The sequence below is a fragment of the Prosthecobacter sp. genome (genome assembly GCF_044226605.1).
Classification (GTDB): Bacteria; Verrucomicrobiota; Verrucomicrobiia; order Verrucomicrobiales; family Verrucomicrobiaceae; genus Prosthecobacter.
This window is the reverse complement of record NZ_JBGAGS010000009.1, coordinates 1-230,686: the sequence shown is the minus strand read 5'-3', so window position 1 is coordinate 230,686 and position 230,686 is coordinate 1. Positions and strand designations below refer to the sequence as shown.

Here is a 230,686-nt window from a genome sequence, read left to right as displayed (position 1 = left end):
GCCCATGGGTTGCAGCCAGCCGGTGATGAAATTTGCGATCATGGACGAGGCGCCCGAGACTTTCATGGCTTCACCAAAGGCCATCATGCCTCCGATGAGGATGAGCAGCCGCCAGTCGATGTTGGCGTAGGCGTTCTCCAGCTTGATGCAGCGCGTCAGGACTGCCATCAAGGCGACCATGACAAATGCCACCGTGTCCGGAACCCAGTCAAAACTGCTGACGATCACTGCGAGCACAAAGGCCGCCAGCAGCAGCATACCCCGTCTGCGCGCCTCTGCGCTGAACTGATGCTGCGTGATGACGATCATGTCATTGCCTTCTTCAAAGGCACGGAAACGATCGCTCGGGCCCTGCAGCAGCAGCACATCGCCCGCGCGCAGTTTCTCATCGGCCATGTGGTGCATCAGCGTCCGGTCCCCGCGCATGAGAGCGAGAACGGAGAGCCCGGTGCGCTGGCGGAAATTGTTGTCGCGCAGAGAGCGGCCGACGAAGCCGGAGCGTGGCGTGAGAACCACCTCGGCCACCTGAGCATCCCGCATGTCGATGCCGGAGGAGCGCAAAGTCACGTCTTCGAGAATGTCGAGGCCCTCGATCTTCTTCACGCGGATCAGGTTTTCCACCTTTCCAGACACCAGGACGACGTCTCCCTCTTCAAAGCGGAGATTGGGGCCTGCATCCAGGGGATGGTCGGCGCGGCGGATCTTCAGCACTTGAAAGTCCAGCGCTGAAAAGTCGGAATCAAAAGCAGCCTGGCCCACAAGAGGAGAGCCGGGCAGCACCACGACTTCGGCGAGGTAATCACGCATGGCGTCGCCGTTCATGACGGCGGCTTTGTCACGTTCCGGCACCATGCGGCTGCCGATGAAGACCATGTAGAGAATCCCGGTCAGAGTGAGAACGAGGCCAATGCCGGTAAACTCAAACATGCGCAGCGGCTCCAGACCCAGTTTGGTGATGGCACCGCTCACAGCCACATTGGTGGAGGTGCCGATCAATGTGCAGGTGCCTCCCATCAGCGAGGCAAAGGCCAGCGGCATCAGCAGCCGCGAAGGCGGAATGCGCAGCTTGCGCGAAAGACCCATCACCGGACCCACAAACACTGCGGTGACGGTGGTGTTGTTCATGAAGGCGGACACTCCGGCCACCACGGCCATCATGAAGCCCATGAGGCGCTTGGGGTGCGTCCCGAAGGTCTGCGCCAGCACGCCTCCCATCATGTCGAGCACGCCTGTCTCCCGCAGGGCCGCGCCGATGACAAAAATCGCCGCCAGCAGAATGATCACACGGTCGCCAAATCCGGCGAAGGCGCGGTCGGCTTTCAAGATGCCGCACATGACCAGCACGCACAGCATGGTCAGGGTGACGACATCCACGGAGATCTTCTCCGTGGCAAAGGCGATGACCGCTAACACGAGCAGTCCGATGACGATCCAGGCTTCCATTAGTCCGCACCAGTGGCGCAGAGAAATACACTGCTCAAGGAGCAAGCCGTGCAAACAGCGCCTGTGTGCCGATTTTGTGGAAGCAAACCGCGCTGACCGGCGTTTCTTCGCGCCCACCGTCATGCGTACCGTACTCACCGTTCTTGCCACCCTTTCGTTCAGCCTTCCGGCTTTTGCCACGCCACGTGCGGAGCACGTCTTCATCATCAGCATCGACGGCGGCAAACCGGCGGTGATTGCTGAAAGTGAGGCGCCCACGCTGAAAAAAATCGCCGCTGAAGGCGCGGTGACGTGGCAGGCCAGCACGATTTTTCCCTCGATCACGCTGCCCTCCCACACCTCCATGCTCACGGGAGTCGGGCCGGACAAGCATCAGATTTTGTGGAACGCCTTCACACCGATCAAAGGCCTCGTCAAAGTGCCCACGGTCTTCTCACTGCTCAAAGCCGCGGATCCCAAGGCGGTGGACGGCATGTTTGTCGGCAAGGTAAAATTCCGCCACCTCTGGCTGGAGAATTCGGTCGATGTGTTCGACTTCGGCGGTCCGCAGGATCCGGCGCCTGTGGCGGGTTCACCCGAAATCGAGAAGGACAAAAAGCCCTCGCAGATGGTGGCCAAGCAGGCGGCGGCGTGGATCAAAGAGAAGAAGCCGCGCCTCACTTTCATCCATTTTCCGGACGTGGACACCGCCGGGCACAAGGACGGCTGGGGCTCTCCGCAGCAGAAAGAAGCGCTCAAAGTCACCGACCAGGCCCTGTGGCAGGTGTGGCAGTCCATCAAGGACGCCGGCATCGCCGACACCAGCGTCATCCTCATCAGCGCCGACCACGGCGGGCACGACAAAACGCACGGCCTGAACATTCCCGACGACATGATCATCCCCTGGGTGGCCTGGGGCAAAGGCGTGAAGAAGAACTACACCATCACGGCACCCGTCACCACCTACGACACCGCCGCCACCGCACTGTGGCTGCTGGATATTCCTCTGCCTCCTGAATTTGACGGCAAGCCGGTGACCAGCGCCTTCGAGTGAAGTTCAAGCTGAGGCCCCCGGGCGCTTCATGCGCAGGATCTTGATGGCCGAGAAGATGATCACGCCGCAGAGCACCAGGCGTATGCTGCCAAAGAGCATGCCTTTGGCGACCTTGTCATCGCTCTGCCGCTCTGCGAGTTCGGGCACCACATTGATCAGGAAATTTCCAATTTGAATCATGGCCAGAACGCTTGCCCCGATCAGCAAAGGGCAGGCGATGCGCAGTGCCTTGGAACCGCCCACCAGATAACCGCCGCCCGCAAAAACTGCGGCCCCGACGAAGCACACGGCCATGTCTGGCTTGCCAGCCCCGATTCTCAGCAGGATGGGCAGCAGCGTGGAGGCCGCGTAAAGGTACCAGAGAGTCATCAGGATGGACGGCAGCAGGATCCAGTTCTGCCATTTCCCCAGCTCCTCCTGCCAGGCCTTCTTTTCATTTGCATCAGCGACCTGCTTCTTGCAGGCGGCGATCTGTTCGTCCGTCAGCACCTTGCCCTTTGTACGGTGGCTCCAGCACGAGGTGCAGAAGTCATCTTGAAAGATCGCGAGGATGCCGCACTGCGCGCATTTATGCCGTGAAGTCATGGGTCTTTTTCCAAGGTAATTTACCGAGAGTCAAGCCATGGCGCACGCTGGATGGAGAAAACAGCGGCATTTTCCATTCCGGCTGTTTTCCCCCCTTGCCATCCAGCGTCTCACTTCATACTCTCGCGCCCACTATGAGCGAAAAAACACCTGTGAAATGGGAGCAGCTGGAGGCCAAGCCGGAATTCCGCAGCATGATGGCGCGGAAAAAGGCCTTCATCATCCCCGCGACGATCTTCTTCCTGATCTACTACCTCGCGCTGCCGGTGCTCGTCGGTTACTGGCCGGACCTCATGAAGCAGAAGGTCTGGGGCGAGGTGAACATCGCCTATGTCTTCGCGCTCTCCCAATTCTTCATGGCCTGGATCATGGCCTTCATCTACGTGCGCGTTGCGGCCAAGTGGGACAAAGCCGCCGCTGAAGTCATCCATGGGCATCATTGATTCCGTGGCCTGTTGCTGACCCTTTGGTTTTAAATTCCGACCTTCTTTTTCTCGTATGACAATCGCTCAGATCATGTTCATGGCCTTCGTCGGCCTCACGCTCCTCATCACCTTCTACGCTGCCAAAAAGAACACGGGAGCCAGCGCCTACTTCGCGGCGGGCCGCAGCATCACCGGCTGGCAGAACGGCCTCGCGGTGGCGGGAGACTACATGAGCGCCGCTTCTTTCCTCGGCATCTCGGGGGCGATTTGCTTTTCCGGTTATGACGGCTTCATGTACTCCGTCGGCTTCCTGGTGGCCTACATCACCGTGCTGCTCATCGTGGCAGAGCCGCTGCGCAATGCAGGTAAATACACCATGGCCGACCTTCTGGCCTACCGCCTCAAGCCCCGCCCGGTGCGCGCGCTGGCCTCTCTGAGCACGCTGGTGGTGTCCACCATCTACATGATCGCGCAGATGGTCGGCGCGGGCGGCATCATCGAGCGTCTCATCGATATTCAGTTCGCTCCGGCTGTCATCGGCGTGGGTGTGCTCATGCTGGTGTATGTGGTTTTCGGCGGCATGCTGGCCACCACCTGGGTGCAGATCATCAAGGCGCTGCTGCTCATCGCAGGCGCGCTGCTTCTTAGCTTTCTGGTGCTGAAGCACCACCACTTCAGCTTTACCGAGTTCTTCAACTCTGTCTCCAAAGCCGACTACGGTGGCACCGCGCCGCCGAAAAACCTCATGCAGCCCGGCTTGAAGTACGGCGTGGCCACTGCCGGCCCCTGGGGACCGCTGGATCTCATCTCCCTCTGCCTGGGCCTCGTGCTCGGCACGGCCGGCCTGCCGCACATCCTCGTGCGCTTTTACACCGTGCCAGATGCCAAGACCGCGCGCTCCAGCGTTGTGTGGGCCATGGCCATCATCGGGATCTTCTACATCATGACCACCTTCTTTGGCTTCGGTGCCGCCACCATTCTCAAAAAGGACCTCATCACCACCGCCGCTGGCAAGCCAGACATCAACATGGTCGCGCCCATCCTGGCCAAACATCTGGGAGGGGAGTTCTTCTTCGCCTTCATCAGCGCCGTCGCCTTTGCCACCATCCTTGCCGTGGTCGCCGGCCTGACCATGAGCGCCAGCGCCAGCTTCGCCCATGACTTCTATTCCAATGTGATCCACCACGGCAAAGAAAACCGTCCGGGAGCCGAACTGAAAGTCGCGCGCATGACCGCCTTCTGCGTGGGTGCGGTCAGCATTGGCATCGCCATCTTCCTTGGCCCCAGTGTGAACACCGCCTTCCTCGTCGGCCTCGCCTTCGCCGTGGCCGCCAGTGCAAACCTGCCGGTGATCATCTTCAGCGTGTTCTGGAAGCGCTTCAATACCTCCGGCGCCGTGGCCGGTCTCAGCGTGGGCCTGCTCTCCTCCATCATCCTCATCCTCCTCAGCCCGAACGGCATCTTCGGCAAGGCCGGCGCCATCTTCCCTCTGGAAAACCCCGGCATCGTCAGCATCCCCATCGGTTTCCTCGCAGCTTATCTCGGCACCATCTTGACCCCTCGCGATCTGGAAGCCGAAGACAAGTTCGCCGAACTCACCGTCCGCGCTCACACCGGCCTCGGCGCGGAGAAGGCGACCTCGCATTGATGTGAGCGAAAGTTGTACTGCCAGTGGAAACCGAAGTCTTTATCAACTCAAGATCCCAGCTTGATCGATCTCGATGGGATCTTGAGGAAGACATTGAAGCGTTCTTTGGCGGCAAGGTCGAGATTACGGGGGGTGGTAGCGGAACGATGGGTTGGAACATTGATCTTCTCATTCACCATGATGGTGCCCTCGAGTCACAAATCGACGCACTGAGAAACTTTTTGTCGAACTGGGGTGTCCCACGCGACACAAGCCTCAGCATCATCAGCGGCGAAGTGCAAAATGCTGTGATAAAAAAGGTCTTCGAAGAATAGCTCAGTAGGGAGAAGATTGCCCACCCAGCTCCTCACAGCCCCGGACTGCTCTGCATGATGCCACCATCGGCAAACACCGTGGTCGCTGTCAGATAACTCGCCCCATCACTCGCCAGAAACGCGACGAGATTCGCGATCTCCTCCGGCTTCGCTACGCGCCCGAGCGGAATGGAGGCATCCAGTCTTTTCAGCAGGGCCTCATCGCTCATCGTCACGCTGTTGATCGGCGTGGACACCGCACCCGGCCCCACACCAACGACAAGAATCCCGTGCGGCGCCAGCTCCACGCCTGCCGTACGCGTCAGCATGCGCATGCCACCTTTGGACAGGCAGTACGCCGTGTTGCCCGGCATGGGCCAGTCTTCATGCACCGAGCTGATGTTGATGATGCGCCCGCCGCCGCCCTGCTTGATCATCTGCTGCGCAGCCAGCTGAGTGCCGAAAAACGCGCTCTTCAAATTGATCGCAAGCACGCGGTCATACTGCTCCTCCGTCGTGTCGAGAATGGAGGTGCGCGTTTCAACGCCGGCGTTGTTGACCATGATGTCCACGTGGTCAAAAGCCTCCACCGCCTGCGCAAACAGCGACTGCAACTCGCTGACCTTGCTGACGTCCGCCCTCACGCCGATGACGCAATTGCCCAGCGCTCGCACCTGCTCTTCAAGTTCTTCCGTCGCCTCCGGATGCACGAGGTAGTCGATGACGATGTTCGCGCCCTGGCGCGCGAGTTCCAAAACGATCGCGAGGCCGATGCCGCTGTTGCCGCCGGTGACGATGGCGGTTTTGCCTTTGAGGTTCATGGCGCGTTGTCCTTGCCGGGTTCGGGGTTGCTGAAGAGACGAAACAAAAAGACCAGCGCGGGCAGCAGCAGCACGGCGCCAATCCCGAGCGCGATGCTGAGCAGACGCAGCGTGGCCTCAGGTGCGGCGCTGGCATGAAAGGTGACATCCGGCGTGATCAGGTGCGGATGCTGCGCCATTCCCCAGCTGGAAACCGTGAGCGCGGCCTGCAGTACCGCGGCCGCGCGTGCGAGCACCAATCTCCGCCACCACAGAGCGAGCCATGCCGCCACCGCACAGGCACCTGCGCCGCCCAGCAGCGGCAGCTCCCAGCCGTGATTCCATGCGTGAAAAAGATCCGGCGCTCCTTCCTTTGCGGTGAGGAGGACCACCAGCGCTGCGGGAGCCAGCACCAGTCCGGCACCCAGGGCGCGCCGGCGGAAATCATTCTGCAGGTCAGGATCCTTGCGTGTGTACAACGCCAGATAGATCGCCGCCAGATAGGCGCACAACACCAGCGCCAGACTGCCGCACGCAAAGGCAAACGGCGTGAGCCATCCGGCAAGAAATCCGGAGGTCACACGACCCCCCGCGTAGCGGATTTCCCCCGTGGAAAGAGCGGCCAGCACCATGCCCTGAAGAAACGGGGTGAAGAAGCAGGCGGCTCCAAACACCGCGCCCCAGCGGTGCCTCACCTCCTTCCCCTGGGAGTCATAGTTGCGGAAGATGAACGCAGACCCGCGCAGGACAATGCCCACCAGCATCAGCGTGCAGGGAATGTGCAGCGCCGTCATCAGCACGGCGAAGGCCGGTGGGAAGGCCGTGAACAGCAGCACGATCAGCAAAATGAGCCAAACGTGATTCGCCTCCCACACCGGGCTGATGGCCGCGGCAATGGCCTTTCGCTGCTTTTCGGCACGTCGCCCCCGTGCCAGCAGATCCCACATGCCCGCGCCGAAATCCGCCCCGCCCAGAACCACGTAGAGGATCAGGGAGCACAGCATGAAAACGATGATGATCATTTCATCCATGGTGGGATTCAGGGAGAAGTGCCGGGCACCGCGAGGAACTGCCGCCGCATCAGCACGACGAGGACAACCGAGAGAAAGACATAAAGCAGCGTGAAGGCGTAGAATGGCACGGCGATGTGCTGCATGGGTGTCACAGCATCGGCCGTGCGCATGACGCCCTGAATGATCCAGGGCTGGCGCCCCACCTCGGTCACCACCCAGCCGGCCTCGAGAGCCACGAAGCCCAGCGGGGTGCCAAGCACCAGTGCGCGCAGCAGCCAGCGGTTGTCACGCAGGGGATGTTTCCTCCACCGGCACCAGCCCGTCCACACCGCTAGGCCCAGCAGAGCCAGGCCGCAGAGGATCATCAGGTCAAACGCCCAGTGAACCACGCGTACGTTTGGCCAGTCGGAGCGCGGAAACTCCTCCAGACCGGGAATGCGCGCATCCGGATCATGCGTGGCCAGGAAGCTCAGCCCCTTCGGTATCTGCACGGCATGGTCGATGGTCTTTCGTTCATCATTGGGAATGCCGCCGATGGACAAAGGCGCTCCCTCCTCCGTGCGGTAATGCGCCTCCATGGCTGCGAGCTTGACCGGCTGCAGCTTCGCCACGCTGCGTGCGCTGTAGTCGCCGCTCACGATCTGCAGCGGCGCGCTGACGCAGGCCAGAATCAGCGCTATGCTCAAGGCGGCGCGATGAAACTCGCTGTCCCGATTGCGCAGGAGAAAGAACGCATGCACTCCCGCGACTGCGAAACCCAGCGCGACAAACGCGGCCAGCGTCATGTGCAGCACTTCATGCAGGCTGCCCGGATTGAGCATGGCGGCGATGGGGTCGATCTCAGTGAATCTGCCGTCCACCTGCTTGAATCCCGCTGGCGCGTTCATCCACGCATTCGCCGTCACCACAAACACCCCCGAGAGCATGCCGCTCAATGCGAGCACCACGCCGGCAAACCAGTGCATAAGGGGCGGGATGCGCTGCCAGCCAAAAAGATAAATGCCGAGAAAAATGGCCTCGGAAAAAAAGGCGAATCCTTCCAGCGAAAACGGCATGCCGATGATGGCGCCCGCCTCCTTCATAAAGCCGGGCCAGAGCAGGCCCAGTTCAAACGAAAGCACCGTGCCTGACACCGCCCCCACTGCAAAAAGGATGGAGGTGCCGCGCGCCCAGCGTTTGCAGAGGTCCAGATACACCGGCCTTCCCGTGCGCAGATGCAGCCATTCGGCCGCGCACATCAGCACGGGCATGCCGATTCCCATGGCCGCAAAAATGATGTGAAACGCCAGCGACATCGCCATCTGCGAACGGGCGTAATCGAGATCATTCATGGGGGAGGCGATGGCGGCACATCCATCCGCATGCATCGTTCCTGGGCGCCTCGGCGGACTTGGCAATCAAGACCAGAGCAGCTGCGTACAGTCGTCCGACCAGGCAGCGGTAATCGTCCCTTTTTGATGCTGCGGATGCGCCAGCCGCCACTTCGCCAGCGGAGTGACGACGAGACGCTCCAGCGCGCGCTGGAGCGGCCGTGCGCCGAAGCGGTGGTCATAGCCATCGTGGATCAGCTTTTCCAGAAGTGCGCCGCTCCATGCCAGTTTCACACCGGCGGCCGCAAGGCCTTCGCGCTCGGAAAGCTCATGCAGCTCTTTCAGTGCGATTTCACGCACATGCTCCTTGTTCAGCGCATCGAAGGTCACCACGGCATCCAGGCGGTTGAAAAACTCAGGGCGGAAGAATTTTTTCACCGCGCCTTCAAAAGCAGGCGCGACATTCTCCGCGCCAAATCCCATCGCTCCTTTGGCGCTGGCGCCGAGATTCGAAGTCATCACGATGATGGCGCTGCGGAAGTCCGTCACGCGGCCAAAGCGGTCGGTAATACGGCCTTCATCCAGCAGGCCCAGCAGCACGTCATAAACTTCGGCGGATGCTTTTTCCACCTCATCAAACAGCAGCACGCTGAAGGGCTGGCGGCGCAGTTTTTGAATCCATGAGGCGGCGTCGCCATTCGGCGCATGCAGCAGGCGGTTGGCCCCGCCCCAGCCGCTGTACTCGCTCATGTCCAGACGCACAAGGCGTTCCTTCTCCGCACCCGCACCAAAGCAGAACTCCGCCATCGCACGCGCGAGCGCGGTCTTGCCGACACCCGTGGGTCCGCAGAACAGCAGCACGCCCTGAGGCCGCGCAGGATCGGTCATGCCCGCCTTGATGCTCGTGATGACCCGCGCCGCGGCATCCACCGCGCTGTCTTGCCCGATGATCTGGCGGGAGAGCGTCGCGCGCACATCGGACAGAGGCAGCGGCACTTCATCGCGCAGCAGCAGCTCTGGCAAACCGGTCTGCTGAATGAAGAGCGCCATCACATCATCCGCTGAAATCTGCCGTGCCTCCAGCGGCTGGCGCGCGGCCTGCTCCGCCAGCTTGCGAATGAAGGCCGAGGCGGGGCCTGGAAACGCCGCATAGGGCTGGAAGCGACGGAACAGCCGGTGCACCAGCGTCACGCCGCCCGGTGCAAACTCGAGCCTGCTGGAAGTGGAGCAGGCATGCGCCACGCGCTCCAGCACCGAGAGTGCGTCGGCATCGGCAAAGGGCGGCACGTGGATGATCTGAAACACATCCAGCAGGCCCGGCATGAGACGGCGGCAGGCATCCACCTCCGCAGGCGTGGCCTCGGCTACCACGTGCAGATCACGGCGCTGCAGGTAGGGCAGCAGGAAAGCGCCCACGCTGTCATTCGCCTCCGCGCCGCCCACTCGCAGCAGCTCCAGCAGGTTCTCCACGCAGAAGATGCCTTCGATCTCGCTCAGACGTTTGATGAACTCCTCGCAGCGCTCCTCCCACTGGCCGAGATATTTCATGCCGGCGATCATGCGCGCGCCGCTGCCGCGCCAGCAGCGCCAGGTGCGCATGGATTTGTCCGCATCCTCGTCCGCGCTCAGCCGCGCCATGCGGCGTGCGGCATCGGAGATGATCGTGCTCTTGCCACAGCCTGCTTCACCCACGACCAGCACGTGCGCGCGTTCATGTGTGAGTTTGCGGAGCAATGACATCACCTGCGCATCGCGGCCATAGGCGGCGGACTGGTTGCCGCGCTCATGCAGCAGCGGATCCGCCACGGTGAACAGCACCTGCATGTCCTCGCGCTCACGCATCGGCGTCTGGCGTGTGGAACCGCGCACGTCGCGCACGCTGACCTTGTCCAGCCACACACCGCGCGGCGGCAGCTTTAGCGCCAGATCGGCGGGCGTCTGGCCGGTGAGATGATCCTTCACGTAGTGCCGCACCAGGTCCTTGAGCTGAGCTTCGTTGTGGAAATGAAAGCGCAGCTCCAGCACCGGCACCTCGCACACGGGCAGCCCGTTCTCCGCCTTTCCCGTCACGCAGGGTACGCGCAGAGTCACCGTTTCCGGACTCGGGATGAGTCGATGCTCCGTCTCATCTTTGTACTGAGCACGCACATCCACCTTCACCTCGCGCAGCTGCGGCTCCACCAGCTCTGCGCTGATGCTGTACGCTTCATGCTCCGCCCGCCAGTCCAGCGCTTCGCCGAGCTGCCGCAGCACCTCCTGCTGTGTGGCGCCGTAGGCCGTGGCGTTGCGATAATCCCCGACCAGCATGCCCGTGACGCCACCGCTGGCATCTCGCCAGAGCAGAACAGGATAAACGTGGGTGGCCATGGTTCAGATGGGAGAGGTCAGCAAATCCGCCAGCTCTATGGGCAGCGGCAGGGCAGGGAGGTGAAATGCGCGAAATTCATCCGCACCCGCGCTGTCCGCCAGCAGCAGACCGGTGCGATGAGACAGCAGCTGATGATCGCGCAGCAGCGTCATGACCAGCGCCGCATCTTGTGGAGGTGCTTCGGTGCTGGCAGACGGCAGTGCTTCCAACGAATCGCATGGGGCGACACCCACCTCCAAAGTGGTGAGCGTGCCGTCATGGTCGTGCAGCAGCCAGGTTCCGGTGAGCGGCTGCAAAAGATGCACTACATTCAGTCCGACGGCCCAGAGACCGGTTTGAAAGGGGCTGAGGTAGTCGCTGATCTGAGGGGTCATCCTCACCTCGGTGCCCCAGTGGCTTTGCAGCAGTGTTTTCACGAGCTGCTGAATCACCATGGCATGCTCCAAAGCACAGGAGCCCTGGCCGCGAATGATGAAACCCACGGCCTGATCCTCGTAGGGCTCGGAGGCCATCAGCTCCAGGAGGGAAAGCTCACGCAGGGCAGCGAACAGCGGCGTCTCGATGATGTCGTGATCTTGTGTGTCGGATTCGGCAAAATGGCTGTCATGCAGTTCGGCCTCTTTTTCACGAGAGAAGCGAGGGTCACTGAGACTGTCATATTGCCGCATCAAAATTTTCACCGGCTTGGCGCGTGAGACGGACATCGCGCGGCCTTGCCTGGCGGGTTTTGAATGGAGGCTTGATTCCGCGGCGGTGAGCAGGCGTTCGACGCGTTTTACTTGTTCGCGGCAGTGGTAGTAGCGTTCCTGGGCGGGAGTCAGCGCGCCGAGTTCCACGGTGCCTTTGGGGGCATGGGTTTCGATTTGATCCGTGAGCCGATCCAGGGCGTCATTGGCGGCGTCCAGCAGGGCGTGCTTGTCCACTTCATCGCGGGAGAGGCGTTCGGGCCAGAACACGGTGCGTGGAGCGGGGTGCAGGGCCTGTGTGTGGAGGGAGAACTGGTCTGCAATGCAGCGCAGTTCAATGCGCAGCGGAACGCCGGGGGCGCGGGCGGCGAGATCGGCGGCGAGGGGCTGTGCGACTTCGCGCTCGATCACACGTTTCAGGGCGCGAGCGCCGAACTGGGGGTGATGACCCAGGTCCACCAGCCTGTCTGCGGCGGCGCTGGTGAAGCTGAAGAGGCACTGGCGCTGGCGCAGGCCATCGCGCTTCAGCACCTCGGCCAGCAGACGGCTGGCGATGGCGGCGAGGTGTTCGCGGCTCAGCTCACGGAAGGGCAGCACGCGGTCGAGGCGGTTGAAGAATTCGGGGCGGAAAAATTTCTCGGAGGCTTTGATGTAGCTGGCTTCCACCTCAAGCTCCTTTGTGGCGCCAAAGCCGAGGTGCGATCCGGCCTCGCGCACGCCGAGATTGGAGGTGAGCAAGATCACGCTGCTGGTGAAATCGGCTACACGGCCCATCGCATCGCTGAGGCGGCCTTCATCGAGAACACCGAGCAGCATGTCGAAGACTTCGGGTGCGGCTTTTTCGATCTCATCAAAGAGTACCACTGAAAATGGCTGGCGGCGCACGGCACCGGTCAGCAGGCCGTCGGGCTGGGAGGGGGTGCCGGTGAGACGCAGCACAGCGCTGGAGTCCACCATTTCATTCATGTCAAAACGCAGCAGGCGGTCGGCGTGGCCGAACAGGTGCTGGGCCAGCGCCTTCGCGCACTGGGTCTTGCCCACGCCAGTGGGGCCGAGCAGCAGGAAGGCGGCCAGCGGCCGGCGCGGATCATTCAAGCGCGCTTTCAGCTTCAGCAGCACATCAGCAAAGGCGTGCAGCACTTGATCCTGACCGGACACCTGCTGCTGCAGAGCTTTGACGATGCCGTCGCGATCCAGTGACTGGGACTGGTCGAGCATGGAAAGCTGCAGGCCGCTGCGGTCGCGAAACTCCTCCAGCGCCGCGGCGCGGTCACAGGGTTTGTTGGCGTGCTTCACGGCCAGCCGATGGAGAAAGCCGGCGGCCTTGCCAGGAAAGGCGGCATCGCTGGCAAAACGGCGGTGCAGTTCATAGGCTGTGGGCACCACATCGAGCGTGAAGGCGCAGTCGTGCTGGCGCTCCAGCTCACGGGCCACGCTGACGAGAATGCGCAGCGTGTCTGCCTCGCCCGGCTCCGACACGGGCACGACGTGAAACAGATCTGCGAGCGAGCGATCACGCTCGCGCAGGACGCGCCATGATTCAGGGGTGATCTCGGCGAGCAGGCGCATGGAGCGTTTTTCCAACCGGGGCTTGAGAAGCTGAGCCACGTTCAGATCACTGCTGGCGCTTTGCCCGGCGGTGAAGAGGCCGGGGAGGTCTTCGAGATAAAGGACGGAGTCGCTGCGCTCCACGTGGTCGCAGATGGCCTGCACGCGGTGCTGCCACTGGCCGACATAGCTCATGCCGCTGATCATGCGCATGGGAGAGACGAGCCAGACGTTCCGCCGGCGCGTCCATTCCTTGTCCGCCATCATGCGCCAGACGAGTTCCTGCACGAGGGCGGTCTTGCCTACCTGACGTGGACCTACGAGGAGAATCGCGCGCTTGTCCGGCAGGCGCAGCCAGCGCTCAAGGTCGGCCACCTCGGCATCGCGGCCGATGGCGCGGGGAAGGTCATCGGGATAGAGCGAATTGAGGAGGCGGCCCACCTTGCGCAGTTCGGTTTCGCCGTCGGGTTTCTTGTCTTCACCTCCGAAGATGGAGGCGCGTTTGGCAGGTTTCAGCTGCAACGCATTGATGACAGGCCTGACCTTCACCTCGATGGCGGTGAGGCGCGCCTTGCCGGAGGCAGGCAGGGCGAAGTCGTCCAGGTCCACGAGGTCGCCGTTCTTCTCCAGCTCGCGGCAATGCTGGGTGAGCACTTCGGCGGCGCGCTCGTTCAGACGCTGGTCCTTGAGCACCTCAAAATGCAGCTCCGGCAGCCGGGGCGTGAACCAGAGGGTGCGCCCGAGCGCCTCGTAGCCCGCGAAGAAGAAGCGCCGGTGGTGCGAGCCGCCCTTCAGCTCGATGCGCAGGTCCAGCGTGGTCGTGGTATATTCTGGCAGCAGGCACCAGCGAGCCAGATCGTCATGCCGGGTGGCGCGGGAAAGCTCCAGCAGCTGCGTTTGCAGATCCGCCTGCAGCTGCGTCAGGGCGCGCTGCAGTTTTTCCGATTTGCGCAGCGGCTCCTGCTTTTGCAGCGGGCGCACCACAAACAGCGGCTCCTCGCCACCGCCGCGTGGCTGCTCCTCGATGTAGATGGGCAGGGTGATCGTCATGCCATGTCCTCCACGGCTTTCACCAGCCTTGCCTCAATGAGACGGCGCACCGCAGCGTCCGGCCCGATGCGCGCCCAGGGCGAGCCGCCCATGACGGCGTCAGTGATGGTTTGTTCATCCACATTGAAGATGCGGCGTGGTCTGACCGCCTTGTCCGAGATGGCACCCGCGCGGTGGATGCCCGCGGGCGGCGTGTATTCCGCGAGGCTAGTGCCGCCGGCCTCCACGAGGCAGAGATGGTGCACGCCTTTGGCGAGGTGCTTGTGCAGACCGGCTTCCAGCGTGAAGCGCGGGTGAAACAGATCTCCGCGCAGATGAATGAGGGCACCGACCCAGCCACCCGGCGGCTTTTCCATGGGAGCGCTCAGTTTTTTAGGCGGCTCGCGGCGCGGTTTGCTGTCTGGCAGATCATGACCTTCGGGAGGCCGCACAAACTCGAAGGCCACAAGCCTGCCCTCCAATGCGGCAGCGTGATCGAGGTAAATGCTGATCATCTGCTGCATCCAGTCGCGGTGCTCGCTGTAGATGGCGACGACGACGTCATCCGGGTGCGGGAAGCTGAAGCGGAAGAGATCGCGCTGCAGGTGCAGCTGCTCGGTCTGGATCTCGTTTTGGTTTTGCTGCAAGGCCGCCGCATCAAAACCGCCGGCGAGATGAAAGGTGCCGAGCGTGTCGGTCTCCAGCGCATCCATGCGCAGCGTGAGGGCGCTCAGCGCAGAAAGTACACGGCGCAGGTGACCGAGGCGCGCCAGGCGCGCCTGCTCCTCCGGGCTGAGCCAGCTTCGTCTGGCGCTGCGGCGCTCCAGCATGGCCAGCAAAGGCACTTCATTCTCCAGTGCGGACACGGTGGAGCTGCGCGCCAGCTTGGACAGACGCCGGCGCATGGCGAGCACGGCATCTGCCAGCACCACGGCACGCTGGGTGGCAGCCGCGTCTTCTCCGGCCTGACGCTGGCGTACCTCGATGGCGAGACTGTTTTTGACGACCGTGACCGCAGCCACGAGCGGCTGGCGATGGCGCACTTCGTTCAGGGCCTCGGCCAGCGGCACCATCAGCTCTTGCTCCAGCACACGCTTCAGCGGGCGCGCGCCGTATTTGGGGTCGTGGCCACGTGCGGCGAGATGCTCCTCCACCCCGGGGCCGAGGCGCAGATCGACATCCCGCAGGCGGATGCCGTCGCGCTGGCGCAGGAGATCCAGATGCCGGCGGGTGACGCGCAGCATGAGGTCGCGGCTGAGCGCGTGAAAGCGCAGGATGGCGCCGAGGCGGTTGTAAATCTCCGGGCGCAGGAACTGGCGTGCGGCCTCGTCAAAGTGTGCGCCACCGTCATCGCCCTCGTTTTTGGCAAAGCCCATGGAGCCGCGCTGAAACTCACGCGCGCCGAGGTTCGAGGTCATGATGACCACGGTGTTGCAAAAATCTGCCGAACGTCCCGCGGCATCGGTGAGACGACCGTCGCCGAGGATCTGCAACAGCAGATCAAAGAAGGCGGGATCTGCTTTTTCAAACTCATCAAACAGCAGCACGCTGAACGGCTGCTCGCGTACACGCGCGGTGAGCAGGCCCTCCGCCTGACCGAGGCCGCCGATGAGGCGCTGTACGGAAATCGCATCGCTGAACTCGCTCAGATCAAAACGCGCGAGACGGCTGGCGCTGCCAAACAGGAATTCCGCGAGTGATTTGGCCAGCTCCGTTTTGCCCGTGCCGGTGGGTCCGACAAAGAGGAATGAAGCCAGCGGCTGCCTGGGGCGGTTCAGGCGCGCCTTGATGGTGGCCAGCAGATCGAGCACGGCTTCCACAGCCTCCGGCTGGCCGATGACGCGGTGGGTGAACCAGGTGCGCGTGGCATCCAGATCGAGCGGCAGTTCATCTTTGAGCAGCACTTCGGGCAAACCCGTTTCGCGGGTGAATGCGGCGGTGACTTGCTCAAGCGTGAGGCGCGTTTTTTGATCGGCTGGCTGTTCGGTGACGAGGGTGGTCAGAAAGCGGATGGGCCGGCCGGGATTGGCCGAGTACGTGGCGTAACGCTGATGCAGGCGGTGCAGCCAGTCGAGCGCGGGAGCTGACTGCGCATGGTCGCTGTCCTTGCGCGCGAGATGATGAAACACCTGCGTGAGAATTTTTCGCGTGATCGCAGGCGCTGGCTCCGGCACACGGACATGGATGAAGGCGCCCGCGATGTGGGGATCGCGCCGCTCGATGATGGCGAGCTGCTCCGGGGTGCACTCTGCGATGGCGAGCAACTCACCGCGTGCGATGGAGGGGCGCAAAAAGCTGGCGATGCTCTGCGCATTGGCACTGTGCTGGCCGACTTCCATCAGCTCGACGAGACTGCCGAGATGCAGCACGGCCTTCTCCCTGGAAGCCTCACGGCACAGCTCGCGGCAGCGCTCCTGCCACTGGCCAAAGCCGGACTGGCCTGCAATGAGCTGGGAGCCGCTGGTGCTCCAGAGATTGAGCGCGTGGGTGCGCGCCAGCTCACGCACGGCTGCCGTCTTGCCGACTCCGGGCGGGCCGATGAGCAGGACGCTGGCAGGCTGCCGTGCCTCCAATGCCTCGCGCATGAGGTGCAGCGTGGCCTCCATTTCAAACGCGGGCATGACGCGGTGGCGTCCCAGCTTTTGCGCCACTTCGTTGAGCACGGACTTCGTTTTTTTCTCGCCGTCCTTGGACTCTTCCAGATCGCGAGGGGAGGGGATGCATGCCGAGACGCTGATGGCCTCCACACTCAGGGCCTTCACGCATTGGGAGAGCACGAGTGCTTTCAAGGACACCTTTTTCACGCGATCCACCAACGTGAGGCGCACATGCGCCTCCACGCGCGCAGGGATCTGCTCAGGCTTTGCAGCGATGACCTGCACGCCGAGCACAGGTATGAACGCCAGGTGAAGATCGTCTGCCTCAGTCCAGGTGATGTAGTCAAAGCGCAGCTCCACCGGCGTTTTCCAGTCCGCGCGTTTTTTCGCCGGCTCCAGCGTGAGGGTGAGCTGCTCCACGCGCGCGTCCTTGCCCGTGAGGCGGCGGTGCAGCGATGATGCGGGCACCGCCTCGGCATTGTTCAGGAGCGTTCCGATCTTTGAGCGAAGGCCCACGGCGGCACGACCTGCCTTGTCGCCGAGGCTCGAGACTGAGGGGAAGCCATGAGACTCCACCAGCTCCAGGTCATCGCCTAGGCTGAGAGTGACGGCTTGGACATGGAACGTCTGCGCAGGCATGCGTCAAAGAAGTCGCCCATGCTCCCGAAAGCCACGCATGAGGCAAGTCCCATCACGTGCAGCATGGACAAGGCTGCACGAAATGTCCGGGCGAGATTTCTTTGAGCGTAAGATCCATGCCGACGCTTTGCTCCCATTTGGGGTGCTTCATGCGGTGGCCGAAGGCGCAGCCGGGAGGGGGATTGATGGGGCTGGGGACATCGCCGCGCAGGAGCTGGCGCTCGCGCCGCTGGGTCGGATCCGCGACTGGGATGGCATCGAGCAGCGCCTTGGTGTAGGCGTGGCGGGGGTTTTGATAAAGCTCGGTGGCGGGGGCAAGCTCCATGATCTTGCCGAGGTACATCACAGCGACGCGGTCGCTCATGTGTTTCACGACATTGAGGCCGTGGGCGATGAAGAGGTAGCTGAGGCCCATGTCGCGCTGGAGATCGAGCATGAGATTGAGGACCTGGCTTTGCACGGAGACATCGAGCGCGGAGACGGGTTCGTCGCAGACGATGAGCTTGGGCTTCAAGGCGATGGCACGGGCGATGCCGATGCGCTGGCGCTGGCCGCCGCTGAACTCGAAGGGGAAGCGGTCGGCGGAGGCGGCGCTGAGGCCGACTTTGTCGAGAAGGTCGGCCACCCATTGCCTGCGTTCGTCCTTCGTGCCGATGTTCTGCACGATGAAAGGCTCCTCCAAAATGTCGCGCACGGTGTGGCGTGGATTGAGCGACTCGGCGGGATCCTGGAAGATCATCTGCATGTGCCGGCGCATCGGGCGCAGCTCCCCCATGCGGGCATGAGTGATGTCCCGGCCTTCAAACTGGATGCTGCCGCCGGTGGGCTTGAGGAGGCGGACGATGGCTTTGCCGAGCGTGGTCTTGCCGCAGCCTGATTCGCCGACAAGGCCGAGCGTCTCGCCGGCATTGAGGGAGAAGCTCACGCCATCCACGGCTTTGCAGGAGGCCACGGCACGCCGCAGCAAGCCGCCGCGCACGGGGAAATACTGCTGGAGGTTTTGGACGGTAAGAAGGCTCATGCGACGCAGATGGGGCAGTTCTCCACCCAGTGGTTCGGAGAGATTTCGACAAAGGGAGGGCGGGTGTTCAGGTGTGCCTCGGTGTGCAGGCGGCCGGAGCGTTCGCCAAAACGGCAGCCGGGTTTGAAGTCGGCGATGCCGGGCACGTTCCCCTGGATGGCCTTCAGTTTCGTTTTGGGCGTGCTGTCGAGGCGCGGGATGCTATCCAGCAGGCCCTGGGTGTAGGCGTGACGAGGGCTGGCAAAAAGATCATGCACGCCGGCGCGCTCCACGATGCGGCCCGCATACATGACGGCGACTTCATCGCACACCTGGGCGATCACACCGAGATCATGCGTGATGAGCACCACGCTCATGCCCATCTCCTTCTGCAGATCGGCGATGAGTTCGAGAATCTGCGCCTGCACGGTGACATCGAGCGCGGTGGTCGGCTCGTCGGCGATGAGCAGCTTCGGCTTGTTGATCAGCGCCATGGCGATCATCACGCGCTGGCGCATGCCACCGCTGAGCTGGTGCGGGTATTCATTGAGGCGCTGCTCCGGTGCTGGAATGCGCACCTTCTGCATCATGTCGATGCTGCGGGAGAGCACCTCGCTCTTGCTGCATTGCGTGTGCAGCAGAATCGCCTCGGCAAGCTGACGGCCCACGGTCTGCACGGGGTTCAGCGCCGTCATCGGCTCCTGGAAGATCATGCTGATGTCGTTGCCGCGCACCTTCTGCATTTCTTCGAGCGGCAGAGACACGAGGTCACGACCTTCAAAGCGGATTTCGCCCCCAAGAATCTTGCCATGCGGCTGCGGCAGCAGGCGGGTGATGGAGAAGGCGGTGACGCTCTTGCCGCAGCCAGATTCACCGACGATGCCAAAGGTTTTGCCACGCGGCACATCGAAGCGAATGCCATCCACGGCCGTCATGCGGCCCGCGTCGGTGTCGAAGGCGGTGACGAGGTCTTTGACTTCAAGAATGGAGGCGGTGGCACTCATTATTTTCTCTGGTAAGCGTCAAACACGCGGGTGACTTCACCGAAGTCTTTGCCTTCTTTCATGGCCTCTTTCGTCTCGCGTTTGATGTCCTCGTCGATCCAGAACATGTGGGCGTCGAGGGGTTCACGGCTGGCCCTTGCATTGCCGTTTTTGGGCCACTGAACCCAGCGCCAGGAGAGGTAGCGGTAGAAAGGAGATTCCCAGGCGGGAATGACACTGCCGCGGTCTTCAATCAGCTTGGCAAGCTCCCACGAAAGTTTTTGCACTTCGTCTTCTGTCTGCGCAAGGCGATGTTTATCAATGAGGGGATCGAGAGCCGGATCAGCGGTCTGCGTCATGTTGTTGGTATCGGTGACGATCTCACGCTTGCCATCTTTGCCGATTTTGAAGGCGTTTGAAGAGTGGTAATCATCCCAGAAGCGTGGATACGGAGGGCGCGCACCGAAGCCGGCGAAAGCCATCTCATGCTTCTTTTGATCGAGCTTCTTGTACATTTGCGTGCCATCCAGCCCTTCGATGTTCATCTCCAGGCCTGCTTTTTTGGCTTCCTCCTTCAGGCGCAGCATGATGGGCATGACCGTGCCGGTGTTGAAGGTGGTGAGCGTGAGCGACAAGCGCCTGCCTTCGGCGTTTTGCAGGATGCCATCCGGTCCAGGGATGGTGTAGCCAGCCTTGGCGAAATACTCACGAGCCTTCACTGGATCGAAAGGACGCGCCCGCAGGTTGGGATTGGTGTATTTGCCGAACCCGGAGACGGTGCTGTTCATGCGTGTTTTGTCACCGCGGAAATCCACCTCGATCACCTTGTCGAAATTCATGGCGTAATTGATGCCAAGACGCACATCGAGATTGTCGAGCGGGGGCTTGCTCTCGTTGAGCCGGATGCCCCAGGTGACCTGGGGGTATTCGTTGTAGAACTTGTGCCGCTCGATGTAGCCGTGGTAGATCTCGGGGATCTCCGTCTTGTCATACCAGTAGCGTGGCAGACCGGCGAGGAAGGTGTCAAACTGGCCCTGCCGGAACATCTCAAAGGCCTTGTCCTGGCTGGCGACAAACTTATACTCGACGAAGTCCACGTTGTTGATGTAGCGGAAGTTCTTCAGATCCCGTGCCCACCAGTCTTTGACGCGGCTGAGGGTGATCGAACGGCCCCGCTTCAGCAAGGCAGGATCGATCACATAAGCGCCGGTCACGGGAGTGATGCGCCACTGGTAGCGTGCGGGGAAGTCTGGACCGAGCTCGCGGAAGAAATGCTGCGGCGAAGCTGGCAGGTCCGCATACCAAAGAGGATCGGGCTTCGGCTCCGGAAGGGTGATGGAGAGGGTCTTGTCATCATACTTGGCGATGGCGGCAAATTCCTTGGTGTACCAATCATTGTACCAGGGGTCTTTGATATGCGGACTGGTCATGACAAAGAAGGTCATGAAGAAGTCTTCCACCATCACCGGCTTGCCGTCGGAGTAGGTCAGGTTGTCCTGAAGACGGTAGTAAACCGTCTTGCGGTCCGTGGAGATGGCCCATTCTTTGGCGAGACCTGGAATCCATTCATCTTCATCTGGATGACGTATGACGAGGCTGATCTCGACATTGTCGTGATGCTCGCCACGAAAGGCATTGCTGGCATCCGGCCCGACTTTGCGGAAGGTGGGAGGGTAGGAGGGGTGCCATTCGTGGAAGGTCCCCCCCTTTTTGGCACGTGGATCGCCGAACTCCGGCACGTTGGCCCCGTTTTCCCATTTCAAATCCGGAGGGAGGTCCGCGGGCGTCTTCCATTGGAAGAACTGGGGCTTGGATTTCCAATAAGCCTGAACCTCCGCGGTGTTGTCGTAGGGAGGGAAGCGATCGTCCGTCTTGGACTTTGAGCAGGCGGAGATGAGGGCAGCGCAGAGCAGAACACCAAGCGCACGAAGCGTGTGCTTGAGGTGGAAGGCAGCGGGCTGCGGGCGATGCTTCATTGGTAAGTGGTGAATTTTTTGGGATCGAAGGCCTCGCGCACGGCCTCGCCGACGAAGGTGACGAGCACGAGCACCAGCGTCATGGCAAAGAAGGCGCTGCTGACGATCCAGGGATAGTTGAAGTCTTCCGTGCCTTCATGCAGCAGGCGTCCCCAGCTCGGCTCTTCAGGCGGCAGGCCAAAGCCGATGTAATCCAAGCCTGCCAGGGCCGTGATGATGGCCGCGACTTCAAAGGGGGCGAGCGTCACGAGAATGGCGATGCTGTTGGGCAGGATGTGCTTGAAGATGATGCGTGTCGTTCCAGTGCCAAGCAAGCGCGCCGAGGCGACGTAATCCCGCGCCTTTTCCCGGAGCACGGCGGTGCGGATGTAAATGGTGGTGCCCATCCAGCTGAAAAAGGCAATGACACCCACGAGCACCGGCAACGAAGGGCTGATGACCGAGCTGATGATCATGACGACAAACAAGAAGGGCAGAACGGAAAGGATTTCGATCACACGCATGCCGATCAGATCCAGCACGCCGCCAAAGTAGCCGAGCGCCCCCCCTGCCGCCACGCCCACACAGAACACGAACGACACAAACAACACCGAAGCGATGATGGACTGCTGCATGCCGCCGAAGAGTATGGCGAGGACATCGCCGCCGCTGGAAGTCGTGCCGAGGAAGTGTCGGCGTGAAGGTGGTGACGGCGGATAGATGACGGTCAGCATCTTGCCATCGGTCTGAGACTCGAGCGCGGCCGCCTTGCCCTCCGAATAGTCGGTGTAGGCGGTGCGCTGCCCCTTGTCGAAAACGCCTTTCTCCACCTGCTCATTGTTCAGGTCCCAGCCGCGCATCTCGCCCTGCTTCAAGCCATGGCGAAACACCCATTCCTGACGCTTCTGCTCCGGCTTGTCACGAAAGGTGGTGTAAGCACGACCGTCGAAGGGTTTGGAGTCATGCACATGGTAGGCGATGCCGTCGCGCAGCTCGACGTCTTCAATGGTCTCCGGCGTGTCGAGCTTGGGATCGTAGGGAACCAGCGGCAGCAGCACCCAGTTGCCCGCGCCTTTCTCACGAAACAGCCGCTGCAATTCGCGGTAGTCGGTCTCGGAGTCGTCCTTCAAGCCGAAGGTGGTGCCCGGCAGCACGCCAGTCACGAAAGGGAAATAGAAGCGTCCTTCATAACGGACGGCAAGCGCCCGCTTGCCTACGATGAGGCTGTCCAGCGAAGCCAGGCCGACGAGACCCAGCAGCACAAGAAAGGAGACATAACCACGACGGATGTCACGGAAACGGCGGAACTGCTTCAAGGTCAGGGGACTTAACTGCCAATGCCGCCTGCCTTTCCAAAGCAACCATCCTCCGGTCAAAGCCAGGAGCACCAGGAGCACCCAGCCAAACACGGCGGCGCTCAGGAACGGGATCTTGAAGACGGGCACTGACAATGACAGCCCGCGCATCAATGCGCTTAGAGCCGCATAGAGAAGTATAATGATGCCTGTGGTGCGAGGGGACATGGGGGAGTTACTCGAAGCGAATGCGCGGATCCGTCAGCGCCACAAAGTAGTCAGAGAGAATATTGCCGACGATGAGCAGCAGCACTTCGATGACGAGAAGACCCATCACCACCGGGTAGTCACGGTCCAGGATGCTGGTGTAGCCCAGCATGCCGATGCCATTGATCTCAAAGATCATTTCGATCAGAAACGATCCGGCCAGGAAAATCGAGACCACGTGGCCGAGTGTCGTCGCCAGGGGGATGAGGGAGTTTCTCAGCGCGTGCGCCAGCACGGCGCGCTTGAAGCTTGCGCCTTTGGCGATGGCGGTGCGCACGTAATCGGTTGCGAGATTGTCCATCAGATTGTTTTTCACCAGCATGGTCATGAAGGCGAAGCCGCCGATGAGGTAGCAGAACAGCGGCAGGAAGGCATGGTGCGCCACGTCCCAGATTTTGCCGCCCAGGCTCAGGGAGTCGAAGTTTTCACTGATAAATCCGCCGGTGGGGAACCAGTGGAGGCGTGCCGCAAGATACACCACGAGCACGCTGGCCAGCACGAATCCGGGGATCGCATAGCCCACAAAAATGAGCACGGAGCTCACGTTGTCGATCACAGTGCGGTGCCGGATGGCTTTGAGAATGCCAAGGGGTATGCAGACAACATAGGTGATGAAAAACGAGGCCAGGCCGTAGAAAATGGAGATGGGCATGCGCTCACGGATCATCTCCGAGACGTAGTCGTTGTAGCGGGTGGAGATGCCCAGGCTGCCTTGGAGGAGGCCGTCGAACTTGGGGCGGAAGATCTGGACGCGGTTCTTTTCTTTCTCTGCGCGCGTCCTCCAGTTTTCCACATCCGTGGCATTGCCGGCGGTCAGTTTGCCATCGCGCGTCACTTTGGCCTGGACGATGCGGTAGGCATTGTTGGGCTTCCATTGTTCGCGCGGAAGAAGTTCCTGAAGCGTCACGGCCTGCTCCTGGACGTCCTTGTCAAACTTGATGAAGCGCTTGTCCCCTTCTTTGGGAAGCACCCCGAGCCAGGCGAGGTAGGCGGGGACGAACGACCGGTCAAATCCGTAGTAGGCGGCCATTTCTTCCTTTTGCTCCTCACTGAGAGAGGCCCCGGCGTCCTTCATGCCACGCTCTGCCTGCATGGAGGCGGCTCTTTGCAGCGCTGCCTCCAGCGGTCCGCCGGGGGTGATGCGGGTGATGAAGAACACCACCAGGGTCGCGCCGATCAGGGTCGGAATGATGAGCAGGAAGCGGCGGATGAAGTAGTCGCGCATGCGGCGGTTGTCGGGGAGGAGAGGAGGAAAATCTCAGACAATACGGCGCTGGGCACAAGGATTTGTGTGTGATTTGCAAAGAACGACAGGATGCGAACGGATGGAAAGGGGTTTAAGCATGGGGGAACTGCATGAAATCGATCCCTGCTCTGCTGGCGCTGTGTCTGCTTTCCTCGTGTGCGATGCCGCTGCCGTTTCTGCCGATGGCGCCGCGGAATCCGGCGGCGGATGTGGCGGTGCCGGTGCAGTTTCGGGCGGGGACGCCGCATGTGATGGGACGCGTGAACGGGAGCAACGCGATCCCGCTGCTGCTGGACACGGGTGCCACGCTGAGCGTGTTTGAGCCGGAGGCGGCCACGAGCTCCGGCCTGACACCCACCGGCGGGCGCAGGGTGCAGGTGCGGGGCGTGCATGGCACGACGGGGGCGAGCCAGGCGCTGATGCGGACCCTGGATCTGGGAGCATGGCACACGACGAATGTGCCGTGCCTGGTGCGTGGCAGCCCGAGTTTCCGGATCGGAGGGCTGGGCAGCGCCATCCTGGGAATGGATCATCTGCGCCGGCAGTGCAGCTTCATGACGATTGATTACCGCAGCAGCGCGCTGGAGCTGGGGTTTTCACGACCGTTTCAGCCCACGAGCGGGGTGGTGACGCGCACGCCGCTGCGCTGGGTGAATGGCATGCCCATTGTCCGGGTGAGCTGCGGCGGGCTGGTGTGGGATGCGGTGGTGGACTCGGGTTCGTCCTGGGGCATCGTGATCGACCAGAGCACCGCGGCAAAGCTGGGTCATGCGCATGATGGCATGCGCATGGGGGAAGGGCTGATCCTGAGCGGTGTGGGCGGCAGCGTGACGGCGGAAAAGGCAGGTGCGCGCACCATCCGGGTGCCGGCGGCCACGCTGTGCGGGGAGACGCATCCAGGGGCGGTTTTGTATGTGATGCCCGGGCCCAAGCGCATCGGTTCGAGGTTCTGGCTGGGCACGCGCCTGACGGTGGATTTTCGCGGAAATGCGCTCTGGCTGGAACGTTGAACAAAACTCTTGTGAGCCGTGGCGGTTGAGAGCTACAACCCTGACATGGACAGATTCTGCCGTATGCTCCGTCTGCATTTTACCGGTGTCTTCGAGAAGGCGCTGATGGCCGCCGCGATGGCATGCCTCGCGGGTTGTGCCGAGACCTTTGCGATCAGGAACGAAACGGTGCCGGAGGAGTTGCAGAAGAAACTGCAGGCGCAGGCGATGCCAGCCTCGCAGGTCAAGGTGACGCCCAAGGGCGGGGTGAGCATCAGAACCCAGAGCGTGCCGCCGCCGGAAGGAGTGCTCCAGGTGCCGATGTATTATGAGCGCGGCGTGCCGTACATCAAAGTCAGCCTCAACGGGCACAAGGAGAAGAAGTTCATGTTCGACACGGGAGCGACGTACAGCGTCTTTGATGCGGAGCAGGCAGTGGATTACGGGCTGCGCACGGTGCCGCAGGTGCGGCCCAAGATGGCGGGCGTGCTGGGGACGGAGCCGGGCATGGCGGCTTTCATTCCCACGCTGCAGATCGGCGCCTGGCGGCTGGAAAACCTGCCCTGCATCATCCGCATGCAGCGCACGGCCATCGGCACCGGCATCCTGAAGGAGAAGCTGGGGATCTCCGTGCTGGGCGTGAATCTCGTCGCCCGCCACTGCAAGTACCTGACGCTCGATTTTTTGAAGGAGAAGGTCGAGTTTGGTTTCAGCCGCAGCTATGCGGGGCCGGTGCGCAAGCATGTGCACAAGGCGAGCCTGAACATGAGCCATGGGGTGCCGACGACGCTGCTGAAATACGGCAAGATGTCCTGGGAGGCTGTGGTGGACTCCGGCTCCGTCTTCGGCGTGCAGCTGGACCGGCGCATCGCGGAAGTCCTGGGTTACAAGAACGGCGGGTGGCATGTGGGCGGGAACTACCTGATCACCGGAGTGGGCGGAGCGCAGACGCCGAAGGAGGCCAATGTGCGGGTGCTGGAGTTTCAGGCGCTGGGCCTGTTTGGTTCCTATTATCCGTTCGCGCAGGTGGATGTGATGCCGGGTCCCTCGCGTCTGGGGACCTACCTGCTGGAAGACTACCGTGTGACCCTCGACTTCGAGCACAAGGTGCTGTGGGTGGAGTGGGGATGAAAAGCGAGGCAGACTGATCTGGAGTGCTCGCTGTCTCAGGCGGAAGAACGAGCCTGTCTGATAAACGAGTGAATTAAGTCCGACACTGACGCAGCATACTAGACTTCATTCAAAATGCTTGTCAGCGGGCAGGTTGCCTTTATGGGTCGCCCGGTCATTCTCCCAAACACTGTGAAAACACTTCTCTTATCCAAACCGCTGCAGGTTGCGTTATCGCTCATGGTTCTCTGCTCGTGCCGGACCTACCAGGTGCAGCCGGTGCCCAATCCTGAAACAGCACGGGTGCTTTCCAAGAAGGATCGGGAGGCTGCGCGGAGGATCGAAATCTACTTTGACGGGACTTCGAATGACTGGGCGGGGAGGACGAATGTGCGCCGACGCTTTGAGGTGGCGGCCCAGCCGGAAGACCCTTCACGGCCCTGCCTGTACATTGAGGGGGTGGGCACCGACAGTCTCAGCGGCAAGATCTTTGGCGTCGGGATGAAGTCGCGGGTGCTGACCGCGTACAAGTTTCTGGCCCGCAACTGGAGGCAGGGCAATGGCAAGTCTGCCGATGCCGACCAGATCCTCGTCTTCGGTTTCAGCCGGGGGGCCTTCCAGGCGCGCATGCTGACCGGCATCATGGCGCATTGCGGCCTGCCCAACATGCCAGCGTGGGCAGGCAGGGCGTCCTCCAAGCTCAGCAAAGAAGACGAGAAAGCCCTCGACCGCCTGGCGGAGGACGTGTGGGACTACTGTGAGAAGAACCTCACCGATCCAACCCAGCAGGAGGCCGCCGGCGGCCCTGCCGTGTGGCGCAGCCGTCTGGCCGCCAACCAAAAAAGTCTCCAAGAAGCGATGCGCCAGCGTCATCCCCAATTTCAATGGACGCACCCGGCGATCAAACTGCTGGCCATCTGGGACACCGTGCCGGGACTGCCGTTTTCAAAGCTCAGCTCCCTGGGCGAGCCCGAGAAAGGGCGGCAGCTGTACAAAGTCCGGCCTTATCCCAATGTGGAAACCGTGGTTCATGCGCTCTCGCTTGATGACCGCCGGAGCAAATTTGAGCCGCTGCTGGTGGGTGCGCCGGTGGATCCTGCCGCCACCAATGTTTATGAAGTCTGGTTTCCCGGCGTGCACTCCGATGTGGGCGGAGGCTACAAAGACTCCAATGACATGGCCGGCATCTCGTTCAACTGGCTGCACCGCATCATGAAGCAGCGCGGCATCAGCACCAAGCCGACGATTGTGTATGATGACGCGCTGGCGATCATGCACCACCCGGAGGACGCGTGGATGCACCGCCTGACCAGCGAAAACGTGGCGCGCAAAGTCCCTGCGGGAGCGTGGATCGATCGCACCGCTTTTCGCCGTGCGGATGGGGAAAAACACCCCGAGGAGGGACGGAGGTACAAGCTTTATGCGACTTCAAACCCCGTGGCAGGCGGACCTGCCGCCGGCCAGATCCTGAAGGTGTCTGAAGCGGGCAAAGGCCGCCAGGCCCAGGAGGACTACCTCCGCCAGCTCGGCCTCGTGCTCCACGATGACATTGCCGACTATGAGCAGTCCCTGCCCGAATCGGGGAAGAAGGCAGCGGGTCCGCTGTCCATCAGCCAGATGGCGGCTGCCTGGCATGAAGCACCCAAGGGAGCGAAGAAAGAAACGCCAGCACCGTCAGCCAAACCGTGAAGCAGAGCCGATGAAGCAGACCTATCCGCCCCGGCAAGGCAACTCTTGGCGGGGCGGTTCTGAAAGAATGCTTCCAAAAAGGCAGGATCTGCGGCGACGAATCGGGAAAAACGCCCGGAAAGCGAGATTTTTTTGCGACGGGTTCGCAACAAGACAAGTCTTGCATACAAAAGTTCAAAAAAATTACAGATGACGGTTGCAAACCTGCTCACGGCTTTCTATTCTGGATTCCCTTGTGAAATTTTTCACAAGCTCATCTGCCGACACTTTCTATGGGTAACTTTTTTCCGCGTTGGACCAACTGGCTGCCGCTCAAGCTCGCCATTGCCGTCGTGTTCATTGCCTTCGGCGTGAGTGCCGGCATTGCCTACTACTTCACACCGAAATACACACGCGTAGGTTATGAACCGACGCAGCCGGTGCCGTTCTCACACAAAATTCACGCAGGCCAGCTGGCACTCGACTGCCGTTACTGCCACAGCTTTGGTGAGACCTCGAGCCACTCGAACGTTCCCACGAACCAGACCTGCTTCAACTGCCACGGCCCGGGCAAAGGCAACATCCGCAGCAATTCTCCCAAGCTGGAGATGGTCGTGAAGGCCAACGAAACCGGCAAGTCCATCCCCTGGGTCAAAGTCCACAAGGCTCCTGACTACGTTTATTTCAACCACAGCGCCCACCTCAACCGCGGCATTTCCTGCGTGAACTGCCATGGCAAGATCAACGAGATGGAAGTCGTGCGCCACGACCAGCCGCAGTCGATGGGCTGGTGCCTGGACTGCCACCGCAATCCTGAGAAGAACCTGCGCCCGCTGGAGCAGATCACCAATCTGAACTACAAGCCGAGCGACCTGAAGCGTGCTGATTTCTACCAAGGCCTGATCGACAAGAAGGTGGCACCGAGTGAAATCGCCACCACCATCGCCGGCGAAGGCGCCACGGCCAATGGCATCGAAGACATCCTCGCCCTGGCTGAGAAGACTTACGGCAAACAAGTGACCCAGACTGAAGTGGGCACCCAGATCAAGAAGCACTGGCAGATTCAGCCGCCGGAATCCTGCACCGCCTGCCACCGCTAACCCGCCGCCCCTTTTCCTGACACATGAAACGCATTTGGAAGCATCCTGAGGAGCCGCAAAACGCCAAGCGCTACTGGCGCAGCGTCGCCGAACTGGACCGCCGTGAAGATTTCTTGAAAAATCTGGGCCGTGAATTCCCCGCGGGAGATACGCTCAATGAAGAAGAGCGTGAGAACAGCCGCCGTGACTTCTTGAAGATCATGGGTGCCAGCGTTGGCATGATGGGTCTGGCAAGCTGCCGCCGTCCGATCGTCAACATCCTCCCCTATACTCAGCATGTGGAGTGGATGATTCCGGGCAAGTCTCTCCTGTATGCAACGACCATGCCGCATCATGGCGGTGCCGTGCCGCTGGTGGTCACCACGCATGAAGGCCGTCCGACGCATCTTGCCCCCAATCCCCTCCATCCGGTGGGTGGCATCATGGACAGCTTTGCACAGGCTTCCGTGCTCGATCTTTACGACCCTGAGCGCTCGCAGAAGCCCATGGGCGAAGGCAAGGACCTCTCCTGGGCCAAGGCCAATGACCTGCTGGGCAAGGCCGTGGAAGAAGCAAAAAAATCCTCCGGTGCCAGCCTTGGCATCGTGATGGGCGGTTCCTCCTCCCCGACGTATCAGCGCCTGCTGGGCGAGCTGAAGACCGCCTACCCGCAGATCAAGTTCTACCAGTATGAGGCGCTCGGCGGCGAAGGCCAGGCTGCAGCGAACAAGGAAGTCCTGGGAGCGAATGTGAAGACCTTCGTGAAGCTCGGCTCCGCGATGCGCATCCTCTCGCTGGACTGCGATTTCCTCGGCGTGGACCCGGTGGCGGGCGAGCCGATCTCCGCCTTCACCAAGAAGCGTGCCACAGACAAGAGTACGCCAGAGCAGGAGATGAACCGCCTGTACGTTCTGGAAAACCGCTACACGCTGACCGGCGGCATGGCCGACCATCGCAAGCCGCTCCCAGCCAGCCTCATCCCGGTGGCAGCAGCGCTCATCGCCTCCCAGCTCGGAGACAGCTCCGCAAAGGCTCTGGCCGACACGGCTTCTGAAGATCTCAAAAATTGGATCGCACCCGCAGTGCGTGACTTGATCGACAACAAGGGCAAGTCCGTCGTTCTCGCCGGTTCCCGCTACGGCGCTGAAGTGCACGCCTTGGTGGCTTCGATCAACAACGCCCTGGGCGCCTACGATTCCGTGGTGGACCTGCTGCAGGCTCCCGTCGGCCCTGAGCTCGGCACCTTCGCCGATCTGCAGGCAGCCATCGCCGGCGGCCAGCTGAAGACGCTGGTCTCGCTGACCTCTGCCAACCTCTATCACGACGCTCCGGACGCTGCCGAACTGGCCAAGCTCGTGAAGGAGAAGAAAGTGAATCTCGTTCACGTCGGCATGCTGAAGAATGTCACGGCCACCCAGGCCGCGCTGCACATTCCAGCCGCTCATTACCTGGAAGTGTGGGGAGACGTGCGTGCTGCTGACGGTACCTACTCCGTCGTCCAGCCGATGATCGCACCTCTGTATGACGGTGCCAGCCGTGTGGAAGTGCTCCTGGCACTCCTCGGCCGTAAGAAACTGGGTCCGGCCGAAGCCGCTGCGCCTGCCGCCGCCGGTGCTGCACCAGCCGCTCCTGCTGAAGATGCAGCCTACACCGCAGTGCGCGACACTTTCGCCACCGTGGCAGGCAGCATGGACGAGAAGAAATGGAATTTCACCCTGCGTGACGGTTTCCTCAAAGGCTCTGCCTATACGAAGGCAACCGGAACGCCGAACGCCGCCGCTGTGGGTGGCCTCGTGGGCAAGGCCGCAGCTGTGACCGCTCCTACGGCAGAAGCACTCGAAGTGGTGCTCGTGGCTGACTCCAGCGTCTATGACGGACGTTACGCCAACAACGCCTGGCTGCAGGAAGCACCCGATCCGGTGACGAAGCTTACCTGGGAGAACGCGGCCTGGATTGGTTCCGCCACCTTCCATCGCTTGGGTCTCAAAGAAGGCCAGCACGTCAAAATTACCGTCGGTGGAGCCTCCATCGAAATCCCTGCCATTGAAGCCCCGGGGCATGTGTCCAACTCCATCACCGTTCAGCTTGGCTACGGCCAGGAAGGCGTTGGCGTGGTTGGTGGCGGCCGCGGAGTGAACGCCTATGCGCTGCGCAAGCAGCCCGGCACGTTTGTTTTGAGCGGAGCCAAGATCGATGTGCTGCCCGCCGTCGCTGAACTTGCCATCACGCAGGAGCACAACACGATGGAAGGCCGCGCGCTGTATCGCGAAGGCACGCTGGAAACCTTCAACAAGGACACGGCCTTTGCCCAGAAGACGGGCATGGACGCCCACATCCCGGAAAACATCTCCTTCTACAAAGGCCAGGTGGGCGTGAAGTCCGAGGAGAATCCGGACGGCTTCGACTACGAGAAGCAGCACCAGTGGGGCATGACGATCGACCTGAGCAAGTGCATTGGCTGCACGGCCTGCATCGTCGCCTGCCAGAGCGAAAACAACATTCCCGTCGTCGGCAAAGACCAAGTCCGCAAAGGCCGCGTGATGCAGTGGATCCGCATGGACCGCTACTTCGCCGTGCCGAAGTGGGGCAAGAACAACGTCGATCAGGAAAGCACCTTCGCGGTGGACAACGCCACGCCGGAGCAGCTGGAAAACGCCGAAATGGTGCACCAGCCCGTGGCCTGCCAGCAGTGCGAAGCGGCACCGTGCGAAACCGTGTGCCCGGTGAACGCCACCGTCCACACGCCGGACGGCCTGAACGCGATGGCCTACAACCGCTGCATTGGCACCCGCTATTGCGCGAACAACTGCCCTTACACCGCCCGCCGTTTCAACTGGTTCGACTACAACAAGCGCAATCCGCTGATCGAAACGAAGGTGCTCGGCATGAAAGTCGGCAATCTTTACGCCGGGCCGCTCGGCGAGAAGAAGGAAGACGAAAGCCTTCGCCTCCAGCGCAACCCGAACGTCACCGTCCGCATGCGCGGCGTCATCGAGAAGTGCACTTACTGCGTGCAGCGTCTGGAGTCCGCCAAAATCCTGCAGAAGCAGGTGCAGCGCGACACCAAGAACTTCCGGGTGCCGACCGACACCATCAAATCCGCCTGCCAGCAGGCCTGCCCGGCGGAAGCCATCATCTTCGGAGACATGGCCGATGCGAAATCCGCCGTGGCCCAGTCGAAAACATCACCACGCGATTACCAGCTGCTCAAATACATCGGCACCCGCCCGCGCACGAGCTACCTCGCCCGTCTGCGCAATCCGAACAAGAACATGCCCGGCGCAGAAAACATCGCCGTGTGGAGCAACAACCAATTCTAAACCGGACACATGGACGCCTCCGCTACAGCTAAAAACACACCGCGCATCCTCGACCGCGAGCCGCTGGTGCTGAACAACCGATCCTATTCCTGGATCACGAACCGCATCTGCGGCATCGTGGAAAACAAGCAGCCCGCCTTGTGGTGGATCCTGTTTGTCCCCTCCGTGCTGCTCACCGGCCTCATGGTGTTCTGCTTCACCTACCTCATTTCCACCGGCGTCGGTGTGTGGGGACAGAAGCAGCCGGTCGCCTGGGCCTGGGACATCACGAACTTCGTGTTCTGGATCGGTATCGGCCACGCTGGCACGCTCATTTCCGCCATCTTGTTCCTGACCCGCCAGAAGTGGCGTACGTCCGTGAACCGCGCTGCGGAAGCCATGACAATCTTCGCCGTGATGTGCGCCGGTCTCTTCCCGGCCTTCCACGTCGGCCGTGTGTGGATGGTGTGGTTCCTGGCCCCGATCCCGAACGCCAACGCCATCTGGCAGAACTTCAAGTCTCCCCTGCTCTGGGACGTGTTCGCGGTTTCGACTTACTTCTCCGTCTCCCTCGTGTTCTGGTTCCTCGGCCTCGTCCCTGACCTTGCGACACTGCGTGACCGCTGCCGTCCCGGCCTGAAGAAGTTCCTCTACGGCCTGTTCGCCCTCGGCTGGCGCGGTGGCAACCGCCACTGGAGCCACTATGAGACGGCCTACATGCTGCTGGCCGCTCTCTCCACACCGCTGGTGCTTTCCGTGCACTCCGTCGTGTCCTTCGACTTCGCCACCTCCGTGGTTCCTGGCTGGCACACCACCATCTTCCCGCCCTACTTCGTGGCAGGCGCCATCTTCGGCGGTTTCGCGATGGTGCTGACGCTCATGCTTCCAGTGCGCCGCATCTACGGCCTGGACGACCTGATCACGCCAAAGCACGTGGACAACATGGCCAAGATCATCCTGCTCACGGGCACGATCGTCGGCTACGCCTACTGCATGGAGCTCTTCGTGGCCTACTACAGCGCCAACCCGTATGAAGCGGCCGCCTTCACTCTGCGCGGTCTGACCGGTCCTTCCACCTGGGCTTACTACTGGATGTTTGGCTGCAACGTGTTTGCCCCGCAGCTGTTCTGGAGCCGCTGGTGCCGCCACAATGTGTGGGTGGTCATGATCGTCTGCATGTTTGTGAACGCCGGCATGTGGTTCGAGCGCTACGTCATCATCGCCACCACCCTTGAGCGCCACATGACGCCGGGTTCCTGGCGCGTGTATGAAGCCACCTGGGTGGATAAGTACACCTTCCTCGGCACCTTCGGCTTCTTCATGATGCTGTTCCTTCTGTTCCTGCGCTTCCTGCCAGTCATCGCGATTGGAGAAGTGAAAGGCGTCCTGCCACAGTCGAACGCTCATGCCGACGACCACGCCGAGAAGGGCATCCAGGAGGAGGACCTCATGGACTACCCAGACCGCCACGTCGCCAAACCCGTTGCCGCTGCCGCCTAACCTTATAACCGCACCCCGACTGTGAGCACCACCCTCAAACGAGTCCACGGCTACCTCGCTGAATTTGACAGCGTGAAGGATCTCTACCATGCCGCCGAGCATGTGCGCGATGCCGGTTATCAGCGCTGGGACGTCCATTCCCCCTTCCCCATTCACGGAATGGACGACGCCATGGGCAATCCACGCTCCAAGCTGCCCATGTTCGTCTTCTGCGGCGGCATCACCGGCACCACGGTGGCCTTCACCCTGGAAACGATCACTCAGACCAACTTCTGGAGCCACATCGGCCTCGGCTTCCTGCAGAAAATCGTGGAAACCTATCCCACGGTCGTGCAGGGCAAGCCCACGGACATCTGGACGCTTCCGGCCTTCTTCCCGGTGATGTTTGAGCTGACGATTCTCTTCAGCGCCTTCACCACACTGTTCGGCCTGCTGGCACTCATCGGCCTGCCACGCTGGAACCACCCGCTGTTTGTCTCCAAGAACTTCAGCAAGTTCTCCGACGACGGCTTCTTCGTCTGCATCGAAGCCCGCGACCCCAAATTCTCCCAGGAAGGCACCAAGACCCTTCTCGAAAAAGCCGGCGGCAAGAACATCGAACTCGTGGAGGACGAAATCTAAGCCTCGCTTACCCGCACCATGAAGTACTTCTTTCTCAGCTATCTGTTTGTCGGCGCGATCATTGTGAGCGCGTTTGGATTCCGTGGCAGCAAGTCCGAATTGCCGCCGATCGAAATCCTGCCTGACATGGACCATCAGGCCAAAATCAAGTATCAGGCCACCAGCGAATTCTTCGCTGACGGCCGTGGTGCCCGCATGCCCGTCAAAGGCACGCAGCCGATGGGATTTGAAATCCCCTCAGTCGCAGCCGTGGACGCCAAGGAAAAGAAAGCTGCGCCAGCGCGCGTCGCTTTCACCAGCGGTCTTGACTACTATAGCACCGGCAAAATGGGCGACTTCTATGGCGACGGCCTCCCCAAGGAAATCACCGGAGACAGCACGGTGTTCACGGAAGCTTTCCTGAAGCGCGGCGAGCAGCGTTTCAACATTCATTGCGCGATCTGCCACGGTGCTTCCGGCAATGGCAAGGGCGTGACCTCCAAGTATGGCATTCTCACCGCCTTCAATTTCCAGCAGCCTGGCAATCTGGACAAGGCCAACGCAGCCGCCTACCGCGCGGATGGTGCCATCTTTGATGTCATCACCAACGGCAAAGGCCTGATGGGCGGCTACGGCGGCAACATCACCCTGCGCGACCGCTGGGCCATCGTGGCCTACATCCGCACTCTGCAAACCGCCGCTAAAGATTCCGGCGTCACCCTTCCCCTCCAGTAACGGCCCGATCACGCGAAACACGGCATGAGTCACCACGTCACCTTCAACGATCTGCCCCAGGGCGGAGAAAAATTCGAACCAGCCAAGGGCAGCAAGCTCATTGGTACGCTGGGCCTCCTAGGCCTGGTCGGTCTCGCCGCTTCGGCCTACTTTTTCTACGCCAACACAGACACCTTCGCCTACTCCTGGCTGTTCGCGATCTTCTTCGTCTTCACCTTCGTGGTGGGTGGCTGCTTCTGGATCCTGCTCCACAGCGCCTCGAACTCGAGCTGGGGCGTTGCCGTGCGCCGCATCTGGGAAAACCTGGCCAACATGGTCATCCCGCTGGCTCTTCTGACCTCCCCCCTCCTCATCCCTGCGGTGCAGTCACCGCTGTATGAGTGGATGAACCATCATCGCGCCGCAGCCAAGCAGGCGAGCGAGCACGGTGGCACGGTGAGAGAAGCGCTGCACCACATGGCGGCGGACAATCCCCACCTGCATGTGCTGGTCTCCAAATTTGGCTACATGAACCTCACCGAGCACTTCGGCGCCTTCACGCTGAGTTCGGCGTTCAGCTGGCAGGTGCGCTTCGTGCTGTATTTCATCATCCTCTGGGTCATCGCCAGCACCCTGCGTGGCAGGTCGGTGAAACAGGAGCAGGATGGCGACATCAAGCACACGATCTGGTCCCGCCAGTTCTCCTGCATTGTGCTGCTGCCCTTCGCCCTGACGGTCACCTTTGCCGCGTATGACTGGCTGGTGGGTCTGGACTACAACTGGTTCTCCACGATGTGGGGTGTGTACATCTTTGCCGGCTGCGCCTGGTCTTCGATGGCAGTGTCCATCCTGGTCGTCAGCTGGCTGCGCAGCCTGGGCTACCTGCAGAAGGTCGTCACGGACGAGCACTACCATCTGATGGGCAAGCTGCTGTTCGCCTTCACGGTGTTCTGGGCCTACATCTCTTTCAGCCAGTATTTCCTGATCTGGTATGCCAACATCACGGAAGAAACCCGCTTCTACCTGACCCGCAACACGGAGGAATGGCGCTACGTCTCCATCTTCATCCTGCTGGGTCACTTCATCGGTCCGTTCCTGTTCCTCCTTTCGCAGAAGCTCAAGAAGAACCCGGTCGTCATCAGCGTGGGTTGTATCTGGATTCTCTTCATGCACCTCGTGGACATCTACTGGATCGTGATTCCCGAGCGCGGCCCCTCGCTGGGCAAGGGAGTGTTTGTTTCCGGCGCCTGGGTGCAGGATCTTGCCGCGCTGCTCGCGGTGTTTGGCACCATGGGCTTCCTCTACCTGCGCAGCCTGTCCAAGTTCAGCCTGTATCCATGGCGTGATCCGCGCCTCATCGAGTCCGTCAACGTCGTCAACTGATTCCCCGTCCCCGATTTTCCATGTCGCAGCCCGATCAACCCAAAAAAGCCGGAGCCACGTTTACGTGGGTGCTGGGAGCCTTCGCAGGCTTCGCCGTGCTCTTCATCCTCATCCAGGCAGCCAACGACTCGAAGCAGGGCTTTGACCCGCGCGAGAAGGAGCGCCAGGACAACACGGCTGAAATTCTTGCCGCCCAGGCAAAGAGCCTCGCCAGCCTGGGTCTGAACGACCCCAAGAAGAAGGCGGACGTGTTTGCAAAATCATTCAAAGACCTGGCCGCCAAGGCAGAAGAAGCGAGCACACAGGTGGTCCCCGGATCGCCCACCCAGCTCAAACAAGCTGCCGCTGCGGCCCCTGCCCCAGCTGCGGCGCCCGCTGCTCCTCCGGCGGCTCCTGCCCCTTCGGCAGCCCCAGCTCCCGCAACCGCACCGGCTGCTCCCGCAGCTCCTGCTCCCGCCCCTGCCGCACCCGCTCCGCCCAAGTAAGTCATGCAGACCACTCCCGCCACCCCTGACACAGACCTTCAGGCCGACAATCTTCGCCGCGCGGCGATCGACAAGTCGGTGAAAGGCCCCGTGCTCTTCCTTTTCACAAACGGAGCTTTCTGGCTCATGCTCTCCACGCTTCTCGGCGTTCTTGCCGCGATCAAGCTGGTCGAGCCTGAGTTCCTCGGCGACTGCGCTTACATTGCCTACGGCCGCCTGCAGCCCGCGCACATCAACGCCCTCGTCTATGGCTGGGGAGTTCAGGCCGCGCTGGGTGTGATGCTCTGGATCATGGCCCGCCGCTCGGGTCAGGAGCTAAAGGGCGGCAAGAGCCTCCTGATCACTGCCGGTGTGTTCTGGAACATCACCATCACCGTGGGCATTCTCGCCATCCTGATGGGCAAGAGCACCTCGATCGAGTGGCTGGAGATGCCGAAGTTTGTGTGGCCGGTGCTGCTGGCCTGCTTCCTCTGCTACGCCTGGCCGATCGCCCGCATGTTTGGCCGCGCCCTCCGCCCCGAAGGCTTCATGGTCAGCACGTGGTACATTCTGGGCGCCTGCTTCTGGTTCCCCTGGATCTTCATCACGGCCAACGTGGCCCTGCACTGCCTGCCCGGCCTCGGAGCCATCGGCGCCGGCATTGATGCCTGGTACATTCACACGGTGATCCTGCTGTTCTTCGTGCCCGTCGGAGTCGGCGCTGCCTACTACTTCATTCCGAAGATCACCGGACAGCCCATCGCCTCCGCACAGCTCGCTTCCGCGGGTTTCTGGAGCTTGGCCATCCTCGGCGGCTGGACCGGCATGCAGAAATACATGGGCGGCCCGCTTCCGGCCTGGATGTCCTCCGTGGGTGCCTGCACTGGCGTCCTGCTGCTGATCCCGGTGGGTCTTGTCGGCCTGAACCATCATCTCACCACGCTGGGCAAGCACAGCGCCGTGGCCACGAGCCCCACGCTGCGTTTCATCTTCTTCGGAGCGATCTTTTACCCGGTCTCCGGTCTGGTGCTGGCGCTGAATTCGGCTTTCTGGACGGGAGCGAACATGCAGTTCACCCAGTCCTGGTATGCCTTCCAGACGGTGAGCGTGTACGGTTTCTTCAGCATGTGCGTCTTCGGTGCCATCTACTACATCGTCCCCCGCCTCTCGGGCTGTGAATGGCTCAGCGTGCGTCTGATCCGCAACCACTTCTGGTTCTCCGTCTACGGCGTGGGCACCATCGTCATCATGAGCCTGGTGGCCGGCTGGCAGCAGGGCGCGGATCTGAATGATCCGGAGCACTGGGACCAGACCTTCATGAACCACGTGGTGAACTCCCGTCCGTATGTGGTTTCCCGCGCCGTGGCCTGGGCGCTCATCAGCTTCTCGAACTTCATGTTCCTTCTTCACCTCCTGCTCATGGTCGCAGGCCTGGGTCGCCGCAGCTCGGCCCCCACCCTGCTCGAACACCATGACGATCACGCTCTTCCCCACGAAGCCCACGCATGACGAACTTCCGCACCTTCATTCTCGGTCTCGCCGCCTCTTTCGGGCTGCCTTGGCTGTGCCTCATCGTTCTTCCAGCGATGAAGTACGAGCAGCTCGCCCCCGTCGCCTATGATAAGGAAAAGGACGGCGTCGAAGGCTACTTCCCACCCGCCCCAATCAATGGCCAGGGCCAGCTCGTCTACATCAGCGAAGGCTGCAACCAGTGCCACACCCAGATGATCCGTCCGGTCCAGCTCGGCCTGGACGGCTGGTACCGAGGCTGGGGACAGGATCAGGAAGCCCGCCCTGAAAAGCCTGCGCGCCCGAACGTGCTGGCAGACTACCTTGGCGAAAAATACGCCCTGCTTGGCATTCAGCGTGTGGGTCCGGACCTTGCCAACTTCGGCTGGCGCGCACCGGATGCCGCAACGCTGCACCTGCACCTCTATGCTCCCCGCGCGGTGCATGACTGGAGCACGATGCCTGCCTACAAGAACCTCTACAAGGTGCAGAAGCAGCAGGGTCCCGCCTCCAAGCAAGCTCTGAAACTGCCAAAGCAGTTTGCACCAGAAGCCGGCTATGAAGTCGTCCCGACTAAAGAAGCCGAGCAGCTCGTCGAATACCTTCAGTCTCTGAAAAAGGATTATCCCGTCCCCGGACAGGGCGCAGCCGTCGCTGCCTCTCCCGCCAAAAAGTAGCCCCTCCCGCGACCCGCACGCCCCATGAGCGCACCCGCCCATCCAGACAGCACCGATCTCGACCGCCTTCACTCCGCCGTGAAGCGCGAGAAAGAAGATCTCGCTCCCGAAAGCCAGCCCGCACCCTTGGGAGCGATCTTTTTGCTCTTTCTCGTGGCCATCATCGCTGGCAGCCAGCTTGGCCCGATGACCGGCGGCTGGACCTTTGAAGTGAGCAATCCGTTCTCCCTGGCCAAGGGTGGCGATCCGCGCCCGACTAAAGAAGGCGAAGGTGGAGCCGCAGATCCATTTGCCAAGGCCATGAAAAAAGGCGCCGCCGGCTATGCCGTCTGCGGTGGCTGCCATCAGGGCAATGGTGGTGGTCTCCCCGGCCAGTTCCCTCCCCTCGATGGCTCTGAATACGTGCTCGGCGGCACGGAGCGCCTGATCCGCATCGTGCAGCATGGTCTGACCGGACCTGTGACCGTGAAGGGCCAGGGCTTCAACACCCCCGGCGGCATGCAGGCCTTCGGCGCGACGATGTCTTCGGAAGACCTTGCGAACGTGCTGACCTTTGTGCGCAATACCTGGAGCAACAAGGGAAGCATGATCACCAAGGAAATGGTGGCCAAGGTGCGCGAGGAAGAAAAACGCAGCACTCAGTGGACCGCGCCGGAGCTTGAGCCTTTCGCTAAAAAAGATGTGCCCGGCGAAGTGCCCGGAGCCGCCGCAGCACCTGCCGCCAAGTAATTTCAAACCGCGATGACCCGTGTGAAGCAAACCGTCTCCCGCCAGGCACCTTGGGCTGCCTTCGGAGTCGTCATGCTGATCGCAAACGTGAGTTGCGGCAAGATGCCTGAAGCGGCAGCGGAAGCAAAACTGCCTCCCGCTGTTGAGATTGCCGAAAAAACGAGCATCACCGGCAAAGTGACGCTGAAAGGCGCCGATCCCGCGAAGCTGAAGAAGGCCGTCGATGTCGGAGGCAACCCGTTCTGCACCGGACACGGTGAGATTTTGGACGCCAGCTGGAAAGTGGCCGCGGACGGTTCGCTCGCGGACGCTGTGATCACCGTGCGTGGCAGCCAGCGTGCCAGCAATGCGCCCAGCGCGCCGATGATGGACCAGACGAAGTGTGAGTTTGTGCCGCACACGCTGTCCATCCAGCCCGGCCAGAGCGTGCGTTTTCACAATAGTGACCTCACTTTTCACAACATCCGCGTGGCACGTTATGAGGCGCAGGGTAAGAGCAGCAACATCGACAATTTTGGCCAGCCCTCCCGGGGTGATGAAAACGTCAAGGTTTTCAGCACACCCGGCATCTATCGCCTGGAGTGCGACGTTCATCGTTGGATGAACGCCTGGGTGTACGTGCACGATGGCGTGCACAGCGCGGTCTCCGCTCCGGACGGCCGTTTCACCATCTCACGTGCGCTGGCTGACGGTGAATACACCGTTGAAGCCTGGCACCCGCAGTTTCCGCAAAGCATCACACACACCGTCACCGTCCGTGACGGCAAGGCCACCGCCGACTTCGAGTTCGACTTTGCGAATGCCCATCCCCTCTGACCCTTTGACCACCAGCCTATGAGCGCCGCCGCCACCACTCACGATCACGCCCACGATCATTCGCATGACGACCATGCGCACGGGCACCATGAACAGAGCTTCATCTGGAAGTACATCTTCTCCAGTGATCACAAGACCATCGGCATTCAGTATGGCCTGACCGGCATGATCTTCCTGCTGTTTGGATTCTTCCTCATGCTGCTCATGCGCTGGAGCATCGCCTATCCGAACGTTCCGGTGCCGGCGATCGAGTTCATCCGCTCCGTCCCGGGCATTCGCGACCTTTTCGAAGGCATGTTTGGCCGCTGGCTGAGCGCCGACGGCTCCCTGAACGGCGAGCTTTACAACATGCTCGGCGCCATGCACGGCACCATCATGGTGTTCTTCGGCATTGTGCCGCTGGGCTTCGCAGCCTTCGGCAACTTCGTGATGCCGCTGCAGATCGGCACGATCGACATGGCCTTCCCCCGCCTGAACATGGCCAGCTACTGGCTGTTCTTCATCAGCTGCGTGCTGATGATGTGGAGCTTCTTCGTGGGCACCGGCCCGGTGCAGACGGGCTGGACGATGTATTCGCCGCTTGCCTCCACGGCTAACATTGGTGTGACGAGCGTCTGGAGCCACGGCCACACCTGGTGGCTTACGGCGATGGTGTTCAACATCTCGGCCTCCCTTCTCGGCTCCGTCAATTTCATCGCCACCATCATCAACCTGCGCACCAAGGGCATGGCATGGATGAAGATGCCCTTCTTCTGCTGGGCCATGTTCGTCATCGGCTTCCTGCTTCTGCTGGCCTTCCCGCCGCTGGAAGTGGCCGCCCTGCTGCAGCTCTCCGACCGTGTGTTTGGCTCCTCCTTCTACCTTCCGACCGGCCTGATGGAAGGTGGCAAGCACCTGGACATCTCGGGTGGCGGCAGCCCGCTGCTCTACCAGCACCTGTTCTGGTTCCTGGCGCATCCTGAGGTGTACGTTCTCATCCTTCCGGCCTTCGCCATTCTCTCCGAAGTCATCCCTTGCAACGCCCGCCGTCCGCTGTGGGGCTACAAGTCGATGGTGTACTCCGTGCTGACGCTCGGCTTCCTCAGCTTCCTGGTCTGGGCGCACCACATGTACCTCACCGGCATGGGCACCATGATGTCCACCTACTTCCAGATCACCACGGTGCTCATTTCGGTTCCCTCGGTGGTGCTGCTGACCTGCATGATGGTTTCCCTCTGGGGCGGCTCCATCCGGTTCAATACACAGATGCTCTTCGCCTCCGCCTTCCTGCCGATGTTCGGCATCGGCGGTCTCACGGGCCTGCCGCTGGCATTCTCCTTCATCGACCTTGCGATGCACGACACCTACTACGTGATCGGTCACTTCCACTACGTGGTCGCGCCAGGAACGATCTTCGCGCTATTCGCAGGCGTGTACCACTGGTTCCCGAAAATCACCGGACGGTTCATGAGCGACAAGCTGGGCAAGCTGCACTTCTGGCCTTCCCTGCTCGGCATGAACCTTGTCTTCGCCCCCATGTTCATCCAGGGCATGGCCGGCTTCCACCGCCGCTGGTATGATGGCGGCAAGTACTTCGAAAACACCCATGCCATGAGCCACTGGACCACCACGCTGACCCACAAGATCGGCGCCTTCTTTGGCCTGAACATTCCGGACAACATGCTCTCGCTCAACGTGGTCATGTCCATCGGCGCCTTCATCCTCGCGATCGGCCAGGTGCCCTTCATCTTCAACTTCTGGTTCAGCATCAAGGGTGGCAAGAAATCCAACAGCGACAACCCATGGAACGCCACCACGCTGGACTGGGCCACGCCGACGCCTCCTCCGCACGGCAACTTCCTGTTCGACCCGGTCGCCCATCGCGGACCCTATGAGTACAGCGTTCCCGGCCATGGCAGCGACTTCTATCCGCAGTGGGAATCCGAACCCGGTAAACCCGACCTCAAAGCCATCGCTGAAAAAGCACCGGCGCACCACTAAACCGCGAACTCCGAACCGCGCACCGCGACTACTTCAATGGACATCCCCTACACCGTTCACGCCCGTCCAGACACCGGTCTTTACAATGCCAAGATCGGCATCTGGCTCTTCCTGGCCTCGGAAGTCATGCTCTTCGGCGGCCTGTTCTCCGCCTACATCTTCCTTCGCGTCGGTGCCGACTATCCATGGCCGGTGCATGACCTGAATGTGACGCTTGGCTTCGTCAACACCGTCGTTCTCATCGCCTCATCCGTGACGGTGGTCATGGCGTGGGCCATGCTGAAGATGCGCAAGTTTGGCTGGTACCGCATCAACATGGGCGTCACCGTGGCCTGCGCGGCGATCTTCATGATCAACAAGTCCCTGGAGTACAAGGCCAAGTTTGAGCACTATGCCGTGAAACTTACGGACGGCACCATCCTCACCGGCCACATGCCGAAGGATGCAAACGACGAGTTCATCCCTTACCAGGTCAAATTTGACAACGTGACCGAGCTTGAGCTCACGATCGCTGGTTCAAACAAAGCGGTGGACGCCGGCCCGGTGGAGCATGTGCTTCCCTTCATTCAAGGCACGGCGCCGAAGTTCAAGTTCCCCTCCGGCACGGAGCAGGAGCTCAATGACAAGACCTTTGGCGAACTGCACGCAAGTGCCATGGAGCAGGCGCAGAAGCTCCTTGCTGAGAAGAAAAAGGAGCTGTTCGAAGCCGCCAGGCAGGCTCAGGAACTCGCGGACAGCCTGAAGGCTTCCGGCGATTCCAAAGCCGCGTATGCCCAGCAGGTGGCTGATGAGAAGCTCCGGGCTGCGAAGATCTACAATGTGGTGCCAGACACCAAGGTGAAGCTCGTGGCTTCCGCGCCGATCAAGTTTGCCGCGAAGCCCTCCGAAATCTTCAACTACACCGAGAACCAGCTCGTTTTCCGCGACGGCACCGCCGCCAATGGCAAGCTCGCGGATGACAAGCTGACGATCGAAGTGGACGCCATCGACGCGCGTGGTGTGGCGGTGTCTGAGAAGTCCCTGGCCTTTGACCACCGCTATCTGGGTGAAGGCTGGCAGAAAGCTTTCGTGGAAAACCGCGAACACCACATCGCGAAGTTTGAGAAGGATTTCCCGGACCGTGACAAGTCCCGCTCTGCCACTCTGCAGAAGGAGTCCCTGATCCTGCCGCTCAATTCTCCGGAAGCCCCGAAAGCAGGCGAAGCCCACGGCGACAAGCATGGCGCTGAAGCCCACGCACCCTCTGAAGGCCATGGCGGCGCCCACGCGCATCACCCCACGCTGGTGCTGGAAAAGAAGGACTTCACCTTCTTCTCCAACTTCACGCCAAAGCTGAACACTTATTACGCCATCTACTTCACCCTGACCGGCCTGCACGGGCTGCACGTGGTCGCAGGTGCTGGCGTGCTGTTCTACTTCCTGGTGTTTGACGGCAAGCGCCTGCGTCAGGATCCAGAACATCTCGCCAACCGCGTCGAAGTCGGCGGCCTGTTCTGGCACTTCGTGGACCTGGTCTGGATCTTCCTCTTCCCGCTGCTGTATCTCCTCTAATTTCACTTCCCCATAGCCATGGCTGACAACATCGAAGAACTTCAAAAATCGATCAAGAAGTACCTGATCATTGGCGGGATCCTGATCCTGGCCAGCGCTGCTACCGTGGGACTCTCCTATTATGAGATGCCCACCCACAGCCTGAACATCCTGGCGGGCATGATTTTGGCGACGATCAAAGCCGCGCTCGTGGCGCTGATCTTCATGCATCTCAATCATGAGCGTGCGCTGATCTACAAGATCCTGGCCTTCACGGTGGCGTTCGCGATCGCCCTGTTTGCCCTCTTCATCTTTTCCCACGAAGACCCGCTGCAGTTCAAGGGCTTCTATGCCCCCGTCGAACAACAGCAGTAACCCGCACCCCGGCCATGTCCCTCAAGCATTTCCACATCGTCTTTCTCGTCTTCGCCATTCTGTGCGATGCCGCGTTCTGGCTGTGGCTGCAGTTCATGCCTGAGGAAGCCGCCAATGCCGGAGCCGCCGGGTTGAAGAACTACGCGGGCCTGCTCTGCGTGGCGCTCCTGGTCTACGGCGTGTGGTACCTGGTCAAAAAAATGCGCACCATCATTGTCTAAGTCGTGATCAGCGTGCCTCCAACATCCGTTCTCGCCTGCGCCACCTGCATGGCCGACAAGGGCAGCCTGGTCGGGCAGGCCCAGGGCTTTGCCATTTTGTTCATGCTGGGCATCCTCGCCTTCATGTTCATCTGCGCGGCGGCCTTCATCGTCACCTTCATCCGCCGCCAGAACAGCGCCAGCGCCACAGCCGGCGCGGACCTGATTTAGTTTCTCCAATTTCCCCCCTATGAAAATCGATTCCATCAATATCTGGCTGGGCCAGACTGCAAACGCTTCCGAGCATGGCGGCCTCGTTGATCACATGCTGGGCTTTGTGCACTGGTTCATGGTCGTGCTGGGCATCGGCTGGTCCATCTACCTTTGCATCGCCTTCTACCGCTTCCGCCAGAAGAAAACCGCCCGTGCCGACTACCATGGCTTCCGCGGCCATGCGACCACGCACATTGAAATCGGTGTCGTCATTGTGGAGGCCATCCTGCTGCTGGGCTTTGCCTTCCCGCTGTGGTCCCGCCAGGCCGATGAGTACCCCACCTCCCCGGACACGATCCGCATGCGCGCCCTCGGTGAGAAGTTCCTCTGGAACTTCCAGTATCCCGGCGGCGACATGATGCTGAGCACCTGGGATCCGCGTAACATCGACGGCGCCAACTCCACGGGCAAGGATCTCCATGACCCGAATGGCAAGGATGACTTCATCAACCCCGGCACGATGAAGCTGCCGGTGGGCCGCCCGGTCATCGTGGACGTGGCCAGCAAGGACGTGATTCACAATCTGGCGCTGGTGCCGATGCGTGCCGCACAGGATGCGACCCCTGGCGTGAAGGCCCACATGTGGTTCAAGCCGGTCAAGGAAGGCACCTGGGACATCATCTGCGGCCAGCTTTGCGGCCCGGGCCATGCCCAGATGAAGGCCATCCTCGAAGTGGTGCCTGCCGCCGACTACGACTCCTGGGCCAAGGAACAGTCTGGCGCCGCGCTGAAGAAGACCCAGGCTGCTGAAGCCGCCGCCCCGAAGCCTGCTGCTCATTGATTTCCATCCCCCGTCAGGAGGGCTGACCCGAAGGGCAAAATAATGACCTCATTATTTTGCCCTTCTGCTTTTGGGGCGCGTTCCTGAAATGACTCACATGCACGACCGCGCATTTCATCGCTATTCCCTGCTGACCCTCGCGGTGGGTGTGGTGCTGATCTGGTGGGGCGCGGCCGTGACCACGGAGGACGTGGGCCTCGCGGTGCCCGACTGGCCGCTGTGCTACGGCAAGATCAATCCTGAAGGCTGGTACAAAGTGCCGGCACTGCTGCTGGAGCATGGGCACCGGTGGATCGCCATGATCATTGGCTGGCTGGTGCTCGGCATGTACTTCTGGCAGTTTTCAAAGTGCAAACCGTCGCTGGTGGAAGGCGTGGGCATCGTGCTCTGCGGCATAGGATTCTTCGTGCTGATCAAGCTGCGCGTCTATTCCATCGCCGCTTTTGTAGCCTTGCTGGGATTTGGCTGGCTGACCATGACGTGGATCGGGAAACGCTGGACGCTCATGCGCGGACTCACCACGCTGGCGGTGATGCTGGTGATGATCCAGGCTGCCTTGGGAGCGGCCCGGGTGCAGGAAATGTCCGATCCCTTTGGCATCATTCACGGCACCTTCGGCCAGATCTTTTACTGTGTGCTGGTCTTCATCGCCTTTGCGTCCTCGCGCACGTGGACGGAGGGCCGGCTGGTGCTGCCGCTCACGGAGGCACGCAAGGCGCGTTTTTGGTCGCTGGCCTTGTTCCTCGGGGTCTTCGGCCAGCTCACGCTGGGTGCCTGCCTGCGCCATACCCAGCGCACGCATCTTGCGGCGAATGACATCCTCACCACCAAGGGGCAGTGGCTGCCTGCATTTCATCCCGAGGATGTGTTTCTCCTCTTTGCCCACAAATACTGGGGCTTTACCGTGGCTGTGCTGATCCTCTTCGTGGCGGTGCGCGCACGTCGCTGGCTGGTCACACTGCCGCAAATCCGGCTCGTGGCCGCGTGGCTGCTGTTTCTGCCCACGGTGCAGGTGGCGCTGGGCATCTTCGTGATCCTGACGGGAAAAAGCTTCTGGGTCACCAATTTCCACGTGCTCAATGGCCTGGCTCTGCTCGCGCTGAGCAGCCTGCTGGTGGCCACCTTCTGGGGTGACCAATTGTGCCGGCGCGATGACGAGGCGGAAGAGTGAGGGGCAGACGGGTGGCCGACTGTTTGCTGACAAAACGCCTCCTTCCGCCCGTTCTCACGCGATGCTCCGACTCATCGCCCTGCTCGGTCTCCTCAGCGGCACGCTTTCTGCCGCGCAGCCAAACGTCGTTGTCATCCTGGTCGATGATCTTGGCTACGAGTGCGTCGGCGCGAATGGGGGCACCTCTTATCACACGCCGAATCTGGACCGCATGGCGCGGGAAGGCGTGCGTTTTGAGCAGTGCTACGCGCAGCCAAACTGCACGCCCACCAGGGTGCAGATGATGACGGGCCAGTCGAACGTGAGGAACTACGTACGCTTTGGTTTGCTGGAGAAATCGCAGACCACGTTTGGGCATCTGTTTCACGAGGCCGGGTACGCCACCTGCATCACCGGGAAATGGCAGCTGGGCCAGAATGATGGCGGACCCAAACACTTTGGTTTCGACGAGCACTGCCTGTGGGCTTACCTCGATCATGGCAAGCGCTATGCGAACGCGAGTCTGGTAGTGAACGACAAACTGCAGGCCATGGAAGGCCAGTATGGCCCCGATGTGTGCCAGGCGTTTGCGTTCGATTTCATCCGGCGCAATCGCAGCAAACCTTTCCTCCTTTATTACCCGATGATTCTGACCCATGGCCCCTACGAGGCCACGCCGGACAGCAAAGACTACGGCCAGCCCAGTGTGAAAAATAAAAAAGGCGGCCAGCAGCACTTTGCCGACATGGTGGCCTACATGGACAAGCTGGTCGGCGCGCTGGCTCAGGAGCTGACCACGCTGGGCCTGCGCGAAAACACGCTCATCCTTTTCACCGGAGACAATGGCACCGGCCGCGGCACCACCTCCACCCTGGCCGACGGCAGCGAGCAGAATGGCGAAAAAGGCAGCACCACGCGCGGAGGCATGCATGTGCCTCTGATTGTGAGCTGGCCCGGCACGATGAAGCCCGGCACCGTCTGCACTGACCTTGTGGACATGACAGACTTTCTACCCACGATCTGCGAGGCCTCGGGCATCGCACCACCGAAAACGCTGCCTCTGGACGGGCGCAGCTTCCTTCCGCAGGTGCGCGGCGAGAAAGGCAGCCCGCGTGACTGGATCTACAGCTACTGGGTGCCGCTGCGCGACAGCCAGATGGCAAATGTGGGTGCACGCGGCGCTGTGGAGCAGGCCTTTGATCATCACTACAAGCTCTACAGCACCGGCAAATTCTTTGAGCTCGACCACGATGTGGAAGAGAAGTCACCGCTCCAGGTGACGGACCTCAAGGGCGATGCCGCAACGGCTGCAGTCAAACTGCAGACGGCCCTCGATCAGTTCAAAGACGCCCGCCCGGCTGAACTCGACGAGTATGCGAAGCAGAAAAAGGAAAAGAAGAAAAAGGGCAGGGATAAGGCCGAGTAACTTCACCTCACGAATTCATGCGCTCGCTTCTGCTCATCATCTCATTGTACGCGCTCGGACATGCAGCATTCGCCGCGGAGCAGCGGCCCAACATCATCTTTCTGATGTGCGATGACCTGGGCTATGGGGATGTGCATTGCCTCAATTCCGCGCATGGGAAGATCCCCACGCCTGGCATCGACCGGCTGGCGGCGCAGGGAATGACCTTCACAGACGCGCACTCGGGTTCCTCCGTCTGCACGCCCACACGTTATGGCCTGATGACCGGCCGCTACAGCTGGCGGACCAAGCTGCAAAACGGCGTGGTGGAGGGCTTTGCACCAAGCTTGATCACGAAGGACCGCCCCACGGTCGCCAGCTTCCTCCGGAGCGCGGGCTATCACACGGCCATCATCGGCAAGTGGCACCTCAATTTCGAATATCTCGAACCCCAGACCGGCAAACCTTACAGCGCCAAAGACTTCAACACTCCGCCGGTCGGAGCCAAAATTCCCGACGGGCCGGTCACGCGCGGCTTTGACTACTACCACGGCTTTCACCACGCACGCGACATGGAGGCAGTCATCGAGAATGACACTGTCATCGAACACGATGCAGTGGTGCACATGCTGCCGCGCCTGCGACGCAAGGCCGTGGAGTTCATCGACTCACGCAAAGGCAAACAAGAGCCCTTCTTTCTCTATCTGCCTCTCGGGTCGCCGCACACGCCCATCGTTCCCTCTCCTGAATGGCAGGGGAGAAGCGGTCTGGGAGATTATGGCGACTTCGTCATGCAGACCGACGACGTCGCGGTTGCGGTGGCAGAGGCGCTGGAGCGCAACGGCATGACGAAAAACACGCTTGTCATCTTCACCAGCGACAACGGCTGCTCGAAGGCGGCGGGCATCGACAAGCTTGCCAAGCAGGGCCATAGGGTCAGTGCGAACATGCGCGGTTCCAAAGCGGACATCTGGGACGGCGGACACCGCATTCCTTTCATCGTGCGCTGGCCGGATCAAATCGCCGCAGGCACCACCTCCAGTCAGCTTCTTTGTCTTGTCGATTTCTTTGCCACTGCCGCGGAGATCGTCGGGCGTCCGGTGCCTGCGGGCAGTTGTGAAGACAGCGTCAGCTTTATGCCCGCGCTGAAGGGGCGGCCCATTGTCTCCACGCGGCATGGCGTCATTCATCACTCCATCAGCGGCCATTTCGCCTATCGTCAGGGGCCGTGGAAGCTCGCGCTGGCCAAAGGATCTGGCGGCTGGTCCTCGCCCACTGAAAAGCAAATGCCGGCGGGTTCGCCCAAAGGCCAGCTCTACGACATGCAGAACGACATCGGCGAGACCACGAACCTCTTCGAGACCAAGCCCGAGATTGTGAACCAGCTCCTTGATCTCCTGAAGGCGGACATCGAACGCGGCCGCAGCACAGAGGGGCCCGACTCTGCCAATGATTTTGCTGACATCGTGCTGTGGAAGAATGAAACCGGGAGGAAGAAGCGGCAGAAGTAGGTTCGGCTGGACATTGACGCAGGCAGCAGCGGAACGATGGGAGATTCGATTTTTGGCGGAGAGAGGCGGAGGCGCAAAGGTGGCAGAGCTTGAAACAAAGGACTCTGCGCCTTCCGCTTCATTGCCCCTCTGTGCCAAACCTGGGCGCTCTTTGGCTGCCGTCTTCCCCTGACAAAAAGCACTCTCCGGAGCGTTCACAAGTGATGCTCCGTTGCTTCACCACACTCCTCCTGCTCACCGTCACGCTCCACGCCGCGAAGCCAAACGTCCTTTTCCTCTTTGCCGACGATTTCACCTATGAGGCCGTGCGAGCTTTTGGGCACACGGACATCGACACGCCCCATCTGGACCGTCTGTCGGCACGCGGCACCACCTTCACGCGGGCGTATAACATGGGTTCATGGAGCGGCGCCGTTTGCGTGGCCAGCCGCACCATGCTGAATACCGGGCGCAGCGTGTGGAGCGCAGACGCGGTGTACAACACCACGGACAAGGAGCGCCAGAACGGCGTGCTCTGGCCCCAGCTCATGAACAAGGCTGGCTACAAGACCTACATCACCGGCAAGTGGCACCTGCAGACCAACGCGGCCAAGTGCTTCGACGTGGCCGCTGACGTGCGCGATGGCATGCCCAAGACCGTGCCCACCGCCTACAACCGCCCCATCGAAAACCAGACGGATGCCTGGAGCCCTTATGACAAGACTCTCGGCGGCTACTGGGAGGGCGGCAGGCACTGGAGCGAGGTGGTGCGGGATCACACGCTGGAGTTCTTCACCGATGCCAGGCAGCAGCAGAAGCCCTTCTTCATCTACGCCGCCTTCAATGCCCCGCATGACCCACGACAGGCACCGAAGGAATACCAGGACATGTATCCGCTGAGCCGCATGCAGATGCCGCAGAACTTCATTCCCGAATATCCCTACAAGGACGCCATGGGCTGCGCGCACAAACTGCGGGATGAAAACCTCGCACCCATGCCGCGCACGGAGCTGGCCGTGAAGACGCACCGCAGCGAGTACTATGCACTGATCACGCACCTGGACGTGCAGATCGGCAAGATCCTGGATGCGCTGGACCAGAGCGGGCTGGCGGACAACACGTGGATCTTTTTCACTGCTGACCACGGCCTGGCGGTGGGGCATCACGGGCTCATCGGCAAGCAAAACATGTACGACCACAGCGTGCGCGTGCCGTTCATCGTGGCCGGACCCGGTGTGGACAAGGGCGCGAAAAACGACAGCGCCATCTACTTGCAGGATGTCATGACCACCGCGCTGGATCTGGCGGAAGCTGAGAAGCCAAAACATGTCTTCTTTCACAGCCTGCTGCCGTTGCTGAAGGGCACGCAGAAGCAGTCCAGCTACGAGTCTGTGTATGGTGCGTATCTGCAGCTGCAGCGCGCCGTCACCCACGACGGCTGGAAGCTCATCGCCTATCCAAAAGCCAAAGCGCTACGCCTCTACCATCTCTCTGAAGACCCGCAGGAGATGAACGATCTAGCTGAGAAGCCCGAGCATGCCGCGAAGAAAAAGGAGATGTATGAGCGGCTGGTGAAGCTCTCCGCCGATCTGGGAGACAAGGTGGATCTGCAGAAGGTGTTTAAGGAATGAAACATCAAGTTTCATCGTTCTCACCGGATGCCACGTTTTCTTGCTCTTTCTCTCTGTCTCCTCACCTCTGCAGCCTCCCCATTTTCCTTCGCTGCTGAGCCGCCGCCCAACATCCTCTTTGCCATCGCCGATGACTGGGGTCCGCACGCCAGCGCCTACGGCACGCCCTGGGTCAAGACACCCAGCTTTGACCGTGTCGCCAAGGAAGGCCTGCTCTTCCGTCAGGCCTACACGCCCAATGCCAAGTGCGCCCCCTCACGCGCCTGCATCCTCACCGGGCGCAATTCCTGGCAGCTCAAAGAAGCGGCCAACCACATCTGCTACTTCCCACCCGAATTCAAAGGCTGGGGCGAGGCCCTTGCTGAGAAAGGCTGGAACGTCGGCTACACCACCAAAGGCTGGGGCCCCGGCGTGGCCAACGATGCCAGTGGCAAGCCGCGCCAGATGACCGGCAAGCCCTACAACAAACGCCGCGCCGAAGCCCCCACACCCGAGATCCTGAACTGCGACTACGCCGCCAACTTCAGCGACTTCCTCGATGCCGCACCCGCAGGCAAGCCCTGGTGCTTCTGGTACGGCAGCGTCGAGCCGCATCGTGGCTACGAGTTTGGCAGCGGCGTCGCCAAGGGCGGCAAAAAGCTCACGGACATCGACCACGTGCCCGCCTACTGGCCGGACAACGACGTCATCCGCAATGACATGCTCGACTACGCCTTTGAGGTCGAGCACTTCGACCGCCACCTCGGCCGCATGATCGCCGACCTCGAAAAACGCGGTCTGCTGGAAAACACCCTCATCATCGTCACCGCAGACCACGGCATGCCCTTCCCGCGCAGCAAGGGAAATGCAAACGTGCAGGCCAATCACGTGCCCCTGGCCATGATGTGGAAAAAAGGCATCCTCCAGCCCGGCCGCACGCTGGCGGATTTCGTGAGCTTCGTCGATCTCGCTCCCACCCTCATCGAGGTCGCAGGCATGAAGTGGTCTGACACCGGCATGGCCGAGTCCCCCGGCCGCAGCCTCACCGACTTGTTTGCCAACAAGCCCGCGCATGCGCGTGACCACGTGCTGCTCGGCAAGGAGCGCACCGACGTCGGCCGCCCACACGACTGGGGCTACCCCATCCGCGCCATCGTGACGAAGGACAGCGTCTTCATCGAAAACTTCGAGCCCACCCGCTGGCCCGGCGGCAATCCCGAGACCGGCTACATGGACTGCGATGCCGGCGCCACCAAGACCTTCATCATTGATGCCCATCGCAAAAACCCCGCCGATCCCTTCTGGCAGCTCTGCTTCGGCCTGCGCCCCGGCGCCGAGTTCTACGATCTCAAAGCCGACCCCGATTTCGTCAATAATCTCCCTGCCGATCCCCGCGCCACCGCCTTGAAAACTCAGCTCCACGCCGAGCTCTCCCAGCAGGGAGATCCTCGCATGTCCGGTCAGGGTGCCATCTTCGATGAGTACAAACATGCCAGTCCCGGCAACGTCGGCTTCTATGAAAAATTCATGAGCGGCAAGCCCATGAAAGCCGGTTGGATCAATCCCACCGACATCGAACCCAAGCCCGTGCTGCCATGAGGATCCTGCTCTGTCTCTTCCTCTGCGTCCCCGCCTTTGCCGCGTCCAAAAAACTCACCGGCACCCAGCCGCTGCCGCCCATGCCTGCGGCGGCCTTCACCGTCGTCATCATTCCAGACACCCAGGCCTACACCGGCAAAGGCTGCAAGGCCACGCCTGACAGCACCGACCCTGTGACAAACAGCAACCTGGAGGCCCAGGTGAAGTGGATCGCTGCGCATCGCGAGGATCAAAACATCGTCTTCGTCAGCCACGTCGGAGACATCGTGGACAAAAACAACGCCAGCGAATGGGCCGTGGCCAGGCAGCACCTCGACACCCTGCGCGGCGTGGTCCCCTTCAGCCTCACCGTGGGAAACCACGACATGACCACCAAGGGCGACGCCCATCTGTTTCAGGAGCACTTCCCGGCCGCCAGCTTCAAAGACTACCCCTGGTATCTCGGCAGCTACACCCACACGCGCAAAGACCAAAACGTCTCCGCCAACAACGTGAACAGCGCCCAGCTCTTCAGCGCCGGCGGCATGGACTTCATCCACCTCAGCCTGGAGTGCAATGCACCTGATGACGTGCTCGCCTGGGCTGGCGACCTCCTCAGCAAAAACGCCTCACGCCGTGCGCTCATCACCACGCACATGGACCTCGGCATTCTCGACAAGCCCAAGACCGAGGAGGGCTTCATCCACGATCCCAAAGGCCGCATGCGCTGGGTCAAAATCCACGGCGCGCGCGGAAACACCGCCGAGCAGATGTGGGACAAGCTCTTCCGCAAGCACCCCAGCCTCCGCCTCATCTTCTGCGGAGACCAGAGCCGCGTCACCGCGCTGAAGCTCACCACCCCTTCAGACGACGGCCACCCCGTCACCTCCATGCTCACCGACTACCTCTCCCAGCCTGCACTGCGCCTCCTGCGCTTTGTGCCCGCAGAGAACCGCATCCACGCCCTCACCTACGATGTGGTGAACAACGTCCTCGTCTCCGACACCCCCTACGTGCACGAGCTCGACCAGCATCAGTTCACGCTCGACTACCCCATGCAGCCTGCTGCGAAATAAGCTTCTTCCGTCATGAAACTCCGCGCTCTTCTCATCGCCCTCTCGTCACTCTTCGCGCTGCCTGCAGCACACGCCGCTGCACCCAATATCCTCTTCGTCCTCTCAGACGACCACAGCTACCCCTTCATCCACTGCTACGGGCGCGAGGAGATGAAGACGCCCAACCTCGATCGCTTTGCCGCTGAGGGCATCATGTGCCGCCGCATGTTCACCGGTGCGCCGCAGTGCGTCCCCTCGCGCGCCACCATCATGACCGGCCGCTCACCAGTCGCCTGCCGCATGACGCGCTTCTCTTCGCCCCTGCCGCGCGATGAGATCACCTTTCCCGAGATCCTCAAAAAGGACGCCGGCTACTTCGTCGGCTGCTGCGGCCGCACGCATCATCTCGACGGTTCAGGCCGTGGCCCCGAAGCCTCCGCGCAGGTGTTTGATGAGCATCACATGATCACCTTCAAAGACCGCTTCGACTACGTGGACGCCAGCGGTCAGGACACCCTCCCCACCAAGATCAACGAGTTCTTTGATCAGAAGCCCAAGGACAAGCCCTATTTCCTCTGGGTCGGCTTCAGCGATCCCCACCACGCCTGGAACACCGGCAAAAATCCGCCCGATCCCGCCAAGCTCAAAGTGCCCGGCTTCCTGCCAGACCTCCCCGGCGTGCGCAGCGACCTCTCCGCCTATGAAGGCGAGATCGAGCATTGCGACGGCGACTTCCAGCGCGTGCTCGACCTCATCAAGGAGCGCGCCGGTTTGGAAAACACCCTCATCATTTTCATGGGAGACAATGGCATGGCCTTCCCCAGCGGCAAAGGCTCCCTGCACGATCCCGGCCTGAACGTCCCGCTGCTCGCCTGGTGGCCCGGTGTCATCCAGCCCGGCGGCGACTCCAGCGCGCTCATTTCCGGCGAGGACATCGCCCCCACCTGCCTTGAAGCCGCCGGCCTGCCCGTGCCCGAGCGCATGAGCGGCGTCAGCTTCCTCCCGCTGCTCAAAGGCGCCAAGTTTGAAAAAGAGCGCCAGCACATCTTCGCCGAGCGCGGCCCCCACGGCAGCGCCACCTTCAATGAAGGCACCACCGCCAGCGGCGTGGACTACAGCCGCTGCGTCCGCAGCGCCCGCTACAAGCTCATCTACAACGTCACGCCCAACCTCCGCTACACCCCCGTGGACAGCGGCGGCGATCCCAGCTGGAAGGACATCACCAAGGCGCACGAGGACAAGACTCTGGCCTCCGAGTTTGAAACAGTCTGGTTCACCAGCCCGCGCCCCGTCTATGAGCTCTACGACCTCCAAGAAGACCCCAGCGAGCTGCACAATCTCTACGGCCAGAAAGGCCTGGAAGCTGCCACGCTGGAGCTCAAGACCGCGCTGCAAAAGAAGATGATCCTCGACTTCGACTACCTCCCGCTCCCCATCGCCGGCGACGCCAGACCCAAAGGCAAAGCCAACGCGCAGGCCAAAAACAATCCCAACCGCGCCGAGCAGTTCAAGCGCCTCGACACCGACCACGACGGCAAGCTCACCCCGGCAGAATTCAGCGCCAAACGCGCCCCCGCCGATGCCGCCGCCTGGTTCAAAGCCCGCGACGTGGACGGCAGCGGCACCATCGATCAAGCCGAATACACCGCCGGCACCGTCCCCAATCCTCCGAATAAATAATCTTCATGAGAAGGCTGCTCCTCTCCGCACTGTTCTGTGTCCTCGGCGCTTCGATCCAGGCCGCTGACAAACCCAACATCCTCCTCGTTCTTGTGGATGACATGGGCTTCTCCGATCTCGGCTGCTATGGCAGCGAGATCGAGACACCGACCATGGACCGGCTGGCAGCCAATGGCGTGCGGTTTTCGCAGTTTTACAACACCGCCAAATGCCACTCCTCTCGCGTCAGCCTGCTCAGCGGGCGCTGGTGCAGGCAGGCGGGAGACGAGAGCCTCCAGCGCGCCGTCATCATTCCGGAGGTGCTCGCCCCTGCGGGCTACTTCACCGCCATGACCGGCAAGTGGCATCTCTCCCAAGAGCCCACCAGCTTCGGCTTTCAGCGCTACTTTGGTCATCTCTCTGGTGCTACAAACTACTATCGCGGAGACGGCACCTTCCGCCTGAATGGCGAAAAGTGGACCGTGCCCGACAAGGGCTTTTACACCACCACCGCCAATGTGGACCGCGCCATCGAGTTCATCAGCGAGGCACGCACCGCAAAGAAGCCCTGGTTCCAGTATGTCGCTTTCAATGCCCCGCACTCGCCGCTGCAGCCGCTTGAGCAGGATTATAAAAAGTACCTCGGCCGCTACGATGCCGGCTGGGACACCATTCGCGCCGCCCGTGTGTCAAAGCAGAAGCAGCTCGGCCTGCTGCCCACCAGTTTGGAAGAGTGTCCGCGTCCCGATCATGTGCGCGCATGGGATCAGCTCACACCCGAGCAGCGCACATGGGAGTCCCGCCGCATGGCCGCGTATGCAGCCTTGATCGACCGCATCGACCAGGAAATGGGCCGCCTCATTGCCAACATCGAAAAAGCAGGCGAACTCGACCACACGCTCATCCTCTTCTTTTCCGACAACGGCGCCTGTCCCTATGACCGCGCTCATCCCACGCCAGAGGTCCAGCCCTACGATCCTCAGTCCCACTGGAGCGACAGCACCGGCTGGGCCTGGGCGCGCAACTCACCCTTCCGCTACTACAAGCAGAACCAGTTTGAGGGCGGCATCTCCTCCCCCGCCATCATGCACTGGCCCGCAGGTTTGAAGCAGAAGCCCGGCGCTGTCATCGACACCCCCGCGCATCTCGTTGATGTCCTTCCCACACTCGCAGACATCACCGGCGCCAAAGTGCCGGAGACCTTTCCCGGCCGCGAGCCCACGCCCCTCGCGGGCATCTCACTCGCTCCCATCCTCGCGGGCAGGGAGCTCGCTGCGCGTCCGCCCATCCACTTGCTCTATTCCAGCGACCGCGGCCTGCGCGATGGCGAGTGGAAGCTCGTCAGCTTTCAGAGCCACCCCTGGGAGCTCTATCACATCTCCACCGACCGCACCGAACTCCACAATGTGGCCGCACAGCATCCGGACATCGTCCAGCGCATGGTCAAGCAGTGGCACGACATGGCCGCCAATGTCCTCCAGGTGCCTGCCAAGGAAAACAAACCCGTCGCCACCGAAGCCACGCCGCAGGTCAATCCACAGTGGACCCGCTTCGATGCCACACCCGGCAGCGGCAAGGAGAGGAAGAAAAACAAACGCAGCACTGCATCCGACACCGAGGCCAAGGCCGCACCTCCCCGCGCTCGCAAAGGCACCCAGCTTAAAGTCACCGAAAAGCAGCTCATCCTCCAATGCAGCGGTGAAGATCCCGGCCTTGCCTTTGAAAAGCTGCCCGTCGCCTCCCCCGGCCCCTACACGCTCACCTTCCGCATTCAGAGCCGCTCCTCCGGCCCCGCCGAGCTCTACTGGACCACCGATGCCGAAGCGATTCTCCCCAAGGGCAGACACCTCAACTTCGTGGTGCAGCACGACGGTGAATGGCACGAAATGACCCTCCGCATCGACGAACCCAAAACCCTCCACGCCCTCCGCCTCGACCCCTGCAGCGGAGAGGGTGAGGTGAAGATTGAAGCTCTCATGCTTAAAAGCGCAGACGGCAAGACGCTGGCGCAGTGGCCATGACTCTCAGCTGCTCATGATCAGCTCTCATGGCCGCGCACCACGCGAAGCAATTGCCCCGCTAGGTCGCCTGCTTGTTGAATCACAGCGTCAATCTTGCTGGCGAAGGCTGCATAGTCACGATTCTTGGTACAAACGATGATGCCAGAATGGCTGGCATCGTTGCGATGAAGACGCATGAAGTCCTTGCGGTTAAGGGTGATGATGCAGCGGCCTGTCTCCACGGCAAAACGCAGCACGGCATCATCTTCAATGCCTTGGTTCGACTTGCCCACATCGTGGGTGGTCAGAACATCATGGCCCAGAGTGCGCAGCCTCTGCACCACTTCGACGGGAAAATTCTCGTTCGCGTAGAGCCGTGCCATGGTCACTCTTCAGCCTCGTTTTCTTCAATCTCGCGGTTAATCTCGTGAAGATGGCGCTCCACATATCGCCATGCGTTGATCAGATCGGATGGCTTGAGCGAGGGGTAGTTGCGCAGAATCTCCTCCTCATCGGCCCCGAGCCGCCTCCAGGATTCCAGGGACCACACGGGTATCCGGGTGCCCGCGATCCTGGCCGAACCACCACAGACACGCGGATCAAACTCGATGCCCGGATGCTGGTCTGCCATGTCCGCAGCCATCCAGACAAACAGCTTGGCACGCTCCTGCCGTGGCATGGATGCCACGAGGGTCTGCGCTTGATCGAATGTCGTCGTCATCTTCGGAAATGATGCCTCATCGCCCGCAGGACGTCAACGGTCTGCAGAGGAGCACACATCCTCCACGCACCACACTTTGAAAACCCCGGTCTGCTTTGAGAGAGCCGTCGCTTCACCACGTTCCCATTCCCGCATGTCACGCCTCTTCATCGTCTTTCTGTTCTTCACTGTCTGCTCAGCTCTCCCCGCCCAGCAGACAAAGAGCCGGGCCAAGCCCAGCCAGGCAAACACCGACGACATGTGGGTGGCCTCGCCTGTGTCGGAGCTCCCGCCAAACGTCACGCACCACACCCTGCGCAGCACCTCGATGCAGCACGAGGTGGGCTACTGCATCTACCTGCCGCCAGGGTATGCCAAGGACACCGGTCGGCGTTATCCGGTCATCTACCATCTCCATGGCGCAGGTGGCAATGAGGTGCGCAGCGTGTATTCCGCCAGCGTGCTGCACGAGGGCATCGTGGCTGGCCGGCTGCCGGAGATCATCATGGTCTTCCCCAATGGCGGGCGCTCCACCATGTACCAGGATTCTGCAGACGGCCGCTTCATGGCGGAGACGATGATGATCAAGGAGCTCATTCCGCATATCGATGCAGCTTATCGCACCATCGCCGAGCGCAAGGCTCGCTGCATCGAAGGCTTCAGCATGGGCGGGCGCGGTTCCACCAATCTCGCCATGAAGTTCCCGCAGATGTTTGCCTCCCTCTTCAATCAAAGCGGCAATGTCTATCATGTCTCCGATGCCTCCAATCTGCCCAATCCCTACCTCGGAGACGATCCCGAACGTCTCAGAGCCAACGATGCCTTCCTCAACCTCGCCAAAAATCTGCCCGACATCAAAGCAGGCCTGCGCATCCAGGTTGCCTGCGGCACGGCGGACCCCGACCACCTCGTCACCGTGCGTCAGTATCACCAGGCGCTCACTCAGGCGGGCGTCCAGCACAGCTACTTCGAAGTCGAAGGCCTGGATCACAATCAGAAGAAGATGATCGACGGCCGCAAATCGACGTGGTTCGATTTCCACATCGAATCACTCAAGCTCAACCAGGTCCCGCTTCACTACCTCCAGCCATGAAACACCTCCTCCTCTTTCTCTCCCTCGCCCTCCCACTCCACGCCGACTTCATCACCCCGCTCTTCTCCGACGACTTCTCTCGTGATGAAGCCACACCCGGCAAGGAGGACATCGGCAATGGCTGGACCAGCAACAGCGCCTGGCGCGCCAAAGGCCACCAGCAGGTCGATCTCATCGACGGCCACATGCACGTCACCAAGCACGCCGAGGCCGACCACGGCGTCGCCATCTTCCATGCGGCCGAGTTTCAAGACGGCATCGTGCAGCTCAAGTTCCGCCTCGGCGAAGGCGATGACCTCGGTGTCGATTTCGTCGATCGCGAGCTCAAAACAGTGCACGCCGGACACCTCTGCATCGCCCGCGTCACCAACAAGTCCGTGACCATCACCGACTCCAAAACCGGCGGCATGGACAATGAAATCCGCGCCCGCCGCGAGAAGGGAGACAAATCCCCCGAACTGGCCGCGCTGCTCAAATCCAAAACCAGGACCTTCAAGCTCGACCTCAAGCCCAACGAGTGGCACACCATGAACATCAAGATCGTCGCCGATCAGATGACCGTCCGCATCGACGACCTGGAAGCCGTCTCCTTCACCAGCGCCGGCATCGCCCACCCCACCAAGCGCATGATCACCCTCGCCGTGAACAAATCCGCCGACGTGGATGACGTGAAGGTGTCCAAGCTGAAGTGAGTCGGTGATATGTGAGCAAGAAACAGAATGAATGTCTGTTTTCATCGGGCCATGCGTGCCCTGCTTCTTCTCCTCGTGTTTAGTTCACCGCTCTTTGCGGCGAAGACCAATGTCCTGCTCATCATGGCGGACGATTTGCGCGACTTCGGCGGCGCTTACACCAAAGAGGTGGTCAAGACACCGAACCTCGACCGCCTGCGCGCACGCGGCACGTCTTTCGAGCGCGCCTACGTTCAGTACACGGTCTGCAACCCAAGCCGCAGCTCCATGATGGCGGGGCTGCGCGCCGAGCAGACGGGCATCGTGGATAACAATACTCGCCTCCGCGAGCGCATGCCGGATGTCATCACCCTGCCGCAGCTCTGCAAGGAGCAAGGCTGGCAGTCGCATGCGTTTGGAAAATTGTTTCACCTGGGTGGCGGCAAAAATCCTGAAGCCCGGCAGCAGTGGATGGATGCCGGGCACTCCTGGCACACGGCGCAGGCTTTTGAAGCGACCAAGACCGGCCGCAAGATGATCGAGGGCCGCAATGTATCCGGCGGCGTGCTGCCCTGGTGCGCCTGGGGGGCGGCCGACGGCACAGATGAGGACCAGCCCGACGGCCAGATCGCTGCCGCCACGGTGGCGATGATCGAAAAGCTCGGCGACCAGCCCTGGTTCATCGGCTGCGGTTTCATGAAGCCGCACGATCCCTTCATCGCTCCCAGAAAGTACTTCGACATGTACCCGTCGGAATCACTGAAGATCTGGAAAGACCCCGCAAACACAGACCCGGTTCGCAAAGAGTCTGTGGGCTTTGGCGAACTCGGCACGGCCTTTGCCAAATTCACCGATCAGGAATGGCGCGAGCTCCTTCGCGCCTACTGTGCCTGCACGACCTTCATGGACGCACAGCTGGGCCGCGTGCTCGATGTGCTGGATCAAAAGCAGCTCTGGGACAAGACGATTGTCATCTTTGTGGGGGATCACGGCTACCACACGGGCGAGCGTCTGTGGTGGAATAAGAACACTCTCTTCGAGCGCTCCTGCCATTCCCCGTTCATCATCGCCGCGCCCGGCATGAAGGGCGGTCAGGTCAGCCAGTCGCTCGTCGAATTCGTGGACCTCTACCCAACGGTGGCTGATTTCTGTGCTTTGAAGATGCCCCATCAGGGCGCTGGAGTCAGCCTGCGGCCGGTGCTGCAAGACCCAGCTGCCAGCGTGAAGGACGCCGCCTTCACCCTCGTCTCCCGCAGTCCAAAGCTGTATGGCCAAAGCGTGCGCACTTCCCGCTGGCGCTTCACCCTCTGGAGCGATGGCCAGGCGGAGCTCTACGACCACGATGCGGATCCGGAAGAGCTTCACAACGTCGCGTCACAGCATGCCGGGGCCGTCAGTGATCTGGGTGGCAAACTCCGGACTCTGCCTGCATTCAGGCCATGAAACATTCCGTCGATGGATGATGTAAAGGTATCCAGGCTCAAGCGAGCATCTCACTCCCTCCATGCGCTGCATTCTCCTGTTCAGCCTCCTCGCCACCGCCGCTCTCGCTCAACCATCGCACGAGGTCGTCCCCGGCTGGCCGCAGCTTCCAGAAGGCCACACTCTCGGCCTCTGCGCCGGAGTGGGTGTCGATGCACAAAACCGCGTGTTCGTTTTCCATCGCAGCGGCCGCGTCTGGACCAAGCCCTTTCCGAAAGAGCCCATCGCCGCACCCACCGTCAGCGTGTTTGAGGGGGCCACAGGCCGTCTTCTCAGCACCTGGGGTGCAAACCGCTTCATCATGCCGCATGGGCTCACGGTGGATCACACCGGCAATCTCTGGCTCACCGATGTAGGCCTGCATCAGGTCTTCAAATGCTCGCCCTCAGGCGAGGTGCTGCTCACGCTGGGAGAAGCTGGCGTGCCCGGCGATGACACCTCACATTTCAATCTGCCCACCGATGTGGCCGTGCTCCCAGACGGCTCCTTCTATGTCAGCGACGGCTACCAAAACACACGCGTGCTGAAATTCTCCGCCGCAGGCCGCTTCGAGTTTCAGTGGGGCACCAAAGGAAAGGGGCCGGGCCAGTTTCACCTGCCGCACGGCATCACGCTGGATCACCAGGGCCGCGTCATCGTCTGCGACCGCGAAAACGAGCGCCTTCAGGTCTTCGACGCCAAAGGCACCTTCCTGCACGAATGGAAAGGCCCGCAGATCGGCAAGCCCTACGGCATCGCCACCAGTCCCGACGGCCACCTCCTCGTCATCGATGGCGGCTCACCATCCCTCAAGCGCGAGCTGCGCGGCAAGGCCGTTGAACTCGACCTCACAGGCCAGATCCTCGACACCTTCGGCAGCTATGGCAAAGAGGCCGGTCAGTTCCAGCTTGGTCATGACATCGCCGTTGGTCCGGACGGTGCGGTGTATGTGGCGGAAGGCAGCGGCGCGCGAGTGCAGAAGTTTGTGCGCAAGAAAGCCGCGGAGTGACTGTTTATGCACGGCATGAGACCCCTCCTCGCAGTTGCTCTGGTTTTACTCGGTGCGCAGCCCTCCTTCGCGGCGGTGCCGGGGGCGGAATCACTGGCCAAGCTCATCGCGCATGAGTTTGACACGAACTCGGATGACATCCTCGACGAGGGAGAATGGCAGAACGGCATCTCCGGAAGCTTTGACAAGATGGATGCGAACCGTGACGGCTCCATCAAGACCGAAGAAGTGGACCGGCTGAGCAATGACATCTCGGCGGAGGCAGGAGACATCGGCGGGGCGATCATTGTGGCGCTGATCAAGCAGGTGCTGCTGACTCTGGACACCGACAAGGACAAGGCCGTGAGCCGCAAGGAGTATGACACGCTGACGGATGGCATCTTTACCAAACTCGATGCCGACAAGAACAGCAGCCTCACGCTTGCGGAGTTGTCCGAGCTGCCTGTGAAAATTTTGGCGAAGTGATGTCTGTGCCAGCTGGTCCGGTGTTCGAACCAAGGGTTTGCTGCGAAACCATGGAGCACGGCGGCGTACTCTCCCGCACCATGACCAACCGCCGCCGCTTTCTTGCCACCACCACCTCGGCTCTCGCTTTTCCGTTCATCGCACGTGCCGCCGCGCCTGCGGCGAAGATTCTCGAAACGAAGGTGATCTCGCATCAGCCGGAGTATTACCACGGCTGGCCCACTGTGGTGCGCCGGCAGAATGGCGAGCTTTGGCTCTCGTGGTCGGGCGGTCGTGAGTCGCACGTGTGCCCTTTTGGACAGGTGCATGCGATGACTTCGAATGACAATGGCGCCACTTGGACGTGGCCACGCGTGCTGCTGGACACCGCCACGGACGACCGAGACTCCGGAGTGCTGGAGACAGCAAAGGGCACGCTCATCGTCTCCACCTTCACCTCCCTGGCCTATGAGGACTCGTTTAAAAAAGCCGCCGCCATGGCGGAGCACACGGACAAAGGCTGGATCACCAAAGCCATGCCGGCGGAACGCTACGCGAAATGGAAGGCGGCCCATGAGCGCCTGAACGATGCGGATCGCAAAGCCGAGCTGGGCGAATGGATCATCCGCTCCACTGACGGCGGCAAGTCTTGGTCCACTCGCATCCCCACCATCGTGAACAGCTCTCACGGCCCCATCCAGCTCAAGGACGGGCGCCTGCTCTATTTGGGCAAACAGCTCTGGACCGGAGATAAGAAAGTGGGTGTGGCGGAGTCGAAGGATGACGGCGCCACCTGGCAGTGGCTCGCGGAAATTCCCACGCGCAAAGGAGACGCGGCCTCCAATGCTTACCACGAACTGCATGCGGTGGAGGCTGCGGACGGAACGATCATCGCGCAGATTCGCAATCACAATGCCGCGAACAAAGGAGAGACCTTGCAGACCGAATCCACCGATGGCGGCAAGACCTGGAGCGAGCCGCACAGCATCGGCGTATGGGGCCTTCCTTCCCATCTCCTGCGTCTGCGCGATGGCCGCCTGCTCATGACCTACGGCTACCGCCGCAAGCCCTACGGCAATCAGGCGCGCATCAGCAGCGACAATGGGAAGACGTGGGGCGAAGCGATGATCATTTCTGGCGACGGCATCGGCGGAGATCTCGGCTACCCCAGCACCGTGGAGCTTGCCGATGGCACGCTGCTCACCGTTTGGTACGAGACCATGAGGGAGCCAAAGCTCGCCGTGCTGCGGCAGGCGACGTGGCGCATCGAGTGAGAAGTGATACGCTCTTGTTTCCGAGCCTGATCCTGCCATGAAGTTTCCTCTGCTCCTGTCCAGCCTTCTTGTGCCGCTGTGCCTGCTGCGTGCGCAGACCGCGCCGCCTGCACAGCTAAAACTCACCGCACCTCTTGAGCACCAGGTGATCCAGCGCAGCAGCAAAGACAAAGGGAGCGTCCGCATTGCCGGCAGTGCGGACGCCTCAGTCGTCGAAGCGCGCATAGGCTCAAGCGGCGACTGGAAGCGGCTCGATGCGAAGTTTGAAGCCGGCCATTTCACCGCAAGCTTGGACGCACCCGCAGGTGGCTGGTTCCGGCTTGAAGTCCGTGCCTTGGAGGCTGGCACGGTGACCGCTGCTGCAGCCGTCGAACATCTCGGAATCGGTGAAGTGTTTATCGTGGCCGGTCAGTCAAACTCGGCGAATCATGGCGCCGAAAAGCAGCACAACGAAGGCTCCTTCGCATCTTTTGATGGCCGGAGCTGGCATGTCACCGATGATCCCCAGCCTGGCGCCAGCGGAAATGGCGGCAGTTTCATGCCGCCGCTGGGCAATGCCCAGGCCGCGAAGTTTGGCGTACCCGTAGGCTTCATCCCCTGCGGCATTGGTGCGACCAGCGTGCGCGAGTGGCTGCCCAAAGGCGCCACTTTCCCAAACCCGCCAACGATTGAGTCACGTGTGCAAAAGTTTGCGAATGGAGAATGGGAGAGCAAGGGGCAGGCCTACGAGACTCTGGTGCAGCGCATGAAAGCTGTCGGCCCCAAAGGCTTTCGTGCCGTGCTCTGGCACCAGGGCGAGAGTGATGCCAATCAGAAGGACACGACACGCACGCTGCCCGGAAAGCTGTATCGCGAGTATCTGGAGAAGATCATTCGCACCTCACGTCAGGAGATCGGCTGGGAGGCGCCGTGGTTCGTTGCGCAGGTCAGCTATCATGTGCCGGGAGACGAAGCGTCTCCAGACATCCGTGCGGCGCAGGCATCGCTGTGGAAGGACGGTGTCGCATTCGAAGGCCCGGACAGCGATGCGCTCAAAGGAGATCTCCGCGAGCGCAATGGCCAGGGTGTGCACTTCAGCGCCGCGGGCCTGCGTGAGCACGGTGCACGCTGGGCTGCTCAGATCATCCCGTGGCTCGAGAAGGAATTGAAATGAGTCACTCGCGGCGGGGATTCTCGCTGATGTAAGTCCCCAGCGCGCGCCCAAGACCGGCACCGATTTTGCCATAGCCTTCCACGGACATCAGCGGGCTGTTCCAGCCTGTTTCCAGTGTCACGGAGATCGTGGCATTGCCCGTGTGGTCGCGCACCCAGCCGCTGCTCATGCGCGCACGCTCTTCATCTGTTTTCACATAGGTGGCGAAGCGGTATTTGGGCTCCACCTTGAGCGGCTCGATGATGCTGTCGGCGGCGATCTGGATCCAGCGCTGGTAGTTGCGCTGCTGCACGCCGGTCATGCGTTCGAAGGCAAAGGGGCCGAAGAAAAAGATGGGATCGCTCGCGCCGGGATTGTGCAGGTCGATGAAGACATCCAGCCCATGCTTGGAGTGAATGTCCCGGATCATGCGCTGCGCCGCGGCCACTTCAGGGTAGACCGGTTCATCGGCCCAGTCGCGATTGTGATCGCGCGGCACGGCTTCTTTTCCGCCGGCGCCCATGGCGGCGTTGTCCACATCCATGATGGGAATGAAATGGAGACAGGTGTTGGCGCGCAGAGCCTTGGCCTCATCACTGGCATACCATTGGATGAAGCCGCGCCCCACCTGGCTGCCGCCCGCCTCCCACGCGTGCTGCCGCGAGCCGACCCAGACCTGATGCGCGGCGTTTTCAGCGCCGATGCGAATGCCGATCACGGGACGGCCACCACGTGTCTTCGCCAGTTCAAAGCGTTTGGCCTCCGGCAACTTCGCGGCGATGCCTGCGAGCAGCTTCTCTGCATCCGCCGGCACAAATGGCGGCCCCCAGGCCAGGGACATCTGCGCGCCTTCTGCCTTGATAGAGTAGCGCATCACCTTCTCCGCACTCAGCGTGCCGGGAGATGACGGTTTCCAGGCTTCGCCATCGAGGCTCAGCCACGCACACTTGGGCTGGCACCAGGCTGCGGCGAGCACGGTCCCCTCGCGATAGGGTTTGCTCTGCGCCTGCACTTCCAGGGTAAAAGTCTCTCCCGCCGTGAGACCTTCCAGTTTGAACGACCACCAGCAGGGCCAGCCGCGCCCTTCGTGGAGTGCAGGCATGATGCGCAGCGTTTTCGTGGCCTGATCCAGCGTCACCACCTCGGCATTGCCGCCTTCGAAATCCGTACGCACACTGAGCTCGGCGTGGGCCGCGATGGCAAAGAGAGGAAGAAGACACAAGCGTTGAATCATCCTCACTCAACGTCACGTTCTGGCTGCATGAAGCATTTGCATCTCTCTTTTTTCATTCTCGCCACCTCGAGCCTTGCTGAATCCAACTGGCCGCAGTTTCGTGGCGAGGGCGGGCTGGGCATCGGCACGGGCAAACCACCGGTGGAATTCAATGCGCAGAAGAATGTGAAGTGGCAGGTGGAGGTGCCGTTTGGGCATTCGTCTCCCTGCCTCTGGCAGGACAAGATCGCGCTCACAGGTCTCGATGGCGGCAAGCTGGTGACGTTTTGTCTGAGCCGGAAGAATGGACATGAGCTATGGCGCGCCGCGGCACCGGTGGAGAAGGTGGAAGGGGCGCATCGCATCGGCAGTCCGGCCACGCCGACGTGCTGCACAGATGGTGAACGTTTGATTTCCTACTTCGGCTCCTACGGTGTGCTGGCCTATGACTGGAATGGAAAGGTGCTATGGCAGAAGCCGCTGCCGCCGCCGATCGTGGAGTTTGGCACGAGTTCCTCTCCGATCATCGCGGATGGCAAAGTCATCATCGTGGCGGATCAGGATGTGGGGAGCTACATGATCGCGCTGGATGTGAAGACGGGTGCGGAGGTGTGGCGCGTGGACCGCAGCGAATTCCGCCGCAGCTTTTCCACGCCGTTTGTGTGGCGGCATGATGGAGTGGAGGAACTGATCGTGAGCGGATCGCTCTGGACACGCAGCTACGATCTGAAGGATGGCAAGATGCGCTGGTCCGCGGGCGGCATGGCGCGTGTGTCCAACACCAGCCCCACCGCGCTGGGAGATGTGTTGCTGGTCTGTGGCTGGAATGCCGGGGGCGATCCCGATGACCGTGTGGAGATGGAGCCGCATGAGGCCTTCCTCGCCGCTCGTGACGCGGACAAAAACGGCCTGCTGAGCGAGACGGAGTTTCCCGAAGGACCGCTGCAAGATCGCTTTAGCATCATCGACGCAGACAAAAACGGCACAGTCAACAAGGCCGAATACGATGCGATGCGTGCCATCTTTGCCCAAGCGGCAAACCAGCTCTTTGCCATCAAGGCCGGCGGCAGCGGAGACATCACTGATACCCATGTGATCTGGCGGCAGACGAAGCACCTGCCGTATGTGTTTTCACCAGTGGTCGCCAATGGCCGTCTTTTCACTGTGAAGGGTGGTGGCCTCGCCTCCGCGTATGACGCGAAAAGCGGCAGCCCGATTTTTCAAGCGGAGCGCCTGGATGCGTCGGGTGAATACTATGCCTCCGCCGTGACTGCTGACGGCCATGTGTATGTGACGTCTCAGCGTGGAGTGGTCTCCGTGATGGATGCGACGAGCGACACGCTGAAAGTGCTGGCAAAAAATGATCTTAAAGAGCCGGTGTTTGCCTCCCCGGCGATCGTGGATGGCGTGATCTACGTGCGCACGAACAAGCACTTGTTTGCCTTTGTTCAGTGAGCCGCTTCGTCGGGAGCGGCGTCAAACATGCTGGGCCTCGTTTTCATCAGCAGCCAGAACAGCGCGGCTCCGGCATACAGCGCCGTGAAGCAGATTAGCACCGCATCCCAACCGCCGGCATGCGCCAGCAGCCAGGGCACCACCACTGGAAACGCGGCCGCACCGAGATTGCCGCACATGTTCATCACGCCGCTGATTGTCGCCACGTGTGACCCGCCCACATGCATCATCACCGTGCTCACGCAGGGATTTCCCACCGCCGCGCAGAACATGCCGAGGCTGATGATCAGCACCGCAGTGAGTGCATGGCTGACAAACCACGCCGAGAACACCAGGCAGGCGCATACGAAGAGCGCGATCGCGGCGATCCCCTGTCTCGCCAGGCGCTGGCTTCCCGTCTTGCGCAGCACCGCATCGGACACCGCGCCGCCGAGAAGTGATCCCGTCAAATCGCCGACAAGGGGCAGTGCGGTGAGCCAGCCGGAGGTGATCAGCTCCACACCACGCGCCTCCTGCAGATACGTGGTGAACCAGCTGCCGAAGAAGATGTAGCCCGCAGATCGAAACGCCTGCTGCACGCAGATGCACCACATCGCCGGACTCGTGATGAGGAGACGCCATGGCACTGCGGGAGGCTTTGCATTCGCCTTGGCGGTTTTATTTGAATCCGCCGTGATCAACTGCCGCTCCGTTTCATTCACCGCCGCATGTTCCGCCGGATCATTGCGATACCATCGTGCAAACCACACAGCCCACATGATGCCCGGCAGCGCATACCACAGAAACATCGGCCGCCAGCCGCAAGCGATGATCAGCCAAGCCGTCAGCGGCGCGCCTACAATGCTGCCTGCCGACATGAACCCGCCAAATGCGCCCGAGGCGAGCCCCTGCCCCGCGCGTGGAAACCAGCGCGCCATCACCGCGATCGCCACTGGCACCAGTCCCGCCTGCGCCACGCCGACAAGCGCGCGAGACACCAGCATGGATGTAAATCCGCCCATGCCAAACAACGCAGTGGCCAGCGACCACAGCACCGCAAACAGCGGCAGAGCCCGTCGCGCCCCCAGACGCAGCGAAAGCGCCGCCGCGGGGATCTGACACAGCGCATACGACCAGAAAAACGCGCTGCTCAGCCACCCGGACTGCTGCTTCGTCAGCCCCAGGTCCGTGCGGATGGTGCTCTCCGCCGTCCCCACCGCATTGCGCGTCAGATAGGCCAGCGCCGCGGCCATGCAAAGGCCGAAGAGAACGATGAAGCGGGTGCGGGTGGGTTTCATGGCAGCAAAATCACCAATCCGTCACGGCACCATCGGGGCTGAATTCGCGTAGGACGATCTCCTGCTGGAAGGGATGTTTTTTCACCTCCGCTTCGTTGATGGTGATGCCGAGACCGGGCTTCGTATTCGGGCGGACGATGCGGCCCTGTTTTTCGATGGTGAATCCTTCCTCTACCACGTCCTGCCGCCAGGGCACATCGTTGTGCACGGTTTCGCAGATGATGTAGCTGGGCTGTGAGAAGCCAAACTCCAGTGATGCGGCGGTGCTGACGGGGCCTTGCGGATTGTGCGGTGCGAGGGAGATGCGGTGCGCCTCCGCCAGCGCGGCAACGCGTTTGGCCGCGCTGAGCCCGCCGCAGTGCGTGATGTCGAGCTGGCAGATCTCCACTGCGCGTTTTTCGAACATGTCCTTGAAGGCTTCCAGATTCGTCACGCGCTCGCCGCTGGCCACGGGTGTGGTAAGTGCGGCATTGATGCGGGCCAGGCCGTCCACGCACTCCGGCCAGCAGGGTTCTTCGAAGAAGTAGAGGCCGAAGTCGTCGAGAGCTTTGCCAAATTTGAGCCCCATCGCGGGAGAGGGCCGCGCATGGCAGTCCACCATGATGTCGATGTCCGGCCCCACGGCCTCGCGCATGGCGGCCACGGCAGCGGCGGCAGCGCGCACGGGCTTCTGGCCCTCGATCGGCATGGTGCTGGGCACCGCCATGCTTTTGAAGGCGGTGTAGCCATCCGCCACAGCGGCCTGAGCCAGTTCGGCAAAGCGTTTGGCGTTGTCGGCAGGCGTTTGATAAAAGTCTTCCATCTTGCCACCGCCGAGATGGCAGTATGTGCGCACAAAATCACGCACCGGTCCGCCGAAGACCTTGGAGAGCGGCATGTTCGCCACTTTGCCCACGATATCCCACAGAGCGAGATCGATGCCTGCGATGGCCGTGGCGCGCACGATGCCGTGCCCGTGCCAGAAGTGCTGCCGGTACATCACCTGCCAGAGGTACTCCACCCGCGTGGGATCTTCACCAATGAGCAGGTGTGACATGTCCTCGATCGCGCCGACGATGCTGCGCGTGTGCCACTCCAGCGTCGCCTCTCCCCAGCCGATGAGACCGGGCTGATCCGTGACGACTTTGACAAAGACCCAGTTTCGCATCCGGGCATGGCAGACGAGTGTTTCGATGGCGGTGATTTTCATGAGGCGATGTGGTTGGAAATGGATTCGATAAGTTGCTCCAGGCTGCCCGCCGCAACAACGGCGATGCTCTCCTGGTAGATCCCAGTGTCGTAAAGCTCGCGCGGCGGCAGGTAGGAGGCACCCCAGTCCGCAGCGATGGTGGCCAGGAGGATGACCTTCTCTGGAAAGCGGCGGCGAAGTTCGGTTTGCAGCACGCTGTAGTGCTCTCCCTGCACGCCTACCCACACGGCATCGCCCATTTGCCAGAGCACGACTTGCAGCGGAAAGCGATCTCCCGGCGGCATTTGGTGAAGCTTGTGGAGCTGGCGAGTTTTGCGCTCGCTCATCGCCCGGCAGTCCGCGGCGAGGGCCTCATCGCCCGCAGCACGCGCGGTGGCTTCGGCCGCTTGGAAATGATCCAGCTCGGCCTGCACCTGCGCCACGGTGGGCTGGCCGGGACGGTAATGCAGCGGCTCATGCCAGCGCTGAAGTTTCCACTCGGCCTTGGTTTCCAGATCCATCTTTTCGTGCTTCCACGCACCAAGTGTCGCACCGGAGACGACGGCACCCTGATAAACAAAGGTCGTGCCTGCCGCGGGCAGAGCGGTGAGGGCGGAGAGAGCCGCATAGCCCAGCTCGCGCCCATTGCGGTCCGCCACGGCGGTGTCGCCGACGAAGCCTTCGCGCGGGCCCAGTTCACCGCTGGCGCCTTGCAGAAAGAGGCAGGGCGCGCCGGTCTCACGCTCCACCAGCTCGCGCATCGCGCCGATGTAGTCGGGGCTGATGAGTGTGTTTTCCCACGCGAGTGTGGTCGGATGGCAGGCATAGTTCACGATGCTGGCCAGCACTTTCCCGTCATCCGCCGTGACGCGTGCCACGATCACGCTGTCATCCACAGGCACGCCAGGATTGTGACCGCAGATGTACTGTTTGCCGTCCCAGAAATCGCGTTGCGTGGCCAGACCGCAGCGGCCACGGCCGTAAACGATGCCCGCAGGCACCAGCGAGGCCATGCACTGCCGCACGAGCCTGCCTGCCTTCTCGCCCAAGGCATCAAGATAAGGCGGTATCAGATCACCCCCTGGCAGCGCCGCACGGTCCAGGCCCATAAGGCCGGCGCCGTGAGTGTGAGAAAACACGACGAGCACTTCCTCCCGCGCCACGCCACCGATCTCCGCAGCCCGTGCCACCAGCTGCGCATGCTCCGTGGCTCCCATCACGCAATGATCCAGCGCCAGAAGAATTTGCCGCTGCTTTCCCTCCATATTCGCAAACACCGCCACCGTGGCGCGCAGCGGCCGGTGCACACCGGTGGCACGCTCGTGCTTCGCCGCCCCCCACATGCGGTGGTAGATGTCCGCAGGCGGTGTTATGTCACACCATGAGAGCGCGAATTGGCAGCGGCTTTGCGGCGCGGGGTCGTCGGTGCGGGAGGGCTGGCGCATGGGACTTGGTAAAATGATGAAGGGTAAAATGATGGAATGGCCTGAATCCTTCAAAACATCCTTTTACCCGCCATTATTTTACCATCGGTTGCTCGTTCTATCTGAAGCTGCTGCCGAGTCTTCTGGTATGTACGTCGGACCAGAAATGATTTGATCATCTGGGTGCGTAGTTCTGCCATGAAGCTGATTCTTTGCTCCTGCCTGGTTCTTGGCTCCTTTTCGGCATTTGCTGCCGACGCCATGGACATCGGATCGCGCCGTGAATTGTTTGTGGATGATTTCCTCATCGGCCAGCTCACCGGCAAGGCCGAGCAGCGGCTGCACCAGCCCCAGATCCAGGAGATCGTGCTGACGCATGATGCGCCTTGGGAGGGCAGCGGCAGTGGCTATCACAGTGTCTTCAAAGACGGAGACAAGTATCGCATGTACTACAAGAGCTGGCAGCTCACCGTTACGCCACCGGGCAAGGTGAATACTGGAGAGCACCCGCTCTTCACCTGCTACGCGGAGAGCGATGATGGCATCCACTGGAGCAAGCCCGAGCTGGGCCTGCATGAGTTCAAAGGCTCGAAGGCCAACAACATCGTCATCCCTCACGGAATGATGGGAAAGGTGAACCCAGATGGCGGACACCCCGCCGTATTCAAAGACGAAAATCCCGCATCACCCGCAGATGCGAAATACAAAGCCATCGTGCGCTCCAATTCACCGAAGGGCCTGCTGGCGCTGAAGTCGCCCGATGGCCTGCGCTGGTCCCCCATGGCTGACGCACCGGTCATCACCGATGGCGCGTTTGATTCGCAAAACCTCGCCTTCTGGGATGCACAGAGCGGCGTGTATCGCGCCTACTGGCGCTACTTCACCGCAGGCACCACCGACGAAAAAAACTGGAAGCCCTCGGGAGACCGCGCCATCCGCACCGCCACCTCCAAAGACTTCCTCCACTGGGAAAACCAGCACGACCTCACCTATGTGGACTCCCCATCCGAGCAGCTCTACACCAATCAGGTCAAGCCCTACCACCGCGCGCCACATCTGCTGCTGGGTTTTCCCACCCGCTACACCGAGCGCGGCTGGTCAGACAGCATGCGCGCACTGCCAGAGCGCGAGCACCGCGAATGGCGCTCCAAGGCCAGCGACCGCTACGGCATGGCCATCACAGAAGGCCTCTTCATGGCAAGCCGTGACGGCGTGAAGTTCAAGCGCTGGAACGAAGCCTTCCTGCCACCTGGCATCGAGCGCCCCGGCACCTGGAACTATGGGCATCAATACATCGCCTGGCATCCGGTGGAGACCAAGTCCGCGCTCGAAGGCGCGCCGAATGAGCTGAGCCTCTACGCCACCGAAAGCTACTGGACGGACAAGAGCAGCGCCCTGCGCCGCTACACGCTGCGGCTGGACGGCTTTGTCTCCATCCACGCGCCCATGAGCGGTGGCGAACTGATCACCAAACCGATCACCTTTAAAGGCAAGGCACTCACGCTAAACTTCGCCAGCTCCGCCGCCGGCGGCATTCAGGTAGAGATCCAGGATGCAGACGGCAAGCCTGTCCCCGGCTTCACACTCGCCGACTCCCAGCCCGTCTTCGGCGATTCCCTTGACCGAACCGTCACCTGGAAAACCGGCCCCGATGTGAGCGCCCTCTCCGGCAAACCCGTGCGCCTCCGCTTTGTGCTGAACGACGCGGATTTGTACGCGCTGAAGTTTGAGTGAAGCAGTCCTGTTCCGGTTGGAACAGGGATTAGCTCGAACGGAGAAAAGAAGCGGGAGATCCCGCGAGCGTCCCCATGTTGCACAGCAACAACGCTACTTTGATGCGCCGGCGATGGTCAGACCGAAACGATAACGTGTCAGCGCCTTGTCACCTGTGCGTGTTAGCACGTCCTTGGATGCAGCTTCGCGCAAATCGCGGCTGGCACTGGCGGAAGAGAGTCCGGTAAAGTGCTGGAGGTAGTCTTTGCGTGAGAAGATGCGTTTGCCAAAATGCCTGCGTGCCTCGGTCATGCGCTCCTCGCTGCTCATGCGAGTGCGCTGAGATGTGCCCGCCTGCTGCAGGACGTGGAGTGTCAGCTCAAGCGCGAACTCGATGAAGGCGGTGGATTTGCCCGCCTTATCGCAACGATCCAGAACGGCGTAATAGTCCGCCTGCCGGTCACGAATGGCGGACTCCACCGGAGCCTGGGCAAAAAGAGGGTGGTGCTGCTGAAGAATGAGACTGTGCCACAAGCGGCCCATGCGTCCGTTTCCATCTTCAAACGGATGAATGAACTCCATCTCATAGTGACACACTGCGGCACGAATGAGCGCGGGAGTTTCGTCGTCAGCATCCACCCAGTCGAGCAGGTCCTGCATCAAGCCGGGCACGCGTGCCGCGGGTGGCGCCACGTGCGCGATGACATTTCCTTTCGCAATGCCGACTCCCTTGCTGCGCCAGGCTCCCGCGCGTGGCACGAGCCCTGCCATCATGACCTTGTGCGCCGCCAGCAGGTGCTTCGCCGAGCCCGGCCGCCACTTCGGCAGCTTCTCATAGCAGGCGATGGCGTTTTTCACCTCCAGCAGATCGCGTGCAGGAGCCAGCACCCGCCGGCCCTCCAGCAGCGCAGTGACCTGTTCTTCAGACAAAGTGTTGCCTTCGATCTGCAGGCTCGCCTGAATCGTTCGCACCCGCATGGAGCGCCGCAGCATCGGACTGGCAGGGGCCATCTGCGCCCCTTCATGCCGGCCCAACAGTCGCTCGATTTCCGCGAGCAGCCGTGCCGAGCGTGGGGTGACTTCAAAAGGCGGGCGCATAAAATGATAGTATCAAATGATACTATCGCCTCAAGGGCTTGGAAACGGGTTCTTTAAAAATCGCATGCAACACGCCGCAGGCTGTGGCATCCTACCCGCGTTATTATTCTATGAGCTACATAATGGTTGATGTGGAGTCGGATGGTCCGATTCCGGGAGATTACTCGATGATTTGTTTTGGTGCGGTGGTGGTGGAGCCGGGGCTGAGCCGCACGTTTTATGGGCAGTTGCGTCCGATTTCGGAGCGCTTCATTCCGCAGGCGCTGGCCGTCAGCGGATTCACGCGAGAGCAGACGCTGCAGTTTCTGGAGCCTGTGGAAGTGATGCGAAACTTTGCTGAATGGCTGCGCGGCGTCTCCAAAGACCGTCTCATCTTCATCGCCGACAACAACGGTTTCGACTGGCAGTTCATCAACTGGTACTTCCACCACTTCACCGGCAGCAATCCCTTCGGCTTCTCGTCCACCAATCTAGGCAGCTTGTACAAGGGAATGGTGAAGGACACGTTTCAGACCTTCAAGCACCTGCGCCGCACGAAGCACACGCACCACCCGGTGGATGATGCGATTGGGAACGCGGAGGCGCTGCTGACGATGAAGGATGAGATGGGGCTGAAGATTAAATTGTGATATTCCACCTTCATGAGTTCACTGCCCACACATCTACTTGATCAGCTCGAGAGCTTTCTGAGAACATGTGAATTTTCGGAGCGCGATTGTCAGATTATACGAGAAGCGGCATCTGAGTGCTGGTACCTACATATCAGGAAGGAAGATTGTCACATGCTCGGCGGCAGCAGAATGTGCGGCATACCTGATTTGCCTCTAGGAATGAAATGGCCGCAAAGCCACCGCGGCCCGCTTGATTTTGTCATGCAGGTCCGGCTTGATGAGGTTTCCGGGACCTTGCCCTTTGGTATGCCAGGTCTCGGCATGCTATACTTTTTCGTGGAGGACGATGAGCTGGCCAGAAATGTGAAGCACAAGCTTATCTGGGTCGAGGATGTTTCAGAGATCGAGGTCTCAAAGAATCTGGCCCAACCGGAAACGTATCCAGGCAGCCTTTCGGAAGGCACCCCGATCCCTCATAAGATAGAGATCGTGCATGGAGTCGATGTGCCGATTTGGTGCTTGTCTAACTTGGATTGTAACGAAAGAGAGGATTCTACCGATCTAAAAGCCAAGTTCGAGTCGCTTTTGAAAGGCACTACAGATCAGGAGGGCACGGTAGGAAAGCTCTTTGGACATCAACCACGGAGCAATAATGGTGCCCTCCAATGCATCGCTTTGCTTTCCTTGAGCTCGAGCGAGTTCAAACCACTATCAGCGGTGGATCATGATGTTTGGGGGCGTTTGGAGGCAGCAAGAGAAGCTTATGCAGACTCACCAGAACAGATTGAAAAGGAGATGAATGAGTGGTGTCAGCTTTTGCAGGTCGATTCCAACTTCGAAGTAGGTTACAACATCTGGGATGCGGGTTCTTACCAAGTGATGGCGCGCTGCTCGGATATCGCAAAGCGAGATTTTTCAAAATCACATGCCATGCTTGAGACTTGCTGAGAAGTTCCGTAAGCGCGTAGCGCTGATACAACCGTAGCCGTGGGTGCCAACCCACGGTCAGCGTGCACCTCATCGTGATCAATCTCGTGGAACTCGTGGAACCGCGTAGCGGTGATACCAACCTCCGCTGCTCCATCTGCTCCATCGCTCCGCATGTCATCCCGTTACGCGAGGTATTTGTCGTCATATTTGATCCGCGCCGCGCTCAGCATGCGGCGATATTCAGCCAGGTAATCGGTTTGCTGGTGATGAATCTGTTGGTCTTTGATGTAGCGGATAACGGCGTCCTGTTCGCCGGCGGAAACCGTGAAGGCACCGTAGCCGTCCTGCCAGCCGTCGAAGGCGGGAAAGATGCCTTCTTCTTTGATCCAGCGGCTGGTGCCGGTTTTGAGTTCACGCATGTAGTCGGCCAATGCGAGCGATGGGTGCAGGCTGGTGAGGATGTGGACGTGGTCGTCCATGGCATTGATGCGGTAGAGGTGGCAGTGGAGTTGTTGATGGATGCCCCAGACGTAGCGGAAGAAGTCTTCGCGCCGGGCTTCACGCAGGACCGTGGCACGATCCTTGGTGGAGAACACGATGTGATACAGGATCTGCGTGTAGGTGTTGGCCATGGCGGGAGGAGGCGATGGGGGTGGCGGAGGTTTGTGTCACCGCTACGCGGTTCCACCGGATGGGCAATGGTGGTTTGCGGGCGTACCGTGGGTTGGCACCCACGGCTACGGTTGTGTCAGCGCTACGCGCTTATGGGTTGAGGGGGCCAATAGGAGAGTGCGGAGGTTGGGAGATCGTGTGCGCTCGAGTGAGCGCGACATGCCAGCACAGCAGGCGCAAAAAAATGAGCCTGTGTTTCCACAGGCTCATTCACATCTTATCTCGTCAATGCCTACAACAGGCGTTGGCGCTGTTTACAGTCCCGCCAGCACCGCATTAAACGTCGCGCTCGGGCGCAGCGCCGCATCGGCCTTCGCGGTATCCGGCTTGTAGTAGCCGCCGACGTCCACCGGATTGCCTTGCACTGCGAGCAGCTCGGAGACGATCTTCGTCTCATTCGCCGTCAGCGCTTCGGCGATGGGCTTGAACTTGGCCTGCAGTTCGGCATCACCAGTCTGGGCGGCGAGGGCCTGGGCCCAGTAGAGGGCGAGGTAGAAGTGGCTGCCGCGGTTGTCGATGGTGCCAAGTTTGCGGCCGGGGCTGCGGTCGTTTTCGAGGAACTTGCCGGTGGCGGCGTCGAGAGTATCAGCGAGGACCTTGGCCTTCGGCAGGCTGAAGTTTTCGGCGATGTGCTCGAAGCTCGGAGCCAGCGCGAAGAACTCGCCGAGGCTGTCCCAGCGGAGGTAGTTTTCTTCGAGGAACTGCTGCACGTGCTTCGGCGCGGAGCCGCCGGCGCCGGTTTCAAAGAGGCCGCCGCCGTTCATGAGCGGGACGATGGAGAGCATCTTGGCGGAGGTGCCGACTTCGAGGATGGGGAAGAGGTCGGTGTTGTAGTCGCGCAGGACGTTGCCGGTGACGGAGATGGTGTCTTCGCCTTTGACGATGCGCTCCAGGGAGAAGGTGCAGGCATCGGCCGGGGCGAGGATGCGGATGTCGAGGCCGGTGGTGTCGTGGTTTTTGAGGTACTTCTCCACCTTGGCGATGATCTGCGCGTCGTGGGCGCGGTTTTTGTCCAGCCAGAAGACGGCGGGGGTCTTGGAGGCGCGGGCGCGGTTCACGGCGAGCTTCACCCAGTCCTGGATGGGAGCGTCCTTGGTCTGGCAGGCGCGCCAGATGTCGCCCTCCTCCACGTCGTGGGAGAGGAGCACCTTGCCGCTCTTGTCGGTGACTTTGACGGTGCCTTTGCCGGGGATTTCGAAGGTCTTGTTGTGGCTGCCGTACTCTTCGGCGGCCTGGGCCATGAGGCCCACGTTTGGCACGCTGCCCATGGTCTTCGGATCGAGAGCGCCGTTCTTTTTGCAGAAGTCGATCACGGCCTGGTACACACCGGCGTAGCTGCTGTCTGGGATGACGGCGAGGGTGTCGCCGGTCTGGCCCTTGGCGTCCCACACTTTGCCGCCGGCGCGGATCATGGCTGGCATGGAGGCATCAACGATGACGTCGCTTGGCACGTGGAGATTGGTGATGCCCTTGTCACTGTTCACCATGGAAAGGGCGGGACCGTTTTCATAAGCGGCTTTGATGTCGGCCTCGATCTCCGCCTTTTTGTCGGCAGGAAGTTTTTCCATCTTGGCGACGAGGTCGCCGAAGCCGTTGCGGAAGTCCACGCCGAGCTCCTTGAGGGTGGCGGCGTGCTTGGCGATGAGGTCCTTGAAGAAGACCTCCACGGCGCGGCCAAAGATGATGGGGTCGCTGACCTTCATCATGGTGGCCTTCATGTGCAGGGAGAAAAGGACGCCGTCTTTCTTGGCCTGGGCGATCTGCTCGGCGAGGAAGCTGACGAGGGCGGCTTTGCTCATGAAGGTGCCGTCGAGGATTTCGCCTGCTTTCAGCGGGGTGCTTTCCTTGAGCACCTTGGTGCTGCCGTCTGCGCCGGTGAACTCGATCTTCACGTCCGTGGCTTCATCCACGCAGACTGATTTTTCATTGGAGAAGAAGTCGCCCTTGCCGCCCATGGTGCCCACGCTGGTCTTGGAGTCGGCGCTCCACTTGCCCATCGAGTGGGGGTGGGCTTTGGCGTAATCTTTGACGGCCTTCGGCGCGCGGCGGTCGCTGTTGCCCTCGCGCAGCACGGGGTTCACGGCGCTGCCCATGACCTTGGCGTAGCGGGCCTTGATGTCCTTCTCGGCGTCGGTCTGCGGATTCTCGGGGAGATTTGGAACGTTGTAGCCTTTGCCCTGAAGCTCGGCGATGGCGGCCTTCAGCTGCGGCACGGAGGCGGAGATGTTCGGCAGCTTGATGATGTTCGTGGTCGGCTCCAGGCAGAGCTTGCCGAGGTAGGCGAGGTCATCGGACTGCTTCTGCGCGTCGGTGAGGAAATCGGGGAAATTCGCCAGGATGCGCCCTGCGAGGGAGATGTCGCGCGTTTCGATCGTGATGCCAGCGGGCTTGGTGAAGGCCTGAACGATGGGCAGGAAGGAAAAGGTGGCCAGCAGGGGAGCTTCGTCGGTCAGGGTGTAGATGATCTTCGCGGACATGATTTTGGAATGGGGAATTTTGAGAGCGGCAGAGCTAAGCGAGCCGCCGCGCCTGCGCAATGCCGAGGTGCGGCGCTTCTGCGGCTGTGGGCGGGAAAATCTGCGCCTGGCTTGCCATGGGCCAGCCGCCTACCGGAGGGTGTCGCGGATGGCGGGCACAAGCAGCTCAGCCACGAGCTGCTGGCCGAGGTCATTGGGGTGCATGCCGTCGAGCAGCATCCCTTCAATGGTGGTCTGGTGCTGCGCGGCAAACTGAGGATAGGCGGCACGGACATCCACCAGGGGCACTTTCAGCTCGGTGGCAAGCTGGCGCAGGGCCTCGTTGTACCCGGCCAGGGTGGCGGCATCAAAGCCGTCTGCCGCTGCTGGATTGTAAGGCGGTTTGCCATACATTTCCTTGAGCTTCGGCGTCCAGCGCAAGGGGTTGGTGGTCATGAGGATGACCCTGGCCTTGGCCTCCTGCGCGGCGGCGACCATGCGGCGCAGGTTGTCGAGGTATTCGGCCAACGGCACGCGTGGCGTGGTGGCAGGCGGGTTTTTCCACACATCCATGGCGGAGTCATTGATGCCGAACTGCATGACGACGAGGCGCGGCTTATGCTGCAGCACATCGGTTTGCAGACGCTTCAGGGCATCGCGGGTGGTGTTGCCGGGGATGCCTGCATTGAAAACACCCGTCGTGCCGCCCGCACCCTGCAGCGCTGCCTCCACGCGTGTGGCATACACCTTCAGGCTGCCGCGCGGCGCGGTGGTGGAGTCTCCAAACATGATGATGGCGCCGGGCTTTGGCACCGGTTTGGGCGGGGGGACAAACACGGGGATCTCGCCCGCGCCGAGATCGGACGCATTCACCTTCATGCGCAGGCCACCCTGCATGGTGGTGATCCACAGCTCGCCGGGCTTGCGTTCGTAAAGGTAGGGATACGAAACCCGCGCGCCCTGCGCATAGTTTGCAGCCACAATGACGGGCTTTGACCACGTGGCGGCTTCATCACTGGAAAAGGCGAGCGAAAGCTCCGCGCGGCTGGAGCCATTGGTAGGGGCGTGGCGCGGCGGCGCATTCCACAGCAGCGCGATACGTCCGTCGCTCAAGCGGTTCAACTGCGGGCAGCAGGTGACGGAGGCGATCTTCGTCTGCTTCAGACCTTCCCATTTCAAACCATCGCGTGAAGTGGCCTCCCACAGAAATCCCGACTCCGTGCGCAGCAGCAGATAGAGCGAGCCGTCCTTCCGCTCCACCACACTGCCTTCGATGGAGCCGGCGTGATCATGTGCGCCCACGCCATAGTCCAGCACATCGCCACGCTGCCAGGTCTTGCCCAGGTCATCCGAGGCCCACATGACCGTGGCATGCCGCCATTGCGGGATGATCTCCTGCCCCACCAGCACGATGCGCCCGGACTTCATCTGGATCATGGAATGAATGCAGCCGCACCACGGGGTGCTGAGCTGCACGGGTGTCTCCCAGGTTTTGCCGTCGTCGGTGCTGCGGCAGGAGTAGGTGGGCAGCACAAAGGCCTTCCAGTCCACATCCTTGTCCCCCCAGTGCCAGCCTTTGGGCTCGCTGCGCTCGGCGCTGTTCATCCACGCGGAGATGATCACTCCCTCGCGCGTGCGCAGCAGCGCGCGTTCGCTGCTCACAGTGAACTTCTTCTCCTCGGCAAACAGCGGCGAACTGCTCCAGGTGCGGCCTTCATCCGTGCTGCGCAGCGCGTTCTTGGCGTCGATGCATAGCACGCCGCCGTCCGCCGTGGAGACAAACGGCCCCTGATGCGTGAAGGGCAGTGCGGTGGCCTTCGGATGCAGTGTGGGCGCATCCGCCGCAAAGGCGGCGGTGGTGAGGAGGAGCAGCAGGCTGAACAATGAGCGTTGCATGGGAGGAAAAAGTGAAAGGCTGCGAGGTTTTACTTGGCTTCGCGGGATCTATTCGAAAACGATGTCTCCCATGATTTCCGGATCATCCATGCTCAGGCTGCTGAGGGAGGAGGACCAGATGGCGTGGTCGATCTGCTCACGCGGCAGCGCATGGTTGCGGCCGAAGTTGGCGCGCCAGGACGTGCCCTTGGCGGGTGCCTCGACACCGAGAACACGGTAGGGAATGACCAGGTGCACATACCATCGTTTGTCAGCGGCATCCACGCGCGTGCTGCTGCTCCATTCCCCATTCCAGGTGGGATCGTCCTTGCCGTGACGCGGGTCCATGACGTCGGAGATGCGGCCGTTGAGCGCATCGTATTTGCTCGCGGCGTTCGCCCCCTGGGTGATGCGGTAGTACAGCGGCTGCGCAGGCTGCGGTGCCAGATACACATCGAAGGCCTCCTGATTCGTCAGCAGCCGGTCGCGATTGTACGCGGCAAACTTCGCGTCCTCGCCGATCTCGGCCTCGGCCCGGATGTGGAGAGCCTCATCATCATGGAGCAGGCGGATGGTCGTCTTGCGCGGCAGCGTGCGCAGAGGTGGCAGCAGCGTGAGCTCATGCGCGGCGGCGCTCTGCCACTCGGGCGAATCAAGCGTGAGCTTCGCGTTGGCCCTGGCCACGTTCAGCTGCTTCCGTCCGGGAGGCGGCATGTTGCGCATGGTTTTCGTGTCCCAGTTGAAGCAGCTGCTGGCATACGGCTCCTGATAGCCGTCATGGGCCAGGCGGAGATGATTGATGTCATGGCCGTTGAAGGGAAAGAGCACGTGGCTCCATTCCTTCTGGTGCCCCTTGGCATACAGCGTGGTCAGAAAGGCGTTCCGCGCATCGATGGCATCGAGCAGACGGTTCATCGAGCCCGCGTCCGGCATCATTTGGTAAGCCTGATGCAGATGCACCACGCGGGCGAAATGCTTCAGGTAGTCAAACTCGCAGCGCACCAGCGCGAGGCGTGTCTTCACCTTCGGAGTGGTGGCCAGCTTCTCAGACTGGCTGAGACTTGCCTCCAGAGAAGCGAGCAGCTTCGGCGGATAAAGAAAGGCGATGAGCTGGAAGGGATCGCTGACCGTCTTGCGCCCGCGTGCATCCGTAGGCAGCGGTTTGAAAGTCCACACATCTGTGCGGGTGCCGATGTGGTCCGAATAAAGCGCGATGCCATTGTACAGGTCCTCGTAAAAAGCACGCATGTAAAAGGCGATGCTCTTGCTTCCAAAAGCCGCCTCGCAGTACTCCACGATGAGGTCACGAGCGTGCAGGTTCGTGGGGTCATCAAACATGCGGCCCATGGTGTAATACACCGGCCCCTCCAGACCAAAGAGCTGTCCCGGGCCGTCGCGGTAGAGGGACTGGATGCGGTTCTGCGCGAGGCGCTGCGCCTGCAGCTCGATGTAGCCCGGCGTGCGCATGGGCGTGTAGCGTGTGCCGAGGTTTGGGCACCAGTTGTAAACATAGCCGGTGAACCCGCGCGGCACCTCGATGCCACGCCAGGGGACGATGTCCTCCTCGTTTGTGCCGGTGAGCATGATGCAGGTGTTGGCAGGAAACTGCGTGAAGGACTTAGGCGGCGCGGCTGTGAGGATGTAGCTCATCATCGTGACCTGCCTGCCGGGGTGGGATTTCTCCAGACGCTCGGCGGTTTTGCGGTTGAAGATCCAGATCTTCTCAGACCAGTCCTTGCCCGTGCCGTAGAGTGCCTCGCATTTCTCGCACTGGCATTCACGAAAGCCGTCCGGCTGGCCGAGATCCACGCTGAGATAGCCTTTGTCGAGCCACTTGGTGAGATCGCGGTAGATCAGGTCCTGCACATCGGGATTGGAGAGGCAGTACTGCGCCCTGCCGCCCTCCGGTTTCGACCGCGACCCGCTGATCAGCGCAAAGTACTCGGGATGTTTTTCAAAGTTCTCCGCGGGGATGGCACGCTCCCAGGTATGGCCGCCAAACATCTCGTCCACGCGTGGAAAGCGGTTGTGCGCGAGATCATAAAACGACGCGCCTGCCGGGTGCGAGGTGTTCACACGCAGCAGCGGAGTTTTCGTCACGTTCAGCGTGTCAGGCAGAGTGACGGTCTTCTGCGGCACAAACTCGATGGCCGGCGAGTTCATGAGATCGATCTTCGCCGCGCCGCTCACGGGTGTGTAGCCGGGCAGGTCAGGGTAGAGAAATCGCACCCCGAGGTACTGCCGCGCGAAATCCACCGCCGCCTTGGCCGTGCCCACGCGGTCCCAGTTTGGCCGTCGCGAATTGTCACTCGGAGTTTTGGAGGCCTGATCGTTTCCCGCGATGATGACGTCTTTGCCAATGACGCGATGCACATAGCTCCAGTCACGCAGCTGCGCCGCGGCAAAGCCATGCTCCTGCGCAAAGCGGGTGTTGCCCAGCAGCAGCGCGGGTTTGGAGGCATCCCGCTCCGCTTCACTCACCACGCTGACTTCTGCGCCGCCAGCTTTGAAGGCGGTCTGAAGCAGGCGTGCTGTCTGCGCCAGGCACTCGGCCTGCGCGGGAGTTTCATGCTTTGACGGAAGGACGATTTGATAGTCCGACCGGCCGGCATCGAGCAGGGTCAGGTCAGCCGCAGGCAGGGCACCCGCCAGCAGGGCGGTGAAGAGAGTGAGTTTCATGCGCGAAAGGTTGGGCACTCTCATACGCCGCGAATGCGCCCATTTCCCATCGTTCCCAGTCACTTTTCTCCCTGCATAAACTTTAGGATCGCCTCACGGGCCGGGTCTCCTTCATTCGCGATGTTGTTGCCCACGCTGCCATGATTGCGATTGGCGATGACCTGCAGGGTCACGCGCTTGTTTCCGGCGCCTTTCATCAGGGCCACGAGATAGACGTTTTCCTCCGCGCGCGCTGGCATGTCCGTGTCGGCACAAAGCACGAGCATGGGGGGAAGGTTTTTGACATCGGCGTAACGCACCGGTGCGGCCTCATCAGCGGTGACGCTGAATTTCGAAATGCCGCGCTCCTCCCGCACGGTGTAGTGCGTCATGACCTGTCCGCTCACGGGGATGAACCCTGCGATGTTTTGCGGCTTCAAGCCAAAAGCGGCGAGGTAGTGCGCGTCCATGCCAAGCATGAGAGTCAGGTACCCGCCGGCTGAATGCCCGCCCACAAAGACACGCTTCGTGTCGCCGCCATGTTTGGCGATGTTTTGCAGCGTCCACGCCACTGCCGCCGTGGCGTCCTCGATGTAGGCCGGATACTTCGCCTGCGGGCTGAGGCGATAGTTTGGCACCACCACCGCCACGCCTTCCTGGGCCAGTCCGCGCGCCACTTTTTTGGTGCTGTCCGCGTCCTTGTTCCCACCCGTCAGGCCGCCGCCGTGAAACCACACCAGCGTGGCAAACTCTTTGCCTTCTTTGGGCAGGTACACATCCAGCAGGCAGCGCTGCTTTTCATAGCTGCTGAGGGAGTCGCCGCTCTTGTAGGGCAGATTGAGCAGATCAGACTTGTCCGCGGCAGCAGCGAAGCTGGCAGAGAAAAACACAAGGGTGCAAAAGCGAAGCAGCGGGGTCATCATGGGAGGGTCATGTTATTGGGGCTTGAGCTCAGATGCCAGTGAACGTGCGTCTGCCTCCCAAGTTTCCGGGCTGCTGCTGCCAAAGGCCGTGACCATGCGCCAGGTGCCGGTGAAGCCTGCGGGCACGGTCTTTCCCTCAAAGCACTTCAGGTAATACTTCCGGTACGTGGGCGGCACGTTCCAGATCGTGGAGATGTGCCCTCCGTCCTCCGGGGCCTGCAGCAGCCGGCATACGGCAAACTGTCCGCTCTGCGGCTCATGCACGGCCATCCAGTCCACGCGTTCGTTGATGTAAAACTTCCGCAGCACCTCCGCGTCATCGCGCAGCGCACCGGCGATGACCTTGTCAGGCGCGGCATCCTGCCCCGCGAGGAAGCCGGACACCGTGGGCCGCCACGCGTGCATGAAATGATACACCAGCTTCAGCGGCACGGCCTCCGCCGTGTGCACGGTGGTCGTTTCATAGAGGCGGTTGTCCCGGACCTCGATGACGTTGGTCAGATCAAAGGCGCGGATGCGCGACTTCCGCTCCAGTCGAAAGCTGCCGCCTGCGAGCTCCGCCGTGGGTTCCGCGATGCGTATTCCATCGAGAAAAAATTTGAGCGACTGCAGCTTCTCCGGTTCGTTTTCCAGATGCGCGGTGCCGATGAACCCGACATCCGGGAATGAAAACACAGTTCCGTAGGCGCTGCTTTCGGTCGTCATGGCCTTGCCGCGGAAATCGATGCGGCCGGGCGTCCACTGCGTGGCTTGGCGCAGCAGCAGAGTCACATCTCCGCAGGTCACGGTGATCCGTGGCAGCTCGGGGCCTAGATTGGGCTTGAAGGGTTCTTTGGCAAAAGCCGGCGCTATGAGAGCGAAGGCCACTGCCACCGCGAGAATGCGTGAGGAGGCAAACATGTCCCACACACTACGCGCTCGCAGCGCGTCCTTTCGGCCCAATCGTCCGAAACGCCCCTCGCCGGCTACTTTCGAAACGACTTCAGCAGATTGAAGATCAGCCAGATCTGCGCAAAGCCCACGGCAATGAGCAGGAGGCCGAGCTCGAAGGCGTTGTCCTCCCTGGGCACAGCCAGGCGCAGGATGAAGGCCAGCAGCACCACTCCGAGGAGGGACAGCACTGCGCCAAACGAGGAGCTGCTGCCTGAGTTCTGGTCAGGCGTGGGGATGTGCGTTGGCAGCTCCTCTCTCCTGAAATCATCGGGATGTTCGCTCATGATGGTGAGACGTGAATGGTTGGGAAATGGGATGCATGAGCCTGGCATGGCTCCCGCGGGCTGGGAATCGGCGCTGAAACGACGGGTCTTAAACGTCCCCAGTTTCTACAACCTTCCGAAATATAAGGAATTCCTTCAAATCTTCAGGCGGCACAGGGGGCGGCAGCGGGATATGAGCGCCTGCTACTTTGCTGGCGCCACGGCCTTCCATTCGCGAGCGAGGCGCACGCCTTCGTGAATCTGCTCACGCGTCATGGAGGCCTCCAGCGTGGCCTGATGTGCCTCCGCAATCTCATGGCCCTGCGCCACGGCCAGGCGGCACCACTTCAGGGCCTCGGTCAGGTTCTGGGCCACTCCCTCTCCTCTTTCATACTGGAGGCTCAGGGCGAACTGACCGCTGGGATCTCCGATATCTGCCGCGCGCTGAAACAGCCTGACTGCCTCCGCCAGATCCTGGGTGACACCATCTCCCATGATGTAGCAGCCGCCGAGAGCGACGAGGGCTGGGCCGAAATTTTGGTCCACCGCTTTGCGAAACCACAGGACGGCTTCCGCAGCGTTCTTTCCCACGCCCGTGCCGGTGAGGAAGGCCGAGCCGAGCTTCATCTGCGCAGCGGGGTCTCCTTTGTCCGCCGCTTTGCGGAACCACTCGACCGCCTTCGCGGCATCCATGGGCACGCTGAAGCCCGCCATGTAGTTCACCCCCATCTCCACCATCGCGGGAGCGTACTCCTGCTCCACGGCTTTGTTAAGCCAGCGGAGTGAAAGCTTCGCGTCCTGGGGTACGCCGGTGGCCAGCGAGTAGGCCACGCCCAGCTTCAGCTGCGCCTCCGGATCTCCCTGTTCCGCCGCCTTGTGGAACCATATCATGGCTGTCTTGAGATCCTGCGGCACGCGCTCTCCCTGGGCGTAGCTGGTGGCCAGAACTTTCTGTGCATTGAGGTCTCCCTTTTCCGCTGCCTTGGTAAACCACTTCATGGCTTCTGCCGCATTTTGCGTGACGCCCTCACCGTCAAGGTAGGCCAGCCCCACCTCCATCTGGGAGTCGATATCTCCCTGCTCCGCCGCCTGACGAAACCACTTCACGCCTTCGACGGTGTCCTTGGCGACATCGGAGCCCAGGCTGTAGCAGGCGCCGAGCTGTTTGATCGCGGCGAGATTCTTCTGCTCCGCCGCCTTGCGCAGCCACCGGAGGGCAGCGGAGGCATCCTTCGTCACGCCTTTCCCCCGCAGCAGGCACATGCCGGCTTTTGTCTGGGCATCCGCATGGCCCTGCTCTGCGGCCCTGAGAAACCACTTCAGCGCCTCCTCGGAGTTCTCGGGCACGCCGTCTCCTTTGGCGTTGCGCAGCGCCAGATCATACTGCGCCGCGGCGTCTCCCTCCTCCGCCTCCGCCCGTGTGTCCTGCAGGCTCCGGACCGCCGGCGGCTCAGCGTGCAAAGACGAAGCAGCAAACAGCACAAACAAGTGGATCTTCATAAACCCGATGAACAAAACACGTAAAGGCATCACTTTGAAGCAGCGTGCTCCTTTAGAGGGATCGCGAAGTTCCTCCACTCAAATTTTTGCCGCCAAATCAAAAGGCGGCATGCGTGGCGCAACATAGGACCAAAGCAGAAGGTGCCAGCTGCCTGGCAGGCCTGTCTGCTGCTCAGGGACGGCGGTGCATGCGGCTCTTTCTACACAGCCCCGCTGCGCAGCCGCACCTGCTTGTGCCGCAGATCATGCAGCGTGCGCATGTAGCGCACGGTGCGGCTGCTGGCGCGCAGCAGGATGGAGGTGGTGACGACCTTGCCATTTTCGACCTTGATGCCCGGCAGCAGCGGGCTGTCGCTGATCCCAGTGGCGCAAAAAATGGCGCTCGTGCCGCAGACCAGATCATCGATGCCAAAGACGCGTCTCAGTTCCCGCTCGCCGCACTCTTGCAGCAGAACGGCTTTTTCCGCTTCATCGCGCGGCCACGTGCGCACCAGCATGCCACCGCCGAGTGTTTTGAGCGCGGCAGCCGTCAGCACGGCCTCGGTGGCACCGCCGATGCCGAGATAGAGATCGATGCCTGAACCGGGCATGGAAGGTGCAAGCGCGGCGGTGATGTCGCCATCCGTGATCAGCCGCAGCGCCGCACCACACTGACGGATGCGCCGGATCAGCTCATCATGCCGTGAGCGCTTCAGCACGCACACCACGAGTTGCGAGACAGGAAGATTTAAAGCCGAGGCGACGGCTGCCAGCGTCTGCTCCACCGGCAGATCGAGCGTGAGCGGCGGCAGGCCCTGCGCCAGCGCCGCCGTCACACCGGGACCCCAGGCCAGCTTTTCCACATAAAACGAAGGCAGGTGTCGCATGTGGTGCGTCCTGCCATCCGTGGCGCTCGCGGCGATGACCGAGAGGGAATTGGGCAGGCCGTAGGCGATGTTGGTGGTGCCGTCGATGGGATCGACCGCGATGTCGAAGTGCGGGCTGCCGCGTGTCCAGCGGCCCAGGCGCTCGCCCACGAAGATGCCGGGGGCGGCGTCCTTGATGCCTTCGCCGATGATGACGGTGCCGCAGCAGTGCGTGTGATCGAGCACGCCGTAGATCGCATCGCACGCCGCCTGGTCGGCTCTGTTTTTGTCTCCGCGTCCGAGCCAGGGCAGGGAATTGAGAGCGGCGTTTTCGGTGGCGCGGACAAAGTCAAACTCGAGCGTGCGCTCCAGATCGTCAGCACGAAGTGGGGAGGATTTTTTGGGAGATGTGCGGCTCATGGAAGTGCCGCACAGATAGGATTGCAGAAGCGTCCAAGACGAGCTAATACAGGTGGTATCATTCGGTAACCACGATGAAGTCTGAAGCACCTCCGCCTCCCAAGCTTCCGAAGCGCCGTTTCCTCGTTGTGCAGACGGTGGAAAGCCTGTGCGAAGGCATTCAAAACGGCTTCTGGCAAAACCACCTGCCGAGCGAGCGCGACCTCTGCGAGCACCTGCAGGTGAGCCGGCGCACCATGCGCTCCGCTCTGGAAGAGCTGGAGCGCAAAGGCTGGATCGTGACAGCGGGCCAGCAGAAGCGGCGCATCAAGCCAAGCCGCAGCCGCGCGCGTGATGCGGGCGCGATGAAGAAACGCATCGGTGTGCTCATGCCGTCGTCATTGCTCACCGTGCCCTCGCGGCTGGCCTTTGTGCTGGACAGCCTGCGCAACCGCCTGGCCGCGGATGGCTACGCGGTGCACTTTCATTTCAATGCGGCGTGCTATCACGCCAGGGCACCCGGCAAGGCGCTCACGGCCTTTCTCGCCGACCATCCGGCCACGGGGTGGATCCTCCTGCGGTCGCGTGAGCCGATGCAGCGCTGGTTTCGCGACAAGCGCATTCCCTGCCTCATCCTCGGCTCCTGTGCGGCGGGCATTGATCTCCCTTCGGTGGACACGGATTACTACGCCACCAGCCATCACGCCGGCGGCATGCTCATGCGCAAAGGCCACCGCCGCATCGCCTTTGTGGTGCTGGACCGCAACTACCCCGGAGATGTGGCCAGCGAGCAGGGGCTGATGGATGCCATCGCTCCACGCAAGGAGATGGTGACTCTGATTCCCCTGCGGCATGACGGCAGCACGGAAAACGTCTGCGCAGTCATCGACAAAGCCCTGCGCAGCCCCGCGCCACCGACCGCCTACGTCGTCTGCAACGCAGCCCAGGTGCTCACCGTGATGATGCACCTTCTCCGCCGTGGCCGCCGCATTCCAGAAGACGTCTCCGTCGTCTCGCGGGACAACGATCCCATCCTCGAAACCATCGTGCCGCCCGTGGCGCGCTACGACATCCAGGCAGACAAACTCGCCGGCGCCATCTGCGCCTCCTTCCGCCAGATCGTGGACACCGGCACCGCCTCCCCCAAGACCCTGCGCCTGACCCCCACGTATGCGCCCTGGGAGTCCGTGGGCGTGTGCCGGTGAGGAGCGTCGCCTTCCGCTGCAAACTGGACAACTTCCTCTGCGTGTACTTCTAACGTTGAAATCCGTCGTTGTAGCGCGGTATTCCGATACCGCGACGGCAACGAATCGGTATCGGAATACCGATCTACATAAGTCCGAACAGCGCTCATTCCGAAAATGAGTTTTGCTAGCTATCTCCTCCGACGCAGCATCAGGCAGGCAAGGGCGATGCCCATAAAACCCGCCCGCCCCGGCTCCGGCGCTGCGATGAGGCTGATGTTTCCCAGCGTGTAGAGATCAGCCGTGTTCAGCGTGAGATTTGCAGGCAGGTTTAAGTCGGAAGCGTCAATCGTGAAAGTGCCGCTGCGGGTGGTGAGACCACTCCAGTCGAAGAGCTTGAAGGTGTCTCCATCCGCCCAGGCACCGCTGCTGATGCCGTTGGGATTTTCCAACTTCAAGATGGCTCCCAGCGTAAGGGTCAGACTGCCGGACAAGTCCAGAACGTCCGCCGCAAAGGCATTGCCGGTGCTGTCGCCGAGTCCGGCACCGCTGAAGATGCCGAGGTGCAGCGTGCTGCTGCCGCCGAGGATCGTGCTGCCAGTGCCGCTCGTGGTGAGTGCGAGCGCGGAGCCGGTGGTATCGCCCAGATTGCCAACCGCGAGAGCGCCATTCACGGTGACGGATTTGTTCGCGCTGAGAATCACCGATCCGCTGCCACCGAGCGAAGCGCTTGCGCTGACGGTCACATCGCCCGTGCCCAGGCCGGAGCCGGTGGTGTTATTCGCGTAAACCGTGCCGCCGGTGATGGTGCTGCCGCCGCTGTAAGTATTGGCGGCGGTAAAAATCAGGGCACCCACGCCGCTTTTTTCCAAGACATCAGTGCTCGAACCCGCGACCACGCCATTCACCGTGAGCGTGGTTCCGGCATCCACATTCATACCGCCGCCGCCATTGCTCAGCAGCACCCCGCGCGTAGCGCTGAGTGAAAGTGATGACGTGGTCTCCAGCACGCCGCCGCGAATGCGCAGGCTGTTGCTGACGACCGTGCCAGGAGTCGCACCCAGGTTGCCCTCGCTCGAAATTTTAACCTTCCCTGAGGCGATGGTGGTGCTGCCGGTGTAGGTGTTGCCTGCATTGCTAAGCGTGAGCGTGCCGCCACCGACGCTCGATTTGAACAGCGCCAGCGGCCCGGAGATGACGCCGCTAACTTCAAGGTCGCCATTGCCGCCGATGTTGAAATTGCCGCTACCGCTGGTGCTGATATCACCCGTGATCAGGAGGCTGCCAGCATCCGCATTGATACGGGTCGCTCCTGCCGCGATGGAGATGCCGCCGGTCCATGTGTTGGCGCCGGAGACGTTGCGCAGCGCGCCAACATTCGTCGCGGTGCCATCGCCATTGAGCGAGAGGAATTCGCCCGTCACAGTGATGTCGCCGGAGAGAGCCAGCGTGGCGCCGCTGGCCACAGTGACGCCCCCTGCGCCGGTTCCGAGAGCGCTGCCGTTGGAAATGCCAAGCGTTCCTGCGTTCACGGCGGTCGCTCCACTGTAAGTGCTGGCCGCGGTGAAGTTCAGTGTGCCAGTGCTCGTCTTGGTCAACCCACCCGTGCCCGCCACGCTGCCGCCGTAGGTGACGGTGGTCCCAGTGGCGACATCGACAGTGCCGCCCGAAGCACCGAGAGAGAGACCACGATTTGAGTTCAAAGTCAGATCCGCCGTAGTGGCCAGCGTGCCGCCATTGAGCGTGAGCTGCGCAGGCGTGGCCGTCGCTGGTGCAGTGCCAAGAGCTGAGTCCGCCGCGATGCTCAAAGTGCCGCCGCTGACGAGCGTCGCTCCGCTGTAAGTGTTCACGCCGGAAAGAGCGAGCGTGCCTGCGCCCGCCTTTTGCAGCCCCGCCGTTCCCGTGATGACGCCGCCATAGCTGAGAGTGCCCGTGGTGGCATTGATCTGCCCGCCAGTGGTGCCAAGATCGATGCCGCGATTCGCATTCAAAGTGAAGCCCGCAGTCGTGGTGAGCGTGCCACCATTGATGACAAGCTGGCCCGCCGTGGCCGTGGCAGGCGCGGTGCCCAGCGCCGAATCCGCGGCGATGGAAATGCTGCCCGCATTGATCACCGTCGCGCCGGTGTAGCTGTTGCCGGTGTTGGCCAGGGTTAGCACGTTGGTTCCGATTTTCGTCAGCGCATGGGAGCCGCCGCTTTCAGAAACGATGCCATTGACGGTGATGTCACCGCTGCCGCCAATGCTGCTGTCTCCTTCGAGAATGATGCCCGCCACTTTGGCCGTGGCCGCAAAGGTGCCGCTGCTGAAGGCAATGGTGGGCGTGCTGGTGAAGCCGCTGCCGGTGGCGGAGATGGTGTAGCCCACGGTCGTGTAGTTGCTGGCATTGCCGGTGCCGGTGGGATTGGTGCCCGCCGTGGTGACCGTGCCGCCGCTGAAGGCGATGGTGGGAGCCGTGGTGAAGCCCGAGCCGATGTTGGTCAGCGTGATGCTGGTGACGATGCCGTTGGTGAGATTGGCCGTGGCCGTGGCGCTGACCGTGCCGCCGGTGATTGTCACCGTGGGTGCAACCGAATACACCGTGGTGCCGCCGTTGATCGTGAACGAGGCAGTGGTCACGCCCATGGACAGCGTGGCCGTTGCGCCCGTGCCACCGCCGCCGGAGAGAGTCAGATTCGTGGCCACCGTGCCGCTCGCAGTCTGCACGATATCGGCGATGCCGTTGCTGATGCTGGCGGCGGTGCCGGAGGAATTGATCAGCGCGCCACTGCCGCCGAAGCCGGTGCCATTGAGGCGGATGACTTCGGTGACGCCGGTCTGCCCGCCAAGATCGAGTGTGCCGGTGCCGGAGACGCGCGTGCCATTGTCCGCATTGGTGGCCACGATCCCGGCGCGACCGCCGAGTGCGTTGGCGTTGCCGATCTTGAGCGTGCCATTGGTCACGGAAGTCAGGCCGGTGTAAGTGTTCGCCGCAGTGAGTGTCTGCGTGCCGGTGCCAGCCTTGGTCAGCAGCAAAGTCACGCCCAGCGTGGTGGCCGTGCCGTCGCGCAGCAAGGTGGCAGAGCTGTAATCAGCGGTATTGGTGATGGCGAGCGTGGACGCATTGCCATTGTGCCCGCCGACACCTGCCGTGGTCGCCGTGGTCTGCACCGCTCCGCCAGTGCCGTTGAGGCCGGTCACATTGCCGATGGAGTCCGCCCGGCCGCCGGGTGCATTGTTCAAGCTGACCAGGCCGGTGCTGCTGACAGTGAGCAACCCGAGAGAGAAGCTGTTCGTGGCATTGGAAATGTTCACGCGCAGCTCTCCGCCGGTCACCGTCGTCGTGCCGCTGACGGTCAGGCCGTGAATGACATTCACAGCGCCGGTCGCATTCAGACCAAACTGCGTGGAACCTCCCGTGACGGTCAGATTCGTGGTGTTCACATTCAGCCCGCCGCCGTTGGTGCCGTCGTAAAAATTCATGTTCAACTGGCTGCCGGTGATGAGGCTGGCGTTCAGCGTGCTCAGGCTTGAGGAATTGCCGACGATGTTCCAGCGGTTGGTTACGGTCTTGGCGATGTTGTTGACCGTGCGCGTGGTGCCGCTGAGCGCCAGCGTCGCGCCGCTGCTGCCGATCAGCGTGGCGTCGATGTTATCCCCAGCGCCAGGCGTGCCGTTTGGTGTCCAGACCGTCGTGGTGGACCACGACACCGTGCCGCTCGTCGGATTGAAAATGTAGTCCGTGCCGAAGGCCTGGATGCCGGCGAGCAAAAGGACGCATACCGCGGCGCGGCGCGTGAAGGGTGCGAGGAAAGTGGGCATGAAGTCGTGCAGGTGAAAATTTTCGAGTGTCGAATGACTGCGAAACAACACTGCACTTTGCGCACCAGAATCCCGCGCCGCCCTGTCCATGTCGTGGTAACATTACGGGACCACTGAGAGGTGTTTTTTGCTGAAGCTTGGACCCGCAAGGTCAGGTGCCAGGCATGCGCGCCAGCGTCGTGGCGTGCGGTGGCAGAGATGCAGGCGCAAGCCTGCATCGACGACACCGCTTTCGCGAGGTGTGGCGCGTTCTGCGGCCTCAGCGCCGTCCGGCCTGCGAAAAGCGGTGTCGCGCCCAGGCTTGCCACCGCACTCCACGACGCTGCCGCGCCCGCGTGCGCCTTCAGTCCATCCGCCCAATCTGCACCGTCGTCAGCCCACCATCGACGACGATGACCTCACCGGTAATATAACTCGCTGCTGGCGAGCACAGGAACGCTACGGCTCCGGCGCAGTCTTCTGGCTGGCCGAGTTTTCCAAGCAAAATTTTGTTTTCGTACTGCCGCACCGCCGGGCTGGCACCGGTGGCGGTCCAGGCGGTGTTCAGCGGCGTGCGGATCAAGCCTGGAGCGATGGCATTCACACGAATGCCATGCGGCGCGAGCGACACGGCCAGCGACTTCATCATCATGAGCACGCCGCCTTTGCTGGTGTCATACGCCACACTGTCCATCTCGGCCTGAAAGCCGTTCGTGGAGGCCACCATCACCACACTGCCACCGCCGCCCTGCGCCACACGATGCTTCGCAAAAGCCTGCACAAGGAAAAAAGCGGCGCGCAGATTGAGCTGCACGGTCTTGTCCCATTGCGCCTCCGTCATGGTGAGAAAAGGCGTGTCAAAAAAGCTGCCTGCATTGCAGACGAGAGTGTCGAGCGCGGGCTGCAGTTCACAGGCCCGTTGAATCAGCTGCGCGGGCGCGGATGGGGCGCACAGATCACATGGCACATAAGATTCCCATGCTGTCTCAGATTGCAGTCCATGCCGCACCACGGCAGCGCCACATGCCTCCAGGCCCTGCGCGATCGCAGCGCCAATGCCCTGGGATGAACCCGTCACCAAGGCGGAGCGGCCCTCAAGCGAGAATGCTTTCATCGGGCAGCTTCAGGTACTTCAGCGTGTTGGTGGCGGCGATGCGGCGCACCACTTCGACGGGGCTGGCATGGAGGGCGGCCATCTCGCGTTCATAGGTGCTGATGAGCTTCACCACCTTCCCTCCGAGCTGCGCGGCGTAGCTGTAAAAGGGCGAGTCGCTGCCCCACATGAACTTGTCCGGATACGCAGCGGCGAGATCGGCGATCACACGCGCTGGATCGCTGTAGTCGCTGTCAAAACGGCGGGCCGGTGGCGCGATGTTGGGCATCTCTTTGAGCACGCAGTCGCAGTGGATGCAGTGCGCGGAATTGTCGAACCACGCATTGGGCAGCGCCTGTACGCGGTCGAGACATTCCTTGTCGAAACGGCAGGAATGCGCGGCGCAGAATCGGATGTCGGGATTGGCCTCGGCAATGTCGAGGATGTCATGCGCCTGCGCCCAGAGATCGTCCGGCGCGACGCTGCTGTGGATGAGGAATGGCACGTCCCACTCGCGGGCGAGATCGAGAAACACGCGGCCCTCGTGCATGAGGCGTTTGATGTCGGCCTGCAGGATGGTGCTTTGAATTTTGATGCCGTGAAAGCGGAACTCGGAGCGCAGCTTCAGCAGCTCCGCGGCCTGCGCATCGGTATGGCGCATGGGGTCCACCATGACGAAGGGCAGCGTCTTTTCGCCCACTTCAGGAAAGAGCCGCTGGCACTCCTCCAGCAGACGGCGGTTTTCAAAAGCATAGGGCACGCTTTCCAGTCCGGGGCCGTCGGCGATCTCGCCCTTCCGAAACTTGGTCACGTCCATGGCCGCGTAGGAGACGAAGGGAAACACCACCCAGTGCGTGATGCCGAGCGCGCCTCCCATGTGCGTCATGTCCACGAGCTGCTGCGCATAGGGGAAATCGCCGTGAAGGTAGAACAACAGGTCGGCGCCGATGTGGTTGTGGCAATCGATGAGCATAGAGTTTTCTGGTTTCAAAGGGTGATGTGACGACGGCGTGCGGTGACTTCCCAGCGTTCCGAGGCACGGCCTTCGCGCACGGCCCACACATCGTGATGCAGGGCCATGGTGGGGCAGATGTGACGCGGGATGGCATAGAATACGTGGCCCACGGCGAACTCTTCGGCGCGGGGTGTTTCGATGACGAGATGCTCCTCGCTGTGCATCACGAAGACGGCATCCTCCAGCCCGAGCAGACGTAAGCGTGGGTGCGGCATTTCCGAAGCGACGGCCTTGTGCCCAAGATCAAGGCAGAGGCGGCCCGGTGCGGGTTTGCTCACCACACGCGTGAGCAGCAGCGCGGCATTCAGAAAATCGAGATCGGGAGAAATCTGCGCCTGGCCAAAGTCCCACAGCACCGTGGTGCCGCAGCCCACCTCCACCTCCGGATGCTGCGCATATAGGGGAAACGTCGGCGTGCCGCTGGCGATGATGCGCGGCACCGTGTGGCCTTTAGCGCGCAGCTTCTCCGCGAGATCGAGTACCGTCTGAAACGTGCGCTGTGCAGCGCTGACGAGCGCGGCGTGGTCCACATCATGAAGATGCCCGTCATACGCATGCAGCCCGCCTGCTCGCAGTCCGGGCGCGGTGGCGAGGGCACGATAAACAACCGCCGCTGCATCTCCAGGCTCGATGCCGGTGCGGCCCATGCCGACATTGAGATCGAGATAAACTTCGAGCGTGACCTGCGCCGCCACTGCTGCGCGGCTGAGTTCACCGACGGTGCTCAGGTTGTCCGCCAGCGTGGCGAAGCGTGTTTGTGGATACGTTTGCACCAGTGTGATGAAGCGATCCACATTCGGCCCCACGGGCTGATAGGAAAGCAGCACATCTTGGCCACCTGCCGCCGCTGTCATCTCCGCTTCGGCGATGGTCGCGGCTTTGAAGCGGGTGATGCCAGCCTTCAGCTTCATCGCGATGATTTGCGGCAGCTTGTGCGTCTTCACATGCGGGCGCAGGCGGTGCGCGCCTCCGGCCTGCTGAATCATGCGCCGCAGGTTTTCCTCCACCCGGTCCGGGTACAGCAGCATGGCCGGTGAAGGCACCGCGCTTTCATTGGAAATGGAAAACCAGTCGGGCATGAGGTGGGGCAAACATCATTTCGCACGACGCACGGCCACGGCTTCGATCTCGTAGCGCAGCGATGCGGGCAGGCAGTTTGTGATCGTGGTGCGGGCGGGGAAGGGGGCGCTGAAGTACTCGCGGTAGAGCGCATTGAAGGCCGGGACGTCCACGTCATCGCGCACGTAATTGCGCGTTTGCACCACGTGCGCGAGATCGCTGCCGGCGGCTTCCAGCACCTTGCGCAGGTTTTCCACCGAGCGGCGGAATTCGCCCTCAAAGCTGTCTCCCACGATCTTGCCCGTGGCATCCACGGAGGCCTGGCCGGAGACGAAGATGAGATCCCCCACCACGACGGAAGGGCTGAAGGGCAGATGCGAGACAGGCGTGTCGGGATCTTGCGGATAGGAGACGAGCGGATGAGTCATGAGTCGAGCGGGTAGATGGGGCGGCTGACCTTGCGAAAGGGCAGGGATTTCAGATTGCTGCTGCATGGCCCGGGTGTGTCCACCCAGAGCATGCGTGCTGCGATGGGATCATACGCACGGCGATGCGCAACCGCAGCCTTCACCACGATGAAATCAAAACTTGCGGGGTCAAAGCCCTGGCTGCGCCATTGGGCCAGGTCAAAGGGCGGCGTGCTCTGCGTGGTGAGCAGGATGGTGATGCCACGGTGCCGGACCACCGCGCATGGCCCCATGCTATAATGATCGCCAAACATGGAGGCGAGGTGGCTCTGCTTGTCCTCCAGCTCAAAGCGGCCGCCGCTGAGCCTGAGCAGCTCCACTTTGAGAGGCAGCGGCCCTTCATCCAGCGCACTCCGCCTGCCACCGATGGGCAGCGTGAGCATGGCACCCTGGGAGTGGGACCAGAGCTTCTGCACGGCGCTGGCGTCATTGATGCAGATGGCCGCGCGGCGCACCTGGTGCTTCACCAGCGCACGCAGCATGCCGGTGCCGTCTCCGGGCGCGCCGCCGCCGATGTTGTCGGAGGCTTCCACCAGCACCGTGAGTCCTGGAGCAGCGGAGTCCAGCGTGGCAAAGACTTCGTCCACGGAAGGCTCGGTGACATTGCCCTCCGCCTTCTTTTCCAGCGCGAGAGAGGACAGGGACTGCAACGCGGTGCGCGCCTCGCTTTCCCGCCCGGTGGTGGCGATGACGAAGCTCACACCTGCATCCGCCATATCCGCAAACGCAAAGCCCGCGCACACATTCACCACCCAGAAGGAAGTGGAGGCCGCCTCCAGCGCACGGGCGCGCTGCTCCAGGGAGAGCATCGGCTCCACGGCGGTGGCGGTGCCCGTGGGTGGCCACATCACGGGCGGGTGCTGCCAGTACATTTTGGGCAGGCGCTGCGTGGTGAGGCAGCGCTGAAGAAGACGCGCCGCACGCTGCGCGGACTGCCGCGCATCCGTGTGCGGATTCTCGCGGTAGGCGACGAGGCAGTTCGCATGATCCGCCATGCGCTGCGTGAAATTGGCATGCAGATCAAACACGCCAAAGATGGGGACGTGGGAGCCGACCACACGGCGCAGACGCTCCAGCACCTCGCCTTCCACATCGTCAAAAGATTGGGAAACCATGGCACCGTGCAGCACCAGGAAAACACCATCGAGTCCAGCGCCCGCCGCACAGCGGGTCAGTTCTTGGCAGAAGGACTCAACAATGGTATCTTCTACCAGTGCTCCCGGAGAGGCGCGGAAATCCGCCGCAGGCAGCACCTGCCAGCCAAACTCGCGGGCGATCTCCAGAGCGCCGCCCATGGGCGAGCTGTCTCCCAGCGCGGCGAGCATGTCCTCCCCGAGGATCCGGGTGAACTCACGCGTGCCGCTGGTGCCGTCGAGAAACGTGTGCGTCTCGTGAAACAGGCCTGCGAATAGAATGCGCTTGGGCATGATCAATCAGGGGGCGGTCCACTCACTCGCATGTTTTGCAAAAGCGCGCGCGGCTCCCACCAGTGCGGCCTCGATGTCCGCCTCACGATGCGCGAGACTGATGAACCAAAGGCCGCGCTCGATGGCGCGCACACCTTCGTCCAGCAGGCAGCGGCGCAGGTGCGTCCAGCGTGGTGCATCCTGACGCCGCGCGTAGTCGCGATAGTCGCGCACAGGGCCTTCGGCGGCGCCGGGCTTGAGCATCACGGTATGAAATACCAGACCGGGACCCTGCGGACGCAGCGGGATGCCGTGCTGATCCGCGAGAATGCGCAGGCCATCCATCAGCTTGCGGCCGAGTTCGGTGATGGCGGCAGGGTGGCTGTCTCCCAGAGACTGCACCTCATCCAGGCACCACTTGCTGGCGGCCAGGCAGAGCGGATTGCCATTGAGCGTGCCTGCGTGCACCACGGTGCCGTCGATAATCTTCTGCATCGCCGAGACCTTGCCCGCCAGCGCCGCAAAGGGCAGACCACCACCGATCGCTTTGCCGAGGATCGTCAGGTCCGGTACAAAGCCGAGATACTTCTGCGCACCACCGGCACCGAATCGAAAACCGGTGATGGTTTCGTCCGCAATCATGAGCATGCCTTCCTGGTCGCAGAGTTCGCGGATGGTTTCGATCATGCCGGGCACCGGCTCCATGCAGCAGGTGTTGCAGATGATGGGTTCAAAGATGATTGCTGCGATCTCTCCCGCGTGTTTGGCCACCATGCGTCGGAGATGGTCGGGATCATTCCAGCGCGCGACGACGAAGGTGTCGAGCACCTCAGGAATCACGCCCTGGCTCGGGTGCAGCTTCGCAGGAGCTTCGTCATCGCCCCAGACATCCGGCGGCGGACCGTAGCCGACGAGGCCCTCATCCGACCATCCGTGATACGCACCTTCGAATTTCAAAATCTTGCGGCGTCCCGTGTGCGCACGTGCCAGACGAAACGCATGCAGCACCACTTCGGTGGCGGAGTTGTTGAAGCGCACGAGTTCCGCCGAAGGGATCATGGCCTGCAGACGCTCGGCCACTTCGATCTCCAGCTCGCTCTGTGCGGCCCAGTGCGTGCCAAACCGCGCCTGCATGCCGATGGCGTTTGCCATGCCTTCCGGCGCATGGCCGTAAAGAAGTGCACCCTGGCCGATCTGGAAGTCGATGTACTCATTGCCATCCACATCCCACAGGCGCGGGCCGCGGCCGTATTGAAAGTAGAGCGGCACGGGCTGCTCCAGCTTGCGGATGCCGCTGTTCACTCCGGCGGCGATGCTGCGGGCGGCGCGTTGGAAAAGCTGGCGGGATTGCGTGTAGTTGTCAGTCATGGGTTTGAGATGCGAGTTGAAGGCTGAAAAGTTTCGGCGCAGGCCACCTGGCGCTGACCGCCGAGGCCGGTGATGCCGAGTTCCACGACATCGCCTGCTTTGAGATAACGCGGCGGCTTCATGCCCAGCCCCACGCCCGGCGGCGTGCCGGTGCTGACCACGTCTCCGGGCAGCAACGTCATAAAGCGGCTGATGTAGCTGAGCAGCGTGGCCACGCCGAAGGCCATCTGGCGTGTGCTGCTGTTTTGCAGCAGGCCGCCGTTCACCTTCAGCCACAGGTCGAGATTTTGCGGATCGGCGATCTCATCCGGCGTCACCAGCCAGGGGCCGAGCGGTGCGAAGCTGTCCGCGCTCTTGCCCTTCACCCACTGGCCGCAGCGCTCGAGCTGCCACTCGCGCTCGCTGTAGTCATTGTGCAGCACATAGCCCGCCACATGCTGCATGGCATCCGCCTCCGGCACGCGGCGCGCCACCTTGCCGATGACAAACGCCAGCTCCACCTCCCAGTCTGTTTTCAAAGAATCCTGCGGGATGATGACGGGATCATTCGCACCGCAGAGCGCGGAGGTGGATTTGAAAAACAGCACCGGCTCCTCCGGCAGGCTCACGCCGGACTCCTTCGCGTGGTCCGCGTAGTTCAGTCCCACGCAGATGATCTTCGAAGGTCGTGCAATGGGCGGGCCATAGCGCAGCATGCCGGGAAAGCGTGGCAGTTTGCCCTGCGTGGCGAGCCACTCGCGCAGACGTGCGGGTCCGTCCGTGGCGAAGAAGGTTTCGTTGTAGTCTTCGCCAAAAGCGCTGACATCAAGGGGGCCGTCGCGGTCGCTGAGAACACCGGGAATTTCCTGCCCCGGAGGGCCAATGCGGATGAGTTTCATGGAGTGCGCCCATTGAAGCGCAGCGCGGGAGTGGCTCAATCAGCGTCCACTTGTCTGCTGTGCGGACAAGCAGGTCCGGAGTCTGTTCTGGGATGTAAACCGAACTTCCAAGTTCGGCCGGAGGGAACGAACTTGGAAGTTCGTTCTACCAGCGAGGACGAGTCAAAGCCCTCACCTCTTCGCCAGCGTCTCTCCCGCCACCAGCGTGGGCATGATCAGGTGGCTCTTCGCGACCACACTCTCACCACGCGCCATCTTGAGCACCACCTGGGAAAGTTTTTGCGCAAGCACCAGCGGAGGGATGTGGTAGTGCGTGGGCCGGGGCACCATGAACTCCAGGAAGGATTCGCTGTCTCGCGAGATGACGGACACATCCGCCGGAATGCGCAGGCCGCGGCTGGTGAGGCTGGACATCACGGTGAGCACATGGCGCGCATGGGCGATGAAGAGGCCTGTGGCCGGTGACTCCTTGAGCATGGAGTTGATGCAGCGCTGAATGCCCGCAGGCGTGCCATCGTGCTCCAGCAGTTGCAGCGTGGCGCCGGGCGCTTTGGCGCAGGCTGCGCGAAAGGCGGCCACGGTGTAGGCATCTCCCGCCCGCACGCTTTTGGGAATGACGACCGCGAGCCGCCGGTGGCCACGGCTGAGAAGCTGATTGGCCGCGTGCTGGCCCATTGCATCGTAGTCCGCATCCAGAGACGGCAGCGCGATGCCGGGATGCAGCGAACCCACGAGCACGCAGGGCAGGCCCTGTTTCATGAACCAGCGCTGCGCGGCGGCAGGCGCGCTGAAGAGCACCCACAGCGCCATGGTGGAACCCTGAACCATGGCCGCGAGTGCCTTCTCCGGCTTGCGCGTGAAGCACGCGGGACTCACCTGCACCTGCAGCTCCAGATGGTGCTTCGCGAGTTGCCCACGCAGGCCGTCGATGAGCAAAATCGAAGCACCGTCCATCTGCTCCAGTCGCACAGAGGTGAGCAGGATCACGCCGCGCCGCCTGGGTGTTTTGTTCTGCGTGGCGGGCGTCAGAATGCGCCGCCGCTGGCCCTGGCTGGAGGAGATGAGCTTTTCCTGGCCGAGAATGCCCAGCGCACCACGCAACGTCTCGCGGCTGACCTGAAAGGATTCGCACAGGCTCAGCTCTCCGGGCAGAAACTCGGCCCACACGCCGTCGCGGATGCTCTTCCTCAAGATGGTGGCCACTTGATGAATCAGCGATTCGCGTCTCGGCAGCGGGTGCATGCCCGCAGAGGTAGCAGCGGGCGCGGGAATGTCCATGAGTGGTGGTTGTTGTGAATGGGGCGGATAAGGCGCGGCAGCGCTTTCGCGGGCCGAAGAACTCGCTGGGGCGTCTAAACTTGGAGCCGTACGAAATCCGCATGCTCAAGGCTGGGGCACATAGTGGTCCGCACCTGCGCAGCCCCGAAGGGAATCCTCTGTGCGGCCAGCCAAGCGTCTCGTGACGGCGATACCCGCACAGAGGACTGTGCGGACCACTATGTTGGCGCACTCGATTATCTCTTCTGCTTACGCCGTCGTCTTGTCATCCGGCTCCGTCGCACGCTGGTAGGTGTCCATCGGCGCATCCCGCAGCCAGCCGGGGCGGAGGCGGACGTCTTCAGCGCCGCTGAGTTCTCCGGGGGCGCTCGGAGGCGCGGGGTCTTCCTTGCGACGCATCTCCCACCAGCACTGGCCGCAGTGGTTGTGCTGATGGTCGATCACAAATCCAGCCTGCTTCATCATCGGCCCGATCCAGCCCATGCAGTGGTCGCAGTAGTCGGCGTATTGATCCAGTCCATTGCGCAGGAGAAAGCCTTTGGAAGGGCACTCGTGCATGTCGATGCGAAAGGCCGTGTCCGTCACGGTGCGGTGAGAAACAGCGCCCTCATCCGCCAGCGTCGGCCCCCAGTATTCCTTCATGCCTTCAAAGCCCTTGGAGGTGATGAGTTCGTTCGCGTGGATCTGCGCATCGCGATTGATCGCCTCATCCCAATACGCCGTCACCAGCTCATGCCCGCCAACCTGGCGCAGCCATTCAAAGGTCCACTCGTAGTGGCCGCAAAAGTCATAGCATCCGATCATGCGGCCTCCTTGATGTGATCGAGCTGCTGCCCGGGTTCATTGGCTGACTGTTTCACAAAGCGCTGCGTGCAGGACCCATTGCCGCCGCTGAGGCGCACGGTCAGTCCGGCAGGTGCCGCTGTGGCCTCGCTCACGTAGTAGCAGTGCTGGCAGAGGCAGGGAACGATCTCGCGACCATGCTCGCGCAGGTGCCTGATCATGGGGCAGGTGCGCACTTCCAGACGAACTTCGTCCGGGGTGGTTATCACCTCCACTTCCGCGCCGGGTTCCGCCTCGAAAAACGCGCGCCAGTGCGCGGCCACCGCAGGCAGACCGCCAGACCGCCAGCGCTCGCTCACGGGCTTGTGATAGTTCGTTCCCATGTCCGACCAATAACGGCGCAGAGTGTCGAGACCGAAGCGCTTCAAGATGAAGCGGAAGGTCGCATTGATAGCGAAATAAAAATCGGCATGCCCGTGCGGCTTGGTGTCCGTGTAGGGCAGCGGTGAAAGGGTGGATGACATGCGTGGGATCAGTAAGCCTTCGTGGTGGGCAGCTCGGAGGGCACGCCAGCGGTTTCATTCAGCAATGCATCAAACTGCGCGGAGCATTCGGCCAGGTGCTTGTACAAGCCGCCAAATTCGCTGCCATAGGCCACGAGCTGCGCGCCGAGATCGACGATGACCTTTGCGTCCTCAATGCTGCCCACGGGGCGGCCCCAGGCCTTGCCATGCTTCTTGGCGGCCGCAGCCACCTGCTTCTGCACCTCGAGCATTTTGGGATCGCTCACCGCAGCGGTGCAGCCGAGCCGCAGGGACATGTCTCCTGGGCCGAGAAACATCAGGTCCACTCCGGGCACGGCGGCGATGGCATCCACATTCGCCAGCGCCTCCGGTGTCTCGATCTGCACCATGAGAAAGGTCTCGTTGTTCGCCTGCGTGGTGTAGTCGTCCGTCTTGCCGATCCAGAAACCGGCATCGCGCCCGCCACCGCAGAAGCCGCGATCTCCCAGCGGCGGAAACTTCATCGCCTGCACCAGCGCGCGCGCTTCATCCGCACTGCCCACATGCGGGATCATGAGGCCTGCGGCACCGTCTTCCAGCAGGCGGTACAAAGAATTCTTTTCCTTCGAGCAGGCGCGGTACAGGCAGTCGATGTCCGCCGCATGGTGCCGCCCGATCATCGCGTCCGCCTCACGCGGCTCCCACACGCGGTGCTCCGCATCCAGCCAGATGCCGTCATAGTGAAAGTGCGCCGCGAGCGCGGGAAACATGGCGATCGGCGAGCCGAAGCAGGCCACGCGAGCGACTTTGCCGGCACGGATTTTGGCGAGGATTTTGGATTTACGAAACATGGTATTTTCGAGCGTAGGTGAGGGTGGGGTGTGTTGGGAAGGATGAAGTGATGCGGGAGAAAAAAGGCGCACCGAGTGAGCTAGCCGCGGCGCGAGGGATTCACAAAAGCCAGCAGGCATGCCGTCACGAGCACGAGGCCCGCAGCGGCGGTGATGAGCCAGCTCAGCTCCAGCCTGGACTGCTGCAGCCAGCCGCCGAGATAGGCCGAGCCGCCGCCGACGAGGCAGCCCATGAGGTTTAAGAGGCCATAGCCCGTGGCGCGATGCTGCGGCTGCGCCACCTGGCAGAGGATGGGCATCATGTTCGCATCCAGGCAGCCGCGGCCAAAGCCGAAGGCGATGAGGCCCACGACCGCCACCCAAAGGAGATCGGTGTGCGCGGTGAGGAAAACGAGCGGCGCGGCCAGCAGCAGCGCCGTCATCGGCACCCAGGCGCGCGCGCGCAATTGCGTGCGGCTCCAGCGGTCCGCCCAGGCTCCGCCGACCAGCACGCCTGCAAAAGCCGCGACCTGCATGTAGATCGTGGCGGTGAAGCCCGCGTAGGTTTGCGTGAGGTGAAAGTGATCTTTGAGAAAGGTCGGCATCCACGTCACAAACGCCCAGCTCGCGAAGCTCAGCGCCCCCCATTGAAACGCGATGATCCACATGGCCGGTGTGGCGCACAGAGCCTTCACCGTGGCAGGCAGCGCGTCTCGCTTCTGCACGGTCTCCGCGCTGGGCCGCATCGATGGCGCATCCTGCAGAAATTTGAAAAGCACCAGCCCATAGCCCACGCCGATGCAGCCAAAGATGAAGAAGCTGGCCGACCAGCCATGATGCTCCGCCACCCAGCCGCCCATGCCGCCGAGCGCCATGCCCGCATACAGCCCGCTCATGTGAATGCCCGTGGCAAACGAGCGCGAGCGTTCCTGGTGATAATCCGCGATCATCGCCAGCGCCGCCGGGATGTAGCAGGCCTCGCTCACGCCCATCAGCACACGCGTGGCGAGCAGTTGCTGAAACGTCTGCGCGTAGGACGTGGCCCATGTGACGAGGGACCACACGACCAGGCTCAGCAAAATGACACGCCTGCGGCTGAAGCGGTCCGCAAACCATCCGCCCACCGGACTGAGCAGCCCATACACCACGAGAAACGCCGTGGTCAGCATGCCAAAGTCGTCATCGCCCATCGGCACCGCCGCCTTGATGGAATCCCGCATCGTGTTCAGCATCACGCGGTCCAGGTAGTTCAGGCAGCCCACGCCCCACAGCAGCCCCACCACCAGCCACGCGCCTTTTACCGGGCTGCTGGCCACGGGGCTTTCGGCAAAGGATGAGCTGGCACGCATGGTCTGCCCCCAAAAGGGCCAGAGTTGCCCCTTCTATCAATCGCCCTCATCTTGTCTGGCGATCGGACAAGTGGGCGCGCGGAAGGCTGGGGTGGCGGATTTTCAAAGATACGTTGCTCTGAGCGCGGCAGCGTCGTGGCGTGCGCCGGTCCTCCGGAGCTTTCGAACGTCCCACCGCCTGCGCAGAGCTCCAGAGGACTGGAGCATTGATTCGCTGCGCCCACCCTCCCGGCAACCCCTGGTTGTCTATTTGCCTTCGCCGGTCTTTGACCCGCTGCGCTCCGGTTCCAAAACGCTGTCGCGGGTTATGCCATCTTGCGGCCTGACAACACGCTGAGGGTTTCAAATACTTTGCAGGCGCCCTGTCCCCGCCGGTCATCCACACCAGCCCGCGCTTTTCAAACCTCACCTCGCGAGGCTGATATGCCATTCCTCCACATGCTGAATGATGGAGCAGTTCATGCGTGGTGGCGGGAGGCGGCCTGTGCCTACTCGTGATAGCGAAAGCTGCGGGTAAACTTGACCACACCTTCCAGCTTCGCCTTGTTCTTCAGTCCTATTTGATCCAGCTCCAGGGAGTACTTGCCTTCATAGGTGATGCCGTCCTTGGAGGTGGCGATGATCCGCAGGGTAAGATCGTCCCCATACACCTTGTCATACTGAAATGAGCTTTCGTCGTGAAAGAGCAGCCGCAGCTCTGTCTTGTCATGCCATACCTGATAGAGGTTTTCCTTCGTCAGCTCAAATTTCAGCGTCTGCTTCTGTCCGTGGAGCATGAAGTTGATTTCGCCGCTGCCGAAGAGGGGGTGGAACTTGTCGGGCGAAAAATCGAAGCCGAGGGCAGTTGCGGCATCGATGGCAAACTTGTGCGTCTCCTGGTTCACCTGGATCTCGTAAACATCCGCGCAGTGCGCCCGTGGTATGGCAAGAAGAAGCCCCAGCGCGATGATGGATTTGAGGGTCATGACCACGAATGATTGCCGCCCGATGCTCTGCCACAGCGGCGGGCGATGCAAGATGAATCGCGCACGGGCGCGGCGCATTTCATGGAGGGCGTCTGGCTGCAGCACGGACGGCACCTTGGCGCGCTCTCGCGCCACCAGCTGGGCTGCGCCGTTGCCGCCGGGAACCACCCGCCTCCTTAGACGCCCAGGGTAAAGTCTGCCTCGACCACGACCTTCATGCGTGCTTTGGAGCCGTCGTAGAAATTGGCGTCTGTGGCGAGTGCGGTGATGCGGGCGCGCACCTGCAGCCCGGATCTCTCGAGCACGACGATTTCGTTTTCGTCCATCGGTTCGTGGTCACAGTAGTACAGGTTGGTGAGGTATTCTCCGGTCGTTTCGTCGTAGCCCTGCGGGATGGCGAAACGGGCGCCCGTGCGGAGCACCACGGCGGGGATCTTTGGCTGCGTCAGCGTCCACTCGGCGGAAGGCTGGGCGTGCAGGGACTCGGTGTCCGGCAGGGTTTGAATGGGAGGCCCACATGTCTCTGCCCGGAAGGTGATGGCATAGGCGCCGTCCTCGTCTTTATGGTGGCGGATGGTGGCGGACACGACCGGGTAGATCTCGTCTCCATTGAAGCGGTGCAGGGTGAGGGTGCCAGTGCTCATGGGGCGGCGGTGGATGCACGTTTTTTTTTCAGGACGCAAGGGAATCAGAGCCGCAGAAAGATCTTTCGCCGGTACATCCAGTACACGACGAGGGTGATCAAGATTAGGCTGGGCACGCCGGTCATGATGGACTGCATCTCCGGGCCGAGCAGCATCACGTAGCGGGTGCCGAAGTGCCGGTGCACGGCCTCGGCCATCCACACTTCCAGCGTGTGCCGCATGAGGTAAAAGGCCAGCGGATTCATGCCGATGACGATGAACAGAAAGGCCCAGCGGCGGTGCTGCCGCACGTCCACCAGCTGGTGCAGGCCGGCCAGGATGAGCATGCAGAGGCCGCCGCTCAGGCAGACCCACGCAGGCGTCCACAGATGCTTCACGATGGGGCAGATGCCGCCGTAGTGCAGCCCGAGGCCGAGAAGGATGCCGCCCACCCCGGTGATGACCAGGCGCCGCCCGGGGATGTCGTTGTTTTGGATCCAAGTGCCGGCGATGAGCCCGAGGATCATCGAGGAGATGGTGGGGATGAAGTTCAGCGTGGTGTAGCCGCCGAGCCAGCCCACGTAGGGTGCGGTGCGCGGGAAGTGGTTCAGCAACCAGACATCCAGCGCCCAGCCGGCATTGCGGTTATGGTTCCAGTGGGCAAAGAAGCCCTCGAAGTCGTGCGGCCAGCCGGCAGGCGTGTTCCAGGCGGTGGGGTCCGCGTGCGGAGGTATGACGGGGTGCAGAGCGTAGACGAGCCAGTGCAGCACCAGGCAGGAGGCAAAGGCCAGGACACGCCCGCGCGTGCCGCAGAAGGCCAGGGCAAAGACGGGCAGGTAGGCCAGGCCCATCTGTGTGAGCGTCTCGTCAAAGGTCCAGAGCGTCATCTGGCGGGAGAGGCTGCGGATGAAGATGCCCAGGAAAATGAGGCCCACGGCGCGCGTCACCGCATGCCGCGTCATCTGGCGGCGGGTCTCACCGCGGGCAGTGCGGGCGGAGATGCTGAAGACCATGGACACGCCCATGAGAAAAACAAAGGAAGGCATGAGCATGTCGTGCAGGGAGCAGCCGGACCAGGGGACGTGGGAGGTGTGGAAGCGGATGAACTGCCAGACGGGGCTGTCGGGGTAGCGGGCGGCCACTTCGTCCAGCAGCAGGAGCTCGTGGAGGCCGATGAGGAAGAGGGCGATGCCGCGATAAACATCGAAAGAGGCGAGGCGTGGTGGCATGCTGGCGGGCGGTCCGCCTAGCTGGTTGGCTGGCTGGCGGAAGAAGAGACCTACGCAGCCAGAAGGGGGGCTTTCGCCGCCGGAGGTGAGAAACTGGGCCGTTTTTGGGTTTTAAGGTGATGAGGATGAGGGGCTTGCGGGGGTAGGCAGAGGGAGACGGGAATGAGGAAATGGGGAGGGCAGGTGGTTGAGGGCCCATGGGGGTCGTGGGACTGTGTTGAAACGGAAGCTGCGAGGTGGAAGGGAGTGGAGGCTATTTTTTCTGCGGGGACCAGGGGCGGGGAGGGGGGGACGAGGTCAAGGATCGTCATGGCAATTGAAGGGGACGGCGGCGGGGAGTTGTGTGTCGGATTCGGCAATTTTGCAGGTTGTTTGCGTTTGCGGAGGGGGAGGAGGGGATTGCTGTTGGACTTGTTCGCTGTTCGATTTTGAAAGGGGGTGGTCTTCCGACTTGGCCTCGGGGAGGGGCGGGGGGGTTGGCGAGGGAGGGCGATGAGGGGTTGGATGGATTGTGCTTCAGATGTTGATTTATTCAGCGTTTCCCTCATTGCTTCCTTGTGACTCATATGATCACCCCATGTTCGCCAGGCCCGGAGGGTGCTGTGTTCCGGGCTTTTCCGGTGTTTGCTTTGATCTGGGGTGTGACGACGCTGGTGCATCAGCTGGCGTTTACGTTCTGGGCGGAGACGTGGCAGGGATGGCTGCTGACGGCGGCGGCGGTGCAGGTGATCTTCCAGCCGGCGTGTGTGCTGCGCTTTGCGCTGCTGGTGGGGACGGCTTTGCTGCATCTATGGGACAAGCTGCCGTTTGTGCCGAATCACATCCTGTTTGAGGGCATGCTGCACGTGACGATGGGGGTGGCGCTGGTCGAGTGGCTGGTGCGGGGCAAGGGGTTTAGGGGCCTGCTGGATGCGAGGTGGGGGCCGACGTGGGGGTGGCTGCTTTTGGCGGGGGCTGCGGTGGTGAAGGGGCTGTATGTTTATGTGCCGGGAATGCCGCGGGGGTTGGTGCTGGATTATGGCACGACGCTGCTGGTGCCGGGTGCTTTTACGCTGTGGCTGCGGGGGCTGCCTGTGGTGGAGGCGGGGGGCGAGGAGTGGTTTTCACGGTTCGCACCGGTGATGCGGGCGGCGGTGGTGATCATGTATGGGTGGGCGGGGATCCAAAAGCTGAACTGGGATTATCTGAATCCGGAGACGTCCTGCGCGGCGGTGTTTCACCGTGAGATCGCGGCGTGCCTGGGGTGGTTGATTCCGACGGGGTCGTGGACGCTGCGGGGGGCGATCTGGGGTTCGTATGCTTTTGAGTTTGGCATTCCGGTGCTGCTGATGTTTGGGCGTACGCGACGCGTGGGTTTTGCGGCGGCGGTGGTGTTTCATTTGTGGCTTTCGATCCATCCTGCGGCGGGGATCTTCAGCTACAGCTCTCTGATGTTTGCGCTGCTGGCGGTGTTTCTGCCGGTGGAGTGGGGTGCGCGCCTGCTGGGGCTGTGGAGAAGGCAGCTGGCGTGGCTGGGGCGGGGTGATGAGGCGTGCGGGCGGCGGCTGGCGCGGTGGGCCTTCGTGGTGCTGTTTTTTGCGGCCCTGCTGTGCCAGGTGGCGCTGTATCTGTTTGTGCAGCGGGACCAGACGGTCTTCAAGACGGCGAACCGGATCGGGTTTGCGGTGTTCTGGGTGTGGGGCTGCTGGCTGGGCGGGTGCTATCTGCTGGCGAGCCGGGGGGCTGGAGAGAGGCGTGCGGCGCTGCCGCTGCCGTTCGGGTGGCGCTGGACTGCGGCCTGGGTGGGGCTCTTGCCGGTGCTGGTGAACGGGCTGATGCCGTGGATCGGGAGCCGGACGGAGACTTCGTACTCGATGTTCAGCAACCTGCGGTCGGAGGGGGCGGGGAACCATCTGTTCCTGAGGCGGGCGGATGTGTTCGCGCTGCAGACGGATCTGGTGCAGGTGGTGGCGAGTGAGCCGGATGTGTTTGCGCCGGGGGTGCGCCCGCGGAGCATTCAGCACTTTGGGAGTGCGGGGCACTTCATCCTGCCGTGGTTTGAGTTTCGGCGTCTGATCAGCGAGGTGAAGGGGGATTTCCGGGTGAGGTATCGCCGTGGTGAGGCGAAGGAGGTGCTGCAGCTGGGCCGATCCCATGGTGAAGTGTTCGGGGATGTGAGGGCGTTTGAGCCGCTGCCGTATCTGGAGGGAAAGTTGCTGTGGTCGCGGCGGCTGAAATCTCTCGAGGAGCCGATGTGCTGCACGCATTGATCAAGCAGGTGAGAGGAATGGGTGGCGTGAATGGGGCTTGGTTGGAGGGAGTTTTTTGTTTTCGGCGGTCGGGAGAAAGGGCAGAAAGATTAGGGGCAGAAAAATTTTCCCAGATTTCTGAGGTGGGATTTTGGACCTTGAGGCGACGAAGTTGATGTCGCAGTCGCGATAGACTTCGAAAGGGAGTGCTCTTTTTGGCAAGGGAATGGCCGGAGAGTTGCACCGCAGGGCTAATCGGAACTGGGGTCTCTCTCTGGGGCAGGTGAGGGGATAAAGGTAGAAAGATTAGGGGTAGAAAAATTTCAGAGGCTGAGGATCAGGTTTGATTTGGCAGGGGAATGAGGGAGCAAGGGAATGACCGGAGATTGGCACCGCAAAGTTTTGGAGAACGCAGAGGTTTCAGATTTGATGGAGGTGAATGCCGAAGAGTTCGCGGAGGCCGAAGGGGAGTTCTTGTTCGGTGGCGTCTGGGAAGTGGCAGGTTAGCTTGGAGCCTTTGGGGGCGCCGCGGTGCTCGAGGAACTGGATGATGGAAGGTATGAGGGACGCGGATGAGGGCTTCAGATCGAGGGTCACGTCGCACCAGGCGATCTCGCCGGTTTTTTCCTGCAGGGTGCCGCCGCCATCGCAAGTGGAAGGCGACCCGGAGGGCACAAGCTACTACAAAAGTAATGGTCTGTTTCGGCTAGGCGAATAAAGGGCCCGGACATCTTTTTGGGATTGCTATCTGACGCCTTGCGGTAAACGATTGATTAGCAGTGACCTTAGGATAACTAACAATCTCGTGCGTATGCAAAAACGTTTTGATCGGCCGCTTGTATTTATTTGCTATAGTGAAAAGGATGATGCTTGCCGCAAGCGTGTGGTGGTGGCGTTGAAGCCGAAGGAACTAAAACAGCAAGCGGTCATTTGGAGCGACAAAAGCATCGAAGCAGGCCAAAAATGGCCCGAGGAAATTCATGAAGCCTTAGCCGTTGCGCGTATCGCTATTCTCTTGGTGAGTCCTGATTTTCTGGCATCAGACTTTATACATAGCAGAGAATTGCCTGAAATACTATCTGCCGCAGAACACCGCGGATTGACCGTATTAAACCTTTTCGTCTCAAGTGTTTTGGAGGAAGAATGTCGAGATTTTCTCCCGTTCCAAGGTGTCAACCGGCCCAATCGGCCATGGGATCGGATGAAGGGGGCCGACCGGAACAAAATTTTGACAAACTTATGCCAGGCCGTTAATAAGTCGCTTGATAACTTGTCTCAAACCGAGAAAATAAGAGGCGCTAAATCTGCCGAGTCATCTTCGACCACTAATAGTTCGCAGGTAACGGATTGTCTAGGTCTTGTTGGTGTATGGGAAGGTTTTATGGTGCAAAATTGCGGAAAATTTAAAGACCAAAAACTAAATCTTGAGTTTGATTTTTCAACGATTGAACGTGCCTCGATCAGCACAACAATTGTCAAAGGCGAAGCCATTCATCCGCCCCTTTTCCGCAAAACTCCAGATGACCGCTTTTTACGCTCAGTGAGGTTTTCGTTAACCGCGCATTTTACTCATGGCTCTTATCGCAGAATTGAGTATCACCAAATTAAGCCAAAAGAACCTTTATCATACGGCGTGTGTTTGGTTGAACTTGTAGGGGATAGCTATCTCAAGGGCCTGTTTGTTGGTTTTGGAGGGCAATCAAAGGAGATAGTTTTTGGCACTGTTGAAGCAGAACGAGTACCAGAATAAATTACCATTCTGTAATTAAATTTAACTATGACAGACTTGCGCATTCCAGTCTATACTGCTTCGCTTGAAGAAGCGTTTACAAAAGAAATGGAGGCTTTCAGACGCGAGCAATCTAATGCTTTTAGGGATCGAGATACTTCGCTAGATGTATTCGACGAAAAGGCATTTCATATCTCCATGCGTCGCGACGGGGTTTTAGTGGGGTTAGTGCGTGCCAACTGGGGGGCACCATTTCTGAAATCTTGGGCAAGAGCCCTGGACTTTTGGGTGCCGCCCGCGCAAATGATCGAGATCTCTCGATTAGTATGCCATCGTAGCGCAAGGCTGCGATTAGCAAGCCCCCACTTGATTGTTTGCGAAGCCCTACTTTACGCAGCGTCCCTTCAAGCGAAGTGGATTGTGGCTGCGAAAGATTCGACGGATCGAATGCTTCCGTTTTTATTTTCACTTGGAGCTACGACTCTAGGCAGCCCTTTTGAAGGAAAGGTTCCTCCGCGAGCGGAAGTTGTATCAAATCAATCAATCCAGCTTTGTTTAGACAATTCGCTCAAGCGTATTTTATGCGCGTATCATTACTGCATTTCTGTATCCAATCGCTATGGCGTCCGATACGAATCCACAATATCACATCCACATGTAGAGCGTCCTTCAGAACAAGAGATAGCCCGCTGGAAGTGTGAACGCAGCGTAGAGCAGCGAAACTTCAGATATAGTTAAGGAAGCCTTGATTAAAACGACTCGGAAGAAGATGCGCCCTCCTGGATTTTGGGTCTTTTTCGACGATTCAACAGAAAATACTTTCCATTTTTGCTTGAGGCCATTCGCCGGGTATATGGTGAAGCTTGGAGCCTTTGGGGGTGCCGCAGTGCTCGAGGAACTGGATGATGGAGGGTATGAGGGACGCGGATGAGGGCTTCAGATCGAGGGTCACGTCGCACCAGGCGATTTAGACCAACTCTCAAAAATCTTGTCACATTGCCCGGGCGGCGGAGCGGCCCCATTGGCTGCGTTGGTCGCTTGCCTGTTATTTTCAAATAGCAGACGGCGCTCCCGCCTTGCCACTGGGACCGCTGCGCTCGCCGGTCAAAATGACAATCTTTTCGAGAACTGGTCTAGCCGGTGGTTTCCTGCTGGGTGCCGCCGCCATCGATTTCTCCGGCGTTGTTGTGATGCTCGAGAAAGTCGATGAGGGGATTCTTCGTAAACGTCGCCACGCTGAAGTGGGCCGATCTTGTGGTTGAACTGGGCGTTGGCGGTGATGACTCCCTCGGAGTTGGGGTGCGATAAGCGGTTGGTGATCCTACGGGCGATGGCGGAGAGGAAGCGCATGATGGGGGGAGGGAGTCAGGCCGGGAGGTAATACAAAAGGTGTCTGGCGTGAATGGCACTTACTTAAGGCCATTTTCCGAACGGCGATGATGAATCCAGTTCTTCAGCCCTCCTCAGATCCGTCCTCTGTGGACTCTGTGGTCAAAAAGGAGGGGATTTTTTAACCACCGAGTCCAAATCGAGGGGCACAGAGATGGATCCCTGAAGCGAAGCCTCCGCTTAAAGGTGAATATTGTCTTCGTTAAGTAAGTGCCATTCGTGGCTGGCGTCTTTTATGTACGTGCCGAGATGAGGACGACGTAGTGAATTCAAATCAATGAAAATCAATGTTTTGAGTGCGCATTAGAAACAAAACGCCTAGCTTCTTATTCGGTTAAAACTTGTAGTTTTAATTATTTCGCCTAGACTAGCAATGTTTGAAGTCCAAGTTATAAGCCTGAGACCGCGGACCGAAATGGACCCAGTGAGCGATGCCACCCCTAACCCGGAAGCCCTGAACAAGGAAACGCTCGACAGCTTTATAGAAGCGTCCAGCGCTAGGTTTCATTCTATGATTGGGAGTTTGGACTCAACTAACTTAATCACACCACCTGCCGAGGTTCGATTTCACTACTTCAAGTTTGATGATGACAGTCGTCCACGAGTTTCTGCTCTGGCTGAAACACTGGTGGACCATTTGATTCAATTCTGCCTCTCTGAGCGCCGGTTCCAAAGGCATAGACCTGACCTTTCACTTGTAGACCTGCAGGCCGCAAATCGCGAAGCGCGCACATTACTAAGAAGAGCAACAAGTGCAGGAGAAGCGGGAGAGATGCTGCTTTATTTTTTTATGGAGGTGATTTTGAGAGCTCCTCAAGTTGTGTGCAAAATGGAAATTAAGGGCAGATCAGAGATGGAGGTGTTGGGCTCCGACGGAGTTCATCTTCGGTGGTCAGAGCAAGATCAGTTGTTCGATATCTTTTTTGGTGAATCGAAGCTAGAACAAACTCCCTCTGCAGCCATTAGGAACGCTGCCAGAAGCATCGGAAATTTTCACACAAATAAGGGGCGTGAAAGAGAAATTAAACTCGTCACCTCTCAATTCAAATATTTGGATGACAAGGGTAAATCGGTGGCAAGCCAGATTGCCAAATCCTATGATACAGGTCGAGGTTTACGAACAAATCATGCATGCTTACTAGGATTCACTTTAAGAGACTATGAAATAGCTTTGAAATCAAAGTTCCGCGAAGCTGAATTGGATTTCAAAAATTGTTATCTTTCCAAAGTAAATGCGTTTGGAAAACAGATAAGAAAACACTTTTCTTTATTGGAGTGGACCAAAGCGCGCTTCGAAATTTTCGTTCTTCCTTTTCCGTGCGTAGAGGCTTTCAGGCAAGAATTCGACAAAGTCCTAAGCGGAAAATGAGTTTTTGCATAAATGATTCTTGATCAAGAAAGCCAACTACTAATCAGGAGACTGATAGTGGCGCATGCACAAAGCATATTGCCAGGTGAACCGTTAAGCGCACCTGAACAGTTTCTCGATGAAAACATCAGATCAGTGATCTCGATAGCTTCTTGTTTGGCCTTCTCGAAAGAGAATGAATGTCGCCGCTTGGCCTACGAGATTGCAATCCGTTCTGTATACACCGCTACGGAAAAACAGCTGGCAATAGCTAAAGCGGCATCTGTTATTCTTTCTCGGCTGGGAAACTTTCCAGGGCTTACGTTGATGCGCAGCCTCTTCATCAAGGAAGGGCAGGAGGGAAGATTGCCGTGGCAGTTTTCTCTCGAAGAAGAGGTGCGCAGAGATGGCAATACTATCGATGCTATTTCGAAGACGCTGACGGACTTTCAAACTAAGCTGTATTATACTTTGCAGCAAACTTTCGCGGCCAGCGTATCGGCCCCTACATCAGCGGGAAAATCATATATATTCGCTGTAGATATTGTTCAGAAGGTAAAGTCGTCCGTTAATCCCATGACAATAGTCTACGTGGTACCGACTCGTGCGTTAATACGTCAGGTTGCAGCCGATGTGCGCAAGCATCTGAAGGACGCGGGAATCGATAATACCCCTGTCCGATGTGTGCCGCTTCATGTGTCGAAAGAGGAGGGATCTCAGAGCATGATCTACGTTCTTACCCAGGAGCGACTTTTGACCTTACTTAACCAGGATACGGAACCAGCGATACAGATAGATATGCTTTTGGTGGATGAAGCTCATGGCATCGGAGACGGGGCAAGAGGCATTCAACTACACGCAGCTATTGACCAGGTGGTTCGTCGTTTTCGTAAAGCTCGAATTTATTTTGCGAGCCCTTGCACTCGCAATCCTGAACATTTGCTAGACTTATTTTCACTAACCTCAAAAGGGTACACTTTTATCGAAGAGCTTTCGCCAGTTGGACAAAACCTGATTTTGGTTCAACAAGAGCAAGATGCTAAAATGGTGCGATTTGAATTGATCGTCAATGACGATGTTATTTCTCTAGGGCAAAGAAATTTGGATTTTGAGTTCGGAACGTTAAAAACTTCCGAGAGGCGAGCCGCTTTCGCTCGCGCCGTGGCAGTCGGAAAAAGGCTCTCTCGTTGTTGCTGTATTGTCTACGCAAATAGTCCCAATGATTCAGCTGAAGTTGCGATTGAGCTGGCTAAGCGTGAACCTACACTCCGTGAAACACCGTTGGTGATCCAAGAGTTTATCGATTTTTTACACGAGCATGTTCACCCTGAATACTTGTTAATTCAGCTCTTAAAAAAACGTATTGCCTTTCACCACAGTAAAATGCCCGGGCCAGTGCGCGCCGGGGTGGAGGATTTATTCGCCGCAGGTCATTTAAGATACATCTGCTGCACCACGACTTTATTACAAGGGGTGAACTTACCGGCAAGCGATATCGTCATCGAGCGGCCAATGCAAGGGGGCGATGGAATGGACCGAGGGTCGTTTCTTAACTTGATCGGAAGAGCTGGACGCCTCGGCAAAGAGTTTCATGGAAATGTTTGGTGTTTGCGGCCGATCTTTTGGAAGGAACCTCTTTATAAGGGGGAAAAGCTACAGACAATTCGGTCTGCTCTTGAAGATGCCGTGGAAGATGGGGGCATGATTATTCGGCGTGTGCTGGAGAATCAATCCATGCGAGAAGACGATTTTGATATGGGAAGTGCGGCTCTGGGCAAGACGATTCAAGATTTTGTCTTGGATGGAGATTCGTCAAAAAAGGCAACTTATACACTGAACGTCGATGAGGAGAAATGGGGTGAAACACTTCGCCAGATAACCCCTCTTGGGACAGTTTTGCCTGGGGATATTCTTCGACGAAACTTCACCGTTCCTCCAGACAGATTATCTAAGCTATATCAGTTTTTACTGTCGGTTTCTGATATTGATGCCTATATCCCGATCGACCTTTGGAAAAAAGGAACTTATCAGCGCCTTTTAACCGTGATGGAAACTGCAAGAACCTATCTCAATCCGCCTATTCGTCCTTATAAGCGGTCCGATGTATGGTTGGCATTTTGGTGGATGCAGGGTAAAAGCTTAAGGTGGCTTATTGACGAAAGAATTAAAAGCCGGCAAGAGTTTGATGCCCAGAGTGAATCTTTGGTTCCGGCGTCGGCAAACAGTGTGATACAAAAGGTGATTGCGGATATTGAGAAGTTGTTACGCTTCCAATATGCTAAAGATCTTAAGGCCTATTTAGATGTTCTTGCGCTGGTTCTTCGCAAACGCAGACCCGAGCAGCTTGAGGTTTCACTTCCGCCTTTACCCCTCTATCTGGAATGCGGCAGTTCCAATGCAGGTGTAATCCGATTAATGGCACTAGGCCTAACTCGAATGACATCTTTGATGATCCGACAAAAGATTGTCGGAATGCGGGCCGACGCTTCTCCTGAAAGCTGGATGGCTGCTATCGCTGTTCAACGTCTTGACACATTTCCTTTGCCCAAAATTTGCCTCCAGGAAATCAAACATTTGATCCTCGGAAAATAGTGAGTCCAAGAAGCCAGTGATGGCTCTAAGATGAATTTTCCAAGGACGGTTGCTTCAGGAAATGGAAGTTAGGGCGGGGATTTGAAACGCGCACTGGTTTTGCTGGCATAGCCTTTATGCCAATTCGATCAAGAATGCTGACGTGAAACAATATAAAACAGTATAATATACCGGTTTCGATGCTTGGTTAAAGCATAACCTGTCAAATTAGGATGGAATAGATATTGTCAATATGACAAATTTATTGAAAAGGCAATAAACACAGAAAAACATGAATTCAATAGTTCGGCCGCGAATAACGCTGGTTTTCTACTGGTTGCGCCCTTGGAAAAGTGTATAATGTATCCGGCCATGAAGACGACATATCGCTCTTGGTCAGCCCACGAATGGGAAGTTATCATCAACGCGCTAGGCCCATGCATAGCGCGAGTTACAAGGGCTGTGGCGCTTTTAATTTTGTCGACCTGCACTGGCGCAGCTTTAATCATCCAAGCTATGGATGGCGATAGAGCTTTGGTGGCACGATCCTGTATTCAACACCTCGTAACGGTTTTGCGTACATTCCCGGTGCTTTGAACAAAACAAAGAACGTGAGGAATTGTCGATATCGAACTGTCGGTGAGGCTTGATATAAACTTGTTTCCGACAGAAGAGGCACATGAGATGGAAGGGGATTAGTCCCTGATGCTTCTGTGGATGGTTGAGCATCTGGAAGGTTAAAGACAACCCGCATGCATCGAAAACTCGGCCCACCGTGCAGCGCCCAGCTATATTCCAGCTTCACGCCTTTCGGCCAGAATGGGACGCAAACTTCCCGGGAAATTAATGGAGGCGAGGGCGGGAATTGAACCCGCACATAGCGGTTTTGCAGACCCGTGCATGACCCCTTTGGTACCTCGCTGTTCTCGAAATGAGAAGACGGGAAAAAGATGTCAGGGATTTGGTCTGAAATCATGCCGGGAAGAGACTGGCGAAGTCCCATGCAGAAGAGAATGACAACCGATGGATGCCCTGAAGGCCGACGGTGGTGGTGAGGCGGCTTTCAGCGACGCCACTGACGGGCCAGTCGGCTTTGTTGAAACGGAAGGTCAGCCGCGTGAGGATTTCGGGCGGCAGGACGGTGTCGAGGCTGAACGGTGTGGATCTCTCTGCCAGCAGGACATGATCTGACCCGGTCCAGTTTAAGGCGCGCAGCCAAGGGTGCAGCTCGACACCTTTTTCGAGGGTCTCGAAAGCGCGTGGGGCATGAGTCTCGGGAGGATAGAGATGGGGATGAGCGGCGATGAAGTCGTCCACCGTCATCAGCGCCCTGATCCGTACCTGCGAGAGAATGTGAAGGGCACCGTCTCGAACGGAAACGGGATAGACGATTTCTCCGGCCTTCACGCCGGCTTTGATGAAACTGGGCTGCGTGGTGTGTGGGCCGCCAAAGAGAAAGTCAATGCTCCTGCCGATGAGGCCGTGCTTTTTGGCGATCCGGACCCGGTCACTGTTCCAAAGCACTGTGTAGGCATTGCTCACCAGAGGGAATCGAGTTGAGGTTCACGATGCGACTGCCCGGGTTAGAGGGGGTGAATGAAGTGAAGTGGAGGCGAGGGCGGGAATTGAACCCGCGCATACCGGTTTTGCAGACCAGTGCATTACCACTTTGCTACCTCGCCGTTCTCTGGATAGAGAGCCGGGGATGGTAGGGTGGTTTGGGGGGATGTCAACTGTGGGAGGGGCGGGGGCGCGGAGTTTGCAGTGGTTGGCGATTGTTTGCCGTGGTCTGCAGTTGTTGCCGGAACCGGAGGCCGGAGGGGAGTTGACGGTGGTTTACAGTTGTTGACGATGGTTGACTGTGGTTTTTCCGGAGCTCCCGGAGGCTTCCGGACGGGCTACTGCGTAGCCGCGAAGCGAACTCCGAACTACGTACGTGCGCTGGGTGGGGAGGCGATTGAGATGCGTCTGCGATTGTTGGCGGTGGGTCGCTGTGGCTTGCGGTTGTTGCCGGAGGCCGGAGTTTCCGGAGGCCAGAAAGCGGCGTAGCCGTGGGTTCGGGACAACCATTGCAAACAATCGCCAACTACGGCAAACCATTGCCAACGGCTTGGCCGTCGGCTTCCGCTCGCGCGCGAATCTCTGCGATAGCCCATGCGGCATGCTCGGCGATCAACGGGTGTTCGTCCTGAGAGGCGAGTTCTAGGGCGTGGAGGTCTTGGGGGGTGCCGGTGTTGCCGAGGGCGATGCAGACGTTGCGGAGGAAGGCGGGGCGTTTGATGCGCTTGATGGGGGATTTGGCGAAGAGGGCGCGGAAGGTTTCGTCGGTGAGGGAGAGGAAGTCGCGGAGGGTGTGCGCAAATATGGTCTGGCGGGCCTGGAAGGTGGCTTCGTGGGAGGCCTGGGCGTGGCGGTTCCAGGGGCAGGCGTCGAGGCAGGTGTCGCAGCCGTAGATGCGGTCGCCGATGGCGCGGCGGAATTCGTGGGGGATGGGGCCTTTGGACTCGATGGTGAGGTAGGAGATGCAGCGGCGGGCATCGAGGCGACGGGGGGCGGTGATGGCCTGGGTGGGGCAGGCGACGATGCAGCGGGTGCAGGTGCCGCAGCGGTCGGGGCCGGGGGCGTCGGGGGGGAGTTCGAGGGTGGTGAGGATGTCTGCAAGGAAGAACCAGGTGCCGAGGTGGCGGTGGATCTGCATGGTGCTTTTGCCGCCCCAGCCGAGGCCGGAGAGGGTGGCGAAGTCGCGCTCGAGGACGGGGCCGGTATCGACGTAGGGACGCTGGGTGCCGCCGTGGGCGGTGAGGAAGTCGGTGAGGAGGCGGAGTTTGGTGTCGATGAGGTCGTGGTAGTCGTTGTTCCAGGCGTAGCGGGCGACTCGATACGGAGTTTGCGGTTGTTGGCGGTTGTTGGCGGTTGTTGGCGGTGGTTGGGGAGTTGAGGGGGCGATGCTGGAGGCTGGAGGCTGGATGCTGGATTCCGGAGGGGGACGCGGAGGGTGGGGTGGGGCGCTGGGTTGAGGGGCTGAAAACTGAGAACTGAAAACTGGGAATTGTAAATTGCCGGAGGGGATGGGGAGCTGGAGGGACGATGCTGGGGGCTGGATGCTGGATGCGGGATCGTGAGCGTCGGAGGCTGGGTGCTGAGAAGTGGGGAATGGGGGGATTCGGAGGGTGGGGGTGTGGCGGGGGGGGTTTCTGAACCGGAGCCGGCAGGATGCCGGCGCTCCCAATACGGGGTGGGGGCGCTGGGGGATGGCGGGGGCGGATTGATCGAGGACGAGTTCGAGTAGGAGGACGAGGACGATGGGGAGGAGGGGACGCTCGGCGGAGGCTGGGGGACCAGCCTCCCTACCTGAGGGGAGGTGGAGTCGGAGGAAGATTGGCAGGAGGCTGGGGGACTTGCGGGGGTGAGGGGGCTGGCGGGGGTGGATTGATCGAGGACGAGTTCGAGTAGGAGGACGAGGACGAGGACGATGGGGAGGGGGGACGCTCGGCGGAGGCTGGGGGACCAGCCTCCCTACAGGGGAGGAGGAGTCGGAGGAAGATTGGCAGGAGGCTGGGGGACTTGCGGGGGTGAGGGGGGCTGGCGGGGGTGGATTGATCGAGGACGAGTTCGAGTAGGAGGACGAGGACGATGGGGAGGATTTGGGGGCGAGGGGGGATGGCGGAGGCAGAGCGGCATCGGAGTGCCGCGGTCCCAGGGGGGAGGGCGGGGCGCTGGGGGTGAGGGAGGAAGAGGAGGATTCCTGAGGGTAAGCGCTGCCGCCTTGGTAGTAGTTGAGGGCGAGGATGATGATGCTTTTGGCGCCGGGGAGGACTTGGGTGGGGTCGGTGCGGCGCTCGGGATTGCGGGCGAGCCAGGCCATGTCGCCGTGCTTGCCTTCGGCGAGCCATTGCTCAAACAGGGCGCGGTGGGCGGCGGGCTGGGCGGGCGCGATGCGGCAGTCGTCGAAGCCGAGGGCGCGGGCTTGGGCGATGAGGGCGGCTTTGAGCTCCGAGGGGGTCATGGGACGAAGAGGGGCCGGAGTTTACAATGGTTGACGGTTGTTGACGGTGGCTGAACGGTTGTTGGCCGGAGGGGGAGAGCCGGAGTTTGCAGTGGCTGGCGATGGTTTGCGGTTGTTTGCAGTGGTTGGGCGGAGTTTCCGGAGGGGGGGGCGAAAGAGGGGAAAGAGGGGAAAAAAGTTTGGGGGACGGGAAGCTGAGGGGGGACAATCAGGCAATGAGACTGTCAGAGGGGGAGATGGCCGGAGAGGAGTGGGGGGTGCTGGGAGGTGAAGGGGGAAGTTTGCGCTGGGGTACTGAAAACTGAGAACTGAAAACTGGGAATTGGAAATTGGCCGGAGGGGAAATGGCGAGGTGTACAGGCCCTGTGGGACTGTTGGAAGGGTGCGTGGAGTTTACGGCTGTGCTGGTTCTCTGGCGAATGATTCACTGAGCACTGAAGCGTGGGCTTCTGCCGAAGGCTTTGGCTTTGGAAACGACGGCAAACCACTGCCAACAACGGCAAACGATTGCCAACTTCTCCCCCTTATTTCCCGGCGGGGGTGAGGACGCGGATCTGGTGGTCGAGGACGTCGAAGGAGTCGGAGAGCTGGCGGAGGCGCTCGACTTGGGCGGACTGCTCGCGCTCGATGTGGGCGGCGTTGGCCTGGGCGGGGTTGAGGGTGTCGAGGAATTTGGTGAAGGCGGCGGTGACGTCTTCGGTGACTTGCTTGGAGAGCATCTCGCGGAGCTTGACGGAGGATTCCTCCAACTTGTCGAGGATGGCGTTGCGGGCGTTGGCGAGGCGGACCTGGGTGAGGAGGTACACGACGGCAAGGAGGAGGAGGCCGGCACCGAGGGCGATGGCGGCGCTGGTCATGCCATCGAACCAGCCGCAGAGGGCGGTGATGATGAGGACGGGGGCCACGAGGCGGGGGAGCCAGCGGGCGGTGACGCGGGCGTTTTCGAGGCCGGGCTCGATGTCTTCGTCGAGCTTGAGGCCGATGACGAAGCGGCGGAGTGAGGAGTCGACGTGGGTGCCGAAGCGGCGGCGGAGCTCGCTGTCTTCTTCGCCGTAGTCGTGGGAGGGGAGGGTGACGTCTGTGGGGAAGAGGATGCCGCGGCCCTGGGCGTAGAGGAAGCGCTCGAACTGGTGGACGTCTTCTTCGAGGACGAGGGAGACCTGGCGCCAGCGGTCGCCGGTGCGGTGCTGGAGCTCCTGGAAGAGGCGGTGGTCGAGGCTCTGGGGGCGGGGGGCGGTCTCGCTGGTGTCCTCGGCGTCTTTGCGCTGAAAGGCTTTGCGGGTGGCGAGGGCGTCATTGGCGAGGCCGGCGACCCGGAGGGTGGACTCGTGGTAGTCGCGCTCGGTGGCATCGAGGGCGGGGAGGATTTTTTTGAGGGTGCGGTCCACCTGGAGCTCGCGCTCGGTCTGGAGGTCCTGGAGGACGACCATCTTGCGCTTGGCGAGCTGCATGCCGGCGATGAAGCGCTCCTTCATGCCTTCGAGGATCTGGCGCGCGAGGCGCATGGTGCTGGCGAGCTTGTTGAGGCGTGCGGCATTGTGCCGGACGATGGAGGAGATGTGGGCCTCGAGGGCGTGAAAGCCGGAGTCTTGGAGGAGGCGCTCGCGCTCGATGCCGGCATTGCGTGCGAGGAAGGCTTTTTTGGCGGAGACGGCGAAGAGGGGGAAGTCGCGGCCGAAGCGCTGGCGGGTGAGCTGGCCCATGTAGTCGGTGATGACCTGGATTTCTTCGGGGGAGCGGAGGTCGCTTTGCTGGAGGACGAAGATGACGTGGCGCATCCACTCGCGGTGGACTTTTTCGAGGAACTGCCAGGCGGAGGCGCCCCAGGGGTTCATGGCGGAGAAGACGAAGATGACGAGATCGGCGATGGGTACGAAGCGCTCGGTGATGAGCTGGTGCTCGTTTTCGACGGAGTTGGTGCCGGGGGTGTCGACGATGTGGAAGTCGCGGAGGAAGTCGACGGGGGCGTAGACTTCATCGAGCGTGGGAGTCACGGGGACGACGCTGTGCTCGGCGCCGTGGCGGAAGAAGAGGATCTTGCCGGTGGTGGGGACGACGCCGGTGGAGGAGAAGTCCTGGCCGAAGAGGGCATTGAGGAAGGTGGACTTGCCGACATTGACCTCGCCGACGACGACGAAGACGAAGGGCTCCTTGAGGGAGGCGATGAGATTGTCGAGGATGGTGGCGGACTCGGGATCGCCTCCGGCTTCACGCTGCGCCGCGGCGAGAGCCAGGAGGTCGGTGCCAATGCGTGAGCGTAGTTCGAAATAGTCGTCGCCAATCATGAGGGGGGTGGGGCAGTGTGCCGCGAGAGATTCGCATCGCAACATTCCTTCGAATGCCGAGGAGAGTTTAAGGGAAAAAGTTGGGGGCGGTGTTTTTGGTTCCTAGTTCTTGGTTCTTGGTTTTCGGGGGTGCGCTGCTGGGGGTTGTGTTTTGGGGGGAGAGGGAGCGGATTTTGTGATGAGTGTTTTCTTTTTCTCCGCGGCAGACTAAGGAGGGAGTCTTGACTGCCGAGAGTCCAGACAGCGAATGTGTGCCTGCTGCGAAATCCACGCCGTGGTGGCTGTGGCCGCATGTGCTGAGCCTGGAGGCGCCGCTGGTGGCGGTGCTGTGGCAGGCGGCGCTGGCGCATGCGCATGGGGTGCGGCTGATGCCGATGCTGAGCGTGGGACTGGGGCTGGTGTGCTGGGCGGTGTATCTGCTGGACCGGACGCTGGACACGTTTGCGGTGAAGCATGTGGCGGAGCTGGATGTGAGGCATGCGTTTTACCACCGCCACCGGCGGGTGCTGCTGTGGGGTGTCATTCCAGCGGTGCTGCTGGTGCTGGGGTGGCTGGCGCTGTGGGAGATCCCGGAGGGGGTGCTATGGCAGGCGCTGGGGCTGGCGCTGCTGGTGGCGCTGTACCTGGCGTCGTGGGCGGCGCAGGGGAGCCGGGTGGTGCGGGATGTGTTTATCTGCTGCGCGGGGCTGGGGGGCATCATGCTGGTGTCGCGGATGCCGCTGCCCAGCGGATCGCGGCTGGTGCTGAGTTTGTTTGTGCTGGGGGTGATGGTGCTGTCGTTTCTGCGGCAGCTGGATGTGCGGATGGGGCATGTGCTGCCGAAGGAGCTGACGGCGGCGCTGCTGTTTGCGATGGGGTGCACGACGAGCACGCGTTTTTTTGCGATGCCGGAGACGATCAAGGAGCCGGTGCTGGAGTGCCTGCTGCTGGCCCTGCTGTTTGCGTGCAACCTGCAGATGATCTCGCGGCGTGAAGCGGAGAAGGAGAAGGCGGCGGGTGATGTGAGTGGCACGGGCTCGCAAACCGACAAGGCAGGCCGCTCGATGGGCGATGCCGGGGGCATGCCGCTGGTGTTGCAAGGCACCGCGGGCTTTTGCATCGTGGTGGCGATCTTGGTCGGCTCCGGTGAGCTGGGGCAGGTTCTGTTTCGCATGGCCGAAGCAGGCATGATCGTGACAGGGCTGAACTACAGCCTGCACCTCTCACGGCGGAGTCTGTCTGTTGAGGCCTATCGCGTGCTGGCAGATCTTGCGCTGATCGTGCCTTTGCCGTTGTTCTGGCGCTGATGAATGCGCAAAGTCGTCTGAAGCCCACGTTTTGAACCTGCGATGAAACGATTTCTTCTCCTCCTGCTGCTGGTGCCTGCTTGGCTGTTTCAACTGAGCGCGCAGGAGGGGAAGCCTGCGGCGAACACGCTGTTTGAGAAAGGGGTGAGCCTGTTCTTTGCGGCGAAGCCGAAGGAGTCGGTGGCGGCGTTTGATCAACTGATCGCGCTGGTGCCGGATGCCAAGCCGCAGCTGTGGCAGCGGGGTCTGGCGCTGTATTACGCGGGTGATTTCAAGGGAGGGCGGGAGCAGTTTGAAGTGCACCAGACGGTGAACGGGAACGATGTGGAGAACGCGGCGTGGCATTTCCTGTGCATCGCGAAAGGGGAGGGCGTGGAGGCGGCGCGGAAGGTCTTTATTCCGATCGAGGGAGACAGCCGCATCCCGATGAAGGAGGTGCATGAGCTGTTTGCGGGCAAGGGGAGCGAGGAGGCGGTGCTGAAGGCGGCGGAGGAAGGGGAGGGAGAGCGGCTGCGCAATCACCGCTGCTACGCGCATCTGTATCTGGGGCTGTATTTTGAAGCGACGGGTGATGATGTGAAGGCGAAGGCGCACATGCTGAAGGCGGCGAAGGATTACTCGATGGACCACTACATGGGGCGTGTGGCGCAGGTGCATGTGAAGCTGCGCGGGTGGGAGTAGCGGCGCCGGGATTTAGCGGAAGGGATTGAAGGAAAGGCGCACGAAGCGGATGCGGGCGTCTTTGGCGCCGGGCTTGGAGGGGCCGAGGTTTTCCATGAGGCCGAAGTGGGTGCGGGTGGCGAAGGCGAGGAGGGCGGGTGATTGCTCGCGTATGAGCGTGGAGCCACCTTCGGCGGGGATGGAGGCGTAGGCTTTGACGAGTGCCTTGGCGAATTCGCGGTCGGAGAGCTGGAGCCAGTCGGCGTTCGCCGGGAGGGTGTGAGGCACGGGGACGGCGCTGCCGCCGAAGAGGCGCAGGGCCATGGTGCCATCTTCATTTGCCTGCACCATGAGGTCTGCGTGGCGCTGGCGCAGCCAGGTGGTGTCTTCGGCGGTCAGGGTGTCGGGGTGGTTTTGGAGGTGCTCCTGCAGGTCTGCGGAAGACTCGATGACATAAGCGCCGAACAGGCTGCCGAGGCAGCGGGTGCCTGCCTGGGGAATGGGAATCACCATTTCTTTGGGCAGAGCTTCTTCGGTCCGCTGGGAGACGGTGAAGCGCATCTCTGGCATGGCTTTTTCGCTCATGACGAGGAGTGACTCTTCATTGCGGGAGAGGAGCAGGGAGCCATTGAGCGTGTGGCGGCCTTCGTCGTCTCTGAGGTCGGGGAGCTTCAGGGTCATCATGCGGCGGTCGGGGGGCAGCTTGAGGGAGCCCTGGGGCAACGTGTGGCTATAGCCGTGGATGAAGAGTCGGAGGTTTAGCTGGCGCTCCACATGACGGGCAAAGCGGGGCTCGTAGGGGGGCAGCGGGGTGTTGGGCTGAGGCTTGCTGGAGGAGTCTCCGGATGGCAGCACAGGAGCCTGAGCCGGGGACATGGCGGGGCTGGAGGGTTCGGCGATTTTAGGCGGCGGCGCGGGTATGCGCGTGGTGAGCGAGTACATGGCCACGAGCAGGGTGGCGAAGGCGAGGCCGCCGGCGAAGGAAAAGGCGGTGCGCGGGAGGAGCGGGGCGCCTGGCACCGGGCGGGGCAGGGCGCGGAGTTTTTTCCAGACCCACAGCCAGCACGCGAGGCAGGCGGCCACCGCAAAGGCAACGGCAGTGGCCAGCATGGTGGGATGCCGTGACAGATCCTCGACTACGCTGCCGTCTGGGAGAGTGATGAAGGAGAGGGAGAGATTCGTCGCCGTCCGGTAAACGAGGAAGACGAGGACGGCGAAACCGAGGTAGAGCGGCAGGGCGAGCGCGACGGCGCATGCGAGTCCGAGGCCGAAGAGACGACCGGCTGAGCCGCGGATGAGATTCACCGCCGCCCAGCCCAGAGTGCTGGCCATGGCGGTGACGCAGGCCCAGAAGGCCAGTGTTTGCAGCAGGCCGACGGTCAAATCCATGCCTGCCTCATAACCGACCCTGCGGTGAAGCAGTTTCAGGAAGACGGAGATCAACACCAGCAGATAGGCCATCAGCAGGGCGCCGACCAAGGCGTGACCGGAGATGTGGCGTCTGCGCGGGGTGTCGGCATAGGGCAGGGGCCTCCAGGAAGGGATGGCGTAGGCCATGGGAGCCAGAGCATGCTCAAAGCGAAAGAATGCAAGGCTGAAGCAGAGCAGCAGCAATCCCAAAATGAGGCTGCCCGGGTCGCTCTGAAGCCAGAAAACTCTCAGCATGGCCAGCGCCTGTCCTATCCCCCAGAGGCCTGCGAGGCGGAGCACCAGGCCGGCAATTTCTGTGTGCACGCGTGGCGGCATGAGGAGCTGCCGGTAGCTGATGCGCGTGAGCCAGCGGGCAAGGACGATGAGCACCCACGCGGCGATGAAGAACAGCAGCGACAGGTTCAGCCAGAGAGGAATGACCACCGGCCTGCGCATGACTTCGGTCTTGGACAGCCAGGTCACGCCGTAACAGGCGCACACGACGCCCGCTGCGCGCAGCAGCCAGCAGAACCAGCGCTGGTAGGTCTCGCGTGGATGCACCGGCATCTCCACCGTGGGGTTTGAAAGTGTGGCGAGGTGCTGCTGCAGCTCGGCGACGGTCTGGTAGCGCTCGGCGGGATCCTGCTGCAGGGCGCGGCGCACGATCTCATCGAGCAGGGTTTTGGGGCCGGCTTCGTGGAGGGGGAGTTCGAGCGGGCTGGGCGGGCGCTTGCCGGTGAGGAGTTCATACAAGACGACACCGAGGGAGTAGATGTCCGCGCGGTGATCCGCGGTGGCCGAGGCAGTGCGCTGCTCGGGCGCCATGTACTCGGGCGTGCCTGCCACCACGGTGCTGTGCGGAGCGGCGCTGGTGTGTGCTGATTCAGCCACGGCTTTTCCACCACGCAGCATTTTGGCGATGCCGAAGTCGGCGATCTTCACACGGCCAGCTTTGTCGAGCAGGAGGTTTTCGGGCTTGATGTCGCGATGCACGATGCCGTGCTCGTGGGCGTATTGCAGCGCCTCACAGATGGGTGGCACGATGGCGAGCGCCTGCTCTGCGCTGAGGTGGGAGCCGCGCATGGCCTGGCGGAGGTTCACGCCGTCCACGTATTCCATGAGAAGGTAGAAGAAGCCGCCGGACTCGCCGAAGTCGTGCACGGTGACGATGCTGGGGTGATTCAGCGCGGCGAGTGCGCGTGCCTCATGGGCGAAGCGTTCGGCGAAAGCGGCGTCCTTTTTCTGCTCGGGTGCCAGAAGCTTCAGCGCCACGAGGCGGTCGAGTGTTTTCTGCCGCGCCTTGTACACCACGCCCATGCCGCCGCGGCCGATGCATTCCATGATTTCGAGCTGCGGGAAGTGTGGGGCAAGCTCCTCGGGTGAGAGCGGCTTTTGCGGCGGGGCCACGGGCAGTGTGACATCGTGCGTGGGGCGCATGGCCAGATCCATCAGGCACACGGGGCAGAGACCGGGCTGGTAGCCGGGGGGCAGTGCGTCCCCGCAACGGGTGCACAGAGAACTGGGGGTGGGGGAAGTCTGGCTCATGCGGGGTGCCTGACGTGTGCGGAGGAAACGGTTGTGGAAAAAAACATTTTTCTTCAGCGGTTTCTCAGCGCGGCAAAGAGCACCTGCATTTCTTCATCCAGGGCAGACTCGTCTTCCAGCGTGGCGGCGATCTCTTCCCGAACCAAAGTGCGGAAGCGCTGCCGCAGGCGGTGCGTGGCGGCCTTGAGCGTGTTTACATTCATGCCGAGGGAGGCCGCGAGCGCGGCCTGGTCGCCATGCGCGGCCTCGCCGCTGAGCCAGGGCTGGAGGCGCGCAAATTCTTCGCCGCGGCCTTCGGCAGCCTGCTCCAGGCGCAGGGCTTCCATCGAGCGACTGAGCACGGTGAGAGCCCACTCGCGGTCGAAGGCTGCGTCCGGAGAGAGCTGGCTGGAATCTGCGACGGCGATGGGTGCTTCGTCGTCATTGATGGATAGAGGCACCTCTCCACCGCCGCGGCGAAGGCGCAGCGCCGCCTCGCGCCGATGAGAAAGAAAATGCTTCACCGCGCCCAGAAGGTACGAGCGGAAGCGTCCGCGCGACTGCTCCGCCTGCGCGATGGAGCCGCCTGCCAGCACGGTGGCGAAGAAGTCATGCGCGAGCTCACGGGCCATTTCCTCCGTCCGCCCCTCACGACGTAGGAAAGCGATGACCGGCGCATAATACGTGGCGCAGAGCTGCTGCAGCGCCTCACGCCCTTCGGTGGAAGGATCCCGCGCCAGCACCACGCGGCTCCAACGCGTGGTGTTAAAGTGCGAGGTGGCAGGGGTGGACGGAGGCATGGCGGAAAGCATAACCGCTTCCCTGACGGATCGGAAGGCAATCGTTGCGGGGGGAAGTGGCGGGTGGGTCTCCTGGCTCTTGGCGCGAAAGAGCAGCCGTGTCACGCAGGCGAGAAAAGCCTGATTCAGACCAGCTCTTAAAATCTTGCCACCTTGCCCGGACGGCGGCGCGGCCCATGGTCTCATGCCTGTTATTTTCAAATAACATGCGGTACTCCCGCCTTGCCAATGGGGCCGCTGCGCTCGCAGTCGGAATGAGAATCTTTTCGAGGGCTGGTCTAGGTCTTTGCCGGCACAATTCGGTCCTGGCTGCGGACGATGCGATCACCCATCAGTTTCTCCCGCTCGCGGAGATAATCTCCGATTTTTTTTTGATCGTGGCCGAAGTCCGAAGTGATTTTACGACGAATCTCACGAAGCCATTCGAGGTCGTCTGAATCTCGTTGAGATGTGGAAGAAGTGTTCATGGTTCAACTCCTAGCAGTTCGTACGGTGTGATGAGTTTGGGAGTATCATAGCCCAGCCTGGCATTGACCTGCCGGATGTGGTCGGTCTTGTTGGCATTGGCGATGTGTTTGCAGTTCCACGAAGCAAGAATATCACATTTCCAGAAAGTGGCGACGGCCAAGTGTCTGGCATCACCGTCTGCATCGGAGGGCATGATTTTATTTTCGATATATTGATCCACCAAGACGTCAATTTCGGGCGCGGACTGCAGCAGTCGAATATCTTCAAGCAGAGTGAGACACTCTGTCCGCTTGGGTTCGGGTGTGTCCTCCAGCTCGCGAATGACCCAGAGTGATGAAACAAGCTCATCCTGCCACTTTGCCAGATTCCACCACTCACGGGTCCATTCCCGTCGTGCTTGCATGGCTGCTCCAGGCCGGGTCTCGAAATAGAAACTTGGAATGCTGGTCTCAACAAAGATGAGCTGATTCATCGCCGCAGGCTAGGTCTCGACATCGCAAAGTCGAGCTTTGAATTCAAGGCTGCATGGGAGGTGAACTTACCTCCTCCTGCGCCTCGCTTGCGCATCATTGCGCTGGTCTTGGCATAGTGGGGTGTGAGCGCAACATGGGTGATGGTTGCATGGTAGGTTTTGGTGAAATTCACTAAAACAGCACCATGAAAATGCATCGTCTCTGCACCGGCAATCATAGCAATCTCTTCACCACCGCCCAGGGCCGGCGTGACTTTTTGCAGGTGGGGGCGATGGCTGGCTTGGGACTGACGCTGCCGAACCTGCTGAAGCTGCAGGCGGCGGAGCAGACGCTGGCGATGCCGGCGGTGGAAAGCTACCGGCCGATCGCGACGTCGATCATCCACATCTATCTGCCGGGCGGGATGGCGCAGCATGAGTCGTGGGATCCGAAGCCGTTTGCCTCGCCGGACTATCGCGGGCCGTTCTCTCCGGTGAAGGGTGTGACAGGCGAGTATGTGGGCGGGCAGTTTGTGAACATCGCCAAGATTCTGGACAAGATCACGCTCATCCGCTCGGTGACGCACGGGGAGGCGGCGCATGAGCGTGGTACGCACAACATGTTTACGGGGTACCGCCCCAGCCCGGCGATCAAGTTCCCGAGCTTCGGATCCATCATCTCGCACGAGCAGGGGCCGCGGAACAATCTGCCGCCGTACGTGGCAGTGCCCAGCATGATCGCACCTGAGCAGGGCAGCGGGTACATGAGCAGCGCATACGGCCCCTTTGCGCTCGGCAGCGACCCCGCGGACAAAGGATTCACCGTGCGCGACCTGGCCTCGCCGAAGGACATTGATCCGAAGCGCTTTGACCGCCGGCGCAATCTGCTCTCCGCCGTGGACGAGCACTTCCGCACGACGGAAAAATCCGACGGCCTCAGTGCGATGGACAACTTCTATCAGGCCGCATACAAGCTCATCAGTTCTGACAAGGCGCGCGAAGCTTTCAATCTCAACGCGGAGCCGGACAAGCTGCGCGATGAATACGGCCGCAATGCCGCCGGTCAGCGCTTCCTGCTTTCCCGTCGTCTGGTCGAAGCCGGAGTGCGCATGGTGTCGGTGAACTACGGCGGCTGGGACCACCATTCCAACATCAAGGGCGCTTTTGAAAGCCAGGCACCGCAGTTTGACATCGCCTTCTCGCGTTTGATCAAGGACCTGGATGAACGTGGCATGCTGGACACGACGCTGGTGCTGGTCAGTTCTGAATTTGGCCGCACACCGCGCATCAACAGCACGAACGGCCGTGACCATTACCCACGTGTCTTCTCCGTGGCCATGGCAGGTGGCGGCATGAAGAAAGGCTTTGTCTACGGCAAGTCAGACGCCCTGGGAGGTGAGCCGGATGAGAATCCTGTGGGACCCGAAGATCTTGCGCGCACGATGTACCGCCTGCTGGGCATCAATGCCAGCAAGCGCATTGTGGTGGAGAACGTGCGTCCGGTGGACATCGTGAACGGCGGACGACTGATCCAGGAAGTGATCGCGTAAGGCGATCTTGGCAGGTTTCAGGGAGGCGCTGATTTAGCAAAGCAGAGCTTGGAAGATCGCAGAGAATACCTCTGAACAGGTTCTCTGTGTGCTATTCAGCAGCCTCCTCCTCAGAATGTTTGACCGCGATAACTCGTACCGACCCGGATCCCCTCAGGCTGAAACTTTCCGATGACTTCAAACAAGCGAGGCGGTCCTGACTCGTGGCCAAAGGCTTTTGGGGCAGGGGAACTGCCACGTCACAAACTGAACCCATTCTTCTGAAACATCGCCCTGATTTCCTGCTCGATCTGGTCAAGGGAGCGGTCGTTGAGGAGGATGTTGAGGTGTTTGGCGCAGACGGCGTCGGGATCGGTGCCCTCGGGGGGCTCGGGTTCCTTGGGCGGATCGGGAGGCGGGGCGGGCGGGGTGAGGTTTTTGGGGTAGGAGAAGCGGCCGCCACCGAGGTCTTTGACGCCGGGCTCCTGCATGAACTGGTTCATGGCTTTGCGATAGGCGTCGTAGGCCGGGCGCAGCTTGTCCACGGCGGCGTCGTAGGCCTTCACCTGCTCCCAGAAGACGGGCCATTTTTTCTTTTCCTCATGCAGGGCGTCAAAGTACTGCATGAGGTGCCTGCCGCCGTTTTCGTGGACGAAGAAATACGCGAGGATGTGGGAGGAGTGGTAGCGGTTGCCAAGGTCTTCCATGGAGGGCGGAGGACCGGCGGCGCGGACATTCCGGCGCTGGCCGTTATCACGGTCGGACATCTTGAAGCCTTTGATTTCGTTGCGGGTGCTGATGTCCGTGGTGTAGCCCCACGTCTCCTTGACGCCGATCCACTGGGGCTTGTAGCGCATGGCGTTCATGAGGCCGCGATTGCGTGAGCCGGGCTGCTTGGCGAGGAAGGAGACGCCGTCTCCGCTCACGGAGAAGACGCCCCCTTTGTAGGCGAGATTGGAGGTGTACTCCGCGAGGCCTTCGATGAGCCACACGGGCATGTAGGGCAGATATTCATGCATCATTTGATGCGTGATCTCATGCGTGATGGTGTCGTTGTTGATCTCGCCTTTGCGGTAATAGGCGCCATTGGCTCCGACGGTGTTGGAGATGCCGAGTTCGTTGAAGGGCATGCGGAAGACCTTGTCCGGGCGCACATAGACGCCGCCAGACCAGGGCGGGGCACCGGTGGCGAGGTACTGCTCACGCGAGGCATAAAGCTCAGCCTGAAACTTGGTGCGTCCCTCCTCGGGCCTGGGGATGATGCCCCAGGGCATCAGGCGCACCAGCTCGTAGGTGCTTTCAAAGGCGCGGCAGACGTCCTTCATGAGGATGACGCCGAGCTTGGCGCTGGTCTTGAACTGGAAATGGCCGGACTCGTAGATGCAGGAGCCGGGCTCTTCCTTCACCACCTTGATGTTCATGTAGAGCATGGGCTCCTTCACGTCAGTGGGCATGCGGCGTTTGTCCCAGGGGATGCGCTGCGCGTCCGCGGGATCTGCGGAGGGAGTGCCGGGCGGGGGCTTTGCGGTGTTGTTTTGCCTTATCCAGGCCTGGTCTTCGGCAGAGAGACTGGCAAGCGCCACGGTGGCAGTTTGGCCGCCGGCCATAATGAGGGTGACGCTGCCGTCCTTGAGGCCGCCAAACTCTGCCTGCACCTGCTTGCCCTGTGCATTGGTCCAAGGGCGCGGCTCACCCTGTGCGAAAGAACCAGCCAGCAGGCTCAGGAAAGCCAGGGTGTGTGGGCGCAGGGACATGGCGCCAGACCATGAAGGAGGAATGCGGGGAGTGACAAGAGCAAAAATGCGGGGTCTTCTTAAAAGCACCCGCAACGCTTAGGGATTGCGCCGACTCCGGCGCTCAATAGCCGCTCCAGCCGTGCCCAGGCATGCCGGGCTGCACCCCATCCCCGGCGCGGTGGTACCGCGGCACATTGAAAAAAGCACCGTAGAACAGCGGCCCCACCAGAGGAACGAGGGCCACGAAGGACCAAAGCACCTTCCGGAGCCGCGACACCGTGCCAAATTTTGGCAGCAGCCACAGTCCAAACACCAGCCGCAGGGAAACCACCCACGACGCAAGCATTACGCCAGTTGCAAACGAATGCTGCCGGATGAACTCGCTCATGCTCCCATCGTACCGGGGTTTGCCTGACTTTGTCAACGCACGACGAATCCTCTTTTCACGGCATCAAAAGTGCGCATTCTCAAACGGCTCAGATTTGAGCCGCCATGGAAGCAGTCAACATTCAGTTCGCCCCCGCGACAGGCACCGAGGAAGAGTGGAACGAGGCGTATGCGCGCCTCGCGGACTACTTTCGTTCGTACCAGCTGCACAACCGCATCCGCCGCACGCAGCTCATTCTTGAGACATTGCGCAATGCGGCCAAGGCGCATGCGAAGGACCCCACCCGCACGCCGACGGCGCACTCCATCGAGCAGGCGCGCGTCATGCTGCGGGAGTGGCTGGGCTCCATTTACAGCGACCTCAACCTTAGCGAAGCACAACTGGAGGCCACGGGGCGCCTGGGCTTCCATCTGGCCGGCGGGCCCTCGCGCTGGCCGCAGTTCTTTCTGGATGAGCAGAACATGCCGGATGACATGGCCGAGGCGATGCGCTCCGCCATCCGTACCTCCGGCCCGGGCATGCAGGTGAGCAAGATGACCCCGCGAGACATCGACCTGGGCATGTTTACCGATGTGGCGGACGACACGTTTGACCGCCTCGGCCGCCACCCCATCCTGCGTTATTCGGTGCTGGTGATCATCATCGGCAGCGTGCTGGGCTACCTTTACTCCCTCTTCGGATGAGCGCACCCGTTGGCAGCCAGACCGCGAACATCGCGATGACCGCAGGGATGCCGCCCAAGCAGATCTCCCGCACGCGGCGCGCCACGTTTTTCTCCCTCGTGGGCCTGGGCACCATTGTGGGTGCATGGCTGTCCTACATCTTCCTTTCGGAAAACGGCATGCGTCTTTCAGAATGGGGGCTGCTGCTGGTGTTCATCCCGCTGTATTACCAGCTGAATGTGGGATTCTGGACCGCGCTCTTCGGCGTGTGGCTGATGAACCGTCCGCAGCCCGACTCCCTGAGCCTGTGGCTTTCCCTGAACAAGGAGGACTTCGAGCAGCCCATTACCGCCAGCACCGCCATCATCATGCCGGTGTTCAATGAGGATGTGACGCGCGTCTATGAAGGCCTGCGCTCCATCTACCTTTCCCTGGAGGCCACGGGGCGGTCCAAGCACTTCGACTTTTTCATCCTGAGCGACTCGGACAAAGCCAGCCAGTGGATCGAGGAAGAAACCGCGTGGCTGGAGCTGTGCCGGCAGCTCAAGGCCTTTGGCCGCATCTTCTACCGCCGCCGGCGCAAGCAGATCAACCGCAAGAGCGGGAACGTCTCCGACTTCTGCCGCCGCTGGGGCAAGCGCTACCGCTACATGGTGGTGCTGGACGCGGACAGCCTCATGTCCGGCGCGCTGCTCACGAGCATGGTGCGCATCATGGAAAAAAATCCGGGCATCGGCATTTTGCAGACGTTTCCAAAGCAGATCGCCGCGGACACGCTGCTGGGGCGTGTGATGCAGTTTGCGCAGGCGCTGTACGGCCCGCCCTTCATGGCGGGGCTGGACTACTGGCAGTGTGGCGAGGCAAACTTCTGGGGGCACAACGCCATCCTGCGACTGGCGCCGTTCATTGAGCACTGCGCGCTGCCGCCGCTGCCGGCCAATGCGCCCTTCGGCGGGCACATCCTGAGCCATGACTTTGTGGAGGCCGCACTGATGCGGAAAGCGGGCTACGCTGTGCGACTGCTGCCCACGACGCGAGGCAGCTACGAAGAAGGCCCGCCCACGCTGGTGGACATGCTGAAACGGGACCGCCGCTGGTGCCAGGGGAACATGCAGCACCTCTGGCTGCTGTTTGCCAAAGGCTGGCACCCGATGAGCCGCATCAATTTCCTGCATGGGATCCTGAGCTATGTCAGCTCCCTGCTGTGGTTCCTCTTCCTGGTGCTGGCCACCTACCTGGCGGCCACCCCCACGGCGCACTCGCAGCCGCAGGCCATCCTGGCGGAAAAGATCCTGCTCGGCGTCACCGCCATGCTCATCTTCCTGCCCAAGACGGTGATCCTGCTGGATGAGGTGATCACCGGACGCATGTTCAAGCCGCTGCGGCTGCGCTTCCTGACGTTTTTCAGCAGCCTGCTCGACACCGTGGTGTTTACGCTGATGGCACCGGTGCTCATGGTCTTCCACGCGCGCTTTGTGGTTTACACGCTCATTGGCAAGAGCGTGAGCTGGGTGACGCAGCGCCGCAAGATCGACGGCGGCCTAAACTGGAGCGAGATCATTTTCACCTTTCTCAGCGTCACTCTGCTGGGTGTCGCGTGGGCGGTGCTGGGCTGGTATGTCTCGGCGGAGTTCTTCACCTGGATCAGCCCCATTTTGTTCTCCTTGATCGTTTCCATCCTGGTGGCGGCGCTGGTTTCCAGCGGTCGCAGCGGACGCCGGCTCGGACTGTTCCTCACGACGGAAGAATATGAGCCGCCGACGGTGCTCAAGACGATGCAGCAGAACCTGAAGGAGATCAAAGACCGCATCCAGCTCCCGCCGGAACTGGAGCGTCACTTCGGGCTCATGCAGGTGTGCCTGGACCCGTATGTAAACGGCCTGCACGTGAGCCTGCTGCGCCGCCGGCGCACCATTGAGGTGTCCTCGGCGTATCTGAAGGAGATCAGCCACCGGCTGATCACCCAAGGACCGCAGACGCTGAATGCGCAGGAGCTGAAAGCGCTCATGCACGACACCGACACGGTGACCAATCTGCACTACCGCATCTGGAGTGCCGCGGACCACGAACTTGCGCCGTTCTGGGCCACCGCGATCCGGCAGTACAATCTGGCTTCCACCAGCCCGTTCGCACATACACTGGCGCGGCAGGACGTGGAGTTGGGGTAAACGCTCGCCCTGAGTTTTCGGCGGGTGAAAGTTGCGGTGGGCTGGAAGACTTCAGAACGCCTTCGCGCTCTTGATTAGCGCGGAGCGTATTCAGCGTGTCTCTTCTCTTTACCGGGTGAAGCCACCGAAGCTGCCGCCGAAGCCACCTCCGGAGCCGCCGCCGCGGTAACCGCCAAGGCTGCCGGGATTGCTTCGGTAGCCGCGATAGTAGCCAGGATGGTGGTGATGAGGATAGTAGGGACGACGATAGGCATAGCCGCCGCCATAACCGACGCAGGAAGTCAAGGGGCCTGCAACGAGACTGATGGAGCAGAGGAGGAGAAGTTTTGTTTTCATACGATGGGCGAGTTGGGACGCCGCGGGCGGAAAAGGTGTGCGGTTCCGCGAGGGACGGGTTTGAGGAGGCAGCAAGTTTTCAGCCAGTTCATCATCACGACATAAAAGCAGCGCCCAGAGGAATGCTTTGGGCGCTGCGTGAAGAAGACGGTTTGAAAGTCAGAGCAGGCTGAGGGCAGCCGCCGAGAGCTTGTTCTTTTTAGTGGTGGTGGCCACCAAAGCCGCCTCCATGGAAGCCGCCGCCCGAGTGGCTAAAACCACCCGTGTGGCCGAAGCCGCCGGCATGGGTGTAGCCACCATGATAGCCGCCGAAGCCGCCGGGACGATAACCACCGTAGCTGGGGCGATAGCTGGAAAAGCCAGTGCGACCATAGTAGGGGCTGCGGTAGCCGCCATAAACATAGCCGGGGCGGTTGTAGTAATAGTTGTTGTAGAGGCCGAAGCCGCCCAAGCCACCGTAGTAGCCCGGGTAGTAGTTGTTGTAGCCGTAACCGTACCCGTAACCAGTACCGTAGGGCGCAACGCATGAGCTAAGCGATCCGAGAGTGATCACCGCCGCGAGAAGGAGCATGAATTTCTTTTTCATAGTCACAGAGGGTTTGTTCATTGAATTCGACGCTCCCTGCCGGGCTGTATTCAAAAAAACGCGCCCTGATTGTCCCGCAGGGGATTTGGATTCCTTCTTCCCATCGGCGCGCGACCGTGCCAGCATCAGGGCCACCATGAAGCTGCTGCTCCCTTTCGCCCTTGTTTTTGCCTGCGTCTGCACCGCCCCCGCCCAGCAGAAAAGCGGGCCGGTCCTTTCACCGGAGGTCCAGGATGACCACAGCGTCGTCTTCCGCCTGCGTGCACCCAAGTCCCAAAGCGTGGCGGTGCGCGGCCAGTGGGACAGAAAAACGACCGCCATGACGAAGGATGCCGAAGGCCTGTGGACGCTGAGCGTGCCCAGCGTGCCCGCAGGAGTGTGGGAATACAGCTTTGTGGTGGATGAACTCAGCATGATCGACCCTGCGAACACGGCGCAGAAGCCGCAGCGCAGCCCTACTTCGAGCATTCTGCACATCCCCGCGAATCCGCCTGCGCCGTGGGATTTTCAGGATGTGCCGCATGGGACGGTGCACCAGCACACGTACCTTTCCAAGGCGCTGAACAAGCAGCGCGGTGCGTGGGTGTACACACCGCCGGGGTATGAAGCGGGCACGCAGAAGGAATACCCGCTCTTTGTGCTGCAGCACGGCTCCGGCGACCGCCACGAGACGTGGGTGCAGCATGGGAAGGCGCACTGGATTCTCGACAACCTCATCGCCGCCGGCAAAGCGCAGCCGATGATCGTGCTCATGATTGACGGCCATCCGCTGGGCCAGGTGCCGCGAGACATGGCGGACCGCCGCGCGCTGTCGCTGGCTGCTTTCAAAAACGAACTTTTCACGGATGCGATCCCGCTGGTGGAAAGCCACTATCGCGTGTCCAAAGATCCTGCGCAGCGCGCTCTGGCCGGGCTCAGCATGGGCGGCTGGCAGGCGCTGAGCATCGGCATGACGAACCTCGACCGGTTTGCGTGGATCGGCTCTTTCAGCGGTGCGGTGGATGAGAATGAGATCAAGCCCGCACTGGACGATGCGGCAGGAACGAATGCGAAGGTGAAGCTGCTGTGGATCGCCTGCGGAGAGAAAGATTTTCTGCTGGAGCGCAACCACCAGCTCATTGAGAATCTCAAGAGCAGCGGCGTGAAGCATGAGTGGCACGAGACGGCGGGAGATCATTCGTGGCCGGTGTGGCGGAATTATCTGACGGAGTTTGCGCCGAAGCTGTTTCGGTGAGGAGTGTCAGTCCAAGCTTTCGGATCGAGGATACCACTGATGTTCAATCCACCCATCGAACCTGCTGTTCCGTTTACCGAAATGCAACTGGCCTCGATCGAACAGGCCCTTGGGCGACCGCTGCCCAGGGAGTATCGAGATTTCGCCTCTGTGTATGGAGGCGCATTCGTGGGTGGATCTGTCGATGGAAAGGCGGAGTTTCCGATTCTGACCTTTTTCGGTGTCAAAGCGGTGCTGCTCAGACTGGACATACACGATGATCTGAAGGCGGACGGAGTGCTGCCTGTCGCCGACTGCGAGATGGGCAATCTCTATGTGATTGACCGTCAGAACGTGGTTCACTACATCAACTATTACGGCGGACAAACCATTGCGCGACGAGTGGCGGATTCGTTCGACGACATGCTCAAGCGCATTGTTGTGTCAGAAGAATAAAGATTCACGCGCTCATCCTGCATGCCTCAGCCCCACTTGCGCATTGCCATTGTTGGTTCCGGAACGGCAGGACCTGCGGCGGCGATTTATCTGGCGAGGGCGGGGCATGGGGTGACGTTGTTTGAGCAGGCGCCGAAGAAGCTGCCGGTGGGGGCGGGATTCATGCTGCAACCCACGGGCATGGCAGTGCTGCATGAGCTTGGGCTCGCGGATGCGCTGCTGCCTCACATCGCGAAGATTTCCAAACTCCATTGCCGCACGCGATCCGGCCGGGTGCTGCTGCATCTGCCTTATGCGGAGCTGGGCCGTGAGCTTTTTGGTGCAGGGACTCATCGCGCGACGCTGCTGGATCTGCTGCTGGATGCCGCCGAGGCGGCGGGTGCGGAGATTCTCTGGAACACGCACATCGCGAAACTGACGCGGGATGGTGCGCAGCGTCCGAGTTTGCACGACTCGAACGGCGCGGCGCACGGACCCTATGATCTGCTGCTCATCTGCGATGGTGCGCACTCCACGCTGCGGGATCAGAGCGGGGTGCCGGCGCGTGTGAGCCGCTATCCGTGGGGAGCGCTGTGGTTCATCGGCCAACGCACGCCGGAGTTTGATCCGCAGGTGCTATGGCAATGCGTGGGCTCCACGCGCGAGCTCACGGGCTTTCTGCCCACTGGCACGCGGCACGATCTGCTCAGTTTGTTCTGGAGCATCCGGCTCGATCAGATCGAACGCTGGAGGAACACGCCGCTGGCGGAATGGAAGCGGGATGTCCTCGCGCTGGCACCGCAGGCGGAGGGTTTTCTTTCGCAGATCGAGTCGCACGCCCAGGTTGCCACGGCGGCGTATCACGACGTGCGGATGAAGCGGTGGCACGGAGAGCGAGTGGCCATTCTTGGCGATGCCGCGCATGCGCTGAGTCCGCAGCTTGGACAAGGGGTGAATCTGGCGCTGATGGATGCGGCGGAGCTGGCCCATGCACTGGCCGCGCATTCTTTGCCTGAAGCGCTGGCGCAATACTCGCGCATCCGGCGCAAGCACCTCCGCTTCTACCAGTTTGCCACACGATGGACGACGCCGTTTTTTCAGTCGGATTTTCTGCCGCTTGGCTGGCTGCGCGATCTCGCCTTTCCCATCATCCAGCGCGTCCCACCTCTGCGGCGGCAAATGACGGCAACGATGGCAGGCGGGAAGACGGGACCGTTTTCGAGTTTGAAGGCGGGTGTCGATTATTCCTGAGTGGACCCGAAACGCGAGTGCATGCGCCTACAACAACCGTATGTCTGGCGCCTTTTCCCCTTGAATGACCAGATCCTTCTAGGCTAGAACAAAGGAGCATGCTTTCCCATTCATGAGCGCCCTGGTACCGGCAATCTCTGACGAGACTGAGGCGTCAACCACGCATGAGACCTTCTTTGCCACGCTTCTAGACCAGGCGCCCGGGGGCATGTACGTTGTGGACGACGAGTTCCGGCTTATCCGTGTGAATGAACTGGCGCGGCATGTGTTTGAGCCGGTGGAGCCGGTGATCGGGCGTGATTTCAGTGAAATCGTGCGTGAGCTGCGCGGGCAGCAGCGCAGCGAGCATCTTACGCGCCTGTTCCGCCACACGCTGGAAACTGGTGAGCGCTACCGGAGCCCTGGCGCGGAGGAAAGCCAGGGCCGAAACTACGAATGGGAGCTTCAGCGCACGATGCTGCCGAATGGCAGGCACGGCGTGGTCTGCTACTTTTCAGACACCACGGTGCGAGAGCAGGCGCGTGTGGAGGCGCTGCATGAACTCTCCGCCCTGCGCCTGCTGCAGGAGTTCAGCGTGCGTCTGATCCAGCAGGACAACTCGTCGGAGCTGCACCAGCACATTCTCGACACCGCCATCGCCATCATGCGCGCGGACATGGCCAGCATTCAGATGTACGACGAGGGGGAAAAAACGCTCCGGCTGCTGGGCTGGCGCGGGTTTCATCCACTTTCCGCTGCATACTGGTCCACCGTGGGTCTCGATTGTTTCACCAGCTGCGGCCAGGCGTTGCTTCAGCGCAAGCGCACCTTCATCAACGATGTGGAAGCCAGTGCCAAACTGGCAGGCACCGCGGATCTGGAGGAGTTTCGTCGTTCGGGCATCCGTGCCTGCCAGACGACGCCGCTGCTTTCCCGATCTGGCCGGCTGATCGGCATGGTCTCCACGCAGTGGCGTCAGCCGCACCTGCCCACGGAGGATGACCTGCGTCTGTTTGACCTGCTGGCGCGGCAGGCGGCGGACATCATTGAGCGTGCGCAGGCCGAGGAGGCGCTGCGGGCGAGCGAGAACTTCAACCGCAGCATTGTGGAGGGAAGCCGTGACTGCATCAAGGTGCTCGATCTCGACGGCAAGCTGATCTCCATGTCCCAGCGCGGGCAGGAACTGCTGGGAATCGAGGATTTTCGACCCTTCGTCGGGCAGTCCTGGGTGGAGATGTGGGAGGGTGCGGAGCGTGAGGCTGCGCGTGCGGCGGTGCAGGTCGCTGCGGCGGGAGGCAGCGGCCGCATGGTGGGGCGTGCGCGCACCCTGCGGGGTGAGTACAAGTGGTTTGACGTGGCGCTTTCTCCCATCCCGGAGGCGAACGGAGCGGTGCTGCGGCTGCTGGCCAGTTCACGGGACATCACGGAGCGGCGGCAGGCGGAGCTGGACGCCCAGCTGCTGGCGGAGGTCAGCCAGGAACTGACCACGCTGGACAGTGTGGAGGAAATCGTGCGCGTGGTGGGCGCCAGACTGGGCCCGCACATGGGGCTCTCCCTTTTCAACTATGTGGACATCGACGACGCCACAGGCGAATGCGAAGTCATGCACGCCTGGCATCGGCCGGATGTGCCCAGCTCCCTGGGAAGATACAAGCTGGCGGAGTATCTCTCCCCGGAATACCAGGAAACCCTTCGCAAAGGCGAGCCTTTTGTGATTTGCGACACCGGCAACGATCCGCGCACGGATGCGCAGGCCTACGAGCCGCTGCGGATGAAGGCTTTTGTCTGCATGCCGCTGGTGCGGGAGGGAGTCTGGCGCTTCACCCTGAACATCCACCATTCCGAGCCGCATGTGTGGCGGGCTGAGGAGATCGAGCTGCTGCGGGAGCTGACCACGCGAATCTGGACGCGCCTGGAGCGCATGCGGATGGAAAGCGCGCTGCATGAAAGCGAGGCGCGCTTCCGCACCATGGCCAATGCCATCACCCATCTGGCGTGGATGTCCCGTCCGGACGGCCATGTCTTCTGGTACAACCAGCGCTGGTATGACTACACCGGGAAGACGCCGGAAGAGATGGAAGGCTGGGGCTGGCAGAACGTGCATGACCCCGAAATACTGCCCGAAGTGATCGCGCGCTGGAGTGCAAGCGTAACCAGTGGAGAGCCTTTTGACATGACCTTTCCCGTGCGTGGCGCGGACGGCGTCTTCCGCGCCTTCCTTACGCGGGCCATTCCGCAGAAGGACGCCGAGGGCCGGGTGACGCTGTGGTTTGGCACCCTGACGGACATCAGCGAGCTCAAGCGCATCGAAGCCACGCTCGCAGACCGCGTGGCGGATCTGGCGCGTGCTGACCGCAGCAAGGATGAGTTTCTGGCCATGCTGGCGCATGAGCTGCGCAACCCGCTGGCACCGCTGCGCAATGCCACGGAGCTGCTGCAGACCGCCGGCGCCAGTGCTGAGGATCAAGCCCAGGCGCTGGACACCATCAGCCGCCAGATCGGCAACATGACACGCATGATTGACGACCTGCTGGATGTGGCGCGCATCACGGAAGGGCGCATCGAGCTGCGCCGCCAGCCCCTGCGCCTGGAGGCAGTGCTGACCGCCGCCACCACGCTGCAGCGCTCCAGCTGTGCCGCACAGCAGCAGGAGCTGACGCTGCACCTGCCAGAGGAGCCCTTGTTTGTGGACGGGGATGCCACAAGGCTGGAGCAGGTGTTTGGCAATCTCCTGAGCAATGCCTGCAAATACAGCGGGGAAGGCTCGCGCATTTCCGTGACGGCAGAAACAAGCACCTGCGCCAGCACGGGACAGCCGGAGGTGATCGTGAGCGTGCGTGATGATGGCCACGGCATCTCCCCGGAACTTCTGCCGCATGTTTTTGACCTGTTTGTGCAGGCCAGCCGAGCGCTGGACCGCTCGCATGGCGGGCTGGGCATCGGCCTCAGCCTGGTGCAGCGGCTGGTGCGGCTGCACGGCGGCACTGTGGAGGCGCGCAGCGCGGGGCTGGGCCATGGCAGCGAATTCATTGTGCGCCTGCCCATGCTCACTGCCACACCCTCGGCACCTGCACCGGCCCCTTCTCCGCCCGCCAGGCGGGAAACTCCGCGGCGCATGCTCATCGTGGATGACAACACAGACTCCGCCTGCAGCCTGGCCATGTTGCAAAAACGCCGCGGGCACGAGACGCGCGCCGTTTTCACCGGCCCGGACGCCCTGGCCGCCGCTGCCGAATTCGCCCCGGAGGTCGTGCTGCTGGACATCGGACTGCCAGGCATGGACGGCTTTGAAGTGGCCCGGCAGCTGCGCAGCATGCCCTCCATGTGCGGGAGCCTCCTCGTGGCCATGAGCGGCTACGGCAGCCATGAAGACCGCGCCACTGCGGCGCAGGCCGGATTTGATGAATACCTGGTGAAACCGCTCGACCTCGGTCTTTTGCGCCAGCGGCTGGAGCAGCATGGCTCCGGCAGCGGTGCTGGCGCGGCTCAGGGGTGAGCGGCTTTTGTTTTGGCGGCAGCGGCTGGAGCGAGTGCAGCTACGGGGACGACGGCGAGTTCGTTGGCGGCATGGCTTTTATGCGTGTAGCCGATGTAGAGGCGGCCTTCGTGCTCGATGGCGTAGGGATAGCTGAAGTCGGCCTTGGGATCCGAGACTCCTGGAGTGCCGGTGAAGACGGAAGGGCGGATGAGAAAGACTTTGCTGAAGACGTTTTCTCCCGGTCGAGTGACAGCGATGGTGAGCGGAGAGCGGCGGCCTCCGGTGTCTGCCGTGGTGGTGCATACGAGGTAGCGCTGGCCGGTGCTGAGGGTGCCTGCGTAGGGCTTGCTGGTGGCCATGGGAAGATTGGAAGGTACGGCGGGCTTCCAGGTGCGGCCGTAGTCCTCACTGGCGCTGACCAGCGCCTGCGCTTTCTGGCCGTAGCGGGAGATATTGATGATGCGAGTGCCATCCACGATCACGGTGCATTCGCCCCAGACATTGCCGAGACCGCGCACGACTGGGATGACGACGAGATCCCAGCGGGTGAAGTCATCTCCATGGCTGATGGCCACGGCAGGGAGGTCACCTTTGAAATCGTAGCCTTTGGAGACACGTGCGCCGGCCATGATCCAGTTGCCGTCTGCCATTTTCTGCGGCTCCTGCATGGGCCAGAATCCGGAGTCAACGACCACGCCGTGTGGCTCCCATGCGCCGGTGGTTTCATTCAGCGTGTAGGCGCGTGTGTGCGTGCGCTGGAAGCGGTCATAAAAGGCTCCCATGAAGGCCCACAGTTTGTCTTTGTGGGAGAGAAAGACGCCGTGGCTCACGCCGAGGCTGCCCTCTCCGGAGTCCATCACGACTGGTGGGCTCCACGTGTGGCCGGCGTCGTCGCTGATGCGGACATGAGCTTCTTCGGTAGGAGTGTTTTCGCTGCCTTTGTTGAAGCCGTAGGAGGCATAGAGCTTGCCTTTGTGCCAGGCGAGACCGACGCCGAGCGTCCAGCGGGCGCCGTCTGCATCCGGGGCACGCTTTTTGATGACGTGGAACTCGGTTCCCTGCAGCAGTGGCAGATCTGCAGCGGCGGGGAGCTTCTGCGTGGCGTCCCACAGAGGGAAGTCGGCGGTGAGAGACTTCGGGAGATCATGTGTGGCCTCGATGGGATGATAGGCTGCGGCAATGTCTGCGGCTGACATGGCGTGTGACTCGATGCGTGCCTCATCCAACGCTCCGATGAACTGCTGGCGGGGTCTGCCTTCATCGAAGATGCCACCGAGTGTGACCGGCGCGGCGGTGGCGGGGATGGGCTGAGTGAGCTTGATGTCTCCAGCGGGCTGTCCATTCAGATACAGAGCGGCGCGTTCGGGAGTGACCACCAGTGTGGCGAGGTGCCAGCGGCCTGGCTGCAAGGGCTGCGCGCCGGTGATCTCGCTCCAGCGCTTCTGCTGCTGCAGGTGCGCGCGCAGTCTGCCGTCCGGCTCCACGGTGATGCCCCACTGGCGCTCGCCGAGCGAGTAGCGGTTTTTGCCGATGAGCATCTGCTGGCCACCGTGGAGGGAGTAGGGATTGAACCAGACGGAGGCGGTGAAAGTGGAGCCGCTGACGAGGGCGCTGCTGTTCTTCAGTTCGATCACGGATGCGCCATCGAGCACCAAGCTCTGCGCCACCGCACCGGGCGCGGAAGCGGCCTCTCCATGCAGCAGGAGCGCGCTGTCCACGGTGTCCAGCGGCCAGACTTCGGCGAGGCAGGCCAGTGGCAGAAGAGTGCAGAGAAAGAGTAGGGGTTTCATGGGAAGGGCTGAAAAAGATTCGCTGCTGCTGGTATGCCGATGGGTGGATTTGGCACAGGCGGGGGCGGTGGTGGAATGATCAATCGCGCTCGCGGCTGCGTTTTCAATGCAGGGAAAACGGCGCGCCTCCTTTTGATCTTTGCCGCATAGACTGAAGCCTGATTTCGCATATCCACCGACGCATGAATTTCACCGATGTACGCAAGCTTTCCGAACTGCGCTCTGTGCTGGAGGGCTTTGCCGCGAGGCATGCCGCCATGAACGCAGGCTCCGCACCGGCGGCGCTCAAGCAGCTGCGCGCGCTTCTGAAACGTGTGACGCACGCGGTGCGGCAGCGCGACTATGCGGCCTTTCGGAGTGCGGACCGCGAGCTGCACGAGTGCATCATCCAGCTGGCGGATCTGCCGCTGCTGCGAGAGACGTGGCGGCGTGTGTGGGACAGTTTGCTCACGTTTCATCAGCAGGGCTTTGAGGATTACTTTCCTGACAATCGTGTGCTGGCGGATGAGCATGAGCATCTGGTGGAAACCATCGCGCTGGGAGATCCCGCAGCGGCTGAAGATGCGGCGCGCAGCCATGTGGAGGCGGTGTGGTTTCGGATCGCCGAGGCCATGCCGCATGCGTCCGAGCCTGCGGGCGATCCGCTGCAGCGTGCTGCCGCGCATCTGGCCTTTCGCCTGCACTGCCCGCTGAAGCTCACGGAGGTGGCGCGCGAAGTCGCCTTCACCAGCCCCGGGAATTTGAGCCGACTGTTTCGCCGCCGTCACGGCCTGAGCTTTCAGGCGTACCTGCAAAAGCTGCGCCTGGAAAAAGCGGCGGAACTTCTGAGCCTCACCCGCCTGTCCGTGGCCCGCATCGCGCGTCGCGTGGGGTATCGGGATGTGTCGAGATTTGGCCAGCATTTCAAACGCGCCTTTGACGCGACACCCGTGGAGTATCGTGTTTCGCGGCGGTGATGCTGAGTGCTTACGGTTTCGTTTCCTGGGTGCGGAGCTTGCCAAGCACTTCCAGTGATTGCTTTTCGATGATGTCCGCCGCTTTCGTGGTGAGGTAGGAGTGTTCGCCGAACCAGGTCTCGTAGCTGCCGCCTTCAAAGGCTTTGGCGCTGGGGACGTAGCCGTGGGCGCCGTTCGTTTGCTCCACGGTCATGGTGTGCTTGAAGGGAGACTTCTTTTTGATGTCCATGGCGATGCTGCAGAAGAGCTCGTCCGCATTGGTCACGATGGCGAAGTCTGAGCCGATGCGGATGCCGGTGAGGGAGTAGAGGTAGCTCGGCTTCTCGCGCTCCTTCATGCTGGTGTAGGCTTTGCGATAGTGCTCGAGCTGGCCGGGCCAGTTGCGTGCGACTTCGGCTTCTTTGAATTCGGGGTGTTCGCGGCCTGGCATCTGGAATTCGCGAGCGTCGATGGCGAGCGTGGGTTTTGCCATGGGCTCCAGGCGCTCGAGGCAGTGGAGGATTTCGCCGCCGAGGCGTTCCTGGAAGAGATCGCGCCGAACGCTGTAGATGGGGTTCACGTCGCCGCAGGCACCGGTGAGGAAGAGGGTGGGCACCGGGTAGCCAAGCGCTTTCTGCACGTGCAGCTCCACATCGCCGGGATAGTCGGCGGAGATGAGGGGTGCGCGGTTGTTGGCGGCGTGGCAGGCGAAGTTGTAGAGGATGGCTTTGTATTTTCCGTCTGCGCTGCGCACTGCGAGGAGATCGAAGTCGGGATCGGCAGGAGCTTCGGCGGGATACTTGTCTGACTCGTCCGGTTTGAGCTGCCAGCGGTTCCAAGCGTGGCCGTCTTTGATGACGCGGCGGCACTCGGCCACGCCTTCCGCGCGGCCGCGCGCCATGCCGAGCGTGCAGGGTGTGAGATCCTGCGCGGCTTTGCTCACAGCTTCCGTGATGGGCGTGACGAGCTTGTCTGGATAATAGGGCCAGAGCGGGCCGGAGTGCGTGTGCGAGGAGCAGATGATGACGTTTGCTGCCGGAATGCCGGTGGCCTGCTCGATGCTGGCGCGTGCCTTCACGGTGAGCTCCACGGGATACTTCAGTGTGTCCAACGTGACGATGGCCACCTTGGTGTCGTTGGCTGAAAGCACGAGGGCGCGCACGTAGAGGCGTGTCTTTACCTCGGAAGTCTTTTTGGGGGAAGGCGATCCTGCGAGTGTGACCTCACCTGTGGGCGTGATGTCCACGAGGCCTGCGCCGGCGTTGATCTCATTTTGGGGCCGTTCTGTTTTTGCAATCGTGACAAGGAAGCCAAGCGACAAGACGATCAGCAGGGATTGTTTCATGGAAGGCGGCGCGTGTGTTTGTGTTTAACTGCAGGCGCTTATTTGGATGCTGGCTGCGGCTTCTCCGGAGCTTTTTTCCATAGCTCTTCCAGCATCTCCACGGCGGTGTCTGTGAGAGTCTGGATGCCTTCCAGGGCTACGAAGTTGGCTCCGGCCAGGGTCTCGTAGCCTTCGTGCTTGAAGGCGGCTTCGGTGGGTTCGTAGCCGACCCAGTGGTTGGTGAGTTCGCTGAGGACGGTGTGTGGGAAGGGGGAGCGCTTCTTCACGGAGATGCCCCACTCCACGAAAAGCTCTCCCGCATTGGTGGCGATGGCAAAGGGGCCGATGCGTGCGGCGCTCACGGGCACGTTCAGGAGGCGCGGCATGGATTCGGCGGTTTTCTTTGCGCCTTCAAACGACTCTGGCCGCCAGCCCAGCCGGGAGATCGCCTCGGGGCGCTGGGCTTCGGCGTTGCAGCGTGGCACGTCGATGTCGCGCCGCATGTAATCGACGACGGGAGATTCCACCGGAAGAGCGGTCTTGGCGGCCTCGACTGCGGCATTGGCAAAGACGGCAGCGCGTTCCTTCCAGTCGGGAGCCCAGCACACGGGCGGCTGGATGTTGCCGGAAGCGCCCTGCATGAAGACGCCGATGGCCTGCGGGCCGAATTCTTTTGCCAGAGTGTCTGCGATGACGCCGGGATAATCGGCAGACCAGGTGTGTGTTTTGATGCGGTCATGCAGGCAGGGGTGGCAGGTGAAGTTCATCAGCGTGCCGAGCATCTTTCCTTCTGGCGAATCGAAGCGGACCAGCCACAGCTCGGGGTCGATGACGCTTTCGCTGCCAAGAACTTGAGGCACTTCCTTGAGGTCGTTGAGTTTTTTCAGCCAGGTGTTGAGCACGAGGCCGTCGGACTTGGAGATGAGGCGGCGATTGATGTGGCCTTCGAGCACGATGGAGCGGCCGACGGACATGCGTGCGGGCTGCAGTGCTTTGTTGGCCTGCAGGATGCTGTCTGAGATGAGCTTGGGGAGGGTGTCGATGTAGGTCTTGTTAGCCGTGGCTTTGTCGCCATCTGCCGGAATGAGGGGGCCGCTGTGGTTGTGACTGGGGCAGATGAGGATGCCTTCGCGCGTGATGTCCGTCTGCTGCATCACCAGCTCGATCGCCTTGTCCGAGAGATCGCGGCGGATCTTCACGAGGTCCACGCCCACGATGACGAGCTTTTTGCCACCGCTGGCGACGACCATGGCGCGTGCTTTGAGGGGATCGTCCGTGGCGGTGCTGAGCGGCCCCATGGGCCCCGTGATGATGCCACCGATGGGCGGTGTGATGTCCACCTGAGCAAAGCCAGCCTGCAGCTCGGCTGCAGAAGCGGCAGCCCCCAGGAAAGGCCAGGCTGAGAGGAGGAAGAGGCAGGCAGCTTCGCAGAGGAGATGGGAGGTGGTTTGGCTTTTCATCGGAGGGGGATCGCAAGCGACATGTCTGTACGACAGAAGATCCCGCGTTGCTTCCGTGATTGTCTTGCAACATCATCGTCTGGACAATTTCTAAAACACGCCATGCCTCGCGACAAACCTAAGCCTCAGCCCCGCATCTCCCTGCGGGAGCGACAGATTTCCGGCGGCGAGACCGGCTGGTCAGCGCTGCAGTCCATCACCGCCTCGGAGGGCTTTCTGGCGGAACGGGTCGACTGGCACAGCCATGAGGGCGTGGAGGTGCTGATGTTTTTGCGCGGAGCGGCGGAGTATGAATTTCGGGGCGGCAGGCGGCTCGTGCTGACTGGAGATCACATCCTCATTGTCCCCCCTGGGCTGCGGCACCGCGCGGCGCGGGACGTGCGCAGCCCCACGGTGCATAGCTCCATCACCATTGATCTAGACGGTGCCGCACGCAGCGGCTGCCCTTTTACCCGCGCCGAGCTGGACTGGCTGCGGACGCGGCTGTGGGGCACCCGGCCTGAGGTGCGTGCCATGACGCCTCTGCTGCGCCGCCGCGCCAGAGTGCTGCACCGCATGATCCATCAGCACCCGCAGCATGCGCCCGCGCCTGATGAAGCCGCCGTACTGCGCCTGCAGATCGCCGGGATTTTGATCGAGGCGGCGAAGGCCGGAGAAGGACTCAGCTCCGGGCGGGAGGCGGGCCTCGTCACTGCCGCGATCGCGCATCTGGAGCTGCATTTTGACAAGCCGCTGCAGATGGATGCCGTGGCAGAGACCATCGGCTGCAGCCGCTCGCGCTTCTACGCCGCCTTCCGCCGGGAAACTGGCATGAGCCCCAATGACTGGCTGCTGCGTCTGCGGGTGGACAAAGCTCTGGCGCTGCTGGCCGGAGACGCCACCCCCAGCGTGAGGGAGATCGCGCACGCCACGGGTTTTTCCTCCCACGCCTACTTCTGCCAGGTCATCCGCAAATACACCGGCCGCAGCCCTGGCGAACATCGGACAGGGTGAGGCAAACGGGTGCCTGCATGCTGCTACACGTGCTTGAGCTGCTTCGGGATGAGCACATACGCCGGGATGCGGAACCACGGCGTGGTGGAGATCATCACGCGCTCGCGCCAGTACTCACCGCAGTCCACCCGCGCCACCACTTCCGGCTGGAAGTCCACGGACGAAGGCTCGTAGCTCAAGACCTCTGCGCGGGGAACTCATGGCGGGCGAGTGTGGAGGATGCTGTGCTTTGCTGCCCACTGGAGCAGACCTGATGCGCGGACGGTTCCGCAGACGGGTTGGGTGACATGTTGAGACGGCAAGTGTATGATCCATCTCAGGATGGGCACAAGCGCGAACGTGTCTCAGCACTCCGCAACATTCACCGCCAGACCACCGCGGGAGGTTTCTTTGTACTTGGTGCTCATGTCCGCGCCGGTCTGGCGCATGGTGGCGATGACTTTGTCCAGCGACACACGGTGCGTACCGTCTCCGCGCAGGGCCAGGCGGGCAGCGTGGATGGCTTTCACGGAGCCCATGGCGTTGCGCTCGATGCATGGGACTTGCACGAGGCCGCCGATGGGGTCGCAGGTGAGGCCGAGATTGTGCTCCATGGCGATCTCGGCGGCGTTTTCCACCTGCGGCACGCTGCCGCCGAGGGCCTCGCACAAAGCGCCCGCGGCCATGGAGCAGGCGACGCCCACTTCTCCCTGGCAGCCAACCTCCGCGCCGGAGATGGAGGCATTGCGTTTGTAGATGAGGCCGATGGCGGCGGCGGTGAGCAGAAAGCGCACGATCTTGTCGTCGTCTGCCACGCGCTGCACACGCACGAGGTAATGCAGCACGGCGGGAAGGATGCCCGCGGCGCCGTTCGTGGGTGCGGTGACGACGCGGCCGCCTGCGGCGTTTTCTTCATTCACGGCCATGGCCCAGAGGCTTACCCAGTCGAGGATGCAGAGGGGATCATTCAGCGCGGCTTCGGGGCGGGCGGAAAGTTCATGGAACAAGGCGGGAGCGCGACGCTGCACACGCAGGCCGCCGGGCAGAATGCCGGGGCTGGTGCAGCCGCGCTGCACACAGCGCTGCATGGCCTCCCACACGCGGAGCAGCGCGGCGCGGGTTTCAGATTCGGGGCGCCGAGTGTTTTCATTGCGCAGCGCCATCTCGCTCACGCTGAGGCCGGACGCGGCGGCGAGGCGCAGCAGGGCATCGCCTGTGTGCAATGCGAAGGGTGGCGGTGTGCTGTCTTCCTGCGGGGCTTTGATTTCATCCACCACGAAGCCGCCGCCGATGGAGTAGCAGGTGTGGGCCAGAAGCTCCGAGCCTTGCGCATCATAAGCGATGAAGCGCATGCCGTTTGGGTGTGCGGGGAGGGGCTTGGTGCGGTGAAATACCAGATCCTGCTTTTCCTCAAAGGCGATCTGGCGCGTGCCGCCGAGGCGCAGCCGCGCGCTGCTGCGGATGGCGGCGACTCGTGCGTCGGCTGTGTCCACGTCCACGCTTTCCGGCAGTTCACCTTCGAGGCCGAGCAGGATGGCTTTGTCGGTGCCGTGGCCTTTGCCTGTGAGAGCGAGGGAGCCGTAGAGATGGGACTCCACGCGTGCCGTTTGCTCCAAGACTCCCGTGCTTGCCAGTTTGACGGCAAACTTTTGCGCCGCACGCATGGGCCCCACAGTGTGCGAACTGCTGGGGCCGACGCCGATGGTGTAGAGGTCCAGGGCGGAGAGGCTCATGGTGGAATGATAGGCGGAGATGGCGGATTGTCACAGCCGCAAAAGCGGTGCCCATGCGGCGTCATCTTGCTGCGGTGCGGAGGAGGCGAGTGGCGGGGTAGCCGACCTTTTGCAGCTTTACCTGACGGAACTGCACCTTGCCGCTGCACAGGCTTCCGGGGCCGCCCATTTGGAGCCGCAGTGTGGTGGTGCTCTGGTCGGGCTTGGTGGTGAAGGGCAGCACCACGGGGGTCCAGTCCGTGGCTTCGAGAAGGTCTTTGGAAGTGTGTGAACCATTGGCCTCCAGCAGCACGGTGAATTTTCCTCCGGCCTGCTCGATCTTCACGCGTGTGGTCTTCACCTCGGCAGTGAGGATGTAATTGGTGGAGGGCTGCACTGCTGCCTCCTGCAGGAGTGAGGCGTGGTCTCCGCGCTCGCATTCCAGAGTGAGGATGCCGCCATCGTTTTCCGCATAGCGCGCCGTGGTGCTGGCCGCCTTGGCCCAGCTTTCGAGGGACCAAGGCTTTTGACCGGCTGTGATGGCACCCGGTTTTACAGCGGCGGCGGTTTCCACCGGGAAGAGAGATGCTTTGGAAATGTCTCCCTTCATCAGTGCATAGACCCACTCCGGGTATTCGCTGACAGGCAGATCCACGATGGGAAATTTGGGTCCGCGTTTGCGGCCTTCTTCGCGCATGGGGCCGTGCTTCCATGCTTTGCTGCCGTGGCCGGAGAAGCCTTCGCTCTCAGGCACCTCGGCGTTCAGGATGTCCTTGTACCATGCCATATAGCCTTTGAAGGTGTCCTGCGGACGCCAGACTTTGGCGATGCCGTAGTGCGCATCGTAATTGATGCCGCCATGCAGCGCGCCCTTTGGCAGGCGCACGTCCTTGAACCCGCCGTAGTAGCCGTCCAAGCCGTGAATCCATTCGTGCACAAAGATCTCGTCCCGAGGATTCATGTGCCCCGCGCTGCTGATGGCAAACATGCCGATGCCAGCGCTGCCATTGTACCCACCGACGCCATAGCCCGCACGTGGTGCGAGGTAGCCGGAGGCGCTGTCATAGTGCAGGAAGTAGTAGCCCACGCTGTCGTACTCGCCGGGCTTGCTTACGGCAGCGAGTTCGTTGATCATTTCTTCGCCCAGGTACTCCGCGCTGTCCCGGCGCGAGGGATTGAAGCAGCGCAGCGGTTTGTCAGAGACAATGACGGTGGGGATGAAGCGCACTTTTCCATGAGTGGCCTCATGCACCATGTCCGGCGTCTGAATTTCAAAACAGTGGCGTGCGGCCTGCACGTCTTCCTCCGTCATCTCAGCACGCACGGGCAGGAGCAGCGGGTGCGTGGTGTCGCTGATGCGTTTGATGATGAGCAGCACCTTGAACTCGATCTCCGGCTTGGCCGCGTAGGTATCGATCACTTTGGCCACCTCGTCCGCCAGCTTCAGGGGCCAGCTTTTGTCCGTGAGGTATTTGGAATCTTCGGCGGAGTGAATTTTGAGCCGGCGCAGGAACTCGACATTGAAGGGAGAGCCTACTTTTCCCAGTTCCGGATGCCGGGCGATGGCCTGCGCAGAGGCCTCCTTGGAAGGCGCCTGCGCCATGGTCGGCTGGCAAAGCAGCAGCGCAGACAGGCCGAGAGAAAGCGTGGCAAAACGAATCATAAGTGCTGCACCATGCTCCCGCGAAGACGTGAGCAGCAAATTGACTTCACCGCGCTGCTGGCCGAAAAAGTCGGCCGGTTACCGCCGACTGAATCATGCAAGCGCTCACCCGCCCCACTCTGGCCGAACACACCGCCCGGCACCTGCGGGAGGGCTTTCGCAGCGGGCGCTGGCAGGGGCTGCTGCCCGGTGTGCGGCAGTTTGCGACGGAGTTCGGGGTATCGCGGGATGTGGTGCTGGAGGCGCTGCGTCTTTTGGAGGCGGAGGGGCTTGTCATTCATGAGGGCGCGGGCAGAAGCCGCAGCGTGGCCACGACGAGACGCGGTGCGGTGCGGAAAACGCTGCGCGTCGGCATTCTGCTGCCCAGTCCCCTGGAGGAGGACAATGCACACACGCATGAACTGATCACAGGCATCCGCCAGACCATCGAATCACTCGGGCACGCGGGCTTCATCGCGCCAAAGTGTTCGTTGCAGCTTGGCGGCAAGATCTCCCGCATTCGCCGCCACTTGGAGGAATGCAAAGCGGATGCGTGGATCATTTACTCCGCGGATCGTGATGTGCTGGAAATGGCCGTGGAGCTGGATATGCCGGTGTTTGCGCTCGGCGGCATCTCGGAAGGACTGCCTCTTGCGGGATCGCGCACGGACCTCACCGCACCGATGGAGACCGCCGTGGATCATCTTGTCAAACAAGGCCACCGCCAGATCGTGCTCATCTGCCCGCCGAAGTGGCGCAGCCCGCGGCTGAACCACGCCGCCGCAGCCTTCGTGAACCGGCTGCACACGCACAGCATCCGCGCGGACACAGCCTACCATGTGCCGGAGTGGGAGCACACGCCAGCCGGGCTGCACGCGCTGCTGCGTGCGCTCTTCTTTGCCACGCCGCCCACGGCCCTGCTCATCATGGAGCCCGAGTGTGTGGGGCCGGGGCTTGTGTTTCTGGCAGAGCATGGCCTCGCTGTGCCGCGGCATGTCTCCCTCATCAATCTGCTGCCGGATCCCATGCAGGCCTTTTACCGCATCGGCCTGGCGCATTTCGAATGGCCGGTGCAGCCGCACATCGCCAATGTCGTGCGCTGGGTGCGTGCCGTGGCCCGGGGCCGCGCGGATCTGCGCTTCTCCACCATCGCCCCCGCCTTTGTGCAGGGAGAATCCACCGCACGGGCATGCCGTGTGCCGTAGGCGGTTCCCAAGCCTCTGGAAAACTTTTTCAGAAATCTTGTCCTGCCCTGTCCTCGGTGGGCGGGTTCGTTTGTCGTGTCATTGAACGGGACGCTGCGGCAGACCGGGAAGAAGGCAGAAACGAATTCTCATCAACACCCTACACCCCACCACCATTGACCATGAAAACGAAACACAGGATTGCAACGCAGGCCGAGTGGCTTGAAGCCCGGAAGGCGCTCCTCGCGGAAGAAAAACAGCTCACCCGGCAGATGGACGCGATCAGCGCCAAGCGCCGCGCCCTGCCGTGGGTGAAGATCGACAAGGACTATCAGTTTGAAAGCAGCGGCGGCCGCGTTTCGCTGGCGGATCTTTTCTGCGGAAAGAGCCAGCTGGTGATCCAGCATTTCATGCTCGGGCCGGGATGGGAGGAAGGCTGCCCTAGCTGCTCCTACATGGCGGACCACACGGACTGCATGCTGCCGCACCTGGCGGCGCGGGATGTGACGATGCTGGCGGTGTCCCGCGCGCCGTTGGCGGAGATCGAGGTTTTCAAAAAGCGCATGGGCTGGAGCTTTGGCTGGGTGTCCTCCCATGGCAGCGACTTCAACCACGACTTCCACGTGTCGTTTACTGAAAAGGAAGTGGAGAGCGGCAAGGTGGACTACAACTACACCGAGCAGCCCTTTGGCAGCACGGAGGCGCCTGGCATCAGCGTTTTCCAAAAAGAGGCCGATGGCACCGTCTACCACACCTACTCCGTGTATGGCCGTGGTGTGGAGCTGATGATGGGCACGTACCGCATTCTCGACCTAGTGCCGAAAGGCCGTGACGAAGACAGCCTGGAATGGACGATGCAGTGGGTGCGCCACCACGACCGCTATGATTCCGGCTCAACTTCCAAATGCGGATGCCGCTCCGAGGAGGCCAAGGCATGAGCACGCGACGCTGCTGCCAAAGCACGAGACCTGCAGGGCGCGTGAGAAGAGTTGCTGGCTGGCTGGTCCCGGGCACGGTGCTGGCCCTGATGCCGAAGTGTCCCATGTGCCTGGCGGCGTATGTGGCGCTGGGCACAGGCGTCACGATGTCCTACACATCTGCCCACATCCTCATGCGCTGCCTCACCTTGCTTTGCATCAGCGCCTTGATCCTTTGCGCAGCGAGGCGTCTGCTGAGACATCTGCGTCACAAATCTTCACCCACACTCAAACTTCACCCCACTCATTCAAATCCATGAAAACCGAACCCACCTCTCAATACATGTTTCTCGTCCGCGGCGGCTCCTGCAGCGCCGGACACTCACCCGAAGAAATGCAGGCCCACATGAAGGAGGTCTATGACTGGATCGACGGCCTCACGAAGAAGGGCATCTTCAGCGCGGCACAGCCGCTGACGCCGGAAGGAAAAGTCGTGTCTGGCCCGGGCCTGGTGTCTGATGGCATCGCCGCTGAATCCAAGGAGGCTGTGGGCGGGTTTTTCATCCTCAATGTGGCGTCGATGGAGGAGGCTGTGAAGATTGCGGAATCGTCCCCCATGTTTGGCAACGGTGGCAGGCTGGAGGTCCGCCGCATCGCCGCGCTCACTGCTTGTGACTGATCATGAGCCAGCAGGGCACCAGTGCAGGTGAGGTGGCCGATCACTTCTTCCGCCATGAAGGCGCGAAGGTGGTGGCCACGCTCACGGCGCATCTCGGCACGCACCGCCTGCAGCTGGCGGAGGATGTGGTGCAGGAGGCGCTGCTGCGCGCGCTGCAGACATGGTCCTACCGGGGAGTGCCTGACAATCCCGCCGCGTGGCTCACGCAGGTGGCGAAGAATCTCGCGCTGAATGCGCTGCAGCGGGAGCAGCGCTGGAACGAAAAACAGGACGGCATCGCCGCGGAGCAGGAGCGGTGGCTTTCCACACCGGCTGAAGACATGAAGCACGAAACCTTTGCCGACGACACGCTGCGCCTGATGTTTGTCTGCTTTCATCCCGAGCTGGCCACGGATGCGCAGACGGCGCTGGCGCTGCGCACGCTGTGCGGCTTCAGCCCCGGGGAGATCGCCGCCGCATTTCTCACGAGCGAGGCTGCGGTGGCGAAGCGACTGGTGCGCGCGAGGCAGCGCATCCGCGAGCTGGCGCTGCCCTTTGTGGTGCCAGAGCCGGCGGAGCTCTCCGCACGGCTCAGCGGCGTGCTGCACACGCTCTACCTGCTTTTTAATGAAGGCTACAAAGCCTCCACCGGCGACCGGCTGGTGCGCGATGATCTGTGCCACGAGGCCATCCGGCTTCTCACGCTGGTCACCGAACATCCTGCCACGCAGGAGCCGCGCGCGCTGGCCCTGCTGGCGCTGATGCTGCTCAACGCTGCGCGCCTGCACACGCGCACGGATGATGCGGGGCATCTGCTGCGGCTGCATGAGCAGGACCGCCGGGCGTGGGATCAGGCGATGATCCGGCGCGGCATCGTGTGCCTGCATCAGGCCTCCCAAGGCGGGGTGCTCAGCGTGTATCACATCGAGGCGAGCATCGCCGCCACGCATTGTCTAGCGGCGGATGCGTCATCCACGGACTGGCGGCGCATTCTGCATCTATATGATCAGCTGCTGGCCATCACTGGCTCGCCTGTCACGGCGATGAACCGCTCCGTGGCGGTGGCGCGTGTGCATGGGCCGCAGGCGGGGCTCGATGCACTGCACAGCATCCAGCAGCGCAGCGTGCTGGAGATCTCCCATCTCTACCATGCCATCGGCGGCACCTTCGCCGCCGAGTTGGGCCAGACAGAGGACGCGCTGGCTCATTTCAAACAGGCGCTCAAACTGGCCACGCTGCCCGTGGAGCGCGAGTTCATCTCGCGGCGGATTCAAGAATGCGAAGGCTGAGGGCTGCCTCAACGATGGTGGCCGCCATGATGGCTGCCGCCAAAGCCACCGTGGTGGTACCCGCTGTAGCCTCCGAAGTGGTGGCCGCCGTAACCGTAGGAAGGAGAGCGATAGCCTGGGCTGTAACGGTTGTAACTGTAGCGGTTGTACCCGAAGCTGCTGTAGTAAGGGCGATAGTAGGACCTGCCGTAGCCGTAGCCATAACCGCCGCCGTAGTATGGGCCCACGCAGGAACTCAGGGAACCCAGAGTGAGGATGGCGGCGAAGAGAAGAACCAGTTTTGATTTCATAGGTGCAATGTCGGACGCAGCGCCTGCGGAACTATTCAGCGAATCACGGCGGATTATAAATAAGGGAGCGGATTGCACACCTTGGCTAGTAGTTCCAAAGCACCACGGGGATGCTGTCGGAGACTTTTTCGCCGGGTTTGGCGCGGAGCATTTTCTCCAGCTGTGCGGCCCATTCCTTGATGGCGAAGTGCGCCTGACCGGAAGGGAAGAAGTCCTGGAGGGGAAGGATGACCACGATCTTTCCCACTTCCTTGTCGGCGAACTCAAACACGGGCTGCTGTGAGCACGGCTCGATCAGCCTGCCTTCCAGGGCGATGAATCCGCGCGTGCTTTTCATGGCCACCTCCCCCACGAAGTCGAAGGTAAGCATGTCCACGGCCTCTCGCACGATGATGCCGGTGTAGGTGTTGGGGCCCCACTCAAGGAGGGACAACTCGAGCGTCAGCGCATCTCGCGCCGCGGCATCCACCACGGTGTAGCGCGGCTCCTTGGCTTTCTGGAAAGACTCGACGAATTTTTTCTGGGTGTATTTCGCGAGCGAAGGGAGCTTGAGCTTACGCCGCCAGTTCGGGTGCTCCAGATAAGCGAATACATTTTTGTTCGGACGGATGTGTTCAAACGTGACAGGTGCGATGTAGATCTTGTGGCATTTCTCCGCGGCAGCCAGCAGCTTCTTGTCTGGTGTCCACCAGTTGCTGATGAAGGGGGAGCGCTTGCGGTCTTCCTTGAGCTCTTTCGCGTGGGTCAGAAAGGCTGAAGGTCTCACATCCACAGCCACGATGACACTTTTGGCCGTCCGGCATGAGCAGAGGCAGGCTGCGACGGCGCACAGCAGCAGAAGCTGTAGAGACGATCTCCTTTCATATGAAGCGATCATGGTGGAGGCACCAGCCTGCAAACGAACGAGGTCTTGGAAAATGAAAGCCCGTACATGCGCAAAGTGCTGCATCCGGATGACATATTTTTCACGATCGAAATGCTCTGCCGGTTTTGGCTTGCTGATCTGCCCGGCTTTTATTTAAAACGCGGAGATGATTTACAAATATTTACTCATGATTCTTCCTTGTCTGCTGCTCACCACGAAGGGGCTGGCCCAGGCAGCGGCGCCGGTGCGTCCTTTGGGGGAGTTCTTCAACGGCATCACCGGCAAGCAGATGCGCAAACTGGCCGACAGTCGTGACGAAAAGGAAAAGTTCCAGACGGCCAAGGAACTTTCCGCGCTGCTGGAAGCCAAGGAAAAAGGCAAAAAGTGGACTTTGAAATTCACCAGCAGTGGCAAGGCCATGGTCGTCATGGACAATCAGATCTCACTTTCAGGCGACCCCGAGAAAAGCGTGGTCCGAGCCAATGGCGAGCAAATCCATGTGAAAGTCATCGCCGAGGTTCCGCCGACCCTTAAGGACAAGGTCCTGAAATGCCGTGAAGGCAGGAAGGTTTTTGTGACCGGCACGATCAAGTCAATCGGCATCAGCTATGGCGCGTCCCTTGTGGGCACGAGCAATGGACGAGGCGTCTATGGACCGAACCAGTTCACCGCGGGGATCACCGTCACGGGGGAAGATGTGGGGCTGGACAAGTAAAGGGGGACCCAGAGCTAGAGCATGCCGGCCAGATCTTTTGCGAGCTGAGCGGCCTCAGCCACGGGGCGGCTGGCCTCGCGCTCGACGGGAGGCAGGGCGAGATCGGCTTCGTTGAAGACGCGCACGCTCATGTGCAACTGGCCGTCGGTGATCCAGCTGTGTGCGCCAACGGGGGTCTGGCAGCCGGCGCCGAGGATCTTCAGGAATTCGCGCTCGGCGGTGATGCGGGCTTCGGTTTCGGTGTCGTTGAGGGCGCGGATGGCGGCGATGGTGGACTGGTCATCGGCGCGGCATTCGATGGCGATGGCACCCTGACCGGCGGCGGGGAGGAATTTCACGGGATCGAGCACGAGTCCGTACAGGGTGTGGGTGTCGATGTGGATGCGGCTGAGATTTGCATTCAGCAGGCCGAGGCGCAGCAGGCCGGCGGCGGCGAGCAGGACGGCATCGAGGGCGTTTTCGCCGAGCACTTTCTTCACGCGGGTGGGGACGTTGCCGCGGATCTCCACGATCTGCACATCTGGGCGCAGAAACTTGAGCTGCGCGGCGCGGCGAACGCTGCTGGTGCCGACGCGGGCACCCTGCGGGAGGGTTTCCAGCGTGTAGGGATGCGCGGAGACGAGCACGTCCTCGATGGCGGCGCGGGGCAGGACGGCGGCGATGGTGAATCCGGCGGCGAGGTCGCTGGGCACGTCCTTGAGGCTGTGCACGGCGGCGTCGATCTGCTTGTCAGCGAGAGCGATTTCGAGCTCCTTGATGAAGATGCCTTTGTCCACCTGGGCGACGTCGCTGAATTCGGAGAAGCGGAGGTCCTGGCGTTTGTCTCCGCTGGTCTGGATGATCTGGCGCTCGATGCTGAGCTGCGGATGGGCGGACTGCAGCGCGGCGGTGACCATGGTGGTCTGAGTGAGGGCCAGTTCGCTGCCGCGGGTGCCGAGGATGATTTTTGCGGGGGTCATGGTGGGGTGTGCAGCTTTTCACGGACCGGGGCGGGACGCAAGGGATGCTCTCTCAGCTTTGCGCCCGGACTTGCGTCATGCTGCGCTCGACTTTCTCCCGGTCTGGAGCTGGAGGCGTCGAAACCCCGGAGCAGATAGTGATACGGCCTGAATTACGCGGGCACGAGGCCGCCGCCGGGTTTGAGATAGCCGTATTTTGCGAGCTGCTCCTCGATGATGTGCTCGCAGGAGGCGAGCTGGCGCTCGCGCTCGCGGCGGTTGCCATCAGCAATGGCCTGGAGGCCGTCGATGTCGTAGAGGTAGACGCCTTCGATTTCGTTCACCGCAGGGTCCACATCGCGGGGGACGGCGATGTCGATGATGAGGAGGGGCTCCCAGCGGCGCTTGCGCATCGCCTGCTCGATCTGCTCCGGCTTGATGACGAAATGCGGGGCGCTGGTGCTGGAGATGATGACGTCCACCTCATGCAGGGCGTGCTCCCATTCGTCAAATTTCATCGCGGTGCCCTTCATCTCGGTGGCCAGCTCCACGGCTTTGTCATAGCTGCGGTTGGAGACGATGATGCTCTTGGCGCCGCGGGAGAGCAGGCTCTGCGCGCAGGTGCGGCTCATCTCGCCGGCGCCCACGAGCATGACGCGGCACTGCTTGAGATCGTGCACATTTTCCGCCAGGTCCACGGCGACGCTGCCCACGCTGGTGGAGCCGCGCTGGATGGTGGTCTCATTGCGCACTTTTTTGCCGACGGTGAAGGCCTGCTGAAAGAGTTTGTTGAGCGCGCGGCTGGTGGTGCCGGTGTCCAGAGCGAGTTTGTACGCTGCCTTGACTTGGCCGAAGATTTCCGTTTCTCCCAGCACCATGGAGTCCAGCCCGCTGACGACGCGGAAGAGGTGCCGGGCGGCTTCGGCGGAGTCCAGATTGTAGAGCACCAGCGCCTCGGCGTGTTCGGGGTGCAGTTCAAAACGGCGCACGAGGTAGTCCCGCAGGGCGGCGTGGCCGGCCTGGCCGCTGGGCAGGGCGTGGGTGGCGTAGAGCTCCACGCGGTTGCAGGTGCTCAGGACCACACATTCCTCAAAGCCCGGCAGCCCGCTCACCTGCTGCACGGCCTCCGGCACTCTGGCCTCGGGAAAGGCCAGGCGCTCGCGCACCTCCACCGGCGTGGTCTTGTAGTTCAGTCCCACACAAAGGAGGTCGCTGCTGGGGCGGTTGTCGGTCGGCTCAGGCATGCGTCACGATCCACAGAGAAATGAACGGCAGAATGAAGCCGATGACCGCCAGCCACGCGGTTCTGCGCGGGGAGGTGAAGTGTTTCCACATCAAGAAAGCGCACACGGCATACAGACCCCATACGATCCAGGCAAAGACGACGTGGCCGGTCTTGGTCATGGGCAGGTGCAGGGCCAGGGAGATGCCCAGAGCGATGCTCAGCAGCAGCAGGCCCAGGTGCACGAGGCGCTGGATGGCCTGCGCCAGTCCGTGAATGGGCGGCAGCTGGTAAAACAGGCCGCCAATGTGGTGGCGCTTCAGCATGCGCTCCTGCACGAGGTACATCACCCCCGTGATGCAGGCGAGAGCAAAGGCCGCATAGGAGATGAGAGCCAGGGCGATGTGCAGCTCCACCAGTGCATTGATGGGCCCTTTCGGGGGATAGGGTGCGAAGCCGTTTATAAATGCCATTCCCTGCATGAGGGTGACGAGCGGCGCGGTGAAGACTCCCAGCAGCGAGAGGCGGAATCCGGAGCCGACGAGGAAGTAGAGCAGCACAATGCTCCAGGCGATGAAGACCAGGATGTCCGGCAGGCTGCGCAGGGGGCACTGCCGCACCTCCTCGCCACGCAGGAAGATGAACCCGGTCTGCAGCACAAATCCCAGGGCGATCAGCACAAACTGAGCCCTGGCCTGCTTCCACGCGCCCGCTCTCAGCGCCAGCAGCGCCTGCACGATTGCGGCCACAAAGACGATTGTGGCGGCGAGTAGCAGTTGCTGGGAGGTTGGCATTTGGGCGGGGGGCGAATACTCGCGGCCCTGCGCCGTTTCTGCAAGGATGAAGACGCTGGGCTCAGCGGGTCGCTCTGGTGCAGTTGTGCTCGTATTTTGTCATGCGTGCCAGGGAGGCGGTCCGAGGAGCACCGCTTATCTCGCCTGCTTCACCGCCTCAAGGCCGGCCGAAAGGATCGTCATCATCCCTTTGACGATTTCGGGCGTCGCATACTTCGTGTCCACCGCAGCCAGAGTGTCGTGCACGATGTTTTCGGCAAAACGCTCGCCGGCGGACTTCCCCGAAATGGGCTGGAGCACCTTGTCCAGGACGATCCGCATTTTCGCGGCGTAGTCACTGGGCTCCGGCTGAAAAAAGACGACTTCCAGGCAGAAGTTGATGGTCTGGTCAAACCGGGCCTGCTGTTTCAGACCCTCCCGCAGGATGGCAAACGAGACGATCGACCCTACCAGATCGCCGTTTTTGGCAGATTTGTAGAGGTAGTCTGCGCTCATGCCATTGATGGCCTTGGCCCCTTCATGAATGGCCACGTACTGAGCCAGGAGCTTGCTTGAGCGGTTGCGTTCCACCTCCCGCTCCACTTCGGAGAGTTTTTTCATGCGCACCCAGGCGTAAGACAGCGCCGGCTCAAACTCCAGGCTCACGTTCTGGCGTTCCGCCACGGAAAACAGGCTGGAAGCCAGCGAGATGGCGATGTCCTGCCGCCCCATCCGCAGGTACGCGGCAGCCAGGCTGTTGGTCGTTGCCAGGTGCCCGGCCAGCCTGCCGGCACCGAGTTTGATTTCCTCCAGAGCGTGCTCGGCGGCGACGGCCTTGTCATGCGCCTGCTGCATGTACAAGCTTTTGTGCCCGATGTCCACCGCCCCGCCCACTCTGCGGGGTGGGTTTTTCTCCAGCCGCTCCAGGCTTTTGCGTGCTTCAGTCAGAGAGGCCTGGTGCTGCGGGCCGCTGCGCACCAAGCTCTGGTATTCAAATTCAGCGACAAAGGGCTGCTTGATCTGGTTGATGAGATCGTTCACAGCCTGGCGCTCGGGCTCCGGGCTGGCGGCCGCCACCTGGGTCAGCGCCAGAATGGTCTGCCGCGCATCTTCCATGCTTGGCGTGGGCTTTTCATTCAGCGGACGCAGCTCCGCAGTCAAAGCGGGCAGTCTGATTTCAGCCTCACATGGCAGAGTTGCTGATGCAGCCATGGTTGCATAGATTAGGAAGATGCGTCTCATGCGGTAAGTTTTTCAAGGTGTTTAGCGCCAAACGCACGTCAATGAATTAACTCGCAAATCAGCCGCCGTGGACGGGAGCGCTTGCGCATCCCCGCATCTCCTCCATGATCGGCGGTCATGGCCCCCGACATTCTCGACACCATCCGCCGCACGATCCGTGACGTGCCGGATTTCCCCAACCCCGGCATCCTTTTCAAGGACATCACCCCGGTGCTGGCCAATCCGACGCTGCTGGCGCAGACGATTGATGGCATGATCGAGGCCACCGGCCTGACGGAAGTGGACAAGGTCGTCGGCATCGACGCACGGGGTTTCATTTTCGGAGCATTGATTGCGGAGCGTCTTGGAGCGGGTTTCGTGCCCGTTCGCAAAAAAGGCAAGCTGCCCTGGCAGACGCGCGGCATTGATTACGCTCTGGAGTATGGCACGAACTCGGTGGAGATGCACCTGGACGCCATTGCCCCGGGGGAAACGGTGCTGCTGGCGGACGATCTGCTGGCCACCGGAGGCACGGCCGGGGCGGCGCTGCACCTCATTGAGCAGGCTGGCGGCAAGGTGCTGGGCAGCACTTTTTTCATTGAACTGGCCTTCCTCGGCGGCAGGGAAAAGGTGGCTGCCGCCGGCCCGGTGCACGCCCTCATCACCTACTGACCGCTCCTTCTGCGATGACCGAACGCGAATACCTGCGGCACCTGAACAAGAGCGCGCAAAAATTCTTTCCCCCAGAAGACAAGCTGCCGCGCGGACGCACCGAGACGCTGCGTCAGGCCAAACGCTTCCTGAAGATCAAGGAGCAGCGCATCAAGCAGCGGCACCGCTCGGGCAGCTTCACAGGGGCGGAAATCTGCCGCATGCGTTCAGACGTGATGGACCTTCTGGTGCGTACGCTGTGGGAGGAAAGTCTCGCCGCCCTGGACCCGGCGGTGCGTGCGAAGCTGAATGTGAGCGTGATCGCCCATGGCGGCTATGGCCGGCGGGTCATGAGCCCGGGGAGCGATGTGGACCTAACCTTCATGTTTCCGGGGAACAGCGGCAGGGTTTCCAATGAAGTCGTCCAGCTCATCCGCGACTACCTGCTCTATTTTTACGACCTGAAGCTCAAGGTCGGCCATGGCTCCCGCTGCGTTGGCGAGTGCATCAAGCTGGCCAATGAGAGCATGGAAACGAAGACCGCGCTCATGGAGGCGCGCTTTATCACCGGCCAGAAGGCGGCCTTTGAAGAGTTCCGCGCCCGCTTTGACAAGGAATGCATGGACGGGCAGGAGGCGGATTTCCTGAAACTGCGGCAGATGGACCTGAACGCGCGCCACACGAAGTACGAAAACACCCCCTTTGTGCAGGAGCCGAACGTGAAGAACGGCTGCGGAGGGCTGCGCGACTACCAGAACCTCATCTGGATGACCTATGCGCGCCACCGCACGCTGAACCCGAAGGATCTGGTGAACCTGGGCCTGATCTCCAAGAAAGGCTGGAAGGAGGTCGAGCAGGGCTACGACTTCATCCTGCGCGTGCGCAATGAGATGCACTACACGGAAAAGCGCGCCGAAGATCTGCTGACGCTGCGCCTGCAGGGCCCCGTGGCCACCAATCTGGGCTACCGGCCGAAGCGCATCCTGCGCCGGATCGAGGCGCTGATGCACGAATACTACACGGCCACACGGGACATTTTGCAGCGCAGCAACGAGGTCATGGACCGCTTCCACCTCCAGGCGCTGGAGACACGCACGCAGAACAAGCTCATGGGCTTCATCGCGCGGCGGAAGGCGGAGAAGGAGCAGGAAAGTTTTGATGGCTTCCAGCGCCGGCACGAGCGCGTGTATGCGGACGGCCCGACGATTTTCAAGGACGACCCGGAGCGCCTCATGCGCCTCTTCCTGCACACGCAGAAGCGCCATCTGCGCCTCAGCCCCGATCTGTTTCAGCTCATTCAGGACAACTTCCGTCTGGTGGACACGAGCTTCCGCTACAGCAAGACCAACCGCGAAACGTTCGAGACCATCCTTTCCAGCAAAGGAGACGCCGCGCGCACCCTGCGGCAGATGCACCGTGTGGGCTTCCTGGGCCGCTACATGCCGGAGTTTGGCGCGCTGACCAACCTGGTGCAGCATGAGTTTTTCCACCTCTATACGGCGGACGAGCATACCCTGCGCACCATCGACAAGCTCGATGAACTGAGCGATCCCACCCTGAAAGGTGTGGAGCTTTTCCAGCAGCTCTTTCACGACCTGCAGCAGCCCTACGTGCTGTATCTCGCCCTGCTGCTGCACGATGCCGGCCGCGCGGCCAACAAGAAGACGCACAGCGACGAAAGCACCACGCTGGCCGCGGCCGTCTCCCGCCGCCTGCAGGTCAAGGGAGAGCGACGCCGCCTGCTGCTCTTCCTGGTGGACAACCATCTGCTGATGTACCGCACCGCCACGACGAAGAGCCTGGACGATCCGCAGGTCATCGAGGAGTTCGTGGGCATCGTGCGCACGAAGGAGAATCTGGACACGCTCCTGCTCATGACTTACGCGGACTCCAAGGGCACCAGCGACAAAAGCTGGTCCGGCTACAAGGAGGCCTCCATCCGCCAGCTTTACCACAGCGCGCTGCGGTTCATGAACGCACCGGCGGATTTCATGCGCAATGTGCAGATGCCGCTGGCGGACCTGAAGAAGGAAGTGTCACGGCGGCTTGGCTCCGGCTACGAGGCCGAGGTGGAGGCGCACTTCCGCCACATGCCGCCTTCGTACTTCAATTTCCGCGAGGCAGAGCTCATCGCCGCGCACCTGCGGCAGTTCCGTCTCTTCTTTGAGCAGCTCATCCGCGAGGAAGCCGCCGCGGGGCTGCTGCCCGTGATGGTGTGGGAGGACCATGTGGACCAGGGCTACAGCGAACTCACGGTTGTGTGCTGGGACCGGCACCTCCTGCTCGCACGCATTTCCGGAGCGCTGGCTGCGGAGAGCATCAGCATTCTCAGCGCAGATCTCTACCAGCGTGCCGACCACCTCGTGCTGGACACCTTCCGTGTCTGCAACACCAACTTCGCCGCCGTCTCCACCAAGAGCGCCCGGAACCGCGTGGAGGAGTCCGTGCGCAAAGCTTTCAGCGGGCAGACCTTTGACTTTGGGGAGGCCATCCTTCAGAAGCTCGGCAAGTCCATCACCATGCTGGATGAGATCGGTGCGGAAATCCCGCAGCGCATCTACGTGAACAACAACCTCTCGCCGGATCAGACCGTGCTGGAGCTTCAGCTCGTGGACCGTCTCGGCCTGCTGTATGACATCTTCATGGCCATCGGCCGCCTCGGACACAACGTCACCCATGCGCGCATCAGCACGGAGAAGGGCGTGGCCATCGACGCTATTTATGTGCAGGATGAGCAGAGCCGGAAAATCACCGATCGCGAACAGCTCGATGAGCTGGCCGCCGCCGTGACCACCGCCGCGCATCTGCGCCTGCGGGCCGCCAGGTAAACCGTCCAGAGCACGCTCGTTTGCCATCTGGGCTGATACATTTGCCCCTTCGCATCGTTCGGAGAGCGACATGAAGCTCTTCGCATTCCTGCTCTGCCTTGCCACCTCCCTCCAGACCTCCGCACTTGCGGCGGATGCAGCCAGACCCAACATCCTCATCTTTTACATGGATGACATGGGCTGGGCACAGCCCGGGGCCTATGGCGGGAAAATGGCTCCCACGCCGAACATGGATGCACTGGCTGCAGGCGGCGTGCGGTTCACCCAGGGCTACTCCTCTGGCTGCATTTGCTCGCCGGGGCGTGTCGGGCTCATGACGGGGCGCTATCAGGCACGCACCGGCCATGATGCCAATCCTGGACGTGCGGGACGCGAACTCCTGCTGAGCGAAACCACGATGGCGCAGCACCTCAAAACGGCGGGCTACACGACTGGAATCGTCGGCAAATGGCACCTCGGAGACAGCAGTCCGGAATACATGCCCATGGCGCGCGGGTTTGACTTCGCCGTGGGCACGGTGGGCAATCTCGGCGAGGGCAAAGGCCCGGCGTTTTATCGCAACAAGGAACTGATTGAAGACCTTCCCGGAGCGCCGGTCACCTCCCCTGTGTATGCGAAAGAGTCCGTAGGCTTCCTGGAAGCGAACCGTGAAAAGCCCTGGTTCCTCTTCATGTCCTTCAATGCCGTACACGCCCCGCACGTCGCCTCAGAGAAGTGGCTGGAGAAGTTCAAGGACCTGCCGAAGCACGATGCCGCCTATGCCGCGCTCGCCGCAGAGGCCGATGAAGCGATCGGCACGGTGATGGCCAAGCTGCGCGAACTCAAGCAGGAGGAGAACACCCTCATCTTTCTCCTCAGCGACAACGGCGGCGCGTATCAAAACGCCGAGATGGGCGGCCTGCGCGGTCATAAGTGGTTCGTGTGGGAGGGCGGCATCCGGGTTTCATGGATCGCGGCGTGGAAGGGGCACATTCCGGCGGGGCGGGTGAGTGACGAGCCGGTGATCCAGCTCGATGTGCTGCCGACGGTGCTGGCGGCTGCGGGCACGACAGCATTTGCATCTAAAGGCGGGGCCTTGGAACCTGTGGTGGACGGAGCCCACTCGATCGATGGCGTCAATCTCCTCCCTCTTCTCGAAGGCAAAACCAACAAGCTTGCCCCGCGCGAGCTTTACTTTCGCTTCGGCGTCCAGCACGCCGTGCGGCAGGGAGACTGGAAGCTTGTGAAGGCCGGCAAGGACATGGCCCCCATGCTGGTGAACCTCGCCACGGATCCCGGAGAGCAAACCGATCTCACCGCCAAGGAGCCTGAGAAAGCGCAGGCGCTGCAAAAACTCTTCGACCAGTGGAACGCCACCATGCAGCCGCCGCGCTGGGAGGACCAGCGCTGGAATGGTGAGGAGGACCGCAAGGGAGGGAAGAAGGAGAAGCGGAAGAAAAAGTAGCGGTCTCGCTTCATCCAGCAGAGCGCAGCGCGCCTGCACTCCCACAAGATTGAAATCCTAAAGCGTTAAAAATTTCACGTTTCGTCTTGCCATTCCGGATTTGATTCGTTAAAAATATAACGAAATGTCCGACTCCATCCAGCTTTCCCGGCGCGAGCGCCAGATCATGAACGTCCTGCATGCGGAGGGCAGCGCCACGGTGGCAGCCGTGCAGGCGAAGCTGCCGGACCCGCCTACTGACATGGCCGTGCGGCGGCTCATGCACATCCTGGAGGAGAAGGGGCATGTGAAGCGTCTGCGCAAGGAGGGGCGCGAGGTCATCTATGCGCCCGCGCAGTCCAAGGCGCGCGCAGGCTTGCAAGCGCTGAAGCAGGTGCTGGACACGTTCTTCGGCGGTGCGGTGGACGAGGCGCTGGCGGCACACCTCACGCGCAAAGATGCCGCGCTCACGGATGGACAGGCGGAGCGCATCCAGAAACTCATCGACGAAGCGAAACGCGAAGGCCGCTGAGATGGAAACAAGTTCACAAAGCCGCGACAGCGTCCTGGAGTGCTCCAGTCCTCTGGAGCTTTCCGCGGCCATTGGAGGTTCGAAAGCGCCGGAGGCCCGGCGCCCTCCAAAACGCCGCCGCACTTCAGCCCACCCTGATCTCTCATGAACACCGTTCCTCTGCTCGACCTGCTCTCCCACACTGCGCTGAAGGGTTCGGCGGTGCTGCTTGTGGCGCTCCTCCTCGGTCTGCTGCTGCGCACGCTTGCCGCCTCACGGCGCTACGCGCTGTGGATCACTGCCGTCATCGCGCTCGCGGTGCTGCCCTTTGCCATGGGAGTTCTGCCTGCATGGCGTGTGCTCCCGAAAGCTGCGGCAAATTTGCCGCGGTTTGGGCTTGATCCGGCACCGGCACAGGAAAATGAAAACCCGAAGGCGATGAGTCTGCCTGCCGGCACCAAAATATCGTTTTCGGCTCCAGCATACCACATTGGGCCATCGGAGTCCGCGCAGGCCGAAGTCCGATCCTCCACCTCGTGGAATAATTCATGGCAGGAAGTGGTATCCGTGCTGCCCGTGGCATGGATGTTTGTTGCGGGCATGCTGCTGCTGCGCCTGGGCGTCAGTGCATGGCGTCTGCGACGGCTGGAGCGCACTCTGCGCCCAGGAAAGTCAGAAGCTCTGGAAGACGCGGCGCGTGAGCTTGGATTGAAACGCCTGCCGCGCCTGGTCGTCGGTCCTGCGGACTCGGTGCCCATGGTGTGGGGCGTCTTCAGCCCGCGTCTGCTGCTGCCGGAAGGATTTGAAAACTGGAGCGCTGAAACGCAGCGCGGCGTCCTGCTGCATGAACTTGCGCATTTGAAGCGCGGAGATCCCCTGGCGCTGTGGGCGGCGCAATGGGTGAAGGCGCTGCATTGGTTCAATCCGCTGGCCTGGCTGACGCTGCGCCAGCTGAGAGCCGATCAGGAACGCGCGTGCGACGATGCCGTGCTGCGCAACGGCGTGCGAGCCAGCGAGTATGCGCAGTCTTTGCTCGATCTCAGCAGGCACAACCGAATCGCACCAGGGTTGTCTTTGTGCGCGCTTACCATCACGCGCTGCGCGCCCGTGGAGGCCAGGGTCAAGGCCATTCTGGATCCCACGCGGCATCGTGAAACAGTCACACTGCGCTGGCTGGCAGGCATGGCGGCATGTGCGCTGCTGATCACACTCCCGGTGGCGATGCTGCACGCCATCGAGGGCACCGGGCTGCGTGGTCGCATACTGGACCGCCATGGGATGGTGCTGGCGGAGAGCACGAAGGAAAAGGTGCGCAGCTATCCCTACAAAACATTGGCGGCGCATGTGCTCGGATACACCGGGAGAGCGAGCAAGGACGACGAGACGCCAACGGGGCGTGATGCCATGGAACGACAGCAGGAGGATGTCCTCCGGCAGGGCAGGGATGTCTCCCTCACGCTGGACATGCGAGTGCAGGCCCTGACCACGCGCGCCATGATGGAAGGCGGCTTCTCCAGAGGTGCCGCCGTGGTGCTGGACCCTCTCACTGGAGAGATTCTCGCCGCGGTCTCGCTTCCTTCCTTCGATCCCAACTGCTTCATACCGCGCATTTCGGCGGAGGATTTTCAGGCGTACTCCAGCCACAGAGATCTGCCCCTTTTCTCACGGTGTCTTAGAGGAAGCTACCCTCCTGCAGCGGCGTTCACGCCTCTGACCGCCCTGGCCGGATTCTCCGCCGGGCTGCGGGATGAGCATTACACTTGCAAAGGCTCGATCACCTATGGCACCCGCATCTTCCGCTGCTGGAAGGGAGGCGGTGATGAGGGCGGTCATGGCATGCTGGATCTGAAGGGCGCCATGGTTAGTTCCTGCAACTGCTACTGGTATCAGTTTGGCAATGCCACTGGCTTGGACGCTTTTGGCAGGCTGTTCACAGCGCTGGGCTTTGACAAGGACTACGATCTTTTGCCGGGAGAGGCAGAGGCAACTCTGCCGCCTCTGTCCGATGGAAAAAAAGGCAGTGGGTCCCCGAGCCAGGCGGAGATGGCCTCCCTGTCCATCGGCCAGGGGCGCATTTTGCTCAGCCCGCTTCATATGGGCATGCTTGCGGCCACGGTGGCCAACGGCGGCAAAGTGTCTCAGCCCGTTCTGGTGAAAGGCCAGGCCGGCACTGCGTGGCGTGCGGATCTGGCTGAGCAAGGAATCACCTCTGAAAGCATTGCTTTGCTGCGGCAGAGCATGCGTGCGGTGGTCAATGATCCCGCAGGAACCGGGCATGCCGCAAAGAGTGACAAGGTCGTGATCGCCGCCAAGACGGGCACCGCACAATGGAAGCTGTCCTCCAATCAAATGCTGGGCCTGATGATCGGCTTTGCTCCTTACGACGAGCCACGGATCGCCTTCGCACTGGTCTACGAGGGCAGCCGGGATGAAGTCGTGAGCGGAGGCAAGAATTGCGGGCCGGTGGTGAAGCGTATCGTCGAAGAGACCCTAGCGCTGCCGGTGGATGGCAGCGGCGAGGTGAAGCCGGTGGAGGATGAGATCGGAAGAGAGCATGAGAAACTGCTTCAGGCGCAGGCGCGATTTGATGCTCAATCCGTGCAGATCACTCAAGAGGTGGTTCTCAGCTTGAAACCCCTGGAAGATCGACTTGAGGTGAAGAAAGTCACTGTCGCCCGCGGACGCCTGACCATTGCTGGCGAGGCGGCGGATATTCCCACGGCATTGCAGGTTTTGCACCTCCTGCCCAAGATCGGGAAGCAGTGGGTCATTGGATGGAACTTCCCTGTTCCGCGGCCGCTGCCCGATGGAAAGCGTGTGGAATTCAGGGCGGAAGGTGTGTGCACCGCCGCGGCCGAAAAGGACGCAGCCGTGCAGCCCAAGGGCAAGGTGACCAACGCGATGGACGCCGACATCGTTCTGGACCCGGAGCTAGCGGAGCGCTGGAGGCTGCTGAAAAAAAGGGGGCATCTGGCTGACCTCCCGGTGAAGGCCGTGATACCGCCGAAACCCGAAGGCTGGATGAACGGCACCTCCCCGTTTCAATTCACTGCAGCCCGCGAGGCAGTGAAGGCCTGGCTTGCCGGTTCTTTGGGAGAAGCGGCGCGCCAGCATTATGAAAAGCAGCAGCCCTGGCCTGAAAAGCCCGGCGCGTTTGAATACACGTACGAGGGTTCCGGCGACTGCGTGATCCACCTCAAAACGCTCGATGCGGAGACGATCGAAGTGCGGCTGTGGTTGCAGAGCAAGGGGCCCAAACGCATTCTCATCGCGCCGGATGAGGCCCCACCTCCCGCACCCAAAACAGCCGTTCCCCAGGAGCTTCCTGGGGTGGTTGAGAGCGTTGAAACGTTGGATGGTCTCAGCGCGACGAAGCTGCGTGGAGAGATCCCACGCGAGGTCAAACATCTGGCCGCAAAGACGGGCGTCGCTCTATCAGGATTCAAGAATGAAGCTGGCAAAGTGACCCTCTTCGGTTCGGCAGCCGAACCCGAAGATGCGCATATGTTTGGCGAACTGCTCAAACAGAGCGGGCAGCAGGGAGGAGTGGCATGGCAGATGACCACCCCCCGCCACATGCCGGGTGAGTCGGGCTTGAAGTTCATGGTGCTGGGTTTCGACAGGACAGATGAGCCCCTGGCAGCGTCTTCTGTCAGAACTCCTGCCGCTCCCGCAGTTCTACCGCCGATGAGCAACTGGGAGACACTGCAGCGTTTTGGGAAACTGGCCGATCTGCCTGGGGGATTCAAGATCGACAAAGTCATTCCTGAGGAGAGCGCTTTTAGACTCCAGACCAATCTCGTGTTTGCGTTCACCGCGCCTCGCGGTGCGGTCCGTGAATGGCTCTCTGCCTCGCTGCCTCCCACCAAGCGCGCGGCGCAGGCGGAGCACCTGCGGGCCCTGGGCAGCACCGAACCGTTTCAGCATGCTTTTTGGGCATTGGATCGCTGCACCTTCCGGGTGAAATGTACCGGGGAAGAAGCCCGCGTGCTAATTTCCCGATCGTCATCCATTTTTCAGATCGCGCCTGATGAGTTTCAACAGCCGCGACCGGCAGGCAGGCTGGCACCGGATTATCAGCAGGAGAATCTCACGCAGCTGGCGCCTCCGCCGCCTACGTGGAATACCTCACTGCACCATTTGCGTTCTCAAGTTTATCCGGATGAGGAAAAGCCGCTGCCGTGGTTCATTTTTTCGCCGGTCCAGTTCAGTTTTGAGGCTTCAGATCCGCCCGCCCGCGACTTTTCGGACGACAATCTGCTGCTCAGCGTCACCCAAATAGGAAAGCGTGCGGATCAGAGCCTTCTTGTGCGGCTGCCGTTGCCGCGGTGATGATCACCGTGGGTGGATGCCTTCACAAATCTCCTCGATCACCTTCGCATTGAAGGCGGGGATGTCTGCGGGCTTGCGGCTGGTGACGATGCCGTTGTCCACGACGACTTCTTCGTCCACCCAAATGCCGCCGGCGTTTTTCACGTCGGTTTGGATGGCGGGCCAGGAGGTCATGTGGAGATTGTCCGCCAGACCTGCTTCGATGAGGAGCCAGGGGCCGTGGCAGATGGCGCCGATGGGTTTGCCGGACCGGCCAAACTGGCGCACCCATTCCACCGCTTCCGGGGTGGAGCGCAGTTCATCGGGATTCATCAGTCCGCCGGGCAATACGAGAGCGTCGAAGTCGCCCTGCCGGGCGTTGCGCAGCGGGATGTCCACGTCGAATTCATCGCCCTTTTCGGCATGGCGCATGCCCTGGATTTTGCCCTTCTTGGGGGAGACGATGCTGACGGTCGCCCCTGCTTCCTGAAGAGCCCGCATGGGTTCTTCGAGTTCAGACTGTTCGAAGCCATCCGTGGCAAGAATGGCAACGCGTTTTTCGGTGAGTGGTGTGTCGGAAAGTATTTTCATGGTACCCATCGGTTCGCGCGTCACACGCCCACGGGTTATCAGGACCTGCCCCCATCCGCCGGTGAGGCGGTCTCCAACGTCCCGGATGAACGTCTTGTCAGAGCGGCCCCAGGCCCAGATGGGCAAGCACCCGCGTGCCCATGTTCTCGATGGAGAAATGCTCCGCCACTTTCCGCGATCCACGCGCCAGTTCTTCGTGCAAGGTGTTGTCTGTCACCAGATTCTCCAGCTTCGTGGCCAGCGAGCCCGTATCCCAGCAGGCAAAGGTCAGGCCGCCCCTGTGGCCGCCAGCCTCGATCAGTTTGGAGATCCCGCCGAGATTCGGCACGATCACCGGAGTGCCCTGCGCCATGGCCTCCACCGGCACCATGCCAAAGGGCTCCTGGTGGATGGAGGGATAAACCACGGTGCGGCTCACACGAAACAAGGCCGACCGGATTTCGTCAGACACATAGTCCGACAGCAGCGGCTTGATGCGCAGATGCTCTGCAATCTGTCCGCAGGCATGCACATAGTTTTTGCCGAAGGCGGTGGGACCGCACAGGGCCAGCTGCACGCTGATGCCGCGCTCCTCCAGCAGGCGCACAGCATACAGCAGCAGATCAAGACCCTTCTCGGCATCGCGGCGCCCCAGATAGGTCACCAGCGGCAGGGCAGGGTTGTAGCTGGGAAACTGCCGTGCTACGAGCTCGCGTGCGCGATCAAGCGGGAGCGGTTCGCCGACCGGTACGCCCGGTGGAATGCTGGCCACCTGGGAGGGTTTCAGGCCGATCTCCCGCTGAATGCGTTCGGAATACGCGTCGCTGACCGCCACCGCCGGCCAGCCGGAGTGCGCCACGGCCTCGGCAAGCTTTTGGTAGAGCCTCGCCTCCAGTCCGATCGGGCGGGCAAAGTTGGCGTAGATTTCGTAGCCTTGGAAGGTGACCACATAGCGTGGTTTTCCAGAAGCGAGGTCTCGCGCCTCCTTGGCAAACAACGCCAGCATCTCGAGATTCGGCAGCAGATGAGTGACTCCGGTCTGCTCCAGCTCCCTGGCGAAGCTGGTGATCAAGCCGCGGTCGCGCTCCACCCCGCGGCACACGTGCCGCAGCACGGAGGTCATCTGCCGCTCCATAAAGCCCGGGCAGGTCTGCGCCACCCAGTCTCGAAACTTGGCGGGAAAGAGCCGGTGCGAGAGCCTGCCCACCGCATCCTCCACACCATACCATCCCAAGCCCGCATAGCGCGACCAGCTGAAGAGCCAGTGCTGAGTGATCCGGCGGTCCAGCACCGCGTTATTCGGTCGGTCAAAGGCCCACCACGCATGCACCTCATACCCTCGGCGCACTAGTTCGTTTGCCAGCCGGACATCGCGGACCTGGGCTCCCACTACCGCGCCACCTACGAGGATGAAGCCGAAGACCGGTTTTGCTTTTGAGGATGGAGAGGAGGGATCAGGCGAGGTGGGAATCACGTTCACAAGCAAAGGATACAGAGCGGGCAGAAAAAGAAAATCCGGAGCAAAAGACTACGGTTTCAGCAGTCCGCTGTCCGTGAGCCACTCCGTGAAGCGCGTGGGCCAGCGGGATGCCGCCGTGGGTTTGGCGTCCGGCTTGTAGCCGAAGCCGTGACCGGCATTCGCAAAAATGTGCATTTCTGCCTTCACACCGGCGGCCTTGTATTTCAGGTAGAGGGTGGCCATGCCTTCGGAGATATCCGGGCGGTCGCTGTAACCGGCGGCGATGAAGAGCGGAGGCATGCCCTTTTTGGCATCGAAGAGACCGGAGGTGCCGGGATAAATGAGGCCCTGAAAGTCCGGGCGGCTGCTCTGCTGCTCGATGGGGTCGGCGGATTCTTTGCTGCCGGGGTCGTTGGTAATGGCGGCAAACGCGGCCAGTTCGCCGCCGGCGGAGAAGCCGAGGATGCCGATGCGGTCCGGCTGGATGTGCCACTCGGCGGCGCGGCTGCGCACGGTGCGGATGGCGCGGCGGGCGTCCGCCATGGCATGATCCTGAATGGTGTAGGTGCTGCCGGGCTCGCGGGCGAGGCGGTACTTCAGCACAAAGGCGGCGATGCCATGGTCCCGGAACCATTCTCCCAGCGCGTAGCCTTCGTGGCCGAGGCAGAGCTTGGAGTGGCCGCCGCCGGGACAGATGATGACGGCGGTGCCGCTGGCCTTGTCCGCCGCAGGGACGAAAGGGGTGATGCTGGGATTGTGGACGTTGCACACATTGCTCCCTTCCGTTTTCTCCGCCTCAGCGGTGCGAGCCTCGGAGCCGGGGGCACCTTTGGGCCAGAGGGGCATGGCGGCCGGGGTGTCGGCGGCATGGAGGGAAAGAGGGAGAAACAGGGTGGCAAAGAGAAGGCGGCGCATGGGCGGAATGTAACGCTGAGAAAGCCGAAGTTTACGCGAAATGATCGACTGATTGACAAATCGCAGAGTCCCGCTAGTTTCGCGCCCCCTTTTCTGGGGAGGCCGTGATTTGTCCGGTCTGAGCCCTTTTTTCTGACTTTCACCACCCCACACGCCCATGCCAAAGACATTCAGGACCTACCAGCCTTCCAAGCGCACGCGCAAGCAGCAGTTTGGTTTCCGCGCACGCACGAAGACCGCGAATGGACGCGACATCCTGCGCCGCCGCCGCCGTGCCGGACGCAAGCGTCTCCTGCCGAAGGGCGTGGAACTCCACTTCAAGCGCCACACCCAGCAGCACTCCTAATCCTGCTGCGGCGCGCTCCTGCCCATGCGCCTTTCCTCAAACCTGCGGATGAAACTCGCGAGCGACTTTGCTCGCGTGAAGTCCCAGGGCAGCAGCCAGGCCGGAAAATATCTGGTGCTGGGTGCTTTGCGCGTGGAAGCGCTGGCGGAGTTCCAGTTTGGCCTCATCACCGGGGGTAAACTGGGCAATGCCGTGGTGCGGAACCGCATCCGCCGCCTGCTGCGCGAGATCGTGCGGGCGCACCGTGCGGAGATTGCTCCAGGCTGGCAGATGGTGATCATCGCCCGCTGGCGTGCCCCTCAGGCCACGCTGGCAGACCTGGAAAATGACTGGCTGCGGCTCGCGCGGCGTATGAATCTGCTCAAACAGAAGCATTCCGCCCCGCCCGCACCATGAAATGGCTCATTCGAATCCTCATCCGCGGCTACCAAGTGTTCCTTTCCCCCGTCATTCACGCCATTGGCGGTCCAGGCTCCGGATGCCGCTACACGCCGACCTGCTCGCGCTACTTCCTTGAGGCGGTGGAAACTCATGGCGTTCTGCGCGGCTGCTGGCTGGGCTTCTGCCGCATCGGCCGCTGCCACCCCTGGGGCGGCCATGGGCATGATCCTGTGCCGCAGAAGAAATGACGAAACTCGAATGACGAATGACGAATTTCTTCAGACAGTGTAATCGCATGGGCGGGGATCGTTCGTCATTCTGGTTCCCGCACCTCTCATCGTTTGGCCGGCAGGTGCCCGGGCCGTTTTCACGGGCAGTCTGCCTTTCCTTTCTCTCTTCAAACCCCTTTTAATTTTTCATGGACCGCAAAAGTTGGATCGTCGTGACGCTGTGCGTCCTCCTCATGGGAGTCAATTTCTACTACATGCAGGAAAACCAGAAGCTGGAGCAGGCCGAGGCTGCCCGGAAAAAGCAGGAAGAACTGGCCAAAAAGCCTGCTCCGTCTGCCACCGAACCAGCCCCTGGTGCTGTCACCGCCCCTGCCACAGCCGCCGCCGCCAACACCCCTCCTGCTGCTCCTGCGGCACCCGTGCTGCCTGAGGAAACCCACTCGCTGAAAGTCGGCACCGTTACGTATGAACTGACCTCCAAAGGCGGCGGCATTGCCCGTGCGGCGCTGGCTGGTACCGACCGCGTGGTGCTGAACAAGGACGCTCTGGAACCCATCGGCGCCCTGCGTCGTGAGCCGTCCGGACTGGATACCATCGCCTACAAACTGACGGCCAAGAGCGACAAGAGCGCCACCTTTGAAGGCACGACGGCCGAAGGCATCGTCGTCACCAAGACCTACTCCCTGACCGAAGGAGAAAAGAGCGACGAGCACCTGCTTGAGCTGCAGATCACCCTGAAAAACACCGGCACCGCCCAGCATCGCTCCGAGGAGTATTATCTCTACGCCGGCGCCGCCACTGCCATGAAGCATGACGAAGGGCGCTACGACGGCTTCTTCTGGAACAACTCCGGCGATGCAGACCACCATCTGTCGAAGTATTTTTCCAAGGGCTTTTTCAGCGATGCACCCGTCGACTTTAAAAACACCTACAACGCCCTGCGCTACGGAGGCGTGATGACCCGCTTCTACACCCACATCCTCACCCGTGTGGCCAAGAAGGATGCGCCCGGCAAGTTTTGGGCCGGCCGCCGCAAACTCGCGCAGCCGATCGATGCCGCCAACGTGGGCAAGTCCGGCATCGACGATTACACCTATGACGCCGCCATGGGCCTGCCGACGGTGGATCTCGCTCCCGGCGCTTCGGTCACGGAAACCTATGAAATCTACCTCGGGCCGAAGGAGTACGACCGCCTCAGCAAGATCGACCAGCAGCGCAGCAAGGCGATGTTTTACGGCTACTTCGGGTGGGTCAGCATCGCACTCTCCAAGGTCATGCGCTGGATGCACGACCTCAGCGGCAGCTGGGGCCTCGCGGTCATCCTGCTGACCATCTTTGTGCGCTGCTGTCTGTGGCCCATCCATGCCAAGTCCACCATGACCATGAAGCGCATGGGACTGCTGGGTCCGAAAATGAAAGAGCTGCAGGAAAAGTACAAGGACAACCCGCAGCAGCAGCAGATGGAAGTGATGAAGCTGTACAAGGACTATGGCGTGAACCCTCTGGGCGGCTGCCTGCCGCTGCTTCTGCAGTTTCCCATTTTCATCGGTCTTTACAGCGTGCTGGAAGTGGCCGCCGAACTGCGCGGCCAGTCCTTCTGGTGGGTGCGCGACCTCGCGGCTGCGGACACCCAGGGCCAGTTCCTTGGCTTCAACATCAATCCTCTTCCGCTCATCATGGGCCTGACGATGGTGGCGCAGATGAAGCTCACCCCGCAGCCTGCCACGGTGGACAAGACCCAGCAGCGCATCTTCATGATGATGCCGCTGTTCTTCCTGTGGATCAGCTACGACTTCGCCGCCGCGCTGGCCCTCTACTGGTCCACCCAGAACATCTTCAGCATCTTCCAGACCCGCATCATGAAGCTCTACATGCCTGAGCCAAAGCTGGAGAAGGTGTCGCAGAAGCCCGCTGCCAAAGCCGCGCCATCTCAGAGCGCCTTTTTCAATCCGGGCACGCCTGCGTCCGAGAAGAAAAAAGGCCCGAAACCACCCCGTTTGGGAGGCTAGAGACCCATGACTCCCCTCGAACATTCCCGCCACATTCTCGACTCCATGCTTGGCTATCTGGGCTTCGTGGTCCAGATCGAGGAGGACAACGGTCCCGACGGACCCACCCTGCAGGTGCTTACCGATGAGTCGGACGCCCTTATCGGCCGCCGCGGCGAGACGCTGGAAGACATCCAATACCTCGTCAACCGCGTGCTGCAGCGCCACATCAAGGACGCCCCGCGCATCCGCGTGGACGTGGAGTTCTACCGCTCCATGCGGGAGGACAAGATGGTCGCCCGCGCGAAGGAACTGGGAGACCGCGTGCGCGCCACCGGCCAGAGCGCGGACCTGCCGCCAATGAACAGCTACTACCGCCGGCTTGTTCACAACGTCTTCGTCAACGACCCCGAAGTCATGAGCGTGAGCCAGGAGGGAAATGCGCGTTTCAAGCGGATCGTCCTCCAGCGTCGCAGCCAGTAGCTCCACCGCTGCCAGCGGAGGAAAATCAGCTTCGTTCTTTACTCGTGGTGTGGTTTTGAGTTATTTCTCGAAACCCGCGCAAATTGCCGCGTCGTCGTCAACCCTGCCTCATCTTTATTCCACCCTGTATTCCCCATGAAATTGAGCCGTTACCAATCTGCCGTCCTTGCCCTGGCTTGCAGCGCCGGATTTACACACGCCGACGTCGTGACCCTGAAGGACGGTAAAAAGCTGGAAGGCAACATCACTTCAGAGACGCCCACGCACATTCACATGCGGTACCGTCTGACGCCCAAGATCTGGGACGACAAGGACATCCCGCGCTCCGAGATCGCCGAAGGCGGCATCGTCAAACAAAAGCCGGAAGAGGTGGAGATTCTCGAGCTGCGCAAATACGTGCCCACTCCGGATCTGCTGAGCGCGGAGAAGTACGAGCAGCTCATTCAGGACCGCCTGCGCCCCTTCCTGAACCGCTACCCCGGCACCAAGGAGGCTGCGGAAGTGGAAAAGATGATGGCGGACGTTTTGGAGGAGAAGGAGAAAGTCGTGGCCGGCGGCGCCAAGCTCGAAGGCAAGTGGCTCAGCCGTGAAGACGCCAAGGCGGAAAGCCTCAACATCAAGGCCTTCAGCGCACGCGCTGCCATGCTGGAAAAGATTGAGGCCAAGGATTACTCCGGCGCCCTGCAGGAGTTCGACAAATTCCTCGATCCCAAGACCGGCTTTGCAGCCTCCGTCTATTATCCCAAGGCTGTCGAGGAGATCCTGGTGGTGCTGGACAAGTACGAGAAGCAGATCGAGCAGATGATCCGGGAGCAGCCCACCCTGCAGAAGATGCGTGAAGAGAGCACGAAGAAGCTCATCGAACCCGAACTCACACGTTCCAAGGACGCCATCGCACGCGAGAGGGACAACTGGAAGAGCACCTATGATCAGGAGCGCAAGACCACGAAGTGGTTCACCCCTTACAAGTACGATCTGGACAGCCTCAAGACGCTTTCCAAGTCCCTCTCCACAGAGAAGGAAGCCCTGAAGGGACTTGATCTCGCCGTCATTGGCAAAGTCAACGAGGCCATCGCACGCATGGTGCGGGCAGATGCCAAGGCCGGCAAGGACAAGGCGGAGCTCGCCAAGATGGGAGAAGCCATCGTGGAGGGTGAAACCGCGGCGGCCAACGCCGATGCCACGAGCAAGCAGTTCTATCGCACGGTCTTCACCATGTACCGCGAGCGCCACGCCTATTTTACCCAGGTGCTGGCCACGGCCGTGCCCACAGATGCGCAGCCAGCCACCACCGGCGCTGCGGGTGGTTCCTCGGCCATCGCCGGCACCGCCACTCCTGGCATGGACTCCAAAGTCGCAGCCGCCCTCGCCGCCGCTTCTGGCGGCGCTCCTGCCCCTGCCGGCACCCCGGGTGCTGTCGGGACCGTGCCTGGCGCTCAGCCCGGCGTGGTTCCCGGAGCCGTGGCCCCCGGTGTCCAGCCTGGTGTGGCTCCCGGCGTCGTCCCTGGCGCTCAGCCCGGCATGGCGGCACCCGGCGTCCAGCCGGGCGTGGCCCCCGGAGCCTACCCGCAGCCGCCAGCCATGCCGGCCCCTGCCCCCGCAGCAGAAGAGGAAGAAGGCATGAGCACCACCACCATGATCCTCATTGGCGCAGGCGTAGTCGTCCTCGTGATCCTGCTCACCCTGCTGGGTGGCGGCAAAAAGAAGAAGTAATCATCCTTTCCCCGGCAGGGAGTGCGGAGAGCCTCAGGCTGGCCGCACTCCCCCGGCCCAAGGGCGCTCAAAATGCGCCCTCATCATACCCTGGATGTCAGAGTGTGGATCCAGGATTCAGGTGCCCGAGCGCTGCAGGTGCCGTTTACTGGCAGGCAGCGGGTTGATTCTGCTTTCAGGCAACGCGCGCTCCACAGCCAAGGGCGAACCCGTTTCAAAAGATCACGGAACCTATTTACCAACCATGCCGCGAGACTTTGGCAGGTGGCTCTGAAGCCTGTCCATGTCCTCAGGCTGGAGAAAGCTGAGGTACAGCATCAGCATCGCCAGGAAAAACAGCTCGAGGTTGTAGGCCATGAGGCTGATGCCCGCATGCAGGAAGATGCCAGCGGCGACGCCCCACCAGCGCCAGCGGCGGATCAGGAGCAGCACGGGAATGGCCAGCTCCAGCAGCAGCACGAGGTAGGTGACGCCTTTCAGGAGGAATCCGTAGTCGAGCACCCAGAGGCCGGGCCAGCGGGAGTTGTGGGAGAGGAGGAAGAAGCTCATGAAATCTCCACTCATCCAATAGTCGTCGCTCAGGCGTGCCAGCACCGCATGTACGTAAATGGCCACGAGCTGGGCCTGCATAAGCGTGAGGCCGTAACGGAGCGGCGGCGGACGGAAGGCGGTCTTTTTGCGCGCTCTGCGGGACTGCAGCGCCCAGCACGCAGGCATGGGGGAGATGAGCACGAGAAAAGAGGTGCAGCGCAGGACTTCATCCCACCCCACGAGAACCAGTGGCGCGCGCATGGCGTAGGACACATGCCAGACATAAACCACGGCGGCCGCCAGCCGGGGCCACACGCCCAGCAGGAGCAGCACCATGGCAGCGCCGCTGCAAAGCAGGTAGGCGCTGACGGCACTGAGATCGGAGCAAAGATCCAACGCAGACCAGTAAACTCCCACCGTGTACTTCTGCACCGTGTCGTGGTCCACCATGCCGGCGGCAGTGAAGAAGACTTCGCGGTCCGGCCAGATCTGCATGAGGTTCAGCAGGGAGACGAAGGCGAAAGCGATGCGCACGCAGGCGTACAGGCGGGGATCCGCCACGTCCAAAAACAGGCCGGTGAAACGGGAGAAAAGACTCTTCGCGTCAGCAGTCATCATGGTGCGAAGGCATTTTTGGGCGCAAGCGTTTCGAGCCGATACGGCCCCAGCACCGAAGGACGCTCCACGGCGATCTCCTTGAGCGAGCGCACGCCCAGCAGGCTGCGGGTATAGGACGGCAGCACCTCCAGAGTCATTTCCGCCTGGGGCGTGTAGCGTCCGGAGCGCATGAGCGCAGCGGCTGCGCTGCGCATGTAGGCCTCCCGGAAGACACCGCGTGTGGGATTGAAGATCACATTCACCATCCAGTTGTTGAGCCGGACATGGTCATGCTGGGAAAACCGTCGCAGCCCCGGCAGCACCACGCCTTCCTCACGCGGCTTTTTCCCCTTTTCCTGCACCACCAGCCGTGCCTCCAGGCGGTTCATGTTGGGGATGGTCTCAAACATGTTCCAGACCTGGGCGCAGCGAGTGAGGCGCTCATAAAAGCGATACACGGGGGACACCACCGTCTTGTCCCGCCATGGCGCGGGCAACATTCCGAACAGCAGGTACGCCAGGTGAACCGTGGCAAATGCCACGATCACTTTTTCTCGGTTGGACAGGGAACGCACGCGCATGGGCAGTGCGGCCAAGAAAGAACCGTGATGCGCCATTCATCAAACGAATAGAAAGGGAAATAGAGCGGCGCTTGAAGAACTTGCCGGGGCTGCCGCATGGAGGAGACAGGCCGATGGATGCATGGTGTGGCCGACCGTTTTCTCAAAATCGCGGTGCCCAGCCCCTTTGCGGGAAGTTTCTTGAAGGTGGGGGCAGCAGGCACGACCTGTGACCCCATGGAACTGCCCGATGTCATCGACCTCTGCCTGAGCCTCCCGGGCGCGGAGGAAACCCAGCCTTTCGGTCCCGAGGCGCTGGTGTACAAAGTCGGCGGCAAAATGTTTGCCGTCACCTCCCCGGACGATTTTCCCGCCAGCATCAATTTGAAATGCGATCCCCAGCGCGCCATCGAGCTGAGGGATGAGCACAAGGGCATCAAGCCCGGCTGGCACATGAACAAGAAGCACTGGAACACCGTCATGCTGGACGGCACCGTGCCGCCTAAGCTGGTGCGGGAGCTGGTGAAGCACTCGTATCAGCTGGTGGTGGATGCGCTGCCGAAGAAGGTGCGGGAGGGGCTGGGGAAGTAGAAAACCTGTGCGGCTTTTTTAAGCGCGACCGGACAACCGATGCTGCGCGATCTCCAGGCGTTTGAGCGAGGAAGCATTTAGCAGATGGCGATGAGGTCCAAGAAGCGACACAACAGCAGAGTAGTTGTGAAGACGAAACGCTTCTTGTGAGCGTGCCTCAGCACGCAGGAAATTCTGGCTCGCTTCGTGCCTGTCTCCTTCGATTCTGGCTTTCGCAATGGCTGCGAGAACTTGCGGAACGACAGACAAATCTCCCCGAAGCATGTCGGAGGCGACCTCTTTGAGCTCACGGGCAAGTTTTGGTAGTTGCCGCAACTGGCCGCGTTTGTCAGGAAATTCCGGCGCAAGCAAATCAGGGCGGCGGATTTCGGTCAACCATCCGAGATCAAAGGAGTCTTGTTGCCTGCGCAGCCAACCTCTTTTGACGTGGAACTCGATTGCTGTTCCCGATCCATAGCTGTGACCCTCAACTAGAATTTCTAGCCGGTCCTTGCTATACAAAACCGAATAGGGATTCGAGTAGGGTTCAAGCCGCTTGTCCACCTCTGCGAAACCGTAGTCATCCACCAAGAATTGAAATTCGGTGCGAATCGCAGCCACCAACTCCTGCTGATTCGGATACTGGAACTCCACATTCATGGCTTCATGTGATGACTCACCCCACCACCAGCTCCACTGGACAATGATCGCTCCCATGCACATCGGAACGGATAGTGCATGACTTGATCGCAGGCCTCAGCCTTTCCGATGCGAGCCAGTAGTCGAGACGCCACCCGATGTTCTTCGCCCGGGCGTCGGGGGTGCGCTGGGTCCACCATGTGTAGCGGCTGGGGCTGGGATCGAACTGGCGGAAGACGTCGAGGAAGCCGGCGTCGAGGTGCTTGGTAAAGCTGGCGCGCTCTTCATCGCTGAAGCCGGGATTCATGCGGTTGGATTTCGGATTGGCGAGATCGATTTCCTGGTGCGCGCAGTTGAGGTCACCGCAGGCGAGCACGGGCTTCTTTTTTTCGAGCTTCTTCAGATAGGCGCGGTAGGCGTCGTCCCAGGATAGGCGGTAGCTCAGACGGGCGAGCTCGGCCTGCGAATTGGGTGTGTACACATTGACGACGTAGAAGTCCGGGAACTCGACGGTGATGAGCCGGCCTTCGCGGTCGTGCTCATCAATGCCCAGGCCGTGCGTTGAGGTATGAAAAGGAACACGGCTGAGAATAAGCGTGCCGGAATAGCCCTTCTTCTGCGCGCTGTTCCACACGGCGCTGTAGCCGGGAAACCACGCCAGATCCACCTGCTCCTGCTGGGCCTTGGTTTCCTGCAGGCAGATCACATCGGCATCGCCGTGGAGCATGTATTCGCGGAGGCCTTTGCCGAGGGAGGCACGGATGCCGTTGACGTTCCAGGAGGTGAGTTTCATGAGCGGGAAAAAAAGGGTCGGAGGAGGAATGTGACAGGACGAATTAGGCCGGAAATGGAGATCGTGAAAGTGAGGAATCGGTGATGTTGCGAATGAGCTGTACGGTGCTTTGACTGGGGCATGAGCTTCGACCTGCTGGCACCGCATTACCGCTGGATGGAGGCGCTGTGTGCGGGCGGGCAGCTTCAGCGCTGCCGCACGGCTCTGCTGGGGGCGATTCATGCGCCGCGGCGAGCCCTGGTGTATGGCGAGGGAAACGGACGCTTTCTGGTGAAATTGCTGCGCCACTTTCCCCAAGTGCAAGTGACGGTGGTGGAGGCAAGCGCGGTCATGATTGACCTCGCACGAAAGCGGCTGGTGCGCGAGGGACTGGAGGGCGCACAGGTGGAATTTGTTCACGCGGATGCGCTGACGTGGCAGGCGCCGGCAGCGGCGTTTGATCTCATCGTGTCCTGCTTTTTTCTCGATTGTTTTCGTGAGGATCAATTGAAGACGCTGATTCCCGTCATCGCTGCTGCGGCCACAGCGGAGGCACAATGGCTGATCGCAGATTTTCAAATCGCCCACGCTGGAATGTGGCGGGCGTGCAGCCGGCTGATCGTGGGGGTTTTGTATGCGTTCTTTCGCTGGACGACGGGAATTTCGGCGCGGGAGCTGGTGCGTGTGGAGGCTTATTTGAGCGGGGAAAATTTCACTCGCGGGGAGCGTCGGGAGTTTCTTTGGGGACTGCTGTTTTGCGAGTGCTGGAGGCGTTGAGAGATTGCGTCTCATGTTCGACGCATAACTTGATTAATAGATGCCAATCCACGCGGATCATTGAGGACGAGTCCGTGCTTTATCTACGCATGGTCAATAAACCACACTCCCCAAATCGGTGGCTGCTTACGCTGGGTGTCAGCGCCATGGCAGCCGTGTCATTTTCCACTGCAAACGCAGGCACCACCACTCCGGCGAAAGCGCCGGTGGCGGACATCTTCGACTGGAAGGAGAACACCATCTCCCCGGTGACAAACCCGATCTACTTTGAAGATCCGGTGATCCGCTCTGAAATCCGCCCGATCTTCATCTACCACCGGTTCGACAACAGCTTTGTGACAGGTCGTGGCACCGCGCGTGCCGGAGCCATCCAGCTCCGTTACGCGATCACGGACCGCCTCGCATTCATTGCGACACAGGACGGCTACCTCAACATCAACGGCACCGCAGTGAAGGGCAACGGCTGGATGGATCTGGCCGCAGGCTTCAAGTATGCGCTGATCAATGATGTGCAGAACCAGTTCATCCTGACTCCGGGCTTCACCTTTCAGCTGCCCACCGGTGACAAGAAGATCTTCAATGGTCGCGGCTCAGGCCAGTTCAATCCCTTCGTCTCATTCGCCAAGGGATTCGGCGACCTGCACTTCACGGGCAACGTGGGCGTGCTGATCCCGATGCTGAGGGCCGAGCAGAACACCATGGCGCACTACAGCCTGATGGTGGACTACCACGTCAGCGACTGGTTCATCCCCTTCGCCACGGCGAACTTCTGGACCACGCTGAACAACGCCTCCAACATTCCGGGGCTGCGCAGCAACGGCTATGACGTGATCAACTTCGGCGCAGGCAATGCGAGCGGCGTGACTCAGGGCATGCTGGGCATCGGCTTCCGCTCGAACATTCAGAAGAATCTGTCACTCGGATTTGCCTATGAAATGGCGGTGGTGAAGCCCTACGGCCTCTCGAACAACCGCTTCACCATGGACATGTGCATCCGCTTCTAAGTCTGGAACAAGTGTTAGGTTGAGTCAGAGGTGTCATCGAGGCGCACGGGGACGGAGGTCCCCGTGCGTTTTTTTTGCGTTCCTTCGGGTGATTTGGAATTGGTGGGAAAGGGAGAAATGATCTAAGGTGGGGATCGGGATCGACGTTCCATCGTGATCCCCCAACCACCATGACACGCCACCCCCTTTCCCATGCCGCAGGTGCCTTAGCCCTGCTCCTCGCTCTGAACTCCTGTGGCAAGCAAGAGCAGCCCGCTGCAAGCGCGCCGCCTGCAGCACCAGCACCCGTGGCAGAGAAGCCGGCCGCAGCGGTGGCTGCTCCGGCGCCAGCACCAGCCCCTGCGCCCGCTCCCGCGGAGCCGGTGTTTGCCGCCTCACCGGTGGATTTGAACGGCTTTGGCAGTGATGAACCTGTGCAACGCGCAGATGAGCCGAACCGGGGGGTGATCGTGATCCAGCCGAAGGACATCAAGCACAGCTCTCAGCAGCACTGGGACCAGTACGACTGCGACAGCTTCAATCCCAAACGCTGGGGCCGGTACGAGGTGCGCCTGACCTACACGCTGCGGAACGCCACCATGGGCACGCAGTTTCGCTTTGCGCAGCAGCCTATGAAGAAGACTCTGATGGCCAGCAGCCAGCCGAAGCGCGTGGTGTACGGGACCGTGTATGTGGAAAAGCCGATGGTGTATCCTTTCTCGCTGTATGCAGCCGCGACGGGCACAGAGCCCGGCTTTGAAATCCACGAGGTGGCTTTTGTGCCGGCGCCCGAAGGTCCAGCCCCAGTGCAGGCCGCAGATGGCAGCATCGTGCTGGAAGCCAGCAGCGCGACCACATGGTCTGAAAACATGCGCTTTGAGCCGAAGGCCGAGAAGAATTGCCTGGGATTCTGGACCAGCGAAGACGACTTCGCGGAATGGGACTTTGAAGTGACGAAACCAGGCCGCTTTAAAGTGACGGTGGTGCATGGCTGCGGTACGGGCAACGAGGGCAGCGAGGTGGCGGTGAAGCTGGGGGATCAGCAGCTGAAGTTTAACGTGAAAGACACGGGCGGCTTCCAGAAGTGGTCCGAAGAAAAAGTCGGTGAAGTGGAAATCAAAGCGCCGGGCAAGGTGCGGCTGGTAATCGATCCTGTATCGAAAGCGAAGAGCGCCGTGCTGGATGTCAGCAAAGTGGTGCTCACGCCTGTGAGCTGAGTTTGCTCAAGCATGGACGTCGCGAGACCGATCACCCGAGATCCTGAAACCTGGCTCGATTTTGCGCCAGAGTTTTCGCAGGCCATGGCGCGGCAGGTGCGCGGGTGGATCCAGCGCTGGGAGCCGGACCTGACGGAGGCCATCAAGTGGAACATGCTGTGCTTCAGCGGGCGGAAAAACATCTGCGGCATCAGCGCCTGCAAGAAACACCTCGGCATCGCATTCTTTCGCGGCACGGAGCTGCGGGAGATCACGGACTTGTTTGAGGGTGGTGAAGAGAACACCAGCATCCTGACCGTCCGAGTGACCAAGCTGGAGAAGCTGAACGCGAAGGCCTTTCAGCGCCTGCTGCAAGCCGCCGTGGCGCTGGATGCGGATGAGTCTGCCAAGCCGCCGCCCGTGAAGAAGCGCGCCGAATGGCCCATGCCGCCCGCGCTGGAGAAAGCGCTGAAACAAAACGCGAAGGCGGCGGCGGGCTTCAAGGCGATGAGCATTTCCTGCCAGCGCGAGTATAAGGTGTGGATCAGCAGCGCGAAGCAGGAGGAAACGATTCAGCGGCGGCTTAAAGAGACGCTGCGTGCGCTGGCCACTGGCAGAAAGTGGGCGCAGCGCAAGGAGGCGTAAAGTGGTCCGCACAGTCCCCTGTGCGGCGCTCCGCCGCCACCCAACGTTTCTAAGTTATCCCAACATCATCCTCCGCCGCGATCACGGTGCATATTCGAGACGATCCGGCACGCCGTTGTTGTTGCTATCGAAGGGCAGGGGATCATCGAGATCTTTGCGGCCGTCTTCATCATGATCGTGGTCAGGCTGCAGCCATGAGTCATCATCGTTGAGCCATTCGCCCTGCTGCTGCAGAGCATGCCAGAGCTGCACGGCGGCATCGGCATGGGTGAGGGGGCGCCGAGCCACATCTTTGCTGAAAAGCCCCGGGTCCACCTTCAGCTTTAAAGCCGTGCACCAGCGGTAGAGCGTCGACCAGTCGGCCTTGTCCTCCGGATGGAAATCTTTGTCGGTGGTGGTGATGCCCCAGGTACAGATTGACTCGATGGCGGCGCGATCTGCATCATCCGGGCCGACATCCGCAAAACGCGGACCTGCCGCGACTTTCCATTCGGGTGGACCGGGTCTGGCCCGGAGGATTCGTGCCAGCTGGCGGGCGAGCTGGCGGCGAGTCATGACGTGCTCCGCATCAAAGAAGACCTTGTCTGAGTTCACGGGCCAGAGACCACGAACAGCGAGCATGTTTGCCGCTTCGAAATGCGCGGAGTCGAGCGCGAGATCCTGCCAGGGAAAAAGCAGCACACCTGGTCCGCCGGTGCCGCGCGCGAGTCGTAGCTGGATCTCTCGCCAGTGTTTTTGCGAAGCAGCTGCGGCGCGTGGCTGAATACCATCGCGCAGGCAAAGCCATGCGAACGTGGCGCTGGCTTGACCGACGTGCATCATCTGGCCGTGCAGACGCAGCGCGCTCTGCACCACGCTGCTGACGCCGATGTTTTTTGAGCAGCCGAGGAGGCCGTCCATCTGCACCGGCACGAGCCCGCGCAGGGGGAACATCGCGCGATCCGTGTCCGTGTGCCAGCCGCGGGAGGGAGTCTGCACATATTGCCAGGGGCCGTTGCGGTCCTCGCTGAGAAAACGCCGGCGCGTAGGGTGGAAGTCGATGTTGAACTGGAAGCCGAACACGCCATCCGGCACCATGACTTTGGCCCATTTGGGTTCGCGGGACTCAGCACGGATGTCCTGCTCGCGCAGCATGTAGAGAGCTTCGAGGCGCAGTCCTTCGCGCACGTAGGGCTTGGGCGGCAGCTGATCTGAAGTGCCGAATTCCTTTGTGAGCTGCATGTAGCGGAAGCTTTGCGGGAAGTCGCCCACGCGATCATGCACCGCCGTCTGCAGATGATGGAGCATTCCCAGCGTGTGCTGTCTGGCATCAGCGAAAATGATCTGCCGCTGCACCGGCGCGAGATCGACGATGTTTTTCTTTGAAGCGCCTGCCTCGGTTTTTTCCAGCGCCTCCACCACTCGCTGTGGGAGCTGGCAAAGCGGGTAGTCCTGCACCGGCCAGTTCAGAAACGTCGCCTCGGTGCCGGCGGCCAGGCCATTGTGCCAGCGATCCACAAGCCTGCGGTGAGTGTAAACGCTCCAGCCTGACTGGCTGTAAGGACCGGTGCTCATGTCGCTGTCCACCCACGGCGGTGTTTTATCGAGCGCTGCAAACGAACGCGGATCGTAGGTGGCCGGTTTGGGAATCGTGCTGTTCTTTCCAGCCTCACGCAGCACCACGCACCAGGAGAGCGGGTTCATTTCCTGGGCGCCTGCATCATCGAAGGCTGCGGGGGCACTGGCTTCGCCGAAACGAGATTTCAGATCGGGACCTGCCGCGTATTTTGCGCCGCTGAGGCGGATGACATCGCCCCAGTCCGAAGAGTCGAGCGTGAGCCTGGCGCGGACGGTGAGGGGGGAAGAATGGGATGAATGAAATGTGACGGCGGTGACCGCGCCTTTCTCAGTTTGGACTGCTTCTGGCTGCCAGCCGCGCTCGATGCGCAGCACACCCGCATCCACGTAGGGCCTGAGCAGCTCTTCGAAAATCTTCGCCGCCGCCGCAGGTTCGATGGTCTCGGTGCCACAGTAGGAGTTCCCAGGGGAGGGGATGCCGTAGGTCTGCGAGTTGTGGGCGCGGATGCGGCTGATGACCTCGCTGTAAATGCCGCTGCGGGGGAAGTTGATGCGGCGTCCGTTCACGCCGGTCCATTCGTCCGGGCATCCAACACCTTCAGCACTGAACTGACCACCGAGCCAGTCGATGTCATTGACGAGGACGATCTTCTTCACGCCTAGCCTCGCAGCTTGAACCGCTGCAGCACAGGCGGATTCGTTGCCGCCGACGATGAGGAGATCGGCTTCGAGGGGGGCGGCGTGGGCATGCGCCGCGACGAGGGCGATCATGCAAACAAGTGTGGAGAAAAATTTCATGCAGGGGGAGCGAAAGATCATCGGACACCAAGACAGAACCGGCTTGCCATTCGATGACGTGACCAAGTAAGCTACGCAGCGTGAGTGTGAATCTTATACTTTGGTCCGCTGTGCTTGGCATCCTGCTGCTGACTCCCAGCGCATTCAGTGAGGAGAAATCTCTTGTGAGCAAGATCGAAACTCCGAGGAGAATGGATGAGCTCGACAATTCGCGGCGGCTCAAACCAGGAGACGGCATAAGCATTCAAATCCTGGAGGACAAACGTGATGCGGTGCAGCAGGTCATTGCCGCAACAGGTGAAATCCAGGTGCCGTATCTCGGACTCATCAAGGCGGGGGGACTCACTTGTCAGGAACTGGCTTTCAAAATCAAACCCGAGCTGGAGAAGTTCGAAATAAGTTGTCCTGCAAGTTTCAGAACTCCACCGCCGGTTGAAAAACGCTTCTTTGAAGATGCAACGGTGCTTGTGACGTTCTATGACGGGAGTCTTGACGGACCTTGCCGTATCCGAGAAGTGTCTTTTGTTGTCGCTTCGGGAGCCATTGCCAAACAGGGTAAGTATGATCTTGAAGGCATTGCAGATCAAAAGCTCTCCAGCTTTCTCAAACGTGCCGGAGGACTTACTTCCACAAAGGCTGCTCCCAAAATCAAAATCGTCCGCAAAACACCTCAGGGAAACAAAACCATTCTCGTGAACAGCCGGGCGGTTTTGAGCGGAATGCACCCAGAGTTTGATCTGATTCTTCGCCCTTATGATGTTGTGATCGTGGAGTGATTTTCTGTCTATCAGTGGCTTGAGATCACGTTGACAGCTTCCATCTCAGCAATTTCTTTTTCGGCCTGTTCTTTGCGCCACTGAGCACCCAGTGCGTCAATTTCTATCATCAGTTCGTTTCCATCGAACATGCCCACTGTGCTCTGCCATGCATCACCATCTGGCTGCGGCGGAGTGCCGAAAGGAGTCTTCCCGTCGAGCATCACAAACATGGACTTACCAGTTCTCTTGGTTTGCCTGCTTCCGCCACTTGGCTCCCAATCGCATGGCTTCGGAGAAATGATTGTCCTCCTTGGCTGCGCCGGCGATTTTCTTCCAGCCAGCACGACGTGTGCTCATGCTGGCTTCGATCTTGGCAACACGACGTTTGAGGTCGCTGATCGTCTTCTCGAGAACCTTGCTGCTCATAAATTAAGATGCCATGCTTGGACGCCTGCGCAAGCGTGCCTCACACTCCAGCCGCCCGCACAGTCGCGTAGCTTTTCTTTCCTTTGCGGAGGATGCAGAGCTTGCCGCCGAGGAAATTTTCGGAGGTGAGCACGGGGACTTCGCCGGCGGGGACCTGGACGTTGTTGATGTAGAAGCCGCCACCTTTCATGAGGCGGCCGGCATCGCCTTTGGACGTGGCGAGGCTGAGGGTGACGAGGAGGTCGGCGATCTGCGGGATGGCGCTCAACTCCACGCTGGTGCTCGGGGCGGAAGCGGTGGCTTCGATGAGTGTGTCCACATCGGCTGTGGCGAGATCGGCACCGCCAAAGAGGGCCTGAGAGGCGAGGATGACTTTCTGCAGCTCTGCTTCGCCATGCACCATTTGGGTGACTTCGGCGGCGAGGCGCTTGTGGCCGCTGCGCTGTCCGGGATTGGCATTGTGTTCGGCCTCGATGGCTTCGATCTCTTCGTGCGAGAGCAGTGTGAACTGGCGCAGGAAGCGCGGCACGTCGGGGTCCTCGGAATTCACCCAGAACTGGTAGAAGGCATAGGGGCTGGTCTTCTTCGCGTCCATCCAGATGGCGCCGGCTTCGGACTTGCCGAATTTTTTGCCTGAGCTGGTGGTGATGAGCGGGAAGGTGACGACAAACGTGCGCTGCTCGGGCAGGCTGCGCTGATCGCGCATCTTGCGAACGAGGTCGATGCCCGCGGTCATGTTGCCCCACTGGTCGCTGCCGCCGATCTGCACGGTGCAGCCATGGCGCTCATTGAGGACCACGAAGTCGTAGGCCTGCAGGATCATGTAGGTGAACTCGGTGAAGGAGATGCCGCTTTCCAGGCGGGCGCTGACGGACTCCTTCGCCAGCATCCAGGCGATGGTGAAGTTTTTGCCCACATCGCGGAGTAGTTCCACCGCGCTCATTTTGCAGATCCAGTCCGCGTTGTTTTCCACAATGGTTTGTTCGGGGACGAGGATGCTGCGGATCTGTGCCTCGATGCGCTTCACAAATTCCGCGACGGTCTCGGGGGTGTTGAGGGTGCGCTCGTTGGCCTTGCCGCTGGGATCGCCGATCAGGCCGGTGCCGCCGCCGACGATGGCGATGGCCTTGTGCCCATGCTCCTGTACGCGGCGCAGGGCCATGAGAGGGAGCAGGTTGCCGATGTGGAGGCTGTCTGCGGTGGGGTCAAAGCCGCAGTAGAAGGTCTGCTGGGTTTTGAGGGCTTCCTTGAGGGCTTCGAGGTCGCTGCACTGCTTGAGCAGGCCGCGCCATTCGAGGTCGGCGATCAGGTCGGTCGTGGGCATGAGAAGAGGGAAAATGACGAATGCAGAATGACGAATTCCCGAATGGGAAGATCGTGCGAGTTCAATGGGGGACGTCGCTTTTTAGGGCGTGGAGCCCGGCTCAGCACGGAGAAGCTGGGAGCCGTTGAATTTTTCGTTCGGCCTGAAGAGCCAGCCGGGAGATTCATTGCGGACTTCCCAGCGGCGCAGCTCGAACTCGGGGAGGACGAGGTTGCTGTTGGGGTCGAAGACCTTGCGGCCGGTGTAGCGGCCCCACATGGTGTATTCGGCGTTGTGGTCGTCACCGTAGGCATAGCCGCCGTCGGTCGGCTGCTCTGGCAGGCGGTAGGGGATCTTCTGGTAGCGCTCGTTCATGATGACGAGCTTGGAGTTTGCCCAGGGTTCGCCCGGGCGGCGGAGGTAGCCCCAGAGATGGGTGTGATTGATGTAGAAACGGCGGCCGATGTAATAATCTCCACGCGGCTCCATGGCGATCTGACGATTGCGAGCCTCGACGGCGGAGGCCTGCTGCGGAGAGAGGCCGGTGGTCTCACAGCCGGTGATGAAGAGGCTGAGAAGGCAGAGGGCGATGGAGATGTGAGCGCGGCGTGACATGACGACTGACACTGTGAAGCGTGCGCGGGCCGTCGCAATGGGAAAGGCGCAATGATCAGCGCCCGTAATGCGCATTCCCAGAGGAATTGGCGGTGCCTCCCGTTTCCTGAATCCAATGCTCGAGGAAAAACATCTTTTTCTCCGGCAGGAGGGTCGTGGCGGTGCCGATGAGCGGCCGGAGGGCGGTGGACATCTGCAGGGTGACGACAAGGAAGATGCCCATCCAAATCGTGAGGTAGAGGCCTCCGGTCATGCCAAAAGTCCCGGCGGCCGACACCAGCAACCGGAAGCCGAAGAGGAGCGCGATAACCCAGAAGGCGAGGACCAGGAAGCCCATGAAACCCACCGATTCGGTTGATTGGGAAAAGATCCACACCACGGGGGTAAAACCCAGCAGCAGCAGGGCGGTCAGCGCCATCATGGAAAGCAGCATGCCCACGACCTGCGGAAGGCGTGCCTCGATGCCGCCGAGGGCGCTGAAGATATACAGGCTGGGCAGGCAGATGATCAGGGAGGCGAGCACCCCGCCGACGACTTTGACGGGAGAGGCCCAGTATTGGGTACCGCCGGAGAAGGTGCCGAGCAGGGCGCCGAAGACGGCGAGACCCAGCACCGCAGCCACGAGGAGGATGAGGGGGACCTTGCTGCTACGCTGTTTGCACTCATTCAGGATGCGTCCGGGATGCCTCAGAAGGGCCTCGATCACCACCACGAAAGAGGCGGGTGCGCCGAGGGGCTGAAGCTCCAGTTTGGCGGAGTTATGTGTCGGATTCGGCAATGGGGGCGGCGGGGTGGGTGTGATTTCAGGGTTCATGGCGTGAGGTGGAGTATGGGTTGGGACGGGATGCGGAGGTGCGGTTGACGGCACGAATGAAAAGCCAGGCGACGAGAGCCATGAGCGCGAAGAGGTGCAACAGGACCCCCGCCATGCCGTCCGGCAGGCTTGCCTGGATCATGGTCCAGACTGCCTCATAGAAGTTGCCGTGAAACGGGTCAGGGCGCAGGAACTCGACTTCCAGAGACGGATTGCCGAAGAAGGGGCGCAGGATGTAGGAGAGCTGGGCACCGACGAAGAGATTGCCCGCCAGCCATGCCACCAAGGTGCGCCGGGCGGCGGCGGCACTGCCGGAAAAGGCCTCGATGAGGCGCAGCAGCTTGTGATTGGCGATGATGCCGGCGAAGGCGATGACGGCGGTGTTGCTGAGCAGGAACACGCGGTACCAGCCTTCCAGATCCCTTGTGCCATCTGCAGGACGGTCCAGCGCCATGGCGATAATGATGGGTGCAAGGGAGCCGACGATCAGAGCAAAGAGGGCAAAGCTCATCAGGCAGGCCTGCATGGTCTGGCGGAAGGACATGCCGCTGCCGAGGAGGGAGCCAAACATGCCATTGATGAGACCATTCACGCCCAGCGTGAGGAAGATGAGCAGCGGCATTTTCACCGCGACAAAGCAGGCCATCAGCGGCGCCCGTCCCAGACCGATGGCGAAGCCGTAGGCGCCACATCCCACGATGATGCCCACGACCAGCGGCAGCATGGCACGGACGGATTTTTCTCCCAGCCAGTTCACGAGGCCGACGGTCTCGCCACGGGCCAGTGACATGAGCCGGGAGGTGAGCGGGGTGGGCATTTGGAGGAGCGCGGTGAGGTTCGCCTGCGGGGGCACTCTGTGACGCGGGGAGGACGAGGTCAATGCGCCGGACCTCAGTTCACGGCGAATTCACGAAAGGTCGAATGTGAATTCTTCGTGAAGGGGCGATGCGTTCTCTGCTCCTTTGTGCCCTCTTCGTTTCATCCGCTTTCGCCGCTGATACTCCGAACATCGTCATCATTCTGGCGGACGATTACGGCTATGGCAGCGCGGGCTGCTACGGTGCGGATGGCAAGCTGGTGCAGACGCCGAACATTGACCGGCTGGCGAAAGAAGGGCGGCGCTTTACGGATGCGAACACGACTTCGTCGGTGTGCTCCCCGACGCGTTATTCGGTGATGACGGGACGGTACTGCTGGCGGACCTCGCTTACGCATGAGGTGCTCGGCACCTTTTCTCCGCTGCATATCGAGACCACGCGGCTGAACATGGCCTCCCTGCTGAAAAAGCATGGCTATCAAACGGCTGCGATCGGCAAATGGCATCTGGGCTATGGCACGGATGATGGCTCGCTGAAATGGCGCACGGACTACACGGCGGAGCTTTCGCCAGGACCGCTGGACCTCGGCTTTGATTATCACTTCGGTGTCCCGAGCAATCATGGCGATCTCACGGGAGTGTATGTGGAAAACCGTTTTGTGTACGGGCTGCGCAGCGGCAAGATCCCCGCGGGCATGAAGCTGAAGGGGCCTGATTCCGATGATCCGAATTTCAAAGCCACCTATGGCGCTGAAGACACGGAAAACGGGAAGGCCACGATTCTGGATCTTGATGCGCCGCGCCGGGTGAATGACCGCGTGATGCCGCTGCTGACCACCAAGGCGGCGGAGTGGATCGCGCAGCAGAAGAAGGACGCTCCGTTCTTTTTGTACTACACGCCGGTGGCGGTGCACAATCCCGTCACGCCGGAGAAGGACCTGGCCGGAAAGAGCAAGGCCGGGCCGTATGGTGACTGGATTCTCGAACTCGACCGCAGCGTGGGCGGTGTCTTGAAAGCGCTGGATGACAAGGGCATCGCGAAAGACACGCTGGTGATTCTGAGCAGCGACAATGGCGGGGTGTTCACGCCCACGCGCGAAACGGTGCAGACGCAGGCTTTCAAAGCGGGACTCAAGGTGAACGGCGATCTCAAGGGGGGCAAACACGACGTGTGGGAGGGCGGCTTCAAGGTGCCCTTCATCACCCGCTGGCCGGCGAAGATCCCGGCGGGGACGGTGTGCGATGACATGATCAGCCTCGCCGACATTCTGGCCACCACAGCGGCCATCGTGGGTGAAAAGCTGCCTGCGGCTGCCACCGGTGCGGAAGACAGCTTCAATGCGCTGCCGGCTTTTCTTGGCACGAAAGACGCCGCGCCCACGCGCGACCACATGTTTGTCCACAGTTCCGATGGTGTGTTCGCGATCCGCAAGGGGCCGTGGAAATGGATCGAGGGCGTGCCGGTGAGCGACATCAAGGTCGGAGCCCGCAAGGCGCATGCGACGCAGTTCAAACCGCAGCTTTACAACCTGAAGGATGATCCCGCTGAGGCGACGGACGTCAGCGCACAGCATCCTGAAGTGGTGAAGGAGCTGAGTGCGCTGGTGAACCGTTATCGCGATGGTGGTTACAGCCGCGAGATGCCGCCCATCGTTGAGAAGAAGGCGCAGGCGGAGATCGCCCCGCTGGCGGGAGAGAGTGTGATGACGCAGGATTTCAAAGCGCTGCCGGCCAAACCATGGACCATGACGCGCGGCACCTGGCAGGTGCATGATGAGGCGATCTGGAATCCCGCGCCAAAAACGGAGGAGCAGGGAGCCACGCTGACCTGCCCTGTGGCGATCGCTGACGGCACGCTGCAATACGAGATGAAGCTGCACACGGCGGGACGCCATTCGCTGCGCATTCACACGGCGGGCAAGCATTCCTTCCGCATCGTGGTGAGCAGCACGGTGCTTGAGATCACGAAGAATCCCGATCAGGGACAGGACAAGAGCCAGACGGAACCGCTGGCCCGGCAGAAGATCAAACTCAACGCGAAGGACTGGCAGACGTTGCGGGTCAGCTTCAAGGGAGATCAGATCACCGCGCAGATCGCTGGAGTGACGGCGACCGGGAAGCATGCGGTGATCGCGGAAGAGAAAACGCAGATCAATCTGATCGTGTTTGATGGCGAAGCAGGCTTCAAGAATCTGCGCGTGGTGAAGTAGGTGATCCGCGCGCCAGAGCGACCGTCAAAGGCAGCCAGAAGAGGAGTCCTTCGAAGCGTGGCGCTGTGGCCAGCGAGGTGAGGGACTCGCCATCAAACAGCAGGCCGCCGCAGCCGAAAGCGAGAAGGGCGATCCAGGTAGCATCTCCACGAACGGCGAGGCTGCATGCGCGGCGAATGCCGATGACGAGAGACATCAGCAGCAAGACGGTGCCAATGATGCCGCCATGCACAAAGGTGGCAAAGAACGCGCTGTGCAGGTGCGACATCATGCAGATGTTGGTTTTGGCCTGGAGCTCGCATTGCCAGAGGTCACGTGCGCCCCATTGGCCGGTGCCGGTCCAGACATTGGACACCGCATGCCATCCGGCGCGATAGATTTCGAGGCGCGAGTTGTCTCCACGTTCGACCACTTTTTGAAGGTGATCCGTGATGCCGCCCGGGCTGACGGCTGCGGCGGATTCAGCGCGCCATTGGGCCATGTGAGCGAACAGCGGTGCGCTGCTGAAGTAGAGCATGCCCGAGAGGACGAACACGCAGGCCGCCGCTGCGCCGCGCCGCCAGCCGCGAGCGAGTAGAAGCGCTGCATGACCGCAGACCAGGGCCAGCATTGCACCACGGCTGCCTGAAAGAAACGCTGCGAAATGCAGCAGTGCGATGGCCGCCCATGCGAGCCACCGTGGCATGGGCGTGAATGCATACTCCATCAGTGTCGCGAGCCACAGTGCTGCGAAGCCAAAAATCAATCCTGTGCAGACCGGATTGAGTCCGCCATGCACGAGAAGATTCATGAGCCGCTCCCCCGCCTGATGATTTGGCAGAATGAAATAGGACAGTACGATGCTGAGCAGCGCGGCAAGAGCGCTCGTGATGCCCAGCGTCCAACCAGTAGCTGGCAGAGATTCCCGTTTGTCTGACTGCTGCCAGACAAGGGCGCAGAACAGCACCAGCAGCCCGAGGCCGAGCAGGCCGCACCTCATTTCATCCAGCGAGTGGACGGACAGGCATGAGCGCAGGGTCATCCAGAAAAGGAAAGCGGCCACCGCCAGCGCTCCGGGATCCGTGCACCAGCGCAGGAGCTGCGGTCTCCAGTCCGTCCAAGCACAGGCCACCAGTCCTGCCACCAACAGCCAACCAAGATGCAGCCACCCATTGGGGAGGCAGGAATGACCGGCCACAAAGCCCATGACTGCGGCGGGCGCCGCCCATGATCCGAGGAGCGAAGGTCGCGACGCGGGCGTTGCGAACTCGGTGGTGAGAACAAGCGACAGAGCTTTCACGCGAGGCTGAATCCGGCGGCCAGCAGGACAAGCAGCAGCGCGCAGGTGAGCGCCGCCATCGCCGGACCTTGTCCCACCGCGATCATGCGGCCCTGAGTGCGGCTCCAGCCACGCATGGGCCCGGCGATGCTGAAGCGGCGGAGAAAGTGAATGAAGGCAGACAGTGCGATCACCGCAAAGAGAAGGAGGATGCAAGTCATGACGCCTGAACATGCGACCGCTTTAGCGAACTGCACGAAACAGTTCCGCCACAGTTAGACCCACTTCAAAAATCTTGTCACATTGCCCGGGCGGCGGAGCGGCCCCATTGGCTGCGTTGGTCGCTTGCCTGTTATTTTCAAATAGCAGACGGCGCTCCCGCTTTGCCACTGGGGGCCGCTGCGCTCGCCGGTCAAAATGACAATTTTTTCGAGAACTGCTCTATGCCTGCTTGCGACCGAGGAAGATGCCGTAGTCCCAGATGCCGCCGTAGGCGGAGAAGCGTTCGTCCAGAAGGGGGATGAACGTGCGGTTTAGATGGGGCCAGAGATGTCCCTCCATGCGCACATGATTCAGACCCATCCAGCGGCGAAACCAGGAGAAACGGGAGTGGGAAAAGTCCACCACGGCGATGCAGCCGCCTTCGGCGAGGTCCTCGCAGGCAGCATCGATGGCCTGCTCCCAGCCGGGATTGAACATGGACAATGCGTACGAAAACAGCACGAGATCGAAACGCGTGCCGTCCTGGTGCACCGGTGCGGAGTAGGAGCGCTGGAGCAGGGTGGTTTTGTCATCGCGCACCTTTTTCGCGGCGATGGCGAGCATCTGCGCTGAGAGATCCACACCGGTGATGTGGGCCTGAGGGAAGCGCCGGCGGAGGCCCGGCAGATTGCGCCCGGTGCCGCAACCGACTTCGAGGATGCGCCGGGGAGTCGCCACGCATGCCGCACGCAGAAGTGCATCCTCGCGACCAAACAAAAAGCTCCAGCGTGTGGCATCGTAGATGCGTGAATGGAACTGGTAGTAGCGCTGCAGAGCGGCGCCTGCGGCAGGAGATGGGGCGGTGGTGGCATCCATCACAGGACCTCCGCAAAGTGCAGGCTGCCGTAGGTGCCGACGCGATCGAGCTGATGCAGTGCCTCGGTGCGATCGGGGAAAAAGCGCACGCGTGCGCGGATGGCTTCGGGGATGAAATCGAGATTCACACCTGCGGAACGCATGAGGATTTTGGCACCGGGGGCGCTGTTGCTGAGGATGAGCTCCCATTCATCGCGCAGGGCCTCGACGTCATGCGCGGCCAGCCAGTCTTGGTGGTCCAGCAGCACGAAGTGTGTGTAGCGGCCGGGGTATTCGCGGAGGAAGCCGGAGAGCGTGGTGGTGTAGCTTTTCAGGCGGTCCACGCGGGATTTCAGTGCGGACAGATTGTCCTGCTTCAAATAATTGGGGCAGCAGCCCAGCGTGTAGGAGCCGGTCATGTAAACGCGCCAGAAGTAATTGTCAGAGATGGGGAGCTCGGTGAAAACGTGGCGCAGCTTGTCCTTCACATAGTCGGTGAGGCCGCCGGGGTAGGAGTCCTGGATGAGTTTGATCTGCGGACGAGGCACGCCGAGCAGTGTCATGAGCGTGGGCTGGCGCAGCAGCCAGTTGCTGAAGGGGCCCCAGATCTCGCGCTCGAAGAGTTCATACGCGCTGCGCTGCTCTTCCAATGAACGGGCATCGAGCAGGCAGGTGGCGAAGTTTTTCACGTTTGGGCGCAGCTTGAAAAGAGCATTGCCCATGACATACGCGGCGATGCCGGAGGTGCCGTGGTAGTAGAAAGACTTCTTCAGGCTGGTGGGATTGAAGAAGCTGATGCGTCTGTCCCAGAACTTCCGCGCGGGCTCGGAAAGCGTGCTGCGCACCCCGGCATATACGGAGACGTATTCAGCATGGGAACCGAAGCCGAACATCTCAAACAGTTCTTCAAAGCTGCCCTGACGGATGAGCGCCTGTTTGAGCTCCAGCAGGGCGTTCTGGCGATAGTTCATGTCCACGGCGTGGATCTCAGCGGGACTGTCGAGCAGGTAGTCGAGGGCGTTGCAGCCGGCGCTGGTGATCATGACCACGCGGCTGCTGGCATCGAGCTGCATCAGCCGCCGGTCGAGCCGCGGATCCTCCCAGGCGGTGTTGTAGATGAGATTGGAATTGTGAACATGGCGGAAAACCATGTCGTGAGCCGATTTCAACAACGGAACCGAACGGAGGGGTGGGGACTCTTTGAGCATGATCGCGAGGGAGTGATCATGTGATCACGCGAAACTCAAAAATGAGCCAGCAGGGGAGTGTGTTTGTTTCGTCACACAGAACTGACCGCATCTGAACAACCTGCCTGCCTGCTATTTTTAATAGAGCAGGAAACCGATCTCGCTGTCTGAGAGCTGGGAGGTATCGTCCACCGCCAGGAGAGCCTGGGTGTCGAAAGTGGCCTCCCAAGGAGCCTCTGCCGCCACGGCAGAGAGAAGGGGCAGGTCCGCAGGAGCTGTGATGGCAGGTGCGGTGTGCTGCGCCAGACGGGTGTCAGCCGCAGGCTGAGTCTGGAAAATAACGAGCGCCAGAGCGAGGGCGGCCACGGTGACCGTGGCGAAAGCCCACTTGGCAGCCGGGGCTGCAAAGGTGACATCCTCCCACCAAAGGCGCAGAGCCGCGAGCCAGCCACGATCCTGCGGCGTCTGACGAGCAGCACGGACGACGTTCTGGGCGAAATTGGAACGCACCTCTACCTTGCGGGCCTGGGCCAGCAGTTTGGCGATGGGGTCTTGGGGCGAGAGGGGGTCCATGACGGGCGGGATTCAGTCTTTCAAACCACTAACATAAGCCAAAGTTGCACCCAAGGCGGGATTTTTTTGTCCGGGGCGGCTAGAAATACATGCGAAGGGCGGTGGACCAGCTCACGCCATTGTAGCCGCCACCGTGGCCGCCGCCGCTCAGGTTGACGAATTCGACTCCGGTCATCAGCTTCAGCTTGTGGCCATAAAAGTAGTAATTTGCCCCCAGGTACAGGGCCTGATACTGGCCACCACGACCTTTGTCCGTGATGTAGGGTGCCAGGCGGTCATAGCGGCTGGACAAGCGCAGGCCATCGTTATCCCCCACTGCAAACTGATAGCGCCCCACGAACTGCAGCTTCTGGGTGACGAAAAACGTGGGCATGAGGATGATGCCAGACACATTTCCCTGAGAGCCACGACCGTGACCGTGGAGGATGTCCGTGTAGAAACCCCAGGGGCCCTTTTCCCAGCTGCTGTTCAGAGACATGGCGCTCTCAAACAGGTAGGGGGCAGGCGCTCCTTCAAAGGTGGCACCCTTGACGGAAGTGTCCGCCGTGGCCTTCTGGTAGTCGAAGAAAATCGTGGCGCGATCCAGTCCCGTCGCCTCCTTGAGATCATAGCCGAGACCTGCCTGGAGAAGCGCGCCGCCGTGGAAAGTCGTGAACTCCCGCTCATCATCGCCGGCGTACGCAGCCAGCTTCCATTGATACTTCCCGGCCTTGCCATTGGCCCAGATGCCCGTGTACCAGCTCGTCCACAGCACGTCGGTGAGCAGAGCGCGCTCGATGGTCAGGATCTCGCGCGAAGAAGTCGTGCGCTCCAAGGCGAAGTACGCCTGATGTTTGCCGATGCCCATCGTCAGCGCGTCGGAAAAGGCATACTCAAAAAACAGGATGTTCAGGCGACCGTAGAACTGATTGAAATCGGCGTTGATATCGATCAGCCCGTCCAGCCGGCCCTTGCCATCCAGCCATTTGGATTTGAAGCCCAGGCGCAGGCGGCGCACCTCCAAGTCCCCCCAGCGTGAATCTTGCTCGCGGTCGCGGCTGCCGTAATTGCCCCGGTTTGACCAGCCTTGATCATCTTGAACCTGCAGGATGCCATAAAGCTGAAAGCGCGTCAGAAAGCCGGTCTTTGCATCATAGAGCACCGGCAGGGCCCAGAGCTGGTCATAGATGGAGCCCGGGGGCTTTTTGGTGACGGCGCTGGCCAGAGCGGCATTCGCCAGGCTGCCATTCACCGTTTGCGCAGAGACGAGGGAACTGAGTGCGGACAGGGCCAGGCCGGCAAGCAGAAAGGCGAGAGGGAGCTTGGGCGGGGAAAAGCGGGCGCGGGGGATTCGAACTACGGGGGGAGGCACGAAGGTGCAACGAATGCCATTCAATCATTGTTACGATTTCGTCACAATGTAGGCCGCAGCACGACAGGGTCTCTAAAACACGACCTGAAGAGGGGGGGAACCCGGGGTCAGCCTGGAGGCCAGTCCAGGCTGCGACCTGCCAGCAGGTGCACGTGCATGTGGGGCACGGATTCGCCTGCGTCCTTGCCGTGATTGATCACCAGACGGAAGCCTTTGCTGCGGTCTTTGATGCCGAGCTTGTCGGCGATTTTTCCCGCCGCCAGCAGCAGCGCGCCGAGCGTGGCCTGATCCTCCGGCACGGCTTCGCCGACGCGGGGGATGAGTTTCTTTGGCACGATCAGTACGTGGATCGGGGCCTGGGCATTGATGTCGTTGAAGGCGGCCACCAGATCGTCCTCATAGACGAGCGGGGCGGGGATTTCGCGGTCGATGATCTTCTGGAAAATGGTCTTCTCGCTCATGGGGGAAATTAACGGAAAAGTTCCGGCTGGCGGCCATCGCGGGGACGGCGCTCGCCGAGGCTCTTGATCTCATCGATGAACTCGCCCACGTCCTCAAACTGGCGGTACACGGAGGCGTAGCGAACGTAGGCCACGTGGTCGAGGCTCTCCAGGCGGCGCATGACTTTGGCGCCGATGACGGTGCTGGGGATCTCGCGGTAGCCTTCCTCTTCGAGTTCATTGGCGATGTCGTCCACCAACTGCTCGAGCTGCTCCATTTTGACGGGGCGCTTTTCGCAAGATTTGCGGACGCCGCCGAGGAGCTTGTCGCGATTGAAGTTTTCGCGGGCGCCGTTGCGTTTGACGACGCGGAGTTCTTCGCGCTCCACGATCTCGTAGGTGGTGAAGCGGAAGTCGCACTTCATGCATTCGCGGCGGCGGCGGATGGCATGGCCTTCCCGCGCCTCGCGGGAGTCGATCACTTTATCCTGGGAGCTTCCGCATTTGGGGCAGCGCATCTGGGGGTGGTTGGGTGGGGAATGTGCTTTCTCGGGGGCCGGATGGCAAGCAGCTTCGTAGTTCGGGCTTTGCGGGCTGATTTTCGCGTTTATCGTCCAATCATGTCCCGCATCATCCTAGGCGTCACCGGTTCCATCGCAGCTTACAAGGCGGCGGATCTCGCCAGCCAGCTTACCAAGGCCGGCCACAACGTGACCTGCGTGCTGACGAAATCGGCGTTGGAATTTGTTACGCCCCTCACGCTGGGAACGCTTTCTAAAAATCCGGTCATCAGCGATTTGTTTGCCGAAAAGGAGGGCTGGCAGCCGGGGCACATCCACCTCGCGGATGAGGCTGAGCTGCTGCTGGTCGCGCCTGCCACGGCAAATATTCTGGCCTGCATGGCGAATGGTTTTGCGAATGATGCGCTCACAGCGATCGCGCTGGCCACGCGAGCGCCCATTTTGATTGCGCCTGCCATGAACGGCAAGATGTGGCAGCACCCTGCCACGCAGAAGAATGTGGAGACGCTGCGGGGTTTTGGCGCGCAGTTTGTCGAGCCTGCGTCTGGCATGCTGGCGTGCGGGTATGAGGGCGTGGGCAGGCTGGCGGAGGTGGAGGTGATCTTGCAGGCGGTTGAAACGGTGCTGAGCGCGAAGCGGTAACCGACAACGATCCTCATGTGAGAGGAGCAATCTTGCAGGCAATGACAGCAACTCTTGTAGAGATAGGCTAAAAAATTTGCAGACTGGTGCCGGTTTTCGTTGACGCTTTTTCGCTTCTTTTCCAAACTCGGCGTACGTGGCAAATTCGAGCGATCAACGGGGCATGCATCTGCTGGCTGAGGAACAACTCAGTGCAGGGGTGGATGCTTTTCTGGAGACGATTCGGGGCATGAAGGAACCGAAGGCGCTGGCGGGTCTGGCGGACAAATGGAAGAACGATCCGCGGCCCTGGGCACGGGCGATGATGCAGCGCTACTTTGAGCTGCCGTTCGACAAACCGGGACATCAGGTGGTGGTGAAGCGGCTCTTCAAGGCGGCAGAGGCGCGGGGGGATGATGCGGTGATGGCGCGCTGCCTGATGGCGTTTGACCGGCTGGTGCGGCGTGTGCGCGCCAAAGAATTTCAGTATGACCGGGTGGCACGGGTGATGATCGAGTCCGAGATCCTGCGGACTCCGCGCAATGTGTTTACGAAAGGGATGTCGAAGTATCTGACGCCGAAGAAGCTGGAGAAGTTTCGTCTGTTTAAATTTCGGACGCGGTATTATCTGCAGCGGCGGGTGTGGCGCTACTTTCGCAAGCTGGGGTTCAAAGATGGTGCGCAATACCTCGCGGCCGTGGCACCGGGGCTGGCCGCTTTTCAAGACGCGGATCTGGCTGCGGGAGAAAACTTGCTGGACAGTTGGAGCCTGATGCATGCGCTGCATGGCGAGAGCGAGGCGGTGGAGTTTAGCAGCCTGCGTGCGGTGCTGAAGGAAGGCCGGACGCTGGGGGTATTGAAGCCGGAGCCGGCGTTTTCAAGGCACTGGCGGACGCCGGGCGGTGTGGTGGCGGCGCTGGAACTGATCGTGGCGGCGCAGTCGCGGCTGGTGCGCGTGTGGGCGCTGGCCTGGCATCAGGAGCTGGTCAAAACCATGCCGGCAGCACCTTCGGCGGACCTTTTGACACGCATGCTGGCGCATGACGATGAGGAGGTGCAGAGCTACGGCGCGCGTCTGTTGGCCGAGTGCACGGAGGCTGCCAACTGGCCGCTGGAGACATGGCTGAAGCTGCTGAAGTGCGAGAACCCGCGCGTGGCTCAGCTTCTTTGTGATGCGATGCTGAAGCATGTGCGCGATGAGCGCGTGACGCTGGCGCAGCGAGTGGAGATCGCGCTGGCAAAGGCCACACCGATCGCGCGGCTGGGGCTGCGTTTGCTGGAGAAGACACCGCCGCGTGATGCTGCCGAGCGTGAGGTGATCGCGGGCCTGTGGCGGGCGCAATGTCTCGGCATCGGCGGAGAGATCGTGCGCTGGGCGCTGGCGCAGCTCGGCACAGCGGAAGTCTATCAGATGCCGGTGGTGTGCCGCTTTTTTGACAGTGCCAATGCGGGCATCCGCGAGGGCGCGTGGGCCTGGATGGAGCAGGAAACTTCACCCGGCTGGCCGGATGCCGCGTTGTGGAGCCGGCTGGCTGAGACGCCGTATGCGGATATGCGCGGTCGCATGATCGACGCACTGACGATGCGTGCCGGCAAGCCGCCGGTCGGTGCCGATGATCTGGCACCGGTGTGGACGAGTGTGCTGCTGGACGTGCATCGCGGTGGCAGGCAGAAGCTGAAGGCGCTGCGGCAGATCGCGGAGGCTCTGGCGGCCACGCCGAATGAAAAATTGCTGCCAGTGCTGGTGGCGACGGTGCGCTCCATCCGTGGACCTGAGGCACGCGCGGCGCTGGCGGCGGTGATGACGCTGCTGGTGAAACGTCCCGAACTGGAAAGCGCGATCACTGCGGCGCTGCCCGAGCTGGTGCTGAATCCGGCAGGAGCAGGAAACCCACTCAAGGCTGCCGCATGAACATCACCTTTGCTTATCGCGGTCGAAGTCATGTCGCTGAAACGGGCGGCGGGCAGATCGTGTCGCTGGCGCCGAATTTGAAACGGGACGTGGTGGCCTTTGACGCGGCGCTGAAAAATCCGCTGACCTTTCGCGAGGCCATCTCCGCGCTGCATGATGTGGTGATCAATGATCTGCGCTTCAAGCCGCGCGACAAAACGGCCTACGAGGAATGGAAAAAAGGCGAGCAGCAGCGCGAGCGTGCGATCCGCACCGAGGCTGCGCGCGATGCACGGCTGGAGGTGGAATCCAAACTCAAGCAGCCTTTGACGCGTGATTTTGAAAAGCAATTTGACCAAGCCCGCAAGCGCTACTGGAACGCGCGGCTGAAGTACTCCGATCATCTGCGCCGCCATGATCAGGAGCTGTGGCGGCTGCTCATGCCCTGCGATCCGGTGATCACCGTGGCGCCGGATGTGGTCTTCTTTGAGTGCTTCAGCGCGGATGAGTCGAGCTACGGCTGCCTCAGTGTGGAGCGCGATGAATGTTTCAGCGCTGCTGGCGGCGTGCAGTGCGGGACGACGAATGTGGATTACTCCTGGGATCTGTTTCACCATTTCCAGACGCTGCGTACTTATCAGCCCGCGCGCTTCAGTGTGGATCCCTCTGGCTTTGAGGTGAAGGTGCAGGGCGGAGAGGATTATCGTGAGGAAAAGATCGACCTGCCGAATGGCTGGCTGCGTGGCTTCATGCAGCTTCAGGGCGCGATGACGCTGCCGATGCGGCGTGTGACGCTGTCGCGACAGGGCGTGTATTCCTTGCTCGCCTGGCTGCGTCGGCATAAGGCGCAGCGCAGCCCGAGGGCGTTGCGGTTTGAGATGGTGGAAGGGCGTGCGCCGGAGCTGGTGCTGGAGCCCTGGGAGCAGCGCATCATTGATCGTGGCGCGCCGCTGTGTGCGCAGTCGATGGAACCGATTCGTGTGTGGGGCGTGCGCCGTTTGCTGACGCTGGCACGGCTGCTGCCGCTGATTGATCGTGTGGAGGTGTGTCTGCTTGGCACCGGTTTGCCGTCCATGTGGATCGCGCACATGGGGCCGATGAAGCTCACGCTGGGACTTTCCGGCTGGACCACGAATGACTGGACGCGTGGCAGTGCTCTGGATCTGCTGCTGCCGCCGCAGGAGCCGGGGAAAGATTTGATCGACAAGGTCGCCGCAACATTGAGGCAGCAGCAGTCGGCTTCTCTGGCGACGCTCGTCAGTGCTGGCGGTGCTGCGGAACCTCTGACGACTGCGGCGCTGAAGCATCTGGCGCATTCGGGGCAGGTGATCTTTGATCTGCCGCATCAGGTGTATCGCTGGCGGCAGATCATGCCGCAGGTGCTGGGAGAGGAACAGCTTGGCCCGGAAAACGTCGAGGCTCGCGCTGCGCATGAGATCAAGGACCGCGAGATCCGTGTGCTGAGCAGCACCGATGCGCCCAACGACACCAAGCTGCACACCGGCACCGTGCAAAAGCGCGAGGTCGAGCTGCTGCTGGATCGCGATGGCATGATGCGCCGCGCGAAGTGCGACTGCTCCCACCATTTCAAAGGAGGGCTGAGGAAAGGGCCATGCCGCCACCTCATCGCTTTCCGCCGCAAACTTTTGAACCCCGTTGACCCAGGCACGCCTTCTCTGTATGAGAGGCTCTGGTCGGGGCTTCGCACGAACCCTTAACCACGGAGGCCGCCACAACCGAAACCAGATCTTTCCACATTTCCCGAGAGGGGACGCATGCTCACTGAGACCATCCTTGCGGTGTTCCGCCGCGAATGAAGCTGCCCGTCCATGCATCCCCAAGCCCGTTGTTCGGATGGCCCATGTGGGCACCCGACGCTTGGCCAAGGCAACCCGAACGTTCACACGCGTCGGGTGCCCACATGGGCCTGAGTGAACGGACTTGGTCCTGAGCAAGTAGTCAGTGACGCATGCGCCCCTCCCGGAAAATTTACGAAACATCTCCTTCGGTCCGCACACAACCATGGGACTTCTCAGCCTCATCAGACGACTCCTCGGCCGCGACCAGCCCAGCCAGCCCCCGCCGCTTCCAAGGACGGTGCCGATTCTCCGGCACAACACCGTGCCACAGGTCATAGCGACGCCTCCGCGGCCCATCCAACGTTCGCTGGCGCAGCTCGACTCCGATGTCTTCGCGGGCATTTCGGGCGCTGAGACGAAGCAGCAGGCCAAGGCCATGGGGCGACCTCTGTGGAGCAATCTGTTCGCCTTTGGCCGTCAGAGCGTCATCCCGCCGGTTACAGATGCGCGCACGCTCATGATTGATCGCGCGATGGTGGGCGAAGGACTCATCACGCCGGAGGAACTCACGCAGATCCACGAGATCGGGCAGAAGATGGATGAACTGCGGCCGAGTTACGACTGGGCACAGCACCAGGGCACTGCGGCGGTCATGGCCGACAAAGCTGCAAAGGCTGAGCTGAAGCGCCAAAAGAAAGCTGAAGCCGCCAAACGTAAAGAGGAGCGCGAGGCGGGCATCGCGCATCGCAAAGCCACAGACATCATCTTCCTCGGCCGTGGCGTTTCCGGCGGACTCGCAGACCGCAGATCTCATGTGGAAAAATTGCGGGAGGCCAAGCTGCCTGTGCTCTCCACTCCGGCGGAACTCGCTGCTGCATTGGAGTTTCCGGTGAAGCGCCTGCGCTGGCTGGCCTTTCATGCGGAGGTGGCGGTGGTCACGCACTACATCCGCTTTCAAATTCCGAAGAAAAGCGGTGGCATGCGCGAGATCTCCACACCGCATACCGATCTCGCCCGTGCCCAGCGCTGGATTTTGCAGAACATTCTGGAGCGCGTGCCTGTGAGCGGTGTGGCGCATGGCTTCGTGCGTGAGCGTGGCACGCTGACCAATGCGCGCTCTCACACGGGCAAGGATGTGGTCTTGAATGCGGATTTGAAGGATTTCTTTCCCAGCATCACCTTTCCGCGTGTGCGGGGCATCTTTCAGCAGCTTGGGTATTCACCTGCGGTGGCTACGGTGCTGGCTCTGCTATGCACGGAGTGCCCGCGACGAACGGTGAGCTATGATGGGCAGACCTTTCATGTGGCCAATGGACCGAGGGCATTGCCACAAGGCGCCTGCACCAGCCCGGCGCTGAGCAATCTCTGCGCCCGCAAGCTGGACCTGCGCTTCGCAGCACTGGCCGCGAAGCATGGCTGGACCTATACGCGCTATGCGGATGACCTGACCTTCTCCGCCCATGGCGAATCCGCCAAGGCCACCGCGCTGATTCTTAGCCGCCTGCACAACATCGTGAAGGACGAGCATTTTGAGGTCAATGAGGCGAAGACGCGCATCCAGCGCCGCAATGCGCAGCAGAGCGTCACCGGTGTGGTGGTGAATGACCGCTGCAATGTAGATCGCAAAACCCGCCGCCGTTTGCGGGCGATCCTGCATCAGGCCAAGCAGACGGGCATCCCGGCGCAGAACCGCATCGGCCATGACAACTTTGCCGGCTGGGTCAGCGGCATGCTGGGCTACGTGAAGATGATCAACCCGCAGCAGGGCGAAAAACTCTTCAAGGCTTGGGACCTGCTGGGCGGCCAGAAGTAACGCGCTGCAGCCACTCGCGTGCTTTGTCTCGCGCAGGGCTGGGGCGAAGGGTCCATGCATCGTTGTGGTTGAGGAATCCGGTGCTCATGAACGTGAGGTCGGCATCCGGAAGCAGGGGACGCAGATAAGCTTCCGAGGTCTGCGCATTGGAGCCTTCTCCACAGATGAACTCCGCGCGGGCGCCGAGGCGCTTCAGGCGCACGAGCGCTGATTCGCGATCAGAGCCGGGGTAGGGCCATGTTTTCACGCCGTCGAAATGACTGTAAGCAAAGAAGCCGCACCAGAGTTTGGCGGTTTCTTCATCATGAAGGCCGAGGTAGTTGCAGGCCAGCGCGCCACGGGAGAAGCCGCAGAGCAGGATTTTGGATTCATCGCCACCGAATTCGTGGCAGACGGATTTCACCGCCTCACGCAGATGCTTCAGAGTGGGCTGGGGATCATAGGTGGGCGGTGTGCCCCACCAGGTGATGGCGATCTCATCGCCCTTTCCATTTACATATGGCACGCAGAGCCAGATGAAGCCTTTGCCGGCGGAGAGGCCGTAGCCGAGATTGCTGCCTTCAGGCACGCCGGTGCTTACATCTCCCTGCTTGCTCTTGAAGTTGCCGTTGCCGGCGAGTTCGACGATCACCGGCATTTTGACGCCGGGTTTCCAGTCGGTGGGAAGGTAGAGCACATTGTACAGCGCCGTGTTCTTCCAGCCTTCGAGTTTGTGCTTCACGCGCTTGCCAGGTGCTGGAGCTTCTTCGCTTAGCGCGGGCACTTGGAGATCCGCTGGCACGCTGCGGATGTCTGGGAGTTCGTCCGCGAGCAAGCTCAGGGATGCGAGGCAGAAGAGCAGAGCGGTTTTCATAGTGGCTTGAGTTCCACGCGGGCTTTTTTCAGGGCTGCTTCGAGGGCCTCGCGGTTGGTCTTGGCGGGATCGATCAACACGGTGAGGAGCGCGTGCTCATTCACGGTGGCGTGCTCGACGCCGTCGAGCTTTGCCACGGCGATGTAAGCGCCGTAGCGGCAGCCTTTGCAGTCGAGCAGGCCGCACTGGATCTCCAGCTTTTGCAGCTTGTCGGCAGGCAGCGTGGTGAGAGGTGCGAGGATGAAGGCGCCGTTGGAAGCGGCACGCAGCAGGTCTTCGAGGCGTTTGGTGATGGCCTCCGGTGACGGAGGCTTCTTCGCGTTATAGTTCGTGATCAGCTTTGCCACGTCGTAGCGGAAGGTGACTTCGGCGGTGTCGAAGTTGAAAGCGGCGAGTTCGACCTCGGGCATGGTTTTGACCTGCTCGCGCAGATCTGCTTCGCGAGAAGGTTCGCTGAGGCCGATGATGCGGTGCTTGGATTCATCGGCGTGCAGGTGCAGCGCGATGAGACTGAAGATGAGGAGCAGGTGTTTCATCAGCGGGTTTGGAAAAGAGGGCTGAGGACGACTTCGTGGATCAAGGTGCGGATGCCGCCGCCTTGTTTTTCGGCGCGCGCCACGATGTCATTCAGCGCGGCGCGATCGCCGAAGGCCACGTCGCGACCGGTGGCATAGATGACGAGCTGCTGGGCGAGGTTGTGCAGCAGCGTGTGTTTGTCGGCAGCGAGCATGGTTTTAAAATCGGTGATGCCGCTGAACTTGCGTTCGTCGGCGAACTGGCCGCTCGCATCCACCTTGGGGCCGAGCTTGAAGCTGATGGGTATTTTGGGATCGATGCTGCCGCGCGGTGCGGGATCGCTCTTCTCATTGAGGGAGCGGTAGCGATCGCGCAAGCCGCCGATGACATCGAAAGATTCCAGCGCGAAGCCGGGCGGATCGATCTTGGCGTGGCAGGAGGCGCAGGTGGCGTCGGCGCGGTGTTTGTCCAGCAGTTCGCGGATGGTGGTGGCGCCCTGCACGTCTGGCTCGACGGCGGGTACATTCGGCGGCGGGGGTTCAGGTGGCTTGCCGAGGAGGCGGGCCATCACAAAGGCGCCGCGTACCACGGGAGAGGTGGTGGTGCCATTGGCGGTGACCTTTAGCAGAGCGGCCTGCGTGAGGAAGCCGCCACGTGCGCAATCTTTCGGCAAGGCGACACGACGGATTGCGGGACCGCTGACACCGGAGATGCCGTAGTGAACGGCCAGCTTTTCATTGAGCATGGCGAAGTCTGACTGCACGAGATAACCGGTGTGGAGATTCTTTTCGATCAGCTCGCGGAAGTAGGCGCGTGTTTCAGCGACCATGCTGTCCTGCAAGTAAGGGCTGAACTCGGGGTAGAGTTTTTTGTCGGGATCGTTTGCGGCGATGGAACGCAGTTTAAGCCACTGGCCGAGGAAGTCTTCGATGAAGCGCTGGGATTTCGGATCTTTGAGGAGGCGTTCGACCTGCGCATTGAAGTTGCGCGGATGCTGCAGCAGCTCGGCATCGGGCGCGGAATTCCAGAGGAAGTAGGAGAGGCGTGCGGCGAGTGCGGCGTCATCCAGCTTTTTCTGTGGCTCGATGTGGTAGAGGAAATCGGGAGAGCACAGTGCGGCACGGTACACCCAGCGCATGGCCGTTTCAAAGCTGTCGCCTGCTTTGAGGCGCGCATCTGCCTGGGCGACGTATTGCTGGCGCACTTCATCACTCACAGGCCGGCGAAAGGCCTTTGGCAGAAAGTCAGCGAGTAGGTGGTCTGCGGCGGCGAGGGGTTCTTTGGGCTCCACGGTCCAGATGCCGGGTTCAGGCTCGGGTTTGTTTCTGGTGCCGATCACTTCCTGCTTGAGGGTTTTACGCGCAGGCGGGTGTGGGCCTTTGAATTCGGTGAGCGGCAGATCGCCAAAGAGAAGCTGGTGCGCGCGGGGCGGCCACACCTCATGCAGCGGGCCTTCGATCTCTACCCAATCATTGGCGATGCAGGGGCCGGTGTAGCCCATGGTGCGGTCCTTCTGCCCCCAGGTGCCCACGCGATAGAGGACCACGGGTGCGAGCGAGGCGACATTGAAGCCGAGGGTTTCCTTGGAGTTCAGCCAGACATCGAGGTTGTGAATCTTCGACTCCAGCGAAGGTGCATCATAATACCCGAGCACGTAGCTCGGGTGCTGACCGCCACGGCCGTTTTCATTGAACTGCACCACGGAGAGGCGCGCGGCTTCGGTGCCGCGCGAGGGCAGGATTTTTCCCTGGTCCCACTGAAAACTGTAGAATGAAGCGCGCACCTTGTAGCGGCCTGGATAGAGCGCGGCGAAGTGGCGGAAGTAGGCGTTCCAGGATTCGTCCTCATGGCGGAAGACGCCCACGCTGCTCATGCGGTCAAAGATGCCGAGCTGCTCGTGAGCGCCCTGATTGACATGGCCGTATTCGCCGGCGGGCGGAAAGGCGGGATCGATTTTCTTGTCGCGCAGCAGCATGGCATCGCCCTGCATGAGCATGATGTCGGGCTCGTAATTGCGTGCGAGCGAGAGCCGCACGATCTCGGACTTTGGCGCTGTGGGGCGCGTGGCGATGGCCATGTCGAGTGTCTTGTCCGCGGCCTCGATGTAGCGCGCCAGATTGACGTGGGAGATGTCCAGGGCTTCGCTGTTGTTGTCAAAGCCATGCGCGGAGCCGTCGGCGGGCAGGCCTGCCTGCAAGGCGATGCCCGGCATGTCGAAGAGATCGCGCACGGTGTTTTCATATTCGCTGCGCGTGAGGCGGCGCACGCCGGTGCGGCCGGCGGTATCGAGCTTCTCGGCTTTGATCAGAGTGTCATTGAGCCATGTGGTCACGGCTTTCACGTCTGCGGCAGGCGGGCGCGCTTTTTTCTTGGGCGGCATTTCACCGGACTCGATGCGGTCATGGATCTTCACCCATGCGGCAAAGTTCTCCGCGTTGCCGAAATCCTGCTTCAGGGCGGTGAGGTCGAGATTGCCTTTGTGCGTGTCCGCATCGTGGCAGCCGACGCAGTGGGTGTCGAGAAAAGCGGCGGGTTCGGCGGCATGCAGAGCACCGGCGAGCAGGGCGAAGGCGAGTGGTTTCATCATGCCAGCTCCAGTCCCTTCATCGTGCCTTTGGCGGTGGAGAATTCATTCGTCTCGATGCCGAGGCGGTGCAGCATGGAGAGGTAGAGATTGCTCAGGGGATAGTTGTTCTGCGTGTCGAAGGCGAGATGCTGGCCGTGCTTGAAGCCGCCACCGGCCAGCAGCACGGGCAGGTTCACATTGCTGTGGGAATTCGCGCTGCCCATCGGCGTGCCATAGAGCACCTGCGTGCGGTCCAGCAGGGTCTGGCCTTCCTCCTTCGTGCCGTCGAGTGCGGTGAGGAAGCCATTGAGTGCGCCAAACTGCGCCTCTTCTTTTTCGCGCAACTCGGCGAGGGCTTCGGGGCGGTTGCCGTGATGGGTGATGTTGTGAATGACACCGGTGTCGATGAAGAGGGTGATGATGCGGGTGGAGTCGGTCTCCAGCGCGAGCTTCATCACGTCGTACATTAGCTTCGATTTCGCCACGAATTCGCGAGCATCGTCGATGTCTGCCGGCGCAGTGCTTTTGACGACGGGCTTGGGTTTGTACTCCCATTCCTCGGCGGCATGCAGGCGCTTTTCCAACTCGCGCACGGAGGTGAAGTATTCATCCATGCGCTGCTTGTCGGCATGCGTGAGCGTTTGATTGAGGCGCTTGGACTGGCTGCCCACGAAGTCGAGCATGCTGCGGCCCTGGCGCAGGGCCTCCACATTGGCCTCCACTTCGCTGGCCTTGCCCTGCACGAAGAGTTTCTGGAAGAGCTTGCTCGGGCTTTTCTCGGCGGGGATCGGCGCGCCGCTGCGGGTGTAGCTGAGCGTGGGCGAGCCATCGCTGACCATCGCCAAGGAGAGCGAAGGATGGCGCGTGGCCACGCCGATGTGCTCGGCGGCAAATTGATCGAGCGAGACCCAGTTGCGGAAGCCGCCGCGATCCGGATGCGGTGTGCCGGTGAGAAAGCATCGCTCCGCTGCATGGCCGCCGGTGACGCCGGGCAGGCTCACGCCGGAGAAGACGGTCATCTTTTCACGATGCTGCGCGAGCTTTTGCAGATAAGGCGAGAGCGCATAGTCGCGCCCGCTTTTCTCGGGAAAGAAGAACTGGGGAATGATGCCCATGTTTGTCTCGATGGCGACCATGCGGCGCGGCACCTTGGCGGTTTCGCCGGCACGCAGCATCGTTTCGAGGAACGGCAGCGCGAGCGTGATGCCGGTGCCCTGCAGCAGCGTGCGGCGTGAGATGGGGCGGTGCAGATTGAGGTTCATGAGGGGAAGAAATAAAACGCGGGCAAACGAAAAACACTGTCACGCAGGGCGCGTGGTGAAAGGGGGGATAGCAGGCATTTTAGCCTTTTGGTTGCGATGGGTCCAGAATCTACGGGGGCGCGATGCGTTTTGGAGTGCGGTGGGAAGCGCAGCGCCACACCGCTTTTCGCAGGCTGGATGGCAGGGTGAGGCCGAAGAATACACTTCACCCTGCGAAAGCGGTGTCGTCGATGCAGGCTTGCGCCTTGCATCTGTGCCACCGCACTCCACGACGCTGTCGCGTTAATCGAGAGTTCCATGACTCAGCGCAGAGGCACACTCCAGAGATGGCCGCCGGAGGTGATGAAAAGCGTCTTGCCATCTTTGCCACCGAAGGCGCAGTTGCAGCATTCGTCCGGGGCGGTGGGGATGAAGTCGAGGAGGCGGCCGGAGGGAGAGAGGATGTAGCAGCCGGCTTTGAAGCGGGTGGTTTCAAATTCGGTGGGTTTGTTGGTGCCAGCGGCGACGTAGATGCGGCCTGCGCTGTCCATTTTTATGCCGTCGGGGCCGCGGCCGTCTTTCCAGTCGAAGAGGACTTTGCGGGAACCGGGTTTGACGTCGCCGTTTTTATCGAGCGTGTAGCGCAGGAGTTTGCGTGAGCCGCCGTGGTTGTTGTTATTGTTATCGGCGATGTAGAGGTAGTGGTCGTCTGGAGAGATGAGGATGCCGTTGGGGCGTTCGGCGCCGTCGCAATGGATGCGTGTGACGTTAGGGATGTCATAGGCGAAGGAGCAAAGACCATCCGGTAACCTGGCCTGACGATCGATGCGATAAACGCCTTCGATGGAGGGACGAAATCGTTCTTTATTATTCTTATTCGCGACCTGTAACATATCCCCGGGTGTCCTTGCGCTAAACAACTGGCGACTCAATCTTAGATGGAACTGATTAATTTCCGTGATGACTCGACTGTTCAAAGGAAATGGGCCGTAAGTTCCTGGAATACCGTATAAATTTGAAGCGGTGATTTTTTCAAAAAGCTCCATCCCATCCCTCGACCCATACCTTGGGTCCGTAAAATAAATCCGTCCCCTTGAGTCCATGCACAGATCATTCGGCGAGTTAAACCGCTTCCCTTCAAATCGGTCTGCCAGCACCGTGATGCTCCCATCCTTCTCCGTCCGCGTCACGCGCCGCAAACCGGACTCACATGCCACGAGTCTTCCCTCCTTGTCAAACAGCAGGCCGTTCGATGCATTGTGGCGGAAGACCGTTGTCTTACCGTCCGGTCCCATGCGGTTGATGTGCTTGCCATCGGTGAAGTAGAGAGAACCATCGTGCCACACGGGTCCCTCCGTCGCGCCGATGGCTCCATGGTCCTTCGGCTTGGCGCCGGGGACGATGGGCGAGCGCAAGGACGAGCAGGAGGCCAAAGTAAGCGCAAAGGTTAGGCAGGATAAGGAACGAAAAAACATGCGGGACATCATTACGGCATAGATGAGAAAAATTCAGCGACACATCGCGTGTGAAGCGTTTTCTTGGGAGACATGTTTTCGAGATTTTTGCTGCCCTTTTCCCTGCTCCTCGCCGGCGCCGTCACGCTGCAAGCCCAGACGAGCGTGCCGCCACCGGCGCGCGAGCTGCGGGGATCATGGATCGCGACGGTGCATTGCATCAACTGGCCCAGCGAGCCGGGGCTGCCTGTGGCCAGACAGCAGGAGCAGCTGCGGAAACTGATCGACTCCGCGGCGGATGTGGGGCTGAACGTCCTTATATTCCAAGTGCGACCGGCGGGAGATGCGGTCTATGATTCGAAGCTCGAACCGTGGTCGCCTTTCCTCACGGGCAAGATGGGCACGCCGCCCTCGCCTTTGTGGGACCCCCTGACGTTTGCGATCGATGAGGCGCACAAGCGCGGGATGGAGCTGCATGCGTGGTTCAATCCCTTTCGTGCTCTGGCGGGTGAAAAGCGGGCGCCGAGCGCGGACCACATCGTGCGCAAGCACCCGGAGTGGACGATGAAATACGGCCCCGACACGTGGATGGACCCAGGCGTGCCGGAGGTGCGCGCGCAGGCCCTCGCGGTGATCATGGATGTGACACGGCGCTATGATGTGGATGGCATCCACATCGACGATTATTTCTACCCTTATCCCATCATGGATGCGGCGAAAAAGAAGATCCCTTTTCCGGATGACCGGAGCTACGGCCGCTACAAGGCCGCAGGTGGGACGCTGGAGCTCACCGCCTGGCGGCGGCAGAATGTGGATGACACCGTGCGCGCCATCTATGAGGGCATCAAGGCCGAGAAGCAGTATGTGAAGTTTGGCATCAGTCCTTTCGGCCTGTGGCGGCCCAATTTTCCTGAAGGAACCGGCGGCGGGCTGGACCCCTATGAGGATCTTGGCGCGGACTCGCGCAAATGGCTGCAGGAGGGCTGGGTGGACTACTTCACGCCGCAGCTGTACTGGACGATCGACCGGCCCAAGCTCGGCTTTGCGACCTACTACGACTGGTGGCTGGAGCAGAACACTCAGGGCCGCCACATCTGGCCGGGCATGGATTCTTCGAAAGTCGGGAACGATCGCAACGCCGGCGAGATCCTCCATCAGATGAGCGTGCTGCGGGAGCGCGGCAGTAAAATGACGCCGGGCCACTTTCACTGGCACTTCGGGGCGCTGCACAAAGACCTCGGCAAGCTGGGCACTTACACGAAGGAGCGCGCCTACGTGACCCATGCGCTGCAGCCCGCCTCTCCATGGATCAGCCAGGCGCAGCTGCCCGCGCCGATCGTTGGCAAGACAGTGCCCGGCGGCAGGCTCACGGTCGACTGGCAGCACAGCGATCCGCAATGGATGAACGCCACGCGCTGGTGGGTCATGCAGGCGCAGATCAATGGCAAATGGATCACCTGGGAAACGTACTTCAAAGACCAGCTCAGCGCCCCCTGGCCGGACAAGGCCACCGCCGTGGCCATCCGCGCCGCAGGGCGCGGATGGGAGGTGGGAGAGGCCGGGGTGACAAGCAAATGAGACCGCCGCCATAAGCCGGCAGGAGGTGGGGCTTCTTAAAAGTGGGCGGCAGCGTCTCTGCATTCAACGGCGCAGCGGTCGTGCGTGTCTTTATGTAAAAGGCGCTTCATCAGGAGCGATAAATAGTTCCCCCCTTTATGTTTTTGAATACCCTCGAACCCGCCAGGCTGGCTCTCAAAGCGGTCAACCAGATCTCTGCCATGGTGGCGTATTGGGATGCTGGACAGCGCTGCTGCTTATCCAACGAGGCTTATCGGGAGTGGTTTGGCCGAAGCCCGGAGGAAATGGTGGGCATGCACATGAGGGACCTGCTTGGGCCGCTGTATGAACTGAACCTGCCCTACATTCTCGGGGCGCTGCGCGGGGAGCTGCAGCAGTTTGAGCGGCACATTCCGCTGCCTCAAGGAGGAGCGAAGGACAGCATCGCCACCTACACGCCGGACATCGAAGAAGGCCGGGTGCACGGCTTCTGGGCGCATGTGGCGGATGTGACACCGCTGCGGCTGCGTGAGGCCGCCCTGCGGCGTGCGATCACGGAAAGGGACGAGGCACTGGCGGAGGTGCGGACCCTGCGCGGCCTGCTGCCCATTTGCGCGGCCTGCAAAAACATCCGCGATGAGCAGGGAGAATGGCACGGCCTGGAAATCTACGTCTCGGCGCACACTGAAGCAAACTTCACCCACTCCCTGTGCCCGAGCTGCATGCCCATTTATTTTCCAGAAGCTGACCGGCGGTGACTACAAAGTAGCCTGGGTTCTGCAACCGCTGAGGGTGCGATAGGGGTTGTCATCGCAGGGACAGGCCGCATCTTCTTCACATGAGACCGAAAACCTTCGAAATCCGCGGACTGCCCGCCATGCTGATGCTCGGCGTCATCGCAGTCGTAGGCGTGGGACTCGTCGCGCTGGTGCTCATGGTCGGTGCTGCGGTGGCTGTGGCCGGGCTGGCGGTTTCCGCTGTCGCAGCGCTGTACTACACGCTGCGGCGCAAGCTTTTCTCCGGCACCCGGCAGGCCGCCTGGCTGGAGCCGGAGAAGCCGGTGAAGACGAGTTCGTCACTCGTCGTGCGGGACATCGAAGTGGAAGTGCTGCCACAGAGGGAACGATGACTTGAAACAAGTGGATCGGGCGCCGTGCTGTTTGAAGGGATGAACTCGCAGACGCGTGGCGATGCGGTTTGAGAGAGCGCTCGCGAGTTTTGCGATCGCTTTGGATGAGCGGCGCTTTCCAGAGCGAGCTAAAGCTCGTGAGTACTTTGCGGGTCACCGGCAGTATTCGTGGAACAGGCCGCCCATCATGCAGCCGAGCTCATTGCGCGGGGCGAAGTTGCCCCGGGTGTAGAGCACGATGGCGTAGGGCGTGTTGCGGTGGTAGAAGAAGAGGGATTCGTGGTCCCACTCGCCGTAGTTGCCTGTCTTGCCGCCGATGTAGGTGATGCTCGCGGGCATGACCCAGCGGCCCAGGCCATACTGATCCCGCCGCATGGCCTCCAGCAGAAGCTCGCAGCCGTAGTCCAGGCGGTAGTTCACGCAGCGTTCGTAGAACTCCGCATAGAAGCGCGGTGACTGGAGGTTGTTGATGATCTGCACATTGGGCAGATGGTACTTCTGCTCAAAGTACTGCTCGTCCGCCGGTGTGATGCGGGCCATCAGGTAGAACCAGGAGGCATTGATGCTCTGGTCGCAGGCATACACGATGTGCTGAAATTCGTCGCGCGTCAGACTGCCACGGCGTTTCTCCAGCAGCACGGCTGCCACGGCGGGCTTGGGCATGGAGCCTCCCACGAAAAGTTTGTCCGCCTGAAATTCCGCCAGATAGTGCCCGGTGGCGAGATTTTTAACCGCGTAGCCGATGCGGGGGTCACGCTTGTGAGCGCGGTAAAAAGCCTCCATGCCCGCAGTGAAGGGGCGGCCATGCGCGCTGTGAGAGCGGAAGCGCAGACGCGCGCCCGAGGCGAGAAAGCGGTTGTGGTATTCCCACTGCGCGCGGCTTTTTCGGGCGGAGAAGCCGAGCATCGAAGAAGAAGACGGTGCCACGCATCCGGCCAGCGCCGCGGGCAATGCCAGCAGGCCGCGCTGCAGCCAGTGGCGGCGCGTTTCTAAAGGAGATGAATCAGCGTGCTGGGACATCTCCGTAAACTGGCGTCCCCCGCAGGGAATCGCCAGAGGGAAAGTGTCAGAAGATTGTGCGTGCCGCAGGGCTGACACCGCCCGTCGCACCACCTCCGAGATTTCCACCTATCGCTTCGCGCATTCCACGTCTCCCATTCGTTTGAGAGCAAGTGCAGGGGGCGGGGAGGGGAAAGAGTGAATGCAGAACGAGCCGAAACATTTTTTTGCATAAATCCTCGGCGGGCGGTGGCATCATGAATGTGCGGCGGCTTTGAACGGCTGCCATACCCCGCATGGAAACCGATCTTCATCTTCTCTCCCTCTACCATCGCCGCGGCGATGCGGCGGCATTTCATTCCCTGATGAAGGTGCATGCAGGCATGGTGTTTGCCGTGGCGCGCCGCATCACTCAAAACGCCGCGCTGGCGGAGGAGGTGGTGCAGGACACCTTTCTGGCGCTGGCCAGGCGGGGAGCATCCATTCAGGAATCCGTGGCGGCATGGCTGCACCACGTCGCACGGCAGAAGGCATGCAACGCCATCCGCGGGGAGCAGCGGCGCCAGCGGTATGAGCAGGCCGCCGTGGAGGTGCTGCATGAGGACAAGGACGGCTCCTGGGCGGAGATCGAACCCGTGGTGGATGAAGTTCTCGACGCCCTGCCCGAGGAACGCCGCGTGCTGCTGATCGAACATTTTTTGGAGCAGCGCACACAGGAGGAAATGGCCCGGCGTCTTCGTCTGAGTCAGTCCACGGTCTCCCGCCAGATCGACGCTGCACTGCAGATGCTGCGTGAGGGACTGCGAAAGAAGGGCGTGGTGTGTGGCCTTGGGCTGGCAGGCCTGCTGAACGCGAACAGCGTGCAGGCTGCACCAGCCACACTCCATTCTGCCCTCGGCAAGATCGCCGTCAGCGGCGTGCGCTCCAGCGCGGCAGGCACGGGTTCTGCATCGACATCGGCATCGTCTCTTCTCATCACCATGACCACCACGACCAAGGCGATTCTCGCCACCGGCACCCTTGCCGCCCTCAGCCTGCCATTCTTGCTGCCACCACGGACAGCGCCTGCACCCGCATCCGTGGTTGCTCAATCCCACTCCAAATCCGGCGCGGCGCCCGAAGCTCAGGAGGCTGCACACAAAGCCATGCCTGCGAACCTGCCACCGCCTGACCCAGACCCCGACTCAGGACCGACGGCTGCTGCACCTGCGGTCCTGGACGATCAGCAGCTGATCCTGGCGGAATTCAAACGCATGGGAGGAACGATCACGCAGATCGGTGAGAAGGCCATCAACGATGAAATCGCCGCCCGGGTGGCGAAGGATTTCGGCAATGATCCCGCTGCCTTTGAGCGCGATCTGGAGCGGCAGGGCATGAGCCTTGAGCAGTTCAAGACCGGACGACTCGACGCCATGACGGTCTCCATCATGAAGGCGAGGATCACCCAGGGCATCAGCGACCCCGAGGAGAAAAAGCGCGTCTTCGACGAATGGCTCACCGATTTGCGCATGGCCGCGGTCACCGGCGTTCGGCCGGCACGCACTGGCAAATGATGCCCGGCGCGGGTTTCGCAGATCATCATGACTGCCGGCAATGAACAGGCCGCCTGTGCATGGCGGTTGGTCATGCCATGATCTGTTGAAGACGGGTCTGGATCAAGAGGGTTTGTTTTTACCGCGGAGGCACGATGCTCAAGGCCTCACCACCTTCACCCGCATGAACCGGCGCGGGCCTCCTGTTCCTATCGGCAGGCTGTCGCGCACTTGCAGCGTGGTGCTGGTGTTCACTTCCACGGTCGTTCCCACCGTGGTCCAGCCGGCGGGATTGCTCAGGTCGGTGGAAATTTCCACGGCATAGGTCACATCCGTGGCGGCGGGATTGCGGGTGACGGTGAGGCGCAGGTTGCCGCTGCTGGTGTCAGTGCTGATCGGGTGTCGCGAAGGGGTAAAGGGCTCCAAATTCAGCGCATACTTCATGAGGTTGGGGATGCCGTCATGCGCAGGCATGGCCATGTCCGCACCGCTGCCGCTGTTGGCGCTGCTGCCAAACTTCGCCAGACGCCAGGTTTCGATGGGTGAGAGCGACGGAGCGGTGATCTCGATGGTGGAGACGCTGAGCGCGGGAAGGGTGACGACCCAGCTGGACAGATCCGCGGGCACCTCGCCCACAAAGACGGGCGTGGTGGAGGCACCCTGCAGGCGGTACACCCGCGCCGTGCCGGAGATGTTCATACCATTGAATGCCACATCCTGGCTTGCCTGGGAGCGGTTGATGGCGACGATGACATGCCGGTTTACATTCGTGCTGTCCTTGCTGATGTAGGTGGAGACTTTCGAGGTGTCGCTGGAGGTCGTAGGCACGCAGATGTCGCCGAAGGAGCCGAGATTGCCGTCGTAATCGCGGTACATCTTGAAGCCTGCCAGCAGGAAAGGATAGCTCGGGCTCATGGGCCAGAAATTCGCGGCGTAGATCCCCTTCTGGCCGAAGATGCCAAGGTAGTCGCACTGGGCGATGGTGCCTGCGATGTGGTTGTCTCCCGAGGTGTTGTATTCTGTGACCGCGAGCTTGGTGCCGGGCCAGTCTGCGTCGATTTTCGCCTGGATGCGGTTCAGGATGGCGATGGGTCCGCCGAGCACGTCTCGGGTGATCCATGAGCTCTCCTGATAGGAACTGTCCCACAGGCTGCGCGGATTTTGCACGATGGCGTCGATCTCCGCCGCGCTGAGCGTGGGGCCGCGCAGGCTGCCGATGCCCGTGCTGGTGCCAGGCACCACGGCATCCACATACCAGTGCATGTCATACACGTCCACCAGCCTATGCCCCGCTGACTGCGAGGCGGCCTTCAGCGCGAGCAGGAACTTGTCGGTGAACCATGAGGTGCTGGAAAATCCACCCTCCGTCTGCCAGTTGTACATGCCCAGAAAGCCGTAGTTCACCGGGCCGAAGATCACGGCAGTGGGCGCGGCGTCCTTGATGGCGCTGCTGAGATCGATGGTCTTCTGGATGAAGGTGTCTGAATTCACCGCCGTGTGCGTGATCTCCGCATGCGTGCTGGGCCAGAGGTCGGGCTCGTTGTCCAGGCTGATGAAGGTGGGTGCCTGGGCATCGCCGTAGATGTCGGCGGAGAACTGATTGCGCAGCGCCCATACAAACTCGTCTGCATACACAAAGGCGTCCGTGGTGGAAGGAGTGGCGGTAAAAGCGGAGCCCTTGCGGTAAACGAGCTGCTTGAAGCGCGTGGCGAGGTGATTGGGATCATTCAGATCCACGGGGCCGCTCTTGTCTCCCGCCACATAGCCGAGCATGGGCACGGTGATGAGCGTGGCCATGCCGTGCGTGCGCAGGTCTGCCACCGGATCGCGCACGGCCTCTGCGGGAACGCTGCCGCCGCCGAGGAAATCATCGCTTTGGTAGAAGTAATCGAAGCCCGCATTGGAGGCGTTGTTCTCCCAGTTGTAGGCCGTCCAGCGGTTCCCGCCGTAGCGGCCGAGGGTGAGATTTCGCGGCGCGATGGAGCGCTGCAGCAGGCGGTTCCAAGTGCCCTGGGCATCATAGCCCAGCACGTCATTGATGCCGTAGATCCATTTGGAAATCGACAGCGTGTGTGCGGGATCAGCCGTGATCGTTACCGTGGGCGCCGCTGCCGCTGTGGTGGTAAAACTGGTGCCGCCCGTGCTGGTAAAATGGAAGGAATCCGTAACCGCGACCGTGACGGTGTAGGCGGTGAGCGGCTCGATGAGATCCAGCACGATGCTCTGGCTGCTCTGAAAGCTGCTCAAGGTGCGCGTGACCACCTGGCCGTCTGCTTTTTGATACGTGACCACCGCCGTGGACGGCCGCTCAACGGTCCAGGAAAGTGTGGCGCGATTTCCCGTGATGTCCGTGACCGTGATGGGCGAGAGTGTGGGTGGCGTGGTGGGCGCTGGCGGCACGGTGAAGCTGCCAGTGTACACGCCCTGGTTCGGCGTGGCGTTCACATCCGTGCGGTGATCTTTCGCCACAATGCGGTACTGGTAGGTCGTGTTTGGCGTGAGCCCCGTGAGCACGGCGCCATGGCTGGTGTAAGGACTCGTGGCGGGAGAAAAGCCCGCCCAGCCATTCGCCTCCACCTGCACGGTATTGGCGTAGCTGCCAATGCCGTAGTCCACTTGCGTGACGGCGGACTCGTCCGTGGTGAAGTTCAGCGTGTACTGCTGGTAGTCAAAGCTGAGCGAGTTGGTGGTGAGCGTGATGCCAGGCGGCGTGGTATCCGTGGCCCAGCCCGCCTTGATGTCCTCGAGGCGGAAGTGCGTGGTCACGGCGCCCGCATTATTGTACAGCAGGAAGCCCGAAAACGCCGGCCACTTCGGCTTCATCTGCTGCAGATCCACCGTGATGTGGATCCACTGCCCAAACTTCTGCGCGGGCGTCATCTCCAGCCAGCCGGGGATCAAGTCGGTGAGGTAGGGCGCATTGTCCGCCAGCCCTGCGTCATCCATGTACACCATGAAGCTTTCGTGCCCTGCGGAGTCTGGCTCAAAGTAAACATCAAACTCCAGGGTGCGGAATTCATTGAAGAACTTCCACTGATTGTCCCAGCCATCGCGCCGCTCTCCCACACCCACGGCTTCATACAGATTGGTGGGATCAAAGCGCACCTCGATGGCCTTGCCGCTGCGTCCGGGCGCGGCCGCATTGAAGTCGGTGTAGAGCGGGCCGTTCTGCTCCCAGGCGGAGCGCACCCAGTAGCCCAGCAGCGCATTCTGGTAGGCCCACACATAGGTCAGCGCGGGCGGCGTCGGCGGTGTGTAGGGCGGCCCGGGCACGGTGTAGCTGCCTGTGGAAGTTGCGCGATTCGGCACGGCGGTGGCATCGGTGCGATGATCCATGGCGATGATGCGGTACTGATACGTCGCGCCTGGAATGAGGAACGGCAGCACCGCGCTGTGCGTGAGGTTTTGATGATCGCCAGCATCAAAGGTGTCCCAATTGCGCGAGTCGTCGGACCAGACGCGGGTGTTGTAATTGCCGACGCCGTACTCGATGGCGCAGACGGTGGGCTCGTCCGTGGTGAAGTTCAGCGTCAGGCTGTGCGCCGTGCTGTCATAGGAAGTCGTCCCCGTGGTCAGCACGGGAGCGGTGGCATCATCCGCCCAGCCCAGCTTCACATCCGCCACACGGTAGTGCGGCGCGCCATTGCCCCAGCTGGCGATCAAAATACCGGCGAAAGCCTTCAAGCCCGGCTGCCACTGCGTCATGTCCAGGGTAATGTGAAACCACTGACCGTAGCGCTGCGCATTCGTCATCGTCGCCCAGCCGGGGATGAGATCGATCAGATGCGGCGAGCTGGGCACGTTGTAGTTCCCCGTGGGCCAGAGCAGGATGTCCTCCACGCCCGTGGACCCCGGCTCGAAGTAGATGTCGAACTCGACCGTGCGCATCTCGTTCATGTACTTCCACTGCTGGTCATTTCCCGGCTTCACATCCTGCAGGCCAAAGGCCCAGTAGGCATTGCCCGGCGCCGGTGTCACCTCAATGGCATTCCCCGTGCGCCCCGGCGCGGAGGCCGCCAGATTCACATTCACCGGCCCGCCCAGATCCCACACAAAATACGACCACGTGCCCTGCAAAGCCCCGTCATACGCTTGCAGATAATGCGGCTGCGCAGCGAAGCTGGATCCAGCACCACAAAACAACAACGGCAGCACCATGCCCAGCGCCAGGCGCACTGCGGCACGAGCTCTTGTGGAAAACATCAGCATAAAGGCAAAAAGGAAAGGCCTAACAGGCAGACCCCTTCAAGATGATGGCACCCCGCCCCCGAAGCAACCGCCGTCGCACCGCTGCATCACTCCTGCCTTGGCCGAGGCTGTGCTTTTTTTGGGTATCTCAGGCCGTCATGATGACCCCTTGCCCACCATTTATTGAAAGCGCCCATTTCCTGTCCCCGCAAAATGATTGACACTTTTTGCGTCGGTCCGCTATAACCCCGTGCATGGACAGCAGTCTCCGCCTTCCAGCCCCGGGCACCCCCGGTCGTGCCACGGACATGCAGGCGGCGTTTGGCGCGGGCTTCAGCATGGCCCTCGTCGTGTGCCTGTGCGGAGTCTTGATCGCCTGCTTTGAAATGGTCAGCGCGCAGATGCAATCCGCCGCGCAAGCACGGGCCGAAGCGCGTGCCGCCGAGGCTCTGGCCGCCGCATGCAGGAAGGCTGCCGAGCAGGAGTTTAACAAGCGGTACTATCCGCTGATCGATTGTCCGCTGTTTCGAATGCCCAAATTGCAGCGGTTTGTCTGGATGCCCTACCAGGTCCGGCTTCCAGAGCCACCGGACAGCGGCTACATTCCCGTGGAAGACTGCTGCCCCCAAATCCCGCTCTACCCGGTCTCCTTTCCCACTGAGTCCTACGCGCCCACGGCTGCCGCCGCCGCGCCAGCGCCGCAACAGGAAAGGTGAAGCCGCTGCCATCCTACCTGGCATATCGTCTCATCATCTCCAACGGAAGCCCCAAGAATCCGCCTCCGCTGCCTCAACGGAAATCCATGCGCCGCCTTTTTTCCAGCCGAGTCTTGCTGTGCTCTGGCTCGTGCTGAATTGCCTGCCTCGCTTCGACAGAAGATTTCCCCATGAAAGGGCGGCTGAAGCATCGTTTGTAGCTGGCGGTTCCGGCGGCATCTGCACCTGCTTTGCGCCTTTCCTTCCATCTTTCTCCCATGCGCCTCATCACCACACTCGCCCTTCTGCTGCTGGCCTCCGTCCACGCTGCCGAGTCCCCACCGCAGGTCACCGTCAGCAACATCCGTCGCATCTTCCACAATGGCGAGCACAATGCCTTCACGGATCTCGTGCGCTTTCGCGGCCAGCTCTACCTCTGCTTCCGCAGCTGCCCGGACGGCCACATGGTTTTCAACACCGCCTCCGCCATCGTCATGCGCAGCGCGGATGAAGGTGCCACGTGGACGCAGGTGCAGCGCTTTTCCATCAAGGACCGCGACACGCGGGATCCTCACTTCCTCGTCTTCAAAGACCGGCTGTTTGTTTACACCGGCACCTGGTGGAGCGGCCCCGGCAGCATCCAGCCCAAGGACTACGACATGAACAAGATGCTCGGTTTCGCCACCTGGAGCGCAGATGGCACGCAGTGGAGCGAGCCCGAGCTGCTGGAGGGCACCTTCGGCCTCTACATCTGGCGCGCCGCCACCACCGGTGGCAAGGCCTACCTCTGCGGCCGGCGGAAGCCCGGCTACGACATCGGCCCCAAAGGTGAAGGCGAAAAAGTGCAGTCCCTCATGCTGGAAAGCGATGACGGCCTGATCTGGAAAAAGCGCGCCTACTTCGCCGAGGCCGCCGGAGACGAAACCGCGTTTCTTTTTGAAAAAGACGGCGGCCTGCTCGCCATCGGGCGTCATGGTGGTGGCAAGAACGCCCTCGTCATCCGCTCCCAGCCACCCTACGCGGAGTGGAGCCGCCACAGCCTGGACCGGCCGGTGGGCGGCCCGCTCGTGGTGAAATGGGGAGAGCACACCCTCGTTGGCGGCCGCAAAACCACCAAGGAGCACGGCCCCAAGACCTCGCTCTGCTGGCTCGTCGGCGATGCCCTGCAGGAGTTCGCCGAACTCCCCAGCGGCGGCGACAATTCCTATCCCGGCTTCGTCCCTCTGTCAGACAAACGCGCCCTAGTCTCCTACTACTCCAGCCACGAAAAAGACGCCGCCGGCAAGATCATCACTGCGATCTATCTCGCGGAGCTCACGCTGCAGTGACTGGCACGGAATGACGTCCGGCATTTCCATTGCGGCGGCCTTGTTGAGTTCTTAAAATCACGCATGATTCGAGAACCCCGGTACCTTCCTGAGACGCGCGACCTCTGCCGCCGGAAAGTCTATGTCATCCGAGCCAGGCCGGAACTCATCGCTCACCTGAATGCGAAGGGTGCAGAGCTCGATGCGCATGAAATCAGGTCGATGCAATCTCCCATCGTCGTCATGACCGAAGAGGTCCCATCTGAGCGCGATCTCAATGGATGGGAGCCTGCGATCAAAAACAAATGCAAAGAGGCCTTTTTCCGCATGAACTTGGAGTATGGTCCTCTGTTAATGCTGGAGATGCCTGAAGGATTGCTCACCGACATGGACATCCTGACGGCTTTCTTTGACCGCTGGTGGGATGCTGAAGAGGCGCATGACATCGAAATCGTCGCTGGCTGCTGGAAGACCCGGGGGTGCTCCGAACTTCCGCCCCAAACAGACAAACGTTCGTTTACGAGCTACACAAACTATTCGCCCCGGAGTGGCAGCGTTCTGGACTGTGGCACCATCTACATTCCGGCCAATGGCTATTCCGAACGCTCCGGCTTTTGGGATGGTGCCATCCAGGTACCGCTGGACGACCCGGACTATTTGTTCTGGCAGTGGCTGCTCAAGCGCTGGCCTTACCGCACCCCGGTTTGCGAGGAGGATATTCCGCTGCTCAAAGAGGAATATCTCAAGGCATAGGACGCAGCCCGGCAGCACCCGAAATGGCTGCTTTCGCTGATCCGTGGGGGGTTAAGGGCAGAGTCTGCGCAGTTTGGGGCCCTCCAGCCCCGGTTTTCTCCCACATTTCCCCCTTGCCAAACACCGATCCTCCCCGACACTCCCGGCCCTCTTGTCCGGGAGCCTTGTGGCTTTGCGGGACGAAAGCCCGCCGGGTGCCTCAGGAGTGGAGGTGCGCGTGCGGTTTACCACCTAAACACTCGCAACCCGTAAAAAACAGATAATGAGCGCAACAGCGACACTCGCAGACCTGATCGCAGGTTCTTTTCGCGAGCTTTCCGAAGGATCCATCGTCAAAGGCAAGATCCTCGAAATCAAACCCCAGGTCATCCTCGTCGATATCGGCTACAAGTCC

Annotated in this window: 191 protein-coding genes, 1 tRNA gene and 1 pseudogene (1 of these 193 cut by a window edge); 94 read left to right on the top strand and 99 right to left on the bottom strand. The window is 61.3% G+C overall.

Annotated elements, in window-relative coordinates; all coding sequences use genetic code 11:
• Nucleotides 1-1,443: the 5' portion of an SLC13 family permease gene (locus ACILSO_RS14425; protein WP_395738129.1), read on the bottom strand. Its footprint begins 321 nt before the window's first position; only the first 1,443 of its 1,764 coding nucleotides appear in the window; the start codon lies at nucleotides 1,441-1,443; the stop codon falls past the left edge of the window.
• A gap of 121 nt (nucleotides 1,444-1,564) precedes the next feature.
• On the opposite strand from ACILSO_RS14425, the gene ACILSO_RS14420 reads away from it, so the two are divergent.
• Nucleotides 1,565-2,476 (top strand): alkaline phosphatase family protein, encoded by a 912-nt coding sequence (locus ACILSO_RS14420; RefSeq protein WP_395738128.1) that lies wholly within the window; start codon nucleotides 1,565-1,567, stop codon nucleotides 2,474-2,476.
• Between the two features lie 3 nt (nucleotides 2,477-2,479).
• Here the strand turns inward: ACILSO_RS14420 and ACILSO_RS14415 are convergent, their stop codons facing one another.
• On the bottom strand, nucleotides 2,480-3,061 hold the full coding sequence (locus ACILSO_RS14415) for a hypothetical protein (protein ID WP_395738127.1): 582 nt from the start codon (nucleotides 3,059-3,061) through the stop codon (nucleotides 2,480-2,482).
• Nucleotides 3,062-3,195: 134 nt separating this feature from the next.
• Between ACILSO_RS14415 and ACILSO_RS14410 the strand changes: the two genes are divergently transcribed.
• Genes ACILSO_RS14410 through ACILSO_RS14400 form a run of 3 tightly spaced genes read left to right on the top strand, consistent with a single transcriptional unit; the run spans nucleotide 3,196 to nucleotide 5,448 of the window.
• Nucleotides 3,196-3,504 (top strand): DUF485 domain-containing protein, encoded by a 309-nt coding sequence (locus ACILSO_RS14410; protein ID WP_395738126.1) that lies wholly within the window; start codon nucleotides 3,196-3,198, stop codon nucleotides 3,502-3,504.
• A gap of 55 nt (nucleotides 3,505-3,559) precedes the next feature.
• Complete coding sequence (locus ACILSO_RS14405; protein ID WP_395738125.1) at nucleotides 3,560-5,134, top strand: cation acetate symporter; 1,575 nt, start codon at nucleotides 3,560-3,562, stop codon at nucleotides 5,132-5,134.
• Nucleotides 5,135-5,157: 23 nt separating this feature from the next.
• Nucleotides 5,158-5,448 (top strand): hypothetical protein, encoded by a 291-nt coding sequence (locus ACILSO_RS14400; RefSeq protein ID WP_395738124.1) that lies wholly within the window; start codon nucleotides 5,158-5,160, stop codon nucleotides 5,446-5,448.
• Nucleotides 5,449-5,480: 32 nt separating this feature from the next.
• Here ACILSO_RS14400 and ACILSO_RS14395 read toward each other — a convergent pair whose 3' ends face one another.
• The 11 genes from ACILSO_RS14395 to ACILSO_RS14345 all read right to left on the bottom strand — a co-directional run bounded on the left by ACILSO_RS14395 (nucleotide 5,481) and on the right by ACILSO_RS14345 (nucleotide 24,142).
• A complete protein-coding gene (locus tag ACILSO_RS14395) occupies nucleotides 5,481-6,248 on the bottom strand; it encodes an SDR family NAD(P)-dependent oxidoreductase (RefSeq protein ID WP_395738123.1) in 768 nt (255 codons plus the stop codon).
• Complete coding sequence (locus ACILSO_RS14390; protein WP_395738122.1) at nucleotides 6,245-7,258, bottom strand: cytochrome d ubiquinol oxidase subunit II; 1,014 nt, start codon at nucleotides 7,256-7,258, stop codon at nucleotides 6,245-6,247. Before ACILSO_RS14390 ends, ACILSO_RS14395 begins: the two co-directional genes overlap by 4 nt.
• 8 nt (nucleotides 7,259-7,266) lie before the next feature.
• Entirely contained in the window at nucleotides 7,267-8,571 is a 1,305-nt protein-coding gene (locus tag ACILSO_RS14385) for a cytochrome ubiquinol oxidase subunit I (RefSeq protein ID WP_395738121.1), read from the bottom strand.
• Between the two features lie 66 nt (nucleotides 8,572-8,637).
• Complete coding sequence (locus tag ACILSO_RS14380) at nucleotides 8,638-10,917, bottom strand: AAA family ATPase (RefSeq protein ID WP_395738120.1); 2,280 nt, start codon at nucleotides 10,915-10,917, stop codon at nucleotides 8,638-8,640.
• Nucleotides 10,918-10,920: 3 nt separating this feature from the next.
• Complete coding sequence (locus ACILSO_RS14375; protein ID WP_395738119.1) at nucleotides 10,921-14,202, bottom strand: AAA family ATPase; 3,282 nt, start codon at nucleotides 14,200-14,202, stop codon at nucleotides 10,921-10,923.
• On the bottom strand, nucleotides 14,199-17,417 hold the full coding sequence (locus ACILSO_RS14370; RefSeq protein ID WP_395738118.1) for an AAA family ATPase: 3,219 nt from the start codon (nucleotides 17,415-17,417) through the stop codon (nucleotides 14,199-14,201). Before ACILSO_RS14370 ends, ACILSO_RS14375 begins: the two co-directional genes overlap by 4 nt.
• A 52-nt stretch (nucleotides 17,418-17,469) precedes the next feature.
• On the bottom strand, nucleotides 17,470-18,438 hold the full coding sequence (locus tag ACILSO_RS14365; RefSeq protein ID WP_395738117.1) for an ABC transporter ATP-binding protein: 969 nt from the start codon (nucleotides 18,436-18,438) through the stop codon (nucleotides 17,470-17,472).
• Nucleotides 18,435-19,421: an ABC transporter ATP-binding protein gene (locus ACILSO_RS14360; RefSeq protein WP_395738116.1), complete on the bottom strand. Its 987-nt coding sequence runs from the start codon at nucleotides 19,419-19,421 to the stop codon at nucleotides 18,435-18,437. The genes ACILSO_RS14365 and ACILSO_RS14360 overlap by 4 nt, the downstream gene beginning before the upstream one ends.
• The gene (locus ACILSO_RS14355) at nucleotides 19,421-21,376 is read right to left on the bottom strand and encodes an extracellular solute-binding protein (protein WP_395738115.1); all 1,956 of its coding nucleotides are present in this window, start codon (nucleotides 21,374-21,376) and stop codon (nucleotides 19,421-19,423) included. Before ACILSO_RS14355 ends, ACILSO_RS14360 begins: the two co-directional genes overlap by 1 nt.
• Nucleotides 21,373-22,878 carry an ABC transporter permease subunit gene (locus tag ACILSO_RS14350; RefSeq protein WP_395738114.1) on the bottom strand — a complete coding sequence of 502 codons (1,506 nt, stop codon included), beginning with the start codon at nucleotides 22,876-22,878 and terminating at the stop codon, nucleotides 21,373-21,375. The genes ACILSO_RS14355 and ACILSO_RS14350 overlap by 4 nt, the downstream gene beginning before the upstream one ends.
• A gap of 7 nt (nucleotides 22,879-22,885) precedes the next feature.
• The gene (locus ACILSO_RS14345; RefSeq protein WP_395738113.1) at nucleotides 22,886-24,142 is read right to left on the bottom strand and encodes an ABC transporter permease; all 1,257 of its coding nucleotides are present in this window, start codon (nucleotides 24,140-24,142) and stop codon (nucleotides 22,886-22,888) included.
• Nucleotides 24,143-24,273: 131 nt separating this feature from the next.
• On the opposite strand from ACILSO_RS14345, the gene ACILSO_RS14340 reads away from it, so the two are divergent.
• The 28 genes from ACILSO_RS14340 (at nucleotide 24,274) to ACILSO_RS14205 (ending at nucleotide 57,807) form a co-directional block, all read left to right on the top strand.
• The gene (locus ACILSO_RS14340; protein ID WP_395738112.1) at nucleotides 24,274-25,173 is read left to right on the top strand and encodes an aspartyl protease family protein; all 900 of its coding nucleotides are present in this window, start codon (nucleotides 24,274-24,276) and stop codon (nucleotides 25,171-25,173) included.
• A gap of 63 nt (nucleotides 25,174-25,236) precedes the next feature.
• Nucleotides 25,237-26,283, top strand: a complete 1,047-nt coding sequence (locus tag ACILSO_RS14335) for a retropepsin-like aspartic protease (RefSeq protein ID WP_395738111.1) — start codon at nucleotides 25,237-25,239, stop codon at nucleotides 26,281-26,283.
• A gap of 219 nt (nucleotides 26,284-26,502) precedes the next feature.
• On the top strand, nucleotides 26,503-27,951 hold the full coding sequence (locus ACILSO_RS14330) for a T6SS phospholipase effector Tle1-like catalytic domain-containing protein (RefSeq protein ID WP_395738110.1): 1,449 nt from the start codon (nucleotides 26,503-26,505) through the stop codon (nucleotides 27,949-27,951).
• A gap of 272 nt (nucleotides 27,952-28,223) precedes the next feature.
• Entirely contained in the window at nucleotides 28,224-29,030 is an 807-nt protein-coding gene (locus ACILSO_RS14325) for a cytochrome c3 family protein (RefSeq protein ID WP_395738109.1), read from the top strand.
• Between the two features lie 23 nt (nucleotides 29,031-29,053).
• A complete protein-coding gene (locus ACILSO_RS14320; protein WP_395738108.1) occupies nucleotides 29,054-32,329 on the top strand; it encodes a TAT-variant-translocated molybdopterin oxidoreductase in 3,276 nt (1,091 codons plus the stop codon).
• Nucleotides 32,330-32,338: 9 nt separating this feature from the next.
• A complete protein-coding gene (gene nrfD, locus ACILSO_RS14315; protein ID WP_395738107.1) occupies nucleotides 32,339-33,808 on the top strand; it encodes an NrfD/PsrC family molybdoenzyme membrane anchor subunit in 1,470 nt (489 codons plus the stop codon).
• A 21-nt stretch (nucleotides 33,809-33,829) separates the two neighbouring features.
• On the top strand, nucleotides 33,830-34,429 hold the full coding sequence (locus tag ACILSO_RS14310) for a DUF3341 domain-containing protein (RefSeq protein ID WP_395738106.1): 600 nt from the start codon (nucleotides 33,830-33,832) through the stop codon (nucleotides 34,427-34,429).
• An 18-nt stretch (nucleotides 34,430-34,447) separates the two neighbouring features.
• A complete protein-coding gene (locus tag ACILSO_RS14305) occupies nucleotides 34,448-35,143 on the top strand; it encodes a c-type cytochrome (protein ID WP_395738105.1) in 696 nt (231 codons plus the stop codon).
• A 24-nt stretch (nucleotides 35,144-35,167) separates the two neighbouring features.
• Complete coding sequence (locus ACILSO_RS14300) at nucleotides 35,168-36,505, top strand: hypothetical protein (RefSeq protein ID WP_395738104.1); 1,338 nt, start codon at nucleotides 35,168-35,170, stop codon at nucleotides 36,503-36,505.
• Between the two features lie 20 nt (nucleotides 36,506-36,525).
• On the top strand, nucleotides 36,526-36,990 hold the full coding sequence (locus ACILSO_RS14295; RefSeq protein WP_395738103.1) for a hypothetical protein: 465 nt from the start codon (nucleotides 36,526-36,528) through the stop codon (nucleotides 36,988-36,990).
• Between the two features lie 3 nt (nucleotides 36,991-36,993).
• Nucleotides 36,994-38,478, top strand: a complete 1,485-nt coding sequence (locus ACILSO_RS14290) for a cbb3-type cytochrome c oxidase subunit I (RefSeq protein WP_395738102.1) — start codon at nucleotides 36,994-36,996, stop codon at nucleotides 38,476-38,478.
• The gene (locus ACILSO_RS14285; protein ID WP_395738101.1) at nucleotides 38,475-39,155 is read left to right on the top strand and encodes a cbb3-type cytochrome c oxidase subunit II; all 681 of its coding nucleotides are present in this window, start codon (nucleotides 38,475-38,477) and stop codon (nucleotides 39,153-39,155) included. The genes ACILSO_RS14290 and ACILSO_RS14285 overlap by 4 nt, the downstream gene beginning before the upstream one ends.
• 24 nt (nucleotides 39,156-39,179) lie before the next feature.
• Nucleotides 39,180-39,884 carry a c-type cytochrome gene (locus ACILSO_RS14280; protein WP_395738100.1) on the top strand — a complete coding sequence of 235 codons (705 nt, stop codon included), beginning with the start codon at nucleotides 39,180-39,182 and terminating at the stop codon, nucleotides 39,882-39,884.
• A 21-nt stretch (nucleotides 39,885-39,905) separates the two neighbouring features.
• Nucleotides 39,906-40,700, top strand: coding sequence for a carboxypeptidase regulatory-like domain-containing protein (locus ACILSO_RS14275; RefSeq protein ID WP_395738099.1), 795 nt, complete (start codon nucleotides 39,906-39,908; stop codon nucleotides 40,698-40,700).
• Between the two features lie 18 nt (nucleotides 40,701-40,718).
• Nucleotides 40,719-42,680 (top strand): cbb3-type cytochrome c oxidase subunit I, encoded by a 1,962-nt coding sequence (locus ACILSO_RS14270; protein WP_395738098.1) that lies wholly within the window; start codon nucleotides 40,719-40,721, stop codon nucleotides 42,678-42,680.
• Between the two features lie 36 nt (nucleotides 42,681-42,716).
• Nucleotides 42,717-44,231, top strand: a complete 1,515-nt coding sequence (locus ACILSO_RS14265; RefSeq protein WP_395738097.1) for a heme-copper oxidase subunit III — start codon at nucleotides 42,717-42,719, stop codon at nucleotides 44,229-44,231.
• Nucleotides 44,232-44,249: 18 nt separating this feature from the next.
• Nucleotides 44,250-44,585: a cytochrome C oxidase subunit IV family protein gene (locus tag ACILSO_RS14260; RefSeq protein ID WP_395738096.1), complete on the top strand. Its 336-nt coding sequence runs from the start codon at nucleotides 44,250-44,252 to the stop codon at nucleotides 44,583-44,585.
• A gap of 14 nt (nucleotides 44,586-44,599) precedes the next feature.
• Nucleotides 44,600-44,806 carry a hypothetical protein gene (locus ACILSO_RS14255; RefSeq protein ID WP_395738095.1) on the top strand — a complete coding sequence of 69 codons (207 nt, stop codon included), beginning with the start codon at nucleotides 44,600-44,602 and terminating at the stop codon, nucleotides 44,804-44,806.
• A gap of 12 nt (nucleotides 44,807-44,818) precedes the next feature.
• The gene (locus ACILSO_RS14250; RefSeq protein WP_395738094.1) at nucleotides 44,819-45,016 is read left to right on the top strand and encodes a hypothetical protein; all 198 of its coding nucleotides are present in this window, start codon (nucleotides 44,819-44,821) and stop codon (nucleotides 45,014-45,016) included.
• Between the two features lie 19 nt (nucleotides 45,017-45,035).
• Nucleotides 45,036-45,839, top strand: coding sequence for a cytochrome c oxidase subunit II (locus ACILSO_RS14245; RefSeq protein ID WP_395738093.1), 804 nt, complete (start codon nucleotides 45,036-45,038; stop codon nucleotides 45,837-45,839).
• A 97-nt stretch (nucleotides 45,840-45,936) separates the two neighbouring features.
• Nucleotides 45,937-47,010 (top strand): heme A synthase, encoded by a 1,074-nt coding sequence (locus tag ACILSO_RS14240; RefSeq protein ID WP_395738092.1) that lies wholly within the window; start codon nucleotides 45,937-45,939, stop codon nucleotides 47,008-47,010.
• Between the two features lie 61 nt (nucleotides 47,011-47,071).
• Complete coding sequence (locus ACILSO_RS14235) at nucleotides 47,072-48,415, top strand: sulfatase-like hydrolase/transferase (protein WP_395738091.1); 1,344 nt, start codon at nucleotides 47,072-47,074, stop codon at nucleotides 48,413-48,415.
• 17 nt (nucleotides 48,416-48,432) lie between these two features.
• Entirely contained in the window at nucleotides 48,433-49,905 is a 1,473-nt protein-coding gene (locus ACILSO_RS14230) for an arylsulfatase (RefSeq protein ID WP_395738090.1), read from the top strand.
• A gap of 203 nt (nucleotides 49,906-50,108) precedes the next feature.
• On the top strand, nucleotides 50,109-51,515 hold the full coding sequence (locus ACILSO_RS14225) for a sulfatase-like hydrolase/transferase (RefSeq protein WP_395738089.1): 1,407 nt from the start codon (nucleotides 50,109-50,111) through the stop codon (nucleotides 51,513-51,515).
• Nucleotides 51,516-51,542: 27 nt separating this feature from the next.
• On the top strand, nucleotides 51,543-53,093 hold the full coding sequence (locus ACILSO_RS14220; protein WP_395738088.1) for a sulfatase: 1,551 nt from the start codon (nucleotides 51,543-51,545) through the stop codon (nucleotides 53,091-53,093).
• Nucleotides 53,090-54,148 carry a metallophosphoesterase gene (locus ACILSO_RS14215; protein WP_395738087.1) on the top strand — a complete coding sequence of 353 codons (1,059 nt, stop codon included), beginning with the start codon at nucleotides 53,090-53,092 and terminating at the stop codon, nucleotides 54,146-54,148. The genes ACILSO_RS14220 and ACILSO_RS14215 overlap by 4 nt, the downstream gene beginning before the upstream one ends.
• Nucleotides 54,149-54,160: 12 nt before the next feature.
• Nucleotides 54,161-55,807: a sulfatase-like hydrolase/transferase gene (locus ACILSO_RS14210; protein ID WP_395738086.1), complete on the top strand. Its 1,647-nt coding sequence runs from the start codon at nucleotides 54,161-54,163 to the stop codon at nucleotides 55,805-55,807.
• A 5-nt stretch (nucleotides 55,808-55,812) separates the two neighbouring features.
• Nucleotides 55,813-57,807 carry an arylsulfatase gene (locus ACILSO_RS14205; RefSeq protein ID WP_395738085.1) on the top strand — a complete coding sequence of 665 codons (1,995 nt, stop codon included), beginning with the start codon at nucleotides 55,813-55,815 and terminating at the stop codon, nucleotides 57,805-57,807.
• Between the two features lie 17 nt (nucleotides 57,808-57,824).
• On the opposite strand, the gene ACILSO_RS14200 is transcribed toward ACILSO_RS14205, so the two are convergent.
• Entirely contained in the window at nucleotides 57,825-58,169 is a 345-nt protein-coding gene (locus tag ACILSO_RS14200; RefSeq protein WP_395738084.1) for a DUF5615 family PIN-like protein, read from the bottom strand.
• Nucleotides 58,170-58,171: 2 nt separating this feature from the next.
• Complete coding sequence (locus tag ACILSO_RS14195; RefSeq protein ID WP_395738083.1) at nucleotides 58,172-58,507, bottom strand: DUF433 domain-containing protein; 336 nt, start codon at nucleotides 58,505-58,507, stop codon at nucleotides 58,172-58,174.
• A gap of 133 nt (nucleotides 58,508-58,640) precedes the next feature.
• On the opposite strand from ACILSO_RS14195, the gene ACILSO_RS14190 reads away from it, so the two are divergent.
• From ACILSO_RS14190 to ACILSO_RS14160, 7 genes are all read left to right on the top strand, one after another.
• A complete protein-coding gene (locus tag ACILSO_RS14190) occupies nucleotides 58,641-59,579 on the top strand; it encodes an alpha/beta hydrolase (RefSeq protein ID WP_395738082.1) in 939 nt (312 codons plus the stop codon).
• Nucleotides 59,576-60,271: a family 16 glycoside hydrolase gene (locus ACILSO_RS14185; RefSeq protein ID WP_395738081.1), complete on the top strand. Its 696-nt coding sequence runs from the start codon at nucleotides 59,576-59,578 to the stop codon at nucleotides 60,269-60,271. The genes ACILSO_RS14190 and ACILSO_RS14185 overlap by 4 nt, the downstream gene beginning before the upstream one ends.
• 51 nt (nucleotides 60,272-60,322) lie before the next feature.
• Nucleotides 60,323-61,693, top strand: coding sequence for a sulfatase (locus tag ACILSO_RS14180; protein WP_395738080.1), 1,371 nt, complete (start codon nucleotides 60,323-60,325; stop codon nucleotides 61,691-61,693).
• Between the two features lie 61 nt (nucleotides 61,694-61,754).
• Nucleotides 61,755-62,720: a peptidyl-alpha-hydroxyglycine alpha-amidating lyase family protein gene (locus tag ACILSO_RS14175; protein ID WP_395738079.1), complete on the top strand. Its 966-nt coding sequence runs from the start codon at nucleotides 61,755-61,757 to the stop codon at nucleotides 62,718-62,720.
• A 15-nt stretch (nucleotides 62,721-62,735) separates the two neighbouring features.
• Nucleotides 62,736-63,185, top strand: a complete 450-nt coding sequence (locus ACILSO_RS14170) for a hypothetical protein (protein WP_395738078.1) — start codon at nucleotides 62,736-62,738, stop codon at nucleotides 63,183-63,185.
• A gap of 80 nt (nucleotides 63,186-63,265) precedes the next feature.
• Nucleotides 63,266-64,438 carry a sialidase family protein gene (locus ACILSO_RS14165; protein WP_395738077.1) on the top strand — a complete coding sequence of 391 codons (1,173 nt, stop codon included), beginning with the start codon at nucleotides 63,266-63,268 and terminating at the stop codon, nucleotides 64,436-64,438.
• A 37-nt stretch (nucleotides 64,439-64,475) separates the two neighbouring features.
• Complete coding sequence (locus ACILSO_RS14160) at nucleotides 64,476-65,591, top strand: sialate O-acetylesterase (RefSeq protein ID WP_395738076.1); 1,116 nt, start codon at nucleotides 64,476-64,478, stop codon at nucleotides 65,589-65,591.
• Between the two features lies 1 nt (nucleotide 65,592).
• Here ACILSO_RS14160 and ACILSO_RS14155 read toward each other — a convergent pair whose 3' ends face one another.
• Nucleotides 65,593-66,792 carry a M14-type cytosolic carboxypeptidase gene (locus ACILSO_RS14155; protein WP_395738075.1) on the bottom strand — a complete coding sequence of 400 codons (1,200 nt, stop codon included), beginning with the start codon at nucleotides 66,790-66,792 and terminating at the stop codon, nucleotides 65,593-65,595.
• Nucleotides 66,793-66,831: 39 nt separating this feature from the next.
• Between ACILSO_RS14155 and ACILSO_RS14150 the strand changes: the two genes are divergently transcribed.
• Nucleotides 66,832-68,238, top strand: coding sequence for a PQQ-binding-like beta-propeller repeat protein (locus ACILSO_RS14150; RefSeq protein WP_395738074.1), 1,407 nt, complete (start codon nucleotides 66,832-66,834; stop codon nucleotides 68,236-68,238).
• On the opposite strand, the gene ACILSO_RS14145 is transcribed toward ACILSO_RS14150, so the two are convergent.
• From ACILSO_RS14145 to ACILSO_RS14135, 3 genes are read right to left on the bottom strand one after another with little or no spacing between them, the layout of a single operon-like run.
• Entirely contained in the window at nucleotides 68,232-69,515 is a 1,284-nt protein-coding gene (locus ACILSO_RS14145) for an MFS transporter (protein ID WP_395738073.1), read from the bottom strand. The genes ACILSO_RS14150 and ACILSO_RS14145 overlap by 7 nt on opposite strands.
• A 10-nt stretch (nucleotides 69,516-69,525) precedes the next feature.
• Nucleotides 69,526-70,704 (bottom strand): enolase C-terminal domain-like protein, encoded by a 1,179-nt coding sequence (locus ACILSO_RS14140; RefSeq protein ID WP_395738072.1) that lies wholly within the window; start codon nucleotides 70,702-70,704, stop codon nucleotides 69,526-69,528.
• The gene (locus tag ACILSO_RS14135; RefSeq protein ID WP_395738071.1) at nucleotides 70,701-72,128 is read right to left on the bottom strand and encodes a hypothetical protein; all 1,428 of its coding nucleotides are present in this window, start codon (nucleotides 72,126-72,128) and stop codon (nucleotides 70,701-70,703) included. Before ACILSO_RS14135 ends, ACILSO_RS14140 begins: the two co-directional genes overlap by 4 nt.
• Nucleotides 72,129-72,305: 177 nt before the next feature.
• On the opposite strand from ACILSO_RS14135, the gene ACILSO_RS14130 reads away from it, so the two are divergent.
• A complete protein-coding gene (locus ACILSO_RS14130) occupies nucleotides 72,306-73,841 on the top strand; it encodes a hypothetical protein (RefSeq protein WP_395738070.1) in 1,536 nt (511 codons plus the stop codon).
• A gap of 93 nt (nucleotides 73,842-73,934) precedes the next feature.
• Here the strand turns inward: ACILSO_RS14130 and ACILSO_RS14125 are convergent, their stop codons facing one another.
• A complete protein-coding gene (locus ACILSO_RS14125; RefSeq protein ID WP_395738069.1) occupies nucleotides 73,935-74,918 on the bottom strand; it encodes a Fic family protein in 984 nt (327 codons plus the stop codon).
• 110 nt (nucleotides 74,919-75,028) lie between these two features.
• Between ACILSO_RS14125 and ACILSO_RS14120 the strand changes: the two genes are divergently transcribed.
• Both ACILSO_RS14120 and ACILSO_RS14115 read left to right on the top strand, forming a co-directional pair.
• The gene (locus ACILSO_RS14120) at nucleotides 75,029-75,547 is read left to right on the top strand and encodes an exonuclease (RefSeq protein WP_395738068.1); all 519 of its coding nucleotides are present in this window, start codon (nucleotides 75,029-75,031) and stop codon (nucleotides 75,545-75,547) included.
• 12 nt (nucleotides 75,548-75,559) lie between these two features.
• A complete protein-coding gene (locus tag ACILSO_RS14115) occupies nucleotides 75,560-76,477 on the top strand; it encodes a DUF1963 domain-containing protein (protein WP_395738067.1) in 918 nt (305 codons plus the stop codon).
• A 164-nt stretch (nucleotides 76,478-76,641) separates the two neighbouring features.
• Here the strand turns inward: ACILSO_RS14115 and tnpA are convergent, their stop codons facing one another.
• The 9 genes from tnpA to ACILSO_RS14070 form a co-directional block, all read right to left on the bottom strand.
• On the bottom strand, nucleotides 76,642-77,091 hold the full coding sequence (tnpA, locus tag ACILSO_RS14110) for an IS200/IS605 family transposase (RefSeq protein ID WP_395738066.1): 450 nt from the start codon (nucleotides 77,089-77,091) through the stop codon (nucleotides 76,642-76,644).
• A 294-nt stretch (nucleotides 77,092-77,385) separates the two neighbouring features.
• Nucleotides 77,386-79,608 (bottom strand): NADP-dependent isocitrate dehydrogenase, encoded by a 2,223-nt coding sequence (locus ACILSO_RS14105; protein ID WP_395738065.1) that lies wholly within the window; start codon nucleotides 79,606-79,608, stop codon nucleotides 77,386-77,388.
• A 129-nt stretch (nucleotides 79,609-79,737) separates the two neighbouring features.
• Nucleotides 79,738-81,483, bottom strand: a complete 1,746-nt coding sequence (locus ACILSO_RS14100; RefSeq protein ID WP_395738064.1) for a GDSL-type esterase/lipase family protein — start codon at nucleotides 81,481-81,483, stop codon at nucleotides 79,738-79,740.
• 48 nt (nucleotides 81,484-81,531) lie between these two features.
• Entirely contained in the window at nucleotides 81,532-84,141 is a 2,610-nt protein-coding gene (locus ACILSO_RS14095; RefSeq protein WP_395738063.1) for a DUF4838 domain-containing protein, read from the bottom strand.
• Nucleotides 84,142-84,200: 59 nt separating this feature from the next.
• Nucleotides 84,201-85,043, bottom strand: a complete 843-nt coding sequence (locus tag ACILSO_RS14090; protein ID WP_395738062.1) for an alpha/beta hydrolase — start codon at nucleotides 85,041-85,043, stop codon at nucleotides 84,201-84,203.
• Between the two features lie 12 nt (nucleotides 85,044-85,055).
• Nucleotides 85,056-85,943 (bottom strand): hypothetical protein, encoded by an 888-nt coding sequence (locus tag ACILSO_RS14085; RefSeq protein ID WP_395738061.1) that lies wholly within the window; start codon nucleotides 85,941-85,943, stop codon nucleotides 85,056-85,058.
• Nucleotides 85,944-86,008: 65 nt separating this feature from the next.
• Nucleotides 86,009-86,260: a hypothetical protein gene (locus tag ACILSO_RS14080; protein WP_395738060.1), complete on the bottom strand. Its 252-nt coding sequence runs from the start codon at nucleotides 86,258-86,260 to the stop codon at nucleotides 86,009-86,011.
• Nucleotides 86,261-86,443: 183 nt separating this feature from the next.
• Nucleotides 86,444-87,739: a tetratricopeptide repeat protein gene (locus ACILSO_RS14075; RefSeq protein WP_395738059.1), complete on the bottom strand. Its 1,296-nt coding sequence runs from the start codon at nucleotides 87,737-87,739 to the stop codon at nucleotides 86,444-86,446.
• Between the two features lie 200 nt (nucleotides 87,740-87,939).
• Nucleotides 87,940-89,004, bottom strand: a complete 1,065-nt coding sequence (locus ACILSO_RS14070) for a fructose-bisphosphatase class II family protein (protein ID WP_395738058.1) — start codon at nucleotides 89,002-89,004, stop codon at nucleotides 87,940-87,942.
• Nucleotides 89,005-89,078: 74 nt separating this feature from the next.
• Here ACILSO_RS14070 and ACILSO_RS14065 point away from each other — a divergent pair, with 74 nt between their 5' ends.
• Nucleotides 89,079-90,188: a substrate-binding domain-containing protein gene (locus tag ACILSO_RS14065; protein ID WP_395738057.1), complete on the top strand. Its 1,110-nt coding sequence runs from the start codon at nucleotides 89,079-89,081 to the stop codon at nucleotides 90,186-90,188.
• 170 nt (nucleotides 90,189-90,358) lie between these two features.
• On the opposite strand, the gene ACILSO_RS14060 is transcribed toward ACILSO_RS14065, so the two are convergent.
• From ACILSO_RS14060 to ACILSO_RS13985, 16 genes are all read right to left on the bottom strand, one after another.
• Nucleotides 90,359-93,967, bottom strand: a complete 3,609-nt coding sequence (locus tag ACILSO_RS14060) for a beta strand repeat-containing protein (protein WP_395738056.1) — start codon at nucleotides 93,965-93,967, stop codon at nucleotides 90,359-90,361.
• Between the two features lie 343 nt (nucleotides 93,968-94,310).
• Nucleotides 94,311-95,060, bottom strand: coding sequence for an SDR family NAD(P)-dependent oxidoreductase (locus ACILSO_RS14055; protein WP_395738055.1), 750 nt, complete (start codon nucleotides 95,058-95,060; stop codon nucleotides 94,311-94,313).
• Nucleotides 95,041-96,012 carry an amidohydrolase family protein gene (locus ACILSO_RS14050; RefSeq protein ID WP_395738054.1) on the bottom strand — a complete coding sequence of 324 codons (972 nt, stop codon included), beginning with the start codon at nucleotides 96,010-96,012 and terminating at the stop codon, nucleotides 95,041-95,043. The genes ACILSO_RS14055 and ACILSO_RS14050 overlap by 20 nt, the downstream gene beginning before the upstream one ends.
• Before the next feature lie 14 nt (nucleotides 96,013-96,026).
• Nucleotides 96,027-97,133 carry a D-TA family PLP-dependent enzyme gene (locus ACILSO_RS14045; protein ID WP_395738053.1) on the bottom strand — a complete coding sequence of 369 codons (1,107 nt, stop codon included), beginning with the start codon at nucleotides 97,131-97,133 and terminating at the stop codon, nucleotides 96,027-96,029.
• A gap of 15 nt (nucleotides 97,134-97,148) precedes the next feature.
• On the bottom strand, nucleotides 97,149-97,541 hold the full coding sequence (locus ACILSO_RS14040; RefSeq protein ID WP_395738052.1) for a RidA family protein: 393 nt from the start codon (nucleotides 97,539-97,541) through the stop codon (nucleotides 97,149-97,151).
• On the bottom strand, nucleotides 97,538-99,007 hold the full coding sequence (locus tag ACILSO_RS14035) for a M81 family metallopeptidase (RefSeq protein ID WP_395738051.1): 1,470 nt from the start codon (nucleotides 99,005-99,007) through the stop codon (nucleotides 97,538-97,540). The genes ACILSO_RS14040 and ACILSO_RS14035 overlap by 4 nt, the downstream gene beginning before the upstream one ends.
• A 6-nt stretch (nucleotides 99,008-99,013) precedes the next feature.
• The gene (locus ACILSO_RS14030) at nucleotides 99,014-100,354 is read right to left on the bottom strand and encodes an aspartate aminotransferase family protein (protein WP_395738050.1); all 1,341 of its coding nucleotides are present in this window, start codon (nucleotides 100,352-100,354) and stop codon (nucleotides 99,014-99,016) included.
• A complete protein-coding gene (locus tag ACILSO_RS14025; RefSeq protein WP_395738049.1) occupies nucleotides 100,351-101,232 on the bottom strand; it encodes a fumarylacetoacetate hydrolase family protein in 882 nt (293 codons plus the stop codon). Before ACILSO_RS14025 ends, ACILSO_RS14030 begins: the two co-directional genes overlap by 4 nt.
• 171 nt (nucleotides 101,233-101,403) lie before the next feature.
• Nucleotides 101,404-102,510: a substrate-binding domain-containing protein gene (locus ACILSO_RS14020; protein WP_395738048.1), complete on the bottom strand. Its 1,107-nt coding sequence runs from the start codon at nucleotides 102,508-102,510 to the stop codon at nucleotides 101,404-101,406.
• A gap of 249 nt (nucleotides 102,511-102,759) precedes the next feature.
• Nucleotides 102,760-103,314 (bottom strand): hypothetical protein, encoded by a 555-nt coding sequence (locus ACILSO_RS14015; protein ID WP_395738047.1) that lies wholly within the window; start codon nucleotides 103,312-103,314, stop codon nucleotides 102,760-102,762.
• Nucleotides 103,311-103,817, bottom strand: coding sequence for a hypothetical protein (locus ACILSO_RS14010; RefSeq protein ID WP_395738046.1), 507 nt, complete (start codon nucleotides 103,815-103,817; stop codon nucleotides 103,311-103,313). The genes ACILSO_RS14015 and ACILSO_RS14010 overlap by 4 nt, the downstream gene beginning before the upstream one ends.
• A gap of 8 nt (nucleotides 103,818-103,825) precedes the next feature.
• On the bottom strand, nucleotides 103,826-104,647 hold the full coding sequence (locus tag ACILSO_RS14005; RefSeq protein WP_395738045.1) for an HpcH/HpaI aldolase/citrate lyase family protein: 822 nt from the start codon (nucleotides 104,645-104,647) through the stop codon (nucleotides 103,826-103,828).
• 80 nt (nucleotides 104,648-104,727) lie between these two features.
• On the bottom strand, nucleotides 104,728-105,975 hold the full coding sequence (locus tag ACILSO_RS14000) for an MFS transporter (RefSeq protein WP_395738044.1): 1,248 nt from the start codon (nucleotides 105,973-105,975) through the stop codon (nucleotides 104,728-104,730).
• Between the two features lie 488 nt (nucleotides 105,976-106,463).
• Entirely contained in the window at nucleotides 106,464-107,108 is a 645-nt protein-coding gene (locus tag ACILSO_RS13995; RefSeq protein WP_395738043.1) for a hypothetical protein, read from the bottom strand.
• Between the two features lie 8 nt (nucleotides 107,109-107,116).
• Nucleotides 107,117-107,584 (bottom strand): hypothetical protein, encoded by a 468-nt coding sequence (locus ACILSO_RS13990; protein WP_395738042.1) that lies wholly within the window; start codon nucleotides 107,582-107,584, stop codon nucleotides 107,117-107,119.
• Nucleotides 107,585-107,628: 44 nt separating this feature from the next.
• Nucleotides 107,629-108,792, bottom strand: coding sequence for an acyltransferase family protein (locus tag ACILSO_RS13985; protein WP_395738041.1), 1,164 nt, complete (start codon nucleotides 108,790-108,792; stop codon nucleotides 107,629-107,631).
• Nucleotides 108,793-109,358: 566 nt separating this feature from the next.
• Between ACILSO_RS13985 and ACILSO_RS13980 the strand changes: the two genes are divergently transcribed.
• Complete coding sequence (locus ACILSO_RS13980; protein WP_395738040.1) at nucleotides 109,359-111,041, top strand: HTTM domain-containing protein; 1,683 nt, start codon at nucleotides 109,359-109,361, stop codon at nucleotides 111,039-111,041.
• Nucleotides 111,042-111,440: 399 nt separating this feature from the next.
• Here the strand turns inward: ACILSO_RS13980 and ACILSO_RS13975 are convergent, their stop codons facing one another.
• On the bottom strand, nucleotides 111,441-111,695 hold the full coding sequence (locus tag ACILSO_RS13975) for a hypothetical protein (RefSeq protein WP_395738039.1): 255 nt from the start codon (nucleotides 111,693-111,695) through the stop codon (nucleotides 111,441-111,443).
• 136 nt (nucleotides 111,696-111,831) lie between these two features.
• On the opposite strand from ACILSO_RS13975, the gene ACILSO_RS13970 reads away from it, so the two are divergent.
• The 4 genes from ACILSO_RS13970 to ACILSO_RS13955 all read left to right on the top strand — a co-directional run bounded on the left by ACILSO_RS13970 (nucleotide 111,832) and on the right by ACILSO_RS13955 (nucleotide 118,078).
• Complete coding sequence (locus tag ACILSO_RS13970; RefSeq protein ID WP_395738038.1) at nucleotides 111,832-112,770, top strand: toll/interleukin-1 receptor domain-containing protein; 939 nt, start codon at nucleotides 111,832-111,834, stop codon at nucleotides 112,768-112,770.
• A 27-nt stretch (nucleotides 112,771-112,797) separates the two neighbouring features.
• The gene (locus tag ACILSO_RS13965; protein ID WP_395738037.1) at nucleotides 112,798-113,487 is read left to right on the top strand and encodes a hypothetical protein; all 690 of its coding nucleotides are present in this window, start codon (nucleotides 112,798-112,800) and stop codon (nucleotides 113,485-113,487) included.
• 1,075 nt (nucleotides 113,488-114,562) lie between these two features.
• Complete coding sequence (locus ACILSO_RS13960; protein ID WP_395738036.1) at nucleotides 114,563-115,507, top strand: DUF1837 domain-containing protein; 945 nt, start codon at nucleotides 114,563-114,565, stop codon at nucleotides 115,505-115,507.
• Nucleotides 115,508-115,519: 12 nt separating this feature from the next.
• Complete coding sequence (locus ACILSO_RS13955) at nucleotides 115,520-118,078, top strand: DEAD/DEAH box helicase (RefSeq protein WP_395738035.1); 2,559 nt, start codon at nucleotides 115,520-115,522, stop codon at nucleotides 118,076-118,078.
• 951 nt (nucleotides 118,079-119,029) lie between these two features.
• Here ACILSO_RS13955 and ACILSO_RS13950 read toward each other — a convergent pair.
• The 4 genes from ACILSO_RS13950 to ACILSO_RS13935 form a co-directional block, all read right to left on the bottom strand.
• Nucleotides 119,030-119,599: a hypothetical protein gene (locus ACILSO_RS13950; RefSeq protein WP_395738034.1), complete on the bottom strand. Its 570-nt coding sequence runs from the start codon at nucleotides 119,597-119,599 to the stop codon at nucleotides 119,030-119,032.
• A gap of 65 nt (nucleotides 119,600-119,664) precedes the next feature.
• Nucleotides 119,665-119,739: transfer RNA gene (locus tag ACILSO_RS13945), tRNA-Cys, on the bottom strand.
• Between the two features lie 404 nt (nucleotides 119,740-120,143).
• Complete coding sequence (gene queG, locus ACILSO_RS13940; RefSeq protein WP_395738033.1) at nucleotides 120,144-122,063, bottom strand: tRNA epoxyqueuosine(34) reductase QueG; 1,920 nt, start codon at nucleotides 122,061-122,063, stop codon at nucleotides 120,144-120,146.
• A 524-nt stretch (nucleotides 122,064-122,587) separates the two neighbouring features.
• A complete protein-coding gene (locus ACILSO_RS13935; RefSeq protein WP_395738032.1) occupies nucleotides 122,588-124,348 on the bottom strand; it encodes a dynamin family protein in 1,761 nt (586 codons plus the stop codon).
• A gap of 221 nt (nucleotides 124,349-124,569) precedes the next feature.
• Here ACILSO_RS13935 and ACILSO_RS13930 point away from each other — a divergent pair, with 221 nt between their 5' ends.
• Both ACILSO_RS13930 and ACILSO_RS13925 read left to right on the top strand, forming a co-directional pair.
• Complete coding sequence (locus ACILSO_RS13930; protein ID WP_395738031.1) at nucleotides 124,570-125,634, top strand: hypothetical protein; 1,065 nt, start codon at nucleotides 124,570-124,572, stop codon at nucleotides 125,632-125,634.
• A 42-nt stretch (nucleotides 125,635-125,676) separates the two neighbouring features.
• Nucleotides 125,677-126,315, top strand: coding sequence for a tetratricopeptide repeat protein (locus ACILSO_RS13925; RefSeq protein ID WP_395738030.1), 639 nt, complete (start codon nucleotides 125,677-125,679; stop codon nucleotides 126,313-126,315).
• Between the two features lie 12 nt (nucleotides 126,316-126,327).
• Here ACILSO_RS13925 and ACILSO_RS13920 read toward each other — a convergent pair whose 3' ends face one another.
• From ACILSO_RS13920 to ACILSO_RS13905, 4 genes are all read right to left on the bottom strand, one after another.
• Nucleotides 126,328-129,249, bottom strand: a complete 2,922-nt coding sequence (locus tag ACILSO_RS13920) for a serine/threonine-protein kinase (protein ID WP_395738029.1) — start codon at nucleotides 129,247-129,249, stop codon at nucleotides 126,328-126,330.
• Between the two features lie 53 nt (nucleotides 129,250-129,302).
• Nucleotides 129,303-130,028 (bottom strand): RNA polymerase sigma factor, encoded by a 726-nt coding sequence (locus ACILSO_RS13915; RefSeq protein WP_395738028.1) that lies wholly within the window; start codon nucleotides 130,026-130,028, stop codon nucleotides 129,303-129,305.
• 278 nt (nucleotides 130,029-130,306) lie between these two features.
• Nucleotides 130,307-130,495: a hypothetical protein gene (locus tag ACILSO_RS13910; RefSeq protein WP_395738027.1), complete on the bottom strand. Its 189-nt coding sequence runs from the start codon at nucleotides 130,493-130,495 to the stop codon at nucleotides 130,307-130,309.
• The gene (locus ACILSO_RS13905) at nucleotides 130,492-130,968 is read right to left on the bottom strand and encodes a type II toxin-antitoxin system VapC family toxin (protein ID WP_395738026.1); all 477 of its coding nucleotides are present in this window, start codon (nucleotides 130,966-130,968) and stop codon (nucleotides 130,492-130,494) included. Before ACILSO_RS13905 ends, ACILSO_RS13910 begins: the two co-directional genes overlap by 4 nt.
• A 185-nt stretch (nucleotides 130,969-131,153) precedes the next feature.
• On the opposite strand from ACILSO_RS13905, the gene ACILSO_RS13900 reads away from it, so the two are divergent.
• Complete coding sequence (locus ACILSO_RS13900) at nucleotides 131,154-132,497, top strand: DUF1501 domain-containing protein (protein ID WP_395738025.1); 1,344 nt, start codon at nucleotides 131,154-131,156, stop codon at nucleotides 132,495-132,497.
• 239 nt (nucleotides 132,498-132,736) lie between these two features.
• Here ACILSO_RS13900 and ACILSO_RS13895 read toward each other — a convergent pair whose 3' ends face one another.
• Complete coding sequence (locus ACILSO_RS13895; protein WP_395738024.1) at nucleotides 132,737-134,230, bottom strand: hypothetical protein; 1,494 nt, start codon at nucleotides 134,228-134,230, stop codon at nucleotides 132,737-132,739.
• A 103-nt stretch (nucleotides 134,231-134,333) separates the two neighbouring features.
• Nucleotides 134,334-134,600, bottom strand: coding sequence for a hypothetical protein (locus ACILSO_RS13890; protein ID WP_395738023.1), 267 nt, complete (start codon nucleotides 134,598-134,600; stop codon nucleotides 134,334-134,336).
• 104 nt (nucleotides 134,601-134,704) lie between these two features.
• Here ACILSO_RS13890 and ACILSO_RS13885 point away from each other — a divergent pair, with 104 nt between their 5' ends.
• Nucleotides 134,705-135,283 carry a hypothetical protein gene (locus tag ACILSO_RS13885; protein WP_395738022.1) on the top strand — a complete coding sequence of 193 codons (579 nt, stop codon included), beginning with the start codon at nucleotides 134,705-134,707 and terminating at the stop codon, nucleotides 135,281-135,283.
• Complete coding sequence (gene mdoH, locus ACILSO_RS13880; protein WP_395738021.1) at nucleotides 135,280-137,430, top strand: glucans biosynthesis glucosyltransferase MdoH; 2,151 nt, start codon at nucleotides 135,280-135,282, stop codon at nucleotides 137,428-137,430. Before ACILSO_RS13885 ends, mdoH begins: the two co-directional genes overlap by 4 nt.
• A gap of 108 nt (nucleotides 137,431-137,538) precedes the next feature.
• On the opposite strand, the gene ACILSO_RS13875 is transcribed toward mdoH, so the two are convergent.
• On the bottom strand, nucleotides 137,539-137,766 hold the full coding sequence (locus tag ACILSO_RS13875) for a hypothetical protein (protein ID WP_395738020.1): 228 nt from the start codon (nucleotides 137,764-137,766) through the stop codon (nucleotides 137,539-137,541).
• Nucleotides 137,767-137,965: 199 nt separating this feature from the next.
• On the bottom strand, nucleotides 137,966-138,352 hold the full coding sequence (locus ACILSO_RS13870) for a hypothetical protein (RefSeq protein ID WP_395738019.1): 387 nt from the start codon (nucleotides 138,350-138,352) through the stop codon (nucleotides 137,966-137,968).
• A 136-nt stretch (nucleotides 138,353-138,488) separates the two neighbouring features.
• Between ACILSO_RS13870 and ACILSO_RS13865 the strand changes: the two genes are divergently transcribed.
• The 4 genes from ACILSO_RS13865 (at nucleotide 138,489) to ACILSO_RS13850 (ending at nucleotide 144,726) form a co-directional block, all read left to right on the top strand.
• Nucleotides 138,489-139,586: an alpha/beta hydrolase-fold protein gene (locus ACILSO_RS13865; RefSeq protein ID WP_395738018.1), complete on the top strand. Its 1,098-nt coding sequence runs from the start codon at nucleotides 138,489-138,491 to the stop codon at nucleotides 139,584-139,586.
• Nucleotides 139,587-139,625: 39 nt separating this feature from the next.
• Complete coding sequence (locus tag ACILSO_RS13860) at nucleotides 139,626-140,021, top strand: SMI1/KNR4 family protein (protein WP_395738017.1); 396 nt, start codon at nucleotides 139,626-139,628, stop codon at nucleotides 140,019-140,021.
• A gap of 21 nt (nucleotides 140,022-140,042) precedes the next feature.
• Nucleotides 140,043-141,251, top strand: coding sequence for an FAD-dependent oxidoreductase (locus ACILSO_RS13855; protein ID WP_395738016.1), 1,209 nt, complete (start codon nucleotides 140,043-140,045; stop codon nucleotides 141,249-141,251).
• Between the two features lie 112 nt (nucleotides 141,252-141,363).
• Entirely contained in the window at nucleotides 141,364-144,726 is a 3,363-nt protein-coding gene (locus tag ACILSO_RS13850) for a PAS domain-containing protein (protein ID WP_395738015.1), read from the top strand.
• Here ACILSO_RS13850 and ACILSO_RS13845 read toward each other — a convergent pair.
• Complete coding sequence (locus ACILSO_RS13845) at nucleotides 144,717-146,498, bottom strand: LamG-like jellyroll fold domain-containing protein (protein ID WP_395738014.1); 1,782 nt, start codon at nucleotides 146,496-146,498, stop codon at nucleotides 144,717-144,719. The two genes, ACILSO_RS13850 and ACILSO_RS13845, sit on opposite strands and share 10 nt — an antisense overlap.
• Nucleotides 146,499-146,680: 182 nt before the next feature.
• On the opposite strand from ACILSO_RS13845, the gene ACILSO_RS13840 reads away from it, so the two are divergent.
• Complete coding sequence (locus tag ACILSO_RS13840) at nucleotides 146,681-147,454, top strand: helix-turn-helix domain-containing protein (RefSeq protein ID WP_395738013.1); 774 nt, start codon at nucleotides 146,681-146,683, stop codon at nucleotides 147,452-147,454.
• Between the two features lie 10 nt (nucleotides 147,455-147,464).
• Here ACILSO_RS13840 and ACILSO_RS13835 read toward each other — a convergent pair whose 3' ends face one another.
• The gene (locus ACILSO_RS13835; RefSeq protein WP_395738012.1) at nucleotides 147,465-148,778 is read right to left on the bottom strand and encodes a hypothetical protein; all 1,314 of its coding nucleotides are present in this window, start codon (nucleotides 148,776-148,778) and stop codon (nucleotides 147,465-147,467) included.
• Nucleotides 148,779-148,816: 38 nt separating this feature from the next.
• The gene (locus tag ACILSO_RS13830) at nucleotides 148,817-150,217 is read right to left on the bottom strand and encodes a hypothetical protein (protein ID WP_395738011.1); all 1,401 of its coding nucleotides are present in this window, start codon (nucleotides 150,215-150,217) and stop codon (nucleotides 148,817-148,819) included.
• A gap of 102 nt (nucleotides 150,218-150,319) precedes the next feature.
• Between ACILSO_RS13830 and ACILSO_RS13825 the strand changes: the two genes are divergently transcribed.
• On the top strand, nucleotides 150,320-151,210 hold the full coding sequence (locus ACILSO_RS13825; protein ID WP_395738010.1) for a helix-turn-helix domain-containing protein: 891 nt from the start codon (nucleotides 150,320-150,322) through the stop codon (nucleotides 151,208-151,210).
• Between the two features lie 23 nt (nucleotides 151,211-151,233).
• Here ACILSO_RS13825 and ACILSO_RS13820 read toward each other — a convergent pair whose 3' ends face one another.
• From ACILSO_RS13820 to ACILSO_RS13810, 3 genes are all read right to left on the bottom strand, one after another.
• Complete coding sequence (locus tag ACILSO_RS13820; protein WP_395738009.1) at nucleotides 151,234-151,389, bottom strand: hypothetical protein; 156 nt, start codon at nucleotides 151,387-151,389, stop codon at nucleotides 151,234-151,236.
• A 165-nt stretch (nucleotides 151,390-151,554) separates the two neighbouring features.
• A complete protein-coding gene (locus ACILSO_RS13815) occupies nucleotides 151,555-152,922 on the bottom strand; it encodes an L-serine ammonia-lyase (protein ID WP_395738008.1) in 1,368 nt (455 codons plus the stop codon).
• Between the two features lie 61 nt (nucleotides 152,923-152,983).
• Nucleotides 152,984-154,564, bottom strand: a complete 1,581-nt coding sequence (locus ACILSO_RS13810) for a hypothetical protein (protein ID WP_395738007.1) — start codon at nucleotides 154,562-154,564, stop codon at nucleotides 152,984-152,986.
• 95 nt (nucleotides 154,565-154,659) lie between these two features.
• Here ACILSO_RS13810 and ACILSO_RS13805 point away from each other — a divergent pair, with 95 nt between their 5' ends.
• The 4 genes from ACILSO_RS13805 to ACILSO_RS13790 all read left to right on the top strand — a co-directional run bounded on the left by ACILSO_RS13805 (nucleotide 154,660) and on the right by ACILSO_RS13790 (nucleotide 158,591).
• Entirely contained in the window at nucleotides 154,660-155,748 is a 1,089-nt protein-coding gene (locus ACILSO_RS13805) for a substrate-binding domain-containing protein (protein WP_395738006.1), read from the top strand.
• A 161-nt stretch (nucleotides 155,749-155,909) separates the two neighbouring features.
• Nucleotides 155,910-156,665, top strand: a complete 756-nt coding sequence (locus tag ACILSO_RS13800) for a DUF899 domain-containing protein (protein ID WP_395738005.1) — start codon at nucleotides 155,910-155,912, stop codon at nucleotides 156,663-156,665.
• Between the two features lie 295 nt (nucleotides 156,666-156,960).
• Complete coding sequence (locus ACILSO_RS13795) at nucleotides 156,961-157,323, top strand: YciI family protein (protein ID WP_395738004.1); 363 nt, start codon at nucleotides 156,961-156,963, stop codon at nucleotides 157,321-157,323.
• A gap of 2 nt (nucleotides 157,324-157,325) precedes the next feature.
• Complete coding sequence (locus ACILSO_RS13790; RefSeq protein WP_395738003.1) at nucleotides 157,326-158,591, top strand: RNA polymerase sigma factor; 1,266 nt, start codon at nucleotides 157,326-157,328, stop codon at nucleotides 158,589-158,591.
• 8 nt (nucleotides 158,592-158,599) lie between these two features.
• Here ACILSO_RS13790 and ACILSO_RS13785 read toward each other — a convergent pair whose 3' ends face one another.
• Together ACILSO_RS13785 and ACILSO_RS13780 are read right to left on the bottom strand one after the other, a co-directional pair.
• Nucleotides 158,600-158,881 carry a hypothetical protein gene (locus ACILSO_RS13785; protein ID WP_395738002.1) on the bottom strand — a complete coding sequence of 94 codons (282 nt, stop codon included), beginning with the start codon at nucleotides 158,879-158,881 and terminating at the stop codon, nucleotides 158,600-158,602.
• An 85-nt stretch (nucleotides 158,882-158,966) separates the two neighbouring features.
• Nucleotides 158,967-159,758: a hypothetical protein gene (locus tag ACILSO_RS13780; protein ID WP_395738001.1), complete on the bottom strand. Its 792-nt coding sequence runs from the start codon at nucleotides 159,756-159,758 to the stop codon at nucleotides 158,967-158,969.
• 175 nt (nucleotides 159,759-159,933) lie between these two features.
• Between ACILSO_RS13780 and ACILSO_RS13775 the strand changes: the two genes are divergently transcribed.
• Nucleotides 159,934-160,461, top strand: coding sequence for a hypothetical protein (locus ACILSO_RS13775; protein ID WP_395738000.1), 528 nt, complete (start codon nucleotides 159,934-159,936; stop codon nucleotides 160,459-160,461).
• 14 nt (nucleotides 160,462-160,475) lie between these two features.
• Here the strand turns inward: ACILSO_RS13775 and hemC are convergent, their stop codons facing one another.
• The 4 genes from hemC to ACILSO_RS13755 form a co-directional block, all read right to left on the bottom strand.
• Nucleotides 160,476-161,420: a hydroxymethylbilane synthase gene (gene hemC, locus ACILSO_RS13770; RefSeq protein WP_395737999.1), complete on the bottom strand. Its 945-nt coding sequence runs from the start codon at nucleotides 161,418-161,420 to the stop codon at nucleotides 160,476-160,478.
• Nucleotides 161,421-161,572: 152 nt separating this feature from the next.
• Nucleotides 161,573-162,643 (bottom strand): glutamyl-tRNA reductase, encoded by a 1,071-nt coding sequence (hemA, locus tag ACILSO_RS13765; protein WP_395737998.1) that lies wholly within the window; start codon nucleotides 162,641-162,643, stop codon nucleotides 161,573-161,575.
• Nucleotides 162,636-163,415, bottom strand: coding sequence for a cytochrome c biogenesis protein CcsA (gene ccsA / locus ACILSO_RS13760; protein WP_395737997.1), 780 nt, complete (start codon nucleotides 163,413-163,415; stop codon nucleotides 162,636-162,638). The genes hemA and ccsA overlap by 8 nt, the downstream gene beginning before the upstream one ends.
• 135 nt (nucleotides 163,416-163,550) lie before the next feature.
• On the bottom strand, nucleotides 163,551-164,606 hold the full coding sequence (locus ACILSO_RS13755; RefSeq protein WP_395737996.1) for a hypothetical protein: 1,056 nt from the start codon (nucleotides 164,604-164,606) through the stop codon (nucleotides 163,551-163,553).
• 147 nt (nucleotides 164,607-164,753) lie between these two features.
• On the opposite strand from ACILSO_RS13755, the gene ACILSO_RS13750 reads away from it, so the two are divergent.
• The 5 genes from ACILSO_RS13750 (at nucleotide 164,754) to ACILSO_RS13730 (ending at nucleotide 174,360) form a co-directional block, all read left to right on the top strand.
• On the top strand, nucleotides 164,754-165,287 hold the full coding sequence (locus tag ACILSO_RS13750; protein WP_395737995.1) for an adenine phosphoribosyltransferase: 534 nt from the start codon (nucleotides 164,754-164,756) through the stop codon (nucleotides 165,285-165,287).
• Nucleotides 165,288-165,301: 14 nt separating this feature from the next.
• Nucleotides 165,302-168,094, top strand: coding sequence for a [protein-PII] uridylyltransferase (gene glnD / locus ACILSO_RS13745; RefSeq protein WP_395737994.1), 2,793 nt, complete (start codon nucleotides 165,302-165,304; stop codon nucleotides 168,092-168,094).
• A gap of 70 nt (nucleotides 168,095-168,164) precedes the next feature.
• Nucleotides 168,165-169,538: a sulfatase-like hydrolase/transferase gene (locus ACILSO_RS13740; protein WP_395737993.1), complete on the top strand. Its 1,374-nt coding sequence runs from the start codon at nucleotides 168,165-168,167 to the stop codon at nucleotides 169,536-169,538.
• Nucleotides 169,539-169,662: 124 nt separating this feature from the next.
• Entirely contained in the window at nucleotides 169,663-170,049 is a 387-nt protein-coding gene (locus ACILSO_RS13735) for a BlaI/MecI/CopY family transcriptional regulator (protein ID WP_395737992.1), read from the top strand.
• Nucleotides 170,050-170,193: 144 nt separating this feature from the next.
• Complete coding sequence (locus tag ACILSO_RS13730; RefSeq protein ID WP_395737991.1) at nucleotides 170,194-174,360, top strand: penicillin-binding transpeptidase domain-containing protein; 4,167 nt, start codon at nucleotides 170,194-170,196, stop codon at nucleotides 174,358-174,360.
• Nucleotides 174,361-174,363: 3 nt separating this feature from the next.
• Here the strand turns inward: ACILSO_RS13730 and ACILSO_RS13725 are convergent, their stop codons facing one another.
• From ACILSO_RS13725 to ACILSO_RS13715, 3 genes are all read right to left on the bottom strand, one after another.
• Complete coding sequence (locus ACILSO_RS13725; RefSeq protein ID WP_395737990.1) at nucleotides 174,364-174,930, bottom strand: type 1 glutamine amidotransferase domain-containing protein; 567 nt, start codon at nucleotides 174,928-174,930, stop codon at nucleotides 174,364-174,366.
• 97 nt (nucleotides 174,931-175,027) lie between these two features.
• On the bottom strand, nucleotides 175,028-176,383 hold the full coding sequence (locus ACILSO_RS13720; RefSeq protein ID WP_395737989.1) for a glycosyltransferase family 4 protein: 1,356 nt from the start codon (nucleotides 176,381-176,383) through the stop codon (nucleotides 175,028-175,030).
• Between the two features lie 54 nt (nucleotides 176,384-176,437).
• On the bottom strand, nucleotides 176,438-177,283 hold the full coding sequence (locus ACILSO_RS13715; protein WP_395737988.1) for an alpha/beta hydrolase: 846 nt from the start codon (nucleotides 177,281-177,283) through the stop codon (nucleotides 176,438-176,440).
• A gap of 157 nt (nucleotides 177,284-177,440) precedes the next feature.
• Between ACILSO_RS13715 and rpmH the strand changes: the two are divergent.
• The 6 genes and pseudogenes from rpmH to ACILSO_RS13685 all read left to right on the top strand — a co-directional run.
• A pseudogene (gene rpmH / locus ACILSO_RS13710) lies at nucleotides 177,441-177,575 on the top strand (50S ribosomal protein L34); the annotation flags it as partial.
• Between the two features lie 102 nt (nucleotides 177,576-177,677).
• Complete coding sequence (rnpA, locus tag ACILSO_RS13705) at nucleotides 177,678-178,025, top strand: ribonuclease P protein component (RefSeq protein ID WP_395737987.1); 348 nt, start codon at nucleotides 177,678-177,680, stop codon at nucleotides 178,023-178,025.
• A complete protein-coding gene (gene yidD / locus ACILSO_RS13700) occupies nucleotides 178,022-178,258 on the top strand; it encodes a membrane protein insertion efficiency factor YidD (protein WP_395737986.1) in 237 nt (78 codons plus the stop codon). Before rnpA ends, yidD begins: the two co-directional genes overlap by 4 nt.
• Nucleotides 178,259-178,428: 170 nt before the next feature.
• Nucleotides 178,429-180,249, top strand: a complete 1,821-nt coding sequence (locus tag ACILSO_RS13695) for a YidC/Oxa1 family insertase periplasmic-domain containing protein (RefSeq protein WP_395737985.1) — start codon at nucleotides 178,429-178,431, stop codon at nucleotides 180,247-180,249.
• Nucleotides 180,250-180,255: 6 nt separating this feature from the next.
• Nucleotides 180,256-180,711: a protein jag gene (locus ACILSO_RS13690; RefSeq protein WP_395737984.1), complete on the top strand. Its 456-nt coding sequence runs from the start codon at nucleotides 180,256-180,258 to the stop codon at nucleotides 180,709-180,711.
• Between the two features lie 135 nt (nucleotides 180,712-180,846).
• The gene (locus ACILSO_RS13685) at nucleotides 180,847-182,424 is read left to right on the top strand and encodes a PTPDL family protein (RefSeq protein ID WP_395737983.1); all 1,578 of its coding nucleotides are present in this window, start codon (nucleotides 180,847-180,849) and stop codon (nucleotides 182,422-182,424) included.
• A 231-nt stretch (nucleotides 182,425-182,655) separates the two neighbouring features.
• On the opposite strand, the gene ACILSO_RS13680 is transcribed toward ACILSO_RS13685, so the two are convergent.
• Together ACILSO_RS13680 and ACILSO_RS13675 are read right to left on the bottom strand one after the other, a co-directional pair.
• Complete coding sequence (locus ACILSO_RS13680; protein ID WP_395737982.1) at nucleotides 182,656-183,573, bottom strand: HTTM domain-containing protein; 918 nt, start codon at nucleotides 183,571-183,573, stop codon at nucleotides 182,656-182,658.
• The gene (locus tag ACILSO_RS13675; protein WP_395737981.1) at nucleotides 183,570-184,133 is read right to left on the bottom strand and encodes a hypothetical protein; all 564 of its coding nucleotides are present in this window, start codon (nucleotides 184,131-184,133) and stop codon (nucleotides 183,570-183,572) included. The genes ACILSO_RS13680 and ACILSO_RS13675 overlap by 4 nt, the downstream gene beginning before the upstream one ends.
• A gap of 216 nt (nucleotides 184,134-184,349) precedes the next feature.
• Between ACILSO_RS13675 and ACILSO_RS13670 the strand changes: the two genes are divergently transcribed.
• Nucleotides 184,350-184,703: an MmcQ/YjbR family DNA-binding protein gene (locus tag ACILSO_RS13670; protein WP_395737980.1), complete on the top strand. Its 354-nt coding sequence runs from the start codon at nucleotides 184,350-184,352 to the stop codon at nucleotides 184,701-184,703.
• A gap of 18 nt (nucleotides 184,704-184,721) precedes the next feature.
• Here the strand turns inward: ACILSO_RS13670 and ACILSO_RS13665 are convergent, their stop codons facing one another.
• Both ACILSO_RS13665 and ACILSO_RS13660 read right to left on the bottom strand, forming a co-directional pair.
• The gene (locus ACILSO_RS13665) at nucleotides 184,722-185,342 is read right to left on the bottom strand and encodes a hypothetical protein (protein ID WP_395737979.1); all 621 of its coding nucleotides are present in this window, start codon (nucleotides 185,340-185,342) and stop codon (nucleotides 184,722-184,724) included.
• A gap of 16 nt (nucleotides 185,343-185,358) precedes the next feature.
• Nucleotides 185,359-186,114 (bottom strand): exodeoxyribonuclease III, encoded by a 756-nt coding sequence (locus ACILSO_RS13660; RefSeq protein ID WP_395737978.1) that lies wholly within the window; start codon nucleotides 186,112-186,114, stop codon nucleotides 185,359-185,361.
• A gap of 120 nt (nucleotides 186,115-186,234) precedes the next feature.
• On the opposite strand from ACILSO_RS13660, the gene ACILSO_RS13655 reads away from it, so the two are divergent.
• The 4 genes from ACILSO_RS13655 (at nucleotide 186,235) to ACILSO_RS13640 (ending at nucleotide 189,694) form a co-directional block, all read left to right on the top strand.
• Entirely contained in the window at nucleotides 186,235-186,870 is a 636-nt protein-coding gene (locus ACILSO_RS13655) for a class I SAM-dependent methyltransferase (protein ID WP_395737977.1), read from the top strand.
• A gap of 89 nt (nucleotides 186,871-186,959) precedes the next feature.
• Nucleotides 186,960-187,874 carry a hypothetical protein gene (locus ACILSO_RS13650; RefSeq protein ID WP_395737976.1) on the top strand — a complete coding sequence of 305 codons (915 nt, stop codon included), beginning with the start codon at nucleotides 186,960-186,962 and terminating at the stop codon, nucleotides 187,872-187,874.
• Nucleotides 187,875-188,044: 170 nt separating this feature from the next.
• Nucleotides 188,045-189,070: a DUF5077 domain-containing protein gene (locus tag ACILSO_RS13645; protein ID WP_395737975.1), complete on the top strand. Its 1,026-nt coding sequence runs from the start codon at nucleotides 188,045-188,047 to the stop codon at nucleotides 189,068-189,070.
• A 12-nt stretch (nucleotides 189,071-189,082) separates the two neighbouring features.
• Nucleotides 189,083-189,694 carry a DUF1801 domain-containing protein gene (locus ACILSO_RS13640; protein WP_395737974.1) on the top strand — a complete coding sequence of 204 codons (612 nt, stop codon included), beginning with the start codon at nucleotides 189,083-189,085 and terminating at the stop codon, nucleotides 189,692-189,694.
• A gap of 81 nt (nucleotides 189,695-189,775) precedes the next feature.
• Here ACILSO_RS13640 and ACILSO_RS13635 read toward each other — a convergent pair whose 3' ends face one another.
• A complete protein-coding gene (locus ACILSO_RS13635; RefSeq protein WP_395737973.1) occupies nucleotides 189,776-192,049 on the bottom strand; it encodes an FAD-dependent oxidoreductase in 2,274 nt (757 codons plus the stop codon).
• An 80-nt stretch (nucleotides 192,050-192,129) separates the two neighbouring features.
• Between ACILSO_RS13635 and ACILSO_RS13630 the strand changes: the two genes are divergently transcribed.
• Complete coding sequence (locus ACILSO_RS13630; protein ID WP_395737972.1) at nucleotides 192,130-192,825, top strand: polysaccharide biosynthesis/export family protein; 696 nt, start codon at nucleotides 192,130-192,132, stop codon at nucleotides 192,823-192,825.
• An 11-nt stretch (nucleotides 192,826-192,836) separates the two neighbouring features.
• Here ACILSO_RS13630 and ACILSO_RS13625 read toward each other — a convergent pair whose 3' ends face one another.
• From ACILSO_RS13625 to ACILSO_RS13600, 6 genes are all read right to left on the bottom strand, one after another.
• Entirely contained in the window at nucleotides 192,837-193,037 is a 201-nt protein-coding gene (locus ACILSO_RS13625) for a hypothetical protein (protein WP_395737971.1), read from the bottom strand.
• Between the two features lie 4 nt (nucleotides 193,038-193,041).
• Nucleotides 193,042-193,233: a hypothetical protein gene (locus ACILSO_RS13620; protein ID WP_395737970.1), complete on the bottom strand. Its 192-nt coding sequence runs from the start codon at nucleotides 193,231-193,233 to the stop codon at nucleotides 193,042-193,044.
• Nucleotides 193,234-193,273: 40 nt separating this feature from the next.
• Nucleotides 193,274-194,557, bottom strand: a complete 1,284-nt coding sequence (gene tyrS / locus ACILSO_RS13615; protein WP_395737969.1) for a tyrosine--tRNA ligase — start codon at nucleotides 194,555-194,557, stop codon at nucleotides 193,274-193,276.
• Between the two features lie 81 nt (nucleotides 194,558-194,638).
• The gene (locus ACILSO_RS13610) at nucleotides 194,639-195,151 is read right to left on the bottom strand and encodes a hypothetical protein (protein WP_395737968.1); all 513 of its coding nucleotides are present in this window, start codon (nucleotides 195,149-195,151) and stop codon (nucleotides 194,639-194,641) included.
• A gap of 55 nt (nucleotides 195,152-195,206) precedes the next feature.
• On the bottom strand, nucleotides 195,207-195,965 hold the full coding sequence (locus tag ACILSO_RS13605; RefSeq protein WP_395737967.1) for a hypothetical protein: 759 nt from the start codon (nucleotides 195,963-195,965) through the stop codon (nucleotides 195,207-195,209).
• Nucleotides 195,955-196,755, bottom strand: coding sequence for a hypothetical protein (locus ACILSO_RS13600; protein ID WP_395737966.1), 801 nt, complete (start codon nucleotides 196,753-196,755; stop codon nucleotides 195,955-195,957). Before ACILSO_RS13600 ends, ACILSO_RS13605 begins: the two co-directional genes overlap by 11 nt.
• 155 nt (nucleotides 196,756-196,910) lie before the next feature.
• Between ACILSO_RS13600 and ACILSO_RS13595 the strand changes: the two genes are divergently transcribed.
• Entirely contained in the window at nucleotides 196,911-198,992 is a 2,082-nt protein-coding gene (locus ACILSO_RS13595; protein WP_395737965.1) for an arylsulfatase, read from the top strand.
• On the opposite strand, the gene ACILSO_RS13590 is transcribed toward ACILSO_RS13595, so the two are convergent.
• The 8 genes from ACILSO_RS13590 to nrdR form a co-directional block, all read right to left on the bottom strand.
• Nucleotides 198,967-200,271, bottom strand: a complete 1,305-nt coding sequence (locus tag ACILSO_RS13590) for an O-antigen ligase family protein (protein ID WP_395737964.1) — start codon at nucleotides 200,269-200,271, stop codon at nucleotides 198,967-198,969. The genes ACILSO_RS13595 and ACILSO_RS13590 overlap by 26 nt on opposite strands.
• Nucleotides 200,268-200,471: a hypothetical protein gene (locus ACILSO_RS13585; protein ID WP_395737963.1), complete on the bottom strand. Its 204-nt coding sequence runs from the start codon at nucleotides 200,469-200,471 to the stop codon at nucleotides 200,268-200,270. Before ACILSO_RS13585 ends, ACILSO_RS13590 begins: the two co-directional genes overlap by 4 nt.
• A 220-nt stretch (nucleotides 200,472-200,691) precedes the next feature.
• A complete protein-coding gene (locus ACILSO_RS13580; protein ID WP_395737962.1) occupies nucleotides 200,692-201,327 on the bottom strand; it encodes a class I SAM-dependent methyltransferase in 636 nt (211 codons plus the stop codon).
• Nucleotides 201,327-202,457, bottom strand: coding sequence for a DUF3419 family protein (locus ACILSO_RS13575; RefSeq protein ID WP_395737961.1), 1,131 nt, complete (start codon nucleotides 202,455-202,457; stop codon nucleotides 201,327-201,329). Before ACILSO_RS13575 ends, ACILSO_RS13580 begins: the two co-directional genes overlap by 1 nt.
• A 174-nt stretch (nucleotides 202,458-202,631) precedes the next feature.
• Nucleotides 202,632-203,066 carry a hypothetical protein gene (locus ACILSO_RS13570; RefSeq protein WP_395737960.1) on the bottom strand — a complete coding sequence of 145 codons (435 nt, stop codon included), beginning with the start codon at nucleotides 203,064-203,066 and terminating at the stop codon, nucleotides 202,632-202,634.
• A gap of 79 nt (nucleotides 203,067-203,145) precedes the next feature.
• On the bottom strand, nucleotides 203,146-204,417 hold the full coding sequence (locus ACILSO_RS13565; RefSeq protein WP_395737959.1) for a porin: 1,272 nt from the start codon (nucleotides 204,415-204,417) through the stop codon (nucleotides 203,146-203,148).
• Between the two features lie 107 nt (nucleotides 204,418-204,524).
• The gene (locus ACILSO_RS13560) at nucleotides 204,525-204,878 is read right to left on the bottom strand and encodes an HIT domain-containing protein (protein ID WP_395737958.1); all 354 of its coding nucleotides are present in this window, start codon (nucleotides 204,876-204,878) and stop codon (nucleotides 204,525-204,527) included.
• Nucleotides 204,879-204,886: 8 nt separating this feature from the next.
• Complete coding sequence (nrdR, locus tag ACILSO_RS13555; protein ID WP_395737957.1) at nucleotides 204,887-205,375, bottom strand: transcriptional regulator NrdR; 489 nt, start codon at nucleotides 205,373-205,375, stop codon at nucleotides 204,887-204,889.
• Between the two features lie 102 nt (nucleotides 205,376-205,477).
• Here nrdR and ACILSO_RS13550 point away from each other — a divergent pair, with 102 nt between their 5' ends.
• From ACILSO_RS13550 to ACILSO_RS13535, 4 genes are all read left to right on the top strand, one after another.
• Entirely contained in the window at nucleotides 205,478-206,020 is a 543-nt protein-coding gene (locus ACILSO_RS13550; RefSeq protein ID WP_395737956.1) for a flavoprotein, read from the top strand.
• Nucleotides 206,021-206,183: 163 nt separating this feature from the next.
• Nucleotides 206,184-207,911, top strand: a complete 1,728-nt coding sequence (locus tag ACILSO_RS13545; RefSeq protein WP_395737955.1) for a hypothetical protein — start codon at nucleotides 206,184-206,186, stop codon at nucleotides 207,909-207,911.
• Nucleotides 207,908-209,608 carry a metal-binding protein gene (locus ACILSO_RS13540; protein WP_395737954.1) on the top strand — a complete coding sequence of 567 codons (1,701 nt, stop codon included), beginning with the start codon at nucleotides 207,908-207,910 and terminating at the stop codon, nucleotides 209,606-209,608. The genes ACILSO_RS13545 and ACILSO_RS13540 overlap by 4 nt, the downstream gene beginning before the upstream one ends.
• Nucleotides 209,609-209,912: 304 nt before the next feature.
• Nucleotides 209,913-211,502 (top strand): reverse transcriptase family protein, encoded by a 1,590-nt coding sequence (locus tag ACILSO_RS13535; RefSeq protein ID WP_395737953.1) that lies wholly within the window; start codon nucleotides 209,913-209,915, stop codon nucleotides 211,500-211,502.
• On the opposite strand, the gene ACILSO_RS13530 is transcribed toward ACILSO_RS13535, so the two are convergent.
• The 5 genes from ACILSO_RS13530 to ACILSO_RS13510 all read right to left on the bottom strand — a co-directional run bounded on the left by ACILSO_RS13530 (nucleotide 211,468) and on the right by ACILSO_RS13510 (nucleotide 218,093).
• Complete coding sequence (locus ACILSO_RS13530; RefSeq protein WP_395737952.1) at nucleotides 211,468-212,355, bottom strand: hypothetical protein; 888 nt, start codon at nucleotides 212,353-212,355, stop codon at nucleotides 211,468-211,470. The genes ACILSO_RS13535 and ACILSO_RS13530 overlap by 35 nt on opposite strands.
• A complete protein-coding gene (locus ACILSO_RS13525; protein WP_395737951.1) occupies nucleotides 212,352-212,891 on the bottom strand; it encodes a heavy-metal-associated domain-containing protein in 540 nt (179 codons plus the stop codon). Before ACILSO_RS13525 ends, ACILSO_RS13530 begins: the two co-directional genes overlap by 4 nt.
• A complete protein-coding gene (locus tag ACILSO_RS13520; RefSeq protein ID WP_395737950.1) occupies nucleotides 212,891-215,458 on the bottom strand; it encodes a DUF1592 domain-containing protein in 2,568 nt (855 codons plus the stop codon). Before ACILSO_RS13520 ends, ACILSO_RS13525 begins: the two co-directional genes overlap by 1 nt.
• Nucleotides 215,455-216,699 carry a DUF1552 domain-containing protein gene (locus ACILSO_RS13515; protein WP_395737949.1) on the bottom strand — a complete coding sequence of 415 codons (1,245 nt, stop codon included), beginning with the start codon at nucleotides 216,697-216,699 and terminating at the stop codon, nucleotides 215,455-215,457. Before ACILSO_RS13515 ends, ACILSO_RS13520 begins: the two co-directional genes overlap by 4 nt.
• A 302-nt stretch (nucleotides 216,700-217,001) precedes the next feature.
• Entirely contained in the window at nucleotides 217,002-218,093 is a 1,092-nt protein-coding gene (locus ACILSO_RS13510; protein ID WP_395737948.1) for an SMP-30/gluconolactonase/LRE family protein, read from the bottom strand.
• A gap of 132 nt (nucleotides 218,094-218,225) precedes the next feature.
• On the opposite strand from ACILSO_RS13510, the gene ACILSO_RS13505 reads away from it, so the two are divergent.
• From ACILSO_RS13505 to ACILSO_RS13495, 3 genes are all read left to right on the top strand, one after another.
• Nucleotides 218,226-219,710 (top strand): glycoside hydrolase family 10 protein, encoded by a 1,485-nt coding sequence (locus ACILSO_RS13505; RefSeq protein WP_395737947.1) that lies wholly within the window; start codon nucleotides 218,226-218,228, stop codon nucleotides 219,708-219,710.
• Between the two features lie 137 nt (nucleotides 219,711-219,847).
• Nucleotides 219,848-220,447 (top strand): PAS domain-containing protein, encoded by a 600-nt coding sequence (locus ACILSO_RS13500; protein ID WP_395737946.1) that lies wholly within the window; start codon nucleotides 219,848-219,850, stop codon nucleotides 220,445-220,447.
• Nucleotides 220,448-220,527: 80 nt separating this feature from the next.
• A complete protein-coding gene (locus tag ACILSO_RS13495) occupies nucleotides 220,528-220,818 on the top strand; it encodes a hypothetical protein (RefSeq protein ID WP_395737945.1) in 291 nt (96 codons plus the stop codon).
• Nucleotides 220,819-220,971: 153 nt separating this feature from the next.
• Here ACILSO_RS13495 and ACILSO_RS13490 read toward each other — a convergent pair whose 3' ends face one another.
• A complete protein-coding gene (locus tag ACILSO_RS13490) occupies nucleotides 220,972-221,838 on the bottom strand; it encodes a hypothetical protein (protein WP_395737944.1) in 867 nt (288 codons plus the stop codon).
• A gap of 275 nt (nucleotides 221,839-222,113) precedes the next feature.
• Between ACILSO_RS13490 and ACILSO_RS13485 the strand changes: the two genes are divergently transcribed.
• A complete protein-coding gene (locus ACILSO_RS13485) occupies nucleotides 222,114-223,370 on the top strand; it encodes an RNA polymerase sigma factor (RefSeq protein ID WP_395737943.1) in 1,257 nt (418 codons plus the stop codon).
• A 138-nt stretch (nucleotides 223,371-223,508) separates the two neighbouring features.
• Here the strand turns inward: ACILSO_RS13485 and ACILSO_RS13480 are convergent, their stop codons facing one another.
• Nucleotides 223,509-227,552: a glycoside hydrolase family 44 protein gene (locus ACILSO_RS13480; protein ID WP_395737942.1), complete on the bottom strand. Its 4,044-nt coding sequence runs from the start codon at nucleotides 227,550-227,552 to the stop codon at nucleotides 223,509-223,511.
• A 239-nt stretch (nucleotides 227,553-227,791) separates the two neighbouring features.
• Between ACILSO_RS13480 and ACILSO_RS13475 the strand changes: the two genes are divergently transcribed.
• From ACILSO_RS13475 to ACILSO_RS13465, 3 genes are all read left to right on the top strand, one after another.
• Nucleotides 227,792-228,253 carry a hypothetical protein gene (locus tag ACILSO_RS13475; RefSeq protein ID WP_395737941.1) on the top strand — a complete coding sequence of 154 codons (462 nt, stop codon included), beginning with the start codon at nucleotides 227,792-227,794 and terminating at the stop codon, nucleotides 228,251-228,253.
• A 257-nt stretch (nucleotides 228,254-228,510) separates the two neighbouring features.
• Nucleotides 228,511-229,560, top strand: coding sequence for a sialidase family protein (locus ACILSO_RS13470; protein WP_395737940.1), 1,050 nt, complete (start codon nucleotides 228,511-228,513; stop codon nucleotides 229,558-229,560).
• A gap of 63 nt (nucleotides 229,561-229,623) precedes the next feature.
• Nucleotides 229,624-230,292, top strand: coding sequence for a hypothetical protein (locus ACILSO_RS13465; RefSeq protein WP_395737939.1), 669 nt, complete (start codon nucleotides 229,624-229,626; stop codon nucleotides 230,290-230,292).
• Nucleotides 230,293-230,686: the final 394 nt, after the last annotated feature.

Coding starts and splice junctions, on each gene's coding strand:
- ACILSO_RS14265 (WP_395738097.1), top strand. CDS start 42,717: ATGGACATCCCCTACACCGTTCACGCCCGTCCAGACACCGGTCTTTAC.
- ACILSO_RS13755 (WP_395737996.1), bottom strand. CDS start 164,606: ATGGCTGCATCAGCAACTCTGCCATGTGAGGCTGAAATCAGACTGCCC.
- ACILSO_RS13695 (WP_395737985.1), top strand. CDS start 178,429: ATGGACCGCAAAAGTTGGATCGTCGTGACGCTGTGCGTCCTCCTCATG.
- ACILSO_RS14030 (WP_395738050.1), bottom strand. CDS start 100,354: ATGACTGACAACTACACGCAATCCCGCCAGCTTTTCCAACGCGCCGCC.
- ACILSO_RS13550 (WP_395737956.1), top strand. CDS start 205,478: ATGTCCCGCATCATCCTAGGCGTCACCGGTTCCATCGCAGCTTACAAG.
- ACILSO_RS13635 (WP_395737973.1), bottom strand. CDS start 192,049: ATGAAATTTTTCTCCACACTTGTTTGCATGATCGCCCTCGTCGCGGCG.
- ACILSO_RS14090 (WP_395738062.1), bottom strand. CDS start 85,043: ATGATGACCCCGCTGCTTCGCTTTTGCACCCTTGTGTTTTTCTCTGCC.
- rnpA (WP_395737987.1), top strand. CDS start 177,678: ATGAAACTCGCGAGCGACTTTGCTCGCGTGAAGTCCCAGGGCAGCAGC.
- ACILSO_RS13580 (WP_395737962.1), bottom strand. CDS start 201,327: ATGGATGCCACCACCGCCCCATCTCCTGCCGCAGGCGCCGCTCTGCAG.
- ACILSO_RS13485 (WP_395737943.1), top strand. CDS start 222,114: ATGGAAACCGATCTTCATCTTCTCTCCCTCTACCATCGCCGCGGCGAT.
- ACILSO_RS14295 (WP_395738103.1), top strand. CDS start 36,526: ATGTCGCAGCCCGATCAACCCAAAAAAGCCGGAGCCACGTTTACGTGG.
- ACILSO_RS13480 (WP_395737942.1), bottom strand. CDS start 227,552: ATGTTTTCCACAAGAGCTCGTGCCGCAGTGCGCCTGGCGCTGGGCATG.
- ACILSO_RS14325 (WP_395738109.1), top strand. CDS start 28,224: ATGGGTAACTTTTTTCCGCGTTGGACCAACTGGCTGCCGCTCAAGCTC.
- ACILSO_RS13545 (WP_395737955.1), top strand. CDS start 206,184: ATGCATCTGCTGGCTGAGGAACAACTCAGTGCAGGGGTGGATGCTTTT.
- ACILSO_RS14095 (WP_395738063.1), bottom strand. CDS start 84,141: ATGAAACTCACTCTCTTCACCGCCCTGCTGGCGGGTGCCCTGCCTGCG.
- ACILSO_RS13535 (WP_395737953.1), top strand. CDS start 209,913: ATGGGACTTCTCAGCCTCATCAGACGACTCCTCGGCCGCGACCAGCCC.
- ACILSO_RS14200 (WP_395738084.1), bottom strand. CDS start 58,169: ATGGCACGGCTCTACGCGAACGAGAATTTTCCCGTCGAAGTGGTGCAG.
- ACILSO_RS14345 (WP_395738113.1), bottom strand. CDS start 24,142: ATGCGCGACTACTTCATCCGCCGCTTCCTGCTCATCATTCCGACCCTG.
- ACILSO_RS14000 (WP_395738044.1), bottom strand. CDS start 105,975: ATGCGTGCCAGCTCATCCTTTGCCGAAAGCCCCGTGGCCAGCAGCCCG.
- ACILSO_RS14170 (WP_395738078.1), top strand. CDS start 62,736: ATGAGACCCCTCCTCGCAGTTGCTCTGGTTTTACTCGGTGCGCAGCCC.
- ACILSO_RS13955 (WP_395738035.1), top strand. CDS start 115,520: ATGATTCTTGATCAAGAAAGCCAACTACTAATCAGGAGACTGATAGTG.
- ACILSO_RS13645 (WP_395737975.1), top strand. CDS start 188,045: ATGACACGCCACCCCCTTTCCCATGCCGCAGGTGCCTTAGCCCTGCTC.
- ACILSO_RS13605 (WP_395737967.1), bottom strand. CDS start 195,965: ATGAACCCTGAAATCACACCCACCCCGCCGCCCCCATTGCCGAATCCG.
- ACILSO_RS14015 (WP_395738047.1), bottom strand. CDS start 103,314: ATGATCGGATGCTATGACTTTTGCGGCCACTACGAGTGGACCTTTGAA.
- ACILSO_RS14215 (WP_395738087.1), top strand. CDS start 53,090: ATGAGGATCCTGCTCTGTCTCTTCCTCTGCGTCCCCGCCTTTGCCGCG.
- mdoH (WP_395738021.1), top strand. CDS start 135,280: ATGAGCGCACCCGTTGGCAGCCAGACCGCGAACATCGCGATGACCGCA.
- ACILSO_RS14050 (WP_395738054.1), bottom strand. CDS start 96,012: ATGCTCATCGATTGCCACAACCACATCGGCGCCGACCTGTTGTTCTAC.
- ACILSO_RS14240 (WP_395738092.1), top strand. CDS start 45,937: ATGCACGACCGCGCATTTCATCGCTATTCCCTGCTGACCCTCGCGGTG.
- ACILSO_RS14125 (WP_395738069.1), bottom strand. CDS start 74,918: ATGCGCCCGCCTTTTGAAGTCACCCCACGCTCGGCACGGCTGCTCGCG.
- ACILSO_RS13790 (WP_395738003.1), top strand. CDS start 157,326: ATGAGCCAGCAGGGCACCAGTGCAGGTGAGGTGGCCGATCACTTCTTC.
- ACILSO_RS13625 (WP_395737971.1), bottom strand. CDS start 193,037: ATGTTTGTGATGCTCGACGGGAAGACTCCTTTCGGCACTCCGCCGCAG.
- ACILSO_RS14260 (WP_395738096.1), top strand. CDS start 44,250: ATGGCTGACAACATCGAAGAACTTCAAAAATCGATCAAGAAGTACCTG.
- ACILSO_RS13965 (WP_395738037.1), top strand. CDS start 112,798: ATGACAGACTTGCGCATTCCAGTCTATACTGCTTCGCTTGAAGAAGCG.
- ACILSO_RS14040 (WP_395738052.1), bottom strand. CDS start 97,541: ATGACTCATCCGCTCGTCTCCTATCCGCAAGATCCCGACACGCCTGTC.
- nrfD (WP_395738107.1), top strand. CDS start 32,339: ATGGACGCCTCCGCTACAGCTAAAAACACACCGCGCATCCTCGACCGC.
- ACILSO_RS13620 (WP_395737970.1), bottom strand. CDS start 193,233: ATGAGCAGCAAGGTTCTCGAGAAGACGATCAGCGACCTCAAACGTCGT.
- hemC (WP_395737999.1), bottom strand. CDS start 161,420: ATGACCCCCGCAAAAATCATCCTCGGCACCCGCGGCAGCGAACTGGCC.
- ACILSO_RS14070 (WP_395738058.1), bottom strand. CDS start 89,004: ATGAGCCGCACATCTCCCAAAAAATCCTCCCCACTTCGTGCTGACGAT.
- ACILSO_RS14355 (WP_395738115.1), bottom strand. CDS start 21,376: ATGAAGCATCGCCCGCAGCCCGCTGCCTTCCACCTCAAGCACACGCTT.
- ACILSO_RS13900 (WP_395738025.1), top strand. CDS start 131,154: ATGAAAATGCATCGTCTCTGCACCGGCAATCATAGCAATCTCTTCACC.
- ACILSO_RS13750 (WP_395737995.1), top strand. CDS start 164,754: ATGGCCCCCGACATTCTCGACACCATCCGCCGCACGATCCGTGACGTG.
- ACILSO_RS13895 (WP_395738024.1), bottom strand. CDS start 134,230: ATGTCCCTGCGCCCACACACCCTGGCTTTCCTGAGCCTGCTGGCTGGT.
- ACILSO_RS13655 (WP_395737977.1), top strand. CDS start 186,235: ATGAGCTTCGACCTGCTGGCACCGCATTACCGCTGGATGGAGGCGCTG.
- ACILSO_RS13845 (WP_395738014.1), bottom strand. CDS start 146,498: ATGAAACCCCTACTCTTTCTCTGCACTCTTCTGCCACTGGCCTGCCTC.
- ACILSO_RS14285 (WP_395738101.1), top strand. CDS start 38,475: ATGACGAACTTCCGCACCTTCATTCTCGGTCTCGCCGCCTCTTTCGGG.
- ACILSO_RS13870 (WP_395738019.1), bottom strand. CDS start 138,352: ATGAAAAAGAAATTCATGCTCCTTCTCGCGGCGGTGATCACTCTCGGA.
- ACILSO_RS13650 (WP_395737976.1), top strand. CDS start 186,960: ATGGTCAATAAACCACACTCCCCAAATCGGTGGCTGCTTACGCTGGGT.
- ACILSO_RS13600 (WP_395737966.1), bottom strand. CDS start 196,755: ATGTCACTGGCCCGTGGCGAGACCGTCGGCCTCGTGAACTGGCTGGGA.
- ACILSO_RS13815 (WP_395738008.1), bottom strand. CDS start 152,922: ATGAGCCTCTCCGCCCTGGACCTCTACACCATCGGCGTCGGCCCCAGC.
- ACILSO_RS13825 (WP_395738010.1), top strand. CDS start 150,320: ATGCCTCGCGACAAACCTAAGCCTCAGCCCCGCATCTCCCTGCGGGAG.
- ACILSO_RS13640 (WP_395737974.1), top strand. CDS start 189,083: ATGGACGTCGCGAGACCGATCACCCGAGATCCTGAAACCTGGCTCGAT.
- ACILSO_RS14060 (WP_395738056.1), bottom strand. CDS start 93,967: ATGCCCACTTTCCTCGCACCCTTCACGCGCCGCGCCGCGGTATGCGTC.
- nrdR (WP_395737957.1), bottom strand. CDS start 205,375: ATGCGCTGCCCCAAATGCGGAAGCTCCCAGGATAAAGTGATCGACTCC.
- tnpA (WP_395738066.1), bottom strand. CDS start 77,091: ATGGCCAACACCTACACGCAGATCCTGTATCACATCGTGTTCTCCACC.
- ACILSO_RS13810 (WP_395738007.1), bottom strand. CDS start 154,564: ATGATTCGTTTTGCCACGCTTTCTCTCGGCCTGTCTGCGCTGCTGCTT.
- hemA (WP_395737998.1), bottom strand. CDS start 162,643: ATGCCTGAGCCGACCGACAACCGCCCCAGCAGCGACCTCCTTTGTGTG.
- ACILSO_RS13475 (WP_395737941.1), top strand. CDS start 227,792: ATGGACAGCAGTCTCCGCCTTCCAGCCCCGGGCACCCCCGGTCGTGCC.
- ACILSO_RS14330 (WP_395738110.1), top strand. CDS start 26,503: ATGGTTCTCTGCTCGTGCCGGACCTACCAGGTGCAGCCGGTGCCCAAT.
- ACILSO_RS13495 (WP_395737945.1), top strand. CDS start 220,528: ATGAGACCGAAAACCTTCGAAATCCGCGGACTGCCCGCCATGCTGATG.
- ACILSO_RS13470 (WP_395737940.1), top strand. CDS start 228,511: ATGCGCCTCATCACCACACTCGCCCTTCTGCTGCTGGCCTCCGTCCAC.
- ACILSO_RS13690 (WP_395737984.1), top strand. CDS start 180,256: ATGACTCCCCTCGAACATTCCCGCCACATTCTCGACTCCATGCTTGGC.
- ACILSO_RS14005 (WP_395738045.1), bottom strand. CDS start 104,647: ATGTTTCGTAAATCCAAAATCCTCGCCAAAATCCGTGCCGGCAAAGTC.
- ACILSO_RS13680 (WP_395737982.1), bottom strand. CDS start 183,573: ATGATGACTGCTGACGCGAAGAGTCTTTTCTCCCGTTTCACCGGCCTG.
- ACILSO_RS13505 (WP_395737947.1), top strand. CDS start 218,226: ATGTTTTCGAGATTTTTGCTGCCCTTTTCCCTGCTCCTCGCCGGCGCC.
- ACILSO_RS13585 (WP_395737963.1), bottom strand. CDS start 200,471: ATGACTTGCATCCTCCTTCTCTTTGCGGTGATCGCACTGTCTGCCTTC.
- ACILSO_RS13715 (WP_395737988.1), bottom strand. CDS start 177,283: ATGCGCCGCCTTCTCTTTGCCACCCTGTTTCTCCCTCTTTCCCTCCAT.
- ACILSO_RS14145 (WP_395738073.1), bottom strand. CDS start 69,515: ATGAAACCCACCCGCACCCGCTTCATCGTTCTCTTCGGCCTTTGCATG.
- ACILSO_RS14420 (WP_395738128.1), top strand. CDS start 1,565: ATGCGTACCGTACTCACCGTTCTTGCCACCCTTTCGTTCAGCCTTCCG.
- tyrS (WP_395737969.1), bottom strand. CDS start 194,557: ATGCCCACGACCGACCTGATCGCCGACCTCGAATGGCGCGGCCTGCTC.
- ACILSO_RS13785 (WP_395738002.1), bottom strand. CDS start 158,881: ATGAAATCAAAACTGGTTCTTCTCTTCGCCGCCATCCTCACTCTGGGT.
- ACILSO_RS13775 (WP_395738000.1), top strand. CDS start 159,934: ATGATTCTTCCTTGTCTGCTGCTCACCACGAAGGGGCTGGCCCAGGCA.
- ACILSO_RS13610 (WP_395737968.1), bottom strand. CDS start 195,151: ATGTCACGCCGCGCTCACATCTCCATCGCCCTCTGCCTTCTCAGCCTC.
- ACILSO_RS13595 (WP_395737965.1), top strand. CDS start 196,911: ATGCGTTCTCTGCTCCTTTGTGCCCTCTTCGTTTCATCCGCTTTCGCC.
- ACILSO_RS13660 (WP_395737978.1), bottom strand. CDS start 186,114: ATGAAACTCACCTCCTGGAACGTCAACGGCATCCGTGCCTCCCTCGGC.
- ACILSO_RS13855 (WP_395738016.1), top strand. CDS start 140,043: ATGCCTCAGCCCCACTTGCGCATTGCCATTGTTGGTTCCGGAACGGCA.
- ACILSO_RS14120 (WP_395738068.1), top strand. CDS start 75,029: ATGAGCTACATAATGGTTGATGTGGAGTCGGATGGTCCGATTCCGGGA.
- ACILSO_RS14140 (WP_395738072.1), bottom strand. CDS start 70,704: ATGAAAATCACCGCCATCGAAACACTCGTCTGCCATGCCCGGATGCGA.
- ACILSO_RS13925 (WP_395738030.1), top strand. CDS start 125,677: ATGAAACGATTTCTTCTCCTCCTGCTGCTGGTGCCTGCTTGGCTGTTT.
- ACILSO_RS14385 (WP_395738121.1), bottom strand. CDS start 8,571: ATGAATGATCTCGATTACGCCCGTTCGCAGATGGCGATGTCGCTGGCG.
- ACILSO_RS14100 (WP_395738064.1), bottom strand. CDS start 81,483: ATGCAACGCTCATTGTTCAGCCTGCTGCTCCTCCTCACCACCGCCGCC.
- ACILSO_RS13735 (WP_395737992.1), top strand. CDS start 169,663: ATGTCCGACTCCATCCAGCTTTCCCGGCGCGAGCGCCAGATCATGAAC.
- ACILSO_RS14255 (WP_395738095.1), top strand. CDS start 44,600: ATGTCCCTCAAGCATTTCCACATCGTCTTTCTCGTCTTCGCCATTCTG.
- ACILSO_RS13905 (WP_395738026.1), bottom strand. CDS start 130,968: ATGAATCAGCTCATCTTTGTTGAGACCAGCATTCCAAGTTTCTATTTC.
- ACILSO_RS14405 (WP_395738125.1), top strand. CDS start 3,560: ATGACAATCGCTCAGATCATGTTCATGGCCTTCGTCGGCCTCACGCTC.
- ACILSO_RS14245 (WP_395738093.1), top strand. CDS start 45,036: ATGAAAATCGATTCCATCAATATCTGGCTGGGCCAGACTGCAAACGCT.
- ACILSO_RS14350 (WP_395738114.1), bottom strand. CDS start 22,878: ATGTCCCCTCGCACCACAGGCATCATTATACTTCTCTATGCGGCTCTA.
- ACILSO_RS13560 (WP_395737958.1), bottom strand. CDS start 204,878: ATGAGCGAGAAGACCATTTTCCAGAAGATCATCGACCGCGAAATCCCC.
- ACILSO_RS13725 (WP_395737990.1), bottom strand. CDS start 174,930: ATGAAAATACTTTCCGACACACCACTCACCGAAAAACGCGTTGCCATT.
- ACILSO_RS14150 (WP_395738074.1), top strand. CDS start 66,832: ATGAAGCATTTGCATCTCTCTTTTTTCATTCTCGCCACCTCGAGCCTT.
- ACILSO_RS14270 (WP_395738098.1), top strand. CDS start 40,719: ATGAGCGCCGCCGCCACCACTCACGATCACGCCCACGATCATTCGCAT.
- ACILSO_RS14025 (WP_395738049.1), bottom strand. CDS start 101,232: ATGAAACTCATCCGCATTGGCCCTCCGGGGCAGGAAATTCCCGGTGTT.
- ACILSO_RS13875 (WP_395738020.1), bottom strand. CDS start 137,766: ATGAAAACAAAACTTCTCCTCCTCTGCTCCATCAGTCTCGTTGCAGGC.
- ACILSO_RS14035 (WP_395738051.1), bottom strand. CDS start 99,007: ATGCCCAAGCGCATTCTATTCGCAGGCCTGTTTCACGAGACGCACACG.
- ACILSO_RS13835 (WP_395738012.1), bottom strand. CDS start 148,778: ATGAAACAATCCCTGCTGATCGTCTTGTCGCTTGGCTTCCTTGTCACG.
- ACILSO_RS14230 (WP_395738090.1), top strand. CDS start 48,433: ATGCGCTCGCTTCTGCTCATCATCTCATTGTACGCGCTCGGACATGCA.
- ACILSO_RS13885 (WP_395738022.1), top strand. CDS start 134,705: ATGGAAGCAGTCAACATTCAGTTCGCCCCCGCGACAGGCACCGAGGAA.
- ACILSO_RS14340 (WP_395738112.1), top strand. CDS start 24,274: ATGAAATCGATCCCTGCTCTGCTGGCGCTGTGTCTGCTTTCCTCGTGT.
- ACILSO_RS13500 (WP_395737946.1), top strand. CDS start 219,848: ATGTTTTTGAATACCCTCGAACCCGCCAGGCTGGCTCTCAAAGCGGTC.
- ACILSO_RS13570 (WP_395737960.1), bottom strand. CDS start 203,066: ATGGACCCCCTCTCGCCCCAAGACCCCATCGCCAAACTGCTGGCCCAG.
- ACILSO_RS14115 (WP_395738067.1), top strand. CDS start 75,560: ATGAGTTCACTGCCCACACATCTACTTGATCAGCTCGAGAGCTTTCTG.
- ACILSO_RS13515 (WP_395737949.1), bottom strand. CDS start 216,699: ATGAACCTCAATCTGCACCGCCCCATCTCACGCCGCACGCTGCTGCAG.
- ACILSO_RS13730 (WP_395737991.1), top strand. CDS start 170,194: ATGAACACCGTTCCTCTGCTCGACCTGCTCTCCCACACTGCGCTGAAG.
- ACILSO_RS13540 (WP_395737954.1), top strand. CDS start 207,908: ATGAACATCACCTTTGCTTATCGCGGTCGAAGTCATGTCGCTGAAACG.
- ACILSO_RS13865 (WP_395738018.1), top strand. CDS start 138,489: ATGAAGCTGCTGCTCCCTTTCGCCCTTGTTTTTGCCTGCGTCTGCACC.
- ACILSO_RS13665 (WP_395737979.1), bottom strand. CDS start 185,342: ATGAATGTGGAGTTCCAGTATCCGAATCAGCAGGAGTTGGTGGCTGCG.
- ACILSO_RS13970 (WP_395738038.1), top strand. CDS start 111,832: ATGCAAAAACGTTTTGATCGGCCGCTTGTATTTATTTGCTATAGTGAA.
- ACILSO_RS13990 (WP_395738042.1), bottom strand. CDS start 107,584: ATGAGCACTGGCACCCTCACCCTGCACCGCTTCAATGGAGACGAGATC.
- ACILSO_RS14220 (WP_395738088.1), top strand. CDS start 51,543: ATGCCACGTTTTCTTGCTCTTTCTCTCTGTCTCCTCACCTCTGCAGCC.
- ACILSO_RS14055 (WP_395738055.1), bottom strand. CDS start 95,060: ATGAAAGCATTCTCGCTTGAGGGCCGCTCCGCCTTGGTGACGGGTTCA.
- ACILSO_RS14235 (WP_395738091.1), top strand. CDS start 47,072: ATGCTCCGACTCATCGCCCTGCTCGGTCTCCTCAGCGGCACGCTTTCT.
- ACILSO_RS14390 (WP_395738122.1), bottom strand. CDS start 7,258: ATGGATGAAATGATCATCATCGTTTTCATGCTGTGCTCCCTGATCCTC.
- ACILSO_RS14195 (WP_395738083.1), bottom strand. CDS start 58,507: ATGACGACGACATTCGATCAAGCGCAGACCCTCGTGGCATCCATGCCA.
- ACILSO_RS13840 (WP_395738013.1), top strand. CDS start 146,681: ATGAATTTCACCGATGTACGCAAGCTTTCCGAACTGCGCTCTGTGCTG.
- ACILSO_RS13795 (WP_395738004.1), top strand. CDS start 156,961: ATGAAAACCGAACCCACCTCTCAATACATGTTTCTCGTCCGCGGCGGC.
- ACILSO_RS14305 (WP_395738105.1), top strand. CDS start 34,448: ATGAAGTACTTCTTTCTCAGCTATCTGTTTGTCGGCGCGATCATTGTG.
- ACILSO_RS13780 (WP_395738001.1), bottom strand. CDS start 159,758: ATGATCGCTTCATATGAAAGGAGATCGTCTCTACAGCTTCTGCTGCTG.
- ACILSO_RS13980 (WP_395738040.1), top strand. CDS start 109,359: ATGATCACCCCATGTTCGCCAGGCCCGGAGGGTGCTGTGTTCCGGGCT.
- ACILSO_RS14105 (WP_395738065.1), bottom strand. CDS start 79,608: ATGTCCGCGAAGATCATCTACACCCTGACCGACGAAGCTCCCCTGCTG.
- ACILSO_RS13860 (WP_395738017.1), top strand. CDS start 139,626: ATGTTCAATCCACCCATCGAACCTGCTGTTCCGTTTACCGAAATGCAA.
- ACILSO_RS14135 (WP_395738071.1), bottom strand. CDS start 72,128: ATGCGCCAGCCCTCCCGCACCGACGACCCCGCGCCGCAAAGCCGCTGC.
- ACILSO_RS13465 (WP_395737939.1), top strand. CDS start 229,624: ATGATTCGAGAACCCCGGTACCTTCCTGAGACGCGCGACCTCTGCCGC.
- ACILSO_RS13575 (WP_395737961.1), bottom strand. CDS start 202,457: ATGGTTTTCCGCCATGTTCACAATTCCAATCTCATCTACAACACCGCC.
- ACILSO_RS13800 (WP_395738005.1), top strand. CDS start 155,910: ATGAAAACGAAACACAGGATTGCAACGCAGGCCGAGTGGCTTGAAGCC.
- ACILSO_RS14380 (WP_395738120.1), bottom strand. CDS start 10,917: ATGGCCACCCACGTTTATCCTGTTCTGCTCTGGCGAGATGCCAGCGGT.
- yidD (WP_395737986.1), top strand. CDS start 178,022: ATGAAATGGCTCATTCGAATCCTCATCCGCGGCTACCAAGTGTTCCTT.
- ACILSO_RS13530 (WP_395737952.1), bottom strand. CDS start 212,355: ATGAAAACCGCTCTGCTCTTCTGCCTCGCATCCCTGAGCTTGCTCGCG.
- ACILSO_RS14280 (WP_395738100.1), top strand. CDS start 39,180: ATGAGCGCACCCGCCCATCCAGACAGCACCGATCTCGACCGCCTTCAC.
- ACILSO_RS13740 (WP_395737993.1), top strand. CDS start 168,165: ATGAAGCTCTTCGCATTCCTGCTCTGCCTTGCCACCTCCCTCCAGACC.
- ccsA (WP_395737997.1), bottom strand. CDS start 163,415: ATGCCAACCTCCCAGCAACTGCTACTCGCCGCCACAATCGTCTTTGTG.
- ACILSO_RS13670 (WP_395737980.1), top strand. CDS start 184,350: ATGGAACTGCCCGATGTCATCGACCTCTGCCTGAGCCTCCCGGGCGCG.
- ACILSO_RS14395 (WP_395738123.1), bottom strand. CDS start 6,248: ATGAACCTCAAAGGCAAAACCGCCATCGTCACCGGCGGCAACAGCGGC.
- ACILSO_RS13920 (WP_395738029.1), bottom strand. CDS start 129,249: ATGAGCCAGACTTCCCCCACCCCCAGTTCTCTGTGCACCCGTTGCGGG.
- ACILSO_RS14300 (WP_395738104.1), top strand. CDS start 35,168: ATGAGTCACCACGTCACCTTCAACGATCTGCCCCAGGGCGGAGAAAAA.
- ACILSO_RS14290 (WP_395738102.1), top strand. CDS start 36,994: ATGCAGACCACTCCCGCCACCCCTGACACAGACCTTCAGGCCGACAAT.
- ACILSO_RS14045 (WP_395738053.1), bottom strand. CDS start 97,133: ATGCCCGACTGGTTTTCCATTTCCAATGAAAGCGCGGTGCCTTCACCG.
- ACILSO_RS14130 (WP_395738070.1), top strand. CDS start 72,306: ATGAAGCTGATTCTTTGCTCCTGCCTGGTTCTTGGCTCCTTTTCGGCA.
- ACILSO_RS13805 (WP_395738006.1), top strand. CDS start 154,660: ATGCAAGCGCTCACCCGCCCCACTCTGGCCGAACACACCGCCCGGCAC.
- ACILSO_RS14080 (WP_395738060.1), bottom strand. CDS start 86,260: ATGAGCGAACATCCCGATGATTTCAGGAGAGAGGAGCTGCCAACGCAC.
- ACILSO_RS13915 (WP_395738028.1), bottom strand. CDS start 130,028: ATGCCTCCGTCCACCCCTGCCACCTCGCACTTTAACACCACGCGTTGG.
- ACILSO_RS14085 (WP_395738061.1), bottom strand. CDS start 85,943: ATGTTTGCCTCCTCACGCATTCTCGCGGTGGCAGTGGCCTTCGCTCTC.
- ACILSO_RS13910 (WP_395738027.1), bottom strand. CDS start 130,495: ATGAACACTTCTTCCACATCTCAACGAGATTCAGACGACCTCGAATGG.
- ACILSO_RS14320 (WP_395738108.1), top strand. CDS start 29,054: ATGAAACGCATTTGGAAGCATCCTGAGGAGCCGCAAAACGCCAAGCGC.
- ACILSO_RS14205 (WP_395738085.1), top strand. CDS start 55,813: ATGAGAAGGCTGCTCCTCTCCGCACTGTTCTGTGTCCTCGGCGCTTCG.
- ACILSO_RS14225 (WP_395738089.1), top strand. CDS start 50,109: ATGCTCCGTTGCTTCACCACACTCCTCCTGCTCACCGTCACGCTCCAC.
- ACILSO_RS14375 (WP_395738119.1), bottom strand. CDS start 14,202: ATGACGATCACCCTGCCCATCTACATCGAGGAGCAGCCACGCGGCGGT.
- ACILSO_RS14020 (WP_395738048.1), bottom strand. CDS start 102,510: ATGGACATTCCCGCGCCCGCTGCTACCTCTGCGGGCATGCACCCGCTG.
- ACILSO_RS13685 (WP_395737983.1), top strand. CDS start 180,847: ATGAAATTGAGCCGTTACCAATCTGCCGTCCTTGCCCTGGCTTGCAGC.
- ACILSO_RS14160 (WP_395738076.1), top strand. CDS start 64,476: ATGAAGTTTCCTCTGCTCCTGTCCAGCCTTCTTGTGCCGCTGTGCCTG.
- ACILSO_RS14165 (WP_395738077.1), top strand. CDS start 63,266: ATGACCAACCGCCGCCGCTTTCTTGCCACCACCACCTCGGCTCTCGCT.
- ACILSO_RS14185 (WP_395738081.1), top strand. CDS start 59,576: ATGAAACACCTCCTCCTCTTTCTCTCCCTCGCCCTCCCACTCCACGCC.
- ACILSO_RS14190 (WP_395738082.1), top strand. CDS start 58,641: ATGTCACGCCTCTTCATCGTCTTTCTGTTCTTCACTGTCTGCTCAGCT.
- ACILSO_RS13850 (WP_395738015.1), top strand. CDS start 141,364: ATGAGCGCCCTGGTACCGGCAATCTCTGACGAGACTGAGGCGTCAACC.
- ACILSO_RS14180 (WP_395738080.1), top strand. CDS start 60,323: ATGCGTGCCCTGCTTCTTCTCCTCGTGTTTAGTTCACCGCTCTTTGCG.
- ACILSO_RS13935 (WP_395738032.1), bottom strand. CDS start 124,348: ATGATTGGCGACGACTATTTCGAACTACGCTCACGCATTGGCACCGAC.
- ACILSO_RS13525 (WP_395737951.1), bottom strand. CDS start 212,891: ATGAAACACCTGCTCCTCATCTTCAGTCTCATCGCGCTGCACCTGCAC.
- ACILSO_RS14335 (WP_395738111.1), top strand. CDS start 25,237: ATGCTCCGTCTGCATTTTACCGGTGTCTTCGAGAAGGCGCTGATGGCC.
- ACILSO_RS14415 (WP_395738127.1), bottom strand. CDS start 3,061: ATGACTTCACGGCATAAATGCGCGCAGTGCGGCATCCTCGCGATCTTT.
- glnD (WP_395737994.1), top strand. CDS start 165,302: ATGACCGAACGCGAATACCTGCGGCACCTGAACAAGAGCGCGCAAAAA.
- ACILSO_RS13830 (WP_395738011.1), bottom strand. CDS start 150,217: ATGAAAAGCCAAACCACCTCCCATCTCCTCTGCGAAGCTGCCTGCCTC.
- ACILSO_RS13890 (WP_395738023.1), bottom strand. CDS start 134,600: ATGAGCGAGTTCATCCGGCAGCATTCGTTTGCAACTGGCGTAATGCTT.
- ACILSO_RS14175 (WP_395738079.1), top strand. CDS start 61,755: ATGCGCTGCATTCTCCTGTTCAGCCTCCTCGCCACCGCCGCTCTCGCT.
- ACILSO_RS14360 (WP_395738116.1), bottom strand. CDS start 19,421: ATGAGTGCCACCGCCTCCATTCTTGAAGTCAAAGACCTCGTCACCGCC.
- ACILSO_RS14365 (WP_395738117.1), bottom strand. CDS start 18,438: ATGAGCCTTCTTACCGTCCAAAACCTCCAGCAGTATTTCCCCGTGCGC.
- ACILSO_RS14010 (WP_395738046.1), bottom strand. CDS start 103,817: ATGTCATCCACCCTTTCACCGCTGCCCTACACGGACACCAAGCCGCAC.
- ACILSO_RS14370 (WP_395738118.1), bottom strand. CDS start 17,417: ATGCCTGCGCAGACGTTCCATGTCCAAGCCGTCACTCTCAGCCTAGGC.
- ACILSO_RS13520 (WP_395737950.1), bottom strand. CDS start 215,458: ATGATGAAACCACTCGCCTTCGCCCTGCTCGCCGGTGCTCTGCATGCC.
- ACILSO_RS14075 (WP_395738059.1), bottom strand. CDS start 87,739: ATGAAGATCCACTTGTTTGTGCTGTTTGCTGCTTCGTCTTTGCACGCT.
- ACILSO_RS13985 (WP_395738041.1), bottom strand. CDS start 108,792: ATGCCACCACGCCTCGCCTCTTTCGATGTTTATCGCGGCATCGCCCTC.
- ACILSO_RS13490 (WP_395737944.1), bottom strand. CDS start 221,838: ATGTCCCAGCACGCTGATTCATCTCCTTTAGAAACGCGCCGCCACTGG.
- ACILSO_RS13675 (WP_395737981.1), bottom strand. CDS start 184,133: ATGCGCGTGCGTTCCCTGTCCAACCGAGAAAAAGTGATCGTGGCATTT.
- ACILSO_RS14210 (WP_395738086.1), top strand. CDS start 54,161: ATGAAACTCCGCGCTCTTCTCATCGCCCTCTCGTCACTCTTCGCGCTG.
- ACILSO_RS14065 (WP_395738057.1), top strand. CDS start 89,079: ATGAAGTCTGAAGCACCTCCGCCTCCCAAGCTTCCGAAGCGCCGTTTC.
- queG (WP_395738033.1), bottom strand. CDS start 122,063: ATGACCCCCTCGGAGCTCAAAGCCGCCCTCATCGCCCAAGCCCGCGCC.
- ACILSO_RS14410 (WP_395738126.1), top strand. CDS start 3,196: ATGAGCGAAAAAACACCTGTGAAATGGGAGCAGCTGGAGGCCAAGCCG.